This window comes from Serratia sp. GW822-FHT06D09 (genome assembly GCF_058799515.1).
In genome coordinates this window covers 454,319-681,677 of the sequence record NZ_JBXALO010000003.1, presented here as the reverse complement: position 1 = coordinate 681,677, position 227,359 = coordinate 454,319, and the positions used below count along the sequence as shown (strand labels likewise).

Below are 227,359 nucleotides of genomic sequence, written 5' to 3'. Positions count from 1 at the left end.
CAGGCCACTGCGGCGCTGCATAGCTACTTCCAGATCGGGGACATTGAACAGGTTAAGGTAGCCGGCCTCGGCGTGCCTTATATCGATAAAGTCGCTGGGGGCGCCGAAGCCAAACAGACCGGTGACGTGACCTTCGTCGGCCAGACCGATCGGGTTTATACCCAGCCGGAGGCCTTTAGCCTGATCAAAGATGCGGCGCTCCAACGCACCATTGAGGTTCATCACCATCACATGAGCGATGTGATTGCCTGGAACCCTGGCGTAGAGCTTTCTTGCAGCATGGCGGACATGCCTAACGACGGGTATAAAACCATGGTTTGCGTGGAAACCGGCCGCGTCAGCAAACCGCTGATCGCAGCAGGGGAACAACCGGCACGGCTGGCAGTGACCTTCCGCACCCGCAAGAACGCGTGATCGCAGCAGGGGCGGTGAAAACTGCCGCCCTGCATCATTGCACTACAGATGTGCAAAAGGGGCGCCAGCGCCCCTTTATGATGCCTACATTGCACTTTTTTTGTGCATTCGCTTTTTAGAAGCTGTAGCTCACACCCGTCATTAACACCCCGGTGTAAGATTTATCCACCATCGGGCTGTCTTTCACTTCATCAGACAGTTTGATGTAACGCCCCATAAAGAAGGCATTCCAGTCTTTGTTGATCTTGTAGTTGGCGCTCAGCTCAACGTAAGGTGCCCAGCTGTCGCTTGGCGTGTAGCTGTCCAGACCGCTGCGGCGAGATTCGTTATCGCTAACGCCGTAGTAGTATTTGTTCTGGTTTTTGCTGCTCCACGTCACACCCACACCCGGCACCAAGGTGAAGGCGTCCAGCTCAAACTTGTACAGATAGGCGAAGTCACCAATCATGCCGTTGCTGTAATCCAGGGTATCACCGGTAAAAGTGGTACGCAGGGTGCCCCAATCAGCATTATGCGTATAAGCCAGACCGGCCATCAACGTGCCGCGACGCTTGTCCAACTTCTTCATGCGATCGTCGTCACTGTCGCCCGGACGGTAGCCCAACGGCGAGTAGTAACCCATCAGACTCAGTTGGTTTTCCTGATCTTTCCACAGGTAATAACCGGCGGTCAGGGTACGGAAGTAGAAGTCATCCCCTTCATAGTTGATGACGGGTACCGGATACACGCGGTCCTGATAGCCACGATACGGATCCGGGCTAACCAGCGCGGAAGCACCGAGTGACCAGGTCCCAGCCTGAGCACTTTGCGCACAAACCATTGCGGAAGCGATAATTGCTAGCGTTTTGAGTTGAAAAATCTTCACTGGTTCTTTTTCCATAAATAACAGAGTTAATAGCTGGCTTAGTTTATGTGAAATTGTCGTTACGCGCCTAATCTTTACAATAGAAAACAACCAAGATCGAATAACTTAGAATAGAAATATGAATTAATCATGGCGGAACAGTGACGTTTTTTGCCGCAGGCCGCGCCAGACAAGGCATTTGGCTATCCCTGTCATAACTGAGTCATTGATATGACTTAAAAAAAGCTTTTTACCACGCAGGAAATTTTCTGGTATGCAAACTAAGCTTAAATCAGAAGGTGAATGAATCCTGAGCCCAGTGGCAATACAGCGCAACTCGCGATAATAAGCGCACCAAGTTGGCATACGGGTTGCTGTACTCAAGGATAACTTCTTCTTTCGGGGGCCAAAACACAATCATCAGCTCCCTTTAACCTGTGCTAATAACGAAAGGACGGGCATCGCCATGAACATATTTGACCACTATCGCCAGCGCTACGAAGCTGCCAAGGACGAAGAGTTCACACTGCAGGAATTTCTTACCATCTGCCGGCAAGATCGCAGTGCATATGCCAATGCGGCAGAACGTCTACTCATGGCTATCGGTGAACCAGTTATGGTGGATACCGCGCTTGAGTCGCGTATGTCTCGCCTGTTCTCCAACCGCGTGATCGCACGCTATCCGGCATTCGAAGAGTTCTACGGTATGGAAGAAGCTATCGAACAGATAGTCTCTTACCTGAAACATGCCGCTCAGGGCCTCGAAGAGAAGAAACAAATTCTTTATCTGTTGGGCCCCGTCGGCGGCGGTAAATCATCGCTGGCAGAACGCCTGAAAGCGCTGATGCAACGCGTGCCCATTTATACCCTGAGCGCCAACGGCGAACGCAGCCCGGTAAACGACCACCCGCTGTGCCTGTTCAATCCGCAGGAAGATGCCACTATTCTGGAAAAAGAATATAACATTCCGAATCGTTACCTCGGCACCATCATGTCCCCTTGGGCGGCAAAACGCCTGCATGAATTTGGCGGCGACATCACCAAATTCAAAGTGGTCAAGGTGCGTCCGTCCATCCTGGAACAGATCGCCATCGCCAAAACGGAACCGGGTGACGAGAACAACCAGGATATCTCCGCGCTGGTCGGCAAGGTCGATATTCGCAAGCTGGAAAACCACGCACAAAACGATCCGGATGCCTATGGTTATTCCGGCGCCCTGTGCCGTGCCAACCAGGGGATTATGGAGTTCGTGGAGATGTTCAAAGCGCCGATCAAGGTGCTGCATCCTCTGCTGACCGCCACCCAGGAAGGTAACTACAACGGTACCGAAGGGATCTCTGCCCTGCCGTTCAGCGGCATTATTCTGGCGCACTCCAACGAATCCGAATGGGTGACCTTCCGTAACAACAAAAACAACGAGGCCTTCCTCGACCGCGTTTACATCGTCAAGGTGCCTTACTGCCTGCGAGTTTCGGAAGAGATCAAAATCTACGACAAACTCCTGGATCACAGCGAACTGACCCATGCGCCGTGCGCCCCTGGCACGCTGGAAACCTTGGCGCGCTTTACCGTGCTCTCACGCATGAAAGAACCGGAAAACTCCAGCATCTACTCGAAGATGCGCGTCTATGACGGCGAAAGCCTGAAGGATACCGATCCGAAAGCCAAGTCGTACCAGGAATACCGCGACTACGCCGGGGTCGATGAAGGCATGAACGGCCTGTCCACCCGCTTCGCATTTAAAATTCTGTCGCGGGTGTTCAACTTTGATCACGCAGAGGTCGCCGCTAACCCGGTTCACCTGTTCTATGTGTTGGAACAGCAGATCGAACGTGAGCAATTCCCGCAAGATCTGGCAGAGAAATACCTGGAGCACCTGAAAGGTTATCTGATCCCGAAATACGCCGAATTTATCGGCAAAGAGATCCAGACGGCCTATCTGGAATCTTACTCGGAATACGGTCAGAACATTTTTGACCGCTACGTGACCTATGCAGACTTCTGGATCCAGGATCAAGAGTACCGTGATCCGGACACCGGCCAGCTGTTCGATCGCGAGTCCCTGAACGCTGAACTGGAGAAAATCGAGAAACCGGCCGGCATCAGCAACCCGAAAGATTTCCGCAACGAAATAGTCAACTTCGTGCTGCGCGCCCGTGCTAACAATAGTGGCCGTAACCCTAACTGGACCAGCTATGAGAAGCTGCGTACCGTGATCGAGAAGAAAATGTTCTCGAACACCGAAGAGTTACTGCCGGTGATTTCCTTTAACGCAAAAACCTCAACGGATGAGCAGAAAAAACACGACGACTTCGTCGACCGTATGATGGAGAAAGGCTACACCCGCAAACAGGTTCGTCTGCTGTGTGAATGGTATCTGCGGGTCAGAAAGTCTTCGTAACGTCTAATGAGAATTAGCGTCATGGAGATGGCGTATACCCAAAATAATTGGCGTTGCATCAAGGCGGTAAGAGCGCTTATCCCGATGAGCTTACTCTGGTAAGTGATTCGGGTAAGTGACCGCAACCAACAAGGCAACGGCAAGTATAACGAGTATAGAAAGTTGGCAACGTCGTTTGGGGGAAGTATGGCCTATTTCATTGACCGACGGCTTAACGGCAAAAACAAGAGCATGGTTAACCGCCAACGCTTCTTGCGCCGCTACAAGTCGCAAATCAAACAGTCGATTGCCGAAGCCATCAACAAGCGTTCGGTCACCGACGTAGACAGTGGGGAGTCCGTCTCGATCCCCGCTGGCGATATCAACGAACCTATGTTTCATCAGGGTCGCGGTGGCACACGCCACCGCGTTCATCCGGGCAATGACCACTTTGTGCAAAATGACCGCGTCGAACGCCCTCAGGGTGGCGGCGGTGGCGGCGGCGGTCAGGGCAATGCCAGCCAGGATGGTGAAGGCGAAGACGAGTTTGTTTTCCAGATATCCAAGGACGAGTATCTCGACCTGCTGTTTGAAGATCTGGCGCTGCCGAACCTGAAAAAGAATCAGTATAAGCAGCTCACCGAGTACAAAACCCATCGGGCCGGTTACACCGCCAACGGCGTGCCGGCCAATATCAGCGTGGTGCGTTCGTTGCAAAACTCGCTGGCGCGCCGCACTGCCATGACCGCAGGAAAACGCCGCGCGTTGCATGAGTTGGAAGACGAACTCACCCAGATGGAAAACACAGAGCCGGTGCAACTGCTGGAAGAGGAACGACTGCGCAAGGAAATTGCCGAACTGAGAAAGAAAATCGAAAGCGTGCCATTTATCGACACCTTTGATTTACGCTATAAGAACTATGAGCGCCGACCGGAACCTTCCAGCCAGGCGGTAATGTTCTGCCTGATGGACGTTTCCGGCTCCATGGACCAGGCCACCAAGGACATGGCCAAGCGTTTCTATATTCTGCTCTATCTGTTCCTGAGCCGAACCTATAAAAACGTCGAGGTGGTGTATATACGCCACCATACCCAAGCGAAGGAAGTGGATGAGCAGGAGTTCTTCTACTCGCAGGAGACTGGCGGCACCATTGTGTCCAGCGCGCTAAAACTGATGAATGAAGTGGTTGAGGAACGTTACGATCCGGCGCAATGGAACATCTACGCCGCGCAGGCGTCGGATGGCGACAACTGGGCCGATGACTCGCCGCTGTGCCACGAACTGCTGGCGAAAAAGCTGCTGCCGATGGTTCGCTACTACAGCTACATTGAAATCACCCGCCGCGCCCACCAAACGCTGTGGCGCGAATACGAGGACCTGCAGGCAAAATTCGAAAACTTTGCCATGCAGCATATCCGCGAACCGGACGATATTTACCCGGTATTCCGCGAACTTTTCCACAAGCAGACCGTGTAATTACACATAAATTCATTTTAAATCAGCCGGTTAACTCTGTTTTCCGGCTGTTTTTTTAACCGGTAAAAAGAAAACCACTTCAGGATCCTGCTCATCAAGGTTATCAATACGGCCACTCTCAATAAATCCGGCCTTCGACAGTAGCTTTATCATCGGTAAATTCGAGCTATTGGTTGAGGTAAAAAGTTTTGGACGCATGCAGATCGATTTAAAATATTCGATAAATTTTAACCCCACCTCTTTACGCCTCATCAGGTTGCCAACCATAAGAATTTCTATAAATCCACTGTCGTAAAAGTGATAGTGCAATACGCCGTAAGCCACGACCATGCCCTCCATTTCGGCTACGTGGCAGACACCAGCCTCGCACCACTCGCCGATCTGAGCATAGCGACGTGGGTCCTGTGATGCCAAGGTATCAATGTCAATCAATAGGTTAGCATCCGTTACTGTTGCCAGGCGAAAAATCAATTTCGGCTCCCCGTTATTTTTGTGCTTAGTGAGCATCATCCGCTGAGGTAATTCCTAATTACGTTTTTACCCATTGCGCTAATTAGGAATATTCCTATTTAATGAATAGCCAAATTGCCATCTCAGGTGAATGCTATGGAATTACTTCCCTTCGCAATCATCGTCGTTTTGATCGCAGTTGTCGTATTTTCCTTTGTCATGTATTTGCGACAAAGACGAATAAGTACTTTCAACGCCAAGCGGAAACGACGTTAGGACGCCCTCACACAAGGAAGTGGTTCAACAATCCCCTATTAGCCAAAGCCTCACTCACGCCCTATCCCCACCACCCGGCAGGCTTTATCATCGAACCGATACCCAGCGTTTTTTCTGAGGATATTCTGATACCTGCATCATTACAGATTTTCTGCTTGTCGCTGAAATTCAGGTGCGCTACTGTCGCCATCTGGAGACACACACCATCACATAACCAGAACAACATCCAGTTTGTCGCTATCATCCCTTGATCCCGCCGCTGCGCGGGATTTTTTTATCCCGTACAGAACCGCTCAACGATATGAAGCACCGATATCCCTACTGCCAGAAATTGACAGCGGCAGCCATTACACTTTGCCTTCCTGCAGGAGACACCTCTTGCCCTTGTTCAACACAGAGGGAAATCGCCGCCAATGACGCGCATTGTGACCATTCTTACCGATAATTTCTCTGATTGGGAAACTGCCCTGATCAACTCTACTTGCCGCGGCTATTACGGTTTCGATACTCGTTTTGCCTCCCCCAATGGCGCCCCTGTCATTTCCTCCGGCGGCATGCATGTGACCCCCAATATGGCGCTCGAGGCTATCCAACTGAGCGAGACAGATCTGTTGATCTTATGCGGAGGCACGGTATGGCGAACCGATCAGGCCCCAGATATCGCTGGGATGGTAGCGGAGGCCCACAGCAAAAACATCGTCGTCGCCGCCATTTGCGATGGAACCCGCGTTTTGGCACAGGCGGGCATACTTGATCATCTTCGCCACACCTCCAATTCCGCTGAGAATTTATCGCAGCTTAACTACGGCGGAGCTGAATATTATCAGGATGTGCCCTATGCCGTAGCCGACCAGCGCGTGGTAACCGCCCCCGGTAGCGCACCGGTCAGTTTTATGGCGGAGATCCTGGATATGTTAGGGGTTAGCGATAACAACCTTAAAACCTACCTGGCCATGCACGCCGCTGAACACAGCAAACCAATTTAGTCCCGTTGGTTTCAGCCGAGTCAAACACGGCCCCCGCCCCCACTTTTCAGCATAAAAAAGCCCCGCAAGTTGGACGGGGCTCCATCTAATAGAAATGCCTTATAAGCCGTTGGCAGCTTCATCTATCAAAGCGGCGATTTCTTTCGGATGCGAAGCAAGAGAAGCATGGCTGGCGTCCAGCGTAATCACCTTTTTGGCCTTCAAACGCGCAGACATTCGCTGCTGGTTTTCGGGGGCTATCATCCGGTCATTGCTGGAGATTTGGTACCAGGAAGGTTTGTGTTTCCACGCCGGCTCAGCGATCGTATTGCCGAAGGTGCTGGCCAACGGCGCCTTTTGCGTTACTGCCATCACCAATGCCTCATCAGCAGGCAGATCCTGACAGAAGCTTTCGTGGAACTTGTCTGTCTTAATCCATAAATAGCCGTCGCTGTCCGGCGCCAGGTTCGCCGCCGCAATTGGCGGATGTTGCTGGGTAATGCCTCCGGGGCTTTCGCCGGCGTCCGGTGCGAAGGCGGCGATATACACCAATCCCACCACGTTGGGTTGATTGCCCATTTCACTGAGCACCGCGCCACCATAAGAATGGCCGACCAACAGCACCGGTCCCTGCTGCTGCGCCACCATCTTGCGGGTGCGTTCAGCATCGTCTGCCAGCGATGTCAGCGGCATTTCAACCGCGTGAATCGAGTGATATCCCTTGTGCGATAATTCGGTAATGACTTTGCTCCAGTGCGCTGCACCGCCCCAAAATCCGTGGACCAGGACTACGGTAGGTTTTGCCTTCATTACAAGATTCCTTCTTTCGCGTGGAGACGCTACACCAAACTTGAGCGTCCGCACTGTTCACTTCCAGCACCCTCTGGCTCAAGCCCAAACGTCTTTATATACCCCCTTGTATATAGTTCACATCAAGAGTTTCCAGCAATAGCTACGAATAGTTAATCTGTTGCAACATCCTTCCTGGCGAACCATTCTGCCCGGGTTATCTCCCAAATTTCCGTAGTTATGCGGCCTGCTACATAAGCGCTTTCTTGGGTCGCAACCACTCGCATGCCGTTATGCTCGGAAATACGTCGAGACGCCAGGTTGTCTTTTGCCTTGGAAACCCGTAGCACCGGCTGCCCCAGTTGATTGAACCAGTAATCAGTCACTGTTTCGCTGGCTTCACTCATCAATCCCTGACGTTGCCATGCCAGTGATAGCCAAAATCCACGATTACTGTTGCCAATCAAATTCAGGTTAATTGCACCAATCAAATGCTGCTCATCCTCTCGTCGCCGGATAGACCAAAACCAACCTGTGCCCGCCTCCATCGCGGGTAGCGCGATATTATTGATAAACTCCAACGCAGCGCCTTCAGGGTATGGCCAAGGAATTTGATCTGTCATATGACGCACAATTTCCCACTGTGGAAACAACAGCTGAATATCTTCGGCATCGCCAGGCGTCAGTGGGCGCAATACCAGCCTCCGACTGACTAAAACAGGAATTTCCAAGGAATAAACCTCCTATGCGCGCCCAAAGCCTTGATGGCATACACGCCTCTGACAAGATTAAAACTAGGATTTATACCTATTACGATCTAAAATCCCATGAAAAAACAAAGAGAAGTATTTTCAACAATATCAATAGGGAATTTTTACGTGAAGGAAATGATCTCCATTCTTTTTATCGTAAGCCTGCTGGCGACGCTTTTTTCGTGGTTATTCGTTTATAGCCTCAATATTCATTAACGCCGTGCGAGAATAAAAAAACCCCGGCATGCGCTGATGCCAGGGTTATCAAAGCCACACTATAGCCGTCCAGGTTTTACAATCACGGTGACTACTGTTTCGTCTGGATCCAGAATGCGTGGATCAGCCCCGGGAAGTAGCCAAACAAGGTGAGGATAATATTGAGGATAAACGCGCCGCCTATACCTTTATCCAGCAGTACGCCCAGCGGTGGCAGGATGATGGTAAATACGATTCTCCAAAAACTCATAATAGCGCCTCATTTTGTTCCATAAGACACCAACATATTATATCTGCTTAACATTTTCAAATCTCACCCAGCAAATCGGTCTTCAACGTGGCATGAAAAATGCGTATAGCCACAGCAATTGTGTTGATACCTGCCTAAATTGAAGAAACAATTAATAAGCATTGATTATGTGGGGTTAAGCCCTTAAAATTTGTAACTTAACAATACAACTGGGTAAGGTTTCATGTCGTCGCTGTGGGTTGCAACACAATACTTTTATTTGATTGGCTTGGTAGTTTCTATGATTTTCACCTACCTGGTCAGCCGGGATACCATAAAAATTCGTTTTCTCAGTGCCTTAACGATTGGTTTAACCTGGCCCCTGAGCCTACCGGTAGTGTTGATGTTCTCCTTGTTCTGACGCTGCAGAAACCACCCCGTCAAACGCTGACGGGGCGATAGCACCGCCTACTACATCAAAAATCGTACCCAACTGTCGCCACCACGGAGCGTTCTGCGCCCCAGTAGCAATAGCCGGTCCCATAGCAGGCCGCGACATATTTCCTGTCAGTCAGGTTATTCACATTCAGTTGCACATAGGCACCTTTCAACGACGGATTCACCCTGTCCAAATTCATCCGCACCGAGGCATCCAACAGCGTAACGGAAGGGATCCTCAACGTATTTTCGTTATCGGCCCATTGCTTGCCGATGTAACGCGCCCCAGCACCAAGATCCACACCGTATGAGGTGGCATATTTGCCCCACAGTGAAGCCATTTGGTCCGGTGCGAGATACGGTGTGTTGCCGTCGTTGCCATCAATGGCATCTTTGAATTTCACTTTATTGTAGGTATAGCCTGCGATCAGATCGAAGCGTTCGGTGATCTTGCTTCGGGCCTCCAGCTCAATCCCCTGAGAATGCACCTTGCCGGCCGGCAGGTAATAGCTTTGCTGAACCACGCGGTTAGCCACGTCTTTCTGCGTCAGGTCATACAGCGCCACGCTGTATATCGAGGAACTGCCTGGTGGCTGGTACTTCAGGCCCACCTCATACTGCTCGCTGGTGCTGGGTTTCAGCATATGGCCGTTTTGATCGGGCAATGCCTCCGGGGTGACTGCGGTGCTATAACTGACGTAAGGCGAGAAACCGTTATCAAAGCGGTACAACAGTGAGCCGCGGCCGCTAAAATTGTCGTCGGTGCGGGCATCGCTGGTGCCGGTGTTGAGCACCGTATTTTTAGATTCGATACGGTCGAAGCGCCCTGACAGATTCAGATACCAATTCTGTAAGCTGATTTCATCCTGCAGATAAACGCCGGTCTGCTCATAACGACGTCGGGAATCAGTATGTGTCAGGTTGGTTAATGCGTCACCGCCGGACACGCCGGTGTAAGGATTAAGCTGCGAAGCTCCCGCAGACTCATCCCACAGATTATTACGCAGGCGCTGGTAATCCAAACCCAGCATCACCTTATGATCCAGCGGCCCGGTAGCAAAATCGGCTTCCAGTTGGTTATCAACGGCGAAGGCATCCAGCGAAGTGGCTGAACCGCTGTAATAGCGATTCAATAGGCTGTGATCGTCATTCCAGCCAATCTGGTACACCTGCTGTAATTCAACATTGGAGTGGGTGTAGCTGGCGTTCTGGCGGAATGACCAAATGTCGTTAAAACTGTGCGAGAAAGCGTAGCTGTAAATCTGTTCCCAACGTTTGAACACATTGCGGCTGCTCTCGCCATCAAAGAAGCCACGCCCCAGCTTGTCACCGGAACTGGAATAGAGGCTGCCATCTGCAGGTACCGCACTGTGATAACCGCCTGAGGGATCTTTTTGCAGGTAAGCTTTCAGCAGCAGCGAGGTATTTTCATCCGGCTGCCACAGTAATGACGGTGAAATGGCATAGCGTTCCTCACGTTGATGGTCATACATGGTTTCGCTACTGCGCGTCATCCCGGTCAACCGATAAGCCCACTGTTCCGACAGCGCGCCGGTCACATCGAAAGCGCCACCCTGGGTGTTGTTATTGCCTGCCATCAGGTTAACGTGCCCTTCCGTGGCAAACTGGGGGCGCTTGGAGGTCAAAGCGACCAATCCGCCCGGAATGCTTTGCCCGTACATGACCGATGAAGGCCCTTTGATAACGTCGATGCGTTCCAGGAACCAGGGGTCAACCTGCAAGGCATTATAGGTGCCGCCGTCACTCAATAACCGCAGACCATCAAGGAAGGTGTTATTAACGTCGCCACCGTGAAAACCACGTAACGCAATGGTGTCATAGCGCGTTGCACCACCGGCGAAGTTAGTGAAAACACCAGGTGTATATTTCAGGGCATCATTAACCGTTTGAGTATTCTGGTCGGTCATTTGTTGGCGCGTCACCACCGAAACGGACTGTGCAGTCAGGATCAAGGGTTTATCGGTTTTGGTCACCCCCTGGCTGGTCGTGGCTTGATAGCCGTGCGTCGCTGCTTCCGCCGTATCCGCGGGTTTAGCAGTAACAACCAGAGTATCCTCAGCGAAAGACACCAGCGGCAGGAACATCGCAAACGCACACAAAACCCGTGACCGTTTGACAGGAAAAATCATCGGCATACCTGTAATCCCCAGTAAAAATCATTAAATGACACCCAAAAGCCCCCCTGTCAGCAGCGCTGGCTGACAACTTGCTCAGATGTTCAATCGGTGTGGTGAATGTAAACAAAGTGAAATATTAATGATAATTATTATCTTTATCGATAGTAAATTTCAAGCATCAGGCAACTTTTAATAAGCAAACAAAGCGTTCTGTTCAGCCCGCAAGCACATAAACCAGAAAGCGTTTATGCATATGAAAAAAAGACAAAAAAAAAGCCAGCTCCAGGCTGGCAAGAAAACGGGATGTCATATGAACCCTGTCAGGCCAGACGAGCGGAGCGCATAAGGAGACAACCCTTCACCTCTCAACTGGCAATCAATAATGATAACGACTATCATTATCCTTTACGAACGAATTTCTATCTACAACTTTCTGCCGTTACGTCTCGATTGGCGTTCAACGAGAACGTTTAATGAACCAGGCATGCAAACGGCCAGCCACCAGCAAAATACCACCAAGCAGAACATTCGCCATTACCCACAGCGTTAATATGTATATAAAAGTCTGGTAGAGTGGAATTCCCCGTGCGGCGGAAAAGGGATTAATGTGCCAAATCCGAATAATAAAGAAGGGATTTAGGTTAAACCATTGGCAAAATATAGCGACCAACAGCGGCGGCAGAAAAAAATAAAATCCCAGCGTAGCTATCAGCAAGCACAGAGCGAAGCGCTCGTTTTTATACTCTTTCATATCAATGAATTACCATTATAATTCGGCTACAGCAAGCTTGAGCATGACGTTTTGAACAGACCCGATAGACGCCGAATAGTTCCCACTTTAAGGTAAAATAAAGCCTGTCTGGCGTTTAAATTTCATTTAGTTTTTTGGTGTTATAACGCTAGTCAGCTCAGGAGGCTCCAATGATACCGGACGATCGCCCTATCCCGCCAAACCGCAAAAAACTTAAAATCATCTTTGGCTGGTATATATATACCGTTTATGCGTTGCTGATCTTTAATATTTATCTGGCAGTATATAACGGCTGTGTCAGGCACCCGATTGAAGCGCCACTGATCTCAGCGTGCCACAGCTTGTTCATCGCGTTTATGCTTTACCACGTGTTGAAAAAACGCACCTATTTCGCTTGGGTCATGCTGGCTTACTATATCCTGATGCGCTTGTATTACGCCAACCTGCTGCACATCGAGTTTACTCTCTGGAGCCGTGGGCTGGTGTTCATTCTGCTGACGCTGCTGCTGGCGGGCACAGTCTCTGTCGGCCAGCTCGCGACACCGCCGCTGCGCCAAGATTGGCTGGCTAACCTGGGGTGGAGACAATGGGCTACGTTAGCCGTTCTGTCGGGGGTGCTGACGCCGTTAATTACCACCGATTATTTAGGCTGACGGCCAGCATCTAACGGGGGATATGGGGTTCCGAGATATCAACCAGACGGCAGACCTTGGTGTAGTTATTGGATTTTTCACATATTTTATCAGTGACAAATACGCCAAGGTAGCTCAGCACCAGCAAATAACCGGCCATGCATAAAATGAAAATAAGCGTTCTCACCGATAGGACCAACCTGACAACAAAACCCTGACTATCATACCTTGCTTATCCCTGTTTAGACTATTTCAAAGTATTTCATTAATCCGCTGGTCATTTCAGAGGCCAGAATGTTATGTTATTACATACCATGACAAGCCAGCACAGATGCATTAATGGAAAGCCAAACCCCGCCGTTACTTACCGTAGAACACCTGACGCTCTCACTGAACGCGGAGGTCAAGGTCCACGATCTGAGCTTCACTTTGCATGCAGGTGAACGTTTATGCCTGCTGGGCGCATCGGGTTCCGGCAAATCACTGACCGCCGCCGCCATTCTGGGCACGCTGCCGGTCGGAGCAACGGTTAGCGGTTCGATTCGACTGCAAGGGCGAGAAGTTAATGGTCTGCGTTTGCAACGGCGCAAAAACACTGAATTGGCAGCCATTTTTCAGGATCCTTTTACCAGCCTCAATCCCCTGACCACCGTGGGCCAGCAATTGAGCCTGGCGCTACGCAGCCAAAATCCCCTGACGAAATGCCAGGCCCAGCACTGCGCCGCGGAATTACTGACAGCGTTGGGAATGTCGCCGGACAACGTTATGACGCGTTACCCCAATCAACTGTCCGGGGGCCAATGTCAGCGAATATGTGCAGCACTGGCCTTACTCGGTGAGAAAAGCCTGTTGATCGCAGATGAACCTACCACCGCTCTGGACATGGTCAGCCAGCATCAGCTGATTGATATCCTGAAAAGCTACACCGAACGCCCCAGCGCGCCGGCGTTACTGTTTATTACTCACGATCTGGCCGTTGCCGCCGGTCTGTGTCAACGTGCCATCGTGCTGGTGAACGGGGAAATAGCCGAACAGGGCTCCTTCGGCCGATTGTTACAGCACCCCCAGCATCCATACACCCAACAGCTGGTCGCCAGTGCTCAACGCCCGGCATTTAACCGGCCCCCATCACTGAGCCTGGCAGGGTAACGGCATGAACAATCTGCCCATGAGCGGGGAAATGCCCTTTATCAGCCTGCAGCAGGTCTGCCGACAATTTTCATCGGGAGCCGGTGGGCTACAACCTACCGATCTGAACCTGTACTCTGCACAACGCGTTGGATTAGTGGGCTGCTCCGGGGCCGGGAAATCAACGCTGCTTAAGCTGTTGCTGGCGCTCGAAACGGCGGACGCCGGTCATATCATGTGTCAGGGCGAGGAAATTCGCCCTGCCCCGGTTCATAGATTGCGCTGGTACCGACGGTTAGTGCAGTACGTACCTCAGGACGCCCATGCTTCGCTGAACCCTCGCCACAGGGTAGCGGAACTAATTACCGCTCCCTTGCGCCAACTTGGTCCACGTCAGGATTGGGGTATCGCGGCCGAACGGGCTTTGCGACAGGTCGAATTGGATGAAAGCCTGCTGTATGTGCGCGCCGGGCAACTTTCCGGCGGGCAGGCGCAACGGGTAGCCCTGGCGCGTGCTATTGCGCTGAAACCCCGTTTTTTACTGGCCGATGAACCGGTCAGCGGCCTGGATTTGCCGCTGCGTCAGCAGATCATCGCCCTGCTCGACCAGATTGCCCGTCAGCAAAATATGGGCATGTTGCTTGTTTCCCACGATATTTCACTGGTTGCCGCCTTATGTCAGCGCACGCTGGTGATGGCGTCTGGCGTCATTGTGGAAGACCGCCCCACCCATGAACTGCTTCACGCCCCGAGGCATTCCGCTACCCGCCGTTTGATCGACGCCATTCCGCTGTTGCCGTCCTTTTTCCAGCACTAAAATTTTGAGGAGTTTGCATGTTCAACCCGCGCTTTATTGGCCCAACCGGCTGCCTGCTCGCCGGCAGTTTGCTGCTCGTCGGCTGCTTTGACCCTGTTGACCCCAAAGAAAGTACCGGCGACGAACGGCGCATCCGACTGGCGATGCTTCAGCCCCCACGCTCTGGGCTCACCCCGTTGAGCGATGACGCGTTTAAACTTTCGCGCTGGAGCACCGCCGAAACGCTGGTGGTGCTGAACGCCGACGGCGAGGCTGAACCGGCGCTGGCAATCGAATGGCAACAGCTGGATCAACACCGCTGGCGCTTCGTACTACGATCGGGGGTCAATTTCCATGATGGTAGCGCGATGACCCCGGACAGCGTGGTGCGTTCGCTTTCAGCGGCGATGAACGCCGCCCCCAAACCGCGCATTCTTGACGGCGTCGAATTGGCTATCGTCCCAGAAGGTGATCATGCTGTCGTGATCACAACCGCCGTGCCCGATCCGCTCCTCCCGCAGCGGTTGTCCAGCCCACAATTGGCGATCCTCGCCGAACGGGCCTATGGCGCCAACGGGGTGGTTAATCCCTTGCAGGCCGGAACCGGCGCCTTTGTGCTAACAGAGATCAACGGCACCAGTAGCGCACGTTTAAACCGCTTCGACGGCTATTGGGGCGAGAAAGCGGCCGCCCCAGGAATCGACGTCAACTTTGTCCCGGATAGCGCCGCGCGCGCTGCCGCCCTGCGCACCGGCAGCGCCGATTTGGTAGAGGCGCTGCCAGTCTCGCAGTTACCGTTAATTGCGGCAGAATTGATCCACGAAGTACCCATACCGCGCACCAATACGCTGTATCTGAACACCCGGGTCGGTGCTTTCCGCGATCCGGCCATGCGCGCCGCCGCCGCCGCGGCGATCCAGCGCCGCCCGTTGGTGGACAACGTTTACGAAGGCCGCGCCGATATTGCCTCCGGGCTGCTGGGGCCCGCGCTGCGTTGGGCCGCGCCGTTGCGCCAGCCGCAACCAACTCTGCCGCCAACCACGGTTGAAGGCAAAACCATCACCCTGGCCACCTTCAGCGATCGCGCCGAGCTACCCGAAGTGGCGGTGTATCTGGCGCAGCAACTCAGCGCCGCCGGTTTTGTGGTAAAGCAGGAAGTGCGGGAATATGCGCACATTGAAGCCGACGCGCTGGCGGGCAAATTCGACGCCTTTATCTTGTCGCGAGCCACGGTGCTGGACTCTGGCGATCCTCTGGCCTACATGTACAGTGACTTCGCCTGCCGGGGTTCTTTTAACATTGCTCAACTGTGCGATCCGCAGGTGGACGAAGCATTGACTCAGGCCGCAGCCATTCCTGCCGGGCCACAACGACGCCAGGCTATCATTGCGGCAGAAAGCCGCATTCTGGCAACCCATGCAGCGATACCCTTGCTACATGAACGCGTGATCCAGGGGGAAGCTGCCGTAATGAGGAGCGCAGAGCGCGATCCTCGTGAACGCCTGCTGGTGACGCCTCGCAGCTTCATCGCCCCAGAGCAACCTTGATGGAAAAAGCACTACGACTATTGCCACTCGCCTCACGCCTGTTCTCGCTGCTGGGGATGATCGTATTGATTGGCCTGATGCCTTGGCTGTCCGGGCGCGATCCTGCGCTCAGCTTGCTGCGGGCGCGTTCGGGTGAACAAGAGGCTACCCCGGAAGCCCTGAATGCCATTCGTCAGCAATATGGCCTGGACGACGGGCCCTTGCTGCTGCTTGGCCGCTGGTTTCACGGCGTGCTGCAGGGTGATGCCGGCAACTCGTGGATTTCCGGTCGCCCGGTGCTGGAAGGCATGTTGCAGGCCACAGGGGTTTCTCTGACGCTGATGGGCTACGCGCTGGCAATCGCAGTAGTGGTGGCGATACTGCTGGCGTTGCCAACCCTGTGGCGCGGCCTGCATGGCGAGAACTACCGTCCCGCAGGCGTGTTGGCGGTGTCCCTGACTGCACTGCCCGAATTTTTGCTGGCGGCGCTGCTGTTGATCGTTGGCGCCGTCTGGCTGCAGTGGTTTCCTCCCTACGGCTGGCAAAGCCTGCAACATGCCATTCTGCCGGCACTGGCCCTGGGCTTACCGGCCGGCGGCCTGCTGGCGCTGTTGCTCAATGACGGCCTGGCCGCAACCTTCTCCGAACGCTGGTTGCTGACCTGGAACCTTGCCGGCATCGCCCGGCGGCATTGCCTGTTGGCAGTTCTGCGCCGCACGCTGCCTGCACTGCTGCCGCAGATCGGTTTAGTGCTGATTGGACTGACCGGCGGCGCGATCGCCGTCGAGAAAGTGTTCGCCATACCGGGACTTGGCCGGGCAACATTGGGGGCCGCCATCGCTCAGGATCTGCCCGCCTTGCAATGCGGGATCCTGATCCTGTTGCTGCTGGCCTTCGGCACCGGTTTCCTGATGCAGGGAGTCCATTACCTGTTGCTGGGCCGAATAGCCGCCGCATTACCCAATTCAACGCCGCCACAGCACAGCAGCCGGGCGAGTTATATTTTTGCCGCCGTCGCGGCGCTGTTGCTGTGTCTGTTAGTGCTGAGCGGGATCATCCGCGATCCCTTTTCGTCACTGCATATCCGTCTGCAGCCACCCAGCCTGGATCTGCCCTTTGGCGCAGACGCCACCGGCCGGGACATTCTGGCACGTGTCGCCTACGGGGCACTGAATACCAGCCTGTTGGCGCTGGCAGTCAGCTTCGCCTCGCTGTCCCTGGGGATAGTGTTCGGGTTGATGCCTCGCCTGATGTGCGGGGTTATTGAGTTGGCAAACGCTACGCCGCCGATAGTCGCAGGGCTGTTGGTCACCGCTGTCACCGGGCCTTCCCCCTTCGGTGCCGCCTGCGCGGTAATGCTGGTCAGTTGGGCGCCGCTGTCCGCTCACTGCGCCTCACTGTTGGCTGAGGCCCGCACTCAGCCCTATATCCGCATGTTGCCAGTGTTGGGGATCGGCCGCTGTCGTACTCTGACGCACTACCTCTTGCCGGCGCTGTGGGTTCCCCTGCTGCGCCACGCCATGCTGCGCCTGCCGGGTATTGCGCTGGCGCTGGCGGCGCTGGGTTTTCTTGGCCTGGGGCCACAGCCCCCGAGTGCGGAATGGGGACTGGTACTGGCCGAGGGCATGCCCTATATCGAACGGGCGCCGTGGGGCGTTTTGGCGCCAGCGGTAGCGCTGGTGCTGTTGGCCGTGCTGGCTGTCACGCTGGCAAATACCGCCGGCAATCGCCGACGCTGACGGCGCATCCTGATCCGGTTTGTAGTAACATTATTTGTATCTCTACCAGCCGGGAGTCCCCCATGCACCATCTGATGTTAGACATAGAAACGCTGGACATAAAACCGAGCGCGGTGATCCTGGTGGTGGCCGCCGTGTTTTTCGATCCCCAAACCGGCCAACTCGGTGCCGAATTTGAAAATGCCGTCAGCAGCCAAAAAGATCAGCCAGGCAGAACCATCAACCTGGATACCGTCGCCTGGTGGGCCAAGCAGTCGGATGAAGCACGCAAGCTGGCGTTTGGCGGCACGGAGAGCCTCAAGCGCACGCTGACCAATTTGAGTCGCTTTATCCATATGAACAGCACTGACCAGGTTAAAGTCTGGGGCAATGGCAAGGAGTTCGACTGCACTATCCTCGAGCATGCCTTTCAGCAACTGGACATGCCCTGCCCGTGGAAGTTTTGGGACACACAGGACGTGCGTACGGTGATCACTCTGGCCGAATTGCTGGGCTTTAATCCGAAAAAAGAACGGGCATTCGAAGGCACACCGCATCGTGCGCTGGACGACGCCAAACATCAGGCCCGCTACGTGGCGGATACCATCTCCGCACTTTACTATCGCAAAGCCGCGTCGCTATGATTCCAGCAAGTTAGGCATGCCGAAGGTCGGCCGACGTTTTGCCCCTTTCCATTTATCGCCAGAGTCTCTACTCTAGCCCTCTTTGTCACTCGGATGTGCTGTTTTTGTTATGCAAAAATTTCTGTTTCTGCTCCTTAGCCTGGTGCTGCTCGGCCCGCTGGGTATCGATCTTTATCTGCCAACTATCCCGGCCATCGCTCTTGGCCTTAACAGCAGTGAAGCGCTGATCCAGTCCACCATTTCACTGTTCATTTTGGTGCTGGGTCTTGGGCAGATTATCGCCGGGCCGCTGGTGGACAACTACGGCCGCAAACCCGTAGCGCTGGCCGGTATCGTCATCTACATGATTGGTGCCGCCATGGCCGCGCTGGCCACCACACCGACGGTGTTCGTCGCTTCACGTTTGCTGCAGGGCGTAGCGGTCTGCTGTACCGCCGTTGTGGCTTTTAGCGGCGTGCGCGATCGGATGAACGGCGACGACGCGGCTCGCGCCTTCGGCTTCCTCAACGGCACACTTAACATTATTCCCGCACTGGCCCCGCTGCTGGGTGGGTTACTGGCGGAAGCCTTTGGCTGGCGCGCACCTTTCTGGTTCCTGGTGTGTTATGCCCTGGCCGTGCTGGTGTTGATCGCTCTGCGCCTGCCGGAAACCCGCCCGGCAGACACGGTGCGTGTTAAAGGTTTACCGGTACGCCAATATGCTCGCATCCTCAAAGATCGCCGTTTTCTGTCCTTCGCCGTGGTCAACTCCGGCGCGATGGGTATGGCATTGACCTACGTCTCGCTGGCACCCAACGTGCTGATGGGCACCGCCGGCCTCACGCCATTGCAATTCTCTCTGGTGTTTGGTGCCAACGGTTTTTGGATCATGCTGGTGAGTTTCTTCGCCAACCGCATCATTCACAAGGTGGGACGCCCGGTGTGCCTGGCAACCGGGGGAATTCTGATGGGTATCGGATGCGTAGGCCTGCTGCTCGGGGTTACCTGGCTTTCAGGCTCGGCGCAAACTCACTGGCTGGCCTATATGCTGCCCGTCGCCAGCGCCTGCGCGGGCTTAGCCTTCGTGATGGGCCCGGCGACCAGCTATGCGCTCGAGCCCTACTCCAACGAGGCCGGTGTCGCTTCTGCACTGGTAGGTTTTGTGCAGATGGCCGGCGGCGCAGGCCTGGGTCTGTTGGCGATGGCGCTGCCGTTGCAGCCCAAGCTGTCGCTGGCGCTGGTGATGCTGGTAGGTTGCCTGCTGGCGCTGCACGCACGGCAGCGCAGCAAGCAAATCAAGGGGCAACTGAAGAAAATTGCCTGAGGCTCAGGCCTCGGTAACGATAGGCACTCTGGCGGCCAACGCCGTCAGCAATTCATAGCCCAGCGTGCCTGCCGCGGCAGCGACATCGTCAACCGGCAGGCGCCGCCCCCACAATTCCACTTCCGCACCGATATCGGCGTGCGGGCAGGGCGTCAGATCGACCGCCAGCATGTCCATCGACACCGTACCCAGCGTTCGCGTCAGCACGCCATCCACCCAGACCGGCGTGCCCGTTTGCGCATGGCGCGGGTAGCCGTCTGCATAGCCGCAGGCTACCACCCCGATGCGTTGTGCACCTTCGGCGCGATAACGCCAGCCATAGCCAACCTGATCGTTCCGTTTTAGCGTTTGAATCCCAATAATTTCGCTGCTCAAGGTCATCGTAGGCTGCAGCCCGCTGTCAGCAATATCCTGCGATTGGCCGCTCGGCGAAGCGCCATAGAGAACTATGCCCGGCCGCACCCAACTGCAATGGGTTTCCGGATGCCACAAGGTGGCGGCAGAGTTGGCCAGACAGCGCTGCGCATTAATGCCCGCCGCCGCTGTCTTAATGGTCGCCATCTGCGCTTCGACGCCCTGTGGACCGTCGGCGGTGGCGAAATGGCTCATTAGCGTCAGGCTGGCAATATTGCTTATCTGCTGAGCTTTCAGCCAAACGGCGTGCAACCGCTCTGGGGCAAACCCCAGACGGTTCATGCCGCTGTTCACTTTCAGGTAAACATCCAGCGGTGCCGATAGTTTGGCTTCGGCTATCGCCGCCAGTTGCCAATCGCTGTGCACCGAGGTCGTTAAACGGTAGCGATCCAGCAGGGCTAAATCCTGCGCTTTGAAAAAACCTTCCAACAGCAAGATCGGTCCTTGCCAACCTGACTCGCGCAGCATAATCGCTTCGGCGAGATCCAACAGGGCAAAACCATCCGTTTGCGCCATGCTACGCCAAACATGTTTAATGCCATGACCATAAGCATTGGCCTTGACCACTGACCAGACTTTGGCACTTGGAGCACAACGACGGACCACTTGCAGGTTATTTTCAAAGGCGCCAAGGTGCAGCGTGGCGGTAATCGGGCGAGGCATGGGAACTCCTACGGGCCTGCGAATGCGGTCACGGACCTACGTCCGCGACCGCAACATTGTCTAATTAAGGTTTTTAACGCGCGTGATGCACATCATTCAAGGGCGCAGTGTAAGCGCTGCGAAATCCGGCGCTGTAGCGCGCTACCGCCAGGTCATCTGACGGAATAGCCGGCGTGATGCCGGAAATCAGATCGGAAAGCAGCTGGCCAGAACCACAGGCCATTGTCCACCCCAGCGTGCCATGCCCGGTATTCAGGAACAGGTTTTTCAGCGAAGTCTTGCCGACAATCGGCGTACCGTCCGGCGTCATCGGACGCAAACCGGTCCAGAAAGTAGCTTCCTCTACCCGCCCACCGTTAGGGTAAAGATCGCGTACCACCATCTCTAGCGTCTCGCGGCGTTTTTGTTCGAGCTGGGTATTAAAACCGACAATTTCCGCCATGCCACCGACGCGAATACGCTGGTCGAAACGGGTGATGGCGATTTTGTAAGTTTCATCCAAAACGGTCGAGAATGGTGCCGCGGCCTCATCCGTAATGGGAATGGTCAGTGAGTAGCCTTTCAACGGATACACAGGGATCGAGACCAGATCGCGCAGCAGCGCGGTGGAATACGAACCAAAGGCCACCACGTAGCTGTCGGCCTTGAAGATCTCCCCGCCACATTGCACGCCGCTGATTTTATCCCCTTCCACCAGCAGGCGATCGACGCTGCGGTTATACAGGAAAGTCACGCCCGCTTGCTGGGCCAGTTTGGCCAACTGCTGGGTGAAGAGTTGGCAATCGCCGGTTTCATCATTTGGCAGCTGCAGACCGCCGGTCAGCTTATGCGCCACCTGCACCAGCGCAGGTTCGACGGTGGCCAGTTGACTGGCTTCCAACAGTTTGTAAGGCACGCCGGCGTCTTCCAGCACCGCGATGTCCTTGGAGGCGCTTTCAAACTGTTGCTGAGTGCGAAACAGCTGCAGCGTACCGCCCTGACGGCCTTCGTACTGAATACCGGTTTCCTGGCGCAACGCTTTGATGCAATCGCGGCTGTATTCCGCCAACCGCACCATGCGACCTTTGTTGGTCATGTAGTGTTCGGTGTTACAGTTTTTCAGCATCTGCCACATCCAGCTCAGTTGGAAACGGCTGCCGTCCAAACGAACCGCCAGCGGCGCATGGCGCTGGAACATCCATTTGATCGCCTTCAACGGTACGCCAGGCGCAGCCCACGGCGCCGCATAGCCCGGTGAGATTTGCCCGGCGTTTGCCGCGCTGGTTTCCATGGCCGGACCAGGCTGACGGTCGATTACCGTCACCTCATGCCCCGCCTTCGCCAAATACCAGGCACTGGCAACGCCCACCACCCCACTACCTAAAATTACCACTCGCATCGCTGACTCCAGCTCAAGGCTTCACAAAGCATAATCTTCTGCTCACAGGAAATTAACTCAGTGGAAAAATCCGTCCAACATCTTCATCATCAAACGTGACAACATTCACAATTAATTTATCGTTCATGGCCGGTTCTTTTGCAATAGCTACCTATAAATAGCGATAAGATGTTGTCAAAGGCAGATTAATGAGCGAAACGGCCCCTATTATGCTGTCATTGACAGCATTGAGAGCACTAAGAAAAGCTACGACGCGCAACAAGGTTTTAACAGAACATAAAAATGAAACAGGCCCACAGAAACAGAATAAAAAACCACTAAAAAGCCATTTCATCGAGATAACATTTCATACATATCCGCAGCCGCTTCAGCAGAAAAAACTCGCCGTAAAATGCCCCTGTCGTCTCCTGAAGCGGGAAGGCGATGTCAGATCGTTGAATTTTTAAGCTTTATATCATTATTACCTCTGCCCAGATTGAGCTACGATTGATCTAGGGTCTGCCGTTCGAGCAAGGTCCGTAATAACGAGGGTGCGCTGATGACTACTTCAACACATGAAAAGGTCAAGGAAGATAAACGTCTGAGCGATGGACCGGACTGGACGTTCGAGCTGCTGCAGGTGTATCTGGAGCACATCGATCGCGTAGCCAAACATTACAAGCTCGATACCTACCCGCATCAGATCGAGGTGATTACCTCAGAACAGATGATGGACGCCTATTCGAGCGTCGGCATGCCGATTAACTATACCCATTGGTCATTCGGTAAAAAATTCATTGAGACCGAGCAGCGCTACAAACATGGGCAGCAGGGGCTGGCCTATGAAATCGTCATCAACTCCAACCCTTGCATCGCCTACCTGATGGAAGAAAATACCATCACCATGCAAGCGCTGGTCATGGCGCACGCCTGCTACGGCCACAACTCGTTTTTCAAAAATAATTACCTGTTCCGCAGTTGGACCGACGCCAGTTCGATCGTCGATTATCTGTTGTTCGCCCGCCACTACATCAGTCAGTGCGAAGAACGCTACGGCGTTGAAGAAGTGGAGAAGCTGCTCGATTCCTGCCACGCGCTGATGAACTACGGCGTGGACCGCTATAAACGCCCGCAGAAGATTTCCCTGGTCGAAGAAAAAGCCCGCCAGAAGAGCCGCGAAGAGTACCTGCAAAGTCAGGTCAATACGCTGTGGAAGACCCTGCCGCGGGTAGAACGCGAAGAGGCGCCTGAACAAGCGCGTCGCTATCCAAGCGAGCCGCAGGAGAACATCCTCTACTTTATGGAGAAAAATGCGCCGCTACTGGAACCCTGGCAGCGTGAGGTGCTGCGCATCGTGCGCAAAGTGAGCCAGTATTTTTATCCGCAAAAACAAACGCAGGTGATGAACGAAGGCTGGGCGACATTCTGGCACTACACCATCCTCAACCATCTTTACGATGAAGGCCGGGTGACCGAACGCTTTATGCTGGAGTTTTTGCACAGCCACACCAACGTGGTGTACCAGCCGCCTTACAATAGTCCTTATTACAACGGGATTAACCCTTACGCGTTGGGCTTTGCCATGTTCCAGGACATCAAGCGCATCTGTCAGTCGCCGACCGAAGAAGATCGCTACTGGTTCCCGGACATTGCCGGTAAAGACTGGCTGGAAACGCTGCACTTCGCCATGCGTGATTTTAAGGACGAAAGTTTTATCAGCCAGTTCCTGTCCCCGAAAATCATGCGTGACTTCCGGCTGTTCACCGTGCTCGATGACGACCGCAATAACTACCTGGAGATTGCGGCGATCCATAATGAGGCGGGCTATCGGGCGATCCGTCAGGAGCTGTCGGCGCAATATAACCTGAGCGACCACGAGCCGAACATTCAGATCTGGAATGTGGATTTGCGCGGCGATCGCTCATTGACGTTGCGTTATATTCCACAAGACCGGGCGCCGCTGGACAAAAGCCGGCGTGAGGTGATGAAACACCTGCATCGCCTGTGGGGCTTCGACATTATTCTGGAACAGCTCAACGAGGATGGCAGCGTCGAGCTGCTGGAACGTTGTCCGCCGCGGCCGACTCCGCTGTAGGATTTAGTGACCATGACAAAGGGGCGCCACTGGCGCCCCTTTTGCGTAATGCGAGAGGTGAAACTAACGGCGGGCTTCGGTCAGATCGCTCGGCATGGTGCCTTGCATGCTCTGCCAGATGGCCCCGCTGTCTTTACCGTAGTTACGCACGCAATCCATCACCTGATCGTACGACTTTTCATGGCACAGCGTCGACAGCTTGCTGTAGAAAGTCAGCGCCAGCTTGCGGGACTCCGGATTTGAGAAGTAGTAACGACCGACACGGGTGTACAGGCCTTTGAGGCCGTTGAAGATCAGACCGTAAATCGGGTTGCCGGAAGCGAATGCGAGACCGCGGAAAATTTCGTAGTCCAACAGGTTGAAAGCGTCCGCCTGATCTTCCACCTGAGTCGCTTTCGCCAAGACTTCCTGAGCAGCCTCAGGATGATTACGCACCGCTGCGCGAATAAAGATTGCGGCAATATTGGTACGAACCGACAGCAAGTTGTCGATCAACTGTGGAACACTTTTGTGATCGAGGCGTGCCACCGTCTCAAGAATATTGAGGCCGGATGTTTCCCAGAAATTATTTACTTTGGTCGGTTTGCCATGCTGAATGGTCAGCCAGCCATCACGGGCCAGGCGTTGTAAAACTTCGCGTAACGTGGTGCGCGTAACACCAATCAATTCTGAAAGCTCACGCTCCGCGGGCAAAATAGAGCCAGGAGGGAAGCGATTATTCCAGATACTCTCGATAATGTATTCTTCCGCGAAACCGGCAGGACTCTGCGCCTTTATGACCATGTGTTTGACGTTCCGTAGCGACGATAATCTGTAATAGTAGTCGGCTGATCATACCAGATCGCCTTGGCATGACATAGCGTGAGCGAAAAACATTAAACGAAAGTGTGCATAAAGTGGCAAAAAACGTGCAAAAACACCGCGTCAGAGAAATTTCACGTCGTAAAGCAAGCCCGTATTGCTTCTGCCCCTGCGGCATTGTTAGGGTAATATGTGACAACTTATTTTCAGGACGTGTAACGCATAATGGAAACGACTTTACGCAGTGCCCTGGTGAAAAACTTCCTCGGGCAATCACCTGACTGGTACAAACTGGCCATCCTCATCTTCTTGTTGGTCAATCCGCTGGTTTTCTTCCTGGTCGATCCCTTCATCGCGGGTTGGCTACTGGTCATCGAATTTATCTTCACGCTGGCGATGGCGCTGAAGTGCTATCCCCTGCTGCCGGGCGGCCTGCTGGCCATAGAGGCGGTATTGATCGGCATGACCAGCCCCGATCGGGTGGGCGAAGAAATTGCCCATAATCTGGAAGTCCTGCTGTTGCTGATCTTTATGGTGGCCGGCATCTACTTTATGAAGCAGCTACTGCTGTTCGTCTTCACCAAGCTACTGCTCAATATTCGCTCTAAAATACTGCTGTCTTTAGCCTTCTGTTTTGCGGCGGCATTTTTGTCCGCCTTCCTCGATGCGCTGACGGTGGTTGCGGTAGTCATCAGTGTCGCAACCGGTTTTTATTCGATTTACCACAACGTGGTGTCGAACCCATCCGGCGGCGCTGCCGACGTCAACGACGACAGCAACCTGGTAAGCGACGATAACAAACAGACGCTGGAGCAGTTCCGCGCCTTTTTGCGCAGTCTGCTGATGCATGCTGGTGTCGGTACCGCGCTGGGCGGTGTGATGACCATGGTGGGCGAACCGCAGAACCTGATTATCGCCAAAAGCGCCGACTGGGGCTTTGTCGACTTCTTCCTGCGCATGGCGCCCGTCACTTTACCGGTATTGATCTGTGGTCTGCTGGTCTGCCTGCTGCTTGAGCGCTTCGGCGTCTTCGGCTACGGAGCAAAACTCCCGGAGCGCGTGCGCGAAGTGCTGACAGAGTTTGACCGCCAGGCGACTGCCGGGCGCAGTAAGCAAGAGCAGGTCAAATTAGTGGTTCAGGCACTTATCGGCGTTTGGCTGATTGTCGCCCTGGCCTTCCATCTGGCAGAGGTTGGCCTGATTGGCCTGTCGGTGATTATCCTCGCCACTTCCCTGTGTGGCGTAACCGATGAGCACGCCATCGGCAAAGCCTTCCAGGAGGCCTTGCCCTTCACCGCCCTGCTGACGGTATTTTTCACCGTGGTGGCAGTGATCATTGAGCAACACCTGTTTACCCCGGTGATTCAATTCGTTTTGCAGGCGGAACCCTCTTCCCAACTTTCGCTGTTTTATCTGTTCAATGGCTTGCTGTCTTCAGTATCCGACAATGTGTTCGTCGGTACGGTTTACATTAATGAAGCGCGCGCCGCATTTGAAAATGGCGCCATTTCCCTGAAGCAGTTTGAAATGTTAGCGGTCGCCATTAATACCGGGACCAATTTGCCGTCGGTCGCCACGCCGAATGGCCAGGCCGCCTTCCTGTTCTTGCTGACCTCCGCACTGGCCCCCCTGGTACGTTTATCCTATGGGCGAATGGTATGGATGGCATTGCCTTATACTGTGGTATTAACCCTGGTTGGTCTGTTGTGCGTACAGTTCACCCTGGCGCCCGTGACCGACCTGCTGACCCAGTGGCATTGGCTGACGCTGCCGTCGCTCGAAGCCGCTGCACACTAACCCTGTAAACCCGCTCCGCTGTCAGCGACTATTTTTGTGCTGAATCCGGCTCAGGTGGCTGGCAGCGGGGTTGAATTGGTTTACACTGCCAGTTCAATTGCTTACTGCATGGAAGAATAAATATATGTTGCAATTCTTTAACCGCTGCTCACAGGGGCGCGGTGCTTGGCTGTTGATGGCCCTGACTGCGCTGGCGCTGGAATTAGTCGCACTCTACTTTCAGCACGTAATGCTGCTGCAACCCTGTGTCATGTGCATTTACGAACGTTGCGCGCTGTTTGGTATTCTCGGCGCCTCGCTGCTGGGTGCCATCGCGCCGAAAACGCCGCTGCGTTATGCCGCTATTCTGCTGTGGATTTACAGTGCCTGGGAAGGCCTGCAGCTGGCATGGAAACACACCATGATCCAACTACACCCTTCGCCGTTTAATACCTGCGATTTCTTCGTCAGCTTCCCGTCCTGGCTGCCGCTGGACAAATGGCTGCCTGCGGTGTTCCACGCATCAGGCGACTGTTCGGTACGCCAATGGGAATTTTTGACGCTGGAAATGCCGCAGTGGCTGGTCGGCATCTTTGCAGCTTATTTGTTGATTGCTATCGTTGTGCTGCTGGCACAATTTGTCCGCCCACGCCGCCGCGATCTGTTTGGCCGCTGAGCATGACAGCATGAAAAACGGCGCCTCAGGGCGCCGTTTTTCATCGAGTGACTGATGATCTTCAGAGGTAATGCGAGATTAGGTATGTGTAAGGTAATAAACGAGCACTATTAGTGCTCCAGCTATGGCAAACAGGCGTATCATTTTCATTATTTTACTCTCGAAACTTAGCGTGAGAGCGCTCAAACTACCTAACATCAGGTTTAAAAAGAAGCATCTGGGCAGGATTTGACGCGTAATTTACATAACATTAAGTTAGAAGAGTAAAATGTCTTATCTACGAAAGCCTCGCTTCACTTTTTCGGTCTTACCTCATAAAAATACTGGCGCAACGATTTTCCTCGCCACTCACTTCATACAAAAAAATTCATCATAGCGATGCATTATTGCATCGATATTTTGATGAAGTTTTATCAGAGAATCCCTATAATATCCGCAAGTTAATATTTAACGATTTCCCTGGTGTTGTTGTGTGTCTTGCCCCTCATCTTTGCAGGGGCTTTTTTCCTTATCTCGCCCAGCTCGGTTTGTTCAAGATGTGATCCTGCCAGTCCACCACTTCACTTTCCCGCACCGCAATATGCCGTACCGTAATACGCTCACCGTGCATCGCAGCTTTAGAACCGCTGACCAGCGGGTGCCACGCAAACAGCGGCTTGCCTTCACCAATCAAACGGTATGCGCAGGTCGGCGGCAGCCAATCGAAGGTGGTAAGGTTTTCACGCGTCAGTTTGATGCAGTCCTCTTCCAGCTCAAAGCGGCGCTCATAGTTGCGGCACTGGCACGACTTAATATTCAGCTGGTTACAGGCTACGTTGGTGAAATAAATCTCGTCGGTATCTTCGTCGATCAGCTTATTCAGACAGCATTGCCCACAACCGTCGCACAGCGATTCCCACTCTTGTTCTGACATTTCCGCCAGCGTTTTTTGTTGCCAAAAAGGGGTTTGTGACATGTTCGCGTCCGGTATAGGTAAATGAATAGATAACCTGCAAGCAGGTTTTGAGGGTGCACTATATAGATATCCCAGCCAAATGGAAAGGCTGAAAACACAATATAATCATAGCGATAACAATATGTTCGCTTAAAAAAAACGCTATTTAAAACAACGATATTCAACATTTTCGGCCAGTATTATCAGGCCGTTACCCTTGATGCTTAAAGGGATAAAACACACCAGGCATATCGTCTAATTATACGTACAAAACTCAGGTCTATCATCCTTTCGTTTCCCCCTCATCCATATCCCTGTTCATCATTATTCACGGATAAGATTCATCTCATAAAGCACATTTTGCCGCCAAGAAGCGCATATCCCTGCTATGTTTAATGTTCGCCTTTTGAATGAAGATAAGGAACCAAGTATGTTTGGGAAAGCAGAAGACAAAGTAAATGAAGCTGCCGGCGCCGTTGAAGAAGCTTTTGGTAAAGCAACGGACTCACCGGATCATCAAGTCAAAGGCGCAGCCCGCAAATATGCCTCTCAGGCCAGTTACGCGGCTCGAGATGCTGCCGATACGGTGCGGACTCAGGTTGAATCTAACCCACTGGCTGGCGTAGCCATCGCCGCCGCCGTCGGGATTGTTTTCGGTTTCTTGCTGGGCCGTAAATAAGCGTTTTGACCTATCGTCACCGAAAAAAAAGGCCCTGCGGGGCCTTTTTTATTGCGCTTTATCCAGGTTTCAAATCACGCGTGTGGTCAGTGATTTACCGTTGAGGGTGACTTTCAGCATGTCGCCAGAGCTCATCGGGCCGACGCCTTGCGGCGTGCCGGTAAGGATAATGTCGCCTGCGCGCAACGTGAAAAAGCGGCTCATATAGCTGATCAGCGGCAGGATCGGCGTGATCATGTCACGAGTATTGCCTTGTTGGCGCACCTGGTCATTGACCGTCAGGGACAGCTCCGCATTTTGCGGATCGCCAAACTCCGCTACCGGTATAAACCCGGATATCGGGCAAGAACCGTCGAAACCCTTGGCTTTTTCCCAAGGCTGCCCCGCCTTCTTGAAGCCCGCCTGCAGTTCCCGCAGCGTCAGATCAAGCGCAACACCGTATCCGGCGATGGCACGCGCCACGCGATCTTCATTAGCCTGCTTTAGCGGCGTACCGATCAGCACAGCCAGCTCCACTTCATGATGTACCGAACCAAACTCTTTGGGGATCGCCACCGGCTGGCGAATATCGCACAGCGCCGTTTCAGGCTTGATAAACACTACCGGCTCTGCCGAGGTTGCACTGCCCATTTCCTTGATGTGATCGGCGTAATTACTGCCGACGCAAACCACTTTATTTACCGGAAAATCAAGTAATGAACCCTGCCAGTCTCTATGTTGATACATACCGCCTCTCCCTACAATCATGTAGGGGCTTAGCATGCTAAGCCCGTTATTCCACGCGCTGGTGGAGGCACCGCAGCCTTTTTCTATTGCCCGATACCGTCAGCCATCATACCCACACCGATCGCAAAATAGTAAGAGCGATTCCAGTGCATAATCGTGCGGAAATTATCATAAACCAGGAATGCACGGCCCTGCATGTCATCCGGTGTGATCAGCCAACTGCGCAGGCTGGAATGCGGCAGCGCTGAACCATCCGGACGCCGCACCCCACGTTTTTGCCATTCATTGACGCTGTGCGCCTGGCTATCCTTTAGCCCCACAGCCTCGGTGCTGAAGCCGGCAGGCAACCTGACCTCCCTGCCCCAACCCACACCACGCTGCCAGCCTTCGCTCGACAGATAGCGGGCCGTGGAGGCAAAGACATCGTCAACGTTGTTCCAGATATCAATGCGGCCGTCACCGTCGCCGTCCGCAGCATAGTTAAGGAACGACGTCGGCATAAATTGGCATTGCCCCATGGCACCGGCCCAGGAGCCTTTCAACTGCTCGCGGCTGACATGACCCTGCTCGAGGATTTGCAGCGCCGCCATCAGCTGTTGACTGAAAAACGCCTCGCGTCGCCCTTCAAAAGCCAAGGTGGCGAGCGCAGATATCACATCTTCACGCCCCTGGATTTTGCCGAAGGCGCTTTCCATGCCCCACAGTGCCACAACATAACGTCCCGGCACGCCGTAGTGCGCGGTGAGCCGCGAAAGCTTAGGATGATACTGCTGATATAGCGCACGGCCTTGTGCGATCTTGGCGGGTGGCAATACGCGTTTGAGGTAGTCGTCCAGCGTGATTTTCTTTTCCGGCTGATTACGGTCAGCCTTGATCACCCGATCGACAAAATGCACGTCGGTGAAAGCACTGTCGACAATCGCCGGGCTGATGCCTTGCGCCAGCGCCTGGCGCTTTAACTGTTCAACGTAGGCCGGGAACTGCGCAGGATCGCGACCCGTTTCAGAGAGTCGGCTCTGAGCCGCAGGAGTAGCTGTGCCCGACGAAGCTTCCGACACCGATGTGGCCCCTTGCGCCATCGCCTGTTGGCCGACTGTGCATCCTAACGTCAACAGCGTCGATAGCAGGGTTATTGCCGACAATCTCATCACGCGGCTCCTTTATCAGTTTTGAGCGCTTCCAGCCTCTCCTACATCTTCGCAGGTTATTTTTTGTCGCCAGACAAATGCTGGTTTAATAAATTTTCCAACGGCGGGGGGACCTGAAGATAAAACCCTTCTTCTTTCAGGGCTTCTTTCACTTTCTCAATATCCGCCGAGGCTAACTTTTCCCGCCCTTCAAGGGAAAGCACCATTGCCAATTGCGGCGTACCGAAACTTTTCATCAGATCTTCCGGCACACGGGAGAAATCGTCTTTTTTTTCGACATAAAGATAAGTTTGATCGCGTTTAGAACTTCTATAGATCACACAAAGCATGTTTTTAACTCTATTTAATTGGGGCAGCGTCTTGCCTGGATATAACTCTGACTATAACATGCTTATAGTACTTCGGAATATCGCACCCCGATTGGTATTCCGGGGATTTAAAGTTGCTGAGACTGAGTCAGGATAGATGTCACAATCGCCAATTGAGCTAAAAGGCAGCAGTTTTACCCTATCGGTTGTTCATTTGCATAATTCGGAACCCGAGGTAATACGTCAGGCGTTACTGGAAAAAGTAGAGCAAGCGCCCGCTTTTTTGAAAAACGCCCCTGTTGTTATCAACGTTGCAACGCTGAACGGCGACGCAAACTGGAAAGAACTTCAACAGGCTGTCACGGCAGCAGGTCTGCGCGTTGTGGGTATCAGCGGTTGCAGAGATGAGCGGCAGAAACGCGCAATAACCCGTGCCGGGCTGCCGTTGCTGAACGAAGGCAAAGGCCAAAAGATGGCCACACCGGAACCGGCGCCTGCGCCAGCCCCGGTGGTGGATCCCAACGCCCCCGCCAAGACGCGCATCATCAGTACCCCTGTCCGTTCCGGCCAACAAATTTATGCCCGCAACAGCGATCTGATAGTGACCAGCAGCGTTAGCGCCGGCGCTGAATTAATTGCCGATGGCAACATTCACGTCTACGGCATGATGCGCGGTCGTGCGCTGGCCGGCGCATCAGGTGATACACAGTGCCAGATTTTTTGCACGCACCTGGGTGCTGAGCTAGTCTCTATCGCAGGGCAGTACTGGTTGAGCGACCAAATCCCGTCCGACTATGTCGGGCAGGCAGTACGACTCAGCCTGTTGGATAACGCTTTAACCATACAACCTTTAAATTAAGCCCTTTTGACAAGGAATCCATTTCATGGCACGCATTATTGTTGTTACATCGGGTAAAGGGGGCGTTGGCAAGACCACTTCAAGCGCGGCCATCGCTACCGGTTTAGCCCAAAAAGGAAAGAAAACCGTAGTGATCGATTTCGATATCGGCCTGCGTAATCTTGACCTGATCATGGGCTGCGAACGCCGGGTTGTTTACGATTTCGTTAACGTGATTCAGGGTGATGCCACACTGAATCAGGCGTTGATCAAAGACAAGCGCACCGAAAATCTGTTTATCCTGCCAGCTTCGCAAACGCGTGACAAAGACGCGTTAACCCGCGAAGGCGTTGAGAAGATCCTCAACGACCTGGGCGAAATGGATTTTGATTTTGTGGTTTGTGACTCTCCGGCGGGCATCGAAACCGGCGCACTGATGGCGCTGTATTTTGCTGATGAAGCCATCATCACCACCAACCCGGAAGTCTCCTCGGTACGTGACTCTGACCGTATTCTGGGCATTTTGTCTTCCAAGTCTCGCCGTGCCGAGAGAGGCGAATCGCCAATCAAGGAACACCTGCTGCTGACCCGCTACAACCCAGGTCGCGTCAGCCGTGGCGACATGCTGAGCATGGAAGACGTGCTCGAAATTCTGCGCATTCCATTGGTCGGCGTTATCCCGGAAGACCAATCCGTGCTGCGTGCATCCAACCAGGGTGAACCGGTGATCCTCGACGCCGAGTCGGATGCCGGCAAAGCCTATGACGATACCGTTAGCCGCCTGTTAGGGGAAGAACGCCCCTTCCGCTTCATTGAAGAAGAGAAGAAGGGTTTCCTGAAACGCCTTTTTGGGGGATAAACCATGGCATTACTAGACTTCTTTCTGTCCCGCAAAAAGCAGACAGCCAATATAGCCAAGGAACGGCTGCAGATTATCGTCGCAGAGCGTCGTCGCGGGGACAGTGAGCCCCCGTATCTGCCTGATTTGAAACGCGATATTCTGGCGGTAATTTGCAAATATATTCAAATCGACCCTGAAATGCTGCACGTGCAGTTTGAGCAGAAAGGGGATGATATTTCGGTACTCGAACTCAACGTGACATTACCGGAATCGGAAGAAGTAACTAAATGAGTGTGACGCACTAATTACCCCCTGTATATTTTCTTGCAGGGGGTAACTGTATGCATAACCAGTTATTGAGATAAAAAACGCCTAATAATCGTTTTTAGCCTTTGGGATTAATCTCAATTAATCTTGCGTCACTGTTGTTTAAAGTAAATGCTGTCGGTAAGTGTTGTTATGGTTATTTCTAATAAATAATCGGAGCAGCGTTTCCTTACCCTGCCCCAAGTTTTACCACTCGATTAATAATCCTTCAAAATAGCCTGCAGTGGCGCCGCCAATAAATCACCGCGCCAACCGCTGATTAATTCTGGCAGGCTGTCAGCACCCTTCAATTTCCAATGCCAATTCAGCAGTTGGTTAATCTGTCGGCGCGATGCCAGTAATTCACTGCTCAACCCGCTTTGCTCACTGACAATGACGATCGCCGCCTTGATATCCTTGAACACTTTCTTGTAGCCCGGCTGATCGATCAGGTTCGACAGCGGTGCTGGCAGTGCAGCCTCATCCAGCTCATTAGCCTCTGCCACCAGCGCCAACAGCGTTTTACCGTGATAACGAATTTCCGGACCGCTCAGGCCCAGAGAGTCCAATTCCCCCAGCGATGTCGGCATATGTCGCGCCACCTGCCAAAGGTTTTCCTCACGTACCACGAAGTTTACCGCCAGATCGCGCTCACGCGCCTGACGCAGGCGCCATTCAGCCAGCTTCTGCAAGCAGCCCAACTGACGCGGACGCAGTTGCCAGGCATTGGTGATTTCACGGTAGGCCAATTCTGGCGCCAGCGTCTCGCTACGGCGTTGGCATAGCAACAGGCATTCGTTGTTAGCGGCAGCCGTCCAACCGGCCTCTTCCGTCTCCTGAACCAGCCGTTTGGCCATCGGCAGCAGATAGAACACGTCAGCCGCCGCATAGACGCACTGTTTTTCCGTCAGCGGACGCGCCAGCCAGTCGGTGCGGGCTTCGCTTTTATCCAACTCCACCTGCATATACTCCGCCACCAGGGTCGCAAAACCGCAAGACAGCGGTCGACCGGTGAAGGCCGCCAGAATTTGGGTGTCCACCATCGGAGTCGGCAGCGTTTTGAACGCGTTGAGGAACACTTCCAGATCCTCACTGCCGGCGTGCAGGAACTTCACAATCTGAGTATTACTCAGCAGCTCGATAAACGGCTGCCATTGCTTGATTGGCAGGGGGTCAATCAGGGAGAGTTGTTCACCGTCGTATAACTGAATCAGGCCTAACTGCGGATAATAGGTGCGCGTTCTGACAAATTCGGTGTCCAGCGCTATCTGGGCATGCTTTTTCGCCTGCTCGCAGACCTGCTGCAATCCGGCATCGGTAGTGATCAACTGATAGTTCAAAACGTCATTCTCTTGGTCGCTTTCATGATTCAAACACAACAACGCCGGCATTCACCGGCGTTGTTGATCTGTAAGGCGTGGATGATAACCTAGGCGGCATCGGCCGCTGCAGGTTTTTTCTGCTCATCACGCAGTTCTCGCCGCAAAATTTTACCGACGTTAGACTTCGGCAACTCGTCACGGAACTCAACAATTTTAGGCACTTTATACCCGGTAAGCTGCCGACGACAATGGGTCAACAGTTCTTCTTTGGTCAGCGAAGCGTCTTTCTTCACCACGCAAATTTTAACCGTCTCACCGGTTACCTCATTCGGCACGCCAATCGCCGCGCATTCCAATACTTTCGGATGCTGACTGACCACGTCTTCAATCTCGTTCGGGTATACGTTAAACCCGGAAACCAGGATCATGTCCTTCTTCCGGTCGACGACGCGGACAAAGCCCATATCGTCCACTGTAACGATATCACCGGTCGCGAGCCAGCCATCTTTCAATACTTCATCGGTGGCATCCGGCCGCTGCCAGTAGCCTAACATAACTTGCGGTCCTTTGACCCACAGTTCACCCGGCTCACCAACCGGCACGTCATGACCGTTATCGTCCACCAGCCGAATATCCGTCGAGGGTACAGGCAAACCGATACTGCCGCTGTAGTGTTTCAGATCGTAAGGGTTACCGGAGACCAGCGGCGCACATTCCGTCAGGCCGTATCCTTCCAGCAAGTGCTTACCGGTGGTTTTCTCCCACTTGTCCGCCACCGATTTCTGTACTGACATGCCGCCGCCGACGGAAAAACGCAGGGTGGAGAAATCCAGCTTGTGGAAGTCCTCGTTGTTCAATAGCGCATTGAACAGGGTGTTCACCCCACTCATGGCGGTGAACGGATATTTGCCCAGCTCTTTCACCAGCCCTGGAATGTCGCGTGGGTTGGTGATCAGCAAATTGCGCCCACCCAAATCGATAAACAGCAGGCAGTTCACCGTCAGCGCGAAAATGTGATACAGCGGCAGCGCCGTTACCACCAACTCCTGCCCTTCACGAAACAGCGGCAAATAGGCAGCTTTGGCCTGCTCCAGGTTGGCCTGCATATTACGGTGTGTCAGCATCGCGCCTTTGGCCACGCCGGTAGTCCCACCGGTATACTGCAGGAACGCCAGATCGGTGTTGATAATATCGGGTTTAACATACTGTTGGCGACGCCCGCGCTGGAGCGCACTGCGAAAAGAAACGGCAGCCGGTAGATGATATTTCGGCACCAGCCGCTTGATGTATTTGACGACGAAGTTAACCAGCGTGCCTTTGGCGGCGGAGAGCTGATCGCCCATACGCGTCAGGATCACATGCTTGACCTGGGTGTTGAACACCACTTTTTCCAGCGTGTGAGCAAAGTTGGAGACGATCACGATGGCACTTGCGCCACTGTCATTCAGTTGATGTTCCAATTCACGTGGCGTATACAGCGGGTTAACGTTCACCACCACCATACCCGCACGTAAGATACCAAACAGCGCGATGGGATACTGCAACAGGTTCGGCATCATCAGAGCAACGCGGTCGCCTTTCTGCAGCCCCAGCTCATTTTGCAGGTAAGCCGCGAAAGCCCGACTACGTTCTTCCAGCTTGCGGTAGGTCATCACCTCACCCATGTTAATGAAAGCCGGTTGATCTGCGTAGCGCTGAACCGCATTTTCAAACATTTCGACCAAAGATGAATAACGATCGGCGTCGATCTCTGCCGGAACATCCGCCGGGTAACGTTTTAACCAGACCTTATCCAAGGTATTACTCCTGAAATTATTATTCATTATCATCATCGCAGCCCCCAAATATGCAGCCAAACCATAACAATATTTTAACTCAGCAGACCAGTTTGAGTTTTAAACAATATTCAGGTTGCGATGTACGTCACTAATTGGCGGTCATTCCCTACGCCAAAAGAATAAGGCGGCCGGAGCCGCCCTATTAAAATTTAACAACAAGCAAGCATTACTCGGTAACGATGGTTTGCACCTGCACTGGGCCAGGGTTGTACCAGCCATACCCCACGCCCCAACCGGGGCCCCAGGTACCGCTACGCCAGCCCCAGGGGCCCATCGGCGCCGGTGGCATCATCACCTGCTGAGACAGATGCCAGCGTTTGTAGCCAGTGGCATTCATGGTAACAAACTTGTACGGTGTCATGCCGATCTTGCCGTCTTTCACGCCGGTGATTGGCCCAACTACCGTCACTAACTGGCCCTTAAAATCAACCGGTTCCAGGAAGCCATTAACCGAGGCTATCAGACGACCCCGTGACGGCTCACCCAATATCGGCCGGGCGCCGGAATCGAGCGGCACGGCCGCAATTTCCAGTAACGTGCGCCCCTGCTCATTGGCAACGTTCACAACGGTACCGCCAAAGCGAGCTTCAGCGCCGACAAACAGGTTCGGCGCATTCTGTACCGAAGACAGTTGCTGCACCGGCGTTGCCGTGCTGCCTTTAATCGCATCAGGCACGGTTACGCAACCTGACAGCGCCAGCACGCTGCCGGCAATAGCCAGCAGCGACATTTTTTTACAAACAGTGCGGGTTAACATCGTCGCAATCTCCTGAAATGGCTGTAACTTTGACATCAATTCACGGAGCAAGTTGCAGATCATTCCTATCCCTATTGCCGCCAAAGCACAATAGGTTGCGGCTATTCGCGCCCCGGCAATTTTTTCCAGGTGACTTCATTACGCAAATAGGTCGGCTCGGCATTTTCTACCGCGACCGCCAAACCCTGTTGCCAGGCATGCAGCGCCAACGGCAGCATATCTTCCGCCTGCGGTAACAACATTTGCCCATCGCTCAGGGTTAACGTGGAACCGGCAACCAAATCCGGATAGGTTTGCCAGCCGGTGCCGACATGCGCCCAGTGGCCTTGCAGACCTTGCGCGCGCACCAGCGCCTGCGCCGGGGTAAGTACCGCTTCACCTTCACTTTCAAGCCAGTTACCGTCCTGCTGACGTTCAAACTGACCCCAGTAGACTTCGCCCATACGCGCATCTATCGCCGACAGCACACGGTCAGCCCCGGTGAGTCGCCAGGCGCCCTGCGCCATGGTTTGCAGCGTGGAAACGCCCAGCAAGGGCAAGTCGGCGCCCAGCGCCAAGCCCTGAGCAATGCCAATGCCGATACGCACGCCGGTAAAGCTGCCCGGCCCGCGGCCAAAAGCCAGCGCATCGAGCTGGCCAAGGGTGACCCCGGATTCCGCCAGCACCTGCTGCACCATAGGTAAAATACGTTGCGTATGCTCACGTGGGCACAGCTCAAACAGGGCGTGGATTTCGCCTTGATTCCAGATAGCAACGGAACAGGCTTCCGTCGCTGTATCGATCGCTAAAATTCGCGTGGACATGCCAACCTCAGGCGGGAAAAAAACAGGGTTTTTCATACAGGGCGCGCATTGTAGCACAGCCCTGGGGTCACGCCTATCCGCTAGCGATCTGCCTGCAGGAAGGCAATCGCCTGGGCGATATCGCGGGTACGCGGCGTCGGCGGCAGGCTATTGAGGAAAACTTCACCATAGGGGCGCATCACCAACCGATTGTCGCAAATCACCAGCACGCCGCGATCGTCGGTATCGCGGATCAGGCGTCCAACCCCCTGTTTCAGGGTAATGACCGCGTCCGGAAGTTGCACATCGTTGAATGGGTCGCCGCCACGTAATCGGCAGTCTTCAATCCGGGCTTTCAACAGCGGATCATCGGGTGAGGTAAACGGCAGTTTGTCGATAATCACGCACGACAATGCATCGCCGCGTACATCTACCCCCTCCCAGAAGCTGCTGGTCGCCACCAACAGGGCATTGCCGGCCTCGACAAACTGAGCCAGCAACTGCCCCTTGCTGGTTTCCCCCTGCAACAACACCGGCAAGGTCATGGTGGCACGGAACTCTTCCGCCAATTCCCGCATCATCTGGTGCGAAGTACAAAGGAAGAAGCAGCGGCCGTTATTGGCTTCAATCAGCGGCCGTAGCATGCGTGCCAATTGCCGCGCGCCGCCAGGCTGGTTTGGTGAGGGTAAAAAGCGCGGTACGCACAGCAAGGCCTGTTTGGCGTAATCGAATGGGCTGGCCAGCAGCAGCGTTTTGGCCTTATTCAACCCCAGACGCTCGGTAAAGTGGCCCATCTGCTCGTTAACCGACAGCGTTGCCGAGGTGAAAATCCAGCTGCCCGGTTTTTCATCCAGCAACTCACGGAAACGATCGGCCACCGTCAGCGGCGTCAATGCCAGTACAAAGTGACGCGAGTTGCACTCATACCAATAGCTGAACCCCGGTTCATTGACCTCTTTCAAACGTTTGAGACGTGCACGATATAACGTAGCGCGTTCAAAAGCCGCGTCCAACAAGGCCGAACGGCCAAGGGAAAGTTTGACCACGTCATAACACAGCTCCAGCGCATCATCGAGCAGCAGCAAGGCGCGTTGTACATTGGGCTGGCTCAGCACCTCGCGCAGGTTGCCGCGAAACCCTGGTTCTCCCAACATCAAACGAAAATCCTGCGTGCTTTGGCTGAGGCGGTCGGCGCTTTTTTGCAGCTGTGCGGCATCGCGCACTTCGGTGCGATAGGCAATGGAAATGTCTTTGGCCAGGTCCAGCAGTTGACGACTGGTCAGTTGCTTACCGAAATACTGGCTGGCGATATCGGGGATCTGATGCGCTTCATCGAAGATCATCACATCGGCCTCAGGGATCAGTTCGGCAAAGCCGCCCTCCTTCACCACCATATCGGCCAGGAACAGATGGTGGTTCACCACCACCACATCGGCATCCATGGCGCGACGACGCGCTTTGACCACAAAGCAATCTTTATACAAAGGGCAATCGCTGCCCAGGCAGTTGTCGTTAGTGCTGGTCACCAGCGGCCAAACGAAGCTGTCTTCCGCCACGTCGCTGCAACTGCTGATGTCGCCCTCTTTGGTCATGGACGACCATTTGCGCAGATGGACCAGATCGATCAGCGTTTGCCCGGCCAACTCGCCGCCAGCCATCGACTGTTGCTCCAGACGTTCCAGACACAGGTAATTGGAGCGCCCTTTCAGCAGCGCCATCTTGCCTTTGTACTTCAGTGCCTTGGCCACGGTGGGCAAATCGCGTGCATAAAGCTGATCCTGCAACGCTTTTGACCCGGTGGAAATAATCACTTTGCGATCGGCCCGCAGTGCCGGCACCAGATAGGCGTAGGTTTTGCCGGTACCGGTGCCCGCTTCGACCACCAGTTCCTGCTTGAAATTAATGGCTTCGGTGACCGCTTCCGCCATCTGCCGCTGTGCTTCACGCGGTTTGAAACCCTTGATTGCCTGCGCCAGGGCGCCGTCTGTTGCGAAATCGTCTGCCACGCTATCTCTCTGCCGATGTAATTCAGCGCTAATTATGCCTATCCTGCCGCGTGGCTACCACCGACTTTATCGTCACACATTTCTGCCGATGGCTGTGTTACCCTTAACGCGATGATGATATGGAGATAATTGAATGAATATCGAACGAATTGATCCAGACAAACGTTGGTCCGAAGCCGTCGTTCACAACGACACCGTCTATTACACCAGCGTGCCGGAAAACCTGGATGATGACGCTACCGCCCAAACCGCGAACGCCCTGGCAGCAATTGACGTGATCCTGGCGCGCGTTGGGTCAGATAAAAGCCGGGTGCTGGACGCCACCATTTTTCTGGCCGACGATGCCGATTTTGCTGCCATGAACGCCGCCTGGGATGCCTGGGTAGTTGCGGGTAGCGCGCCGGTACGCTGCACCGTGCAAGCCAAATTGATGAATCCGAAGTACAAGGTCGAAATCAAAATTATTGCTGCGGTATAAACGAAAAAACCGCAGACGATAACGCCTGCGGTTTTATTTTCATCTGCTGCTTAAGCCAGCTTGATGATCACCATACCTGCCAGCAACAACACCAAACCAATCCAGCCTTTGGCATTCAGGCGCTGACCGAACAGGATCCAGCCGGCGGCGATTGTCGCGGCAATACCGAAACCACCCCACAATGCATAAGCCACCGACAGGTCTATCCCCTTCACCGCCTGTGCCAGAGCACTGAACGCCCCCAGCACCGACAGCAATGAAAGCAGGCCTAACCAGATTTTACGGAAACCGTCTGACATCTTCAGGAAGATGTTGGCGACAATTTCCAACACAATCGCCAGTCCCAAGAACCCAATGTGGTACAACTCAAGCTGTTGCATGGTTGTCACCTCGCGGGCTGGCCTGTTTTCGTGGTTTGCGGGTACCGGACTTCACCAACAAGATCCCGGCGATCAACGTCACCAGACCCAGCACCTTCAAGGCCGAGATGGGCTCATCGAACCACAATACGCTGAACAAGGTAATAAACAGGATACCGATCCCTTCCCACAGCGCGTAAGCAACGCCAAGGGCAACGCGTTTAATCGCCAATGACAGCATGACGTATGATGCAGTGATCATCACATACATCACAATATGACCGGTCATGCCGCCGCTAACGCTGGCGTATTTCATGGACAGGGTACCGATAATTTCGGCCACGATGGCCAAGCCTAAAAAGATCCAATAAATCATAATTTCTCTCCCAAACGGCGAATAACGCACGCTAAGGCATATTTATCCCGATTTATCTCGTCAGACAGGCGCAACGAGGCGCTGACGACGCAGAGATCCCTGGGGATAAACTGACCCAAACGTAATAAAGAAGTTTGCCCGGCTACGCGGAATGACGGAGGACTGAGCCTGTCACCAGCACCGGTTAAGGGAGAAAGACGCTATAGCTCGCTGCACCAGTGATGCTCACTGGCAAGGATGGCAGACAGGAAAAGCTGGCAAGTAGAGGTTCTGAGGGTAATTCCATTAGTTGTCATCATAATTATTCTCTATTCTCAGCCGCACATTATCTTGTTACACGGAGTGCGATTTGCCCAATATCCTCATCAAGTAAAATTTTCAACTGCGATAGTTGTACCATAGCCAAAAAAAGAAAGCAAACCGCCGTTTTCACAAAAACTATTAAAAAAAAGTTTAAAAATAAGAAAGTTAAGTAATTTAAAAATAAAAAAAGGCTCAACACGTCGTTGAGCCTTCGTTTAGCGTGGTGCGGGCAAATAATCGTCAAACCCAGACGCGGCGCGGGTTAGGCCGCAGCGCCGCTGACCGCGGTACGTGCCAGTTCGGTGATGCGAGCGTAGTCGCCCTTTTCCAACGCATCGGCCGGAACCAACCAGGAACCGCCGATACACAACACGCTTTTCAGCGCCAGGTAATCACGGTAGTTGTTTGGCGTGATGCCCCCGGTCGGGCAGAAACGCACCTGCGGGAATGGACCGCCGATCGCCTGCAACGCCTTCACGCCACCGTTGGCTTCCGCCGGGAAGAATTTGAACTCACGCAGCCCGTGATCCATGCCCAGCATCAGCTCTGAAACAGTGCTAATACCCGGGATCAATGGAATCGTGCCTGCGGTTGCGGCCTTCAGCAGCGCGTCCGTCAGGCCGGGGCTGATAGCGAATTGCGCGCCGGCCTCGGTCACTGCCTGCAACTGCTGCGGGTTAATCACCGTACCGGCACCGATAATTGCCTCCGGCACCTCTGCCGCGATAGCGCGGATCGCCTCCATGGCGCAGTCGGTGCGCAATGTGACTTCCAGCACGCGCACACCACCGGCTACCAGCGCCCTGGCCAGCGGCACCGCATGTTCCAGCGTGTTGATCACTATCACCGGAACCACCGGGCCTGCGGTCAGGATCTGTTCTGCGCTGGTTTTCCAGTTTTTCATCGTTACTTCTCCATTACTTACGGGTTATCAATGGCACGCCCCTGCCACAGGGCCCCACGCATTAAAGCGCAGGCGTCCGGCCGTACCCCAAGTGATGTTGCGCCCCGGTACTGCGGGCAAAAAAATGCCGGCAGATAAGCTGCCGGCAGGGTGATTACTCGAACTCGTTCCAGGAACGGCCGTCGCGGGTGATCATCGCTACTGAAGCGACAGGGCCCCAGGTGCCGGATTGGTACGGCTTAGGTGCCTCGTTATCCGCTTTCCACGCGTCCATAATGGAGTCAACCCACTTCCAGGCTTCTTCCACTTCGTCGCGGCGCACGAACAGCGCCTGGATGCCACGCATGGTTTCCAGTAACAGACGCTCATAGGCGTCAGCCACATGCTCCTGGTTGAAGGTTTCGGAGAAACTCAGATCCAGCTTGGTGGTTTGCAGACGGTGCTTGTGATCCAGACCCGGCACCTTGTTCAACACCTGAATTTCGATGCCTTCATCCGGCTGCAGACGAATGGTCAATTTGTTCTGCGGCAACTGCTGGTAAGAATCGCTGAACAGGTTCAATGGCGGGTTCTTGAAGTAGACCACCACTTCAGAACATTTGGTCGGCAGACGCTTACCGGTACGCAGGTAGAATGGCACGCCGGCCCACTGCCAGTTGTCGATATCAACGCGGATTGAGACGAAGGTTTCAGTATTGCTGCTTTTATTCGCCCCTTCCTCTTCCAGATAACCCGGCACCTTTTTGCCCTGCACGAAGCCGGCAGTGTACTGACCACGCACCGTGGTTTCACGTACATTGGTCTGATCGATGCGGCGCAGTGAACGCAGTACCTTCACTTTCTCGTCGCGAATACGGTCAGTCGTCAGATCCGCCGGTGGCGACATGGCAATCATGGTCAGGATTTGCAACAGGTGGTTCTGGATCATGTCGCGCATCTGACCGGCCTGGTCAAAGTAGCCCCAGCGCCCTTCAATACCCACCTCTTCCGCTACGGTGATCTGTACGGAGTCGATGGTGCGGTTATCCCAGTTGGAGGCGAACAACGAGTTGGCGAAGCGCAGCGCCAGCAGGTTCAGTACCGTCTCTTTACCGAGATAATGGTCGATACGATAAACCTGGCTCTCGTTGAAATATTCCGCGACCTGATCGTTGATCACGCGTGAAGAAGCGAGATCGGTGCCCAGCGGTTTTTCCATTACCACGCGCGCCGGCTCGTGGTTCAACTTGGCTTCGCCCAACCCTTTGCAAATCGCGCCAAAAGTGCTTGGCGGCATGGCAAAGTAGTTAATGGTGGTGCGATGTTTCTGGTCCAGCATTTTACCCAATTTGGTAAAATTCTTGCTGTCGTTCACATCCAGGTTGCAGAAATCCAGGCGCGCGCTCAGCGTCGCCCAGAGCTCGTCATCCAGTTTTTCTTTCATAAAGGTGCCAAGCGCTTCCTTGACCACCTTGATATAGGCTTCTTTATCCCACTCGGCACGGCCGACGCCGATGATGCGGGTATCCGGATGGATATGACCGGCTTTCTCTAACTGGTACAGGGAAGGCAACAGCTTACGACGCGCCAAATCGCCTTTCGCGCCGAAAATAACCAGGTCACACGCCTGGGCTGTAGAGGTTACCGCCATGTTCATCTCCTCGTTGCAGGATATTTGTAATTTTCTTACATTACTAATGTACTCTCTTTGACTACGGCCAGTAAACCCGGATCAAAAGTAGAAAAAAAGCCCCAGAAAATGCAGTGTTAAGCGCTACCGGCTCTAAACGTAGGTGCCCGAGCCAAAAACTGTAATTTTCTGTCTTTTTTGATGCTCTTTTACCATTATGAAAGTTAGACACAGGTCATGTTCTGATGAAAAAAGCCTGCATACCCTCTGTCGACACTGCCAACGGTTACCAGCACGTAGTATATTTCCATTAAACCGGCATTGATTTCTCCTTTGATTGAAATCGACATACCCTATGGATTTCAAGTTATAGCAACTGCCATCACCCCGCTGTAGCTTGAAATGCGACGGGTATAAACCATGAGTGACCCTCGTTATATGAATACGCTGGAAAAAATCCAGAGTCATCTGGAGCTGCTGAGCAAATCTGAACGGAAAGTCGCTGAGGTGATCCTGGCCTCCCCGCAGACCGCCATCCACTCCAGTATCGCGACGCTGGCCAGAATGGCAGACGTCAGCGAACCCACCGTCAACCGTTTTTGTCGCCGTCTCGATACCAAAGGCTTCCCCGATTTCAAACTGCATCTTGCCCAAAGCCTGGCCAATGGCACTCCGTACGTAAACCGTAACGTGGAGGAAGATGACAGCGTCGATGCCTATACCGGTAAAATATTCGAATCGGTGATGGCCAGTCTGGATACAGTAAAGGCAAATTTGGATATTGCCGCAATCAATCGTGCGGTTGATCTACTTACCCAGGCAAAAAAAATCTCTTTCTTCGGTTTGGGGGCCTCTGCGGCGGTCGCTCACGACGCGATGAACAAATTTTTTCGCTTTAATATCCCGGTGGTCTACTTCGACGATATCGTCATGCAACGTATGGGCTGCATGAATTCCAGCGAAGGGGACGTAGTGGTGTTAATCTCCCACACCGGTCGTACCAAAAACCTGGTGGAAATGGCGCAGCTGGCGCGTGAAAACGACGCCACGGTTATCGCCATCACCTCACGCGATACCCCTCTGGCGCACGAGGCAACCCTGGCGTTGTTGCTTGATGTTCCCGAAGATACCGACGTTTATATGCCGATGGTGTCACGAATTGCGCAATTAACGCTCATAGACGTGCTCGCCACCGGATTTACCTTGCGCAGAGGGGCCAAATTCAGAGATAACTTGAAGCGGGTCAAGGAAGCGTTGAAAGAATCGCGCTTTGATAAGGGTGTCGTTATCCCCAACAATTTCGACTCGTAACCGATGTGAAAAAACCTGTCGTTCAAGATCATCTGGACGGCGGCATTAGAGGCAGTACCCTGTTAAAACGCTCATGCGGGTAACCCAGGTGAAACATCAGTGTAGTAAAATTACATTTCACTCCAGGTTTCGTTATCCGACGTTATCGCAACACCAATAATTTGCTTCACCAGTCAACGGAGTAATACATGTCCAGACGGCTCAGAAGAACCAAAATTGTTACCACCCTGGGTCCGGCTACTGACCGCGACAATAATCTGGAAAAGATCATTGCCGCAGGCGCAAACGTAGTTCGGCTAAACTTTTCCCACGGCACGGCAGAAGATCATCAGGCTCGCGCCGACAAAGTGCGCGAAATCGCTGCCAAGTTGGGACGTCACGTCGCTATTCTGGGTGACCTGCAAGGGCCGAAAATTCGTGTTTCCACCTTTAAGGAAGGCAAAATCTTCCTTAACATCGGTGATAAATTCCTGCTCGATGCCAACATGGCCAAGGGCGAAGGCGATAAAGAAAAGGTCGGTATCGACTATAAAGGCCTGCCTGCCGACGTGGTGCCGGGCGACGTACTGCTGCTGGACGACGGCCGCGTACAGTTGAAAGTGCTCGAAGTTCAGGGCATGAAAGTCTTTACCGAAGTGACCGTTGGCGGCCCGCTGTCCAACAACAAAGGCATTAACAAACTGGGTGGCGGCCTGTCCGCAGAAGCCCTTACCGAGAAAGACAAGGCCGATATCGTCACCGCAGCAAAAATCGGCGTCGATTATCTGGCGGTTTCCTTCCCGCGCACCGGCGAAGATCTGAACTATGCCCGCCGTCTGGCGCGCGATGCTGGCTGTCACGCCAAGATCGTTTCCAAGGTTGAGCGTGCCGAAGCCGTCTGCAGCGACGAAGCCATGGATGACATCATTCTGGCCTCCGACGTAGTGATGGTTGCCCGTGGCGATCTGGGCGTCGAAATCGGCGATCCTGAGCTGGTCGGCATCCAGAAAAAGCTGATCCGCCGTGCTCGCACCCTGAACCGTGCCGTGATCACCGCGACCCAGATGATGGAGTCGATGATCACCAACCCGATGCCGACCCGCGCCGAGGTAATGGACGTGGCGAACGCCGTACTGGACGGCACCGACGCCGTGATGCTGTCTGCCGAAACCGCCGCGGGTCAATACCCGGCCGAAACCGTAGCCGCAATGGCGCGCGTTTGCCTGGGCGCGGAGAAGATCCCAAGCATCAATGTGTCCAAGCACCGCCTGGACGTACAGTTCGACAACATTGAAGAGGCTATCGCCATGTCTTCAATGTACGCAGCCAACCACCTGAAAGGTGTTACCGCGCTGATTGCCATGACCGAATCCGGCCGTACCGCACTGATGATGTCACGCATCAGCTCCGGCCTGCCTATCTTCGCCATGTCGCGCCATGAACACACGCTGAACCTGACCGCACTCTATCGCGGCGTGACCCCGGTGTACTTCGACAGCCATAACGACGGTGTTATCGCCGCCAATGACGCGGTTAACCGCCTGCGTGATAAAGGCTTCCTGGTCTCGGGTGACCTGGTGATCGTCACCCAGGGTGACGTGATGGAAACCGTTGGCACCACCAACACCAGCCGTATTCTGCGCGTCGAGTAATCTGTCCTGCCGCCGGCCGTTAACGCGGCCGGCATTTTTTCCCGCACCGCCCTTTCCCCCTGTTAAACTCGTCGCCTGTCGCCACCATGGCAAACGGAGAGGCTTCGATGCTTCATCAACACCCACAGCAAAACCGCACGGCACAAAGTCTGGATCTGGACGGTCAGGGGCTGGAAAATCTGGACGATACCTGTCTACAAGGCAACTCACTGCTAAAAATCAGTCTGTATAACAATCGGCTTCGGCAATTCCCACGGCAGATTTTGCAGCATGCCGATCTGCAGGTGTTGAACATCTCTTGCAACCAACTCAGCGAACTGCCAACTGAAATAGGCCTGTTGAAACAGCTGGCCATGCTCGATTGCGGCCATAACCAGGCCAACCAGATACCGGCTGGGATCGGTGAGCTGCGTGAACTGACTTATTTATACCTCAGCGATAACGCCTTTCGCGATCTGCCCCTCGAACTGGGGCGGTTACATAAACTGCGGTATTTGAATGCGACAGATAACCAACTGAGCGAATTGCCTACGGCAATCGTACAACTCGGCGCGCTGCAGGAACTGCGGCTTTACAATAACCAGATTGCCTCGTTGCCTGAGACATTCGGCCAGTTGACCGCCCTGCGGGAACTGCACCTGATGAATAATCGTCTGGTTGCACTACCAGAGCAAATAGCCCAGCTCTCTGCGCTGAGGGTGCTGGATGTGGAAAATAACGCTATCAGCCAGCTGCCAACCACTTTGGGTCGGCTGGCCAACCTGACTCACCTCAACCTCAGAACCAACCGCCTGCAACAGCTACCGACGTCTTTTGGTCAGCTTAAGGCACTGACCACGTTGGATCTGCGCGCTAACCGCCTAAGCGCCCTGCCTGACAGCCTGGCCGAGTTAACCCAGTTACAGCGGTTGGATCTGCGCTGGAACAACTTTGCCGAAATACCTGCCGTGCTGGAGCCGCTGATTGCCCAAGGTTGCCTGGTGCATATTTGAACCGCCAGAAACAGCAAGGGCCAGTCACCCACAGATGACTGGCCCTTGGCTCGACGCCAAAACTGAGCTTAGCGGTATAAATCGTCGCGTGAATAGGGTTCGATTTCCCCTTCTTTGCGCGTTTTCAGCAGCTTGAGGATCCAGGTGTACTGTTCCGGGTTGGGACCTACCAGATTCTCCACTTCTTCATTCATCCGGCGGGCAATGGTGCGATCGTCGGCCGTCGCCAGGTCGTCCATCGGCGGACGTATATGGATATCGAGCATGCTGGTTTTGCCGTCATAGACCGGGAACAGCGGCACAATGGCCGCACGACAGACCTTCATCAGACGCCCGACAGCAGGCAGCGTAGCTTTATAGGTCGCAAAGAAATCCACGAATTCGCTGTGTTCTGCTCCGTGATCCTGGTCCGGCAGATAATAGCCCCAATACCCCTGACGCACAGAACTGATAAACGGCTTAATGCCGTCATTGCGCGCGTGCATGCGACCGCCGAACTTGCGACGTACGGTGTTCCACAGATAATCGACCAGCGGGTTGCTTTGGTTATGGAACATCGCCGCCATCGGCTGACCACGAGCTGCCATCAGCATCGCCGGAACATCCACCGCCCACCCGTGTGGTACCAGGAAAATCACGTTACGCCCTTCTTCACGGATTTTATCCAGCACTTCTTCACCGTGCCAGCGAACGCGCTTCAACACTTTCTCAGGTTGGGTACAGGCCAGCTCCGCCATCAAGATCATCGATTGCGGTGCGGTGGCGAACATCTCGTCGATGATATGTTCACGCTCATTTTCGGGCAGCTCAGGCAGGCAGTACAACAGATTGATGCGCGCACGGCGTCGAGCGCCTTTTGCCACCTTGCCGGCCAGTTTACCTACGGCGCCGAGCACCGGATCGCGCAGACGTGCAGGCACCAGTGAAATACCGGCCATTAACCCGGTTCCCAGCCAAACGCCCCAGTAGCGCGGATGGTAAAAGGCTTTCTGAAATTGCGGAATGAACTCTAGGTTCGATTTTTTCTCGTTTTGCATGCACAAGCTCTTAACATAGCGGTTCGGCTAATCATAATTGCAAAGGGTGATTTTGCAATTCACAACGGCGAAGCACCAATATAAAACAACATCGGCCCGTAATCAGGCCGATGGAATCACTGGCGCGGTAACGCGCCGGGGCAAAGGGATCAATCCAGCTGCAGCTGAGGCACCACTTCTTTCACCTGCGCCAGATAATCGCTGCGATCTTTACCACTTAGCCCTTCTGAACGCGGCAGTTTCGCCGTCAGCGGGTTGACCGCCTGCTGGTTGGTCCACATTTCGAAGTGCAGATGCGGGCCGGTGGAGCGCCCGGTGTTACCGGATAGCGCGATGCGATCACCCCGTTTCACCTTCTGGCCTGGCTTAACCAACAGCTTTTTCAGGTGCATATAACGCGTGGTGTACTGGCGACCATGGCGGATGGCCACGTAGTTGCCCGCGGCACCGCTGCGTTTGGCGATCAACACTTCACCGTCGCCCACCGCCAGCACCGGAGTACCGACCGGCATCGCGAAGTCGACGCCTTTGTGCGGCGCAATGCGCCCGGTGACCGGATTCACACGGCGTGGGTTGAAGTTTGAAGAGATGCGGAACTGCTTCATGGTTGGGAAACGCATAAAGCCGCGCGCCAGGCCCGAGCCCTGACGATCGTAGAATTTACCGTCTTCGGCACGGATGGCGTAATAGTCTTTGCCGCCGGTGCGCATACGCACACCCAGCAGCTGACTTTGTGCGCTCTTGCCGTCAAAGTGTTCGCGGGACATCAGTACCGAGAACTGATCCCCTTTGCGCAGTTTGCGGAAATCCAACTGCCACTGCAGCGCTTTGATCACCGCATTGATTTCAGCACGGCTCAGACCGGCATCGCCGGCGCTGCTGACGAAACTGCCGTTCAGACGGCCGCTGATCACATTGTTGCGCCATTCGCCCTGCTGCGACTCCTGGGTTTCTTTGAAGTTGTTACCTACGCGGTCATAGGTGCGGGTTTCACGCCGGGAAACTTCCCAGGTCAAACGCTGCAGATCGCCGGCATCGTTCACCGTCCATGACAGCTGCTGGCCAATTTTCAGATTACGCAGATCGCGGTTTTGCGATGCCAACAGCGTGACATCCGACATATCTATGCCGTATTGGGTCAGAATGCTGCCCAGCGTATCACCGGTAGAAACAACATATTCATGCACGCCATCCTCGCCGGCGACCTTCTGGTCCAGCTCATCCTGTGGGATGTCATCATCGGGGGTGGCTTGGTCGAGATCGATCGGTTCGCTGGCTTCTGGCAGCAAGGATCGTAACTGGCTGGATTCTAACTCAATGCTTTTAACGATGGGGTTATGTTCTGGGTGATAAACAAAAGGCCGCCAGACGGCAACGGCCAATGTAACCACTGTCAGCGACCCCAGCATGACGCGGTGGGGCCGTGGCAGATTGTTATACGCCAGAGCGATAGTTCGGACTATCTGCTGCACTCGATTTTATCCTCATAATCTTTACTTCAGGCAGCTCACGTACTGGTTTGACAGCTGAGTCAGGAAGTTCCCGTAGCTGTCTTTCCCCAGTGCGATGCCGGTGCCCAGCGGGTCCAGCGTTCCAGAACGCACTTTGGTCCCTTTGGCAACGGCATTGATTACGGCCGGCCTGAATTGTGGCTCAGCAAAAACGCAGACTGCTTTCTGCTCAACCAACTGTGTTCGAATTTGGTGTAAGCGCTGTGCTCCAGGTTGGATTTCGGGATTCACGGTGAAATGGCCCAGCGGGCTCAAACCGAAATGTTTCTCAAAATAGCCGTAAGCATCATGAAAAACAAAATATCCTTTGCCTTGCACAGGCTTGAGCATGTTACCAACATTTTTGTCAGTTTGCGTCAGTAGATTCTCGAACTGGCGCAGGTTTGCGTCTAATTTGTCCTTATTCTGTGGCATAAGTTCCAATAACCTGTCGTGAATCGCGATCGCGGTCACTTTTGCCACTTCCGGAGACAGCCAAACGTGCATGTTATATTCGCCATGATGGTGCCCATCGCCCTCATCGTGATCGGCATGATTATGCGCATCCGTTGCATGATCATGGTCGTGTTCATGCTCATGATCGTCGTCTTCGCCCTTCATCAACAGCGGTTTTACTCCGCTCAGTTCGCTGATGGCCAATTGACGATTAGCCGACACCGGCGTTAGGGATTTTGTCAGAAAAGCTTCCATATCCGGGCCTACCCACACCACCAGATCGGCGGCACGCAGGCGTTGGATATCGGAAGGTCGCAAGGCGAAATCGTGCGGCGAGGCGCCATCCGGCAGCAGCACCTCGGTCGGCGTTACGCCATCGGCGATAGCGGAGGCGATAAAGCCCAGTGGGCGAATGGATGTCACTACCGCCGCAGAGGCGCTGCTCAGCGGTCCGGCCATCATCAGTGCGCTAGCCAGCAACGTGCGCTGCAGCCATTTATTTTTATGTGCCATTATCAGTAATCCCGTCGTTTTCATCAGCGAGGCGTGATATTATAACATTCGGTTAGTTCTGCAAAATGTAATCATGAGATGTCCACACTGACAACGCTAAAAAATATCTCCGTCTCCTTTGGTAACCGTAAGGTGCTGTCGAATATTTCGCTCAGCCTTCAACCGGGCCGTATTCTGACGCTGCTCGGCCCAAACGGCGCGGGCAAATCCACGCTGGTACGCGTGGTACTCGGGCTGGTTGCGCCAACGGAAGGTACGCTGGAACGCGAACCGGGCCTGCGTATCGGTTACGTGCCGCAAAAACTGCACCTTGACGCCACCCTGCCACTCACCGTAAGCCGCTTTATGCGCCTGAAACCCGGCGTAAAGAAAGCCGATATTCTGCCCGCGCTGAAACGTGTGCACGCAGCGCACCTGCTCGATCAGCCGATGCAAAAACTCTCCGGTGGCGAGAATCAGCGCGTACTGCTCGCGCGGGCGCTGCTGAACAAACCGCAACTGCTGGTGTTGGATGAGCCAACGCAAGGGGTTGACGTCAACGGCCAACTGGCGCTGTACGATCTTATCGACCAACTGCGCAAAGAACTGGGTTGCGCGGTTCTGATGGTCTCCCATGACTTGCATCTGGTGATGGCGAAAACCGATGAAGTGCTGTGCCTCAACCAACACATCTGCTGTTCCGGCGCACCGGAAGTGGTCTCGATGCATCCTGAATTCATCGCCATGTTCGGCAACCGCGGTGCGGAACAATTGGCGGTCTATCGTCACCACCATAATCACCGTCACGACCTGCAAGGACGAATTGTGTTGAAGAAAACCGGGGGCCGTGAGGCATGATCGAACTGTTATTACCCGGCTGGCTGGCCGGGGTGTTATTGGCCGCCGCCGCCGGTCCATTGGGCTCCTTTGTGGTCTGGCGCCGGATGTCCTATTTTGGCGATACCCTGGCACACGCCTCTTTGCTGGGCGTGGCCTTCGGGCTGCTGCTGGACGTAAATCCTTTCTATGCGGTGATTGCCGTGACGCTGGTGCTGGCGCTGGTGCTGGTGTGGCTGGAGCGTCGTCCGCAACTTTCCGTTGACACCCTGCTCGGTATTATGGCGCACAGTGCGCTGTCGCTGGGGTTGGTGGTGGTGGCGCTGATGTCCAACGTGCGGGTCGACCTGATGGCCTATCTGTTTGGCGACCTGCTGTCGGTTACCTTCACCGATATCTGGATGATTGCCATTGGGGTCAGCGTCGTACTGTTGATCCTGTGGTGGCAGTGGCGCAACCTGCTGTCGATGACCGTCAGCCCAGAGCTGGCACATGTTGACGGGGTCAATCTGGTCCGTGCTCGTACCGTACTGATGCTGGTTACCGCCCTGACCATTGGTCTGGCGATGAAATTCGTCGGCGCGCTGATCATCACCTCACTGCTGATCATTCCGGCCGCTACCGCACGGCGCTTCGCCCGAACCCCTGAGCAAATGGCCGCCTACGCGGTGCTGGTGGGTGTGCTGGCAGTGACCGGTGGATTGGCCTTCTCGGCATTTTACGATACCCCGGCCGGCCCATCGGTGGTACTGAGTGCGGCGGTGCTGTTCGTCCTGAGCTTGTCCAGGAAGCAGCAAGCCTGATTTCCCTCTCGCAGATAGCAAAAGGGCCGCAATTAGCGGCCCTTTTTAATGCGGATTACGGCGTAATATTTACTCTTCGCGCACCATGCCAAAGTGCTTATAGGCATGATTGGTGGCCATGCGCCCGCGCGGCGTGCGCTGGATGAAACCTTGCTGGATCAGAAACGGCTCGATCACGTCCTCGATAGTTTCCCTTTCCTCGCCGATCGCTGCCGCCAGGTTGTCCAGGCCCACAGGGCCGCCGGTGAACTTGTCGATTATCGCCAACAACAGCTTGCGGTCCATGTAATCGAAGCCTTCGGCGTCAACGTTCAACATATCCAGCGCCTGCATCGCCACCTCGCCATTGATCACGCCATTGGCGCGGACTTCGGCAAAATCGCGTACCCGACGCAGCAAACGGTTGGCGATACGCGGTGTACCGCGCGCACGGCGAGCCACTTCATGTGCGCCCTCGTCCGACAGATCCAGCCCCAGACAGTTAGCGCTGCGTGAAACGATGTGCTGCAGATCGGCAACCTGATAAAACTCCAGACGCTGCACAATGCCGAAGCGATCGCGCAGTGGCGAAGTCAGGGAACCGGCGCGGGTGGTTGCCCCCACCAGCGTGAACGGCGGCAAATCGAGTTTGATCGAGCGTGCTGCCGGGCCTTCACCGATCATGATATCCAGTTGGTAATCTTCCATCGCCGGATACAGCACTTCTTCCACTACCGGAGACAGACGGTGGATTTCATCGATAAAAAGGACGTCGTGCGGTTCCAGGTTGGTCAGCATCGCCGCCAGATCGCCCGCCTTTTCCAGCACCGGCCCGGAGGTGGTGCGCAGGTTAACGCCCATTTCATTGGCAACGATGTTGGCCAGCGTGGTTTTCCCTAACCCGGGCGGGCCGAAGATCAGCAAATGGTCCAGAGCGTCGCCACGCTGCTTGGCAGCCTGGATAAAGATTTCCATCTGCTCGCGGACATGCGGCTGACCGACATACTCCGTCAGCAGCTTCGGCCGGATGGCGCGATCAAGAATTTCTTCTTCATTGATCGGCTCGGCAGAAATCAGGCGATCGGCTTCAATCATTCTCTACCCCTTATCGGCGCTTACAGCGCGGCACGCAGCGCGTCGCGGATCAGGGTTTCGCAATCTGCACCCGGCTTGGCGATTTTACTGACCATGCGACTGGCCTCCTGCGGTTTGTAGCCCAGCGCCACCAGCGCAGAGGCCGCTTCGGCTTCCGCATCCAGTTCGGCCGCCTTCGCCGCTGTGGCAGGAAGCGTGATTTCACTGCTGCTGTTGAACAGATCGCCATTAAGCCCTTTGAAGCGGTCTTTCATTTCGACCACCAGGCGCTCTGCGGTTTTCTTGCCTACGCCCGGCAATTTTATCAGCGACGTGATCTCTTCACGCTCAACCGCGCTGACAAACTGCTGCGCTGACATGCCGGACAGAATGGCCAGCGCCAGCTTAGGGCCAACGCCGTTCACTTTAATCAGTTCGCGAAACAGCGCGCGCTCTTGTTTATCGTTGAAGCCATACAGCAGTTGGGCATCTTCGCGCACCACAAATTGGGTAAACACGATAGCCTCTTGCCCCAGCTCGGGCAGTTCATAAAAGCAGGTCATCGGCATATGCACTTCATAGCCCACGCCGTTTGCCTCCAGTAATACCAGTGGCGGTTGCTTTTCCAGAATATAACCTCTGAGACGACCTATCATTTACCCTCCTGCTGAATTCCTGAGCATGACCTTCTGCCATGCCGTGCTGCTAAAGCTTATAACATAAAAAAGGCTGGATGAATATCCAGCCTCATACTGCTGACAAAATCCTCTATATTTAACATCAGCGATCTGAGTGCTAATAAAAACAAAGGATGATGTCTACAGGTTTACCCCAAACATCCGAAAACCACGCTTTTCGGGTGTTTGTTATCAAACTAAGGCTGGATGAATATCCAGCCTCGGAACTGATTAAGCGTTACTTTAAACGTCCACGCGCCAGGTTCAATCGCCCTTCGCTCATCCGCAGCACGTTTTGGCTGAGGTGACAGTGGGTAATGGCGATCGCCAGCGCATCGGCGGCATCGGCCTGAGGATTGGCCGACAGCTTAAGCAGCGAGCGCACCATATGCTGCACCTGTGCTTTTTCGGCCGCGCCGGTACCGACCACCGTTTGTTTAACCTGACGTGCCGCATACTCAAACACTTCCAAATTCTGGTTCACGGCAGCAACAATAGCCACGCCGCGCGCCTGCCCAAGCTTGAGCGCCGAATCCGGGTTTTTCGCCATAAACACCTGTTCAATAGCGAAAAAGTCTGGTTTAAACTGGGTAATGATTTCACTGACGCCCGCATAAATCAGCTTTAAGCGCGTCGGCATGTCATCCACTACGGTACGAATACAACCGCTGGCAATATAGCTCAACTGGCGGCCCTGCTGACGAATCAGGCCGTAACCGGTGACGCGCGATCCGGGATCGATACCGAGTATGATCGTCATCCCTACACCCACCTTGCGTTAAGCATTAACTTCGCCAGGCGCTGCCACAAGACAGCGCCGTACTTCAACCCCATTACAGCGTCGCAGCAACCTCGTCGGAGATCTCACCGTTGTGGTAAACCTCCTGCACGTCGTCGCAGTCTTCCAGCATGTCGATCAGGCGCAGCAGCTTAGGCGCGGTTTCTTCATCCATATCGGCTTTGGTCGATGGGATCATGGAAACTTCTGCCGATTCGGCGGTGAAACCGGCAGCGGTCAGCGCGTCTTTCACTTCACCCAGGTTTTCCCAGGCGGTGAAGACGTCGATAACGCCATCGTCGTAGCTGACGATATCTTCAGCGCCGGCTTCCAGCGCAGCTTCCATCACCACGTCTTCATCCAGGCCCGCTGCGTAAGTGATCACGCCCTTCTTGGTGAACAGGTAAGCCACGGAGCCGTCGGTGCCGAGGTTACCGCCACACTTGGTGAAGGCATGACGCACTTCCGCCACGGTACGGTTGCGGTTGTCACTCAGGCACTCGATCATGACGGCAGTGCCGCCCGGGCCGTAGCCTTCATAAATGATGGTTTCCATATTGGTATCATCATCACCGCCTACCCCACGCGCGATGGCACGGTTCAGGGTGTCGCGCGTCATGTTGTTGGACAGCGCCTTGTCGATCGCCGCACGCAGACGCGGGTTAGCCCCCGGATCGCCACCGCCCAGTTTCGCGGCGGTCACCAGCTCGCGAATAATTTTGGTGAAAATTTTACCGCGCTTGGAATCCTGCGCTGCTTTACGGTGCTTTGTGTTGGCCCACTTACTATGACCTGCCATAAAAAATCTCCGAAAAAAATTACTGGACTGAATTAATCACAAACTCTTCAATCGCCTGCTGATTGCTCCAGGACTTGGTCAACTTCACGGCTTCCGCCGCCTCAAGCCACTGGTAGGCGTGATGCTCGGTAATCACCGGATCGCGCTCTTCAGGCAAAGCCAGACAGAACCAGTGCTCTTTATTGCGCGTGGTTCCCGGGGCATAGCGATGTCGCAAATGGACAAAGAGTTCAAACTCCACACAGCGCTGGCAATCGAACAACGGCAGTTTCTCTGCTTCGATATCGATGCCGACTTCTTCCATGACCTCACGCCGTGCGGCATGCGGCGGCGACTCATCTTCCTCCAGGCTGCCGGTCACCGACTGCCAGAATTCGGTATCATCGCGCCGCTGTAACATCAGCACCCGACCACTGGATTTGGCATAAATCACTACCAGAATAGACTCGGGACGCTTGTAGTTCATTACTGGTTCTCTACATTTGAATCGTCAGTCGCTTTCTTTACCACGCTGATTGCCAGCTCCTGCAGCGACGCCGGGTTCGCGAAGCTTGGTGCTTCGGTCATCAAGCAGGCCGCAGCGGTGGTTTTCGGGAAGGCGATCACGTCACGAATGTTGTCGGTGCCGGTCAACAGCATCACCAGACGGTCCAGACCGAAGGCCAAACCGGCGTGCGGCGGCGTACCGTACTTCAACGCGTCCAACAGGAAACCGAATTTTTCGCGTTGCTCGTGTTCGTTAATACCCAGAATGCTGAATACCGTCTGCTGCATTTCGCTACGGTGAATACGCACGGAACCGCCACCCACTTCGTAGCCGTTAATCACCATGTCGTAGGCGTTGGCGATGGCATTGATTGGCGTGTTGGCCAGCTCTTCCGGGCTCATGTCGCGCGGTGCGGTGAACGGGTGGTGCATCGCTGCCAGACCACCTTCGCCGTCTTCTTCGAACATCGGGAAGTCCACGACCCACAGCGGTGCCCAGCTGTCCAGCTTGGTCAGTTCCAAATCGCGGCCCAGCTTCAGACGCAGCGCGCCCATCGCATCGGTGACAATCTTGAAGCTGTCGGCGCCGAAGAACAGAATGTCGCCGCTCTGCGCGTTGGTACGCGCCAGAATTGCTTCCAGCACTTCTGCGCTGAGGAATTTAGCAATCGGGCTCTGTACGCCTTCCATGCCGGCGGCGCGGTCATTGACCTTCAGCCAGGCCAGGCCTTTGGCACCATAGATGTTAACGAAAGCGCCGTACTCATCGATCAGCTTACGGGTCAGCTGCGCACCACCTGGTACACAGATCGCGGCAACGCGGCCTTTGGCATCGTTAGCCGGGCCGGAGAACACCTTGAATTCCACATCCTTCACCAGATCGGCAACGTCCACCAGCTCCAGTGGGTTACGCAGGTCCGGCTTGTCCGAGCCATAGCGACGCATGGCTTCTTCGAAGGTCATAACCGGGAAATCACCCAGATCTACGCCCTTCACGTCCAGCCACAGTTCACGCGCCAGTTTCTCCATCACTTCACGCACCTGATCGGCGGTCATGAAAGAAGTTTCCACGTCGATCTGGGTAAATTCAGGCTGACGGTCCGCACGCAGGTCTTCGTCGCGGAAGCATTTGACGATTTGGTAGTAGCGGTCGAAACCGGACATCATCAACAGCTGTTTAAACAGCTGCGGCGACTGTGGCAACGCATAAAACTTGCCTTTATGTACGCGGCTCGGGACCAGATAGTCACGGGCGCCTTCCGGCGTGGCCTTGGTCAGCATCGGGGTTTCGATATCGAGGAAACCGTGGCTATCCATAAAGCGGCGCACAAAGCTGGTGATTTTGGCACGGGTTTTCAGGCGATCGGCCATTTCCGGGCGACGCAGATCCAGGTAGCGGTATTTCAGGCGCGCTTCTTCGGTGTTGACCTGGTTGGAATCCAGCGGCAGTGGCTCGGAGCGGTTGATGATCTCCAGTGCATGGGCGAACACTTCTACTTCACCGGTAGCCATATCTTTATTGATCTGGCTGTCCGGACGGGCACGCACGGTGCCGACGATCTGGATGCAGAATTCATTGCGCAGGTCGTACGCCTTGTCGAACGCGGCCTTCTGGTCCGGATCGAAGAACACCTGCACGATGCCTTCGCGGTCGCGCATATCAATAAAGATCAGGCCGCCCAGATCGCGACGACGGTTGACCCAACCACACAAAGTGACTTCCTGGCCCACGTGAGACAGATTCAACTGCCCGCAATATTCAGTACGCATACGCTATCCTTTTGGCTTAAGCCGATGCCGCGCGGGCTTTTGGCGCCTGCCACGCGGCTGTTTTCTGATGAACTCAATACCCGTCATCTTTCAAGTTGCAGCGTTGTTATCTGCACTCTCTCACCCCAGTGACTTACTCAAGTAGGCACCAGAGGCGAGATAGCTGGCTGCCTGGCTGCAACTCGAAAGCTATAGGGTATATTTACTTGCCCGGTTTGAAGTCGGTTGCATACCAACCGGTACCCTTTAACTGGAAACCGGTGGAAGAAATCAGCTTGGTTAACGCGGGCTGCCTACACGCCGGACAATCCGTCAGCGGCGCATCGGAAAATTTTTGCAACTTCTCTAACCGGTGGCTGCAAGCACCACATGCATATTCATAAATCGGCATAGGTCGTTGGAGTAAAGTGAGCTGAAAAAAGGCGATCATTATAAAGGAAATTCATGCGCCAGATAAGTGCGAACACAGCTTTGTTGCAGCACTAAATGGTGTGTTTTTGCCCGAAGTAACACATTGATTAACAAATTTCTCATTAACCGGTGATGCTTTTTTCACGTAGCCTGAATCGATGCTTGTTTAGCGCGCTATCCAAGCTGCGCGTATTTCATCCACCTTGTCACGAGATATTTCCATGTTGAAACTTGATGCTCACACCACCGCACTGGTATTAATTGATTTGCAAAACGGCATCCTGCCCTTCGCCGGTGGCCCACACAGCGCCGAAAGCGTGGTGGCCAATGGCGCGCAGTTGGCGGCACATTTCCGTTCGCTGGGGGCACCGGTGATCCTGGTACGCGTCGGCTGGTCCGACTCTTTCGCCGAAGCGCTGAAACAGCCGGTGGACAAACCGTCTCCCGCCCCTGCCGGCGGATTGCCTGCCAACTGGTGGGAATTCCCGGCATCCCTGGCGGTGAGCGACCGCGACATTCTGGTGACCAAGCGCCAATGGGGTGCGTTTTACGGCACCGATCTTGACTTGCAACTGCGTCGCCGTGGCATTAAATCGGTGGTGCTGGGCGGTATCTCCACCAATATTGGCGTGGAATCTACGGCTCGCGCGGCCTGGGAACACGGCTACGAGTTAGTGATAGCCGAAGATCTCTGCAGTGCGCAAAATGCTGAAATGCACCAGTTTGCTTTCGATAATATCTTCCCGCGGTTGGCGCGTGTTCGCAGCACCCGCGAAATTGTTGCCGCACTCGACCAGTAACGCTAACTTGTAGGGGCGCCGCCTGCTGCGCCCACCTTTGACTGGCAGGGAAAATTAAGGAAGATGCTAGCTTGATGTATATCGGACTCCCACAGTGGCAACACCCGGCCTGGAATCGTATCGGGCTGCGCGATCTGGCGGATTACAGCCGCTATTTTAACTGCGTGGAAGGCAATACCACCTTCTACGCGTTACCCAAACTGGAAATAGTCCAGCGCTGGCGCGATATGACCACCGATGATTTTCGCTTCTGTTTCAAGTTCCCCGCCACCGTCAGCCATCAGGCTGCACTGCGTAACTGCGCCGCCGATCTGCAGGCATTTTACCACTGCCTGGGTCCGGTGCATCAGCGCATAGGCCAGCTGTGGCTGCAATTGCCTGCGGCGTTCGGCCCGGCGGAATTACCGGCGATGTGGCAGTTCTTCGACGCTTTGCCGAAAGAGTTTACCTATGGCGTGGAAGTGCGGCATCCGGCGTTTTTCGACAAAGGCGAGGAAGAGCGGCTGCTGAATCAGGGGTTACACCAGCGGGGTATCAACCGGGTGATCCTCGACAGCCGGCCGGTGCATCACGCCCTGCCCAACAGCGCCGCCGTCCGCGATGCCCAGCAGAAAAAGCCCAAGCTGCCGGTGCATGCTCTGGTCACCGCCAACAATCCGCTGGTACGTTTCATCGGCGGCGATGTGCTGCAAGATAACCTGAGCTGGTTTGACGCCTGGCAGCAGAAATTGCCCGTTTGGCAGCAACAGCACCAACCTTTTCTGTTTATACATACGCCGGATAATGGTGATTCCCCCCAACAGGCACAGAAAATCTGGCAGCAGCTGTATCAGGCTATTCCGAATTTACCCCCTCCACCGGACTGGCCGGAGCAGGATGCGCTGTTTTGACCGATTAATCTGACCAATTACATCAGATTTTTCCTCGCGACAGTGATTGCAATGGCGGCTATGATGCTGGCTGCCAGTTTTGGTTAGGGAATGGAGTTAAAAATGGTAAGCGCGCTTTATGTAGTGCTCGGCGCATTGTTGTTGATCAAACTCTCTTATGACGTGGTTAGGTTAAGGATGCAATACCGTGTCGCCTACGGGGACGGCGGTTTTTATGAGCTGCAAACTGCAATCCGCGTTCACGGCAATGCCGTAGAATACATTCCTATCGCCGCAGTGCTGTTGGTGATCATGGAGATGAACGGCGCTGAAATATGGATGATCCATATTTGCGGTCTGATGCTGATGGCCGGCCGTTTGGTGCATTACTACGGTCTGCGTAACCGCGAGGTGCGCTGGCGTCGATCGGGCATGGCGGCCACCTACATTTCGCTGGTGTTAATGGTACTGGCCAATATTTTCTATCTGCCATGGGATCTTATTTTTAGCCTGCATTAATCCCCTGTTCGTCCTCAGGCGGCTACGCCGCCTGCTTCCGCTGCGCTTTTTGTCATTATCTGTTAGAATACGCCCCTTCGAATTCTGAACCGATTTTCCGCTATGCCAAACCGCGATACTCTTTTTTCTGCCCCGATCGCCAAATTGGGCGACTGGACCTTCGACGAACGCGTCGCTGAAGTGTTCCCCGACATGATCCAGCGTTCCGTTCCAGGCTATTCCAATATCATTTCCATGATTGGCATGCTGGCCGAGCGTTTCGTGCAGCCCGACAGTCGGGTTTACGACCTGGGATGTTCGCTGGGTGCAGCCACGCTGTCGATGCGGCGGAATATCAAGGTGACGGGTTGCAACATCATCGCCGTCGACAACTCTCCGGCCATGGTCGAGCGCTGCCGCCGTCATATTGATGCCTTCCGCGCCGACACCCCGGTAGACGTTATCGAAGCCGATATCCTTGATATCAACATCGAAAACGCCTCGATGGTAGTCCTGAACTTTACCCTGCAATTCCTCGAACCCGCCGACCGCCTGCGCCTGCTGGAACAGGTTTACCGCGGTCTGCGCCCAGGCGGCGCACTGGTACTGTCGGAGAAGTTCAGCTTTGAAGATGCCGATGTCGGCGAATTGCTGTTCAACATGCATCACGATTTCAAACGTGCCAACGGTTACAGCGAGTTGGAAATCAGCCAGAAGCGCAGCATGCTGGAAAACGTCATGCTGACTGACTCCGTGGACGCCCACAAAGCCCGTCTGAAACAGGCCGGTTTTGAGCATGCGGAAGTCTGGTTCCAGTGTTTTAACTTCGGTTCACTGATCGCGTTGAAAGCGGGAGCCGCAGCATGATTGAGTTTGGCGATTTTTATCAACGCATCGCGAAAAGCAACCTCAGCCACTGGCTGGATACCCTGCCGGCACAGCTCAGCGCCTGGCAGCGCGAGTCGCTACACGGTAAATTCAAGCAGTGGTTTAATTCGGTTGAACATTTACCGGCACTGACCCCCACCCAGCTTGATTTGTTGCACGGCGTCCGTGCCGAGATGGAACCCCCTTTGTCGCCGGGCCAGTTGGAAGGCATTGAAAAGATGCTGCGCACCATGATGCCGTGGCGCAAAGGCCCGTTCTCACTGTATGGCATCGATATCGACACCGAATGGCATTCCGACTGGAAGTGGGATCGCGTATTACCGCACATTTCACCGCTGGCCGGTCGTACCATTCTTGACGTCGGCTGCGGCAGCGGTTATCACCTGTGGCGCATGGTTGGCGCGGGTGCGCATCTGGCGGTGGGCATAGATCCGATGCAGCTGTTCCTGTGCCAATTCGAAGCGGTGCGTAAGCTGTTGGGCGGCGATCAACGCGCCCACCTGTTGCCGCTCGGTATTGAGCAACTGCCCGAGCTGGCGGCGTTCGACACGGTGTTTTCGATGGGCGTGCTGTACCATCGCCGCTCGCCGCTGGACCATTTGTATCAGTTGAAAAACCAACTGGTTTCCGAAGGTGAGCTGGTATTGGAAACGCTGGTGGTGGAAGGCGATCGCCATCAGGTTCTGGTACCCGGTGACCGCTACGCGCAAATGCGTAACGTCTACTTTATTCCGTCAGCCGAAGCATTGAAATGCTGGCTGGAGAAGTGCGGTTTCGTCGACGTTAAAATCGCCGACATGTGCGTCACCAGCACCGAAGAGCAACGCCGCACAGATTGGATGACCAGTGAGTCACTGGCCGAATTTCTTGATCCACAAGACCCGAGCAAAACCGTCGAAGGCTACCCCGCGCCCTTGCGTGCCGTACTGGTAGCCAGGAAGCCCTAAAGTGAAAAACGTCATCACCTCGTCCCTATCGGGGTGATGACGTTACGCCCGTTATTTTCGCCAGGCCTCCAGCAAGTCCTTTTCCAGCACGCCGCTGGATTTGCATTCAAAGGGTTTCACTTTGTCATTGCCATCCGCAGCCGTCAGCCCGGCAACCCCGCTAACCTGCACCATGACATGACTTCCCTCCCCGGCGCTATAAATCTGCGCCAGTATTCGATATTCCTCCGTCAGATTCGACGGGGTCGCCTGGTCGGTGCAATCCAGATAAAGCCCCGCCAGTTCGGCCTCGCTCCCGGCAGCCCCGATAACGCCAAGGCGACTGTCGGTCAACGTTGGGGTTATCCCTTTCGCGCTGAAAATGGCCAGGGTGCGCGTGAACAGCTCATCCGGTTTTCGGTTACCGATCAGGCTGCCGTCATCGGCTGCCGAAGGAACGGATGCATCACCTGTCGTGCCCTCGGCAGGTTGATTACCGGCTTTTGTCGGCCCATACACCGACACGCAACCTGTCAGCATCAGCAATGCGATAGCGGTTAGTCGTCTCATCGCCATTCACCTGTAATACAAAGAGGCACAGGCGCTTAAACAACAAATCAGCGATACAATCATCAGATAACGCATGCCACTCTCCTTAGCGGTAATAAGCTGCGACGCAGCCGGACAATGCAAGACAGGCCATCAACAACAAAATCAAATAACACTTCATGACTCCTCCATAACCGTACAAATCCCTGTGTTTTATGCAGCCATGCAAGCTGGCTGACGACAGAGGTTATTGCACTTGTTATGGCGCCGTCATTGGACGCCATCAGTGCCAGCGCTGACAGGGCAAGGTCGTCGGGGATCATGGAAATAAAAAAGCCCCGGCAGGAAAACCGGGGCTTGCGGGTTAGCAATGCGTTTTAGGCGCTTTGCGCCAGGGGATCAACCAGAGCCAACGAGTTTTTCATCGCCTCTACCATTTCGCCATCCACGCAATAGTGGCTGAACTCGTCAAACTCGCTGTCGGAACACATAGTGACACCCGCTTTACGATAGCGCATGGTCGAAGGCACCGCATGGCCAGAGGAGCTGTGCAGCTCCTGAATACCAATATCGACAAACTTGTGCAGATTACTGAGCCGCACGCCGGCACCAGCCATAATCACCGGTCCCTGGCTGGCCTGCACCAGATCGCGCAGTAAGGGCAATCCCAATTCCGCATTTTGCTGCTGGCCTGAGGTGAGTATCCGCGCCACGCCCAACTGCGTCAGTTGATCGAGCGCCACCAGCGGATTTTGGCACATGTCGAAAGCGCGGTGGAACGTCACCGCCATATTACCGCTCAAACGCATCACTTCTTGCATGCGCGGCAGATCGATATGCCCTTCTTCATCCAGCATGCCCACCACCACACCGGCAAAGCCCATATCGCGGATCTGGGCAATATCATGCTTGATCACGTCAAAATCCACCGCACCGTAGCAAAAATCCCCACCGCGTGGACGAACAATAGGGTGCACCGGCACACCGATCCTGTCGCGTGCCAGACGTAAAGAGCCATAGCTTGGCGTCAAGCCGCCCTCACTTTGGCTGGCACATAACTCTATGCGATCGGCACCTGCCCGCTCGGCCGTCAGCGCGCAATCGACGCTATAGCAGCAAACTTCCAGTTTAATCATTGTCACCCCCAGATGACGGCTAACTTGCGACGGCCATTGTTAATTTTTCAATTTCTCATTTAGGCTCATAGTAAGCATAAGCCAGCTCAGGGTAGTAACTATGGCATTCAATTTTGATCTATGGGTAGACCGCAGTCACAGTGACAGCGTTAAGTGGGATAAATATCGCGACCGCGACGTTATTCCGCTCTGGGTTGCCGATACCGACTTCCCGTCAGCGCCGGCAATTATTGATGCCTTGCAGCAGCGCGTCGCTCATGCCGTATTCGGCTACGGTCATCCCTCCCCTGAGCTGATTGAGGTTTTTACCCGCCGTATGCTAGAGCGCTACGGCTGGCATATCAATCCTGAATGGCTGGTTTTCCTGCCTGGCCTGGTTTGCGGCCTGAATTTATGCGTGCGGGCTTTTACCACCGAGGGAGAAGGCACTCTGGCCCCCTCGCTAATCTACCCGCCGTTTCGTAAAGCAGCGAAATTTTCTGGCCGCACACAGCTACCGGTGCCGTTGATGCTGCAGGACCGGCGCTGGCTATTGGATTTCAGCACTGTCGAAGCACAGCTCAGCGGTGCAGAGAGATTATTGATGCTGTGCAACCCGCAAAACCCGGGCGGCACCGTCTACCGCAGACAAGAGCTGTTGCAACAGCATGAGTTTGCCAAAAACCATAATCTGGTTGTTTGTTCAGATGAAATTCATTGCGATCTGTTGCTTGAACCGGGTTGTGAACACATCCCCTTCGCCACGTTGAATGATGATGCCGCCCAGCGCAGCGTCACGCTGATGTCGCCGTCAAAAACCTTCAATATCGCCGGTCTTGGTGCCTCAATGGCAATTATTCCCAACCCGGAGCTGCGCAAGAAGCTGGTCCTTGCGCGCAGCGGTATTGTGCCGGAGGTGGATGTGCTCGCATTGGTTGCTGCGCAGGCCGCTTACCAACATGGGCAAGAGTGGCTGGACGAACTGTTGGTTTATCTACGCGCAAACCGTGATTGGGTGATCGAGCGTATTAATGCCATGCCAGGGCTGGCACTGCAGCCCATCGAAGCCACCTATCTGGCCTGGATAGACTGCAGCCAGCTGCCGGTCGATAACCCGCACGCCTTCTTTGAACAGGCCGGCGTAGGATTAAGCCCGGGTCTGGATTTTGGCAACCGGCGCTTTGTCCGGTTGAATTTTGGTTGTCGGCGCGAACTGCTCAGCCAGGCGCTAGACCGCATGCTGCTGGCCACCCGCTCGCTGCAGCCCAATTAACCCTGTTCGCTGGCGACAATGTCCCGGATGGAATAAGGATGGAATTTGATCGTCACGGTGCCGTCGGTGATCGCCAGCGTTGGATTCGGTAAACGTTCGCCTTCTCCCTTTGGTGAGCTTTGTTTCAGTTTGATGCCCGGAGCCAGCAGCGCTTCATCCGGCAAGTGGGCCAACGCACGCGCATAAAGCGTGGCCGGTTCGCCGCTAAGCACCAGCTCTACGTGTTCCCAACCTTCGTGCGGATAGCGCTTGTCTCCGGGATAAGGCAGCTCCACGCAGTCGATCTGCCAAGGCCCCACCTTAAGTGGCTGCTGAAGATCAAACAGGCAAATCGGACGGCCATTGATCATCGCCTCTGACAGCAGTGAACCACACTGCTCTAACCCCAGTCGCCAGCGTTCAGCGGTAGTGTTTTGATGGCAGCGCAGCGAAACGTGGTCTGCAGTGAACTGGGACAGATCCAGCTGCAGTTTTTCAGCAAACTGGCTCAGCGCCTGCTCAAAACGCGGCAGATCCAGCGCTAAATCGTGAAGTTCGGCAATGGCCGGAAAGCTAGTCATAGGGTCCTCGAAACAACAAAAGCGGTTTTCAGGGGGGTAATTTACACGCCTGAGACGTTGCTATCCACCTGACCGGTCCGGGAAACTGAAATTTTTAACCTCAAAATGCGCAGGGTAAAATGCCCTCCCGTGAAGTCCGGCCAAAGTACAAAAGGAGTATTAACGCAGAAGCTATTATCTGCTTCATTTGACATCAGCCAAGATCCAATTTCAGATGAAAGTTAACGCATAAGTTTATAGCTTTTTCTTATGATTGACGGATTGAGAATATTACTAACTTATTAAGCCTGATAATTCACCTGCTCTGGTATTCATATATGCTTAAAAAATAGTTAACGCTAGCGTAGTAAAAAGGCCATAAAAAATACGTGAAAATAAAAAAAACAATAAATACAATGATTTATATAAATTTATTTTATTTGCAATCTGAGAATCTTCCTAAACATCCCGTGGGTAATTGCGTGAAAATATCAATTAGGCTACTTTAGTGAAAATTGAGCCGGAGACGATCCTTTATGTTCCTTTTAATAATATCCCTGTTATTAGTGATTATTGCCGCCTATGCGATATACCGTCACTTCAAATCACGTCGCAATAATACGCTGGACGCTGGGCGCAGAAACAAAAAACACTAAGTTTGCTATTTGATTTTTCCATGAGCTTATTCTTTTTGTCCGTCTGAATTATCCGCTCCGTGACCCATTCTCCTCGCCCCTTCGTGGGCCAGCCACGATGCAATGCCTTATCACGCCGTCTTTCACCTTCCCCCGCGCCAACTGCTGACGTAACCCATCAGATCGGTTACAATTACAGGCTGTTTTGTGGTGGGTCGGCGTGTTGACGCGTGGCCAGTAAAACCACCTTTGAATCCCGCAGGGGCATGGCATACGGCCCCTCGTTCGTCATTAAGGTAACCCGGTGAATATTCAGGTTCTTCTTTCAGATAAAGTCAGCCAGGCGCTGATTGCCGCAGGCGCGCCAGCCGATTGCGAAGCGCAGGTCCGTCAGTCCGCAAAAGCGCAGTTTGGCGACTATCAGGCCAATGGCGTGATGTCCGTTGCCAAGAAACTCGGCATGCCGCCACGCCAGTTGGCGGAAAAAGTGGTGCAACTGCTTGATCTCGGCGACGTCGCCAGCAAAGTGGAAATTGCCGGTCCAGGCTTTATCAATATCTTCCTGAACAGCGACTGGGTCGCGCAGCAAACTGATTTGGTGCTTGGCGCGCCAAAACTGGGCATTGCTCCCGTCAAACCGCAGACCATCGTGATTGACTACTCTGCGCCCAACGTGGCGAAAGAAATGCACGTCGGCCACCTGCGCTCCACCATTATCGGTGATGCTGCGGCACGCACTCAGGAATTCCTGGGGCATAAAGTGATCCGCGCCAACCACGTGGGTGACTGGGGTACCCAGTTCGGCATGCTGATTGCCTATCTGGAAAAAATGCAGAACGAAAACGCCAGCGATATGGGCCTGTCCGATCTGGAGCAGTTCTATCGTGAAGCAAAGAAACACTATGATGAAGACGCCGAGTTCGCCGAACGCGCCCGTGCCTACGTGGTAAAACTGCAAGGCGGCGATCAATACTGCCTGAAGATGTGGCGTAAGCTGGTCGACATCACCATGGCGCAGAATCAGCTGACCTATAACCGCCTGAACGTCACCCTGACCGAAGACGATGTAATGGGTGAAAGCCTGTACAACGCGATGCTGCCGGGCATCGTGGCCGATCTCAAGGCCAAGGGGCTGGCGGTAGAAAGCGAAGGCGCCACCGTGGTGTTCCTCGACGAATACAAGAATAAAGACGGCGAGCCTATGGGTGTCATTATCCAGAAGAAAGATGGCGGCTACCTGTACACCACCACCGACATCGCCTGTGCAAAATACCGCTATGAAACGCTGGGCGCCGACCGCGTGCTCTACTACATCGACTCACGCCAGCATCAACATTTGATGCAGGCCTGGACCATCGTGCGTAAAGCCGGTTATATCCCAGACTCCCTCTCGCTGGAACACCACATGTTCGGCATGATGCTGGGTAAAGACGGCAAGCCGTTCAAAACCCGTTCAGGCGGCACGGTGAAACTGTCCGATCTGCTGGATGAAGCGGTCGATCGTGCAGGCAAGCTGATCGCCGAGAAAAACCCGGACATGCCAGCGGAAGAGATGCAAAGCCTGGCCAATGCCGTAGGCATTGGTGCGGTTAAATACGCCGACCTGTCGAAAAGCCGCACCACCGACTATATCTTCGACTGGGACAACATGCTGGCGTTTGAAGGCAATACCGCGCCTTACATGCAATATGCTTATACCCGTGTGGCTTCCGTATTCAAACGTGCCGGTGTCGACGAAAGTAATCTGACCCTGCCGCTGGTGATGACCGAAGAGCGCGAAATTGCGCTGGCGACCCGCCTGCTACAGTTTGAAGAAGTGATCACCACCGTGGCGCGCGAAGGTACCCCGCACGTGATGTGTAGCTACCTGTACGATCTTGCGGGCCTGTTCTCCGGCTTCTACGAGCACTGCCAGATCCTGAATGCAGACAGCGAAGAAGCGCGCCAGAGCCGCCTGAAGCTGGCACTGTTAACCGCCAAAACGCTGAAAATCGGTCTGGATACGCTGGGTATCGAAACCGTCGAACGTATGTAAGTCATCACGCTGAATACGAAAAAGGGTCGCCGAGGCGACCCTTTTTATGTTCTGAAAGTGGGAAAGCCCAGTTACGCCACTCGCCGAGCAAAATCGCGCGGACGGAAACCCAAGCCGGCCAATACGCCGAAGTAAGCCACAATACCTGCTACCACTACCACTGTCAGACGCAGCAGACGCGCCAGCATATTGCCCTGATCCCAGGCAGGCATCAGCCACATCACCCCGACCAATACTACCGACATCACGATCACCGCAATCACCAGTTTAGTCAGGAACAGAGCCCAACCCGGTTGCGGGTGGAAAATCTTCTGCTTGCGCAACTGCCAATACAGCAGCGAAGCGTTAATACAGGCTCCCAGACCAATCGACAGCGAAAGCCCCGCATGCTTTAACGGACCGATAAACATCAGGTTCATCACCTGGGTTAAGATCAACGTGATAATGGCAATCTTAACCGGCGTTTTAATGTCCTGACGCGAATAGAACCCTGGCGCCAACACCTTCACGACGATCAATCCCATCAGTCCCACCGAATAGGCCACCAGCGCACGCTGGGTCATGGCGGCATCGAAGGCGTTGAACTTGCCGTACTGGAACAAAGAGACGGTCAGCGGCTTGGCCAGAATGCCCAGAGCTATGGCGCTCGGCAGCGCCAGCAGGAAGCACAGGCGCAGCCCCCAATCCATCAAACGCGAATATTCATCGTGGTTGCCGCTGGAAAAACTTTTCGCCAGCGACGGCAACAGGATGGTTCCCAGCGCCACGCCCAGTACGCCGGAGGGGAATTCCATCAGGCGGTCGGCATAGTACATCCAGGACACCGAACCGGAGACCAGGAAGGAGGCGAAAATGGTATTGATGATCAGTGAGATCTGGCTGACCGAGACGCCGAAAATGGCTGGCCCCATCTGACGCATCACTCGCCATACGCCCGCGTCACCAAGTTTGAGGCGCGGAAGCACCAGCATGCCGATCTTCTTCAGATGCGGGAGCTGGTAGCCCAATTGCAGCACGCCGCCCACGACGACCGCCCAGGCCAGCGCCATCACCGGTGGATTGAAGTAAGGTGCGGCAAACAGCGCGAACCCAATCATGCTGACGTTAAGCAACGTCGGCGCAAACGCCGGGATCGAAAAACGGTTCCAGGTATTAAGGATTGACCCCACCAATGACGCCAGCGAGATCAGCAGAATATACGGAAAGGTCACCCGCAGCAGCGACGAGGTCAACGCGAATTTGTCCGGCGAATCGACAAAGCCCGGCGCGGTAATGTAAATCACCCATGGGGCGGCCAGCATCCCCAACACCGTCACCACGGCCAACACCAGCGTCAGCAGTCCGGAAACGTAAGCGATAAAGGTACGCGTTGCTTCTTCTCCCTGCTGGCTTTTGTATTCGGCCAGGATCGGGACAAAGGCTTGCGAAAAGGCCCCCTCGGCGAAGATGCGCCGCAGCAGGTTAGGCAGTTTGAACGCCACGAAGAAGGCGTCCGTTGCCATACCGGCACCAAATACCCGCGCCACGATGGCGTCACGGGCAAAGCCCAGCACCCGTGAAAACATCGTCATAGAGCTGACGGCTGCCAGTGATTTTAGTAGGTTCATGTGGTTTTTTGATGTGCCCTGTAAATGTCGACGCCTGCATCAGCAGGCGTCAGTAAAACTATCGGCTAAGTTTACCCGTACGTCGCAGAATAGCTACTCTCATATGTTACATGGAGTTATGTTACAAATTGGCGTCTCGCAACAGGCGTTCAATCACCCGCTGGGCAGCGATCGCCTGCTCTCCGGCAGTTTCCGGCAGCGTTTGGTTACTGACGGAGGCCAGGAAATGACGGATCGCGCCGTCAAAACCGCGCTGCGCCAGCGTGGTTTGCCAACCGGGTGCCGGCTGTTCCAGCACGCCTTGTGAATCTTCCCGCAGCCACTGACGCATATCGTTTACTTGATAGATTGCGCCGTCCGTTACCGCCTGTACGCTTTCGCGCTGGCTGCCGGCCCGACGATGCATACTGGTGGTCACCAGCGTTTCTCCGCATTCAAAATAGTGTTCGGCATAAACCAGCTCACCGACATCGTTAATGCGCAGACTACCGCTAAGCCGTTGCCCAGCGTCGCCGCCCAACCACAGTGCGGTGTCCACCACGTGCAGGTAATCGTCCAGCAGGGTAAAGCGCGCATCGTTGGGTCCGACGCTGTCGGCACGATGTTTATCCATACGAATCGACGCCGGTTGGTTCATATCCTGCTTCAACTGACGGTACAGCGGTGCAAAGCGACGGTTAAAGCCAACCATCAGCGCCTTGCCCTGTTTTTCAGCCAGGGCCAGTAGCTGTTCGCCCTGTTCCACGGTCTCCGCCAGCGGCTTGTCGACATAAACGTGAACGCCATATCGCAGCAGCTCGCCAATCACCTGAAAATGGCTGGCGGTGCTGCTGTGAACGAACACCGCATCACACTGCTGCGCCAGGCTGTCGAGCCCCGAAAAACAGGCCATGCGATAACTGTCGCAAATGGGCTGTGCCTTTTGCTGATTCGGAGAGAAACCGCCGACTAACGTCCAGTCTGCCGCCTGGCTGAGGATCGGCAGATAAGCCTTTTGAGCAATACCGCCCAACCCCACCACGCCAACGCGTAATTTACTCATGCGATCCCCGCTCCAATAACGCCTGCACTTGCTGTTTAAGCTGCGCCACTTCGTTTTCCAGCGTACTCACTCGCTCGTGTAAATCGCTGTCATTGGCCGTTGATGCTTCCGCAGGTGCCTCGTCAATCTGGCCGCTGAACAAATGCATAAACCGGCTTTCACGTTTGCCCGGCTCCCGCGCCAGCCGCACCACAAAGGGGCCATCCTCACGCGCACTCAGTTGCTCCAGCACCTGCTCCACTTCGGTAACATCATTAAATTCATGCATGCGGTTGGTTCGGGTACGCAATTCCCCAGGGGTTTGCGCGCCACGCAGCAGTAAAGTGGCGATCACCGCCAATTCAGCGGCGCTCAGCTTGAGCTGACCAAACTCTGAATTGCAAAAACGCTGTTCATATTTGACCACCCGATTGCCGAAACCGCTCAGGGTGCGCAAAAAGTGTTTCTTTAACAGCAGATCGAGAACCTGCTGAACTTCGTTTTCAGCAAGATCCATCACCGGTTCACGGTTGGTTTTCTGATTGCAGGCCAGGGTGATGGCATTGAGAGAAAGGGGATACTGGTCCGGGGTGGTCACCTGCTTTTCCAGCATGCAGCCAATCACCCTGGCTTCTTTAGCGCTTAATTCATATTTCATTATTTTGCCTCAGCGTGGCGGTAGCCATTCTTTATTGGTTAAAGCTGTCAGTACGTGATCCTGCCACTGCCCGTCGATCAGCAGATAATCCTTGGCATAACCCTCACGTTCGAATCCCAGGCGGGTCAGCAGTGCGCCGCTGCGCTGATTGTGCGGCATATAGTTGGCCATGATGCGGTGCATACGCTGCTGGCGCAGCATATAGCGGATGGAGGACTGCAACGCTTCAAACATCAGCCCCTGGCCCTGCCATTTCTCGGCCAGAGAATACCCGAGGAAACAGGCATGGAATGAGCCGCGCAGCACGTTGCTGAAGTTGGCCACGCCGCGCACTTCATTTTCTTCCGGATCGAGCAGGATAAAATAGTAGGCGCTGCCCTGCTTTTGCATTTCGGTGATCATCCCCAGCCGCGCTTGCCAGCCGGAAGGATAACAGTGGCTTTCATCCCGAACCGGTTCCCAGGGTTTAAGGAAGCTTCGGTTTTCGGCATAGTATTCCGCCAGCCGGTAGGCATCGCGTTCATGCACTAAACGGACAACCAGTCGGTCGGTGGTGAGGCGTACTTTTGGTGATGCAGAGCGGTAGCCAAACATCATTTCCCCCGCGGTCAGAACGGTTCGATAAGAAGTATTTATTGGGCGCACGTTTGGACAATAATCCAGCGACGAACCTATTCTGAGCCATTATTTCTCAACCATCGGCGCAGAACCGCACTTACCCTCATTTAATATAACCGCAGCCTGCCCCAGAGGTAAAATCCCGGCAGCTCAGTAAATAAGCGATTAGTCATTTTACGACTATTTTCGTGCCGTTTTGCCGCGCAGGTAACGTATTGACGATAAAAAAATATTATCTATCCCGCCCCTATCGGCAATACGGGATTGGGTACACACTAGAGCGGTTGCACTCCTCTCCCTCTTAATTGCTCGTGGTGAAGCATGTCTCTGGTATCGCAAGCGCGGAGCTTGGGTAAATATTTTCTATTACTCGATAATCTGTTGGTGGTTTTAGGCTTTTTTGTGGTCTTCCCGCTTATTTCGATTCGCTTTGTCGATCAGCTTGGCTGGGCGGCGGTGGTGGTCGGCGCAGCGCTGGGTTTACGCCAGTTGATCCAGCAAGGCCTGGGGATCTTTGGGGGCGCGATAGCCGACCGATTCGGCGCCAAACCGATGATTGTCACCGGCATGCTGATGCGCGCAGCAGGCTTCGCCACCATGGCGATGGCCGACCAACCCTGGATACTGTGGTTCTCCTGTGCCCTATCCGCCCTCGGCGGCACGCTGTTTGATCCGCCGCGTACCGCATTGGTGATTAAGCTTACCCGCCCGCATGAACGCGGCCGTTTTTACTCGCTGCTGATGATGCAAGACAGCGCCGGTGCGGTCATCGGCGCCCTGATCGGCAGTTGGTTGCTGCAGTATGATTTCCACTTTGTCTGCTGGGTCGGCGCGGGCATTTTTGTGCTAGCGGCGGGCTGGAATGCCTGGTTGCTGCCGGCATACCGAATATCCACCATTCGCGCGCCCATGAAGGAAGGCATGATGCGTGTCCTGCGCGATCGCCGCTTCCTGACCTATGTACTGACCCTGACCGGTTACTACATGCTGTCGGTACAGGTGATGTTGATGCTGCCGATCGTCGTCAATGAAATCGCTGGTTCACCGACGGCGGTGAAATGGATGTATGCCATTGAGGCCGCACTGTCGCTGTCACTGCTCTACCCGATCGCGCGCTGGAGCGAAAAACGTTTCCGTCTGGAGCAGCGGCTGATGGCCGGGCTGTTGCTGATGACCCTCAGCCTGATCCCGGTCGGGCTGGCTACCAGTCTTCAGGGTGTATTTACCCTGATTTGCTGTTTCTATCTCGGCTCCATCATCGCCGAACCAGCGCGTGAAACCCTCAGTGCTTCGCTAGCGGATCCGCGCGCACGCGGCAGTTATATGGGATTCAGCCGGCTTGGTCTGGCGCTGGGCGGCGCTGTGGGTTATACCGGCGGCGGTTGGATGTACGACACCGGCCATGCGGTTGGCATGCCGGAACTGCCCTGGATACTGCTTGGCATCGTGGGACTGATAACCCTATTCGCCCTTTATTGGCAGTTCAATCCACGCAGCATCGCATCGGAAGCGCTGCCCGGCGGCTGAGATTTTTCTCTAAGTTGCCAGAAAATCAGCCGAATTACCCACAGCTGCTATCCTGATAGTAAAAACATAAACGGGAGAAGTTGGCGATGAGTGAAGAAGACAAATTACCGCAGCTGTTGGAACACATGGTACTGAACCTGCGCATGATCTACGCGCGGTCAACATTGGTAGAAAAAGCGCTGGCCCACGTCATCGCTGACAATGCCACTTTAAAGAGCGACATCATCAAACAGCTGCAGATTGTCAACGCCAGCAACGAGCGTGATAAAATCGATTTGGAAGAAGCACGCATGCATTTGATAGAAGTGATTAATTCCGTTCCGACAAAAAAATAATCTCTGCCTTGGCCCGCGCAGTCTGTACGGGCCAAACAACAATTACGCACCTTCCAGCAAGAACTTTTCGCGACAGCCTCAGTATGCTGTGATAACTATTGCTGTTGAAACCTGACAACCGGAGCAAGCATGAAACTGTTTATCTACGATCATTGCCCATTCTGCGTTAAAGCCCGCATGATTTTCGGCCTGAAAAACCTGCCCGTCCGCCTGGTCACCCTGCTCAACGACGATGAAGCGACGCCTGTCGGCATGATTGGCAAAAAAATGGCGCCGATTTTACAAAAGGATGACGGCAGCTATCTTCCTGAAAGCATGGATATCGTGCATTACGTTGATAACCTCGACGGCAAGCCGCTGCTGACCGGTAAAACCAACCCGGCGATCGCCGACTGGCTGCAACGGGTCGGTGGTTACAGCATCAACCTACTGCTGCCGCGCTTTGCCAATGCCGACTTCGAAGAGTTCGCCACTGACAGTGCACGCCAGTACTTTAGCGACAAAAAGCAGGCCTCGATCGGGGATTTTTCCGAGCACCTTGCCGACAGTGCCGATCTGATTGCCCAACTGGAGGACGACTTGCAAACACTTTCCGGCCTGGTGGTCTCCGCAGACGCGGTGAATGGCACGCTGTCGGAAGATGATATCCACCTGTTCCCCCTGCTGCGTTCGCTGTCGATCGTCGCCGGACTTACGCTGCCGGAAAACGTAGAAGCTTATCGCAACCGTATGGCGCAACGCAGTGACGTCCCACTGCTGTTCGATATGGAACAGTAACCCCCGCGATAAGGATATAGCGCGCAAATGTTGAAAATGGTGCTGGTCACTGCCCGCGATCGGGCACGGCTGAAAGAAATCTCCACCGTGCTGATCCGTTATGGATTGCAGGATGTGATTCGTCTGCTGGGTCTGAGCAATCTGTTAAGCGGTGCTGAAGGCAGCAGTGAAAGGCAAGACGGTCAAACATTGCCGCAGCGCCTGCGTGCGGCGCTGGAAGCCTTGGGGCCGACCTTTGTTAAGTTCGGCCAGATCCTGGCTACCCGTTCAGATCTGTTGGACGCAAGCTGGACCGACGAACTTGACCGTCTGCACAGTCAGGCAAGCACCCTTTCGTGGGAACAACTGGCACCACAGATCCGGGCAGACTTGAAGGGTGACCCGCACAGCCTGTTCGCCGAATTTGACGAAAGCCCGCTGGCCGCCGCCTCGATGGCACAAATTTACCGCGCCCGCCTGCACAGCGGCGAAGCGGTGGTGATTAAGGTGTTACGTCCCGGTCTGGCAAAAACCATTCAAGCCGACTTGCGCCTGCTGACCTATCTGGCGGAAACCGTGGAACAACAGAGCCCGGCGCTGGCCCGTTATCGTCCGCGGCAGATGGTCAGAGCCCTGGCAACCGCGCTGACGCATGAACTGGACTTGACTCACGAGGGTAACAACTGCGAACGGGTCGCCCAACAGTTTGCCCAGCAGCCCAACGTGGTCATTCCGAAGATTTACTGGCAATGGTCGTCTCAGCGCCTGCTGGTGCAGGAATTTCTACCGGGTATCGCACCGGAAAATCCGCAGCAACTGGCGGCGGCAGGATTAGATGGCCCATTACTCGCTCAGCGCGGCGCACAGGCCTTTATGAAAATGGTGCTGGAGCACCGTCTTTATCATGCCGATCCGCATCCGGGTAACGTAATGGCGTTAGCGGATAATCGCGTCGGCTTTATCGATTTCGGTATGGTCGGGCAGCTTTCCGAACGGCGACGTAATCAATTGCTGCTGTTGCTGCAGGCCATCGCCGAACGAGAATCCGCCGGCATCGTCAACACTTTGATCGCCTGGTCGGACAGCGATCCTTTGGATCTGCTGGATCTGGAGTTGGCGGCGCAAAACTTTCTCGATAAACAGGCCTCTGCCACTCTCACGCTGGGCAAGGCGCTGACCGATTTGTTGGTGATGGTGCGTGAGCATCAGTTGGCACTGCCGCCAGACCTGGTGTTGCTGTTCAAGGCATTAATCACGGCCGACGGCGTGCTGCATCGGCTGGATCCCCATTTCGATATCATCGCCACCCTGAAACCTATGCTGCAGCAAGTAATGCTGCAACGTTATACTCCGGAGGCGGTGCGTCGGCGCATGCTGGCATTGGGCGGCGAGGCATTGGACGCCAGTGAAGAGTTGCCGCAAACCTTGCGGCTGCTGATGCGCCGTCTCAAAGGCGGGAAAATCAGCGCCGATATCAACGTTAAGAATATTGATCAATTGAGCAAGGCACTGGAGCGAGCCGCCATCACGCTGGCCATTGCTATTGTCACCGCCGCCTTCGCGTTGGGCCTGGCGCCCTATCTGATGCACTCTTCCCTGCGGTTGTGGGGTATTCCACTGTTTCCGGCGCTGGGCGCGCTGGCCTGCCTGGGTGGTGTCTTGCTGCTGGTACTGCGTCTGCGGCGCTGAACAGTTTCAGCGTTATCCGATAGGTAGCCAGGCATTTCACGCGCACTATCACCCTGCTCGCTGACATCAACGGTTTCCTTCGCAGACAGCGAGCGTTTATAATGACAAATCAATAATCTGCAGCATTTTCGTTGGCAGTAGCTATGAGGCACACATGAAAAAGATCCTGATGGGCGCAGCCGCCCTGCTGTTCGCCGGCGCATTGGTCGGCTGCAATCAGCTGACCCAGTACACGCTCAGCGAGCAGGAAGTGAATGATTACCTGCAAAAGCACAACGATTACCAGAAGCAGATCGGCGTGCCAGGGCTGTTGGACGCCAATATCGTGCTGACTCAGCTAAAGAGCCAAATTGGGCGTAGCGAACCGGGCAAGGTTACCCTTTCCGGCGATGCGAAAGTGAATATCACTTCCATTCTGGGCCCGCAGACCGCGGACCTGAAGCTGACGCTGAAGGCACAGCCGGTGTATGACCGCGAGCAAGGCGCGGTGTTCCTCAAAGACATGGAGTTAACCGACTACAGCGTGCAGCCGGAGAAAATGCAGACGGTGATGAAGGCCCTGACCCCTTATCTGAATCAATCGCTGAAATCCTATTTCGATCAAAAGCCGGCCTATGTGCTGAACCCGGATAACAGTAAAACAGAAGCCATGGCCAAGAAACTGGCTAAAGGGTTGGAAGTGAAGCCAGGTGAACTGGTTATTCCATTTACCGACTGACGCTGACACTAAAAAAACAAAAAGCCCGCTGTTAACGCGGGCTTGATATTTTTCAGACGTTAATACGCCGGAAAACGGTGAGATTATTGCGGTTCGCTGTAGGTGATTTTACCGGCGTTGCAGTCGAGGGTGACATTGTAGGTTTTATCCAGCTTGGTGCCCCGCACCGTTAACGGCACCTGCCATACCGCGTCCTTGCCGGTAATCGCCTCCGGACTGATCCAGGCTATCGGGGTAGCGGTACCTAGCAGCTTTTTATCCGACTCCCAGCGCGTAATGCGGTTCTGCAGGTAATCGCGTTTCACCTGAGCGGCGACGTCTGCCGGTTGCAGACCCGCGCATTGTGCCACCTTCGCGCTGCGTTGTTCCTGCGCCTGCACCGTGGTGGTAAAACCTACCGTGGCCAACAGTGCTACGGCCAAACTCAGTCCCGTTGCTTTCATATTCCCTCCAGTTGTGATTTACGCTACCCGCGGGCGCCAGCCCTTGGCTCACAACTGGTCTGGCAAAAGATCAGCGTTTGGCGAAGGTGATGACGAACAGCTCATCGAGCCCCGGATAGATTTCCTTGATCACCTGCTTCAGTTCGCTGAGCGACATGTTTTCTTGCTGAGCGTGCTGCTCGGTTAACGCATCCAAACGCACCGGCGTAACCGACAGCACTTCAATCATGCAGAAGAAAACACCGTCTTCATTGCGGCTAACGCGTAAAACCTCACCGGGTTGAAAGTGAGACTCACTGGCGTCCCGAATGGTAATGGTCTTGCGCCCAGCCAAAATGTCTTGCTCAAAACGAGTGAAGAAAGTTATTTCACGGCTCATTCTAGATCCTTTTTCATCACATTACCGCAACATAAGTCATTATGCTGCCTGCTTTTCTGACGCAGATCCCTCTTTTGGGGTAGCAGCAGGTTTTTCCGTTTTCACTTTGGCAGCTTTCTTCGGTGTTTCAGTCGGCGTCGCGCCGCGCAAAATCTGCCCCAGCGCATCTTTGTTTTCCGCCAGGAAGAAGCTCAGGCCTTCTCGCTGTTCGTCATCCAGCTCAAGCGGAGCCTGCTGCAGCCACTCACCCAGGCTGTCGGCCAGATCCAGCATTTTGTCGTAAGCGTCGGCTTCTTTCTTGGTCGCGAAAGTCATCTTTTCCTCACCGTTTCTCACCACCACATATTTAACTTCAACCGCCATGTGTGCATTCCTCAAAGGTTAGAATACTGTATTTATAACCAGTATAAGGTGATTATACGCAGGGATGCAAGCGCACCCCTGACGCGACTTATTTCAACAACCGCACCTTGCAGTTCTTACCCTTGATTTTGCCTTGCTGCAGCTGCTGCAGCGCCTTACGCGCGCTGGCCTTGCGGATCGCCACGTAGGCATGCACCGGGAACATGTCGATTTTACCCACTTCCGCCGCCGTCAACCCGGCCTCGCCGGTCAGTGCGCCGAGAATATCGCCAGGACGGATCTTGGCTTTACGCCCGCCGTCGATGCACAGGGTGACCATTTCGGCTTCCAGCGTGGTGTTTCCCGCACCGCTTAACTCGGACACCGGGGCCCAGTTAACTCTGATCTGCAGATACTCTTCAATCGCATGCGCGCGCGTCATTTCCTGTGGCGTACACAGGCTGATCGCCAGGCCGCTCAAACCGGCACGACCGGTACGGCCGATGCGGTGCACGTGCACTTCCGGATCGAACGCCAGCTCGTAGTTGACCACCAACTCCAGCTCTTTAATATCCAGACCGCGCGCAGCAACGTCAGTTGCTACCAGCACCCGGCAGCTGCGGTTGGCAAAACGCACCAGCACCTGATCGCGATCGCGCTGTTCCAGATCGCCATGCAGCGCCAGGACATTAATGCCTCGCGCTTCCAGCGCTTCGTACACGCTCTGACAATCGCGTTTGGTGTTACAGAACACCACGCAAGAAGAAGGTTGGTAATGACGAATCGCCGACACCAATACCGCCGGGCGTTGATCGCGGGTCGTTTCGTAGAAACGTTGTTCGATGGTGGTTTGCTCTTCACCGTCGTCCACTTCCACATTCAGCGGCTCGCGCTGCACGCGAGCGCTGATGCGTTCGATCCCGCTCGGATAGGTTGCAGAGAACAGCAGCGTCTGACGTTGCGGCGGCGTGTAGCTGATCACATCGTCGATATCGTCGGCAAAGCCCATGTCCAGCATGCGGTCGGCTTCGTCCAGCACCAGCACCTTCAGTTCATCCAGCACCAGCGTTTTCTTGCGCAGGTGTTCCTGAATACGCCCCGGCGTGCCCACCACGATATGCGGCGCGTGCACCAGCGAATCGAGCTGCGGCCCCATCGGTTGGCCCCCGCACAGGGTCAGAATTTTGATGTTCTGAGTGAAGCGCGCCAGACGACGCAATTCTTTGCTCACCTGGTCCGCCAGCTCACGCGTCGGGCACAGGATCAGTGCCTGAGCGGCCACTTGGGAAACGTTGATTTTGTCCAGCAGGCCAATGCCGAACGCCGCCGTTTTACCGCTGCCGGTTTTTGCTTTGGCACGTACGTCCTGCCCTTTCAGGATGGCGGGCAATGCGGCAGCCTGCACCGGCGTCATTTCGGCATACCCCAGTTCGTTGAGGTTGGCCAACTGTTCGGCTGGCAGCGGCAGGGAAGAAAAAGAAACTGTGCTCACGGCGATAACTCTTATATGGCAAATGGAATGGCGGCGCGCCCACGGCAGCACCGAATCAACCGCAGATGATAACAGAGATAGTCAGGATTACGGATTTCACGCATAAAAAAAGCCGCCAGCCGGGGTTTTACCCCAGAAACCGATAACGCGTTTGCCACCGGCTGCACACGCAAACGTTTTCGTATATACTGCTCGCCCACAATCAGACCGCATTACTCTCCACAGATCCAGGTACGAGACTATGTTAACTATTGGAACCGCCCTGCGCCCCTCCGCCACCCGCGTTATGCTGCTCGGCTCCGGCGAGCTGGGAAAAGAAGTTGCCATCGAATGCCAGCGTTTGGGGCTGGAAGTGATTGCCGTAGATCGTTACGCCAATGCCCCGGCCATGCACGTCGCCCATCGCAGCCACGTTATTAACATGCTGGACGGCAACGCGCTGAAAGCCGTGATTGAACAGGAACGTCCTGATTACATCGTGCCGGAGATCGAAGCTATCGCCACCGGCATGCTGGTTGAACTGGAGCAGCAAGGGCACCGTGTGGTGCCGTGCGCAGAAGCGACGCGCCTGACCATGAACCGCGAAGGCATCCGTCGCCTGGCGGCAGAAACGCTCGGCCTGCCGACCTCCAGCTACCGTTTTGCCGACGGTGAAGAAGCCTTCCGTCAGGCCGTCGACCAAATCGGCTACCCATGCATCATCAAACCTGTCATGAGCTCTTCCGGCAAGGGCCAAAGCCTGATCCGCAGCCCGGAACAGCTGAAAACCGCCTGGGATTACGCCCAACAGGGTGGCCGTGCCGGCGGGGGACGAGTGATTGTCGAAGGCCTGGTGAAGTTCGATTTTGAAATCACTCTGCTGACCATCAGCGCCGTCGATGGCGTACATTTCTGCGCACCGATCGGACACCGTCAGGAAGACGGGGATTACCGTGAGTCCTGGCAGCCGCAGCAGATGAGCGAATTGGCGCTCAGCCGCGCGCAGGCCATTGCGGAAAACGTGGTGAAGGCACTGGGTGGATTTGGCCTGTTCGGCGTCGAGCTGTTTGTCTGTGGCGACGAAGTGATTTTCAGCGAGGTTTCACCGCGCCCACACGATACCGGCATGGTGACCCTGATTTCACAAGACCTGTCTGAATTTGCACTGCACGTGCGTGCTTTCCTCGGTCTGCCGATTGGCGCAATCCGTCAGTTCGGCCCTTCTGCCTCGGCGGTGATCCTGCCACAGCTTACCAGTAGCGACCTGCGTTTCAGCGGGCTGGATCGTGCGCTGACCGGCCACAATCAGCTGCGTTTGTTCGGCAAGCCGGAAATTCAAGGTCAACGTCGGATGGGCGTCGCGTTGGCGACAGCTGAAAATATCGAGTTGGCGGTAGAGTCGGCCAAGCAGGCTGCTGCTGCGGTGGTCATTGAAGGTTAAGGCTTTGGGGCCGGCTTGCCGGCCCCTGCAACATCAATAGTTTTCGTCTTCTTCCGAGTCATCATCACCCTGGTCTTCCGGGCGTTCCTGATACTCTTCATCGTCATCTTCGTCATCGAACATCACGCTAACCTGGTCACCCTGATGTTTTTCACGGATTTCCTGCGCGACGCGCGCGATGGCTTCACCACTGCTCATGCCTTGTTCCATCAACTGATGGATACGATCCGCAGCTTCCTGCTGCTCTAGATGGCTTAACGACGGCATACCTGCAAGCATGTGTTTCTCTCCGGTAAAATGGAGGGCGAGTATACCCGTTAAACCGGCGGATCCCAACGCCTGTTATTCAGCGGCCGGTTGTGAGCAATGATCGCCGTGTCGCCACTGTTTCAGGCGATGCAACCAGAGCATGACGTGCCAGCCCTGCTTAAGGCCGCGCGCGTTGGTGGACATCGCGCGATCGATACCGCGCTGGTAGAACTCATCGGTGATCCGGCACTGGGCAGCCAGTTCAGGTTCACGACGAATGCTGTGACAAATTCCCAAGGCTTCACGGGTGATCTGCCAGTGAAAAGCAGGACGGATACTGATTTTCCGCGCATAGCGCTGGTTCAACGCCACCAGCATCTCCACTATTTTCATATAATGGCGTTGATATTCAACGTTGGCCTGGCCTGTCCGGCGACGGTTGCTGATCGATTTATCGTGCACTCGCTGGCGATACAACGTTTTACTGAGATATTTCACCCGCTGCGCATTAAACATCACCTCGGTGGTCCAGGGAATATCCTGGTGGTGCAAACCCGGTTCGAAATACAACCGATGCTGTTTAATAAAATCAAGGCGATATACCGCCAGCCAGACCACATGAATAAATTTTCTCGATTTGAGCGCGCGTTCCAACCATTTCACTCCGCTAATAACGCCGGTGTCGCCCAAGCGGTTTTGCGGAATAATCGGTTGCAGTTCATCTTGGTCGGTGAAATAACGTTCACCGTTGCACTGCATGACATCCAATTGATTTTCTTCAGCCATTTCAATCAGGGTTGCATACATTTCCGGCGCCAGTAAATCATCCGCGTCGGGAAATGCCACATATTTTCCGCGTGCTACAGCCAACCCGGCATTGCGCGCACAGGATACGCCCGCATTGAGCTGGTCAATCACGGTAATATGAGGATGCCGTTGGGCATAGCGGTGGGCGATATCACCAGAGCCGTCAGTGGATCCGTCGTTGACGATGATCACCTCCAGGCGCCGCTCCTGTTGGGCTAACAGCGAGGCCAAAAACGGCTCAAACAGTTCACCCACGTTATGTAACGGGACGATGACACTCAGCATTAGGGGCATAGGCAGCTCTTCGCAAAAAGTAACGAATGAATATCTCTATTTTTTAAAAATATCAGGGTGCAATTAAATTAGAACGCAGTGCCCGGCGATAAAATGGGTATAAATGCGTCTTGTTACTGTTTATAGTTTTATACGAAACGTGCTCTTTTTGGGTATTTATCGTCCGGGAACCGGTATTATCAGGCAATGTCATAAGTTCGCCTGATATTTTTGTGATCTCAATCAAAAGTAATAACGCAATAAAACTAATTACTAGGATTTAATTTATAAAACCCGATTCCAATGGATAAGATATATCCGAGTCATTAATTGATAACGCAGTTTTTAACATATTGGATTATAGTTGAAGTCGCAAAAAATGCTTCATTTGCAAATTTGTTGATTCATTGTTTATGTGAAGTGTGCTTTGTCCACACATGCCAGGACATGCGCCTATCGGCTGAATATGGCAGAATAGCCATCATAAACAGCCGCCCCGTCAGTCAGGTTTATTGAGGCCCATGAGCGCAACCGCACCCAATCTAAAATCTTTGCCCTACACCCCCACCACCCTGCTGGAGCTGTTTGCTCCCCTTGCTCAACACCCCTGGGCCATGTTGCTACACTCCGGCTTTGCCGAACATTCGCATAATCGTTTCGATATTTTGGTCGCGGCCCCCAAGGTCACTCTGACTACCCGAGGGCAAATCACAGAGCTCTGTCACGGCTCGGAGGTACGGCAATCGAAGGAAGATCCCTTCCAGTTGCTGCAACAGCAGTTGGAACAACAAAACCAACATCCGGCAGCAAATACCGACTTGCCATTCCAGGGCGGCGCTCTGGGGCTATTCGGTTACGATCTGGGCCGCAGAGTGGAAAAACTGCCGCAAATGGCACAGGCGGATATCACCTTGCCGGACATGGCGGTTGGCATTTACGACTGGGCGCTGATTGCCGATCACCATAAGAAGACGCTAACGCTGCTCAGCTATGGCGATACTGAACAACGCTGGCAGTGGTTATGCAGCCAGCAATCTGAACCTCAGCAAGACTTCACCTTGACCAGCCGCTGGCAAGCCAACATGACACGGCAGCAATATGGTGAAAAATTCCAACGTATCCAGCAGTATTTGCGCAGCGGCGATTGCTACCAAATCAATCTGGCTCAACGCTTTTCCGCAGATTATCAGGGCGATGAATGGCAAGCCTTTCAGCAACTGAGCGCCAGCAATCGAGCCCCCTTCTCTGCCTTTTTACGTCTGCCGGACAACGCCGTACTGAGCGTTTCGCCCGAGCGTTTTTTGTGGCTGGAGAACCAGCAGATCCAAACCCGCCCTATCAAGGGCACGCTGCCGCGGCTGGCCGATGCCGAGCAAGATGCGCAGCAGGCGCAACGGTTGGCGAATTCCGCCAAAGATCGCGCGGAAAACCTGATGATTGTCGATCTGCTGCGCAACGATATCGGCCGCGTCGCCGAACCGGGCAGCGTCAAAGTTCCCGAACTGTTCGTGGTGGAGCCTTTCCCGGCGGTACATCATCTGGTCAGCACCATTACCGCCCTCCTGCCCGAACGCACGCCAGCAACTGAGCTGTTGCGCGCCTGCTTCCCGGGCGGATCTATTACCGGTGCGCCCAAGGTACGGGCGATGGAAATTATCGAAGAGCTGGAGCCACAGCGGCGTAACGCCTACTGCGGCAGTATCGGCTATATCAGCGCCTGTGGCACCATGGACACCAACATCACCATCCGCACTTTGTTCACCGAAAGTGGCCGCATTTACTGTTCGGCCGGTGGCGGCATCGTAGCCGACAGCCAGGAACAGGCGGAATATCAGGAAACTTTCGATAAAGTCGGCCGCATCCTACCGCAACTGGGGGAGTTTATCGCTTCGTGAGCCAACCGACTTATCCGACTTCGCTGGCGGCGTTTATCAGCCGCTTCCAGCTGCAATTGCCGCAGGCGTCACAGATTTCGCATAACGTTCGCCCTGCGGCGGTGCTGATACCCATTATCTGCCGGCCCGAGCCCACGCTGCTGCTCACCCGCCGTGCCGACTCACTACGAAAACATCCGGGCCAGGTGGCATTTCCCGGCGGTAAAACCGATGCCGAAGACGGCTCAGCGATTATTACCGCCCTGCGTGAAGCCCAGGAGGAAGTGGCAATCCCGCCCCAGGCGGTGACTATCCTTGGCCAACTGGCCCCGCTCGACAGCAGCACCGGTTTCCAGGTCACTCCGGTTGTCGGCCTGATCTCACCCGACGTGCAATTTAGCGCCAATGAAGATGAAGTGGCCGACGTTTTCGAAATGCCTTTGCACGAAGCGCTGACCCTCTCACGCTATTACCCGCTGGATATTCAGCGCGCCGGTCATTCGCACCGTATTTATCTCTCCTGGTATCAGAGTCAATTTGTCTGGGGATTGACCGCGGCAATCATTCGCCGCCTGGCGCAACAGGTCAGCATTTAGCCCCAATTCCGTGACGCCGATCACAAGCCAAACGGTTACCTGCACCAGCGGCACGGGTAAAGCGATCGGCATCACTTCATTTGTTTGCTTTTTCAACTACCGTTCTGGCTATCAGAGTTTTAAAAAAACTGTAAACCCTCTCTTCAACCTTACGAAATACCTGTAAAATACCGCCGTCCGGAATAAACCACTATTTCAGCAGGGTTTAAGCCGGCCGCGTTCAGCAGTGGAAGCTGGCGCGATTGCCATTAACCGAGTTTAGGTGGCGGCTGTTCTTCGACTGGCCGAGCGCCTGCGGCAATCATAAACAGGACTGACACCAAGGATTATTTTATTTCATGCGAAAAAGGCAACCGAACCCGTACGGCCCTTTTACAATATCGCTGTTCCCTGCACGGTTTTTAACCGATGCAGCCATAACAATATGCCTCTAAGGAGTTTTAGCGTGATTAGCGTTTTCGACATGTTTAAGATCGGCATCGGCCCGTCCAGCTCTCATACGGTTGGACCGATGAAAGCCGGCAAACAGTTTGTCGACGATCTGGTAAATAAAGGCCTGATGCCTTCTATCACGCGTGTTGCCGTAGACGTTTACGGCTCACTCTCATTGACCGGTAAAGGTCACCATACCGATATCGCTATCATCCTCGGCCTGGCAGGCAACATGCCGGATACCGTTGATATCGATAGCATCCCGGGTTTTATTCGCGATGTAGAACAACGTCAAAGACTGATGCTGGCCAGCGGCCTGCATGAGGTAGATTTCCCGCGTGACGGCGGCATGGTGTTCCGCAGCGATAACCTGCCGCTGCATGAGAACGGCATGCAAATCCACGCCTTCGCCGGGGATAAACAAGTTTACAGCAAGACTTACTATTCTATCGGCGGTGGTTTTATCGTCGATGAAGAGAATTTCGGCAAAACCGACGCACACGAATTGAGCGTTCCTTACCCGTTCAATTTTGCGCGTGAAATGCTGGAGCATTGTCGTGAAACCGGGCTGTCGCTGTCCGGCATGGTGATGCAGAACGAACTGGCGCTGCACAGCAAGCAGGAGATCGAAACCTACTTCGGCAATATCTGGCAGACCATGCGCGCCTGTATCGACCGTGGCCTGAACACCGAAGGCGTGCTGCCTGGTCCGCTGCGCGTACCGCGTCGTGCTTCCGCATTACGTCGCCTGCTGGTTTCTTCCGACAAATTGTCCAGCGATCCGATGAACGTCATTGACTGGGTCAATATGTTCGCGCTGGCGGTCAACGAAGAGAACGCCGCCGGTGGCCGCGTGGTCACCGCCCCGACCAACGGCGCCTGCGGCATCGTACCGGCCGTGCTGGCTTACTATGACCACTTTATCGAATCCGTCAGCCCGGATATTTACATCCGTTACTTTATGGCGGCGGGCGCAGTCGGTGCTCTGTACAAAATGAACGCGTCTATCTCTGGCGCCGAAGTGGGCTGCCAGGGCGAAGTAGGCGTGGCCTGTTCCATGGCAGCGGCCGGTTTGGCCGAACTGCTGGGCGGCAGCCCGGAACAGGTTTGCATCGCGGCGGAAATCGGCATGGAGCACAACCTGGGGTTGACCTGTGACCCGGTTGCCGGTCAGGTTCAGGTGCCTTGCATCGAGCGTAATGCCATTGCTTCGGTGAAGGCGATCAACTCGGCGCGCATGGCGCTGCGCCGTACCAGTGAGCCTCGCGTGTCACTGGATAAGGTGATCGAGACCATGTATGAAACCGGTAAAGACATGAACGCTAAATACCGAGAAACCTCGCGTGGCGGTCTGGCAATAAAAGTGCAGTGCGATTAACCCCAAACCCCGCCTTTTTGGCGGGGTTTTTCTTGCCAGAATTTGTTGATAATCAAATCGCTAACGCCAATTAAGTGACAGTGTCACAGTAAAATATGTCGGCAACGTCACATCGATCCTGCGGTTAACCCACAATTTCCCCCTCTGTTTCGCCAAATTTAAATAATTTACTGGGTTACCATCACTCTTGTATAACGACAGGCTAGAATTAGCCGAGTATCATTTTGGACTGTTTGGCCTGACGGTGATTCTGGGCTGGCTTACCGAACAAGGATTTAGCGATGTTGATGACCCAACTTACCGTGACCAAATACCGCTATTACCGTTGGCTGCTAGCCGGGGCGGTCGGGTTGGCTATTCTGCTGTTGTCGCTTTACACCCGTTATTATCAGGAAATCGGCACCATCGAACACAATCGACAGGTGCTTGCCCACCGCACCGTTACCAAGATCAACAACCTGCTGCTGCCGGCTGAGCAACAGGCCAAACGCTCCATGCCCCTGCTGACCTCCACTTGTGAAACCGTCATGCCCACACTGCGCTTTCGCGCCGCGCAAAACCAGGCGCTTCGGGCAATGCTGCTGGTCAAGGATGGTGTTATTTACTGTTCCAGCCTGTTTGGTTCCCGCAAGTATGTTTTCAGCGCTATTTTGCCCGCAATAGCAAACGATGGCGCGAAGCTGGCGCTGCGCCCTTCGCTGTCGGTCGCCAAAGGCGTCCCCACCCTGATCATGTGGACGCCAGAGGCGGATAATGATCGCCGTAACGGCGTCTTACACGTCTTCAATATTGAACTGCTGGCAAACTTTCTGCTCGAGCCTCAGGAACCCTATGCGCAGCGGGTGGTGCTGAACGTCGGAGATTACAGTTTGGAATACGGTCGCCGCGAGATCCTGCGCAGCGATAGCCTGATAACCGATTTGCGCTATACCGCGAAATCTACGCAATACCCGTTCTCTGTCTCGCTGTTCGGTCCTCAGGCCGGCATGCTGGCGCTGGCGGCGCTGCCGCGCCATGTTCCCCTGTCGTTGTTGATCAGCCTGCTGGCAGCCTACGTGGTGTACCTGCTCACCGCGAATCGCATGAGCCTTTCGTACCATATAGGACATGCCATTTCTCATCGCGAATTCCGCGTTTATTGTCAGCCGATCATCAACGCTGAAACCGGTCGCTGCGTTGGGGTTGAAACCCTGCTGCGCTGGAAAAACAAACGCCAGGGCTGGATCTCCCCCGACGTGTTCATCCCGTTGGCGGAACAGCATGGGTTAATCATTCCCCTGACCCGCTACCTGATAAGCACCGTAGTGGAAAATCTGCAGTTATTCCCGCCGCGTCCGTCGTTTTATATCAGCATCAACGTCGCCGCGGAGCATTTCAACGCGGTGACCATCATCGATGACATTCGCCGTCTGTGGCTGCCTGCCGAACCGATGCCGTCGCTGATGCTGGAGCTGACCGAACGCACCGCGCTGTCAGAAATTCAGTATGAGCAAATCAAAACGCTGAAGGAGATGGGCATTATGCTGGCGATCGATGACTTTGGCACCGGGCACAGCTCGCTCAGCTACCTGAAAAAACTCAGCCCGGACGTGTTGAAGATCGATCGCGGTTTTACCGCCGCCATCGGTACCGATGCCATTAACGCCACGGTCACCGATACCATTATTACGTTGGCACAGCGCCTGAAATTGAAACTGGTGGCTGAAGGGGTAGAAACCGCCGAACAGGTTGAATACTTGCGCTCGCACGACGTGAATGCCCTGCAAGGCTTCTATTTTGCCAAGCCAATGCCAATCCATGTTTTCCCGCTGTGGCTACAGCAGTACGAATCGCGGTTACGGACGGGGAATCATCGGGAAGAGCAAAAGGCAGGGCTGGAAAAAAAACCGGAGGCATGATGCCTCCGGCTTGCGTGTTACTGATGTTCCTCGTCGTGAGGCTCCACTTTGGTGATGCGCACCAGCTCAATGCGGTACTCTGACACCTCAATGACTTCGAAGCGCAGCCGGTTAAGCTCCACCACGTCCCCCACCACCGGCATTTGGCCGTAATGGGCCAGCAGGAACCCAGCCAAGGTGGCGTAATCTGCCGTCGGGCTGACCAGATCTTCGCAGTTTAGCGCCTGCTCCAGCGAGTGCATATCGGCACCGCCTTTTACCAGCCAGCTGTCGGCTTCCACCACGATATCCGGCGTCTCATCCTCATCGGGGAACTCACCGGCAATGGCTTCCAGCACGTCCAAAGGCGTCACCAGCCCCTGCACGACGCCGAACTCATTGGTGACCACCACCAGTCGCCCCTTGGCGCGACGCAGCACTGCCAACAGATTAATCACGTCCATGGTTTCCGGCACCACGATCGGCGGTGTGCGCGCGGCAAACTCGGCGATGTCTTCGCCCCGTTCTACCGCCACCAGCAGATCCTTGGCACGCACCACGCCGATAATTTCATCCAACGAGTCACGACAAACCGGGAACAGGCTGTGTGGAGTATCCAACAGCTGTTCGCGCACCTCTTCACGGGAACGATCGCAATCCACCCATGAAATTTCGGTACGCGGCGTCATCACGCTACGCAGTGAACGCGAGGCCAGCGTCAACACGCCGCTGATCATATAGCGCTCTTCTTCCGCGAAGGTTTCATTCACCGGCAACGGTGCCGCTTCATCCGTCTGCTGCGCACGCTGTTGCCCCATCAGACGCATAATCGCCTCGGCGGTGCGTTCACGCATCGGGCGATGGGCCTGGTGCTTGATAAAGTTACGGCGCGCGATTTGGTTAAACAGCTCAATCAGGATGGAGAAGCCAATCGCAGCGTACAGATAGCCTTTCGGAATATGCATGCCAAAGCCTTCGGCGATCAGGCTCAAGCCGATCATCAACAGGAAGCTCAGACACAGCACCACAATAGTCGGGTGCGCATTCACGAAGTTAGTCAGCGGTTTGGAGGCCACCAACATCACCACCATAGCGATAACCACGGCGGTCATCATCACCGGCAGGTCGTTCACCATCCCCACGGCGGTAATCACCGCGTCGAGCGAGAACACTGCGTCAAGGATCACAATTTGCACCACCACCGCCCAGAACTTGGCGTAACCGCGGTTGGCACCATCCTGATGCGTCTGCCCTTCCAGCCGTTCGTGCAATTCCATGGTGGCCTTGAACAACAGGAAAACACCGCCGAACAGCAGGATCAGATCGCGGCCGGAGAAGCTGAAGTCCGCGACGCTAAACAGTGGCGTGGTCAGCGTAACCATCCAGGAAATCACCGACAACAGGCCCAGACGCATAAACAGCGCCAGCGACAATCCGAGGATACGCGCTTTATCACGCTGCTTCGGCGGCAGCTTATCGGCCAAAATGGCGATAAACACCAGGTTGTCGATACCCAGTACAATTTCCAACACGACAAGTGTCAGTAACCCAGCCCAAATTGAGGGGTCCATTAAAAATTCCATATCAGACTCCGAAAAAAAGACAGGATTGCCGAGCTGTGCTCAGGCGTGAGAATGCCGACGCAGGATTAGCGCTGACAACAACAGCAAGATAACGGGATTGTAGTACCGGGGAATGGCCGAGCGGCCGTGTGATGTTTGCAACGCCAGCAGGTGGCGGGTGGAACCTTGAAAAACAGTAACTTCGGTGACAGTCCATAGGGTGGGCTGAGGCCCTTCACTCCTAAATATGAAAGAGGAAATACTCTAGCAGGAAATTTTTAGCCGGCAAAGAAGCTTTTTTACCTTCTGCATTCTCTTGTAACAGCTCTGTTGTTTAATTCCTCAAACGCTGCGTTAGGACTTATCCGAGCGCTCAATAACAGAGCAACGTCACAAAATTTATTTTTTCACTCACTAAAATAAATGGCGCTAACGTGGAACAACGCGCACAGGCATTTGAAACTGCGCGAGAAATGTTAAGAGCGGGTTTCCAGATTTCTACCATAATGTATCTGAACCGCGGAAGTGACTGCCAGGAAGCAAATGAACTAAAGACCGACACAATCCGTGCACGAAGTTCAATGAGGAGGTAGCGAGTGGCAATAGCTATTATCATCGGCACACACGGGACCGCAGCGGAACAATTGCTGAAAACGACGGAGATGCTATTGGGCGAACAGGACAACGTCGCTTTTATAGATTTCGTCCCCGGAGAAAATGCCGAAACGTTAATCGAGAAATACAACGGGAAAATCAGCGGACTCGACACCAGCGGTGGCGTCCTCTTCCTGGTCGATACCTGGGGCGGCAGCCCGTTCAATGCGGCCAGCCGCATCGCCGTCGATAAAGAAAATTATGAGGTCGTCACCGGGGTTAACATTCCCATGCTGGTGGAAACCTTCATGGCACGAGACGACAACCCCAGCTTCGACGAATTGGTCGCCCTGGCGTTGGAAACCGGCCGTGAGGGCGTGAAAGCGCTGAAAAAACCGGCAGAAGAGAGTGTTAAGCCCGCGGCACCGCAGAGTTCTCCCGCCGCCAAACCCGCTGCCCCACAAGCGCCGCTGGGGCCCAATGACCATATGAAAATCGGCCTGGCCCGTATCGATGACCGCCTGATCCACGGCCAGGTAGCGACCCGCTGGACCAAGGAAACCGACGTCAGCCGCATTATCGTGGTCAGCGACGAAGTTGCCGCCGACCACGTCCGCAAAACCTTGCTGACCCAGGTTGCCCCGCCGGGCGTCACCGCACACGTGGTTGACGTAGCGAAAGCCATTCGCGTGTGGAACAACCCGAAATACGCTGGCGATCGCGTGATGTTGCTGTTTACCAATCCGACCGACGTCTGGCGCCTGGTGGAAGCCGGTGTGGATATCAAGTCGGTGAATATCGGTGGCATGGCGTTCCGCCAGGGCAAAACGCAGGTGAACAATGCCGTGTCGGTTGACGAAAAAGATATCGAAGCGTTTAAGAAATTAAACGAGCGCGGTATTGAATTGGAAGTGCGTAAAGTCTCGTCCGACAGCCGGTTAAAAATGATGGACCTGATTAACAAACTCAATTAATGGCGACAGCCAGTAATTATTTTACTCAGAGATCTTTGGTCATAGGAGAAGTGCAATGGAGATTACCACTCTTCAGATTGTACTGATATTTATCGTTGCCTGTATCGCCGGGATGGGTTCCGTTCTCGACGAGTTTCAATTTCACCGTCCGCTGGTCGCCTGTACCCTGATCGGTTTTATCCTCGGTGACATGAAAACCGGTATCATCATCGGCGGTACGCTGGAGATGATCGCCCTGGGCTGGATGAACATCGGTGCGGCGGTTGCGCCAGATGCGGCATTGGCGTCCATCATTTCCACCATTTTGGTTATTGCCGGCGGACAAAGCGTCGGTGCCGGTATCGCCCTGGCCATCCCGCTGGCGGCAGCCGGACAAGTTCTGACCATCATCGTGCGTACCCTGACCGTCGCCTTCCAGCACGCAGCGGACAGCGCGGCAGAACGCGGCAGTTTACGCGCCATCACCTGGTTGCATATTTCCGCCCTGCTGTTGCAGGCGATGCGTATCGCTATCCCAGCGGTTATCGTCGCTATCTCGGTCGGCACCTCTGGCGTTCACGCGCTGCTTAACTCGATCCCGGAAGTCGTCACCAGCGGCCTGAACATCGCCGGCGGGATGATCGTGGTGGTCGGTTACGCCATGGTGATCAACATGATGCGTGCCGGTTATCTGATGCCATTCTTCTACCTCGGCTTCGTTACCGCCGCCTTCACCAACTTTAACCTGGTCGCGCTCGGCGTTATCGGCGTGGTGATGGCCGTGCTGTATATCCAGCTCAGCCCGAAATACAACAAGTCACAAGTTGTGCAAGCCGGCCCGGCTAACGCCAACGACCTCGATAACGAACTGGACTAGGAATAGGTGAGAGAAATGGTTGATACAACAGCTCAAAAGAAACTCACGCCAGCCGATATTCGCGGTGTGTTTATGCGTTCGAACCTGTTCCAGGGTTCATGGAACTTCGAACGTATGCAGGCGCTGGGTTTTTGCTTCTCCATGGTGCCGGTGATCCGTCGCCTTTACCCGGAAAATAACGACGATCGCAAACAAGCGATTAAACGCCATCTGGAGTTCTTCAACACCCACCCTTACGTAGCGGCGCCGGTGCTTGGCGTGACCATGGCAATGGAGGAGCAACGCGCTAACGGCGCGCCGATCGACGATGCAGCAATCAACGGCATCAAGGTCGGCTTGATGGGGCCTCTGGCCGGCGTAGGCGACCCGATTTTCTGGGGGACCGTTCGTCCGGTATTCGCCGCGCTTGGTGCCGGTATCGCCATGAGCGGCAGCCTGCTGGGTCCGATTTTATTCTTCGTCCTGTTCAACCTGGTGCGCCTGTTGACCCGCTATTACGGTGTGGCCTACGGCTACCGCAAAGGGGTGGATATCGTTAACGACATGGGCGGCGGCTTCCTGCAAAAACTGACGGAAGGAGCGTCGATTCTCGGCCTGTTTGTCATGGGGGCATTGGTTAACAAGTGGACGCACGTGAATATCCCGCTGGTGGTGTCTAAAATCACCGACCAGACCGGGCATACCACGGTGACCACGGTGCAGACTATCCTCGACCAGTTGATGCCGGGCCTGGTGCCGTTACTGCTGACCTTTGGCTGTATGTGGCTGCTGCGCAGGAAAGTGAATGCGCTGTGGATCATCATCGGCTTCTTCGCCATCGGTATCTTTGGTTACTGGGTTGGCCTGCTGGGCCTGTAAGACGATTATCAGCCGGGGGGAAACCCCCGGTTTTTTTATTTGTGGAGCTAGAAGATGTCGCTGACCGATGGCGTATTACTGATTTTCACCGCGCTGATGCTGGTGTATGCGATTTACGACGAATTCGGGATGAACCTGCTGAAGGGCAAAACGCTGCTCAAGGTACAGCTAAAACGACGTAACCGGATTGATTGTCTGATCTTTGTCGGTCTGATTGCCATTCTGATTTATCGTAATGTCACGACACAGGGTGCTGCATTAACCACCTATCTGCTTATTTCTTTAGCACTGATCGCCGTCTACATATCCTATATTCGCTGGCCCAAGATGTTGTTTAAAGCGCAGGGTTTCTTTTATGCCAATGCGTTTATCGAATATAACCGCATTAAGGCCATGAATTTATCCGAGGATGGCATTCTGGTCATCGATCTGGAGCGGCGCAGACTGCTGATCCAGGTCACGCAATTAGACGATCTGGAAAAAATATATCACTTTTTTGTTGAAAATCAGTGATTAAAAATAACCTCAACAGAACCTCTGTTCTCGCCATGCGCTGAATGTGGATAATTAATCGCCAGCGCATAAGGCTACCTGATTATTATTTATGCAACATTATTGCACTCGCCTACATTATATTCCGTCTTGCATATTTTATTAATGAAAATAATTATCAATTCCAAATAAATATCCATGGGGAATAAGGGTTGTTACCAACGGAAATAATATGGTATGGTTGCGCCGTCATTGGGGAGTAGCCGGTTTCTGGACAATTAAACGCCAGAAACGCCCGTATCAACATACTCGTTTTAATCATTAAAACGTGGTGCGGGCAGCCAGGTAAGGTTGGCGAGACCATAGACACGTAACTCCGTCGTATGGTTGGGGGTGGGTTACGTGTATATGGAGCCGCCCGGCCGAGGCTATTTTACATGAACTTGTCAGCTACTCTCATTCTCGCTTTTGGCATGTCTATGGATGCGTTTGCCGCATCGATCGGCAAAGGTGCCAGCCTGCATCAGCCCCGTTTTCGTGAAGCGCTACGCACCGGACTCATCTTCGGCGTGGTTGAAGCCATTACGCCGATTATCGGTTGGGGCATCGGCCTGTTCGCCAGTCAATACATCATGGAGTGGGATCACTGGGTCGCCTTCTCGCTGCTGTTTATTCTCGGTATGCGCATGATTGTCGAAGGCGTCAGAAACCGCCCTGAAGAAGAAGAGAAAGTGAAGCGTCACGGATTCTGGCTGCTGGTGGCCACGGCTATCGCCACCAGTCTGGACGCGATGGCTATCGGCGTTGGCCTGGCGTTCCTGCAGGTAAACATTGTGCACACCGCCATGGCTATCGGCATGGCCACCATGATTATGGCGACGCTGGGCATGATGATTGGCCGCTTTATTGGGCCATTACTCGGTAAACGTGCCGAGATCCTTGGCGGCGTGGTGCTGATCGCCATCGGCGTCAATATTCTGCTGGAGCATTTGGGCTACCTCGCCTGAACCGACAGCACCCAAAGAAAACCTGCCAACGGCAGGTTTTCTTGTTTCTGCCCACCTTAGTCGGTCAGGTCATCGCTGGCCCGCACTCTGTCGGGCGGCATTAAGCATGCCGGCGGCGATAGAGCGCAATAACGAAATCTGTTTCGCAGAGGAAGGTCTCACTGGCGCTCAGGCGCTGCTGGACCTCCGGAGAGGCCCGCCAGGCAAAAGGCGTCATCTGCAGCAGATTGGCCGCCTGCTCGCCCGGCAGCGTCATCGGGTAGGCCAGCGATTCGACCCGCTCACAGTCAAAGCCTGCGAACTGCTCATTCTGTTCAGCATGCAGTTGCACCTGCTGATAAACCTGCTCTTTTAACTGATACAGATGGCGTGGACCAGGCGATACCGTCACCACGACGCCACCGGGTTTCACCACCCGGGCCAGTTCTTCCGCCTTGCAGGGCGCATAAATACGCAGAATGGCGTCTAAAGAAGCGTCGGCGAACGGCAGACGATGGCTCGACGCTACGCAGAATGACACCGCGGGATAACGCTTGGCCGCATAGCGGATCGCCACCTTGGCGACATCCAGCCCATACAGGGTCATATTGCGTTGTTGCGTCAATCGGGCAGCTACTTCCGCCGTGTAGTACCCCTCGCCGCAGCCGATATCCAGCAGCGCCTGTGCGTCGGGCGCCAGCGCCTCATCCAACAGCTCGGCTACCCGCTGCTGCAAAGGCCGATAAAAACCGCCATCCAGGAACGCGCGCCGCGCCTGCATCATTTCCGTACTGTCGCCGGGTTGCTTCGAACGCTTGTGCTGTACCGGCAGCAGGTTGACGTAGCTCTCTTTGGCGCAGTCAAACTGATGGTTAGCGTCGCAACGCCATTGCGGTGCGGAAAAATGAAGCGGCTGATGGCACAGAGGGCACTGATAAGACATGGCTTGGGTTCCAGAGAGATACGGCGCGGCTAGTCTAAAGAAGGCTTCTGTGTGATGCAAGGCGCATCCCATGGGGGCTAGCCAAGCAGGAAAAAAACTGACTACACTGACGCTAAGTTTTCTGACGCAGGTAAAGACGTTTATGACCGACTATTCCCCGCTTCTCAACCGCGTTCCCGCTATTCGACACGGTTTCGGCAACAAGAGCGCGTTGCTGCCTGGGCATCTGCAGCCCTATCGCGCCACCTTGCCGGAAAAAAAACAGGTACACGGCACGCGCATTGTCGACGTAACGCAGGCAGCACAGGCGTGCGGTGAAGCCGATGGGTTCTATACCACCCAGCCGGGCATTCTGCTCAGCGTGTTAACGGCAGACTGCCTGCCGGTGATTTTCAGCCGCCATGACGGCTCGGCCATTGCAGCCGTGCATGCCGGCTGGCGTGGGCTGCTGGATGGCGTTCTGGAGCAACTGGCGGCGCGTATCGCACAAGATGACTCAACCACCAACTGGGTCGCGTCCATCGGCCCTGCGGCCGGCCCATGCTGTTATGAGGTGAACGAAGAGCTGGTCGAACGGTTCAAACAGCAGTTGCCGCTGCCCGCCAGCTTAATCAGCCCCCACTATCGTCACCTGGATCTGGCCGCAATCGCCGAATCCAAACTTCGCGAGCTGGGGTTCGCCGCCGTGGACCATGCTGGCAGCTGCACCATCTGCACGCCTAATACCGACCCGCTGCAGCCACAGCGCTTTAAATACACCAGCTATCGGCGCAACAGTCACCGTCGCGAACAGGATCCCACCCACCCGGGCATCACCGGACGCAACCAGTACGCGGCCATTATTATCACCGGCGAATAACAGAAACGAAAAAACCCGCACCAAGGCGGGTTTTTTGTACAGCTGACGCTGATTAGATTGCAGTAACGTTTACTGCAGATGGGCCTTTCTGGCCATCTTGGATTTCGAACTCAACGTTCTGGCCTTCAGCCAGGGTTTTGAAGCCGTTACCCTGGATTGCAGAGAAGTGTACGAACACGTCTTTGCTGCCGTCAGCTGGAGTGATGAAACCGAAACCTTTAGATTCGTTGAACCACTTAACTTGACCTTTGATCTTTGCCATCTTGAGTATTTCCTTTGGATTGTTTAAACCGCCCGTAGGCGTTACATAGACAAACTAGAGTCGTTACTGCTTGAGGCACTAAGATAAGGATCGGCAGAGAAGCGGTATTCAACGCTAACGTTTTTACTCAGAACTTCTTTACTGAAAATGCCACACATATACAGAACTGTACCTCGTTTTACCCAGATGCGTTATCACATACTCTGTATTCGATGGCAAGCCATTTTTAATCACTGATGGAGCTGTCGCACATATTTGAAACGGTCGAGAGCAATATAAGCTTAAATAGGCTAAAAGATGTTGAAGCCTTAGCTATTTTCTGCTTAACACTTACACCGCGCTACACTCCGCATCCTGACTGAATTTTAACAATTCTTTCATCCGATTGACTCATGAATGTTGCAACATATAACCCCAGCCAGACGCTTAGAACGTTAAAAAATTTGAATCTTTATGGAATTTCTTATACGACATTTGAATATCGATGAACGGGCGTATTGGAGACCGGCTGATCCGACCATTGGGTTGCCATCCGGACGGCTTAACGCTGGCATAGCCCACTCTTCGGCAATCCCTCCGCCTGCAACAGCACAATAATACCAGGGTAAATTATTGCCACGCTCGCCAACTGACCATAATTCATGCAACCCAAGCCCTACCATGAAAATCAAATAGCGTGCCACTTTTGGGTGCATAAGCATGCAAAATCAGAATTTACGCACCGTGGTCGTGCATCCACAGAGAAATACATCCTCCGTTACGCCGTTAAATAACGCCAATAACCTTGAGGTCAGTGCGAACCTATAGCGAAATTAAATCTTAAAAACCGAGCGGGTATTTATGCGATCAAGAGCAATTGCGAGTTGACGTATTTATTTTATCTTTTGTCGCGCCGCTACCCTATTCAAGTCAACCGGTTAGGCCAGGTTGTGGATATTGCCGTCCGGCAAGCTGCCCACATCGCTACAACCTGCGGTGGGACTGGCTTGCGGACGGCTACGGGGGCGACGCCAGCCCCGCTTGCCACGAATTAACGCTTAAGAGTTAGGTTCAAGCAGAATGCGCTCACCAATTTTAATTGGCCGGAACCGGTGTTGCTCTATCCCGGCCGAACTCAACGCCAGTTTTAATTGCTGCGGCGGCTCATCCAATGACTCATCGGCTAATTCAAAAACACCCCAATGGATTGGAATGACCTGCGGCGCATTTAATTGCTGATACAGCGTCACCGACTGTTGCGGATCCATATGTTGTTCCTGCATGAACCAACGTGGTGCATAAGCGCCTATCGGCAACGCCGCCACGTCGAAAGGCCCTAAACGCGCGCCAATGTCCGCCAGCCGCTCCGAATAGCCGCTGTCGCCCGAAAAATAGAATCGAAGTGCCGGATGATGAATCACCCAACCGCACCATAAAGAGCGATTGCGGTCCCACAGGGTGCGCATGCTCCAGTGGCGCGCCGGCGTACTGTGAAACGTCAGGTCACCCAACTGCAGGCTATCCCACCAGTCCAGCTCCTCGACCCGTTGCAGGCGATAGCGCCGGAACCAACTTTTCAGCCCCAACGGGACGATAAAGGTCGCGTGCGGAAAACGACGCGCCAACTGCCTGATGGTGCGCCGATCGAGATGGTCATAATGGTTATGCGAGATCAATACCACGTCCACCGTCGGTAACTGCTGCACCGTCAGTGGCGTTGGGGTCTTGCGCTTTGGGCCATAAAAACTCAACGGCGATGCGCGCTGCGACAACACCGGGTCAATCAGAATGTAACGCCCTTCAAGACGCAGCAGCATTGAGGCATGCCCCAACCACCAGATACCGTTGTCACTGCCGCTGAGGTCGGCCTGCTGCCACCAGCGTTGGGTAAACTGTTGGTATCCCATTTGCGGCGGCTTGGGCAGGCCCTGCTGCTTGCGCTCATTCTGCCAGCGCTTCAAATCCCCTTCCCGGCGCAGAGTAGGCTCCGGGTTACGAAACCCTTGCGGCGTATGGTGCGCTTTGCCGGCATCATAGTAACGATTGGTTATCTTCAAGTTGCTCTCCCGACCACTGCGGACACCCTGCACGGGCAGTTTCGATAACATAACAAAATAGACGATTGGTGCGCTTTGTGAACTGTGCTCACCTCAGGGGGGACCTTTTTGCCTAATGTGGTGTCACAATCCCTGTGAGAATGCCAGGGCCGCCTAGAGCCTGTTAAGCATCTCTTAAGATCCTTGTGTTTTACTTATAGGACATTCAGAAAAGGAGAAGTTATGAGCCGTTCTACATCACGCAAATCACGTGTTCGCATGGGCCGTATCCGTAGCGCGATGCTGGCACAGATGCAGTATTGGAAAATGTATGTCGCGATGAAACTGCGCCGCGTACGCGTGCCGGCACCCCTGGTGCTGTTGTTTGGCGCGATGGTGAGTTTTTTCATGCTGGCCGTATTGATGCTTAGCGTGGTCGCTATCGATGTCATCACCACGGTATTCCTGCTGTGCAGGAAGCTGTTGGGGTTGGGCCGCTCAGCACCGGGCAATGCCTTTATGCCACGCGGCTAAATGAAAATGGGAGGCGCAAAACGCGCCTCCGTTAAACCTTAACGCCGAACGTTAGCGCCCTTGCGGCGCGTCAGCTTGAACCCTACCCACAACAGCAAGATCCACACCGGCATCAGCAACACCGAGATACGGATCCCCTCGCTGAAATACATGATGACCAGGATTAGGCTGAGGAACACCAGGCACAAATAGTTGCCGAACGGGTACCACAACGCCTTGAAGCTCGGGATCACGCCCTGACGGTTTTTCGCCGCGCGGAAGCGTAAATGCGCCAGGCAAATCATCACCCAGTTGATCACCAGCGTGGACACCACCAGCGCCATCAGCAATTCAAACGCCTTGCCGGGCATCACATAGTTGATCAGTACACCGACAGAGGTCACCAGCGCCGACAGCGCAATCGACAGCACCGGCACGCCGCGCTTGTTCACCCGCGTCAACGCCTTGGGCGCATTGCCCTGCGTAGCCAGGCCGAACAGCATGCGGCTGTTGGCATAGACGCCGCTGTTGTACACCGACAGCGCTGCCGTCAGGACCACCACGTTAAGCAGGGTCGCCACCAGGCTGCTGTCCAACGCATGGAAAATCATCACGAACGGGCTACCGCCTTCCACCACTTTGTCCCACGGATAAAGCGACAGCAGGACCGTTAGCGAACCGATATAAAAAATCAGGATGCGGTACACCACCTGATTGGTGGCCTTTGGGATGCTGCGGCGCGGATCGGCGGCTTCGGCCGCAGTGATGCCGACCATCTCCAGGCCGCCGAACGAGAACATGATCACCGCCATCGCCATCACCAGCCCGCTGATGCCGTGCGGCATAAAGCCCCCCTGCTCCCACAGGTTGTTGAGGCTGGCTTGCGGACCGCCGTTGCCGCTGGCCAGCAGCCAGGCACCAAACAGGATCATACCGACGATCGCCACCACCTTGATGATGGCAAACCAAAACTCGGTCTCGCCATACAGTCGGACATTGACCAGGTTGATCAAATTAATCAGGACAAAAAATACCGCGGCGGAAACCCAGGTTGGGATGTCCGGCCACCAGTACTGAATATAAATACCGACGGCGGTCAGTTCGGCCATGCCGACCAAAATGAACATCGCCCAGTAGTTCCAGCCGGAAAGAAAACCGGCGAAATCGCCCCAATATTTATAAGCGAAGTGGCTGAACGACCCGGCAACCGGCTCCTCGACCACCATTTCCCCCAGTTGGCGCATGATCAGGAAGGCAATGAACCCGCCGATGGCATAGCCCAGCAATACCGATGGGCCGGCCATTTTAATGGTCTGCGCAATGCCGAGAAACAGGCCGGTGCCAATAGCGCCGCCCAGGGCGATAAGTTGTATATGTCTGTTTTTTAAACCGCGTTTTAGCGGGGTATCCTGCTGCTGACCGCCCATCTTATCCTCATATGGCGTGGGAACCTGGCGCTGTTGCACAAGATTTCGCCATTCAATAAATGTATCTGCGGGCGGCTTTTTAACACTTAACCCCGTGAGCATCAAGGAGTAGCACCCCGGCGACGTCGGCCAAGGCGCTATTTTATGCTGGGATTAACGGCAGTAAGGGCAGGTTTTTAGCTGGACAGACCGCAAAGTTTGGTCAGGTTGCGGGCACCAATCATCAGCGTGGCGACGTAGGACTGGCGGCGTGTTACCACCTCTACCGCCACACGATCGTTTTGATATTTTATCAGGTAGGTTGACGGCCAGCCCTGTCGGCGCTGACCAAAGCTTTCGGCATGACGATCGATTGCCGCATGGGCAATCACCAGATGAGACAAGTTTTTATCACCTTTAATAATGCGCTTCATAAACAGGCTCCGCCAGAGACAGTTCTGTTGTCATAAAAAGGGAAAAATCATCAGTAATTCTGGTGTTTCAACGGACCATTTCGTTGGTTTGCTGGCTCAGCAGGAAGCAGATCATTGCCGCACGCAGCGGGCTGCTGCTGTCCGCCTGCCATTCGCCGCGTTGGGTGATCATACGCGCCTGCCACTGCGGGTTGTCGCCCTGGCTGTCGGCATTCAGGCTGATTTTATTGGCGCAGATAATCGGCCAGGCATCGGAGGGATTCTTGCAATAGTCTTTACCTTTCACACCGCCGTAGGGATACCATTTGTCCGGATTTTCTCCGGTGATCAGCGCAATGCTGCGGTTCACCTCGGCGTCGCTTTCTTCATACCATTTAATCATCGGCTTTATCCATCTTTCGTAGAGTTGGCGCTACATTACGATGCCAATACGACAGATTTATGACAACGCGAGGGCTTTCCACATTATCTCCACTAATGTTTTTTCGGCTTTATCTTTTCCTGGGCGCTGATTACACTTTTTCCCTGTTTTGTCGCGCAGGAATACCGGCATGTTAACTGGCCTCAACCATCTGACGCTTGCAGTCAGCGACGTCAACCGCAGCTTCGATTTTTATAGCAACCTGTTGGGTTTTGTCCCTCATGCTCGCTGGCAAACTGGCGCCTACCTGTCTCTGGGGGAGCTGTGGCTGTGTTTGTCATGGGACGACGCACGAGCCGTAAATTCAGCGAAGGATTACACCCATTACGCGTTCAGCGTGGCGCCGGCAGATTTCGCCAAGGTTGCATCGCGGCTGCGCCAGGCTGGGGTTTATGAGTGGAAAACTAACCGTAGCGAGGGGGAATCGCTGTACTTTCTTGACCCGGACGGACACCAATTGGAAATTCACGGCGGCGACCTGGCCAGTCGGTTGGCGGCGTGCCGCGCAGCGCCCTATCAGGGAATGGAGTTTTTCTAAGCGACGCGGGTGGCGTAAACTGGGGCAGGCCACCCGGCAGAAAGTTTGATTAACGCTCGGGGATAAAACCTTTGAAATCCAGCGCCGGGCTGAGATCGTCATCGTCGATTACGCTATCGCCACGCGCGCTTTGCGCCAGGCTTTTCAATAATGCAGTCTGCTGACGCTGCTGCTCGGCAATTTCCTGCAGCAGACGGACCTGTTCATTGGCACGCACACTGGCACGATTCACCAGGAACCAGACCCATAATCCCACCAACAGCGCCAGCGCCGCGAGGCCCAGCGAAAGCAGGCTATTCGAACCAAAACCTAAATCGTACATGGACAACCCTACCTACTGCTAAAAACAGGCGCACATCTTAACACTCCGGGTGCGGGCACGAACATCTTGATAGTAAATTGTTATGCACCGCTGCGCATCTCACCAGGGAATGAAACGAGTAACGGAACACACCCCCAACGCAAAGGAGCCTCCCTCATCGCAGTAGCTATCCAGCGCCAGCAGGTAAAAAAACAGACAGGCCGCAAGGAACGCCACTATCACGAGGACTTTTTTTCGCAACAAATTTAGCAGCCTCATTGTTATCTTGATAATCTGTTCGCAATGCTACCACAGCTAACTTAAACGAAGTTTAACCTGTCGTTTAGAAACCGTTTTGACGATGACTTTTCAGATTGTTACCGTTGCAGCCTGCGTCGGCGCGTGGCTATATCGCAACGACGATAAATAAACGGGAGTTATAATGAGTAAGCTGATTAAGGGGTTACTGCTACTGGCAGTGGTGTATGGCGTATTTTTGTTTTCGGGATACGGCGTATTGGTCGGCAGCAACAAGAACGTGGCTGGCCTGGGGTTGCAGTGTAAATATATGACCGCACGCAATGTGGTGATTGCTCAGTATCTGCACGGGGACAACGGCGTCATTGGCGTGGCCGACTGTCCGCTGTTCAAAAAAGTCGAAACGGTGGTGGATTGATCACCACCGCCCGAAACCGTCGCCTGGCGACGGTTTCCCCCATCAGTTGCGGGTAAACTTCATCTCAATCAGCGCAATCGCTTTTTCGATCGCCCTGCGGGTCACGGGATCGGCACCGGCAGGATGAGTGGAGAAATCGATGCTTTTCAGCTGGCTTGCCATCTTGTCACGCACCTCGGTCGGCGCGATAACGTCGATAACATCCAGAATCTGTTTGATTACCAGTTGGCAGGCAACCAGGTCGGAGGCCAATTCCTGATCGTTGCTCAGCATGTCTGACATAATTACTTTCCTTCTTGATTCAGTCGCCGCACAGAATAACATGTCACCTGGTGCTTTGCCGCCCCCAGGTTGTTTGCCGCTGAATTTCAACGTTATTGCGCATCGGGTGCCAAAATGCCCGGCCGTATTGGCCTATACTTAAGGTTTAAGCGACGCGCTTACCGGCGCATCCTTCAGCCACACCCCAACAGGAGAAAGTTATGGCAAACCACAATGTGAAATCCTGGGCAACCGTACGTGAAACCTCGGTCGAGATCGCGGAGGCAATTTTTGAGCTGGCAAAAAACGATGAGGTTCTGGCACAAAAAATCTGGGAGGAAGGCAGTGACGAAGCGTTGCAAATGGCTTTCGCCAAAACCAGTGCCGACCAGCTGTACTGGGGCGAAGAAACCGTAGAGCGAAAAAACGTCTAATCCACGCAACTCAGCAATAAAAAGCCCGGGTCACTGCTGCGCCCAGGCTTTTTCGGTTTTCGGTCAACCCCGACTTGGGGTCGTGTTGTTCCCTGAAATCACGGCTCTTCACCTCCCACACCTTCCGCATTATTCATTCTCATCACCGGCGTCACCATAAAAGCGGCAACGCCCACAATCACAACCAGAGTAATAATCACTGTCATTAACATGCGATCACCCCTTCAACGCTGAATTGTCACGGCTGACTCTGCTTTGGCGGTTATTTTTTGCGACCAGAACCACTGCGATATCAGCGGTAGCGGGCAACCTCAGATTAGCCGTTTTTCCTTCCGCCTGACAAGCTGCTTGACGATGGTTTTTCCGAATAATTTCGCCTGGGTGACGGCGGTCTTTTTGTCCATGGCGGCAAGTTGTGTATACTTCAGCGCTATGTAGATCTCACACAGACGCACTGATGATACAAGAACACCACCTCTCATTAGTCTGCGCCCTCAGTAAATGGGTCGAAACTCACCTTGGAAGAGTGATCCATCTTGAAGAGCTGGCCGAGTATTCCGGCTACTCCCTGTGGCACATGCAGAAGCTGTTCAAAGAAGCGACCGGGATTTCGCTGGGTAAGTATATTCGCGAACGCAGATTGGCCGGGGCGGTTTACCAGTTGCGCACCAGTGACGCCTCCATCTTCGACATCGCTCTGGATTTCGGTTTTGGCTCGCAATCGCATTTCACTTATATGTTCAGAAAGCGCTTCAACATCACGCCTTATGATTTCCGTCAGGATTTAAGCGTCGACCTGCATATCGCCCCGCCGCTGCACGTCATTCATCAAAAAACCGCCTGACTCTCTTTCCCGCCGCCGCTAACGGCGGGCTAATGTGCCCACAGCACCACTAAAATAGCGACCAGCGCGGGCAGCGCCTGTACACGGAGAATCTTGCGGCTCGCGGTCAGCCCACCAAACACGCCCGCCACCAGCACACCCCCAAGAAAGAACAGTTGCACCGCCGGCTCCTCACGCCAGACGCCCCAGGCTAACCCCGCCGCCAGAAAACCGTTGTATAACCCTTGATTGGCCGCCAGCACCCGCGTGGCGGCAGCAAACTCCGCGGTGGTGGCGAACACTCGCCTGCCGGTAGGCTTCTGCCATAGGAACATTTCCAGGATCAGGATATACAAATGGATCGCTGCAATAAGCAACACCACTATATTAGAAAGAATTATCATTGTTATTAGCAGGGTTAATCAGATATTGGGTTTTATAAGTATAACCTCACTGAGAATATTGCGAATATATCGACATAAAAAAACCCGCCGTAGCGGGTTTATTGCATAATCATTCAGAGTTAGCTCAGAACAACAACCAGCATGGCTGCGATAGAGATCCAGAACGCCGCCGTTGCAATAACAACATGGGATAATCTTGCACGATAGAGTACTTGGCTCATATTAACCTCACAGGCTTCTGACTAGCGGTAGATAACATCACTTCTTGAAAGTTATCTTAATCCACTGCTCCGACCATTTATTTGCGCAAGATCACTATTTACCAGATAAACTATATCGATGCGAAAACATGGAATTCCGATCACATTAATTTAACGTTAATAGAGCGAAATGAATAAAAATATCCCGTTGTTATAGCACGAAGGTATCAATCATCGCTCCAGGGCAGGCGTGGCGCGGTCATGCGGGGACCGCAATAGCCGACGACATCGGGAAAACGTGAATTCCCCTGCTCCCAATCACGCTGCGCACGGCTAATCTCTTGTTTGCTGTGGCCGACAAAATTCCACCAAATGAGAATCTCTTCGGTTAATGGCAAGCCACCGATTAATAATGCACGACTTCCTTTCTTGGCACGTAACTCGATACGGTTAAGATTTATACCTAAATAGGCGAATTCATCAGGTGAAAATTTTTCATCATTAACCTCAAATGCACCAATAAGGGGCAATAAACCTATTTCAAAATCTTTTCGCAGAGGTAATTGCAAATAACCATCAGCCTGCCATTCCAAATCCATGGCGATTAACGGTGAAAAAGTCGACACCGGAGAGCGATATTGTTCGAACTCCCCCACCAGTAAAGTGTGTTTGACCTCATCGTGCAGCCAGCACGGCAAGTCGGGATAATGATCGAAGCGCGGCGCCGTATCGGCATGTTCTGCGGGCAAGGCAATCCACAATTGTGCAGCATGCAGACGCCGTTGCTCACCGGTGGACTGTTCGGTATGCGCTATACCGCGTCCTGCGGTCATCAGATTGACCTGTCCTGGCCGTATCACCTGTTCGCTGCCCAGGCTATCCCGGTGCAGAACTTCCCCTTCAATCATCCAGGTAAAGGTTTGCAGACCGATATGCGGATGTGGGCCAACGTCCATCCCCTGCGAGGAACCGCTGAATACCGACGGGCCTGCATGGTCGAGAAAGCACCACGCGCCCAGCGTACGCCGTTCACGGGTGGGCAAGGCACGGCTTATCGGGATACCGCCAACTTCGGCGTTACGTACGGCAATACGTTGGATCTGACGGATGCCGTCAACCACAGGACAATCACGGGAAGAGGATGAATAGGTTGGGCGGGAATTGCTCATGATTAACGCCTCCAGAACGACACACGGGTTGAGTGAGTAGCTGGACGCCAGCTTATCATGAGCAAGCGACCAGAACGCAACCCGGGAGGCAGAAGGCTACGACGCCTTTATATAGCAGCCTTTGATGTCGACCTCATCGCGCGCATGCTTGAGATCGGAAAAGTAAGTCACACCAAAAAGAATCGATACCACTAACAACACGGAAACCAGTAAACCGATAACGGCCAACAGCTTGGTTTCATCGTGGAGATTGTGCTCCATTTTATCTCCTGTATTGAACGACATCACGTCAGCCATAGCGTGACTGAAAGCGTAAAAATGATCAGGGAACAGGACGCTATCGCCAGCACAATGACAGCGAATTGCGCGTCTCCCAAAGTTTCACGGTAGTTTTTATCTTGTGAGGTATTACGTTGTTGTTTCACAGAATCTATCTTAACTCATCACGCGTTAACGTTTTTGTGAAGGGTGATTGATAAAAGCCCGCCATTGCGGGTTTGTCAGATTCCGCGCCCAATGCCACTCAGACCTCAAGAGTGGCAAGACGCTATCAACTTTCCTCACCAGGGTCAACACTCCCCCAGAACTGAGATGACCAAGATTACGATGCATTCAAAAGTCTTATTAAGACAATAAAATAATTAGGCTAACTTATGCAAGTAAACATAAAAAAAGCCCGATAACAGATCGGGCCAGACAGTGTCGTGCTGCTGTGGGTATTACTGCGGAATACGCAGCACCTGCCCCGGATAAATTTTGTCCGGGCTGGACAGCATTGGCTTGTTCGCTTCGAAAATCTTGTTATACAGATTTGCGTTGCCATACACTTCTTTCGAGACCGCACTCAGGGTGTCGCCCTTCTTCACGGTATAGAAACGGCTTTCCGCGGCGGCTTGTTCAACCGCTACTTTGTCTTCCACGCCGCTGATACCTGCCACGTTACCGATGGCCACCAGGATCTTCTCTTTCAACTCCTGACTGACCGCATCCCCGGTTACTACGGCTTTACCGTCAACCACCTGCACATCAACCTTATCGATACCCGGCAAGCCGGTTTTATTGAGATGGTCCTTCAGTTTGGCGCTTTGATCTTCGGCTGTCGCATTGCCGGTCACTGTGTCCCACAGTTTCTCGCCCGCTTCTTTGACGAAGTTAAACAAACCCATATTCACTCCTTTCGATGGTTAGCATGTTGCATTGACTTAAGACTTATTAAGCTTAGCACCGCAAGAGGGATATTCAATTGGTCCAACAGTATTAAGCGGTTAGAGTAATCCGAAAGTGCCAACTTTCATTGCCAATCTGTCCTTTTATGCAGCACCTGACATGAAACAATCGCTGAAGTTACCTACAATAAGAGCATGGAAGGATTAGGAGGAAGGATATAAGAAGCGATGTACGCCTTGGTGATGTTTGTCTGTTATCTGGACGGCGGCTGCGCCGATATCGTGGTTGACGTGCTGCGTGACGAACGCCAGTGCCTGATCAGTATGAAAGAACAAAACCTGCGCCACGCCGGCTGCTTCCCATTTGAAGATTTTATCGATGGCTTTTGGCTACCCGCCAACGAATATGCGCCGATGTAAATCGCCAAAAGACTTTTATACTACTTTCCTCTGAGGAATTTCTGAATTCACCGGAAAGCCGGCATGCCGACGATGCTTTATGCCACTATTTTGCTAAATTGCCTCACCCGAACGATATGGAGATGGCGCGATGCCCGTTTCTACCTTCTCAAACGAACACTACGAAGCCCTGTTACGCGACGTCAGCCTGGTGGTCGGCGGCGCGGTCATTCAACTGATCAATCTCAACAAAAAAGTTTCCGGCAATAATATTCTGGCCCATTTGGTTAACGAGATTGAACATGAAACCAATCAGCAACGCTTTGCTACATTGCGTTCCGCCATCGAAGTGATGGGGCAAGCCCCCAAAGGTTAACAACCCAATAAAAAAGGCAGAGCTTTCGCTCTGCCTGATTACCGTTTTATCCCGACACAGGAAGAAGGTAATGGTGTTGAAACTTAGAAACGATAGGTCAGGTTCACTGCCACGACGTCGTCGGTGCTCAGCTTCAGTTTGTTATCGTCGTTCAACTGGTTGATTTTGTAGTCAACGTAGGTGTACATGTTTTTGTTGAAGTAGTAAGTCGCCCCCACTTCCACGTATTTCACCAGATCAACATCGCCAATCCCTTCGATATCCTTGCCTTTAGACTGCACGTAGGCCAGAGAAGGACGCAGACCGTTTTCGAACTGGTACTGGGCCACAACTTCGAAGTTCTGCGTTTTGTTGGCGAAGCCAGATACGCCGTTGCCGCTGATTGGCGTCATGTTGCGCGTATCGGCGTACATGGCAGCCAGGTAAACCTGGTTGGCGTCGTATTTAATCGCTGTGGTCCAGGCCGTTGCGCTGTCGCCTTTACCGTAAACAGATTTTTTCTGATCGCTGGTGCGGTTGGAATCCGAGAATGCCGCCGCTACGCCGATACCGGAGCCGCCGATGTCCTGGTAATCCAGGGACATGCCGTAGCCGTCGCCGTTTTGTTTGGTCACACCGCGGCTGTCGCTGTCGTTTTTGCCCTGGTACTGCAACGCCAGGTTCAGGCCTTCCACCAAGCCGAAGAAGTCGCGGTTACGGTAGGTAGCCAGGCCGTTGGAGCGCGCGGTCATAAAGTTGTCGGTGTAGCTGTAGGAGTCGCCGCCGTATTCCGGCAGCATGTCGGTATAGGCTTCTGCGTCGTACACCACGCCGTAGTTACGGCCGTAGTCGAATGAACCGTAGTTGGCGAACTTCAGGCCAGCAAAGCCCAGACGGGTTTTGGTGCCGGCAGTGCCCTGCGCTTCATCGTGGTTGGCCTGGACGTTGTATTCCCACTGGCCGTAACCGGTCAGTTGGTCATTGATTTGCGTTTCGCCTTTAAAACCGAAGCGGACATAAGTCTTGTCGCCATCTTCGGATTTGTCATCGCTGAAAACATGTTTGGCTGCTACGCGACCGTACAGGTCGAGTTTATTGCCATCTTTATTATAAATTTCTGCCGCGTTGGCAAAGGAGGTCATTGCCCCTAAGGCAATAGCTAAGGCTAATACACTGCGTTTCATCATTTATTTTCCTAGATATTATAATTTTAATTTCTGCCCATCACGCCCAATTTATGGTTTGGGCTGTGATCTTTATCATTTAGTGTTTTATGAGCGCCTCTAATTAAGAAGCCATGTGACATTAGCATCATGAATCCAAACTTAAAATAAAAAAGTTCATAAAACACCGTGGATAAAGCATGTTTATGTGTAACAAAATATTACAACAAAGAAGTCAATCAACTCATTGATTCATATTGATATTTATTACATATCTTATAACCAATTTGGTGCAACGCACCATAAAGGTGCAATTTGGTTTCCTTTTGTATGCTTTCCATTCGATTCATAAATACCATGAATCTTAGCATGGTTACTAATAACGTTACTTATTTCACATTTTTATCTGAGTAAAGTCATTGCGGTGATTTAGTGTGTTTCGCCACGTTTTAAGCAAGTCTTTTACCGCTTCGAATAATTAAATCGATTCAAACCATCAAAAAATGACGGCAAAAATAAATTCAACATAAAATATAAGTTTCGATAGAGAGACTATAAAGAAGGGGAAGTAACGGGAATTATCAGCAGGATATACCACCGTTATTTAAGGTTGCAGCCGACATCGCTACAACCTTAAATACTGTAAGTATAAAACCGTATTCGAAACTGACAGGTTAATACAGCGTGCTGCGCGGCGCTTCAATCAGCACCATACCGGCGCGCAATCCAAGTGCGACCTGGGGATTAGGGAACAAAATCCATTCTCTGGCATGCTGAACCCGGTACTCCTCCCCCGGTTGTTCACACAGTAACGTCCCCTGCTCCAGCTCGGTAAAATTGGCGGTATCATCACTGAGATGCAGTTTGAACGCTTCGCTACGTTTGATCAGCGATCGCTCAACGCGGAACACCCGCAGAGCCTCTCCCATTCGCTGCGGCAAGGCTTCGCCACTGACTGCCGCCTGCAGTGCACGGTTAATGGCGGCAAATTGCTGTAAATCATTGCTACCAAACGGCCGCGCCTTGCCCAGTTCCAGCGTACAGCTGGCGGCGCCGGCATGCTCACTGGTGAAATTACTGAAGGTGCCGCCCGGCGCACTGTGGATCACCAACGCATCCAAATCGGCCGCGTCCAGCAATGCCAGCATCTCGGCACTGTAAGGCCGGGTCTGGAAAGGAAGAATCCCGAAGCGCGGCAGGCGCGAGTCTCGGATAGCCGTATGCAGATCATAATGGAAACGTGTCGCTTGCTCACCGTCGAAAAACGCGGCGACGGCCTGCTCCAGTTGCTGCGCCCGCACGGTTTCGTCGCTGTGGCTGAAATCGCGATAGCGGCCGCCAAACATCCGGTTCATGTCGCTGTGCAGGTACCGTTTATTGGCGCGCATTGACGGTGGATTGCCCAATATCACCAGCAGCCGAACCACCAAAGTTCGCTTGCCGCCAAGCAGATCCTTGACCAGTTGATTGAGCAGCTCAATCGGCGCCGTTTCATTGCCGTGGATCCCCGCCGACAGCACCACCGCCTGCCGATATCCCCGGCGCGGTGTGATTTCCAGCAGGCCTTCCCCCAGCCAACGCCAGTGTAAATCCGCATTTTCGCCCCGTTGCTCTTCGGGCGTATGCCCTTCCAGCGTCAGAGCCAACAAATCAAACATGATGACATCGCCTATTGTTGGAAAGGATAAACCGATCCCAGCCCGAGGATGGTCGTCAGGGTATCCAGCGCATCGCGCCCTTCGCGCAGCAATTGCGGATCAGCCAAATCGTTCTGCGTCAGACGATCTCGGTAATAGCGGTCAACCCAGTCATTGAGCGTAACGAACAGCGTATCGTTCATCATCACGCGCGGATTGACTGCCCGCAATTCCTGCTCGTTCAGCGCCACACGTAATCGCAGGCAGGCAGGCCCACCGCCATTGCGCATACTTTCACGCAGATCGAACACCTTGATTTCATCAATTGGTCCGCCACTGGCCACCATCTCGCTCAGATAGCCCCACACGCCGCGATGCTGACGCGACTCTTCCGGCACCACAATCATCATCTTGCCGTTAGGCTTGGTCAGAATTTGGCTGTTGAACAGATAGGTCGCGACCGCATCCGCCACGGAAACCCGCTCCGTCGGCACCTCAATCGCCACCAGTTCACTGTCCAGCGACGCCATTTTGCGACGCACTTCATCCAGCGCCTGCTGCTGCTGATAAAACGCCTGCTGATGGTGGAACAATACATTCTGGTTACTGACGGCGATAACGTCGTTGTGGAATACGCCCTGATCGATCACCGCCGGATTCTGTTGCACAAACACCGTATGTTGCTCATCCAACTGGTGCAGACGGGCAATCGCCTCCCCGGCCTCGCGCGTCTGGCGTGCCGGATAGCGAGTTGGGGCGATTTCTCCGCCAAACTCCTGTCGGCCGTAGACGAACATCTGCACGCTACGCTTGCCATAATCGCCGCCCAGTCGGTTGTGGTTGGCCGCGCCTTCGTCACCAAACAGCGCCACCTGCGGCAAAGCCTCATGGTGGGCGAAATGGCGTGGATCGTTGAAAATCGCCCGCAGCACGCCGGTGGTGGTCTCGGCCTCAATCGCGCGATGGAATTTGTTGTTCAGATTGGCCGCGGTGAAATGCACTTTGCCATCCGCGCTGTCCGCCGAAGGTGAAACCGTGGCCGCATTGGCGGTCCACATGCAAGAAGCCGAGCTGAGCGCAGACAGCAGGCGCGGAGACTGCTTCATCGCCTGCGCCAAGACCGTTTCGTCGCTGCCGCTGAAACCCAACTTGCGCAGCATCGGCAGGTGCGGCCGTTCCTGCGGCGGCAATACCCCCTGCTGAAAGCCGAGATCCGCCAGCGCCTTCATCTTCAGCAGACCCTGTTTGGCCGCCAGTTTCGGATTCGACACGCTGTTTTGATGCTGGGTCGAGGCCTCATTGCCAAATGACAACCCGGCATAGTGATGCGTCAGGCCCACCAGACCATCGAAATTGACTTCATATCCTGACATGCTTTTCTCCTGGGCCCAGCAAGCTCGGCCCTACTCAAAACATACCCTATGAATTTCAAGTTGCAGCCAGGCGAGCAGTTTGCTCATCCCCAGTTATTGTAGGGGCGCTACATGCTGTGCCCGCGTTAAACGGGGCGAACTTATTCGCCCCGCTGCGGCTTGAAAGGCGACGGGTAAAATTTAATTAAACGACAGCCCCGGCGACAAACTGGCTGGCAGCGTCAGGCTTTCGCTTTCCAATGACGCCATTGGCCAGGCGCAATAATCTGCCGCGTAATAGGCGCTCGGACGGTGGTTGCCGGACGCCCCGACACCGCCGAAAGGTGCCGCACTGGAAGCCCCGGTTAAAGGTTTGTTCCAGTTGACGATACCGGCACGCGCTTCCAGCAGCAGATGATCAAACTGCTCACGCTGCGGCGAGACCAGCCCAACCGACAGGCCATAACGCGTTTGGTTGGCGATACGCAGCGCCTCATCAAAGTCGTTATAGCGAATGATGGTGGTCAGCGGGCCGAAGTACTCTTCGTCCGGTACGTCACGTACCCCGGTCACGTCAATAATGCCTGGGCTGAGCAGCGCGCTGCCGCTTTCCAGACGCTGCATGGTCAGCAGAGCTTTGCCGCCCAGCGCCAGCAGGTGATGTTGTGCCGCCAGCATTTTTTCCGCCGCCGCCGAAGAGATCACGCCGCCCATAAACGGCTGCGGTTCAGCGTCCCAACGCCCGACACGCAGCGCACTCGCCACCTGCACCAAACGCTCGATAAAAGCGTCGCCCTCACTGCCGCGTTTCACCAGAATGCGGCGCGAGCAGGTGCAGCGCTGGCCGGCGGAAATAAACGCCGACTGAATCGCCAGGTTAACCGTCGCATCGCGATCCTCGATCTGATCGATAATCAGCGCGTTGTTGCCGCCCATTTCCAGCGCCAGGATTTTTTCTGGCTGCCCGGCCAACTGGCGATGCAGGTGGTAACCGGTACCCGCGCTGCCAGTGAACAGCAGGCCGTCGATATCCGCACTGGCGGCCAGCGCCTCACCGGTTTCACGCCCGCCCTGCACCAGATTGAGAACCCCATCGGGCAGCCCGGCCTGTTGCCACAGCTTCAGGGTTTCTTCGGCAGTTTGCGGCGTCAGTTCACTCGGCTTGAACACCACGGTGTTGCCCGCCAGCAGCGCCGGCACGATGTGGCCATTCGGCAAATGTCCGGGGAAGTTATAAGGGCCGAACACCGCCAGTACGCCGTGCGGGCGGTGGCGCAGCACCGAAGCGCCGTCCGCCATCGCAGTCTGGCTTACGCCGGTACGCGCCTGGTAGGCCTGCAATGAAATCGCCACTTTGCCGATCATCGCCTGCACTTCGGTCAGGGTTTCCCAACGCGGTTTACTGGTTTCACGGCTGATCACCGCCGCCAACGAAGACTTGTGCTCTTCCAACAAAGCGGCAAAACGCTTCACCAACTGTTCGCGTTGTTCGAACGGAGTACGTGCCCAGGCCGGAAAAGCGGCGCGGGCAGCTTCACAGGCGGCAGCAACATCGCTGCCGTCGGCGGCGTTGGCCTGCCACAGCGGTTGGTTATCAACCGGATCGGTTTTGCTGAACGCAGCGCCATGGCCTTGCTGCCAGGCACCATTAATAAAGAGTGCAGGATGTGACATTACGCTTTCTCCTGTGCAATAAGGGGGATGACCCGCACCGGGCTGCCTTGTTCAACGCCCAGCGCCTCGGCGGTAGCAGCATTGAGATGCAGACGGTCGTCATACAGATCGGCATTGACCAGCAGTGCGCGGTAATTCTCATAATGATCGTTGGCCACCAAAAGAGCCGGCGCATCGGCGCGCATCGGGGTCTCATCCAGTACCACTTTCACCAGACGGCTTTGTTTGACCGCGCGGATCTGATCGATTTCCGCTTCCAGCGTTGGGCCACCGTCAAAAATATCGACGTAACCCTGATAACGCAGCCCTTCGGACTCCAGTACCCGACGTGCAGGTACGGTCTGCGGGTGCACTTCGCCTATTACTTTTTGCGCGTCTTCGGCCAGGAAATCGACATACAGCGGGTGTTTCGGCATCAGTTCGGCGATAAACGCTTTCTGGCCGGTGCCGCTCAGGTAGTCCGCCTTGGCGAACTCGATGGAAAAGAAATGGTTCCCGACGCTCTCCCAGAACGGCGAACGGCCCTCTTCATCAGAGAAACCGCGCATTTCGGCAATCAGCCGGGCGGAGAAACGCTCACGGAAAGCGGCGATAAACAGGAAACGCACCTTCGACAACAGCTTGCCGTTTTCACCGTGACGATAGTCCGGATCGAGGAACAGCGTGCACAGTTCGGAATGGCCGGTGTGATCGTTACTGAGGAACAGCGTCGGCACCGATTTATACACGTTCAACTGTTTGGATGCATGCACCTGCGTGCCGACGCGGAAGCTGTACCAGGGTTCAGTCAGCCCGACGGCCACTTCAATCGCGCAAACCCCTACCGCCTGCTGGCGCTCGCTGTCTTCCAGCACAAACAGATAACACTGGTCACCACGCGGAAGTTCGCCTTGCCAGGTTTTTAACGCCCGCTCAATGCGTGCCGACAAGGTATCTTCATCTTGTGGCAGGGAAGTGAGACCGATGCCGGACTTACCGGCTAGCGTCAGTAAGTCAGCCAAATCGCGACGCTCTATAGGGCGAATAATCATCATAATGCGAACCTCGTCTGAATCAGGCTGCGCCGGTAAGGGCGCAGCCTGTGTGTTAGCTGCAAATCCGCGCCACGGCTCGCGCGAATCGCGCCAGCCCCTCTTTCACATCCTGCTCAGGAATAACCAGTGAAGGGGTGAAACGCACCACGTCCGGACCGGCGATCAGGGCAATCACGCCCTCTTCGTTGGCCAACTGCGTGATCTGCTTCGCCTTGCCGGCGTAGTCCTTGGTCAACTGGCAGCCAATCAACAGGCCGCCGCCGCGGATTTCAGAGAAAATCGGATACTGCTGGTTAATCTTGTTCAGGCCGTCAAGGAACCACTGGTGGCGTTGCTTAACCCCTTCCAGCACTTCCGGCGTGTTGATGACGGAGAACACCGCGCCCGCCACCGCCGTCGCCAGCGGGTTACCGCCGTAGGTGGTGCCGTGGGTGCCGACGCTCAGGGTTTTGGCCAGTTCGTCAGTGGTCAGCATGGCGCCGATCGGGAAGCCGCAGCCCAGCGCTTTCGCGGTGGTCAGCACGTCAGGAACCACGCCGTACTGCATGTAGGCGTACAGGTCGCCGGTACGGCCCATGCCGGTTTGCACTTCGTCGAAAATCAGCAGCGCATCGTGGCGATCGCACAGCTCACGCAGGCCTTGCAGGAAAGCAGCATCGGCTGGCAACACGCCGCCTTCGCCCTGAATAGGCTCGACGATCACCGCGCAGGTGTTGTCGTTAATCACCTCGGCAGCGGCCGCCAGATCGTTAAATGGCGTGTGGGTGATGCCGCCCGGCAATGGCGCGAAGTCCTTGGAATACTTAGGCTGGCCACCGGCAGACACGGTAAACAGCGTGCGGCCGTGGAAGGCGTTGTTGAATGCCACAATCTGGTTCTTGCTGTGGTTGCCGTTATCCAGTGCGCGTTTACGCGCCAGTTTCAGCGCCGCTTCGTTGGCTTCCGCCCCGGAGTTACAGAAAAACACCTTTTCGGCAAAGGTGGCGTCAATCAGCAGCTTGGCCAACCGCAGCACCGGCTCGTTGGTATAGCCGTTGCCCAGGTGCCAAAGTTTGCCCGCCTGCTCCACCAGCGCTGCGGTCACGACCGGGTGCGCATGGCCCAGCGCGTTAACCGCAATGCCGCCAGCAAAATCGATGTAAGACTTACCCTGCTGATCCCATACCTGCGAGCCTTCTCCCCGTACCAGAATAAAATCAGCGGGGGCATAAACCGGGACCATCCAGTCGTCGAAAGACTGGCGGGTAACTGCGATTGGCTGTTCCATAATGACCTCATAACTTCAGCAAAGACTGAATTTTGACTGTAAGGGCCGCTCCAGCCTGGATGGTCCACAACAAAACATAAAAAACCGCGCCGTTCGATCCGTTTTTTAGCCGGTGATAACTCTGCCTTTCACCGCCTATTCAGAAACAAATCTGTTACATCATTCGCGTTTTTCGCTATTTATGCCGGGTATCAGGTCCTGTAACGGGGAATAAATGTTAACGAGCAGTTAAAATACATGCCGTTTGATAAAGAGTGTAGAGCAGCTATCGTGCCAAAACGGGATTTTTGGCGAAAAACGCGGTTTTTTTCGGTAAAACAACGGCTTATAATGCATACTTATTCAATAAATATGCATTGCTAATGAATAATTGGAAAAATAAGGCGAAAAATCATCATTGACTGCGAAATCCTATTCAATGACAAAAAACTTCGATATTTCTGATCGCGCTCGCAAAAATAATTTGGCCTGATTTGCTCCCCATCACACTTTTGCCCCATTCCGGTGCAGGAAATGCACCGGATGCGGGCAAACCCGCGTCATCACAGGCTCTGCGTGACCCTGTGTGGGCCAAAATCGGGCGTGAAGCTGGGCAACTGCCGCGTCAGATCTCATATTTGTTAACTTGCCGAACAAAATGTTGACAGTCTGCTGACGCGATAATAGGTTAATTTCAATGGAACACGTGTTCCATGATGAAAAAACACACACCACATCGACTGCACAGGATCGGGGTTATCATGGCTCAAGTCTGCTTGCGTAATAATAAAAGAATCACCGGGGTCGCACTGGCCGTGCTGCTGGGCCTGCCCCTTTCCGCCAGTGCCAACACCAGCATTACCTTCGCCAACTATTTGCCCAATGATTACATCAACAAAGTGATTAAAGACTTTGAGGCGGCGCATCCGGACATTCAGGTGCAGTCGATCAAATGCGGCTTCGCCGACTGTCATCAAAAGCTGACCACCGCGTTGGCCGTTGGCCAGGGCGCCGCCGATATCTTCAGCGTCAGCACCATCAAACTCGGCAGCTTCGCCAACTCCGGCGGCCTGAATAACCTAAGCGCCCCGCCGTTCAGCATTGATAGCCAGGGCTGGCAGTTCGATCCTTCGATGATCAGCCTGGCGAAGGGGAATGACGGCAATATCTATGGCGTGCCTTACGACACCGGGCCGGTGATCATGATCTACCGTAATGACATGGTGCAGAAAGCGGGTGTAAAGATTGAGGACATCACCCAAAGCTGGGACAGCTTTATCGCCTTCGGTGAGAAGCTGAAAAAAGAGCAAGGCGCCTATCTGCTGCCGGCGGCCACCAGCCTGATCAATCCGCTGGTGGTAGGCATGAACAGTGAGCCGGGTAAGCCGGTATACACCAAAGACGGCAAGCCCAACCTGGATTCACCGCAAATCAAACAGCTGATGACGGTAATCAAAACGCTGTATGACAAAGGGCTGGCAGCCTCCCTGGACGGCTCCACCAACTCGCAGGAATACATCAAACTGTACCGGCAGGGGAAACTGTTCGCCGATATCGATGGCCCGTGGGACGAAGGCCGCATCGAGCAGGAACTGGATCCGGACGGTGCGAAAGCCGGTCTGTGGCGGGTGACGGGCGTGCCGGGCAATATCAAGGTCAACGCAGGCGGCACCACGCTGGTGATCCCCAAGCAAAGCAAGAATGCCCAGGCGGCCTGGCAGTTCATTCAATACTTTATGCAGCGTGACGTGGTGATCGACGCCGCGAAAACCGCCGGCACCTTGCCTGCACGCCTCGACGTGTATAACGCGCCTTACTTCGATACGCCCAGCAGCATTCTCGGCGGCCAACACTCGATGCGCTATTACGCCAGCCTGGTGCCGGACCTGAAGCCCGTAGCTTCCTCACCGGAAGACAATATCGCCAACGAAATTCTCAACGAAGCGGCGAAGAAGATCCTGGTGCAGCATCAGGACATCGACAGCACTCTGCGCGATGCCAATAAGCTGCTGGAGCGGCGGATGCGCGCCCTGTAATCATCAGCCTACGGCGGCTTACCGGCCGCCTTTTTTCGTTTTCCGACGGTTCGGGGAGTCTATGCGTAAGCGATTTTTCAAAGGGCTGCTGCACGATCACCGCACCGCCTACCTGCTGCTGCTGCCTTTCATGCTGCTGTTTGCGGTGTTCAACGCCTTCCCGATCTTCTTCTCGGCGTTTCTCTCATTCCAATCCTGGAACCCGGTAAAAGGCCTGAGTTCGATGAAGTTTGTCGGGCTGGATAACTTTTACTATGCCTTCACCGATGACGCCTTCTGGGTGTCGCTGGTCAACACCATTAAAATCACGTTGGTGTCCGGCCTGTGCCAACATCTGTTCGCCATCACCCTGGCTTATTCGCTGCTGCACATCATCGTGCGCGGCAGGCGTTTTTTGAAGGCGGCGATCTTCCTGCCCTACATCACCTCTTCCGTCGCCGTCAGCCTGATCGTGTTCAACCTGTTCTCGCCGGTCGGTATGGTCAACGAGCTGTTAAGCGGATTGGCCGCCAAGCTGCACCTGAGCGCGCTGGCCGCCGCGTTGCCGATCAACTTCTTTGACAGCGACTGGATCCGCTTCACCATCGCCAATCAGGTGACCTGGAAGTTCACCGGTATCAATACGGTGATTTACATGACCGGTCTGGCCTCTATTTCGCCGGACCTGTACGAGGCGATCGAGCTGGACGGTGCTGGCCGCTGGCAAAAATTCCGCTACATCGCACTGCCGCTGCTGGCGCCCTTTATCTTCTTCGCCACGCTGATGACGCTGATCGGCAACATGCAGCTGTTCAATGAACCCATGATCCTGACGCAGGGCACCGGCGGCGTCGACAACAGCGGCCTGACGGTATCGATGTACGTCTACAAGACCGGCTGGTCCTATCTGGATATGGGCACCGCTTCGGCCATCTCCTGGATCCTGTTCCTGCTGATTGCGCTGGTGAGTGCGCTGGTGTTTTGGGGTTTCGGCAACCGTGGAGGACTCAAAAATGATCGCTGAGGGCCGCCGTTTCGACACCGGCAAGCTGGTGATTTACCTGTTGGTATCGCTGTTCGCCTCGCTGTCGCTGTTCCCGTTCTATTGGTCGGCGTTGCTGGCGACGCAGGACACCCGCAGCATCATGGGCATGTCGCTGCGCTTCGGCAGCCACCTGCTGGAAAACTACCGGGGGCTGGAGCAACAGGTGCCTTTCACCCGCTCGCTGCTCAACACCCTGTATGTCACCGCCATGGCCACCCTGACCAGCGTGCTGGTTTCCGCCGCGGCGGGCTACGCCTTCAGCGTCTATCAGTTCAAGGGCAAAAAGGTGTTATTCACCACCCTCATGTTGACCATGATGGTGCCCAGCGTGGTCAATCTGGTGCCCTACTTCTTCGTGATTAAAAGCGTTGGCTTGCTCGATCAGTTTGCCGCCGTCTGGCTGCCCGCCGGGGTGAATATCTTCGGGATTTTCCTGGTGCGGCAATACGTCAGTTCCTCACTGCCCAGCGAAATACTCGACAGTGCACGCATAGACGGTCTGAATGAACTGCAGATATTTTTGCGTATCGGCCTGCCGCTGATGCGCCCGGCGCTGCTGACGGTAGCGATCGTGGTGGTGGTCGATACCTGGAACAACTTTATGTTGCCACTGGTGGCATTGCAGTCGCCGGACAAGCAAATTCTCCAACTGGTGCTGCGCAGCCTGAGCGGCGCTACCGCCACGCCGTGGAACCTGGTGATGACCGGCAGTTTCCTGGCGATCGTCCCACTGCTGATCGCCTTTATCTTCTCGTCCAAACAAATGATGGAAAGCCTCACCCGTGGGGCGGTCAAAGGGTAACCTTATGCAATTCATTGATATTTACATTGAAAACGACACTGCGGCGCGCCAGCAAATCACCCTGTTTACCGCTGCGGAAGGTTCGCTGCCGGTAACGCTGCAAAATGCCGGCCTGCAACAGGCCGCCGTCGGCGTGCTTTATCCGCTGGGTGACGGCCGTTTTGCGCTCAATATCGGCCCTTCCCTGACTCCCGCAGCCCTACAGGATGCCGGTGCCGGTATCGCCGCCGGGCAAAAACACTTCGGGCTGCAGCACCTGCGTCTGACACTGGATGAAGGCTCATCGGCCAGTACAGAAACCTGGCGCTGGCTGCTGTTCGGCCTGCGTCTGGGCGCTTATCGCTATCAACATCATGCCAGCGCTACGCTGACCGACCCGACCCAGCCGTTAGCCAGCCATGATGCGACAACGCAGGCGCTGTGCGACTGGGCCAATCTGCATGCCGAGGGCGTGATCATCGGACGTGAGCTGATGAATAAGCCGGCCAATATTCTCTATCCGCAAAGCTTCGTGGCGGCCGTCGCGCAATTGCCCTTTACTCATGTGCGCCAGGAGGTGCTGGATGAAGAGCAGATGGCACAGCTTGGCTTCGGTGGCCTGCTGGGCGTTGGTCAAGGCAGCGCCCGCGCATCGCAATTACTGATCCTCGATCACCATCCCGCCAACGCACGCCATACTCTGGCGCTGGTGGGTAAAGGTGTCACCTTCGACAGCGGTGGCATCAGCATCAAAGGTGCGGCACGCATGAGCACCATGAAGTTCGACATGGGCGGTGCGGCTGCGGTGGTGGGCGCCCTGCGTATCATCGACGCGCTGCAACTGCCGATCCGCGTGATTGGCCTGTGCGGTCTGGTAGAAAACATGCCCTCCTCCCGCGCACAGCGCCCCGGCGACGTGGTAACCATGCACAACGGCAAGTCGGTGGAAATCATTTCAACCGACGCCGAAGGCCGCATGGTGCTGGCGGACGTCATCAGCTATGCCCAGCAGCGCTTCCAGCCCGACTTTTTACTCGATATCGCCACCCTGACCGGCGGCGCAGGCGTGGCGCTGGGCAAGGAGTATGCGGCCATGATGGGTAACGACGACGACTTTCTGGCACAGGTCACTCAGGCGGGCAAGGCCAGCGCCGAGCCGGTGTGGCCGATGCCGCACGGCGGCTGGTATCGCGGGGTATTGAAGTCTGAATTTGCCGATTACCGTCACGGCGGTGAAGATCCGCACGGTAGCCCGTGCGTGGCGGCGACCTTTATCGGCGAGTTCGTGCAGCCGGGCCAGCGCTGGGCGCACCTGGATATTGCCGCCATGTCTACCGATATGCCGCACCGCAAGCTGTACGCCAACGGCGCGTCCTCATTCGGCGTGCTGCTGCTGGCGCGATTGAGCGCCGTGCTTGCCCAGACGGAGTGCGAATGATGGCTTACGTAGAACTGGTTGATATCAACAAACGCTATGACAACGGTTACCAGGCCGCCAGCGACGTGAATCTGCAGGTAGAGAAAGGTGAGTTTGTGGTGCTGCTCGGCCCGTCCGGCTGCGGCAAGTCCACCACGCTGCGGATGATAGCCGGGCTGGAAACCCTCTCCTCCGGCGAACTGTTGATCGACGGCGAACGCATGAACGAGGTGCTGCCCAAATACCGTGATATCGCCATGGTTTTCCAGAGCTATGCGCTGTACCCGCATATGACCGTCTATGAAAACATGGCGCTGTCTTTGAAAATCAAAGGAATGGCCAAAGCGGAGATTGCCACGCAGATTGCCGCCGTGGCCGAAATGCTGCACCTGACGGAATTCCTGAAGGTCAAACCCGGCCAGCTTTCCGGTGGTCAGCGTCAGCGCGTGGCGTTGGGCCGGGCGATAGTGCGGCGGCCCAAGGTGTTTCTGTTTGACGAACCGCTCTCCAACCTCGACGCCAAACTGCGCAACCGCATGCGTCAGGAGTTGTCTGCACTGCATAAGGCGATCGGCGCGACCATCATTTACGTCACCCACGATCAGGTGGAAGCCATGACCATGGCGGACAAAGTGGTCATCATGAATCAGGGGAAAGTGCAGCAGATCGGTACGCCGCTGGATCTTTATCATCGCCCGGTTAATCGCTTTGTCGCCGAGTTTATCGGTTCGCCGCAGATGAACCTGTTTGACGTGCAGGTTCTGGTGCAGGGCGAGCAGATCGTATTGCAGGGCGACTCTGGTTTGCTGCTGCCCTTGAGCGCCGCCGAATTCCCGGCGCTGGCAGCAAGAGGAGGCGACTGGCTGACGCTGGGCTGTCGTCCGGAAGCGTGCAGCATCAGCGCGCCACGGGCAGAACCCCACTTGAGTGGAACGCTGGTGTACAGTGAAAACCTGGGCGCTGAGAGCAACCTGTTCGTACAGGGTGACAACGGTGCGCAGTACATCGTCAAACAGCACGCACAACTGCAGTATGCCCAGGGCCAGCCGCTGGCCATTACGCTGGATATCACCGCCCTGCACTTTTTTGATCCGCATAGCGGTCAACGGGTAGCTCAAAGCGGGGAAACAGTGTTGCCGGCCGGCATTCTGTGAGACCATATCGCCGCTGCGTGCCTCTGCCGCAGCGCCCCGTTTTCCGCTGAGTAGCTGCCGTATGCCGATGAAAAAAGTCACCTCTCACGATGTCGCCCGCGTGGCCGGCGTTTCACGCACCGTGGTGTCTCGCGCCTTTTCCAATCAGGGCCGGGTCTCGCAAAAAAACCGCGATCTGGTGATGCGCGTCGCCAGTCAGTTAGGCTATGCGCCAGACGCCATCGCCCAGAGCCTGCACAGCGGCAAAACCGGCTTTGTCGCGGTGGTAGTGAACCACTTTCACGATTTGTCTGACCTGGAGTTTTTCGATCGTCTGGTTGAACAACTGCAGAAGAGCAACCGGCAGGCGGTGATGATCCGCCTGGAAGGCATTGACGATCCGGCCAACTACCTGAAGCAAACCATCTCTTACCATGTCGATTCTGCCGTGGTGTTCGCCGACAACATCAGCGCGCGTGCAGCAAAAGATCTGTTTCGCATCGCTACGCCCATTATGCTCAACGGTTTGGCGGGCGACACCCTGTGCGACGCTCTCAACGCCGATGAGTCACCCAGCCTGCAACAGCTGGCGGCACTGATGGCGCAAAAGGGTCAACGCCGCGTGGCGCTGCTCGGTGGCCGCAGCAGCGCCCACGGCGAACAGCTGCGCCAGCAAACCTTTCTGGCTCATGCCGCACAGCAGCAGTTAGAGATTGTCGCGCAGCTGAGCGGCGACTACAGCTACCTGAGCGGCTTTAACCTCGCGCCGCAGCTGCTGGACGCGCTTCCGGCTCCGCAGGCCATTTTCTGCACCGCAGACTCCATGGCGATGGGGGTGATGGACTATATTCGTTTGCACACTTCGCTGCAGATCCCTCAGGACGTCGCGGTTTACGGCTTCGACGATATCCCGATGGCAGCCTGGCCGAGTTACCAACTCACGTCGGTACGCCGCGATATGGACGCAATGATCGCCGCCATCGTTCGGCTGGTCGAACTGCGCAGCGGCAGCCCCCAGGCTGCGCCGCAGCAGGTAACCATTCCCACCGAGTTGGTGGTTCGCGCGTCCTGCTAAACCGTTAGGGGTGAGCCTGTTCGGCCCAATTTAACGCATTGATGATGCTATTGGGCGTAGCATGCCGCGCCCCTTCCATAAACCACAGAGCAGCGGGTCACCGGGTGGTTATAATCTCCGCATCGCACAATTGCGGCGCTGCCATACCGCTTTGCCACAGCCAATACTGAATTGGGCCCGGGCAGTTAAGGCTGACGACCTTATGGTTTCCGTCCTTATCGATGGCGTGAATCGTTACCCCTTCGGTATAGCCATCTTTCAGGTAATTCAAATCCTCGATGGCCTCGTACACCGCCTGTTCCAGCGTCATGCCCATCTTCATATACAGCACCACTGCGCGGCTGGTGCCGCAGCGAATGGTCATTTCTCCGGTGTGAGTACAGGCACAGGCGCCATAGCGGCTGTCGGCATAGGAGCCGCTGCCGATGATCGGGCTGTCCCCCAGCCGCCCCGGGTATTTCCACGCCCAGCCTGACGTTGACGTCGCCGCGCTGAGCGTGCGCCCACCATCCATGGCTAAAAATACCGTGGTGTCGCGCACCCGTTCTGGATCGGTGGCATTATTCGACAACCCTGCCAGTGGGATATTCGGCCAGTTGCGAAGCTGTTCGGCGTCCATCGCCTGCTCCAGTTTTTCCCACCAGACACGCTTGGAGTCGGCAATCAGGTTGTCACCCGCCAATGCGCCGATCTCAGCGGCGAAACGTGCCGCTCCGGCGCCCACCAGGATTTCATGGTTAAGATCTTCCATTACCCGATAAGCGACTTCCACCGGATGCAGATAGCCTTGTAACGCTCCCACCGCACCGGTGCGCAAGCTGTCGCCGTCCATCACCGAAGCATCCAGCTCCATCTCACCCAGCACGTTGGGCCAGCCGCCGAAACCCACCGTACGTACGCTCGGATCCAGCTCCACCAGCTTGATACCCTCAACGATGGCACGCAGGCCATTCTGCCCCTGTCGTAACCGTTCGGCAGACAGACCGATACCCGGATGTCCTTCAGAGTTTGCAATCACAATCATAGGGTTATGTTTCCCGCACGGCGTTCAGCGCTAAAAGAGAGGCACCGGTGATGACCGGTCATTCGCCCCCATGGAACACGTGTTCCATGGTGATTAAAAAATATCGCTGCCCACCTGAAAAGTCAAACCGAAGCGGTGAAAAGCGTGGCGTAACGCGCCTTTTCCGACAGGGCACACACCACTAAGCCCACAGGCACATTGTTCTACTACACTGTGATCTCACCAGAAGATTTCATCCCCCTGTGCCAGAGGAATCAAGATGTCCAAGAAAACTGTTGATCTCACCCAGCCTGCAGCACAGCACGATATCCGTACCTTTCTTGATGGACTGAACTCCAGTGACGCCAAACCCCTGGAGCAGTTGAAGCCGAAAGAAGCGCGTAAGGTGATGGAGGGCCTGCAAAGCGGTACCGAAGTCCCTCTGCGTGAAGTCGAAATCAGCGAAAAAACCATTCACGTCGATGGCCAGGATATCCTGTTGCACATCGTGCGGCCGGCCAAAGTAAAGGAGAAGCTGCCGGTATTCATGTTCTTCCACGGCGGCGGCTGGGTGTTGGGGGACTTCCCGACCCACGAACGGCTGGTGCGCGATCTGGTCCACAGCTCCGGCGCGGCGGCGGTGTTCGTTAACTACACCCGATCGCCGGAAGCGCCTTACCCTGTCGCCATCAATCAGGCCTACGCGGCGACCGAATGGGTGGCCGAGTACGGCGAGAAAATCAACGTTGACGGTTCACGTCTGGCGGTCGTCGGCAACAGCGCCGGCGGCAATATTGCGGCGGTGGTCAGCCTGATGGCGAAAGATAAAGGCACGCCTGCCCTGCGCAGCCAGATCCTGCTATGGCCAGTGACCCACGCCAATTTCGATACCGAGTCTTACCACCAGTTCGGCGAAGGCTATTTCCTCACCCGCAATATGATGAAATGGTTCTGGGACCACTACACCACCGATAAAGCCCAGCGCAAAGAGATCTACGCCTCGCCGCTTAACGCCACGCTGGAACAGTTGAAAGGCCTGCCACCGGCGCTGGTGCAAACCGCCGAGCTGGACGTGCTGCGCGACGAAGGCGAAGCCTACGCCCGCCTGCTCAACGCCGCCGGAGTCGAAGTCACCTCCACCCGTTATAACGGGCTGATCCACGACTATGGCTTGCTCAACGCGATCGCAGAAGTCCCGGCGGTGCACTCGGCCATCCATCAGGCCGGGCGCGCGCTAAAACATTATCTGGCCTAAGCTCAGCCGACATAATGGCAGGCCACCCGATGTCCTGCCGCTACCTGCCGCAATGCCGGGGCCTGTTCCCGGCATTGCGCAGTGGCCTGCGGACAGCGAGTATGAAAGCGACAGCCCTGCGGCGGTTGGGCAGGGTCAGGTAATTCCCCCCGGGCCATCGCCTGCGGCTGACGGTGCGGATCCAAACTGGGTACCGCGGCCAACAGTGCCTGAGTGTAAGGGTGCAGCGGCCGACGAAACAGCGCATCGCGATCGGCGCTTTCTACAATCTGCCCGAGGTACATTACCGCTACGTCCTGACACAGATGCTCCACCACCCCAAGATCGTGCGAAATAAACAGGAAAGTCACCCCCTGCTGTTCCTGAAGATCGGAAAACAGGTTGATGATCTGCGCCTGAATAGAGACGTCCAGCGCCGAAATCGGTTCGTCGGCGACGATAAACTCCGGCTGCAGGATCAGCGCGCGGGCTACGCCGATGCGCTGGCGCTGGCCGCCGGAAAATTCGTGCGGGAAGCGCCCGTAATGCTGTGCCGACAACCCGCAGATTTCCAGCGTGTCTATCACCCGATCTCGCAGCTCGCTCTTTTGCGCCAAACCGTGCTGCAGCAGCGCTTCGCCAATCGCATCGCCTACCCGCATTCTCGGATTCAGAGAGCTATACGGGTCTTGAAACACCAGTTGCATCTTCGGGCGCATCGCGCGCCGCTCGCGAGCGCTGAGCGCATCTAACGCCTGTCCTTTGAACAGTACCTCACCGGCGGTCTTTTCATGCAGCCCCAGCAGGGTTCGGCCTACGGTGGTTTTACCGCTGCCGGACTCCCCCACCAGGCCAAAAACCGTTCCCCGGCGAATGCTGAAGCTGACATCATCCACCGCCCGCAGTTGCCCGGTGGTCTGACCGAATAGCCCTTCACGCAGCGGGAAATATTTCTTCAGCCCTTTTACCTCCACCAAGGGTTCAGCCAACATGAATACGCCCCCCGGCATTCAGGAAACAGGCGGATTGCCGCCGCCGATCGCCATACAATGGCGGAATACCGTCGCGGCAGCGGGCGCTCGCTTTGTCACAACGTTCGGCAAAGGCGCAGTAGTCCGGCAAACTGGCCAGATCGGGCACCTGACCGGGGATCGAATACAACCGCCGCCGTCGCTGCCCCGCCACCGGCCGCGAGGCCATCAATCCCTGAGTGTAAGGGTGCTGCGGGTTGGCCAGCACTTCATGCGTGGCCCCCTGCTCGACAATACGCCCGGCGTACATCACCACCAGCCGATCCGCCATCTGGGCAATCACCCCGAGATCGTGAGTAATCAGCATCATCGCCATATTGTGCTTACGCGCCTGCTCGCGCAGCAGCGCCAGAATTTGCGCCTGCACGGTGACATCCAATGCGGTAGTGGGTTCGTCGGCAATCAGCAACGCCGGCCGGCAACTGATGGCCATGGCGATCATGATGCGCTGCAGCATGCCACCGGAAAGCTGGTGCGGATAGCTGGTCATCAGCTGTTCGGCGCGTGCCAGTCCGACCTCGGTAATCAACGCAGTGGCCTCCCGCCAGGCCGCTTTTGGCGCAGTCCCCCGATGGCGGATTAGCGGCTCAACCAACTGCTCGCCGATGGTCAGCACCGGGTTCAGCGCGCTCATCGGCTCCTGAAAGATCATCGCCAAACGGTTACCGCGTAAATCGGCCATCTGTTGCGGGCGTAGTTTCAGCAAGTCCTGGCCGTCGAAATGGATTTCACCACCGTCGATTTGCGCCAGCGGTTGCGGCAACAGCCCCATCAGCGCCATCGCGGTCACGCTTTTACCGCAGCCGGACTCACCGACGACCCCCAGCGTTTGTCCGGCGTAAAGGTCAAAACTCACCTGTTGCACCGCCCGCACCCGCCCTTGTTCGCCCTGGAAGGCTACCGACAGTTGATTAAAGGCCACCAGCGGTTGGCTCATCGTCTTACCCCGTTCATTTTTGGATCAAGCGCGTCTCGCAGGCCGTCACCGAGAATATTAATCGCCACCACGGTGATGAAAATCGCCAACCCCGGCGGCATCCACAGCCAGGGGCGGCGTTGAAAATCGATCAGGCTGTTGGCGGCGTCCATCATATTGCCCCACGACGGCATTGGCGGCACTACGCCCAACCCCAGATAGCTCAGGGCCGATTCACTGAGAATGGCATTAGCGACGCCCATGGTGGCCACCACCACCAGGATCGGAATGGTATTGGGCAGCAGGTGGCCGAAGATACGCCGCCGGGTGGATAACCCCAGCACCTCAGTGGCCAGCATAAAGTCACGCTCGCGCAATGACAAAATTTGCCCGCGCACCAGCCGCGCCAGCGACGGCCAGCCCAACAGGCTGAGCATGATCATCACCATGTAAATACGGTAGTCCGGCGAAACGTCCAGCTCCGACAGCATCGCTCCCATGATGATCAGCAGCGGCAGGCTGGGAATGGTCATCAACAGATCGGCAAAGCGCATAATCAGCTTATCCACCACGCCGCCAAGATAGCCGGACAGCGCCCCCAGCAGGTAGCCGAGCGTGACCGACAACAGCATCGACACCAGGCCAATGGTCAGCGAAATACGCCCCGCCAGCAGCAGGCGGGTATAAATATCGCGACCGAGAAAATCGGTGCCCAGCCAGTGTTGTGCGCCGGGTGCCTGATTGATATTCAACGCATCGCCGGCATCGTCCTGCCAGGGCGACAGCATCGGGCCGAACAGGCACAGCACCGCCATCAACACCAACAGCAGCAGTGAAATCATCGCCAGGCGGTGACGCCGCAGCCGCTGCCAGGCCTGGGCGGTCGGCGGTGGCGATAGCTGCGCCAGCGCCGGGAGTTGCGCTTGCCGCCAACGGCGACGACGCCCGAAAAACAAGGATGCCAACATAGTTACCTCAAACGAATGCGCGGGTCGGCATAGGCGTACAAAATGTCCGCCAGCAGATTGCCTAAAATGGTCAATACCGCCAGAAACAGCGTAAAGCCCATCAATACCGGGTAGTCGCGCGCCGCCAGCGAATCGAGATGGATGTGCCCGGCACCCGGCCAGTTGAAGATTTTTTCCGTGATCAGCGCACCGGAAAACAGCGCGGGTAGCTCAAAACCCAACAAGGTGATGATCGGCAACAGCGCATTACGCAGCGCATGCCGCAGGATCACCGTCTTTTCCTTCAGCCCCTTGGCGCGAGCGGTACGAATATAATCCATGCGGATCACGTCCAGCATGCTGGCGCGGAAATAGCGCGTCAGGGTGCCGGCCTGCAGCATCACCAACGCCAGCACCGGCAGCAACAGGTGCGCAGCCACGTCCAGTGCCCACGCCAATCCGCTGGCTTCGCTACCGGTGCGCAGCATGCCACCCGCAGGCAGCCAGTGCAGATCGACGGCGAACCATTTGATCAGCAACAGACACAGGAAAAAGGTGGGAAACGACATGGCACCGAACACCGCCACGGTCACCAGATGATCGAACAGCGAATAGGGTTTCATCGCCGAGGCGACACCTACCGCCAGCGCAATGCCCCAGTACAGCACCAGCGCCACCGACGCCAGCAGGAAGGAGTTCCAGATATACTGGTTCAACAAGGTACTGACCGGGATCTGGTATTGCAGCGAGAAACCGAGATCGCCCTGCAGCAGTTGACCTAGCCAGTGCAGATAGCGGCTGAACAACGGCTGATCCAGCCCGTACAGCGCCCGCAGCTCAGCCGCGCGCTGCGGCGTCAGGTTGATGTTGCCGTCGATAAAGTCGCCGGGGGTCAGTGCGAAAATAAAGAAAATCAGCAGCGACGCCAGCAGCATCATCGGGAGGGTTTGCAGCAAGCGGCGCAGGATAAAATTTCTCATGGTGTTTTCCGTCACCGCTGCCCAAACCGGCGCAGCGGCGCCTTACCGTTACTGAGCGATCTTGACGTCCGGCAGGCTGCCGGTCAGGCCGTTGTATACGTCCGGTTTAAAGCCGGTGACGCGTGCACTGCTGGCGCTGAGCACTTTACGGTTCCCCAACAGGATCACCGGCGGATCTTCAGCCAGCACCTGATACAGATGGTGATACAGCGGCTTACGCTGCTCGATGTCCAACGTGGCGTTAGCCTCGCCAATCAGTTTGTCCACCTGCGGATTGCTATAGCCGGTTTCACTGACCTGACTGATGAAATCGCGTACCCCGTCGTGAGGATCATTCAGCCCGCTGGTACTGAGCGACGCCAGATCGTAATTACCGGCCTTGCGTTGCGCCAGCAGCGCATTGAAATCCAGCACCTGCGGCTTCAACAGCACGCCAATCTGCCGATAGTTATCTTTGGCAATCGGCACCAGCGCGTCGTTAATCAGCTTTTTGGTCACCAACAGCGTCAGCTCCAGCTTTTTGCCGTCCTTCTGGCGAATGCCGTCCGCTCCCGGTTTCCACCCGGCCTGATCCAGCAGTTGCTTGGCTTTGTTGACATCGTAAGCATAGGGGGTGATCCCCTTGGGATCATAAGCCCAGGAAACGGGTGAGATCGGCTGATTGGCGACCGAACCGTAACCCTGGTAGACCACGGTGATCAGCTTTTGCCGATCCAGCCCGTAAATCAGCGCCTGACGCACACGCGCATCCTGCAGTGCCGGGCGTTTAAAGTTGAAATCCACCCGGCTGTAGTCGCTCGAGCTGTACAAATTGATATTGGCGAAGCCGAGCAGCTTCAGCTGTTCAATATCATCCGGTTTGGAAGTAAAGGCGTCGTAGTCGGTTTCACCGGTCTGGAACAGCTGGAAGTTGGTAGAGGGGTTGGTCACGCGGTAAATAAAACGCGCCACCGCTGGCTTACCGAGATAGAAGTTCGGGTTGGCGTGAAAACGGATCTCCTGACCCGGCACGTATTTGTCGTAAATATAAGGGCCATTGCCTAACGGCTTGCCGTTCAGCGCACGCACGCTTTCCAGCTTACCGCGCTGATACTCCTTGCCGTAATAGGCTTTCGACAGCACCGGCCCGCCGATCAGCTGCAGCGTAGTCGCCCCCGGCTGGGTGGTGGTGATTTGAAGCGTACGATCGTCGATCACCTTTAGCCCGCTGATGCTGGGGGCAGTTCCGTTCTTGTACTCCGCCCCGCCCTGAATGTGCGCCGGAGTAATGTCGGTCTCTCCGTCATAGGCCGGGTCATGCAGCAGCGTCAGGGTAAAGGCAATATCTTCGGCCTTGATTGGCGAGCCGTCGCTGTTGACCAGATTAGGCCGCAGTTTAATGGTGTAGACCCGGTTGTCCGGGCTGACCTGCCAGGACTCTGCCAGCCGCGCCACCGGCTTGCCCTGGCTGTCCAGACCAATCAGCCGGGTAAAGATCACGTCGGTGACGTTCTCATCCCAGCCATTGCTGAACAGATAAGGATTGAAGTTACCCTGAGGTTCAAGAATACCGGCCACCACGGTGTCTTTACGCAACTTGGCCGCCGCCGGCACCAGGCTGGCATCGCTGGCCGGGGTAATACCTTCCGCCAAGGTTTCCGCCTGCACGCTAAATGCCAGCCCCACGGCACAGACGATCGCCAGCGTAACCAGTCGCTTTTGTAAAGGTTTGATTGCCTTGTTTTTTATTTTTCTCACCCACTGCCCCTCGTTTACCCGTTGATAAATGTGACAAAATTTATCGCAGAGTAATCGGCGGCCGGGAGGCTGTCTAACAACGAAACCGGCATTCTATTGCCGGAAATCGCAATATGAATTTTTCTATTGCGATAGCCGGCCGTTGGGGGGAGTTCAGCCTGCCGGCTCGAGCTGCCGGATAAGTTTGGCTAAGGTCTGGATAGCCGCTTCATGCTTGTCGCTCCAGTCGAAAGAGGCGTTCAGTCGGAAGCAGTGGTTGAAATGGTTGCCGGTGGTGAACATCCTGCCCGGCGCGATACTCACCCCCAGCGCCAGCGCGCGCTGATACAGCTCCATCGACGACAACGCCGGATCCAGCTCTACCCACAAAAAGTAACCGCCATCTGGCTGGCTGACCTTTACGGTCGGAGGGAAGTGGTGAGCAATCGCCTGACGCATCATGCTCTGACGCTGAGCCAGCAGCCGACGCAAGCGCCGCAGATGGGTATCGTAGCCACCATGCAACAGATAATCGGCGATCGCCAGCTGGGTGGGCACACTGGTGGATACCGTGCTCATCAGTTGCAAACGCTGGATCTGCTGTGCATAGCGCCCCGCTGCCACCCAGCCCACGCGAAAGCCCGGCGCAAGACATTTGGAAAACGACGAGCAGTGCAAAATCTGTCCGCCCTGGTCTAATGCCTTGGCCGGCTGCGGGCGCTCAGCGCTGAAGTACAGTTCGCCGTAAACATCGTCCTCAATCAGCGATATCTGCCGCTCGCGCAGCATGCCCACCAGCCGCTGTTTATTCTCTGCCGGCATCGAGGCGCCCAATGGATTCTGGAAGTAGGTCATCAGCCAGCAGGCCTTGATCGGGTACTGTTCCAAGGCATGTTCCAACGCATCCAGATCGATGCCGTCCTGCGGATGGGTCGCGATCGCCACCGCCTTTAACCGCAGCCGCTCCAGTGCCTGCAACGCCCCGTAAAAGGCCGGGGACTCGATCGCCACGTAATCCCCCGGCTGCGTCACCGCCTGCAGGCTAAGGCTCAGCGACTCCATGGCTCCGGCGGTAATCACGATTTCATCCGGGGCCACCTGCATGCCGCTTAAAGCATAACGCTGGGCAATGTTGCGGCGCAGCGCGTCGTTGCCGGGCGGCAGGTTAGCCAGTGAACTGTGCGGGGTAAATTTGCGCGCTACGCTGCTCAGCGCCCGCGCCAGCTTCGGCTGAGCAAACAGCGTGGCATCCGGAAAGGCCGAACCGAACGGGACAATGCCTGGGTCTTTGCACGCCTGCAGCACGTCGAAAACAAAGGTGTTGATGTCTACCTGCTCGCTCAGCAGCAGTTTCTCCCCGCGCGCCGGCTGTGGCAGCGGCTGCGGACGCGCCGCCACGTAATAACCGGACTGCGGGCGCGCAACGATCCAGCCCTGGCTCTCCAGCAGTTGATACGACTGCACCACCGTCATCAGACTCAGGCCTGCGCGTTTACCGCTTTCCCGCAGCGAAGGCAGCTTATCCCCCGCCCGCCATACCCGGTTCTGGATCTGTTCACGAATTTGTTGTGCAAGCTGCTCGTATCTGGTCATAGGCCTTAACTGTTATATGAAAAAGTGAAATAACTGTCACTATTATAGTCACTGTACTCCGTGCTTAACTTGACGCCAAGCTTTCCACAAAAAAATTACAGCTATACTGAAGAGGTTATTTTATGTCCAACCCAAGGAGGCGCCATGCTGGGTCTTGATGCACTGGAACTTGCCAGAATACAGTTCGCCTTCACCGTTTCTTTCCATATTATTTTTCCCGCAATCACCATAGGTTTGGCCAGTTATCTGGCGGTGCTGGAAGGGTTATGGCTGAAAACGCGCAATGAAGCCTATCGCGATTTGTACCATTTCTGGTCAAAAATTTTCGCCGTCAACTTCGGCATGGGCGTGGTTTCCGGGCTCGTAATGGCCTATCAGTTCGGTACCAACTGGAGCTTCTTCTCTGAGTTTGCCGGCAGTATTACCGGCCCGTTGCTGACCTATGAAGTGCTGACCGCCTTCTTCCTCGAAGCCGGTTTCCTTGGGGTGATGCTGTTCGGTTGGAACCGCGTCGGGCCAGGGTTGCACTTCTTCGCGACCTGCATGGTGGCGCTGGGCACCCTGATTTCCACCTTCTGGATCCTGGCTTCCAACAGCTGGATGCAAACGCCGCAGGGCCACGAAATCATCAACGGCCAGGTGGTACCGGTCGACTGGCTGAAAGTGATATTCAACCCGTCATTCCCCTACCGTCTGTTGCACATGTCGACCGCCGCCTTCCTGTCTTCGGCCTTCTTCGTGGGCGCTTCCGCCGCCTGGCACCTGCTGCGCGGGCGTGATACGCCGGCAATGCGCAAAATGCTGTCGATGGCGATGTGGATGGCGCTGATCGTCGCGCCGGTACAAGCCCTGATTGGTGATGCGCACGGCCTGAATACGCTGAAGTACCAACCGGCGAAGATTGCCGCCATTGAAGGCCACTGGGAAAACCCGCCGGGAGAGGCAACGCCGCTGATCCTGTTCGGTTGGCCGGACATGGAGCGTGAAGAGACTCGCTTCAAGCTGGAAGTGCCCTATCTTGGCAGCCTGATCCTGACTCACAGCCTGACCGAACAGGTCCCGGCGCTGAAATCCTTCCCGCCGGAAGATCGCCCCAACTCCACCGTGGTGTTCTGGTCGTTCCGCATCATGGTGGCGCTCGGCATGCTGATGATCCTCGCGGGGGTGTGGAGCCTGTGGCTGCGCTGGCGCGGCGGGCTGTACCAGTCGCGCCCCTTCCTGTACTTCATCCTGTGGATGGGGCCATCGGGGCTGCTGGCGCTGCTGGCGGGTTGGTTCACCACCGAAATCGGCCGACAGCCGTGGGTGGTCTATGGCCTGCTGCGTACCAAAGATGCGGTCTCCGCGCACGGTGATTTGCACATGAGCATCAGCCTGCTGGCGTTTATCATCGTTTACTGTTCGGTGTTCGGCGTGGGCTACTCCTACATGATGCGTCTGATCCGTAAAGGACCGCAGCAGCATGAAAGCCATGAAGACGACACGGACGGCAGACCGGCTCGCCCGCTGTCTGCGGTAAAAGAAACTCTGGATGACAGGAGCTGAGCATGGGCATTGATCTTCCGTTGATTTGGTTTGTGATCATCGTGTTCAGCACCATGATGTACGTGGTAATGGACGGCTTTGATTTGGGTATCGGCATCCTGTTCCCCTGGGTCAAGGACAGCGGTGACCGCGATGTGATGATGAACACCGTCGCACCGGTATGGGACGGCAACGAAACCTGGCTGGTACTGGGCGGTGCGGCACTGTTTGGCGCCTTCCCGTTGGCCTACGCGGTGATCCTCGATGCGCTGGCCATCCCGCTCACCCTGATGCTGTTCGGGTTGATCTTCCGCGGCGTGGCCTTTGAATTCCGCTTCAAGGCCAAGGAAGAAAAGCGGCATATCTGGGATAAGGCGTTTATCTGGGGCTCTCTCTTCGCCACCTTCAGTCAGGGGGTGGTGGTGGGCGCCATCATCAACGGCTTCCCGGTCAACGGCCGTAGCTATGCCGGTGGTGCTCTAGACTGGCTGACGCCGTTCGCGCTGTTTTGCGGGTTGGGGCTGGTGGTGACCTATGCACTGCTGGGCTGTACCTGGCTGGTGATGAAAACCGCCGGGGATCTGCAGGCACGCATGTATCGGTTGGCAACGCCGCTGCTGATCACTCTGCTGCTGGTATTGGCGGTGGTCAGTATCTGGACGCCGATTGCCCATCCCGAGATCGCCAGCCGCTGGTTTACGCTGCCAAACCTGTTCTGGCTGCTGCCGGTGCCGGTATTGGTGTTGCTCAGCGCCTGGGGTATCCAGCGCGGCGTGAAAAACGCGGCGCACTATTCGCCGTTCTTGCTGACCCTGCTGCTGGTGTTCCTCGGCCTGAGCGGCTTGGGCATCAGCATCTGGCCGCTGTTGATCCCACCGTCCATCACCCTGTGGGACGCCGCTGCCCCACCGCAAAGCCTGGGCTTTATGCTGGTCGGCGCGCTGTTTATCATCCCGATTATCTTGGTCTACACCTTCTGGAGCTACTACGTGTTCCGCGGCAAGGTCAGCCATGAACAGGGTTACCACTGATGAGGGAAGACATTATGCAAAATAAAACCGCATCCGCTCCGGCCCCCTGGTGGAAGCGCGTTGGCTGGCTGGTGATTATCTGGAGCGCCAGCGTACTGGGGCTGTTCCTGGTCGCCTCGATGTTCCGCCTGCTGATGACCGCCGCGGGCATGAAATCGGAATAAGTTGAGCGCTATCTGGCCGAAGTATTGGGGAAGTAGAAGGAAATAACCAGCGTTACCAAGGGTAGCGCACCAATTTTCAACAGCTCGAACACTTGCCTGATAGGCTCGCTTTGATCCCAATAAGCGTGGGCGGTAAAAACGCCCACGCTTATCACGAAGATCCCGCACAGCACCTGACGCGCCAAGCGCAAACGTTCCATTTCATCGAAGACCAATATCTCCTTCAGGTACCCCTTTGCGGCCTCATCGTGCAGGTTTGCGTTTTCGGTGCTCATGGGAAGATCCCCACGACTCGCCCCACGGCCTCCAGCTCTTTGCCATTCTCCCGCACGATGCCAAGGGACGTTCCGTTCTGTTTCATCCAGTGCTTATCGGCTATGGCTATCAACGCAAAGGCCATCTTGATCACCTCGGTTTTCTCCATCCCATGGCGCCGGGCTATATCATTCAGATCGTCATCAATCTTATTGGATAAACGGATCGGCAAACTGCGCATACTCCACCTCCTGTGGCTTACTGTCAGTGAGATAGAGTTTACGTGAGCCGCACGGCCTGTTCAATTAGTGAACTGCGTAACGTCTCGCAAATTCAATATGTTGCAAGACTTGCATTTAGCCACGATCAGCTGGGCTTACGCCCCATAGCGCTGAGAAAACGTTGCTGTAACCGCAGCAGCTCCCTCAGTTCAAGGACCCGATAATCAATGCCAAAACGCGGGGCAACCTCTTCAATGATGCGACTCAATGCCGGGTAGTGCCGGTGATTCCAATGGGGAAACAGGTGGTGCGTCAGGTGCAGGTTAGCCCCGCCAAGCCAATACCCCAGCCACGCCGGTGAAGCTTGCCAGTCAAAGGTGGTGGCAAAAACGTGCTGATACCAACCGTGCGCCAACCTTCCCTGTTCGGGGGCCTGATAAAAGTTGGCTTTGGCCCAGTGGGTGCCGACAATCAGCATCACAAACACCAGCGACGACAGCATCTGGCTGAGCAGATAGGTCAGTAACACCGTGCCGACGCCGATCGTCGGCGGCGTGAGCCACAGCGGAATGGCCAGCGCCAGGGAAAAATGCGCCAGCTTGCCCAACAGGAAAATCCCCCACCCCTTCCGGCCCTGGAACATCATCTTTGGCGTCATGCGGGTTTTACCGGCGCGATCCAACCAGTCGAACAACCAGATGTAATAAGGGAAAGTCAGCGCCGCGACGATCGGCCAATAATAAGGCTGAAGGCGCATAAACGCCTTGCGGCGCTGGAACGGCGTTTGCCGCAACACCCCGTTGGGTTCAATGTCCGGATCGTAACCTTCGATGTTGTTATAGGCGTGGTGGAAAATGACATGCCGCACTCGCCAGCAGTCGGCATCCAGCCCCAGGGGCATACTGACAAAGAAGTTAAGCCAGTGATTTAACCGTGCGCGTTTGAAAACGGCATTATGCGAGGCGTCGTGTACTACATTCACCGTTAGCATCATGGCGGAAAAAATAAAGCCGACGTAACAGCCGAAATAGGCCCAGAAATGTTGCTGCTGCAGGCTCAGCGCGTAAAAACCGGCGCACAGCAGTATTAGCGCCAACAGCTTGGCGAACATTCTGCCGTCGGCAAAACGGTGATCGCCGCGCGTCGCCAGGTAGGCCTGGCTGGCCCGCATCAGCTCCTGATGGATCTCACTCGCCTCTCGCTGGAACGCCAAAGGCGGTAGCGGTGTGGTATCCGGCATTTTCATTGTGGTGGCTGCCCCATAGCACGTAAAAAACGTTGCTGCTGTCGCAACAATTCACGATAACCGATACAGCGATAATCCATGCCGTATCGCGCCGCCGTCTCGGCCAATATGGCAGCCAGCGCCGGATAATGGCGATGATTCCAGCCTGGGAACAAATGGTGAGTAAGATGATAATTCAACCCGCCGGTCAGATGGTGCAAGCTCTTCGGCGAAGTTTCCCAGTCGCAGGCGGTGGCGAAGTTATGCCGATACCAGCCCTGCGGCATCTGGCTGCCTGCCGGCACCGCATAAAATTCGGCTTGCGCCCAGTGCGTGCCCAACAGCAAAAAAACCACCAGTAACGAGGCCAGCATTTGGCTAATCAAATAGGCAATCAGTACCGTTTGCCAGCCGATGCCATTTTGTTGTGCCACCACCAACGGGATCACCAGCACCAGCAACAGGTGACACAATTTGCCGGCAATAAACATCGCCCAGCCCTTACGCCCCGGCAATACGCCCTTGGTCGCCAACGGTGTTTTGCCCAAGCGATCCGACCAATCGAACACCAGCGCAATGTACGGCAGCGACAGCGCGGCAATCAGCGGCCAGTAAAGATGTTGATAGCGCATATAAGCCCGCCAACGTTGGAACGGGGTTTGGCGGAAAAAGCCGTTCTCTTCCGTATCCAGATCGTAATGTTCGACGTTGGCATACACATGGTGATAGCTGACGTGCCGGGTTCGCCAGTATTCCGGATCGACGCCCAGCGGCAAAGTCACCAGCCGCCCGGCCAGACGATTGACCCACGGCGTGCGGGCGAAGGCGTTGTGTGAAGCATCGTGATTGACGTTGACGTTCAGCAACATGCCCATCATGACAAAAGCGAAGTAACTCAGCATAAAGGCCAGAGCCTGGTGCTGCATCAAACTGAGCAGGTAGAAGCCCACGCAAAGCAGCAGCAAAATCGTGGCCTTGGCCCAACGGGCCGCATCGGCAAACCGGTGATCGTCGCGAGCGCTCAGATAAGCATGCGCCCGTCGTTTCAATTCCCGATGAAACGCCTGTTCCCCCGCAACGGGGAAACTCAGCGGCGGCAAATCAGCCATACGCGGCCTCCTTTTGGCGTCCCCAACCGACCGCGACAGCGCAACCGTGCAACACCATGGCACCGGCTACGCCCCACCAGATAGCAGACTGCCCATCGGGCACGCTCAATAACCACAGGGGGAATGCCAACGTCACCAACAGCCAAACGCCTACGCCCCAGCGGCGACCTTCAGCCATCCCACCCAAGGCTATCGCCCCGGCCGCCAACAACACAAACAACGCCGCCTGCTCGCCGGTCACCCCGCCATACCCGTAACCAAAACGATAAACGTAACCCAACACCAGAGCGAACAGCAGCATCGCCCCGCTTACCAGGCAGCCGGCGGAACAGCGGAAATGCCCGCCCTTGCTCGAAGGCTGGAAAGGCAGCTTGAAGTAGCGCATAAACGGCAGGTTACTGGCCCAAAACGGGTTGGCGGAAGATTTGTCGCCACGCACGCCATAGGTAAAGGGCTCCGTCGGCAGCGCCGGGCAAAAGGTGCCAAACAGCTTGTCCCAGAAGATAAAGCTGCCGCCGAAATTCCGGTTGGAATAGGCCAAATCTTTAACGTGGTGCACCCGATGATGCGCCGGTGTCACCAGGATGTGCTCCAGAAAACCGAGTTTGGGGGTCACCGAATTATGGTTAAACAGCTGAATGCTGTAATGCAGGATAGAAACGGTGATAAACACCGACAGCGGGACGCCCGCCAATGCCAACAGCATAAAGAACGGGATCGAAGTCAATGACGAATACCACGAGTTGCGCACGCCCAGCGACAGATTGAAATGCTCGCCCTGGTGATGCACCACATGCACCGCCCACAGCAGGCGGAAACGGTGGTGTAACCGGTGCAGCCAGTAAAAGCCGAAATCCCAGGCCAGTATCGCAAACAGCCACATCAGCACCGGCGGCCAACCGTCCAGCCAGCCTTGATTAAAATGTGTGGCCACGTAGCCGTAGCAGGCTATCTCCAAACCGCGAAACAGCCACAGCATGATATGCCCGGAATTGAGGTTGAAAATCACGTCATGCCAATCCACGCTGCCCTTGCGCCGCCACTGTAGCCACAGGGCTTCCCCCAGCACCACCAACAGCATAAACACGATAGGTATCACCAGATCGATCATGACTCTTCCCCCTGCCGTACGCCCCAGCCAATCCCTTGAACTCGCCGGCAGACGTAGCCCACGCCCCATGCCAACGCCGCCCCACTGAGCAAATCCACAAACAGGTGCCGACGCAGTTGCAAGATAGAAAAGGCAATCGCCAGCCCCCAGACGATCAGCAACGCGCTGCGCAGTTTTTTGCGGCTTTCCGCCGCCGCCCACACCGCCAACACCGTCAAGGCGATATGCAGCGAAGGCAGGCAGTTTTGCGACGAATCGACGCTGATCAACCTCGCCAGTAAATCGCCGCTCACCGAATCGGACGGAACGATCGGGTAGTTTATCGTCGTCGGCCACAGCAGATAAATGGCTCCCGCCAGCAAGGCGCTGAGCTGCATGGTACTTCTGAGCCATTTTAGCCGGTTTAACGGGCAAAGCAGATAGCACAGCGGGATAATCAGGAAAAACGACAGATACAGCCAGATGGCGTGCGGGCTGAACGGGATCGCCCGGTCGACCCAACCTGGCGTCAGCAGGTGGCCGGCACCTTGCCAGCGATCGCTGCCGTGGTAGATGACCCCGACAAATCCCCACCCCAACAACATCTGCCATAGGCGATAAACAACGAGTTTCATCCGGCCTCCGGCATGCGAACAATGCGGCGACGCTTGGCATCAAACTGCGGCATGATCGCCTGCGCTTGCAGGCGCCACGCCAGTTGCTCCGTGGCAATACCTTGCTGTTCGAACAGCGCGATCAATTGCCGTTGGCAATTCGCCAACGCCTCCGGGCTGCAATCGGCCATCAGATGCAGCTCGCTGTCGCCCCGTTGCGTCAGCCGATAATCCGCCACCGCCGGCAACGCATTGGCTATCACACGGCGACACAGGTCGGCGAAGACCTGCTGCATGGCGCCCTGCCTGGCCGGTAACAGCAGTTGGTCATCGCAGCGCCCTTCGATACGATCCAATGCCATGGTCGCCAGCCCGCAGGGACAGGGCTGTTCGCGCCTCACCAGAATATCGTCCAGCCGATAACGCACTATCGGCTGTGTACGGCGGGTAAAATCGGTAATCAACGGGGTAAAACGCCGCTCGTCGATCCACTGCGGTTCGACATGAATAAACTCTTCGTTCAGATGCAAAGTGCCGTGGCTGCAGGTCGCGGCCAAAAAACCTTCGGTGGCTTGATACACTTCTCCCACCTGCGCAAACACCCGCTGCAGGCGCTGGCGATCCTGCGGTTCCAGCACCTCGGCCACTGAAATCACTTTTTTGACGCTGAGCTTGAGTTCGCCGCGTTCAACGGCATCAGCCAGGGCGCACAATACCTGGGCCGGGGCCACGATAATCGTCGGCTGTTCACGTTCAATCTGCGGCAAATGTTCGGCAAAGGGAGCGAACAGATCGTAAAACGACAGGCTCAGCCAACGGTTATTGACGCTGTGGTACAGGTTGTTGTCGGCCCGCAGGAACAGCGCGACCTTCTCCCCGGCAAACACCCCCTGCGGCAACATTTTTGCCAGCATGCCACCGGCCCAAATCTGCTGCTCCTGCGGGCTGACGACGAACACGCCGCGCCGCCCAGAGGTACCGGTAGATAAACCGACGCTGTAGTTGCCCACTTTAGGACTGAAATCGCGATCGCTTTCGCTGCGCCGTGCACAGGCCAAAAGCGCCTCCAATCGCAGACCGGTGGTGTTCATCCGATCGAAATTGGCCATCATCACCGCCTTGTCCATCGTTGGCCACGCGGTCAGAGGCAATGAACTATAGGGCTGAAAATAGGGACTGTTCGCCAATACGCGCTGGGCAAACCGCTTCAGCTGGCGCGCCTGATAGGCCTCCAGCGCCGCCCGTTGGGTAAAGCGCAGGCGCCGCGCGCGCAGGTAGTGCCATAGCGTCATCAGCGGGATCATAAATCCCCCTCATGACACAGGCGGATCTCCGCAGCGCCGCCAAGATAGAGCTGGTTGAGCGCGCCCAGGGTGTCGTAATAGCTGCGCGGATTATCCATGATCAGGTTAGCCAACCGCGAAGGGCCACGCAGTTGCTGATAGTTCAGCGGCGACCAGGCGGCATCGCTGGCCAGCAGCGTCCAACCGGCATCGGTCAGGACAAAGGCCCCAAGGTGCCCGGCGGCGTGCCCCGGCAGCGGCACGATAACAATTTCTCCGCCGCTGCCCGGCAGCACATAGCCCTGTTGGAAGGGGGCCAATGCGGCAGGCAGGCTTTGTTGCGGAAATGCCTCAACGAACTGCAGCGCAGATTCAAAACCTTCCGGGATCAATCCTGGCACAAACGCCCTTTTCAACGCGGCAAAACCGCGCAGCTCTCGGGTTTGCTGCCACCCTTCGCCGGAGCAAATCATCTTCAGGCTGCTGAAGTCTCGCAGACCGGCAATGTGGTCCGCATGAAAATGCGAAATGATCACCGCCTCGATATCGCCAGTGTTCAGCCCCAGACTGCGCAACTGTTCCAACAGTGCCTGCTGCGGACTGAAATAAACCGGCGTCACCTGGCGATAAAGCCGAAAAATGCCGCTGGCGGTGTAATGTTCAAAATGGCTGGCATAACCGGTATCCCACAGCCAGCGGCGCTCGCCGACTTCCAGCAGATAGGCCCGGGAAGGAAATTTACAGGTGCGCATCGCCGAACCGCGCAGCGCCATGCAGCCCAGATGAGTGCAATAACCGATTTCAAAGGTCGTGATATTAGCCATCTGCGCTCATCCCCTGCTGCTTTAACCATTGCGCCGTCAGTTCGATCCCCTGCTCCAGGCTGTAGCGCGGCCGGTAACCCAGCACCTCTATCGCCTGGGTGTTATCCAGCGTCATGTCGAAATAGGCTGCCGCAACGCTATAGCGGGTCAGCATCGGTTCTTTGCGGGTGACGTGCGCCAACAGCTCCATTCCCGCCGCAACGCCCGACAATAAGGGATAAGGCACCGCTTTGACGGCGTATTGCCAGCCCAGCTGCCGGTTGAGCAACTGGTGCAACATATCGGCCAGCCGCTGCGGCTGTTGGTTGGTAATATTGAAAATGCTGCAGGACGGCAAACCCGGTTGACGGCTGGCGAGATCCATCGCATGCACCACGTTGAGCACAAAGGTAAGGTCCAGATAAGCCGAACCGCCGCCCGGCAAACGCAGCAGGCCTTTATCGCCCTGCAGCTGCGCCAGTATCCTGGGCACAATCACCCGGTCATGAGGTCCGAACAGGCCGCGAGGGCGCAAGATCAGGTAGGTGGTTTGCGGATAATCAGGCAGCAGCGCCGCAATACGTTGCTCGGCAGCAAACTTGCTGGCGGCATAGTGATTGGCAAAGCGTGGGGAAACATCCGCTTCGGTCACGTTGTGACGATGACTGAAATCGAAATAAACCGCTGGCGTCGAAATATGAATGAACCGCTGCACTGCGCAACGTCCGGCGGCATGGGCCAGTTTTTCCGTCACGCAGGTATTGGCTTGATAAAATGCCTGGCGGCTCCCCCAGGGAGAAGATTTTGCGGCGCAGTGCCAGACAATATCGTAGCCCGCCATTAACTGCTCACACTGCCCGTCGTCGGCGAGGGTCAGATCCAGCGCGGTAAACTTGGCGCCCCGTTCCGCCAACTGCCGCCCCACGGCGATATCACGCCCGGTGGCATGCACCTGATGCCCGGCGGCCAACAGCCACTCGGCGGCGTTGCGCCCCAGCCCGCTGGTCGCTCCGGTGATCAACACTCTCATGGCAGCAGTACCATGCCGCCCAGCGTTAAACCGGCGGCGGTGCCGATCAGCATCACCGGACGTCCGGGGTGCAGCCTGCCGGTGATCGCCGCTTGGTGCAGGGTCGAAGGGATCGAAGCCGCCACCTGATTGCCCCGGTACCGATAGATATCCACCAGGGCCTGCGGGGAAACGTGCAGCCGCTTGCGCATATGTTCCAAAGAGAGATGGCTGGCCTGATGCGGTACCACGGTGGCGATTTGCGCCAGGTTTAGCCCCGCAGCCGACAACAAGCGGCCAAGGAAGCTTTCGATCAGCGCCGACGCCTGGCGGAACAGCTGTTTGCCCTTCATATGGAACAGAAAGTCACTGTCGTTCATGCCGGCACGCGGATTACAGCGCGTCCCCCCGGCCCTGATTTCACACAGATCGCTGCCTTCCGGGTGGGTTTCCATCAGGTAGGACAAAATACCGCTACGCCCGTCACCGCGTTCGACAATGGCACAGGCCGCGCCATCACCGAAGATCAATGAAGACTCTTCGTCCTCCCAGTCGATACCGCGCGAAGCAATATCGGCAGAGACAATGGCAATACGCCGATAAACGCCCATATTGAGTAACCCCGCCGCCACCTGCAATGCGGAAATAAAGCTCACGCAGCTGGTGTTGATATCAAAACCTGCAATACCCGGCCGCAGTCGTGCCAGTTTAAGAATATGGGCGGCGCTGAAAGGCAATGCCTGCACCGCGATGGCCGAGGCAGAGATCAGCAGATCGATGGAGTCTCGCGGGATCGCATGGCGGGCAAGAGCATCATCCAGCGCGGCAACGGCCAGTTCAGCCTGGCTGGCATCATTGTCGGCATGGAAACGATGAATAATGCCCGAACGTTTTTCTACGTAACCGGCCGACTTGTTCAAGCGGCGATCCAGCGCCGAGGATTCGACGCACTGCGGCGGCAACGCCGCGCCGGTCGCAATAATTTTAAGAGGCAATAAGCTTTGGGAAAGGCTATTTAGGGTCATTATCGTTGTTCAGCCTGTGTGTCCATTATTCCGTTGGCCGACTCTCAAGCGCGGTTAATGATTCAACCCCCGCTATCCACAGCCACACCCTTGTTTGACATCAGTATAAAGAAAAACCTAAGTGGCATTCTTACTGATTGATTCCGTTCATTTAACTGAGCCGATAAATCACGTCTGTTTATCCGGCCACAGCCTAGAGCAAGGTCGAACGGAGATCTACAGGAACTCACTCAGGGGGAGATGAATTAAGAATAGGTGGAAAACAACCGGGGAGCCCAAAAGCGGATAAGACATCGTAAAAATCGTTAAAAACAGGGGGTTTCAGCGCATCCCCGATAGCCTCCGTTGACTCAACTTGCACTATACTCCCTGCGCGTCATCTGTTATTAACTGGCCTCGCCAGGGGCCGGCCTCTTGCTCGTCCCTGTCTTTTGGAGAACACACCGTGCAAAAAAACCACGCTCACCGTAAACACCTGACCCGCACCGAGGTCGACCGCCTGTTGCAACAGGCCGCCCTTGGCCGCGCGCCCGAACGTGACCGCTGCCTGATTTGGATGGGTTTCATCCACGGCTGCCGCGTCAGCGAACTTAATAGCCTGCGCATCAACGACCTCGACATGGACAGCGGCAGCCTCTACATGAACCGCCTTAAAAACGGCCTTTCCACCATCCACCCGCTGGAAGCCATCGAGAAAACCCTGCTGGTCCGCTGGCTGGAAAAACGTCAGTCGTACCGCAACCTGGAGGACCAGGAGTGGCTGTTCCTGTCGCAAAAGGGCTACCGCCTGTCACGCCAGCGCATTTACCGCATGCTGCAGGCCTACGGCAAGCAGGCCGGGCTGAGCGTCGCCGCCCATCCCCATATGCTGCGCCATGCCTGTGGCTATGCCCTGGCCGATAACGGCGCCGACACGCGGGTGATTCAAGACTATCTGGGCCACCGCAATATTCAGCATACGGTGCTGTATACCGCCGCCAATGCAGGACGATTTAAACATTTGTGGCCGGAGGAAAAACCAGAGGAAAAACCGGGAAAAAAAGAGGAAAAAATGTAACTTTTTGAACCAAACTGACACATAAGCTATTCATCCCCTGAAAAAAAGTCAATATCTGTTTTCCCTTCCTGTGAGTCATACCCTCAAATTACCCAGTATCAATCAGTTACCATGATATTTACCACTCATTCAATTCCCTTAATGAATATTTAAGCACCAGCCCCTGCTGCCTCTTATGTCGACACCACCCCGCCCCCATAGTCAAGACCCGGCCATCTATGCCAAATATTCGACGTTAGTGGTGTTTCATGCTGTCCGTTGAGTGTAATGACGCCACTTACCACATGAAACACTTAATGCAACACTTTGGTTCAAAATGTCTCCTTTCATCAAGGGAAAACAGGCCGACCAAACGACAAAAAAAGGAAACCCTTTCAACGGGTTAATGGAAAAGCTGTGCTGAGTCACAGGCATCAAGGAATTATGCTCATGAAAAGAACATTGCTGGTCACCACCTTGGCGGCAACCGCCTTCCTGTCCACCCCTTCAACCTTCGCCGCAGACGGTACCATCAACTTCACCGGCTCCATCACCGACACCGCCTGCGTGGTCGACGCCACCAGCGCCACCCTCACGGTTAACCTGGGGAAAATCGCTACCACCTCCTTCAAGGGGGCTGGCTCCGTCGCCCCGGCCACCAAGTTCACCCTGCTGGTGAAATCCTGTCCGGCGGCCACCACCGCCAAAGTCAACTTCGACGGTATCCCCGTCAGCGGCAATGACAACGTGCTGGCCCTGACCACTGGCTCCGGCGTCGCCACCGGGGTCGGCGTACAAATCTCTGACAAGGACGGCAACCCGGTCCCCCTGCGCGGCCAATCCGGCAGCTATGACCTGCAAAAAGGCGACACGACGGACGCCGCCAAAGACATCACCAACAAGCTGGACTTCACCGCCCGCTATATCGCCACCGCCGCCACCGTGGGGGCCGGTTCGGCCGACGCCACCACCAACTTCACCATCATGTACAACTGAGTACGCTTTCTGTCAGGACGGCCTTGGCCGTCCTGTTTTTGCATTCCCCCCGCTTTGGAGGCCCCAGCATGAAATACCGCTTTACCGCCCTGTGCAGCGGCATAATGATGTTCAGCAGTCTGGCCCAGGCCGGCGTGGTGGTCGGGGCGACCCGCCTGGTATACGAGGGGGACAAGAAAGAGTCCTCCCTCAACGTCAATAACCCGGATGCGATGCCGTACCTGATTCAGTCCTGGGTCGAACCCCCGACAGGCAGCACCGAGAAAGCCCCCTTTATCCTCACCCCGCCGCTGTTCCGTCTGGATGCAGGCCGCCAGAACGTGCTGCGTGTGGTGCGCGTCGGCGGCGCCCTGCCCGAAGACCGCGAAAGCCTGTACTGGCTGAATGTCAAAACCATCCCGTCAACCGAGCGGCGCGACAACACCCTGCAGATTGCCGTCAAAACCCGCATCAAACTGATTTTCCGCCCCGCCGGCCTGAAGGGGCTGCCTGACGCGGTGGCCGGCACGCTGACCTGGCGCAGCACCCCGGGGCATCTGCAGGTCAGCAACCCCACGCCGTTCTACATGAACTTCCAGAGCGTCAAGGTCAATGGCCAGGAGGTCAAGGATGCCACCTATGTCGCCCCGCACAGCAGCGCCACCTTTGCCCTGCCGAGCGGCACCGGCAAGACCGTCAGCTGGCGGGTCATCAATGACTTTGGCGGCGCGGGGACGCTGCAGCAGGGCACGCTGCTGGAGTGATTGAGCAGGACATCCTCACCCACAGGGCGCGGTTCAGCCCAAAAACAAGGAAGTGACGTGAGAAGACAACAGACACCGAATCCACAGGGCCCGGCCGTCCTCCGCCCGTTGGCGCTGCTGATAGCGCTGGCCCTCACCGGCCCCCTGCCGGTACAGGCGCGCGACTACTTCAACCCGGCGTTGCTGGAGTTGGACGGCCCGCAGCAGGGCGTCACCAATCTGGCGACCTTTGAAGAGCACGGCAGCCAGTTACCGGGAGATTACCAGGTCGATATCCTGGTCAACGACCAGCAGGTCGACAGCCGCCTGCTGACCTTTACCGCCCGGGCCGACGGTCAGGGGCTGCAACCCTGCCTGAGCGTCGCCGACCTGGCCCGCTACGGCGTGCGCGTCGCCCAGTTTCCCGCGCTCGGCCCCCCGGACACCGCCTGCGCCACCCTGGCCGCCATCCCCCAGGCCGAAGCGCAGCTGCGCTTCGACAGCCAGCAGTTGGCGCTGAGCATTCCCCAGGCCGCCCTGGCCCGCCAGCCGCGTGGCTATGTGCCACCGTCACAGTGGGACGAGGGCATTCCCGCGCTGATACTCAACTACAGCCTCAGCGGTGACAACAACAATACCCACCACGGCAGCCGCAACAGCCAATACGCCAACCTGCGCCCCGGCCTGAATGCCGGCCCCTGGCGGCTGCGCAACTACACCACCTGGCGCCGCAGCAGCGACGGCCAGGACCGCTGGGATACGGTATACACCTACGCCCAGCGCAACCTGATTGGCCTGCGCAGCCAACTGACCCTGGGCGACAGCAATGCCCCGGCCGAGGTGTTTGATGCGGTGCCGTTTCGCGGCGTGCAGTTGGCCTCCGATGACGAGATGTTGCCCGACAGCCTGCGCGGTTACGCCCCGGAGGTGCGCGGTATCGCCCGCACCCAGGCCCAGGTGGTGGTGCGCCAGAACGGCTATGAAATCTACCGCACCTTTGTTGCCCCTGGGGCCTTTGTCATCAACGACATGTACCCCACCGGCGGCAGCGGTGACCTGCAGGTGACCATTCAAGAGGCCGACGGCAGCGAACAGCACCTGGTGGTGCCCTTCGCCTCCCTGCCGGTGCTCCAGCGCGAAGGCCGGCTGAAGTACAGCTTCACCGGCGGGCAGTACCGCAGCTATGACCGCAGCGTGGAAAAAAGCGCCCTGGTGCAGGGCACCGCCATCTACGGCCTGCCGTGGAACACCACCCTGTATGGCGGGGTGCAGGCGGCACAGCATTATCACTCGGCGGCGCTGGGGGTCGGCAACAACCTCGGCGACTGGGGCGCGCTCTCGCTGGACATCACCCAGTCACGCGGCCAACCCAAGGGCAAGGCCAGTGCCAGCGGCCAGTCCTGGCGGGTGCGCTACAGCAAGAACCTGGTGCAGACCGGCACCAACTTCGCCATCGCCGGGTACCGCTACTCCACCGCCGGGTTTTATTCCCTGAGCGAAGTCCTGGACGGCTGGCGCAGCAGCAGCACCCTCCCGCTGTGGATGAACGAACGGCGGCGCAACCGGGCCGAGCTGAGCATGAACCAGCAACTGGGGCAAAACGGCGGCACCCTGTCGTTCAGCGCGGTGCGTGAAGACTACTGGAACAGCGAACGCAGCCTGGCGTCGCTGGGGCTGGGCTACAGCAACGGCTGGCGCGGCATCAGCTACGGCATCAACTGGAGCTATAACCGCAATACCCAGGGGACGACCCGCAGCAACGAGCAGCAAATCAGCCTGAACCTCAACGTGCCGCTCAGCCTGTTTGACACCAACAGCGCCTGGGTCAACTACAGCCTGAACAACACCCGGGGCGGGGCCAGCAGCCACAACCTGGGGGTCAGCGGCATGGCACTGGCGGACAACAACCTGAGCTGGGGCCTGCAGCAAACCTATGGCACGCGCGGGCAAGGCTACGGCGGCAACGCCACTGTCAATTATCGCGGCACCTACGGCGACGTGACCAGCGGTTACGGTTATGACAAAAACACGCGTCGGCTGAATTACGGCTTGAGCGGCAGCCTCGTGGCACACGCCAACGGCATCACGCTGGGCCAGCCGCTGGGGGAAACCGCCGTCCTGGTGGCGGCGCCGGGGGCGGCGGGGGCGAGGGTCAGCAACCAGACCGGGGTGCGCACCGACTGGCGCGGCTATGCGCTGGTGCCGTACCTGTCCGCCTACCGGCGCAGCGAGGTGGCACTCAGCCCGGAGACGCTGCCGGACGAGGTGGACCTGCCGCAGAGCAGCCAGCGGGTGACGCCGACGCGCGGGGCGCTGGTGCGGGCAGACTTCCGGCCCCGGGTAGGGGCGCGGGCATTGATAACGCTGCTGCGGGCCAACGGGCAGCCGGTGCCGTTCGGTGCCACGGTAAGCGACGCTGAACCCAACGCGACGCAGGGCAGCATTGTCGGCGACGGCGGCCAGGTGTACCTGAGCGGGCTGAGTCCGCAGGGCCGCCTGCAGGTGAAATGGGGCAATGGCAGAGCAGAACAGTGCCGGGTTAATTATCAGTTGCCCACCACACCGCCACCGGGCGGGGTAGTGCAAACCAATGAGGTGTGTCGATGAAAGAGCACATGCAGAACAAGATGATGAAAATAAATCAGTTAATTCGCCCCGTCCAGTTCTCAACATTATTGCTGGTGTTGTGGGCATATTCAGTGGGGGGGCATGCGGCATGTTGGCTTACTGCAGGCTCCGGTGATGGTGCCAGTATAACATTACCGGCTACGGTAACTATCCAACGGGATGCGGCACCAGGAGCCGTAGTATGGTACAGCGGCTGGTTTAAATCCGCCGGAGGAACCCACGTCAGATGCAATAGCACTTATTACACGACCTTTCAGCCTTATGATCTGGCCTGGCCTTTAGCGGCAGGTTATAGCAATGTTTATAAGACTGCAGTTGCCGGTATTGGTATTAAGGTTATTTCATATTATGGTGCCGGCCCATTTTCATTTTCTGCTAGTCCTAGTGATACTGGCTTTGATATTTTGAATTTTAGTACTCCTGATGACTACGCAGTTCAGATGATTTATCTGGGGGGGGATCTTTCTGGCGCGGCGTCTGGAGGCTCTTATTATTTAGCTCGAGGGGGGGTAAAAAGCAGTTGGCTCACGATGTATGGCAATTCAAAGTTTACCAAAGTCGCCTGTAGCCTCAACGGCACCAGCATCAATGTTCCGCTGGGCGACGTTCTTGATATCAAATTCACCGCTATCGGCGCCACCGTCGGCGACAAAAGCTTCGATGTCGGCCTGACCTGCGATAAAGAGGCCAGAATCAACGTTGCCCTGGCCGGCACCCAGAACAGCGACACCACCGACACCAGCGTGCTGGCCCTGACCAACGCCGGCCAAGCCGGCACCGCAGGTGGCATGGGCGTACAGTTGCTGTACGGCGGCACCCCGCTGAAAATCAACAACAATATTGTGCTGAAAACCTCCCCCGGCGGCCAGGAAACCCTGCCGTTCACCGCGCGCTATTACCAGACCAATAAAGTGGTGACGCCCGGCAAAGCCAACAGCAGCGCCACCCTGAATATCACCTATCAATAATGGTGCGTCTAGCGTATGGAACCCAAGGAAATGGATATGCCTAACATGATGAGTAACACCCTGCTCTGGCTGGGGCTGACCGGCCTGCTGATATCCCCGCTGACGCAGGCCGATTCCGTGGCGGTCAATATCAGCGGCAACGTCGTTGCCAGTTCCTGTACCGTGAAAAGCGGTAACTCACTCAGCGTGGTGCTACCGGATATTGATGTGCTTAAATTAGCAAAAAATGGCGACGCCAGCCCGTTTGTGAATTTTGACCTGGAACTGGAAGGTTGCTCGGCGGGTGTCACCAAAGTCACCGCCACCTATGGCGGCACGGTTTCGCCCTTGTCCTCAGACAGTTTCAAAAATACCGGCAGCGCATCACAGGTGGTCCTTTACATGCAAGATAGCGCCAGTAACGCGATTTATCCCAACACTACCCGGCAAGTGGCCGTCGATAGCGTGGCGCGCACCGCAAAATTTTCCCAGAAGGTTCAGATTTACGCTATGGGCGCGTCGACGCCCGGTACCGTCAGCGGCAATATCATCGTGTCCTTCACCTACCAATAATTCAGTTGCAAGGAGCTATCCGATGAAAACCCGCATTATTACACTGGCGTTGCTCAGCGCTGTCTGGGGGCCATCGTTGCCGGCCGCAGAGATCACCATCAGCGGCAGAGTCACGGCCACGCCGTGTACGGTGGATGCCAGCGTCAACCAGACGCTGGATTTGGGTAAGGTTCAACGGCGAGATCTGCAGCAGGCCGGCACCGGTAGCCCCTGGAAGCCCTTCAGCCTGACGCTGAGCAGTTGCCCCCCCAGCACCAGCACGGCCACCGTGACTTTCACCGGCACGCCAGACAGCGCCGACAGTAACGCCTTTATCAGCAGCGGAACCGCAACCGGCGTGGCCTTGCAGCTCAGTAAGGCCGACGGCAGCCTAATACTGGCCAATAACGCCAGCCTGTCCGTGACTATCGACAGCGCCCGCAAAGCGGCGTTTCCACTGGCCGCGCGGATCTACAGCCCCAAGGGCCTGAGCGGCAGCGGCACATTCAGCAGCGTTGTGCAGGTCAACCTGAGCTATCAATAATCCCATCAGCCATAAAAAAGCCCATCGGTGAAGTTCATTTCGCCAGATGGGCTTTTTTTCAGGGCCAATTGCCTTTAGCGGCGGTTACGCACCAATTGATAGCGACGGGTCAGGTATTCCACCGGCACGCTCCAGATATGCACCAGGCGGCAGAACGGGAACAGCACGAACAGCGTCATGCCCAGCACCATATGCAATTTGAAAATCAACGCAACGCCGGTCAAATGCTGTGACGCCCCGGCGTGGAAAGTCACCACCGCCTGCGCCCAGGCCACCAGCTTCATCATCTCGCTGCCGTCCATATGCTGGGCGGAGAACGGAATGGTCAGCAGCCCCAGACACACCTGCACCACCAACAGCGTCAGGATCATGATGTCGGCAAAGCTGCTGGTGGCCCGCACCCGTGGGTTGGTCAGGCGGCGTTTCAGCAACAGCGCCCCGCCAACCAGCGTCATCACGCCGCAGGCACCGCCGGCGATCATCGCCAGTTTCTGTTTCACGTCGATCGGCAGGAAGGCTTCATACATCCAGTGCGGCGTCAGCATGCCGAGGAAGTGCCCGGCGAAAATACCCAAAATACCGATATGGAACAGGTTGGAAGCCAACCGCATGCCCTTTTTATCCAGCATTTGGCTGGATCCGGCACGCCAGCTGTACTGCCCGTAATCGTAGCGTAACCAGCTGCCTATCAGGAAAATCGCTCCCGCCAGATAGGGGTAAATATCGAAGAAGAATTGATTTAAAAATTGCATGATTAGCGTCCTTTGGTTCCGGTTAGCGCATCCGTCAGGTCCAGGTACTGTGGCGCCACCGCGCCGGCAAAGCGTCGCTGATGCGCCGTTTGCTGTGCCGAAGCGCAGCCTTCCTCACCGGGACCGCCCAGGGAAGTGAATCGTATCTGCTCCTCTTCCCAGACCGCGTCCAGCGCCTGCGGCGTGTCGTCCCTGGCTTCTCCCGCCACCTGGCTTTCCAGGCTGCCGCTTTTCACCTCGGTACCGGACAGCACCAGCAACAGGTCAAACAACACCGCGTACGGGCTTTCTCTCTGCTGCAACCGGGCTCCCAACAGCGCCAGGATCGGCGCGATGTCCTGCAAGCCACCGCGCGCCTCTGCCAGGCTGCGGCTGGCCAGGTATTCCAGATACAGCGGCAGGAAATCCGGCAGTTCACGGCTGTCGATCTCCAGGCCCGCTTCACGGTATTGCGCCATCAGGTCAACCATCGCCTGGCCGCGATCGCGCGATTCGCCATGCACGTGCTCAAACAGCAGCAGCGAGGTGGCGCGACCACGGTCAAACAGTTCGCAGTATTCGGCCTGCACGTCCAACAACGGGCGAGCGCAAAATCGACGAATAAACAGGATCAACTGCGCGCTGTGGTGCAAATCCAGTTCGCTGGCCGGCTCCAGTGCCTCTACCAGCGCCTGGTGATGGTCAAATAACGCCTGCTCCGGATAATCCAGCAGACGGGCAATCACTTTCAGGCTGATCATGAGGCATCCTCCTGACGGGCGGTTTTTTGCGTCACATCGATGGCGTCAATGCGGCGGCTGTTGAACAGGTTGAATTTACCGTCGCTGCCGTGGCAGCCGTCACCAAAGCTGAAGCCGCAGCCTTTGCTTTCCGGGAAAGCCTCACGCGCCAGTTCGCGGTGGCTGGACGGGATCACAAAGCGATCTTCATAGTTGGCGATCGCCAGATAACGGTACATCTCCTGCGCCTGCGCTTCGCTCAACCCCACTTGCTCCAGGGCACTGGTGTCCAGCACGCCGTCAACGGTTTCCGCCCGTTTGTAGTGGCGCATCGCCAGCATGCGTTTAAGCGCCAACAGCACCGGCGCGGTATCCCCGGCAGTCAGCAGGTTGGCCAGATATTGCACCGGAATACGCAGGCTCTCCACGTCCGGCAATACGCCGTTGTGTGCCAGCTCACCGGCATCGGCGGCGGATTGGATCGGTGACAGTGGTGGCACGTACCACACCATCGGCAGCGTGCGGTATTCCGGGTGCAGCGGCAGTGCCAACTTCCAGTCCATCGCCATTTTATACACCGGCGACTGCTGTGCGGCCTCGATAACCCCTTGTGGAATGCCATCCTGCAACGCCTGGGCAATCACCGCCGGGTCGTGCGGATCCAGGAAGATATCCAACTGGCGCTGATAGAGGTCTTGTTCGTTTTCGGCGGCGGCGGCCTGCTCAATGCGGTCGGCGTCATACAGCAACACGCCAAGATAGCGAATACGGCCAACGCAGGTTTCCGAACACACCGTCGGCTGGCCGGATTCGATACGCGGGTAGCAGAAGATACACTTCTCGGACTTGCCGCTCTTCCAGTTGAAATAGATTTTCTTGTACGGACAGCCGGTCAGGCACATGCGCCAGCCGCGGCATTTATCCTGATCGATCAGCACAATGCCGTCTTCGACACGCTTGTAGATGGCGCCGCTTGGGCAAGTGGCGACACAGGCCGGGTTAAGGCAGTGTTCGCACAGGCGCGGCAAATACATCATGAAGGTGTTTTCGAACTGGCCGTACATCGCCTTCTGCATATTGTCGAAGTTTTTGTCCTGCGAGCGTTTTTCGAATTCACCGCCGAGGATCTCTTCCCAGTTCGGGCCGCTTTCAATCTTCTTCATGCGCTGGCCGGTGATCAGCGAGCGCGGACGAGCGATCGGCTGATGTTTCCCCTGCGGCGCGGTATGCAGGTTCTGATAGTCGTAGTCGAAAGGCTCGTAATAGTCGTCCAGCGCCGGTACGTCCGGGTTGGCGAAAATCTTCGACAACAGGCCGACGCGGCTGCCCATGCGCGGTTCCAGCTTGCCGTTGATTTTACGGATCCAACCGCCCTTCCATTTTTCCTGATCTTCCCAGGCGTGCGGGTAACCGACGCCGGGTTTGCTTTCAACGTTGTTGAACCAGGCGTACTCCATGCCTTCGCGGCTGGTCCAGACGTTCTTGCAGGTCACCGAACAGGTATGGCAACCGATGCATTTGTCCAGGTTCAGCACCATGCCGACTTGTGAACGAATTTTCATTTTGCTTTCTCCTGCTGGCTGCCCTGCGAGTCGTCGTTGCCTTCACCGTCTAACCAGTCGATGCGGTTCATTTTGCGTACCACCACAAACTCGTCGCGGTTGGAGCCGACGGTGCCGTAATAGTTGAAACCGTAGGCCAGCTGCGCGTAGCCGCCGATCATATGGGTCGGTTTCGGGCAGACGCGGGTCACCGAGTTGTGAATACCACCGCGCTGGCTGGTGATTTCCGAACCGGGGATATTCACGATACGTTCCTGCGCGTGGTACATCATGGTCATGCCTGCCGGAATACGCTGGCTGACCACCGCCCGTGCGGTCAGTGCGCCGTTGGCGTTAAAGGCCTCGATCCAGTCGTTGTCCTCAATGCCCAGCTCTTTGGCATCGTCTTCACTCATCCAGACAATCGGCCCGCCGCGCGACAGGGTCAGCATCAACAGGTTGTCGCTGTAGGTGGAGTGGATGCCCCACTTTTGGTGCGGCGTCAGGAAGTTCAACGCCTTCTCCCTGTTGCCGTTCGGCTTCTGGTTCAGCAACGGCTGCGCGGCGCGAGTATCGATCGGCGGACGGTACACCAACAAACTCTCGCCAAAGGCGCGCATCCACTCGTGGTCCTGATACAGCTGCTGGCGGCCGCTGATGGTGCGCCATGGGATCAGCTCATGCACGTTGGTATAACAGGCGTTATACGACACATGTTCGTCTTCCAGCCCTGACCAGGTAGGGCTGGAAATGATTTTGCGCGGCTGGGCCTGAATATCACGGAAGCGAATTTTTTCGTCTTCCTTGTTCAGCGCCAGGTGGCGGTGATCGCGACCGGTCATTTTACCCAGCGCGTCCCACGCCTTGACCGCCACCTGCCCGTTGGTTTCCGGCGCTAACGCCAGGATCACTTCGGCTGCGTCAATGGCGCTTTCAATCTTCGGCCGCCCCGCTGCCGGGCCTGCGGTTTTGACGTAGTTGAGCTTTTTCAGGAAGTCGACTTCGTCCTGGGTGTTCCAGCCGATGCCTTTACCGCCGTTGCCCAGCTTATCCAGCAGCGGCCCCAGCGAAGTGAAACGCTCATAGGTGGCCGGATAATCGCGTTCTACCGCCATAATATGCGGTGCGGTTTTGCCCGGGATCAGGTCACATTCGCCTTTTTTCCAGTCTTTGACGCCGTAAGGCTGCGCCAGCTCTGCGGCAGAGTCATGCTGGATCGGCAGCGTCACCACGTCGGTTTCCTGCCCCAAATGCCCGACACAGACTTCGGAGAAGGCTTTGGCAATGCCCTTGTAGATTTCCCAGTCGCTCTTGGAGTCCCAGGCCGGATCGACTGCCGCCGACAGCGGGTGAATAAACGGATGCATATCCGAAGTATTCATGTCGTCTTTTTCGTACCAGGTGGCGGTCGGCAGCACGATGTCGGAGTAGAGGCAGGTGCTGGACATACGGAAATCGAGGGTCACCACCAGATCCAGCTTGCCTTCACCGCCGTTTTCCAGCCATTCCACTTCCTGCGGTTTGGCACCGCCCTGCTGGCCCAGATCCTTGCCCTGAATGCCGTTTTCGGTGCCCAACAGGTATTTGAGCATGTACTCATGGCCCTTGCCGGAGGAACCCAGCAGGTTGGAGCGCCAGACGAACAGGTTACGCGGAAAGTTCTGCGGGTTGTCCGGCTGCTCGGCGGCAAAGCCCAACGTCCCTTTTTTCAAGGCATCGACGGTGTAATCCACCGGCGATTGTCCTGCGGCTTGTGCCTGCGCCGCAATATGCAGCGGGTTAGTGCCCAGCTGTGGTGCGGACGGCAACCAGCCCATGCGCTCGGCACGCACGTTGAGATCGATCAGGCTACCGCCAAAGCGTGATTTGTCCGCCATCGGCGACAACAGCTCTTCGGTGCCTACGGTTTCGTAGCGCCACTGGCTGGAATGGTTGTAGAAGAACGAGGTGCTGTTCATATGACGCGGCGGACGTTGCCAGTCGAGGCCAAACGCCAGCGGCAGCCAGCCGGTCTGCGGCCGCAGCTTTTCCTGGCCGACGTAGTGCGCCCAGCCGCCACCGCTCTGGCCGACGCAGCCGCAGAAGATCAACATGTTGATCAGCCCACGGTAGGTCATGTCCATGTGGTACCAGTGGTTGACACCGGCACCGACGATAATCATCGAGCGACCATGGGTTTTTTCGGCGTTGTCGGCAAATTCGCGTGCAATGCGGATGATGTTGTGGCGGGAAACGCCGGTGATTTGCTCGGCCCAGGCCGGGGTATAGGCTTTGATATCGTCGTAGTCGGTGGCGCAGTTGGCGTCGTTCAGGCCGCGCTCGAGGCCGTAGTTGGCCAGGGTCAAATCATACACGCTGGTCACCAGCGCTTCACTGCCGTCCGCCAGGCGCAGGCGTTTGACCGGCAGCTTGTGCAGCAGGATCTCGTCCAGCGCCACGCTGTTGAAGTTCCCGCCCTCGGCAGCGCCGCTTTTGATGCCGCCAAAGTAAGGGAAACCCACCTCGGCCACGTCGTCATGTGCGCCCAGCAGGCTGAGTTGCAACTCCACTTCCTGCGCGTCTTGGCCGGCGCGTTGTTCCAGGTTCCATTTGCCCTGTTCGCCCCAGCGGAAACCGATCGACCCCTGCGGAGCAACCAGCTCGCCGCTGCGTTGATCAATGGCAACGGTTTTCCATTCAGGGTTATTTTCTTCCCCCAGGCCGTCAACCAAATCGGCGGCGCGCAGCAGACGACCGGCGGCGTAATGCCCTTCTTCGCGCGGCTCCAATATGACCAGCATCGGCATGTCGGTATAACGACGCACGTAATCGCGGAAATAACCCACCTCACGATCCAGGTGGAACTCTTTCAGCATTACGTGGCCCATCGCCAGCGCCATCGCGCTGTCGGTGCCCTGCTTCGGATTCAGCCACTGGTCGCACAGCTTGGCGACTTCGGCGTAGTCCGGCGTGACCGCCACGGTCTTGGTGCCTTTGTAACGGACTTCAGTGAAGAAGTGCGCGTCCGGGGTGCGCGTCTGAGGCACGTTGGAACCCCAGGCGATGATGTAGGAAGAGTTATACCAGTCGGCGGATTCCGGCACGTCGGTCTGTTCGCCCCAGGTCATTGGCGAGGCCGGCGGCAAGTCACAATACCAGTCGTAGAAGCTCAGGCAGGTGCCGCCAATCAGCGACAGATAACGGGCGCCGGCGGCGTAAGACACCATCGACATTGCCGGGATTGGCGAGAAGCCGATGATGCGATCCGGACCGAAGGTTTTGGCGGTGTAGACGTTGGAAGCGGCGATCAGCTCGTTAACCTCCTGCCAGCTGGAACGCACAAAACCGCCGCGCCCACGCGCCACTTTGTAGCTTTTGGCTTTTTCAGGATCGCTGACGATCGAACCCCAGGCATCGACGGGATCGCTGTGCAACGCCTTGGCTTCGCGCCACAGTTTGATCAGGCGTTTGCGCATCAACGGGTATTTCAGGCGGTTGGCGCTGTACAGATACCAGGAATAGCTGGCGCCACGTGGGCAACCGCGCGGTTCATGGTTTGGCAGATCGGGACGGGTACGTGGGTAATCGGTCTGCTGGGTTTCCCAGGTGACCAGGCCGTTTTTCACATAAATTTTCCAGCTGCAGGAGCCGGTGCAGTTGACCCCATGGGTGGAGCGCACAATCTTGTCATGCTGCCAACGGCTACGGTAGCCGTCTTCCCAGTCGCGGTTGGTGTTCAACGTCTGGCCATGATCGCCAGAAAAGGGTTCCGCCAACTGCTTAAAATAGCGGAATCGGTCTAGAAACTTGCTCATCCGGAATTCTCCTGAGGGCTTTTTAATATTTTTTACCCTATGGATTTCAAGTCGCAGCCAGGTGGCCAGTTCGCTCATCTCCAGGCGCTTACTCAAGTAAGTAACTGGAGTGAGCTAACGCAGGTAACAACGCTGCGGCTTGAAATACGGCGGGTAATGACGTTGCTCAATCTGCCGCCAGCCTACTGAGGCCAGAAGTTGGGCAAATTGATTGCGATCAAGAGAACGGGGGGAGAATAACGGCGGCAACGGCAAGCCTACCCCTAAAGTATCAGTGCGTGAAATTGATTTAATTAATTGAAAATAAGATAGAAATTATGAGATGGAACTTCTATGACGGGATGTGCTGAGCGGGGCGAGGTATTTGGGGGTAGAAACGGGCTGATGCCCGCTTCCGATTCGGTGAAGTGATTAAAAAAGCGCATTAGCCTAAATCCATCTCATGCCCTATCCACTCGCCGCTGTCGCGGTTGATAAATTGCAGATACTGCTCATATTCCTGTTCGCCATAGAACAGGTTCAGCAGCGGCGTTTTATAGAACGACTGCCACATCTGCCCCAGCATGATCGGGCGACGCGGAACGTAAATGTTCTCTATCAGGTTATAACCGGTGGCCATCAGCATAAAGCACAGGAAGAAGTAGTTGAATCTGCCGCGGATGAACGATCCCCGATGAGCCACGTAATAAAACAGCAAGAACACCGAGGCCACGCTGGCATAGCGGCTGGCCGCCTGCAGCGAGCTGGAACACAGGAACACAAACACCACCAGCCATGCCGCATAGTTTTTGATGTCCCCCGCCTGATTGCGCATCGGGTGAGCGAGCATAAACACGCCGAGAAACAGCGCCGGGAATAACACAATCAGGAAGTTAATCATGCCGTTGGCATTGCCAGATGTCAGGTAGTCGCTGGCGTACATGCCGGAGGTATAGACGTCGGAGTAACTGTTGATGCCGGAGATCGTAATATGGGAAACGATAAACGGCAGCGCAAACTTGGCGGTCAGAAAGGCGATGGCGCTGAACACCACCGTCAGCAGGCGGTTCAGGCGCATCACCCGGCTGCACAAAAACACCCCCACCAGCAGCATGCTGGAAAAATGGGTCAACATGGCGAACAGCATCAGGCCCGCGGCAAGCGGACGGTTAAGCTTATGGCAAAACAGCACCATCGCCAGGGTCATCACCGCCATCGAGAAGCCAAAGCGCAGCCCCATGGCAATGATAAACGGGTTAATCAAAAACAGCACCGCCAGATGCAGCAGCACAAACTGCCGCGCCGTGAACACCTTGCCGGAATGCAGCATGACGATATTCAGCGCGCTGAGATAGCAGTAAACCGACAGCGCGACGTACAGCCCCGGAATAATGAAAAAGGGGATCCCCAGCGTTTTGAAAATATAGAAATTGGCGTACAGCACCACGTCCACCTTGCCCTGAATGACATCACTCAGGCGGGTCGCCGAATTGATGGCATCGTAGTTGGCAAAGTGGCGGTAAAGGTCCGCCAGCGGCGGAATTTTGATGAAGAAAAAGAAAAAACACAGCGCAATCAGCACATAAGCCGCCGAGTTTTTCTTTCCTGCCCTCAGCGTGCCTATGCTGTGCAACAAGGCGAAAAGCGGTACCGTCAGCAACAGTACGCTGCCGATCAGCGTCGAACGTTCAAAGCGCATAATCATCCTCTGAAAGGGGGAATCTCTTAAGGGTAACGGAGTACGCGAAACGCATCTCAGAACGGCACGCCGCGGAAAAATACATTGCGGATGATATTTTTCATATACACCCCCGCCATCAAGCCGCTATTAACGTAAACAATGCCCTTCAACCCATAGAAAACGCCTGCCAGGCGACTCTTGCCGTCGGTCATGATGCGCGAAGTAATGCAGGTATGGCGCAGACGCATGATCTTGCGTGCCCGGGGTGACACCTGCGGCATCAGCCGCTGCTCAAACTGCATTTTGTTGCGGTAGCCAATAATGCCCTTCGGACTGGAGGTGATGCGTTCGCCGTCATGGTCGTTGTGCACCGCCAGTCGTTCATGCAGCGTACCGATCTTCGCTCCGGCCGCCAGCAGCCGGTAAAGGAAGATATGATCCTGGTAGCGAGGAGTGTTGAAAAAACCCCGTACCGCAATCGCCGTGCTACGGCGCATCATGATCATCGGCGTGTAGGCTACGCCGGCCAGCATAAAGTCCTCCAGCCCTTCGCAACGCGCGCGGTAGTAATGCTCGGCGCTGATCTGCCCGTTTTTCAGAATATCCATATCGCACAGGCTGACGTCGTAATCGCCCTGCTGCATAAACGCCAGTTGACGGGCGATTTTCTGTGGGTGGTAGTAATCGTCATCGTCCAGAAAGCTGATGTACTGGCCGCTCGAACGCAGGATCCCGCTGTTACGTGCCAGCGCGCCGCCGCCATTGCGCCTGCGCGGGTAATAGATAATCTCACCCCGCTCAATGTAGTCGGCCAGGCGTTCGCGGGTCGCCAGGCGATGGGCGTCGCCCTGCGGGTTGTCATCCACCACGATGATTTCCAACGGGCGATGGGTTTGTGCCAATACGCTATCGATGGCGCGTGCCAGCAGTTCGCTGCGGCCATAGGTGGGTATGATGACGCTGACGGTGATACTCATAGTTTTATTCTGCCTGTTGGGGGCGAGAGGGCTCGCCCCAATTGACATGGGTACAGCATGCTGCTGCTTTGACGAAAACGGGAAAGAGGCGAATGCTGTGCCGCTAGCCGCGCAGGTTGTACAGCCGGGCCATCAGGTAGTAGGCCAGCGGGCTACGGTAAAACAGCCGGTTTTTACGGCTCAGCATTTTACGCTCCTCGCCGCGCAGGCCGGAATAACGGCGCTTCAGCTCGCGGGTTTCGCGCAACGCATCACGCGGCCCGAAAAAGTCCAACCCCACCAGCAAGCGCGCTTTCAGGGTGGTGACGTAGAGAATCGAGTAAAGCCCATGACCCAGCCCCTGCCGTCGCCCGCTGTCAGCGCCGTCGAGTGCGTAATCCAGATCGTCCAGATCGCGTCGCTTGGGCGCGCGCGTAATGCCATTCGGGTTGGCGCGGTATCCCACCAACGGCGTATCGCAGACCACGATGCGTTCGGCGTTCAGGTAAAGCTGCGGGATCAGCTGAATATCTTCAAAATTGCGCCCCGCCGGGAAGCGAGCCTCATCGAACAGCGTTTTGCGATAAATCCTCGCCCAGGCGTACCACATGCTGCGGTTAAAGCTGTCTGCCAGCAGCGCCATATGCTCATCACGCTGCTGCGGAGCCGCATTACAGGGCACGATAGCCATGGTTCCGTCCGGTTGGATCTTGCCGTTATTGAAGGTCGAAAAGCGCTGGGCGTTGAAGGCCACAATGTCGGCCAACGGATTATCCGCCAACAAGCGCCCCAAAATGCTGAAGTAGCCCTCCAGCAGTACGTCGTCGGAGTCCAGGAATCCAATGTAGTTCCCCTCGGCATGGTCAATGCCGTTGTTGCGCGCCTGGCTTAACCCCTGATTTTCCTGGCGCAAAATGCTGACCCGCCGTTTGTGCTGCGGGTAGCGACACAGCATCTCTTCGGCAATGCCGATGGCCCCGTCCGGGCTACCGTCATCCACGATGATCACTTCCGCCCAGTCAGGCAGCTGTTGCAGCACCGAATCAAGGCACGCCTCGATATAAGCCTCAACCTTGTACACAGGAATAATCAGGCTCAGGGTAATATTCATGACCGGTTATCCTTTATCTTCTGTTTGACGTTGCACCCATACCGCACGGCTGCCCATCGAAGGCAATTCCGCCTCAATCTGCCGTTGCCCCTGAGCCTGCCAACCGGCAGGCAGATCAAAACGTGCCGACATTTGACGGTAATAAGGGTTGGCTATCAGTACCAGGCCGCGATCGCCGCGAATAAACAGCCGGGCCGGGATGGCGGTATTGTTGCCTTGCAACAACCGGCTTTCACCGGAAAGCAGGTAAGGCTCAAAGCTGACAATCTGCTGTGCTACGCCGGCGACGCCACGCCAGATAGCATCGAACTCCTGCTGACTGAAGCCGCCACGCTGGCGCTTGTAGAACAAGTCGGTATAGGAATAAAACAGGATGCCTCTGGCCCCGCCGATCAGCCCTAGCCAGGCCTGATTGCGGATCTCCGCCTCGGTAGGCTGACGCGGTTTGCGGCCGGGGGCGTAAGCGGCATGATCCATAATTTGCATCACCAACCAGGCTCCTTTTGCCTGGCGCGCCACCTGGCTGGTAATACGGCTGTACTCCAGCGTCCGCGTCAGATCGGCGTCTCTGCCGACCGGATAAGGGTCGCTGGCCAACACGTCCGAACTGTTGAAATAGGCATTGAGCGTCCCGGTCTTGTCCAACACCTGGAACGTCAGGTGATCCGGATCCAACTGCTTGACCTGCAGGTGTTTTTGCTCAATCTGCGGCACATATTCCGGGCCCAGTTCGTCGTTGATGTACCAGGCGAGCAGGTTTGGTTGATGCTTGAACTTCTCCACATAGCTGGCCGTCAGCTGCGGATAGCTCATTTTGGTTTCCGGCGCAAAGCGGGTGCCGGCGTACATATCCTTGAGCGAAAAAATCACCTGCAAACCATACTGCTGGGTTTTGCGGAAATAGTTATAGGGGTCGCGGCCGGTGCCGTAGTTGTAATTGAGCAAGGTATTGAAACCGGCATCGCGGATGCGCGCCAGATGTTCGTCCGTCGCCATCTCGCCGTACATGTAGATGCCGAGCGGGAAGAAGCGCTTGCCTTGCTTCAACACGTAACCCTGAGCATCCAGCGCTACCTTGGGCTGCGGGCGACCGACGCTGATCGGCATTTCGCTGCGCTGGCTGCGTTGCGAAGCCACGTCCGTCACCTGCTGCTGCAAACGATACTCGCCGGCGGCCAAATCGGCCGGCAGCGGAAATTCCACCTTTTGCTGCCCGCTGATGGCATAGCGGCGGCTGTCACGTTTCACCGCGGTGTTTTTGTCATCGACTAGGGTACTGTCCACCTGCACCTGCTGCGGATCCACCACTTCAATCAGGCTGGAGGCCGCGCCGTTACCGCTGCGCATCTGGTACAGCTCCGGCGCAACGGGTTGCAGGCAGGCGTAAACATCGTCAAACCAGGCATTGCCGGTGGTGCCCTGACGCAGATAAACGCCCAGCACCACTTTCACCGCCCGTGGTGGCACCCGAAAATCGCCGGTCACCGGCTGCCAGCCGCTGGTGCCCAGCAGCCCCTGCGGATAGCTGCCCGCCAAAAAACGCCCCTGGTCGTCATAGCTTTCGACAAACACGCCGGCGCCCTGATTTTCGCCCTTGCCCCTGAGATTTTCACCGCGAACCCAGGCACCAAAAGCCAGCTGTTGACCCGGTTTGACCGACAGGGTTTGCAGCATGTTGTGGTAGTTGGCCGGGTTGTGATTTTGATAAAACAGGCTGCTCTGACCGCCGTGGCCACCCGCGACCACCTGCGCCGAGGCCAGCGACCACCCGGCCCCCCCCTGCTCGAAGCCGGGATCCTTGAGCAGGTTGCTGTCGCAGCCGGCCGCATTGGCCAGCCCCGCCCAGCCGGCGCTCGCCAGCAGGCAGGCCGAGGTTAGTTTGCTGAAATTCATTGTCTTTTCATCACCGCGCTGTACAGATAGGAGAAGAACAGATAACAGGACTTCTGATAGGAAAGCCCCAGATGGCGGCGATATATCTGCCACTGCCAGTCGGCCGCGCGGAATTTATTGCCGGACAGCGACTGCGCCGACAGGCGATAAAAGGCCAGGGGTTCGGGGATGCAGTAAGCCATGTGGTTCCGCGCCTTCTCCAGTACCGACAGCCACATCACGTAGTCCTCATGGCCCACTTTGCTCTGGTACACCTTGCCGACCTGTCGCTGGTTGTACATGCCGGTCAGATTGCCGATCCAGTTGCTTTTCAACATGTCTTTATAGGCGATGATTTCGCCGGCGCCGCGGTAGTTTTTCACCCGCGTCGGGTCATCTTCGAAGGTGTAATAATGGGAGCACACCACGTCGTAGCGGTTGGTCTTGAGAATACCGACCTGACGCGCCAGCTTGTTCGGGTGCCAGACGTCATCGCTGTCGCAAAATGCAATATAATCGCCGCGTGCGGCTTCAATCGCGATGTTGCGGGTCTCGGCCACGCCCTGATTGGTGTCGTTGCGGATGTAAGTCAGACGATCGTGGATGAACGGTTTCACCACCTCGGCGGTATGGTCCGTAGAAGCATCGTCGATCACATACAGGTGATAATCCTGGTAAGTCTGGTTCAGCACCCCGAGGATCGACTCTTTGATAAAGCCCGCTGCGTTGTAAGCCGGCATGATAACTGAAACTTTTTCCATCTTAACCTCCAGCGATAAGCTGTTGCCATTGGGGATAAATACGCTCGGGAATGTACTGCTGCGCCCGCGCCAACGAGTGCAGAGAGAAGCGCTGACGCAACTCGCCGTCGCCTATCAGCGCCAGCGTTCGTTGGCTGAAGGCCTCGATGTCACCCTCTGGAACCAGATAACCGTTTTTACCGTCATCAATCAGTTCCGCCGGTCCGGTCTGGCAGTCAAAGGCCACCAGGGGCAGGCCAAAACTCATCGCTTCAATCAGCACCATCGGCAAGCCTTCGTAACGCGAGGTCATCAATAGCATCGCGGCCTGACGGTAGTGGCCGGCGATGTCCGCCGTCGCCGGCAACAGCTTCACCTGATCACCCAGACCGGCGGCGTCAATCTGCTGTTGCAGTGCCCCCCGGTCCGGGCCGTCGCCGACGATATGCAGTTGCCAACCCAGCGCTTGCGGCGCTATCTGCTGCCAGGCGGCGATCAGGCGGTCAAACCCTTTCTGTCGGCATAACCGCCCCACCGCCAGCGCCACCGGCTGTTGCTGAGCCGGTTGCGGCGGTTGCACCGGGAAGGGTGAAACGTTCTCAATCACCCGACATTTGCGGCCGGGCACCCAACGGCTGATGGTGGCCAAATCTTTCTTCGTCAGCAGTACCGTGCGGTCACCGAGTCGGTAGACCAGCACCTTTAGCCACTTCATCGGCCAGGCATACTGGTGAAAACTGACGTGCTCACTCAGCAACAGCCGGCTGTTCGGACACAGCAACCGCAGGTACGGCACCATGATCGACGACAGTTTGCCCATCGAAACGGTGATAATTACGTCATAGCGGCCGCGCCGTAAAAACCATGCCAATCGCCAGGGCCACAACAGCGTTCTGCCAGGCATAAAGCGTAAACTCACTGACTCCTCCAGCGGGTAAAATGCCCGGTCGCCGCTGATCGACACCAGATCCACCTGATGCCCCAAACGCGTCGTCAGCGCATTGGCCAGGCTGCTGGCCACCCGCTCGGTACCGCCTTTTTCGGCGATGTTCTCAATCACAATCGCTACTTTTCGTTGCTGCATGTCATCTCCGAAATCCCTCGCGGGCGGTACGCAACAGTCGCCCGCCCAGTGGAAACAGCCCCAGTCTGGCCAGACAGTCGCCGTACAGTTTGATCGCCCTGAATTTGCTGCTCAGGGCATCGCGCTCGGTGCGCGCTGAGTAATAGGTGAAGGCCTGCAGGTTTTCGCTGTACAGCGAGGCCAGCAGGTGTTTGCAGGCAAAACCGCTGATATAGCGGCCGCTGGCATGAAGGTAAGCATCGATAAACTGCTCGCTGGCATCGATATTCATCCGGCAACGATCGGTATCGGCATCGCCGCAGCGGATAAACACGCCGCGCCCCTCGTCGAAGGCCACCCTGGCCCCCAGATTGGTGGCGTTGACCAAAAATCCCCAGTCTTGATACTTGTAGAGAAACTCCGGAAATAAAAAACGCCGGTCTTCCTTTTTGCGCAGGCTGATGGTTGAGGTGCGAATATCACCCATATCAAGAAATAAAAAATCCGCTCCCGCCACACCCTCTTTATAATCGAAACGATAACTGCGAATATTCTTATCACTTACCGTGACGTAGTTGCCGAAGATAATGTCTATTCGGGGGTCCTGATGACGTTTCAGGCGGCGGATAATATAGTTGGTATTAAACGAATCCTCCGGCTCCAGAAAAAAAACCACGTCCGAGCGCGCTAAACGGAACCCGGTATTGCACGAGGCTGCCGTATTACGCCGCACTTTACTTTCGTGCAGCCGCGCCCGACGATTGGCGACCAACAGGCTGCGCATATTATCCAACTCTTGTTTGTCCGATGCATTATCAACCACGATAATTTCGTAGTCGAAACCGGAGCAGGCATTAGTCATCCTGACTAATGTGGTGGCCAAACTGGCTGAGTTATTAAAAACGGGAATGACAATCGATAAGTCCATTTATTACCTCAACAATATATTATCATTTGGCAAAACAATGCTAATGCCAACGGAATAGCTTGTTATCCCAGAATATCCTTGTCCGGTTACTTCCCCCCGTCCTGACGCGGTAAATACGCGCAGCCTACCGGTTACTCAACTACTCCTGGAAATAACCTCCCCACTCTTGTTCAATAATTTCCGGTGTGAATCGTTGCAGGCCGGCTCCGGGAGTAAATGTTAACTCGCCAAAATAGATCCGTTCCTGCACCTGATAAAAATCCACCCTTACGTAAGAGAACTGTTCTGCCACCTGGCGTGCCAGCTGCAGCATCTGATCCAGGCGACAGGGTTTCTCCATCGGCACTTCGCTGTTGGGCACCCCCATGCGGATTTCGGTGCGGTTCCATTGGGCATCGAAAAAATCACGGCGGTGGTCGATAAAGCGCTGGTAATCAATCTGGATGAAAAAACGCACTTCCCCGTTGCGGTTAAAACAGTGGATCTTGATGTCATTCGGGGTTTTGCCGTCTTCCAGCAACATTTTTTCCACCATGATGCACGGCGAAATATCCTTATAATGACGCTCGCGATAGACCTGATAAAAATTCTGTCGCAGCCAGCTGTTGGTCAGCACCCTCAATTCATTAAAGCTGGTCTGGCTTTTATCAAACACCAGCTTGTTATAACCGCTGCCGTGATTCGCCTTAATCACAAAGGCGTCAGGCAATGACTGGTACATTTCCTCAGTTAATTTCTCACCCTGAGCATAAAGTTCAATCAGGTATTCTTTCCCCCACAGCTTTTCAATATATTCCCTGACCAGATACTTATCGGACAGCTGAGTATACATCGCCAGAGGATAGACTTTCCTGCGCATCAGTTTCTCGCTATACCCCATCGGTTTAGCCAGATGCGGTAGCTTGCGAAAAAACAAAGCGTATTTTAGCTGATGATATAATGCGTCGGGTATATTACGGTAAAAACCCTTCACCAGATTATTTAGCATAAAGTTCTCGCACCTTCCCTATTAGTTGCGGCAAACAGCGGTAGCAGGTGACCTGCAGCCGGGTAATTTGTCCTTTTCTAAAAAAGCCATTAAGTACAAAAAATGAAATAAATTCGGTAATCAACGTTGATATCGCCGCGCCCAAAATGCCATAACGCGGGATCAGCACCAGATTCATCAGCACGTTGACCAAAGCGGCCAAAGGCATTTTTATCGCGATAAACCGATAACCGCCAAACAACACGATCGCCCGGTAAGAGACAGTGCCCATCACCGAGAACAGCGATGTCACCGAGCACAGCGCCAGAATAGTGGCAGTTTCACGGTAACTGTCGCCAAACATCAGCTTCACTATCGGGCCCGGGAACAGCGACAGCAGTAATATCACCGGCATAGAAAGCAGCAGAACCACCAGATACAGCAGTCGGATCCGCCCTTCCTGCTCGCTTACGGAACCGGCGTTGGCCACCCCCGGCATCATCGAGGTAATCAGCGCAATGGGCACAAAGACCCACCCCTGGCTCAGGGTGATGGCGGCGCTGTACAGCCCAACGCTGTGTTCCCCGAGGTAGTTACCGATCATGATCTGATCGATACGCGTATAGATGACAATCGATAGTCCGGACACGGCCAGCGGCAGCCCCACCTTCAGCAGATAGCGGCCATAGCGCCGTTGATGACGCAGGCTGATGGGCCGCATGCCCCCTTTCTCGCGGCGAAACAGCAGCCAACGTACCCCGTAGGGGATCAGGCTGCTCAGCACATAGGGCACCGCGAACCACTCCAGCGGCAGCTTGGCATGCACCAGCGCCAGCCGCACAACAATCGACAACAGCAGCGCCACATTGTTGATCAGCGTGTTCAGCTTCGATTTCAACAGGGCGTCGTAATAAATTTTATAAACGTCCTGCACCGAGAAATATGCGCTGACCAGCATTAGCGCCATCATGATCTGGCTGGTGCGATCCTGCGTCAGTAACGCCCAGGCCATCAGCGGCAACGCAATCAGCGCAAAGAGTTGCCGCCGCAGACGCATCGAGGCCAGCATCAACCGAATGCCACTTTGCCGTTGGCGGGCGACGCGGTTGAACAACACCGCGTCGGCCCCCAATTGCACCAGCGGAACCGCGATGGCAATCACCGACAGCAAATAGTTAATCAGCCCGTACTGCGCCGGTCCCAGATAGCGCGCGACGTAAACCGAAACGAAAATCCCCGACAGGCTCAGCGATACTCGCTCCAACATTAACCACAGGGAGTTCATCAGCATCGCTTTCATAGGGTTACTGGACCTTTTCCTGATGGCTCGGGTAAGCAAAGGCATAGTAACCGGCGTCGGTGGCGGTTTTCTTCACCATGCCGTTGAGGATCACCCCTTTAATAGCGACGCCATTTTGTTCGAAACGACGGATGCTGGTCTCAATCTGCCTGACGGTGTTGACCTCGAAACGCACCACCATCAGTGCCGTACCGGCGTGATGCCCAACAATCGCCGCGTCGGTCACCGCCAACACCGGTGGTGTGTCGATCAGCACCAGATCGTAATTCTGGCCCGCCCAACGCAGAAAATCGGCAAAGCGCTGGTGCATCAACAGTTCGGACGGATTAGGTGGCACCTGCCCGCGCGGCACAAAATCCAGGTTGGCGATATCGGTCTTTTTCACCGCCATCTCAGGCGCAATCAGCCCTGACAGCATATCTGACAAACCAGCCTTGGCGCTGTTGTTCAACCAACGGTGCAAAAAGCCTTTGCGCATGTCGGCGTCGATCAGCAATACCCGCTGCCCTGCCTGAGCTATCACCACTGCCAGGTTGGTGCTGGTAAAACTTTTACCACTGGCAGGGCTGGCGCCGGAGACCATCAGAATATTGTTTTTGGCCTCCATCATGGCGAAATGCAGGCTGGTGCGCAGGCTGCGGATAGCCTCAACGGATAAGTCTTCCGGTTCTTCCTGCGCCAGGATCGGCAGTTTGCCGCTGCTGTGTTTGGTCAACAGCTGCTGCTGAACTCGATTGCGCTTTTGCTGCCAGGGCGAAAGCGGCACCGTGGCATACACGCTGATCCCACGCTTTTCCAGCGTATCGGTATCGCTGATGCCACGATGAAGCGCGGCACGCAACACCACCACTGACGCCGACAGCACACCGCCCATCAGCAGAGCGAAGAACACGATCATCGCTTTTTGTGGCTGTACCGGCCGCAGACCGGTTTCGGCCTCATCGATGATGCGGATGTTGCCCACGGTACCGGCCTTGCTGATGCTCAGCTCCTGCTGCTTGTTCATCAACTGCATGTAGACCTGCTGATCCACCTGCACGTCGCGGGTGAGGCGCAAAATTTCCTGCTGGGTTTTCGGCAAGGTTTGCACCTGTTTGCCAAGCCGCGCCTTTTCAGCCTCCAGCGTGGCGCGCTTTTCCAACAGAGCACGGTAGGCCGGGTGTACCCGGGTATAGAGCTTGGAAATTTCCGCCTCTTTGAAGGTCAACTCATTGAGCTGCCCTTCAAGTTGCACCTGGGTGTCCAGCACCGACTTGGCCTCCAGCGACAGGTCTACCGAGTCGTTCTGCTGGCGGAATTGATTAAGCTGATTCTCGGCGTTATTGAGCGAAGTCTGGGTCCGTGGCAACTGCTCATGCAGGAAGGCCAGCATGCGCTGGGCTTCTTCCGTTTTGCGATCCACATTCTGCTGCAGGTAGTTATCGGTGATACTCTTGAGCACCGCTTCCGCACGCTGCGGATCCTCCCCCGCCAGGCTGAAGGTCATGATGCCACTTTCCTTGCCGCCAGGTGCGACATCGAGAATATTGCGCAGATCGTCCACCGCTTTTTGGCGCGGCACGTTAACCACGGTGAAGGTGGTGCCCGGCTGCGCTTCAAGCTCGCTCACGTTGACCGACCAACCGCCCTGCTGCAGCGTTTGCCCCACAACGCCGCTGAACAAGGTTTTGCCGTCATGACTCAGGCTGTAATGCTGCGGATCATCGACGGTCAGGGTCAGTTCCTGGCCCTGCATCACCGCCGGCACCTTCATGGAAGAAATACGCAGTACCGGCGTCACTTCGCCACTCAGGCGAGCGATGCCCTTGCCGAACAGCGGGAAATAGTCCGGGCTGATGCGCACCGTCAGGCCGAGGTCGTCGACGGTTTTGCCAATCACGTAGCGCGATTTCGCCAGCGAGACCTCGTCCTGGGTCGCCGAGTTCTGACCGACTCCGCCGATCGAACTGTCCAGCGTTTCGCGCAGCAACGAGTCGCCCGAAAGTTGTTTTTCCACCTGCACCAAAGCCGTGGCCTGATAGATTGGCGTTGCCATCAGAGCATAGGCACAGCCCAGGATCCCGGCTACGCCGGTCACCAGCAGAATGCGCCAGCGGTTGTCCCACAGCGGGCCAATCAGGCGCTCCCACTCCAATTTGTCGTCCTGCTCGGCCATCACAATCGGCAATGCATTGTTCTTCATCATCGGTCTTCCTTTAGTCACCGTTACGGGGTTACCAGTTACGTACCCGCAACGTGGCCTCACTGAGGTCGTTGAAGCTGGAAATGGTCGGTACCAGCTGGCTAATCAAGCGGTTCCAGCGTGCGACCGGTGCCGCGGTGACGTACACCACGTCATAAGGCTCCAACTGGAATTCGGTGCCCATCGCCAGTGCGGCGGCATCAGACAGGTCGAACTGGTACAGCGACGCCAGCCGTTTTGGCTGCTTGCCGCCGTTTGGACGGATCACGAACACCCCGGTGGCATCGGCCACCGTCTGGCTGATCCCTTCGGAACTGCCCAGGGCCTCGGTCAGGGTCATGCCGCTGCGGTCCATTTTCAGCGTCGACTGCTTGCCAACCTCGCCCATCACAAACACTTTCAGTTCATCGTTACGCGGCACATAGAGGATGTCGCCGGGCGTCAACAAATGGTTCTGGCTGATGTCGCCGCGCTGCATCAATGCCTGCAGTGAAATCGGCTGTTCTTTGCCCTGGTGCGTCAGCACCACGTTGCGCCAGTCGGCGTTATCGGTCAGCCCGCCGGCGGCGTTGATGGCATCCAGAATGGTCAGCGGCACGTTGGTCACGGCCTGCTGCCCAGAAGTTTTCACCTCGCCAGTCACATACACCTTCTGTGAACGGAAGGCGGCGATGCTGACGTCCACCTGCGGACTTTCCACATAGGTCGCCAGGCGGCTGGCAATCTGGTTGCGCACTTCGGTAACGGTTTTGCCCACCACCTGCACCTTACCAATGTACGGATAGAAGATGGCGCCATCGGCATGCACCCAGTTACCGGTATCACTGGCGCTGCGGTATTGCCCTGCCGGGGTGGTCAGCTCCGGGTGATCCCAGACGGTAACGTTGAGCACGTCGCCAACGCCGATGCGGTACTGATAGCTTTGCAACCGCTGATCCAACGCCAGGTTGGGTCGCGCTACCGGTTCTATGCGACGCATTTTTTCCAGCAGCATCGGCGTGACGCGATATACCTGAACCTGTTTATTCAGATCGAAATCTTCGTCCTGTTGAGTCACTTTTTCTTTGCCCTGGGTCGGCAGGTGTGAACCCGGAAAGGCGGTGCAACCACTGAGCAGCACGCTGGACAGCACCAGTGGCATCAAATGAGGCAAATGAAGGTTCATAACGGTACCGTGAAAAACGGGCCGCCGTTGCGGCCCGTGGGAGGATTAACGATCGGCGGTAGGGTTATCGGTAAAAACTCTGCCCTGACGGGGTTCGTGCAGCAGGGCAAAATAACCGAAGAAGCAAAATACAAAGGCCAGCAGCATCAGGTGATCGGGCAGTTGCAGCACTTCGCTGCAGATGCCGACGCAGGCCAGCGTCACCGCCAGCATGCAGCTCATACTCAGCGCCTGACGCGCATTGAGGCCACGACGCATCAGAATATGATGCAAATGATCGCGCCCAGCCTTGAAAGGACTCTGTCGACGCAGCAAACGACGCGTCATCACCGTTACCATGTCCATCAGCGGAATGGCAATCAGCCACAGTGCGGTCACCGGTCGCATCACGGCGTCTTCGCCCTGGGTGGCGGCTATCAGCAGCCACAGCACGCTAAACCCAATGACCATGCTGCCGGCATCCCCCATGAAAATCTTGTTGCGCGCACCGAACAGACTGAGGTTGAACAACAGGTAGGCCGCCAGGGCCGCAATCAGGCTCAGACACCACAACGCCTGCTCTTCATGCCCGGCCAAGCCGAACAGGATGGCCAGCGCCATAAACGTGACGCAGGACAGCGCGCCCAGTTGGCCGTCGATGCCGTCAACCATGTTATAGGCGTTGATCGCCCCCCACACCGCCAGCGGCGTGATCAACAGGGCCGCGTAGCCCAGCTGCAGTTCTTGATGACCCCACAGGTAACCAAAGGAGGTGAGTTGCATCCCTGCCGCCAGCATCATCGCCAGCGCAATCCCTCCCTGCACGATGACGCGTGGCGTCACCGGCAGATCAAAGCGGTCATCCAGAACGCCCAGCAATACCAGCGCCGTAATGCTCAGCAAGAAGGTGGTACTGTGCGGCAACCATTCGGGCTGCCAAAAGGTCACCAGCGTCATAATGAGGTAAATGACGATCCCGCCGACCAGCGGAACATGCCCCTGATGACGCTTGCGCGCATTGGGTTTATCCACTAACCCCACCGCCAACGCAGCGCGGCGGGCAATAACCACCAGCACCAGCGCCAAAATAAATATCACGCTCAGTTGATATAACATTGTTCCTCCAGCGAATAAGCACGCTACCGCCCTTGAGTTACAGCTCCCAATGCGCTATTAACAAAAATAAAATTGACAGTCCCAGGATATAAGTCAGCATGAGCCAATCCCGTTTAATACAGATTTATCTGCTTGTCAGAGATGAAAAATAAATAACCCTAACCCGTAATAAAGTTATCTCTAGGAAAACTCATGCTTAATTGTTTTTTCGATTGCCGAATCAAGTTCGACTGGCGCCACGAAATCACATTGAACATTGCTTTTAAATTGTGTTCTGGCACAGAATTTCTGCACCCGCACGCGGCTAATAGGAAATTTTCGGTGACTTATTTTACTCACCACATCTAATGCCGTTGCCCCGCAGATCCCAAATAGATAAGGAATGCGAATAGTCTTATTATTTCTGCCTAATGAAGAAGAAATAACGTCTACCAGCTGATTCATGGTGAAGTCGGGTTTATCAACATAATTGCTGACCTGATAAGTGGCCTGTTGATCCAGTGCATACTCGAGTCTGGCGGCAATATTCTCAACGTAGGCCATGGACTTCATATTATTGCCGCTGCCGATCATCACAAAGCGACCGCTGGCAATTTGGCGGAACAGGTTATAAACGTTGCCGCGATTGTTTTCACCAAACACTACCGTCGGGCGAATGATGGTTAATTTGTTACTGCCATCGGCTTTACGCCAGGCTTCGTAGACATACTCCGCTTCCAACTTGGATTTGCCGTAATGGTTAAAGGGCTCGAAAACCCCTTCTTCGCCGGTTTCCCGTGTCACGAAGCCATAGACCGCCACGGAGGAGGTAAAGATAATCTGTTGGATATTCAGCGCCGATGCCGTCATGCAGACATTGCGCGCCCCATCAACGTTAACCTGGTAATACAGTGAGATAGGATCGACATTATCCTGATGCTCAGCGGCAAGGTTGATCACGGCGTCACACCCGGCCAACGGCTCCTGCAATGTCTGGGGCTGGGTTACATCGCCAAACTGATAAAGTTCGGGAAAATGCTCACTCCGTTTTTTATCCACGATGGTCAACACCAGGTCGTCACGCGCACTCAGACGCTTAACCAAACGCGTTCCGATAAAGCCGGAACCCCCGATGATCGCTACTTTACGCTTATCCATAATTTGTCACTCAGCCCGGTTTATCCATTATTCCCCACCACACCATTGAGGCAGGACGCTAATTCGCGTTAGAACATGGAAACCAGACTGGACAAAACGCACCCGGCTTTCAAATAACAAATAATGAAATAAAAATATGTGCCAAATGTAAAATTATCGACAAAGGTGAAATATCATCGCGTGCTAATTTTTAACATCATAAGCGACCTGATATTCCATGGTTTTATTCGGCAGTATGAGATTAATCTTACCCGTCCCTTGCGCATCTGAAGTTTCGTATTTCACCGGCTGTTTCAACCTTCCTTGCTTAGGGTCGACGCACTCGATGGTTGCCTGTTCCAGACTTTCGCCCTGATACAGACAAAGTAGGGTTTGCGGGCTGTTGGTACGGGCGTTATTCAGCGTCAACGTCAGCACTACGCGGGTATTGTTTTGAATATCATTGATAATCGGCGGGCGGGTTTGATTCCCCAGCACGTAGGAGAAATGTGAAATAATGAGCAAGGACACGAATACTGACAGGTATTTCACAACTCTGACGGCAGGCACAGAGAAAAAACCCGCCGAAGCCGGTATCTTTTTTCTGATTGACGTATTTTTAAGCGTTACTGGTACGACAGGAGGATCAACGGGAGCCATGTTTTCATCATTAAGCTCTATTTCTTCAGCAAGAGTTTCATCCGGCTTATCGTTACTTTCAGAAAGTTCCGCTTGAATATCTTTATTATCGTCAGTGTCGCCACCCCATATTTCATCGTCGGCATATTCTTCCTCTTCAGAAATAAAGTGAAAAACGGCCTTGTTTTCCACCTTATAACCTAAGCGAGGAATGGTTCTGATAAGCGTATGCTCGGCATCACCGATCTTTTGACGAATTGATTTAATTGTTTGATTTATCGTTGAATCCGAACAATAAGTTCCTTTCCAAATGTTTTCTATAATTTCCGTACGGCTAACCAGTTCTGGGGATCTGGCGACAAGAAGTGAAAGTATCTGATACTCCTTCCAACGTAGGCGGAATTTTTCCCTGGACGGTGTCAGAACATCTAGATTCCTAATCTTTATTCTTTTATCAAGATTCACTTTTAATTTCCTTAGCGTGCCTGTCCTGCACACTTTGTATAGAAATATGAAAAAATGTTCAAGAAATTAAATGTAAACTCAACAGGTTGCATTCATGGGATATTTATTTTTATAAAAAATTACTGATTTCATTTTTTACAACACCGCTCAAAAGGAGGCTATGTTTCTTTGAATGACTTTATTTTCCTGTTGGAAACATGGTTTCTCATCATGATTTCCGGCAATAAAACTCAACCATCTTATTGTTTTAAAACAAAAAATATAAAAATGTTAAACAAATGTTAGTTAAATGAAATTATGAAATTTCATCCTGACATCAAACAATATCATCTGTTTTTCCACCTAATCTGATTGTCAGATAGCCTACAAAAAGCCTGCTAAAACAGAATGAGAGTTATCTGATTTAGCCTCTCGCCGAATGCTTGGTTAAAATATAGCATCAAATACAAAGGCGTATTGTTAACTTGATGAAATGAATCTCTGCCAGCCTGAAGAAACAGAATTTCATTGCCGTACAAGGCAGCATTCACGGTGCGTTATTTTCGTAAGGAATTCGACGTAAAAATGAAAAAATAATGTCGGAATAACATTTTTCGCAAAGACAGGAAAAAAATCAAAGTGGGAGAGATACATCTATAAACAAAGGAAAAAGCAGTGCGTGATAATAAGAATATTACCTAAAACTACGAGGATTTCACTGGGGAAGTAAAAAGCTTCACTTAAAGCGAGGGATAAAAAGCGCCTCCCCTGACGAGCAGGCGCAGAAGTTGTCAGTAGCTGGCTATCTTTTACGGCCGTAAACGAACCAGGTCACCAACACGCACACCACATAAAACACCAGGAAGATTTTCATCGCGCCCGCCGGCGAACCGGTCAGCGCCAATGAGGTACCGAAGGCCTGTGGAATAAAGAAGCCACCGGCGGCGCCAATCGCTGAGATGAAGCCCAATGCCGCGGCAGAGTCGGTGACGGCCTCGCGCTGAGCACTTTCGTCACTGCCCCCGGCCGCCTTAACCCGATCGACGGTGATTTTGCGAAAGATAACCGCAATCATCTGGAAGGTAGAACCGCTGCCCAACCCGGCGGTGAGGAACAACAGCATAAAGACGCTGTAAAACGCGATAAACGATCCTGCGTGCCCTGCCCCCGGCAAAGTGAGGAACAACATGGCGGCGAACACCGCCATCAGCACAAAGTTAATCAGCGTGACGCGGATACCGCCAAAGCGGTCAGATAACGCGCCGCCTACCGGCCGGGCCAGCGCCCCCAGGAATGGCCCAAAGAAGGCATAGTGCAGAATGACGACGTCCGGGAACTGGGTTTTAGACAGCATGGCGAAACCGGCGGAAAAGCCGATGAAGGAACCAAAGGTGGCGAGGTACAGCAGGCTCAGTACCCACAGGTGACCCCGTTTGAGTACCGGCAGTTGCTGACGCAACGACGCTTTAGAGGCCGCCAGGTCGTTCATGCCGAACCAGGCTGCCAGCGTGCCGACCAACAAGAACGGTACCCAGATCCAGGCCGCATTCTCCAACCACAGTGAACTGCCGTCCGGCTGCTGCTGTGCCGTCCCGCCAAACGCGCCAAAGACAGCGAAGGATATGACCAGTGGGGCCACCAACTGCATCACACTCACGCCCAGGTTGCCTAACCCTCCGTTTAGGCCTAAAGCACCGCCTTGTTTAGCCTTGGGAAAGAAGAAACTGATATTGGCCATGCTGGAAGCAAAGTTGGCACCGGCAAAACCACACATCAATGAGATAATGACAAACACGCCATATGGGGTAGTGGCATCCTGTACCGCGAAACCCAGCCACAGGCAGGGTACCAGCAGGAAGCAGGTACTGATGGCCGTCCAGCGACGCCCACCGAACATCGGGATCACAAATGAATAAGGCACTCGCAGGATGGCACCCGAAACGGAAGGTAACGCGGTAAGCAGGAACAGCTGATCGGTAGTGAAATTGAAACCTACCTTGTTCAAATTGACCGCCACCGCGCTAAACAGCATCCAGACGCAGAAGGCCAATAGCAGGCAAGGAATGGAAATCCACAGGTTGCGGTTAGCGATACGTTGGCCACGTTGCTGCCAAAATGCGGCATCCTCAGGCTGCCAGTCCTGAATAACCGCGCCTGTTTTTTTTGATTTTGATAATGACGTTGCTGATTGCGACATAAAAAACCTCAGACACAGGGTGATAACTTCGCTCACCCTAGGCGGCGCCCCCTACGGTAAAGTTGATGTAAATCAACCCGGATGCAGGTAGCCAGTTGCCGGAAAATGCTCGCCATCCCTTTATGAGTAAGCCGCTAACGCCGCTAAAAGCAAAACAAATCAAGCGATTGAAAATCACCCCATACCGCTGCCACGGTGCCATATTGCCGAGCGGAAACTAATGGGTACTTCGTTAGAGGTATGGGGTTATGCCTGGGTATGATGAAAAATAACGCGGAATCGTTACCACCTTCGCTGGCACCACCCGCTTTCGCCCTCTGGTTTCCAGCCGTTGTTTTGCTATGCGCCGGGGATCCAAAGCCTATGAAACGCCTGTTAGCTCCGCTTTCCATCGTTAACCAGGTGGCCATTTTGATGTTGCTGCTCGGCATACTGGGCGTGGCTGGCATGAGCATTTCCGCCTGGATGTCACAAAGCATTCAGGGCAACGCCCACGCCATCAACAAAGCCGGTTCACTGCGGATGCAGAGCTATCGCCTGCTGGCACAGGTGCCGCTGGATGCGCGCAGCGAAATCCTGATACGCGAACTGGATCAGGATGCCAACAGCCCCGACCTGCAACGCCCGCTGGAACAAGAAGGCTTAACCGAACAGTTTCAGGCGCTGCACGACTACTGGCGACTGACGCTGCTGCCGCAATTGCGCCAGGCACGTCAACCCGCCAACGCTGCGCCGCAGGTAGCACATTTCGTCACCCTGCTGGACGCGCTGGTCTCGGACATCGACCGTCATACCGAACGTCGGTTGTTGACGGTGACGCTGGTGCAGGCGGTGTTTATTGCCCTGACGCTGCTGCTGTTGGTAGGTACCATTTGTTACCTGCGCCGGCGCCTGCTGCATCCCTGGCGGCAATTGGTGGCGATGGCGCTGTCGGTGGGCCGCGGCGATTTCAGCCGCCGCTTCACCCAACGTGGTCACCAGGATGAAATGGCCTCACTGGGTGGCGCGTTAAACACCATGTCCGACGAACTGGCCACCATGTACAGCGGGCTGGAGCAACGGGTGGCGGAGAAAACTGCCGATCTGCAGCAAAAAAATCAGGTATTGAGCTTTTTGTACCGCGCCAGCCGGCAACTGCACGCCAATGAACCGCTGTGCAGCCGCCTGACGCCAATACTCAATCAATTGCAAACCCTGACGCCATTGCGCGCCATTCAGGTGCGGCTGTATGAAAACAACAGCCAGGAGCAGTTTGTGCAGTTGAGCGGCAACCAGCCTCTGCGACCGGAGTACTGCAATAATCCGGTGTGCAGCGCCTGCCTGAACGACGACGAGCAACAGCATGCCAGCCACCCATCGCTGAGCTGGAGCCTCAGCGACAAGCTGGGAGATTATGGGGTGATTGTCGCGCAACATGCGCCACAGCGCCCGCTGAATGACGACCATAAACAGTTGATGAACACCCTGGTGGAGCAGTTGACCAGCGTGCTGGCGATTGAACGCCAGGTTGATCACCAGCAGCAACTGATGCTGATGGAAGAGCGTGCGGCGATAGCGCGTGAACTGCATGACTCTATCGCCCAGTCGCTGTCGTGCCTGAAGATGCAACTCAGTTGCCTGCAAATGCAGGGCGCGGAACTTTCCCCCGCCAACCTGGGGCTGGTGCAACAGATGCGAGAGGAACTTAACATTGCCTATCGCCAACTGCGCGAGCTGCTAACCACCTTCCGCCTGCGGTTGACAGAACCGGGGCTGCTGGCGGCGCTGCAATCAACGGTGCAGGAGTTCAGCCAACGGCTGGGCATTCCCATCAGCCTCGACTATCAGTTGACGCCGCGCACCGTGCCCACTTATCAGGCTATCCACCTGCTACAGATTGCCCGTGAAGCGCTCAGCAATATCCATAAACACGCCCAGGCCAGCCAGGTGAGCATTCAGGTGATCAATCAACGGGGCGAAGTCACCCTGAGCGTCTGCGATAACGGCTGCGGCCTGCCTCAAGATACTCTTCGCCCCGATCACTATGGCCTGATCATCATGCGCGATCGCGCCAAAAGCCTGCACGGCCGCTGCGAAATTTTGCCCCGCAACGGCGGCGGCACCGAAGTCCGGGTGGTATTCAAGCCGGACAACCACGCCATCGACTAATGGGAGAAACCATGACGACCGAAACTGCCGCCACCATTTTATTGATTGACGACCACCCGATGCTGCGCAACGGCGTAAAACAGCTTATCGGCATGGACCCGCGCCTGCAGGTGATTGCCGAAGCCGGCAACGGTGAACAAGGTGTTTCGCTGGCCGAGGAGCACGATCCTGACCTGATCCTGCTCGATCTGAATATGCCTGGCATCAACGGGCTGGAAACGTTGGATCGCCTGCGCATGACCGCGCTTTCTGGCCGCATTGTGGTGTTTAGCGTGTCGAATCACGAAGATGACGTGGTCAGCGCGCTAAAACGCGGCGCAGACGGCTACCTGCTAAAAGACATGGAGCCAGAGGAACTGTTGAAGGCGCTGCACCAGGCTGCAGCAGGCCAGATGGTATTGAGCGAGGCGTTAACCCCCATTCTGGCCGCCAGCCTGCGTGAAAACCGCCCGAGCGCCGAACGGGATATTCAGCAACTGACACCGCGCGAGCGCGATATTCTCAAACTGATTGCCCAGGGTCTGCCGAACAAGATGATCGCCCGCAAACTGACCATCACCGAAAGTACCGTCAAGGTGCACGTCAAACACCTGTTGAAAAAAATGAAGCTGAAATCGCGCGTTGAGGCCGCCGTGTGGGTACTGCAGGGCAAAAACGGCTAGTCAGCGCCGTTCAACGGCCCGGTCTCTGCCGGAATGGTGGGCGTTTGCAGCGTTTTTGGCGGCGGCAAGCCCTCGCCCTCCCCGGAAGAGGCGGTCAGCGGCGGCGTCACCTGCAGTTGGATCCAGTTGGACGTCACCAATTGCTGCTTGTCATCTTCCAACGTGACCGATAAACGGTAGCGGTTTTCCGCCCCCGGCGTGTCATCCCACTGCGGCACAATCAGGCTCCAGCCGTGTGGATCGTTGCTGTTTTGCGACGACGTCAGGCTCAGTGCCTGGGTATCCCCCTGCCAACTGACGCGGGTGATTTTATTGGTGGTTTTAATCTCCAGCTTCAACGGCAGCGTTTCCCCCGGTTGCAGGCTCCAGGGCGGCGTGGCCAGGAAGACCTGCAGCGTTTTACGCTGGCGGAATTCCATTACCGGGACATTTTTCCGTTCGATATTGTCATAGCGGCTGCCGCGCAGCGATTTGGCCTGGGCCACATACTCCGGGGATATCTGCTTTACCAGCGGTACACCAAGGCGATAGCTCAGCGCCAGTTCGACCTGATCCTGGCTCACCCCGCCTTCCCCCATCTTGTGCAGTGCTTTCACCGTCACCAGCGGCACCGGCGTGTAATTCACCCCCAGTTGCATGGCGCGCGGGTCGTTTTGTTTTTTACCGCTGCCAAACAGGTTGACGTTCTCCCCCCAGTACTGCTCGTAGCTGAGAGAGCCGCCGATCTGGCGGTAAAACGGCAGGTAGCCCTGGGTGGTGATGTCGTAACCGCTTGCCGGACGACTGAGAAATTCGGCGTTATCCTTCTGTTGCGCCAGTGCCGATAACGGATAGTAATAATTGGCGGAAAAACGCAGGAAGTCACCCCAGGCTTCGGCCCCCAGGCTGGCGCGGTTTTGATTGCGCTTGAAATCGCTGTCGAGCACCGTGTTATATCCCAGCAGCCAATCACCGGCGACCCAACGCTGCCCAAGGCCAAAGTTACCCAATGAACCTTGGCTTTGCTGCAGCAGACCGAGCTGGCTGTAGGTCAGCAAGCCGTTAACGTCATACAGAGGGCTGAACAGCTGGCCGCTGCTGCCGGAAAAATCCCCCTGGTCGGACATCACCAGCGACAGTTTGGCGGTGCCCAGCGGTGACAGCAGCTCTTGCGCCTGTTGTTGCAGCACCTCACCGGCTTGCCCTACCGCGTAACTCTCGGCGCGGGTTCGCACCTGCTGGCCGGAGACATTATTCAGGTTACGCTCACCCAGCTGTTTGGCCATGGTGGCCCACTCTTTCTCTCGCTCTGCGTCATTCGAGGCGTTGCCCCCCAGCTCGGGCAAGTTGTCGTTTGCGTTCGCTTGATGGCTGACCGAGGGCGGCGCAGGGGGAGATTCGGCACCGGCGGGCAAGCTGCCCAACAGCCACGCCAAACCCACCGCCGGTAAACGGGCAGGGAGTGAGAGGAAATCAACGGCTTTTTTCAATCTGTTACGCGCTTTAAGAATAACGTCAGTCATTACACCACCGCCGTTCCCTCATCCCGAGAGTGGGCGGAAAAACCTTTTTTGCTGCGGCCACTCCAGGCAGCAGAACAACGACCTTTGCACAGCGAACAACCGGGGTATTGCCCCTGTCGGGTACCGGGGCGCCAAAGTGCATCATGAACCCCAAATTCTAATCGGTTTCTGATGATAAACCATCAGATAAACCTCAGTTTATTATGTGACAACGTCACAATTACGGTTGATATTGCCTTGCAAAGCGTGGTCATTCCCGAACGCGCCGAACACTCGCCGTCGGTCAGGATAAACTCACTAAATTTCATCGCAGATTTTGCCTGATTAATCGGCATTCATCTTTTCATAAAACGCAGTAATACGTTGATTATGCGCGGAAACCCTCATTTTCAACGTATTTTACCTGGCTATAAACAATGCTTTGCGATCGCCTGCGCAAAGCGCGTCATTACCTGGCACCTGCTCTGCTGTAAAACCCATTTTGCCGCTATTTTGAACGTTAATTTCAGTTCAGCAAGGATGCTCATGTTTAACGAACCGCAGGGGGATCTCTGGTTTCGCGGCCTGTTTATTGTGGCTATGTTACTGTCGGCGGTGATCGCCAGATGGCTTATGCATTCCGTACTTCAGGACGTGGGGCAACGCCTGCCGCTGCTAAAAACCCGTACTCTGATGTTGATAGCCGCCTGCGCCGGACTGGCGGCATTGCCTTTTAGCCTATCGCCACTGCAGAGAATCAGCTTGCTGCCGGTGGCGACCCTGCTGCTCGCGCTGGCGCTTATCGACTGGCGGCACAGGCTGTTACCGGATCGCCTGACGCAACCGCTGTTATGGGCCGGACTGCTGGCCAATCAGCAAGGCTGCTTTACCTCGCTCGACGAAGCAGTGATCGGGGCCGTCGCCGGCTATCTGTCGCTATGGTGGCTTAACGCCCTTTATCGCCTTCGGCGGAAAACGGAGGGTATCGGCCAGGGCGACTTTAAATTGCTGGCGGCCCTGGGGGCCTGGAGTGGCTGGTCTGCCCTGCCGATGTTGGTGACCGGCGCAGCCACGGCAGGCTTATGCGTTGCGATTGTGGCCCAGTTACGCCGCAGCACCGGCAGAGATGCCCCGCTGCCGTTCGGCCTTTATCTGGCGCTTTCCGGCTGGTTTACCCTGCTTACGATGGCCGACATGGATATCACGCCCTTCATCAAGGGAAATTCTCTCATTTCAGCTTATTTCACCCCCATGGCGGATTAATGCCGTGGTTGGCGCTGTTATAGCCGACTGTTGGCCAGGCTGTTATAGCGAGCCTGTCTCTGCACCACTATGCTTTATTTAACCAAACACAGGAGGCTGTATGATCGGTCGTGGTTTATCTGCTCTCGCGCTCAGCGCGGCATTACTTTCCGGTTCGCTGTCGTTCGCGGCGCAGGCTGCCGGTACCTTTACCCTCAGCTCATCGGCGTTTCAGGATGGCGGCATGCTGGCCCAGAAATATGCCGGGGCCACCCCGGGCAACGCCAGTTGCACCGGCGACAATGTTTCACCTGCGCTGAACTGGGCCAACCCGCCGGCGGGCACTACCAGCTTCGCCTTGCTGGTGTCCGATCCCGAAGGCCGTGCCGGATTGGGCGCCAGCCACTTGGTGGCCTACGGTATTCCAGCCACGGCTCAGGGTTTCGCTGAAGGCGATCTTACCCAGGGCAAAGGCTTTGTCGGCGGCAAGAACTCACCGGGTACCGCGGTGTATCACGGCCCATGCCCACCGGCAGGCTCTGGGTTGCACCACTATACCTTCGTGCTGATCGCCACCGATCTCCCGCCGCATGCGCTGGGGCCAGGGTTAACCCGCGAACAGCTGTTGGAAAAATTGCAGGGCCACGCCAAGGGCGGTGCGGGTATTATCGGTCGTTTCGGTCAATAACCGGTGCCGGGGTGGCCTACTTACTCACGCGATCCAGATACAGCATGCTGTTGGCGATATCCACATGCGCATCTTTAACATTATCGCGCAGCGCCACCAGGGTTTGCCCCTGTAAGGCCACAACGTAAGGGGAACTGGTCTGCAGTTCGCGCTGCAACGTGACGTAACGCGCGGCGCGGGTTGCAGCATCCCCCTCTGCCGCGGCTGCACGGGTTTCCGCACTCAATGTCGGGATGCTCCATTGCGTACGCCAGGCCAGGGTTTTCGGCCCATTCGGCACGTTGTAGGCGAAGGCGCTGGCGTTGGTGTTAGGATCCAGATAGTCGGCCCCCCAGTAGGTGAAAATGGCCTGGAAATCACGGCCGCGCATTTTGCCCCACAGATCGCTCTCCACTACCGGATGAATGTCCAACTGCAAACCGGCCTTGGCAAAGCTGGCCTGCAGCGCCTGGGCGATATCGGTATACGGCGGCTGGTTGATGACGATCAGATCAATACGCGTTCCTTCGGCGATACCCGCGTCATGCAGAATCTGTTTGGCTTTGGCCACGTCGAGCTTAAAAGGTTGATTATCCAAGGCGCCATCCAACCCCTGCGGCAGGAATGCCTGGTGAACGCGATACTGCCCCTTCAACAGGTTGTCGGCAATCGTCTGGTAATCCACCAGCCAGCGTGCCGCCTGCCACAAGGCCGGATTACTCAAAGCCGGTACCTGCTTGCTGCCGGTATTGAACCCCAGGTAATAGACTTTGGCTGAATCACGCTGCTCGATCCTGATGCCCTTTTCGTTACGCAGCGAGTTGAACTGATCGGCCCCCAGATCGTAGGCCACGTCAGCATCCCCTTTCAGCAGCAATAAACGGCGGGTGCCGGCATCGCTGACGTTTTTCAGCAGCACCGTTTTCAGCTTGGCCTGCGGTTGAGCGTAATCGTTGCGGCTGAACAACAGCGCCTCGTGCGGTACATAGTTGCTGACGCGATAAGGGCCGGCACCGGCTGAGTTCGAACGCAGCCAGGCATTGCCGAAGTCCCCCTGCTGACCGTGCTGGCTGAGCAGCTTTTCATCGACTATCGACGCCACCGGCGCGGTTAACAGCCGCAGCGCCAGCCCACTGCCGATATTCGCCGACCAGCTTAGCTGCACCTGGTTATCGCCCAGTTTCTTCAACTGACTCTCGACGTTTTCCGGCGTCCAGCCGAACTCACCAAGGATAAACGACGGTGCCTTGTTCAGTTTCACCGCCCGCACCAGTGAGAAGATCACATCCTCCGGGCGTACCGGGTTGCCGGAGGCAAATCGTTGGTTGGCGTTCAGGGTAAATATCAAACTGTGGCCGTCTGCTCCCGTTTGCCAGCTGCTGGCCAGTTCCGGCGCCAGCTTTTCCGGCGTGGTGCGATCCGGTGTCAGCAGGCGCTGATACAGATTGACCAGGTTGGCCGAACTGACGGTTTCAAAGCTTTCGGCAGGATCAAGACTGATGATGCCTTCCAGCGAACTGACCACCACCAGCGTGTCTTTCGGGGTGGCGGCCTGTGCGCCGAAGCTCGCCGCCAGGGCACTGAACAATAACGTTGGGATTAGCCGTTTCATTGATGCACTCTCCAGAGTCACGCGGATGCGTTATTTGGCGAGTGTAGGTGCAGCGGCTTAGCAGAAGAACGACTATAAATTGCTTTATTTATTACGCAGATGAATAAGCCCGCCGAGTGAACGGCAGGCTGATTTCAGTTCACCAACCGTCCATGCGCCATCGCCACCGAACGATCGCACATGTGGTCAATCACGTCGGCATCATGGCTGACCAGGATCATTGTCAGATCGCCCGCCTGCTTCAGCTCGTTCAGCAGGTTGAGGATTTCCGCCTGCACCGACATGTCCAGTGCCGAAGTCGGCTCATCCAGCAACAACAGCTTTGGTTTCAGCAACAGCGCGCGCACGATCGCCACCCGCTGACGTTGCCCGCCGGAAAGCTGGTGCGGATAACGGTCCAACAGCCTGGGATCTAGCCCCACCTGGCGAAAACCGGCGCTGATTTTCTGCTCGATATTGCGCTCTTTCAGCAACTTTAGGGGTTCCGCCAGCGTGCGCAGCAATCGGTGCTTGGGATGTAACGAGGCATAGGGGTCCTGGAATACCATCTGGACCTCACGCCGCAGATCACCGGTAAAAGGACGGCCCGGTTGCAAATCACGGCCGAGCAGTTGAAAACCGCCGCTCCAGCTTTCATTCAGCCCGGCCAACACCCACAGCAGCGATGACTTGCCGCAGCCGGACGGGCCAACCAGGCCGAAGCACTCGCCCGGTTCGATGTGCAGATTGACATCATGCACCACGGTGCGTATCTCATAGCCCTGGCGGTGGCTGACGCTGAGGTTTTCCAGGGTAATCAGGCTCATTTCAGTGACTCCAGCAGTGCGCGATCCAGGACCGGCAGCGTTTTGCCGTGAGTCTCGCGGCTTGGCCGACATGACCACAACGTGCGCGTGTAAGGATGGGTGGCGGAGGCCAAACGATCGGCAGGCAGTTGATCCAACAGTTCGCCCTTGTACATCACCAGCACCCGTTCGCAGTAGTGCGCCACCTGCTGTAAATCGTGACTGATCAAAATCAGGCCCATATTACGTTGCTCCACCAGATTTTCGATCAGTTGCAACACCTGATCGCGCATCTGGTGATCCAGTGCCGAAGTCGGTTCGTCGGCAATCAACAGCTGCGGATCGTTGATTAATGCGATGGCCAACATCACCCGCTGCCCCATGCCGCCGGACAGCTGATGCGGATAGCGCTGGCTCAGCGCCTGCGGATCGGGCAAGCCAACCGCCGCCAGCATGTCCAGCACCTTCTCCCGCCGCTCGGCGCGGCCCAGGCGGGTATGCAACAGCAGCGGCTCCTCCACCTGACGCCCAATCGGCTGGGTCGGATTCAGCGCGTGCTTGGGATCCTGCATCACCATGGCCACCTTGTTCCCGCGCAGCCGGTTCCACTGGCGCTCATTCAAGCGCGTCAGATCGTCGTCGCCCAGCGTCAGCCGCTGCGCCTGCAGCTGTAACGGCGGTGGCAACAGCCCCATCAGGGCGCGGGCAGTCAGGGATTTGCCGGAACCGGACTCCCCCACCAGCGCCAGCCGCTCCTGCCCCATGCTGAAAGAGATGCCTTTCACCAAAGGTAGCGAGGCCGGTAACAGCACCGACAGGCGTTCGACGGTCAATAATGGGTTATCAATGTCCATGACGAGGATCCATTTTATCGCGCAGGCCATCGCCCAGCAGGTTAAAGGCCAGGCTGGCGAACAGAATAGCCCCGCCCGGTGCAGCGGCGACCCACCACTGATCAAAAATCACTTTGCTGCCCTCGGCCACCATCGAGCCCCACTCGGCGGTCGGCGGGGCCACGCCCATGCCGAGAAAGCCCAATCCCGCGGCGGAAAGAATTATCCCGCCCAAACTCAGCGCCGCACGCACCACTGCGCTTGGCAGGCACAGGGGTAAAATATGCCCCGCCATCAGCCGCAGCCCACCGATGCCCTGCATGCGCGCCGCCGCCAGATAGTCACTGCGACGCAGCGCCAGCGTTTCCGCCCGGGCTTGTCGGGCAAAAGCCGGCCAACTGGTCAAGGCCAGCGCCAGTGCGCCGTTCATCAGCCCCGGCCCCAATACCGCGACAAACGCCAGCGCAATCACCAGGCTGGGCAATGACAGAAAAATATCGGTGACGCGCATCAGAATACGCTCGACCCAGCCGCCGAGATAACCGGCGCTGATGCCCACCAACAGCCCAATCGGGATGGTCAGCAGCAGGATTAACGACACCAGGATCAACGTTGGCCGTGCACCATAAATCACGCGCGATAACAGATCGCGACCAAAGCCGTCGGTGCCCAGCCAATGCCCGGAGGACGGCGGCAACAGGCGCAGTTCGATGTGTTGCAAATTAGGGTCGAAAGGCGCCAGCCAGGGAGCCAGCAGCGCGGTCAGGATCAGCACAGCCACCAGCGTCGCCCCCAGCGTCAGCGTGGTGAGTTTGCCGCGCTGGCGGTAGCCGACCGCAGGCTCGCTCTGGGGTTCATGTTCAGAAAGATATTGGCTCATCGGGTTCGCGGGTCCACTAAATAGGTCAGCGCATCGGCCAGCGCGTTCAACACCACAAAGCAGGTGCCAATCAGCAAGGTAGCGCCAAGAATGGCCGGGGTATCGGCGGCAAACAGCGCGGTGGTCAGGTAACGCCCCACGCCCGGCCAGGCAAACACCGTTTCGGTCAGCACCGCCCCTTCCAGCAGGCTGGCATAGGACAGGGAGAGAACGGTGATCAGCGTGCCGAGCACGTTGGGAAATACGTGCCGCACCAAAATACGCGTACGGCTGGCCCCCTTGGATCGCGCCAGGGTGACGTACTCTTTATTGCACTCTTCCAGCATCGCCGCCCGCAGCAAGCGGGTGATACCCGCCATCGACAACAGCGCCAACGCCACCACCGGTAACCACAGGTGACTGATGGCGTTGTAGAACATGTCGCGATCGCCGGACAGCCAGGTGTCGATCAGCACAAATCCGCTGCGCGGTTCCATGCTGTAAAGGTAGGTATCGTCCAGCCGCCCCGGCCCCGCCGACCAGTGCAGCGTGGCGTAAAACAGCAGCAGCCCCAACAGACTGAGCCAGAAAATCGGCACCGAATAGCCGATCAGCGACAGCAGGCGCGCGGCGTTATCCAGCCAACTGCCCGGTTTTATCACCGCCAAAAACGCCAGCGTAATGCCGCCGAACGCACCGAGGATAATGGCGCAGGTCGCCAGTTCCACCGTGGCCGGGAAGGTACGCAACAGATCGCTCAGCACCGGCTGCGCGGTAATGCGCGATATCCCCATATCCCCGTGCGCCAGGTGCACCAGATAGCGCCAGAACTGCACCGGCAACGGCTGATCCAGCCCCAGGTCGTGACGGACCTGTGCGTAGGTGGCCTCGCTGGCATGATCGCCGGCGATCTGCAACGTAGGATCGATCGGCGCCAGATGCGAGAGCATAAAGGTGAACAGCAGTAGCCCAAGCAGCGTCAGCGCCAATGACAGCAAGCCGGTAAGCAGCCGGCGTCCCCAACGCCAACTGTGCCGGGCGAACCCGGCGGAAGCGGTACGGCTTATCATTACTTGCTGACCTTGCTGTAGAACACCATGTCAGGGTTGATGCCCTGCTCGTAGCCTTTCAGGTTGTCACGTACCGCAATCAGGCTGCGAGCCTGCAGGCCGATGACAAACGGCGAACTCTGCTGCACGGCCTGCTGTAGCTGTTGATAATCCGCAACCCGTTTGGCGGTGTCGTTTTCCGCCGTGGCTGCCAGCGTCAGCTTGCTTAGCGCAGGGATCTGCCAGTTGGCGCGCCAGGCCAGCGTTTTGCTGCCGTCTTCCGGGTTATAGGCAAAGGCGGCGGCGTTGGTGTTCGGGTCAAAATAATCCGGTCCCCAGGAGGTCAGGGTCGCGTCATAGTTCAGGGATTTCACCTTGGTGGAAACCTGCGCGCTGAGGCCCGGCACCAGTTCCACCTTCACCCCACCCTGGGCAAAGCTGGCTTGCAAGGCCTGCGCGATATCCAGGTACGGCGGCTGATTGTTGACGTCCAGCTTGAAGCTGACGTTGGTCAGGACGGCCTTCGCCAGGATCTCTTTGGCCTTTTGCGGGTTAAAACTGTATGGGCGCTCTTTCAGTGCGCCCAGATAACCTTCCGGCAGAAACGCCTGATGGGTCTGGAACTGGCCCTTCAGCAGATCGTCAGCAATGCCTTTATAGTCGAACAACCAACGCGCGGCTTCCCAGAACGCCGGATTGCCCAGCGCCGGTGACGCCTTGGCGTTGAACTGCAGGAAATAAAGTGAGGCGTAAGGGATGGCCAACGGCTTGACGCCCGGCTTGCCTTTCAGCGCCGCCATCTGATCTGCCCCCAGATTACGCGCGATATCGGCGTCGCCCTGTTCGATCAGCAACCGACGCGCCGCCGGATCCGGCACGTTTTTGATCAGGATAGTCTTCAGCGTCGGGGCGCCTTCCGGCGAACTTGGGTTGGCGTCGAGCACTACAACTTCGTGCGGTACGTAGGTGCGAATTTTATACGGGCCGCTGCCGGCGGAATGGCTGTTCAGCCATTGGTGACCCAGGTCATCCCCCTGCTGGTGCGACAAGGCTTCTTTGGCATCGACAATAGAAGATACCGGCGCCGAAAGCAGGCTAAGCACAAAGGCCGGGCTGACGTTTTCGCTCCAGCTTATTTTGACCCGTTGATCATCCACCTTGGTCAGGTGCTGGTCGACGTTCTTGGCGTCCCAGCCCAACTGGGTGAGGATAAACGAGGGTTCCAGATTCAGTTTCACTACCCGCGACAGTGAGAAAATCACGTCTTCCGGGCGCAGCGGATTGCCGCTGGAAAATTTGGCATCCGGCCGCAGAGTGAAGGTCAGGCTGCGGTTATCGCTGCCCGCCTGCCATTCGCTGGCCAGCGTCGGTTTGAGTTCGATAGGATTTTTGGGATCGGACTGGATCAGCCGCTGGTAGAGACTGTTGAATGACTGCACCGTGGTTAACTCAAAACCCTGGGCCGGATCAAAACTGACCACGTCATCGATGGACTGGGCAATCACCAACGTGTTTGCCGGGGTTGCTGCCTGTGCGTTGAAACTGGCCGCCACGGCCAAAAACACCAAAGAGGGAACGAACGCTTTCATCAAAACTCTCCAAGCGGATGGAATTTATAGTAATTTCGCGAGTGTATGTGAGAGCTCTCGGCAGGCGAAGGTACTTAAATAACTATAGATATTCTTTTTCTGTCTATAGCTGAGATTTTGATTATTAAGCAGGCGGGAGGATACCGTCAGTTGTGCAAGGACTATGGCAAATATATTTTTTCGATGCAGGCGGTAACCAATCCTCATAAAGCGCCATCACGTTTGGCAGGCTTACTATTCTACTGACAACGTCAATCTGAGGTTGTAACAGACGACGAACCAAGAGCCTTACAGGTGTTGGCGAGCGGACATGCCCCGACAATCAGGTTGAATGAAATCACCGTCGCCACAGTATCAGTGGAGTAGATAATTATTACATTTCAATGCATTAAATACCTGACAAGCAAAATGCCTCAATCAATTTTTCAGCTTCCCACTCCTTAATATCTGATACCTGCCCGTCTCCAATCTCTACCAGGCGCAATTCTCCCTGGGTATTTTCTACAATATCTATTGAATAAAACGGAGTCTCCACGCAGCGTGCAATCTCATAAACAAATTCAGGTATTTGATCGTCGGATGAAAACACTCTCCCGTTAAGCGAAAAATAGCGACGCTCAGTGTTATTAACAAATTCCTCAACGCGCCTCAGGCTAACCCCTCCTTCTACACTCCCTCGAAAATGCGCAATAAGATTGAGAATTTCTGCGACTTCCTGAGCATCCTTAGCCACAGAGCCCCGGGACGTCGTCAAGGATTTCACGTAGTCCTTAACAAAATAAGCGGGCCATTGAAGCTGGCTGACGAGACGCCCAAAATCAGCATCAGCTGTGGTTATAATAGTTTCCGGTGTATAGGCCTTACAGCGGTCATACCAACCCGTTATATAGTGATTACTGATATATTCTTCAGGGGACTCAAGCATCTTCCCTCCCCGTGCAGCCACAGCACCGTACAACTGACGATATTCATCGGCGTTCAGCATCCATCCTCGCCAGACCACGGGACTACCAGACTCAAAGGGAGCCGAAAACTGATATTTACCCATCGCTGCCGCTTCTGAGGCAAATAACAGGCAATGTATCCCACGTTGCCGGGCACAAAGATACTCCAGTTCAAAAGTTTCATCCGGTTTGCACAAATTCGAATAATCATCAGGATAGATAATTTGCATGTATGGGCCCCATAGGAATAATAAATCCAGTCAGTCTGAATCACGCTGATTTTATGGAATAAAATGGTGGTGACGCCAATGAGTAGAACATAAATTTTTCGACGAAGGCACCAGCAAATTTTCATACGGTGACATAAAGCGTGATAGTCCGAGTGTTTTACGATCCAGACACCTGGTTTGGGGTCAGAGCCTCACCTTGTAAGGCTCAAAATGCAGAGTAGGTACTTTCCCGGTAACAAAATAATCTTTCAGCGCCCAGAAAGGGCCAAAGGACAAGCCATCCCTGGCGTTGATATCAATGAAAAGGCGAAAGTAGCGATTGGCAGTGTCAGTAAAGGGCTCGAAGATAAAGGCCTGTACAACAGCAGAACCTCCATCAGCGATTGACTTCTGCACGCCAGGCTCCTGCCCCTGTAGAACAGGTCAGCGCAAATACGTAACGTGTATCCCGCCTGCTATCTGCGCTGCTGTTTCCGTCGCCGCAATGCTCAAATCTGGTAATCGATCACCGTTTCCAGCTGTGAAGAGAACACCTTGTCTTTGATTTCCGTCAGTGACAGCGTCGGGTTACACAGCTGGATAAACTGCCAGGCATAGTTACGTTGTAACTGACTGCGTTTCAAACCTAACCACACGGTATTGGGCTCGAACAGGTGCTCGGCGTTAAGGCTGACCAGCCCACGATCGCGCTCTTTCTCATATGACATGTCCGCCAGTACGCCGACCCCCAACCCCAGCTCGACATAGGTTTTTATTACGTCGGAATCCTGAGCACTTAAGGCAATGTCCGGCGTCAGCCCGGCGGCTTTGAACGCGCTATCCAGCCGCGAGCGACCGGTAATGCCCTGGCGATAGGTTATCAACGGTAAGGTACTGAGCATTTCCAGCGTCACCTGCGGTTGCCGGGTCAGTTCGTGCCCTTCCGGTACCAGGATGGTGTGATGCCAGCGGTAGTAAGGGAACGCCGCAAGAGATTCATCGCTCATCAGCCGTTCACTGGCAATGCCGATATCGGCTTCGCCCGAGGCCAACATCGCGACGATTTCTTCCGGACTGCCCTGATTCAGCACCACCCTTACCCGCGGGTACAGCGCACGAAACTCCTTAATCACTCCCGGCAGGCTGTAACGCGCCTGCGTATGGGTGGTCGCAATATGCAGTTGGCCGGTGTCGTTGCTGCTGAACACATCCGCCAGTCGGCGGATATTATTGGCATCATTCAGGATGCGTTCCGCCACCACCAGCAGCTCTTTACCCGGTTCGGTCATGCCCAATAAACGCTTGCCGCGGCGGATAAATATCTCAATGCCCAGTTCTTCTTCCAGTTCCCGAATATGACGACTGACCCCAGACTGCGAGGTAAATAAAGTATTGGCCACCTCGGTCAGGTTGTAGTTGCAACGCGCCGATTCCCGAATAATTTTTAATTGTTGAAAGTTCATCCACTCCCCCTGACGAGCAATATTGTTAACACCAGTGATACGGAGTCTGGCGGGAGGGGACAAATAAGAAATAACCTTTAGTTATGCATTTTCATGCTAAGTGAATTTTTCACCATTGCAAATTAGCTGTTTTTTAATCTTAAATTATCGAATGGCTTTAAAATTAACAACATAAATATCCACTTTAAAAGTGTGGATTAAATGCTTATGCAAAATAAAGTTATTAAATATAGGCATTAGATATATAAACAAAAAAGGCTCAGCAAGCTGAGCCTATCGAAAGCGTCATATGAGCGGGATCAGGCAGTTGCCTCTCCGCCGATAGGGCCGCAGGTATTTTGCTGCAGCCATTGCTGCACGTAGCTGACCAAATCGCCAATGCAGTCATCCTGCATACCGTGGTTTTTCAGCTCGTTATCCAGCGAAAACAGGTACTGGGCGTTAGTTCCCAGCGGCCCGCTGGCGCTGGCGATCAGGGGGGCTATCACCTGATGGCTGGTATCTTCTTCAAACAGCGGGTGCTGCGGGTTCATGACAAACACCAGCGCGGTCACCACTTCACCGTCTGCCAAGGTGAGATCGCACCAGGTCGGCAAATAACAGCCGGTGACCATTTCGCGTTTCCACAGCAGTTCCAGCTCTTCGCGCAGCTTGGCTTCCGGCAGGCGAAACGCCAGGCCGGTGGTATGGCCGCCCTCTTTTAACGCCAGCATCCGCCCCGGCTGGTGCAGGGTGCCGCGCCCGGCGGTAAGCCGCAAACAGAAGGCGCGGTGCCAGCCTTGCAGCGTGGCCGGCCGCACCTCTTCGGATTCAAACACCGGGTTCCACATCAGTGAACCGTAGCCGAAGACCCACACCGGGCTGTTATCCGGCCGACGGGATAAAGTACAATCCAACGAGGCCGCCCGCTGTTCTGATGTCAGTAACAGCGACTCCTCAATGGTGCCGAATGCAGTTTTGCAATCCGCATTTTGCAGAAAATCTCGCGTTAACACCTTAACAACCTCCCGGGAATAGGATTGCCCATACTCCCTCGCCACTGTTCAATCTTATTTATTAAGTGCGGAATTATATTAATACAATAATCTTCCCGCGATAATAATGACCTTATTCTTTTCTCAGTGAGCAATCAAGTTTCAAAAGAGCTTTAAAGTGAAAAAGTATTTGTACTCAGCAGCAATAATATTAATTGCCCGCGTAATAGGTTCGGATTTCATGATTTACCGACGCACAAAGGCGCCGGGGAGCGCCTTACTTTTTGTGCCAGCGGTCGTCATCACCTTTGCGGTAGCTTTGCTTCACCGCCGCCCAGGCTACCTTGTGGGCGGTTTCCTCTCGGCTATCGTCGCCGCGCCGGTCATCCGGATCGCTATATTGATCCCAGGCGCTGTTAAAAGCTTCCTTATAGATCTCTTGCGCATGGGCCGGCAACACGTGTTTGACGTTGTCCGGCAAGGCATTTGTGCTGTTGTAGGGCATCATTTCCTCCCGCAGATATTCAGTGAACCTTAAGCTTAGATGACACCTCCGCCCGCCTCAATTAGCAAACAATTCTCATTATCACATGGCATGTTATACTCCTCGCCAAACGAACATAAGGAGAACCCCGTGACTACCGAAGCCCCACGCTCACGCGCACCCTACCTGATTGCTGTCAGCGCGATTCGCGATGTTACCCCGCACCTGCGCCGCATCACTTTCACCGCCCCGGACCTGCGTTATTACCCGGCAAACGCCGCCGCCGCGCACATCAAGGTTTTCCTGCCGCTCGAAGGCCAGACGCAGCCGGACCTGCCGACGCTGACCGAAAACGGCCCTCGCTGGGCGGCCGATGCGGTTCGTCCGATTGTCCGCACCTATTCGATTCGCGCAGTACGCCCGGAGCTGGCGGAAGTCGACATTGAATTCGCCATTCACGATCACAGCGGCCCGGCGGTTAACTTTGCGCGATCGGCCAAAGCAGGCGATAAAATCGGCATCAGTAACCCGGGCGGTCCTAAACCTATGCTGCCAGAGGCCGATTTCTACTGTCTGGCCGGCGATCCTTCCTCCTTGCCCGCGCTGGCGGCCTTGCTGGAAGGGTTACCGGCACGTAGCGAAGGCCACGCCTTTATCCGCGTCGACACTGCGGCTGACGTTATCGATCTGAAAAAACCGGCAGGCTTCGAACTGAGCTGGATTATCGGCGGCACCGAAAAAACCGCCGAGTTGGTGACGCAATTTTGCTCATTGCCGCTACCTGAGACAAAAATCCAGTATTGGCTGGCCGGGGAAGATCGTTTGGTGGTAGACCTGCGCCGTTACCTGCGCCGCGAGCGCCAATGTGACCGTAATCAGCTTTATGCCGTACCTTACTGGCGTGAGGGGTTAAACGAAGAGGGTTATCATAATAAACGGCATGAAATCATGGACAATATTGACGATTGACTGTGATTTTCCCCTTTATTAATCAAGCAGCGAAGCTACAAACTGCAATTTATGTGCCGTTAATGAAGAAAACTCATCTCACTACGTAAAAGTAAGTAAATAAAACCGCATCCAATGCGGTTTTTTTGTTAACCTAGTCACAGAAAGCAAGCTTTTGCTTTTACAAGTAAAACAACATCACATCATTCCCCGGCACAAGCCTGCGGGTGTATCCTATTATTATTAAATATAAATACATTCTGGATGCGCATAATTGCCCTTAACGGCAGTCAGCGATGACGGGACCACGCTGTTTGAGAAGGAGTACCATCGAAATGAAGTCGCAAAACGATCCTGGCCGATCCAAATCCCGCCACACTGAGTACTCGCTGCTTTTCCCCATCGCCGCCTTGGTGGTGTTGAACCTGTGGGGCAGTACCAGCAATTTCCCGCTGATCGTCGGCATTAACATCATTGCCCTGGTCGGTATTCTCAGCAGCGCGTTCAGCGTTGTGCGCCACGCCGACGTGCTGGCTCACCGTCTGGGTGAACCCTATGGCTCGCTGATCCTCAGCCTGTCGGTGGTTATTCTGGAAGTGAGCCTGATTTCTGCGCTGATGGCCACCGGCGACGCCGCACCGGCACTGATGCGCGATACGCTTTACTCCATCATTATGATTGTCAGCGCCGGTCTGGTGGGCTTTGCTTTATTGCTGGGCGGTCGCAAATTCGCCACCCAATACGTCAATCTGGGCGGTATTAAACAGTATCTGATGGCGATTTTCCCGCTGGCGGTGATCGTACTGGTGTTCCCCAGTGCGCTGCCGGGCGGCAACTTCAGCACTGGGCAGGCGCTGCTGGTCGCGGTGATTTCCGCCGCCATGTACGGCGTGTTCCTGGTGATCCAGACCAAAACCCACCAGAGCCTGTTTGTCTACGAGCACGAAGATGACGACGGTGACCCGCACCACGGCAAACCTTCTTCGCACAGCAGTGCCTGGCATGCCGGCTGGCTGGTGGTGCATTTGATTGCGGTGATCGCCGTGACCAAGTTCAACGCCAACCCGTTGGAAGGTTTGCTGACCAAGGTGAATGCTCCTGCGCAGTTTACCGGCTTCCTGGTCGCGCTGTTGATCCTGTCGCCAGAAGGCCTGGGGGCACTGCGTGCGGTGTTGAACAATCAGGTTCAACGTGCGATGAACCTGTTCTTCGGCTCGGTACTGGCGACCATTTCACTGACGGTACCGGCGGTAACCATCATCGCCACCCTGACCGGGCAAACGCTGATCTTCGGCCTGCAGACGCCGCATATCGTCGTGATGCTGACCGTGTTGCTGCTGTGCCAGCTGTCATTCTCGACCGGCAGAACCAACGTGCTGAACGGCACCGCGCACCTGGCGCTGTTTGCCGCCTATATGATGACCATTTTTGCCTGATTGCCGGAGGGCGCTTTCGTAGCGCCCTCCCTTTTTAAATCGCGAAAAAAATACCCGCCGCGATACCGCCAAACAAAATCCATTTAATGATGTAATACCCGGTTCGGTTCCACGCCTTCAGCCGTTTCCCCACCTTGCGTACCGCATAGATATACTTGAACAACTTGTTGACGCCACCGGTACGATCGCCCTCTTCATTGGGTGCGGTAGCCGCGCTCATCAGGTTGCGCCCCAGCCAGTGGTTAATGCCCTGTGCCCAGCGGAAACGCATTGGTCGCTCAATATCGCAAAACAGAATCAACCGGTTCTGCCCACTCTGGTTTTCGGCGTAATGCAGGTAGGTTTCGTCGAACATCACCGCCTCCCCGTCGCGCCAGCTGTAGCGTTCGCCATCCACCTCGATAAAGCAACGGTCATCATTCGGTGTGATCAGCCCCAGATGGTAACGCAGTGAACCAGCGTAGGGATCGCGGTGGCGTGGCAGGCGGCTGCCATCCGGCAGTTCGGCAAACATCGCCGCCTTGACCGAAGGCAGGCTGCGCAACAGTGCGGTAGTCTGCGGGCACAGGCTCATCGCCGACGGGTGGTTGTCTTCATACCACTTCAAATAGAAGCGCTTCCAGCCGGTTTTGAAGAATGAATTGAAACCGGCATCATTATATTGGTCCGAAGCTTTAATCTGCTGGATAGCCATCAGTTGCCGACCTTCATCGCGGATGCTTTGCCAGTTATCCCGCAGCGCCTGCAATTCCGGGAATTGCTCCGGCTGCAGATAGGGCGTGGTCGGTACGCGTGAAAACAGGTACATGAAAACGTTCAGCGGAGCAGTAAATGTGGAATGATCGGAGAGCTGCCGCCAGAAGGTGTAACGAACCCGCCCACGGTAATGGACATACACAACGCATAAAATAAATAGAAGTAAAATAATATATTTCATGATTGAACCGCATTGAAGATCCCAATACCTTGCACGCCCATCCGGCGTGCACCCCAGATATTTCCTTTAGGCCAATAAGTTGTTGCGCCCGTCTGGAACACCCCTAAGCATTAACGCTAAACCAACAAAAATCTATACAAAAAACCACAATAGTTTACACAAAGGCTAAACGAGCCGGCGTTATGGGCGGGAACCGCTTGCCCTCTGTCGATTTGCTGGTTGGCGCCCAAACCGATGACTGCCCGCCCTCCGGGTTAGATAAAATAGCCTTTGATATAAAAATAAGCGGGTATTTCAGGCTTGGGTTATTAACGATATCCGTTATTCACTCCAGAATAATAAATGACTAATTTGATTTTGATCAGTGTGCAGCAATTCAACCATGATTAACTCAGGGAGCCTGATTAATCCCAAGGCAAGCCATTAAACAATAATAAAAACAAATAATACGTACGGAATACATCATGAAAAATATATCTGACATCAGAATGAATCGCCGAACCTTGTTAAAAGGGCTTGGCGTGATTGGGCTGGCCAGCATATCGCCCTGCGTATTTTCCATGGCAATGGACAAGGGCAAACCCCTGCCCCGGGTGCGTCTCAAACTCAGTGACTACCAGACGTTTCGTTCAACCTGCGCGATGGAGTGTTTACATTGTAATTTAACGGCTTATGTCTATCAGGGGGAGCTCAAAAAAATAGAAGCCAGCAAAGATTTTAACGTCAAATGCTGCCTGCGCGGCATCAGCCGGACCAAATGGGTCTATCACCAACAGCGGGTTAAAACGCCTTTGCTTCGGTTGGGGGAAAAAGGTGAAGGGAAATTCAAACCCATATCCTGGGATGAGGCGCTCGATCTGGTTGAACTTAATATCCGTAATACTCTTGCCAGTCACGGTAATAAAGGCCTGTTAATTTCAAGCCATGCCGGGAATATGGATTCCATTAAAAACGACATGGGGAAAGCCTTCTTTGATTACCTCGGCGGGGCGACAAAACGCTCCGGTTCCTTATGCTGTTCTGCGGTGACCGCCGCCATGATCCCGATGCTTGGCCTGCGCTACGCGGATATGCGCGACACCATTGCCGACAGCCGCTACATTCTGTGCTGGGGCAATAATCCGGCCGTGACCATGCAGGCCTATTTCAAAGAATATATTAAGGCGCAGGAAAGAGGCGCGCGGCTGGTGGTGATCGATCCCCGCTTTAACGAAACCGCCGCCAAAGCCGATGAGTGGATCCCTATCGTTCCCGGCACCGACACCGCGTTGGCACTGGGGATGATCAAAATCATCATCGAAGAACAGCGCTACGACGCTGACTTCCTGCGGCGACACACCGGGGCCGTTTATCTGGTGAACCCCCAACAAAAACAGCTCAGAGAAGACCCGCAGGACAAAGAAAGCTATCTGGTGTACGACACCCTAAGCCGCCGCCTGGTGCGCCATGACACACCCACCATCGTCCCGGCGCTCACCCAGGCCGAATTGCCTGCCGATGCGGCTTATACCACGGTATTTGAACTGATCCGTCAGGAGTCGGCTCCCTGGACCGTCGAGAAAGTGGCGGCGGAAACCGACATCCCGGCGGCCACCCTGTTCCGTTTGGCGCGTGAATATGCCAGCAATACACCTTCGATGATCGTACAGAACATGTCCGGCGCTCAGCGTACCGAATTCGGCACCTACGTGGCGGCCAGCCAGTTTTATCTGGCGCTGCTGACCGGCAATATGGGCAAAGCCGGTGGCGGAGTCTGCGACGCGGGCGGCGCCAAACAAATGATGAAGTTCAGTCCGCCGCTGCCTCCGGCACCCAACGTACAAAAAATTCCGCCGATACCGGTCGCCAAAACCGGCGAGTGGATTGTCAACGATCGCCCTCACCCGATTAACTTTTGGTGGATCATGACCATGGGCGCGCTGACCCAGTTACCCAACACCAATATGGTGAAGAAAGCTCTGAAGAAGGTGCCGTTTGTCGTCGTGGCCGATAACCTGATGAGTTCCACCACGCTGTATGCCGATCTGGTGTTGCCGGTCACCACCATCTTTGAAGATCTCAGCCTGATGGCCGGCGTTCGCAGCCACTATGTCCAACTGATGGAAAAGGCGGTAGAACCGGTGGCGGAGGCCAAACCGGATTACTGGATTTTTGCCCGGTTGGCGGAACGCTTCGGCTTCGGCGAGGTGTTTAACCAGCCGATCGAACACTATATAGAAAACTGTTTGGCCGGAACCGGCCTCACTATCGAACAGCTACGTAAAGGACCGATTAAACCCGCCCCCACGCCGTGGATCCCGTTCAAAGACGGTATTTTTCGCACTCCGACCAAAAAGGCCCACTTCTTTATCGAAGAGTGGCAGAAGAAGGATTTCCCGCCGATTGTGACCTATATGCAGGTGAAAGAGTCGCCGAAAGGTTCGCCGGAGTTGGCGAAAACATATCCATTAATGGCCGTTCAGCGCAAGCTGGCGCGCAGCATCCACTCCAGCCACGGCATGAATGAATGGATCCTCGAGGTGCAGCGCAATCAGCCCAATATCATGATCCATCCGGATGATGCCGCCAGCCGCCATATCAGGAACGGTGAATGGGCGATTGCTTTTAATCACCGTGGAGAACACCGGGCATTGGCGGTGGTAACGCGTCAAATCAAACGCGGCGTGGTATGCCTGGATAACGGCTGGTGGGAACAGCAAGGCGGCAGCGGCAGCAGCAGCCACGTCACCAACGACCATGCGGAAGTGCTGGGCAACGGTCATTGCTGTAACAGCACCCTGGTCGACGTCCGGGCGGAGGCATAATCATGGTCAGACAATATGGATTTTTAGTCGATATGCGCGGCTGTTATGGCTGCAAAACCTGCTCGATGGCCTGCAAATCTGAAAATGCCACCCCGACTGGCGTGCTGTGGCGGCGGGTCAGAGAATTTCACTTTGACGACCCGAACGCGATGGCGTTTATCTCGATGTCGTGCAACCACTGCGACGATCCGCAGTGCATGAAAGTCTGCCCGGCGGATACCTACAGCAAGCGACCTGACGGCATTGTCGTACAGGATCATGACAAATGTATTGGTTGCCGGATGTGCATTATGGCTTGCCCTTATAATGCGCCGGTATTTGATCCCGTCGAAGGAAAAACCAGTAAGTGCAATCTGTGCGCTGAACGCCTGGATGAAGGGCTGCTGCCCCGCTGCGTCGCGTCCTGCCCGGCCGGTGTGCTGCAGTTTGGCGATATTGACGAACTGCGCGCTCGCCATTCCGCTGATTTGGCGCGTATCGAGACCCGCTACTCACTGCCGGATCATCGAATCAGTCAGCCCAATATCGTCATTATTCCCGCCGGTGATAAGGAATAGCCCATGTCTGAATATGAACTTCCCTTGGTCTTTTTTACCGTGTTTTGTCAGTGGGCGGTCGGCACTATCGTAGCCATCACGGTATTGATTCTGGCGCAGCCGAGCTGGCTAAGCGACGAAAAGCGCTTTAATGTCCTGCGACAGCTGGCGTTAGGGATTGTGGCGATCAATATCCTCGGCTCCGTGCTGTCGCTGTTGCATCTGGGTTCACCCACCGGCGCCTATCGAGCGATTCTGGGGATCGGCCATTCCTGGCTCAGCCGGGAAGTCATCGCTTTCGCCTTGCTGAACGCGGTGGTCGTCATCTGGGCCGCCATGATGTTTCGCTTTAACTCAAACCCCAGGCTGATTCGCCAGGTTAGCCTGCTGGCATCGGGAGCTGGCGTGGCTGCAATCCTGGTTTCCGCACAGGTTTATTACCAGATGGCGAGTCACCCTCTTTGGCATTCGCCGCTCACCCACCTCGGTTTTATCGCCACGGCCCTGCTGCTGGGGTTTACCACCCTTGGGCTGCGGCTCAGCGTGTTCAATGCGGCTCAAAATGATCGCGAAAGGTGGCTCCCCGTCGCGTTGCCGACAGGCATTTTATGCGGCGTGGTATTGCTGTTAGTCGTGATCCTGGGCTACAGCGCCGGGTTCAACCAGCAAGGGAAAATGCTCGCCAGCGCCGTCACCGTTTTTGGCTCGGGTCTAATGGGATGGCTTATTTTTGGCGCGCTGATTACCGGCAGCGGATTGGCGGCCTATCTGTACCAACGGCCGGTTCTGAACGTTGGCGTGGCGGGCGCACTGATGCTGACGCTGCTCTCAGCCTGTATTGGTGGCCGAATGCTGTTTTACGCCGGCGTCATGAGCCAATACCCTTGGTTTTAATGTTGCGGCTGCGCTGATATTCAAGGCAAGAAAAAGGCCGCCGAGGCGGCCTCAGGTTGCTGACAAAGTCCTTTGCAGTTAAAAGTCCCGATCTGGGGACTAATAAAAACAAAGGATTATCTCTTCTGATTTACCCCAAACACCCGAAAACCACGCTTTTCGGGTGTTTGTCATCAGACTAAGGCCGCCGAGGCGGCCTTTTGTGAACGGGCAGGTGTTAACTGTAGGCGTTGAGCGTACGCTGGCACAAGGCGGAGCGGACGCAGTCTTGTTTATCAAAGCGGATGATGCCGATCATTTCATCCTCTTCGAAGCGCTCCATCGCATCGCTGAGGCCGGACTTCACGCCGCGCGGCAAGTCGCACTGGGTGATGTCACCATTGACGATGACCGTGACGTTCTCACCCAGACGGGTCAGGAACATCTTCATTTGGCTGGCGGTAACGTTCTGGGCTTCATCCAGAATAACCACCGCATTTTCGAAAGTACGCCCGCGCATATAAGCGAAAGGCGCGATCTCCACCTTGCCGATTTCCGGACGCAGGCAGTATTGCATAAAGGACGATCCTAAACGGCGCACCAGAATGTCATACACCGGACGGAAATAAGGGGCGAATTTCTCAGAGATATCCCCCGGCAAGAAACCGAGGTCTTCATCCGCCTGCAGAACCGGACGAGTAACGATAATCCGATCCACTTCTTTATGTATAAGGGCTTCTGCCGCTTTCGCAGCGCTGATAAATGTTTTGCCGCAGCCGGCTTCACCGGTGGCAAATATCAACTGCTTCTTGTCTATGGCTATTAAGTAATGACCCTGAGCTTCGGTTCGAGCCAGAATGGGGGAGCTATCGCGCTTGTCACGTGCCATGCCGATAGACTCAACACCACCCATTTGTACCAGCGAGGTTACGGATTCTTCTTCCAGCTGGCGATGACTACGAGCGTCACGGCGAATAACGCGTTTCGCTTCACGACGTGCTTTGATCACTGCTTTTTGTCTCATAGTGGCACCTTACAGTTTGTTTCACCTACCGCAACGGCCTGGCCGTGCGATTATGTTTCACATACAGATGCGGGTTTGGCTCCCTTTTGAGCCGACGATAGCCAATAGAAAAAGTGAATATCCGACGGGCATTTCGGCACGCCGATTTTTCACGGGACAACGCGATTGCATAATTAAATCGAGAGAGAAAAGTGACAGGAATTTGTGATAACGGGAGTGCGGTCTGGTCAGAAAAAGAGAGTCGGAGAGAGTGCCCTCGTTACAACGAGTCATCAGGGAAGAACTGTTATTTTTTCTTTCTAGCCCAACCAAGGACTTTACCATTAGCGATCCCCGCAGTGTTATTTACAGCTTCGAGCTGTGCACCTTGTGAAAACTACCGCCAGATGATTACAGTATAATGACATTCAAACCGCGCACGTTGCTAAAATGTAAAAAAATTTAATCTTTTTTGTTTTTAGGCGCCGCAAGAACACTATATCACGCCGATTACGTCATTCAATAAAATTTTTATCACGTTATATATCATGCTGTTACGATTAAAATACGCGGATGACATTTCGGTTTCCTGATTAAATTTTGCACAAACAAAAACCTGCACATCGCCCCAAATTTATAAATAAAAAAGGCGGGAAAGCTCCCGCCCTGCCGTTCTTTGATTGCGTCGGTAACGCTGTTTAGCGTTATTCGAAGGTATAAGAAACGCTTACCCCGCCGCCCCAGTTTCTTCCCGGAGCCGGTTCGTAGTAACGACCATTGCCTTCATTGACGATCACCGACCCCACGTATTGGCGGTCAAACAGGTTATCCACCCGACCGAAAACATTCAGCATCCAGTTCCCCATTGGATAACGATAGCCTGTATTTAAACCCACGGTGGTATAGGCCGGAGCCTGTTCAGTGTTGGCATCATTAACTTCGATATCGCTCATGTAACGTACCTCCGCACCGGCATACCACCCTTCAGGTGGGGACCAGGCCAATGAGGCATAGCCCATATTGCGCGCAATGCCTGGCATACGGTTGCCGCTTGGCACCTTATTGGCTTCTGAACACTGGCTGTCGCCGCACACATCATCGCGGTAACGCGCATCTAACAGTGTCCAGGCCAACTGCACTCGCCAATCGTAGGCGAATTGCTGATCCAGCGCCAATTCCAGCCCACGTCGGCGGGTCTGCCCGGCGTTTTTGTAGCTGGTGCGGCCGTTGCTGCTTTCATCCACCACAATTTCGTTACGCGTATCGGTCTGGAATACTGCGGCGGTCAGCAGGCCGTTGCCAATGCGGGTTTTACTGCCCAACTCAACAGTGTCACTGGTCGAAGGCTGTAAACCGAAGTTAAGCCCGGCCTGATCGCCGGAGCGGTACGACAGTTCGTTAATGGTCGGGGTTTCAAACCCGCGACCGGCGGACAGATACAGGTTCCAGCCGCTCATCACCGCATAGTTCAGCGAGCCTGCCGGCAACCATTTATGGTAGCTGGCGTTACCGCTGTCATCACCGTTGCTGCCGGTCACGTAGTGGTCGTTGGAGTCGAAATTGACCGTGCTGTAACGCATGCCGGCATCCAGCGTCAGTTTTTGCGTCAACTGCCACGAACTTTGCAGATAGGGATCCAGGTTCCACATCAGGTTGCGCTCATTGCGGCGCAGCGCCCCCTGGGTGCCCAACTCGGTTACGCCGTTAACCTGGGTAAAGTTTTCATAGCCTTTACGCTGCTCGGTCATAGTTTCATAGTCCAACCCGCCGGTCAGGGTATAGGGTACGCCCAGCTCACCGCGGTGCGTCCAGCGGGTATCAATCCCCTGATAATGGCGCGTCAGGTCAATCACCCCGCCAGGATGCTGGGCGCTACGCTGCTGCACCGCAACCGGGATCGACTGGTACTGGGTGGTTTCGCGCTCACCGGCGTACATCATGATGCTCAGGTCGTCATCGGCCCCCATCTGGCGCTCATAGTGCAACCCGGCCTGGGTCTGCGAAGTGCTTTTTCGGGTGTTGTACTGGTCGGCACGCGGCGCCTGGCGCGGATTATCGTGCCATTCCGCGTTCGTCAGGCCTCCCGGGTCATTGGCGTGAATATCGACGCTGTTGAACAACAGCGTCAGGGTGCTGACATCGTCGATGCGTACGCCCAGCTTGGCATTGCCGAGGTTTTTCTGCGCGCCGCTGTGATCGCGAAAGCCCTGCGTCGTGAACCGGGTACCGGAAATAGTGTAGTTAACGTCACCGGCGTGGGTGCCGTCGCCGGTTGCCCCGGTCGCCTTGACGCCATAACGCCAGGTGCCGTAACTGCCAAAGTACGAACTGGCTTCAAGGCGCGCAGGTTGCTGGCCGGTTTCGGTTTCCACATTCACCATGCCGCCAGAGGCATTGCCGTAGAGGGCGGAAAACGGCCCGCGCAGCACCTCCACCTTTTCAACCGAGTTAAGGTCAATGTTCGACGTCTGGCCCTGACCATCCGGCATGGTGGCAGGAATACCATCGACATAAATACGTACGCCGCGCACGCCATACATTGAACGTGCACCAAAGCCCCGCACCGAAAGCTGCAGATCCTGCGCGTAGTTCTGGCGGTTCTGAATTTGCAGGCCGGGCACGCTGCCCAGACTTTCCGACAGGTTGATCTGCGGCCTGGCCTCACGGATTTGATCGCCATTCACCACGCTGACGGCAGCCGGGGTGGACAGTTCGGATAGGCCGCTGCGTTTGGCCGTGACCACCATGGTCTGTTCGCTATCCTTGTCCTGCGCCAGGGCGCAGACAGGCAGTAAGGCAGGGATAACCAGAGCTGAAACCGCCAACCGGTTTTTATGAGTGCTTTTCATCAGGAGAATGCCGTTAAAGGGATCGGAAAATATGAACCATTTGGAACGTTATGGCCGATATGTTAATGCTTTTAACAAAAAATGAAAATAGTTAGCCTAATTAAAGACGGAGCTCTCGATTTCGCAAGCCCAGGGTTGATTTTAATTAACGGCTGTTGATTAAAAAATAAGGCGGGGAACCCCCGCCTGGTGAAGTGAGGCTCAGGCTTTCAGCAAGCCGCTGCCCAGATAGTCGTTGCTGTCTTTGACCCCTGGCAGCGCAAAGAAATAACCGCCGCCGATAGGTTTGACGTACTCTTCCAGCGCCTCGCCGTTCAGACGTTTTTGCACCGTCAGGAAACCTTTCTCCAAATCGGCCTGGTAGCAGACGAACAGCAGCCCCATTTCCAACTGGCCGGAGTTGGACACGCCGATCGAATAGCTATAACCCCGGCGCAGCAGCAAATTACTCTGAGTTTGCGGGGTGCGCGGGTTTGCCAGGCGGATATGCGCATCCATCGGGATCATCTTCCCTTCGGGATCCTTCTCATAGTCCGGCTCGTCGTGTTCATGCTTCATACCCAGCGGCGCACCGCTGTGCTTTTCGCGGCCGAAGATGGTTTGCTGCTCCTGCAGCGGAGTGCGATCCCAGAACTCCACGTGGAAGCGGATAATACGCGCGGCCTGATAGCTACCGCCCACCGCCCATGCCGGTTCCCCGGCGTTATCGGCCACCCACACCACCTGATCCATCAGCGGTTTATCGTCGGTTTTCGGGTTGGCGGTGCCGTCTTTAAAGCCCAGCAGGTTGATTGGCGTTTCTTTGCCCTTGCTACGTGCGGCGTGGGCGGAAATAAACCCTTCCCGCTTCCAGCGCACGCTGAGCAGATCCGGCGAATGCTTGATGATGTCACGCAGCGCGTGGATCACGGTTTCATTGGTATTGGCGCAAATCTGCAACACCAAATCACCGTGGCACAGGCTGGCGTCCAGCGAGTCGTTGGGAAAACGCGTCATTTTTTGCAGCCGCAGCGGCTTGTGGGCCTGCAGACCGAAACGCTCGTCAAACAGCGAGGTTCCAACCGACACGGTGATGGTCAGGTTATCCGGGTAGATCTCCGGCCCCATGATGCCCGAATCAAGCGGTGGCAGCTTGGGATCCACTTCCGGCGCTTTGCCGCCGGTGGTCAAAAACGCAATGCGGTTGGTCAACAGCCGAAACAGCCGCTCCAAATCCTGCTTGTTGCTGGCCAGCACGTCAAAGGCCACCAGCATCATCGCCGCTTGCTGCGGCGTGAGGATCCCGGCCTGGTGCGCGCCGTAGAACGGTTGCTTCTGCCAGCGTTCATCCTTGGCGACCGCCAGCGGTTCCGCCGTTTTATCTGCCGCCTGGGTCAGACGACTGCCGCCCAGCGCCAGTACGCCCAGCCCCAATCCCTGCAATAAACGACGGCGCGACGGTGACGCCGCGCCCTGCGTTTGTGGATGCGGCCCGTTTTCCGGGCCGATCTTGTTACTCATGATACTTTGCCTCAGTCCAGACCCAGAACGCCACGCAGCTGTGACAAATCTTCCGCCAGAGTGGTGATTGGCCCTTTCATGGCGTTGCGATCGGCATCGGTCAGCTTCTCGTAAGACTCATAGCCATCTTTGGTTTTGTATTTCGCCAGAATGGTATCGACGGTTTTAAAGTTGGCGTCGATCTTGTCCAGCAACGGCTTGTTGGCCTTGACCAACAGCGGGCGCAGCAGGTTAACGATTTTTTGCGCGCCGTCTACGTTGGCCTGGAAGTCCCACAGGTCGGTGCGGCTGTAACGGTCTTCTTCACCGCTGATTTTGCTCGCCGCCACTTCTTCGATCAGGCCCGCAGCGCCGCCCACCACCTTACTTGGCGGGAAGGTCAGGTCGGTCACGCGTTTTTGCAGCTCAAGGGTGTCCTTGTACAGCCGATCGGCGTATTGGTTCATGTCTTTGGTGGTGTTGTCGGCAAACAGCGCTTTCTCCAGCCGGTGGAAACCGGTGAACTTCGGATCTTCCGCTTTTTTCTCGTAGTCATCTTCGCGGGCGTCGATACTGCCGTCCAAATCGGAGAACAGCTCGGCGATCGGCTCAATTCGCTCGTAATGCTGACGGGTCGGCGCATAGAGTTTACGCGCTTCTGCCACGTTGCCGGCCTTCACGGCATCGGTGAACAGCTTGGTCTGTTTGACCAGCCCTTCCACTTCTTTGGTGACGTAGACTTTGTATTCAGCAATCGGCCCAACCAAATCCATGGCGTTCGGTTTACCGTCGGTGGCAGCACCGGCCGCCGCGGTCACGGTCAGCTTGCCTTTCGGATTGCTGAGCAGCCCACAGGTCATGTCGTATTCGCCCGCTTCCAGATTGGCGGTCATCTTCTGGGTGAAGCCCGGTGCGATATTCTCGCGCTCTTCCACCACCATCACCCCTTTCAGAATTTCCCACTCCACGTTTTTCTGGCTGGTGTTGTGCACCACAAACTGGGTTTTACCGGCCGGCACCGTCAGTTGCATCGGCTCACACTGTTTGTCGTTAACGGTAATCTTTACCTGCGGCACGTCCGCCGCCAGGGCATCAATGCTCAGCGCGAACGCCGGGATAGCCAGTAATGCTGCGTGCAAAGCCTTGCGGCGGAATAACGGAGTAGACATACAAGATTCCCTATTAAATTAATGATTGATTTTACGTTGCGTCGAAACCGCGACCGGTTCCACACGCTGCGGCAGGAAAAAGAAAATCAGTGCTGGGATCAAATACAAGAAGTAGACCGCCACTTCGCTTACCGTTGGCGTTTCCTGGTAGCCGAAGATGCCTTCGAGCAGGGTACCAAACAGGGAGTGGGTCGACAGATGGTTACTCAGATCAAACGCGATGTCCTGGAAGTGGTTCCACAACCCGGCTTCGTGGAAGGCGCGGATCGCCCCGGCGGCCAGGCCGGCGGCAACGAACAGGATAAACAGGCTGGTCCATTTGAAGAATTTGGCCAGGTGCAGCTTCACGCCGCCCCAGTAAATCATCATGCCCAGTACAATGGCGGCCACCAGACCAAGCACCGCACCTATCGGGGCTTCAATCCCCACGTCTTGCTGGAAAGCCGCCAGCAGGAAGAACACCGACTCCAGCCCTTCGCGCGCCACGGCAAAAAACACCATCGCTACCAGCGCCCAGCCCTGACCTTTGCCGGAGTTGAGCGCATTGTCGATGGCGCCTTCCAGATGCACCTTGACCGATTTGGAGACCTTACGCATCCAGAACACCATATAGGTCAGGATCAATACCGCTACCACCGCGACAATGCCCTCGAACAGTTCTTGCTGCTTTTGCGGGAATTCGCCGGTGGTTTCATTGATGAAGATGCCGAGCGCCAGGCACAGAGCGGCGGCAACAATCACCCCTATCCATACCACGCCTAACCATTGACCCCGCTGCGTGCGTTTCAGGTAGCTGGCAATCAGGCTGACGATCAACGCCGCCTCCAGCCCCTCACGGAACATGATAAGGAAGGGAACAAACATAAGTAATAACCCCTAAAAAGGCATCTGCTGCGAAGCGCCAGCACGTCAGAAATGACGGCAGCGCCAATGTAAAGAAAAGTAAAACACAACGATAGTGATTATCATTCTGGCTGAAAGAAATACAAGAGCGCCAAGGGTGATTTTTTCTAATCAAATGTCGCCAGTTGTTTCCGCAAGATGACGAAAAACCTGGGAGGATGAAATAAAAAAGGCGCCTTAAGCGCCTTTTTGACTCGCGATGCGAGAGATTAAACGGTTTTGAATTCGGCTTCCGCCTGATCGAAACGCTCGGTAATGGTGGCGGAAGGAGAACGCCCCATCAGGCTCACCACCACAATGGCGATACAGCCGAACAGGAAGCCCGGGATGATTTCATACAGATCCAGCCAGGCGAAGTGTTTCCAGACGATCACCGTTACTGCGCCAACCAGCATGCCGGCCAGGGCGCCGTTACGCGTCATGCGTGACCACATGACCGAGATCAGCACCACCGGACCGAAGGCAGCGCCGAAGCCGGCCCAGGCGTAGCTCACCAGACCCAGCACGCGGTTTTCCGGGTTTGCCGCCAGCGCGATAGCCACTAACGCCACCACCAGCACCATGATGCGCCCTACCCATACCAGCTCACGCTGGCTGGCGCCCTTACGCAGGAAGGCTTTGTACAGATCTTCGGTAATCGCACTTGAACACACCAACAGCTGGCAGCTCAGGGTACTCATTACCGCCGCCAAAATTGCCGACAGCAAAATGCCGGCGATCCACGGGTTGAACAGAATCATCGCCAGCTCGATAAACACGCGCTCGCCGTTTTGCGACACGTTGCCCGCCTGGTCCGGGTTATTGGCGAAGTAAGCAATACCGAAGAAGCCGACGGCAATGGTGCCCGCCAGACACAGGATCATCCAGGTCATGCTGATGCGACGTGCGCTGCGGATAGTGCGGTGAGAGTCGGCCGCCATAAAGCGCGCCAGAATGTGCGGCTGACCGAAGTAACCCAGCCCCCAGCCCAGCAGCGAGAGAATAGCCACAAAGTTCAGGCCTTTCAGCATGTCGATATTGGCCGGGTTTTTCGCTTCGATAACCAGCATCGAAGTATCGATGCCGCCAACGGCAAAGATAACAATCACCGGCGTCAGGATCAGCGCGAAAATCATCAGGCTGGCCTGGACGGTGTCGGTCCAGCTCACCGCCAGGAATCCGCCGATAAAGGTATAAAGGATAGTGGCCGCAGCGCCGGCCCACAGCGCCGTTTCGTAGCTCATACCAAAGGTGCTTTCGAACAGACGCGCACCGGCGACGATGCCGGAAGCACAATAGATAGTGAAGAACACCAGAATGACAATGGCGGAGATCACCCGCAGCAGCTTACTGTTGTCTTCAAAACGGCTGGTGAAATAATCCGGTAACGTCAGGGCGTTATTGTTGGCTTCGGTATGAACACGCAGCCGCCCTGCCACCAGCTTCCAGTTAAGGTAAGCGCCGATGGTCAGGCCTATCGCAATCCAGCTTTCGGAAATGCCGGACAGGAAGATGGCGCCCGGCAGGCCCATCAGCAACCAGCCGCTCATATCCGATGCGCCGGCAGAGAGCGCGGTCACCACGCTGCCCAGGCTACGACCGCCCAGAATGTAGTCGTCAAAGTTATTGGTTGCCCGGTAGGCAAGTAGGCCGATTAACACCATCCCGAAGATATACACCAGGAAGGTGACCAGCATTGGTGTGCTCATTGTCATGAAATTCTCCACTCTCATTATTATTTCGCGCTGTATTGCGATAGTTACTGCTTGCCAATCCGCCGGAACGTGGCGAAAAGCGGACACTCCCGCGAGTGAAAATAGTTTCCCCCCGCAATTGTCTGACCGTCGGCTATCCTAGTTGACCTGTTGATTATCCAACAAGACATTTAACAACAAAGTTACACAAAGTTTACCCTGCGTCACATTTAACCACCTGCAAGGTTACACCCCGCATTCAAAAACAGAGTTGCACCTCATACTAATTCAACGTTACCCCTGATATTGCTGGGGTTAACGCGTGCAGACGACCGACCCTCGACGCACCACCCCACTGGCAGAGCAAGAACCATGCCGATTATTGATGTTAAAAAATCGATGGAACTCACACTTCGTTCATCCGCCTGATTTAACACGGTTGCACAAAGTTGCAACATGCAGGATATTGTCTGCATTCATCACAGCACACAACGCACGAACCTATCCCAGCAGCCTATCTGGCCCGCAGTTTGTATAGCCTGATGGGATAGGTTCTTAACACAGGAGTTGGATTGGCATGGGCACTACCACAATGGGCGTGAAACTCGACGAGGCCACTCGCGAGCGAATCAAAAGCGCCGCACAGCGTATCGATCGCACGCCGCACTGGCTGATCAAGCAGGCCATTTTTAATTATCTCGAACGTCTCGAGAACGGTTCCGATATCCCTGAAATTCCAGCACTTGCCGCTGCCGGCCAGGCCGAAGCGGACGACATTATGCCGCAAGTGCAGGAAGAGTCCCACCAGCCATTCCTTGAATTTGCAGAACAAATTCTGCCGCAGTCGGTTAATCGCGCAGCCATCACCGCGGCCTATCGCCGCCCTGAGACTGAAGCGGTGCCGATGTTGCTCGAACAGGCGCGATTACCTGCCGATCTTGCCAAAGCTACCCACAAGATGGCTTACGACATCGCCGAGAAGTTGCGTAACCAAAAGAGTGCAAATGGCCGCGCCGGTATGGTGCAAGGGCTGCTGCAAGAGTTCTCCTTGTCTTCACAGGAAGGCGTGGCGCTGATGTGCCTGGCCGAAGCCCTGCTGCGCATTCCAGACAAGCCAACCCGCGATGCGCTGATCCGCGATAAAATCAGCAACGGCAACTGGCATTCTCACCTCGGCCGTAGCCCATCGCTGTTTGTTAACGCCGCCACCTGGGGCCTGTTGTTCACCGGCAAACTGGTATCCACCCATAATGAAGCCAACCTGTCACGCTCGCTGAACCGCATTATCGGCAAAAGCGGCGAACCGCTGATCCGTAAAGGCGTGGATATGGCGATGCGCCTGATGGGCGAACAGTTCGTGACCGGCGAAACCATCGCCGAAGCGCTGGCCAACGCCCGCAAGCTGGAAGACAAAGGGTTCCGTTATTCCTACGACATGCTGGGTGAAGCTGCCCTGACCGAAGCCGACGCGCAGGCCTATCTGGTGTCTTACCAGCAGGCAATCCATGCGATCGGCAAAGCGTCGAACGGCCGCGGCATCTATGAAGGCCCGGGCATTTCGATCAAGCTGTCCGCTTTGCACCCGCGTTATAGCCGCGCGCAGTACGAACGCGTAATGGAAGAGCTTTACCCTCGCCTGCTGTCATTGACCCTGCAGGCGCGCCAATACGACATCGGCATCAATATCGATGCTGAAGAAGCCGATCGCCTGGAAATCTCGCTCGACCTGCTGGAGAAGCTGTGCTTCGAACCTCAGCTGGCCGGTTGGAACGGCATCGGCTTTGTGATCCAGGCCTATCAGAAACGCTGCCCGTTCGCCATCGATGCAGTCATCGACATGGCACAACGCAGCCGCCGTCGCCTGATGATCCGTCTGGTGAAAGGCGCCTACTGGGACAGCGAAATCAAACGCGCCCAAATGGACGGGCTGGAAGGCTATCCGGTTTACACCCGCAAGGTCTACACCGACGTTTCCTACCTGGCCTGCGCCCGCAAACTGCTGGCGGTGCCGAACCTGATTTATCCGCAGTTCGCGACCCATAACGCCCATACCCTGAGCGCGATTTATCATCTGGCGGGCAACAACTACTACCCGGGCCAGTATGAGTTCCAGTGCCTGCACGGCATGGGCGAACCGCTGTACGAACAAGTGGTGGGTAAAGTGGCCGACGGTAAGCTGAACCGTCCATGTCGCATCTATGCACCGGTCGGCACCCATGAAACGCTGTTGGCGTATCTGGTGCGTCGCCTGCTGGAAAACGGCGCTAACACCTCGTTCGTTAACCGTATCGCCGATGCCACCCTGCCGCTCGACGAACTGGTTGCCGATCCGGTCACCGCGGTTGAAGCCCTGGCCGCCAGCGAAGGTCAACTTGGTCTGCCGCACCCACGCATTCCGTTGCCGCGTGAACTCTATGGCACCAAGCGCATCAACTCCAGCGGCCTGGACCTGTCGAACGAACAGCGTCTGGCGTCTCTGTCCAGCGCACTGCTGACCAGCGCTACTCAACCCTGGCGCGCAGAGCCGATTATTGACGCCGAGCTGGATCAGGGCGTGGAGCAACCGGTCATTAACCCTGCCGAGCCTGGCGACGTAGTCGGTTACGTGCGTGAAGCCACCGAAGGTGAAGTCAGCCGGGCGCTCGACGCCGCCGCTGCCGCCGGTCCAATCTGGTTTGCCACCCCGCCGTCCGAGCGCGCCGCCATTCTTGAGCGCGCCGCCGAACTGATGGAAGGCCAACTGCAAAGCCTGTTGGGCATTCTGGTGCGCGAAGCGGGCAAAACCTTTAACAACGCCATCGCCGAAGTGCGCGAAGCGGTCGACTTCCTGCATTACTACGCCGGTCAGGTGCGCGATGATTTCGCCAATGACAGCCACCGTCCGCTGGGCCCGGTGGTGTGTATCAGCCCATGGAACTTCCCGCTGGCCATCTTCACCGGTCAGATTGCCGCTGCGCTGGCGGCAGGCAACAGCGTTCTGGCCAAACCGGCAGAGCAAACGCCGCTGATCGCCGCACAGGCGGTGCGCATTCTGTTGGAAGCCGGCATTCCGCAAGGCGTGCTGCAACTGCTGCCGGGTCAGGGCGAAAGCGTCGGCTCGGTTCTGGTTAATGACGCTCGGGTTCGCGGCGTGATGTTTACCGGCTCGACCGATGTTGCCGGTATCCTGCAACGCAGCATCGCAGGCCGTCTGGATCCGCAAGGTCGTCCAACGCCGCTGATTGCCGAAACCGGTGGTCTGAACGCCATGATCGTCGACTCTTCCGCTCTGACCGAACAGGTAGTGACTGACGTGGTCGCCTCCGCATTCGACAGCGCAGGCCAACGCTGCTCCGCCCTGCGTATCCTGTGCATTCAGGAAGACGTGGCGGAACACACGCTGCAAATGCTGCGCGGCGCGATGGCCGAATGCCGCATGGGCAACCCGGAACGCCTGTCGACCGATATCGGGCCGGTGATCGACGCCGAGGCCAAAACCGGCATCGAACGTCATATTCAGGCGATGCGCGCCAAGGGCCGTAAGGTCTATCAGGCCGCGAAAGGCAACGTACAGGATGAGAAAGAGTGGTCCCGTGGCACCTTTATCAAGCCAACCCTGATCGAACTGGACAGCTTCGACGAGCTGCAAAAAGAGATCTTCGGCCCGGTGCTGCACGTGGTCCGCTTCCAACGCACCAATCTGGAGTCGCTGGTCGATCAGATCAACGCCGCCGGTTATGGTCTGACGCTGGGCGTTCACACCCGTATTGATGAAACCATCGCCCGCGTAACCGAACGCGCCAAGGTGGGCAACCTGTACGTTAACCGCAACATGGTTGGCGCCGTGGTCGGCGTGCAGCCATTTGGTGGCGAAGGCCTGTCCGGCACCGGTCCTAAAGCCGGTGGCCCGCTGTACCTGTATCGCCTGCTGGCCAACCGCCCGGATGATGCGGTGCAACGCACCCTGCACCGCCAGGACGAAGAACGCCCGCTGGAAGCCACCGCGCGGCCACAGTTGCTCAAAGCCCATCAGGCACTGGAGCAATGGGCGATTGCCGAAAACCAGCGCGATCTGGTGACGTTGGCGCAACGCTACGCCGAACTGGGCCAGGGCGGTACCCTACGTCCACTGCCTGGCCCTACCGGCGAACGCAATACTTATGCCCTGTTGCCGCGTGAGCGCGTACTCTGCCTGGCCGATAACGAGGCCGATGCCTTGACGCAGTTGGCTGCAGTACTGGCCGTCGGCAGCAGCGTGCTGTGGCCAGAAGCCGAGCTGCAACGCACCCTGTATCGCCGCCTGCCGGCGGCGGTTCAGGCCAGCATCAGCTTCAGCAAAGACTGGCAGCAGGACAAGGTGGAGTTCGATGCCGCCATTTACCATGGCGACGCCGATCAGCTGCGCACCCTGTGCGAGCAAATCGCCCAGCGCAGCGGCGCGATCGTTTCAGTGCAGGGCTTTGCTCACGGCGAAACCAACATTTTGTTGGAACGCCTGCTGATCGAGCGCTCGCTGAGCGTCAATACCGCAGCTGCCGGCGGTAACGCCAGCCTGATGACCATAGGGTAATCCGTCTGACTGGATGACCGCCGCAGGTCACTTAATCTGCGAACCCTCCCGCAAACCCTGCATTCGTGCAGGGTTTTTTATTGTCTGCGCCCTTTCTACACGCTAGCGTATCGCCCTGATTGTCAAAAAGTGTGTATGGTGTGTATCATAAAGGGACGGTAATCGCGTGAAAAGTTCAGAACTGATCGGGCTATTAGAACAGGAAGGTTGGGTTTTAACGCGGATCAAGGGAAGCCACCATCAGTTTAAGCACCCGAACTCCCGTCTGGTGATCACCGTTCCACATCCGCGAAAGGATCTGAAAGCGGGGACGCTGCGCCAAATCATGAAAGATGCCGGATTGTGCTAACCCGACGCCATGAGTTAACAGGAGAAATTATGTTCTACCCTGCTTATGTACATTCTGAACCGGACGGCAGCGCCAGCGGCTTCTTTCCCGATGTGCCAGGCTGCTATTTTGCCGGCGATACCCTGGACAGAGCCTTTGAAGACGCCAGAAGTGCGCTGGACGCCCATTTCGAATTCTTGAGCGAAGACAATCAGCCCATTCCCGGCCCACAGGCCGTGACCTTTCATCTGGCACAGAATAACGACAGTCTGAATGGCGGGCAGTGGTTGTTGGTCAATATTAATATGGATAAGTTTGATGGTCGGGCGGAGCGTATCAATATTACCTTGCCGCACCGGCTGCTGAACCGCATAGATTCTCTGGTGCAGCAGCATCCCGGTTACGGTAGCCGCAGCGCCTTTTTGGCCGCCGCCGCCCGCAATGAATTATTGAAAGCCGGGTAGTCAATAGCCAGGGGGCTGAACGCCCCCCTGCTTACTGATTCAAAAACTTGTCGAGGAATTGTTGGGTACGCTGGTGCTGCGGATTAGCGAACAGCTCTTTTGCCGGCCCTTGCTCCACGATACGACCGTGGTCCATAAAAATGGCGCGGTCGGCCACGTCGCGGGCAAAGCTCATCTCGTGCGTGACGATCACCATGGTGCGCTTTTCTTCCGCCAGCGAACGTATGGTGTTGAGCACCTCGCCCACCAGCTCCGGGTCGAGCGCCGAGGTCGGTTCGTCAAACAGGATCACTTCCGGTTGCATCGCCAGCGCCCTGGCAATCGCCACCCGCTGCTGTTGGCCGCCGGAAAGACGGCGCGGATAGGCCGACTCTTTGCCGCTCAGCCCCACTTTGGTCAACAAGGCCCGTGCGCGTTGTTCCGCGCTGGCCTTGGGCTCGCCTTTTACGATGACCGGACCTTCAATAATATTTTCCAATACCGAACGGTGCGGGAACAGATTGAAGTTCTGAAACACGAACCCCACCTGCTGGCGTAAGGCACGAACCTGTTTTTTCTGTTTGCTCAGTGGCTTGGAACCGTCGATCAGTATATCGCCGACGCGAATGGTACCGGAATCCGGCACTTCCAGCAGGTTGATGCTGCGCAATAAGGTGGTTTTCCCCGAGCCGCTTGGCCCGATAATCGCCACTACCTCACCGGCACCGACTTCCAGATCAATCCCATGCAGCACCGTTTGACCGTTGAACTGCTTGGTCAGTTTTTTCACTTCAATGGCACTCATGCGTTACTCCTGATCCTGGCGGTTTACGTGGGCTTCCAGACGATTTTGCAGCGCAGAAAGCAGGGTCGCCATCACCCAGTAAATCAGCGAGGCCGCCAGATACATGGTGAACACTTCCAGGGTACGCGAGGTAATCAACTGCGCCTGACGGAACAGTTCCGGCACCTGAATGGTCGCCGCCAGCGAGGTGTCCTTCACCAGGCCGATAAAGCTGTTGCCCAACGGCGGCAATGCGGTACGCGCCGCCTGCGGCAGGATCACCCGACGCAGCGTCTGCCAGCGGGTCATGCCGATGCTGACTGCCGCTTCCCACTGCCCTTTTTCGATCGACGAAATCGCGGCACGCAGGGTTTCCGAAGTATAGGCGGCAGTATTGAGCGACAGGCCAATCAGCGCCGCCGGGAAGGGATCAAACTCGATGCCGAACTGCGGCAGGCCGTAGTAAATCATGAACAGCTGGGCAATCAACGGCGTGCCGCGAAACAGCGACACATAGATGCGCGACAGCCATGACAGCGGCCATAACGGCGAAAGGCGCATCAGCGCCAGCAGAAAACCGAGCAGTAAACCGAGCGCCATGCCCCCCAGACTGAGCTGGAGAGTGAGGATCGCGCCCCGCAATAAAAATGGCGCTGAATCCAGCGCCAGTTGGATACTTTCGTGCATTATTTAGTTACGTCCGCGCCAAACCATTTCTCGGAGATCTTCGCCAGCGTGCCGTCTTTTTGCATTTCGGCAATCGCCTGGTTAATCGCAGCCAGCAGTTCCGGGTTGTTTTTACGCACCGCCACGCCGGATTCCTGACGAGAGAAAGCCGGGCCCGCTACCGCCAGCGTGTCGCCGGTTTTCTTCACCAGATCCAACGCCGCCAGACGGTCAACCAGAATAGCGTTGATACGGCCTACGCGCAGATCCTGGTATTTGGTCGGGTCATCATCATAGGTACGCACGTCCACGCCCTGCACATTGTCACGCAACCATTGCTCGTAGTTGGTGCCCAGGCCCACGCCGACCTTTTTACCCTTCAGATCTTCCGGCTTGGTGATGGTGCCTTCGTTGCCTTTCTTCACCAAGGCCTGAATACCGGAGACGGTATAAGGCGTCGAGAAATCGTATTTCTTTTTGCGCTCGTCGGAAATGGTCACCTGATTGATCACCACGTCGATGCGTTTTGAGTCCAGCGAAGCCAGCATGCCGTCCCACTTGGTAGGGTTCAGCTTGGCTTTAACGCCAAGATGCTCCGCCAGGGCGTTGGCGAAATCCACCTCGAAGCCGGTCAATTTTCCGTCTTCCCCCTGGAAGCTGAACGGCGGATAAGTGCCTTCCAACCCGACAACCAGGGTCCCGTGATGCTTCACCTGCTCCAGCAGGTTATCGGCGGCATAGGTCTGCGTGCTCAAACCGGCGGTCAGTGCAACGCTCATCACGCCCAGCAGCAATTGACGACGAACTTTGGAAAAGATCATAAACACCCCATCTGTTGTTTATCTTTTTTGATATCAGCACTTTAACAGTGTGACCGCCTGCTTGAAGGAATATAACCTTATAAATATAGTTCAAAATGGAATAACAAAGCGCGCTTACACCTGTGGATGATAGGCGAACAACGCCGGCGCACCGCCGGTATGGATAAACAGGATCGGGCCCTCGTCACGGAAGCGCTGCTGGGCTACGCCGTCGATCAGACCGGCCATCGCCTTGCCGCTGTAAACCGGATCCAACAACACCCCTTCCTGCTGCGCCAAAAGCTGTATCGCCGCCGTGCCTTCTTCGTTTGGCATACCGTACTGCGGGGCAAAATAGTCGTCCCACAGCGTAATCGGTGCCAGTTGGTCAATATCCAATGAACAGGCCAGCGCTTTTTGGATCAGCTCCACCTTGGGCAACTGGTCGATCACCTTGCGTGAAACAGTTACACCAATCAGTTGCGTTTCCGGCAGCAACTGCTGCAGGCCAACGGCCAGCCCGGCATGGGTCCCTGCGCTGCCGGAGGCCACCACTACTGAGCTGAATGCGACGTTGCTGCGCTGGCTCTGCTCGGCAATTTCCAACGCACACTGCACGTAACCCAGCGCCCCCAGCGCATTGGAGCCTCCTACCGGCACCACATAAGGCCGGAAGCCTTGCCCTTCAAGACGGGTCGCCAGATCGGCCAACTGCTGTTGCGGGTCATGCAGCGCGTCACACATCACCACTTCCGCGTTAAACAACCCGAGCAGCAAGCGGTTACCGTTGGTCAGGTAGTTTTCTGCCTGAGTGTCGATTGGGTTTTCCAGTAGCGCTACGCAGTGCAGACCCAGCTTGGCCGCCACTGCAGCCGTTTGGCGCACATGGTTAGATTGGATGGCGCCGGCGGTGACCAGCGTGTCCGCGCCTTGACGCAGCGCTTCTGCGGCAAGAAATTCCAGTTTTCTCAATTTGTTACCGCCCATCGCCATCGGCGTGACGTCGTCACGTTTGATGTAAATTTCGCGGCCAAGGTAGTCTGAAAGGCGAGACAGTTTTTCGAGCGGAGTGGCAGAGCCCACTAAATCGAGGCGCGGGAATTGCGCCAGTTTGTGTTGCAGATTCACAACTTCCCCCAGGGAATCAGGTATCAACATCTAAACGATAGATTTAGCAGATGTGAACCTAATAATCACTCTTTATTCGTGACGGGGAAAGGGTAAGATCCCCGGCTGGCGTACCGGGGAAGCCAGATCAGTAGCTTTTTTGCCAGGCAAGGTACTGGTCATATTTGCGCAGCGCAATGCGGTAATTGTTGTGCGCCGCAGAAGGCAAGTCTTCGATAATACGCTGATGGCTGGCGTTACTGGCGAATTTATCCGCCGGATAGTTGCGTTCCACCAGCATTTCATCCAGCCGACGCAGGCGCACCACGTATTCACGGATGGTGCTGTGGCTCATTTCGGTTTGCTCAAACAGATATTGCTTGAACGACATAATATCGAAATAGCTCGGATGGCTATTGCAGGAGATCTCACTGCAAAAGCGGCACAGCGCCGTCAGCTCATTTTGCACATTCAGCCAAACGTGATCGTCAATCGGCTGATCCATGCGCGCAATGGCATCTTTGTTGATGATCTTGCCACGAAACACCAACGCCATGCGATCCAATAGCTTGCCGCACTGAGAGCAATGGGTCTGGCTGTGTTTGTAATCTTTCAAATAACGACTCAGCGGCCGTTTTTTCAATAATATTCCTGGCATAGAAGCAGTCCGATTATCGCAATGGTGATCAGGTTGAAGGGTCAGAGTTGAGTGCATGTCAGTTCTCGTTCGCCAGGCGGGAGCGCAGGCGTTTTATTGCCTGGCTATGCAATTGGCTGACACGTGATTCCCCTACGTCCAGCACGGCGCCGATCTCTTTCAGGTTCAACTCTTCCTGGTAATACAGCGTCAGCACCATTTTTTCGCGTTCCGGCAACGCCTCAATGGCGTCAATCACCCGTTGGCGTAAATTGCCCTCCAGCAGATGATGTAACGGATTGGCCTCTTCGTGCCCTTCCAGCAGCGGTTCCGCGCTTTCGCCATGCTCTTCCCGCCATTCGTCGTAGGAAAAAAGCTGACTGTTATTGGTGTCCAACAGAATTTGACGGTACTCATCCAGTGGCAGGTTCAGCGTCTGCGCCACTTCCACTTCGCTGGCCGGTCTGCCGAGCCGCTGTTCCAACTGCCGCATCACCTGCGCCACTTCACGGGCATGGCGACGTACGCTGCGCGGCACCCAGTCACGGCTGCGCAACTCATCGAGCATGGCGCCGCGAATGCGTTGCACCGCATAGGTGGTAAAGGCGGTTCCCTGCAGGGCGTCATAACGCTCAACGGCGTTTAACAGCCCAATTCCCCCGGCCTGCAGCAGATCGTCGAGCTCCACGCTGGCGGGCAGCCTGACCTGCAGGCGTAACGCCTCGTGGCGCACTAACGGAACGTAGCGTAGCCAGAGAGAATTTTTGTCCATCACGCCTTCGGCGGTATACAGATCGCTCACTATGTCTAAAACCTGCGGATAAGAGAGTCAGCGCTATTATCCGTAGGGGGCAAAATGCCAATCGGCTGAACAGTCGTACAAAACGGGCCTTATTTGCGCCATGCATTAACTGAGCGGCGCGCGACCATAAAAAAACCCCGCCGAAGCGGGGTTCTTTTGCGACAGGTTAATCGGGGAGAGTCGATTAACGCAGCAGGGACAACACGTTCTGAGTAGACTGGTTAGCCTGTGCCAGAACAGAGGTGCCAGCCTGTTGCAGGATGTTGGCACGGCTCATGTTAGACACTTCGGTCGCGTAGTCAGCATCTTGAATACGAGACTGAGAAGCAGACAGGTTGTTCACGGTGCTGTTCAGGTTGTTGATAACAGAATCGAAACGGTTCTGTACCGCACCCAGGGAAGAACGCAGACCGTCAACCTGAGACAGTGCTTTGTCCAGGGTTGCCAGTGGGTCGGCAGTTTTAGGCGTGGTGCTCATTTCAGCGCCTTTGGTTACTTTACCTGCGCTGTCTGCAGTGGCCTTGAAGTATTTGGCATCTGCACCGGTACCTTCCTGGATCAGGTAAGATTTGCCACCGTCATAAGATTTCAGACCAGTAGTGTCACCCGTTGCAGTGACTTCTTCACCCACTGTAGTAACAGTTTTTGCACCGGCCAAAGCGGTCGTTGCACCTGAGTCGGTACTGCTGAAACCGGTTACTTTACCCGTAGTTTTATCGATAGTGGCTTCAAATGTTTTAGTGCCACCAGCGTCAGTACCATAGATCTTGCCATTATCTGCTTGTACGAGGTGATCCGGATCTGCTGCTGGGGTACCGATTTGTTTACCATCGATATCGATGGTGAGTTGTTTACCTGTAGCAACAGTCGTTACTGCACCGCCAACTTTGGTGGTATCAACACCGTCTGCCACGCTGAACTTATCCAGGCCCAGAGTTTTAGAGTTGATGTTTTTCAGATCGATCTGGATAGTTTCGTTGTCGTTGGCACCCACCTGGATGGTCAGCTTCTGGTCGCCGCTCAGCACTTTCACGCCGTTGAAGTCGGTTTGTTCAGAGATACGGTTGATCTCAGCCAGACGTTCGCCGATTTCGTCCTGGATGGATTTCAGGTCGCTGGAAGAGTTAGAACCGTTCTGAGACTGTACGGTCAGACGACGGATGTTTTGCAGGTTGTCGTTAACTTCGTTCAGTGCGCCTTCAGTGGTCTGCGCCAGAGAGATACCGTCGTTGGCGTTACGGGAAGCCTGAGTCAGGCCTTTGATGTTAGCGGTGAAACGGTTAGAGATCGCCTGACCCGCGGCATCGTCCTTGGCGCTGTTGATACGCAGACCGGAAGACAGACGCTCGATCGCAGTACCCAAAGAAGACTGAGATTTGTTCAGGTTGTTCTGCGCCATCAGCGACAGGCTGTTGGTATTAATTACTTGTGCCATTGTATGCTTTCCTTACGTGTCAGTTGCGATCTTCGCAACGTAGTTAAAAGGTTCGGGCTGCTTTGCCCACGGCGTCAACCACCGTCCCATCAGGTATCGGCCCTCCCCCTGCAACCTTTAGAAATTTTTTGTTTTTTTTTCGCTTCGCCGCAATGGCAGAAATAACGCGGTTTTTCCTTCCTCTATTGCGCCATCGGTTTTTAAACTTTTCGGTAAACTTTTTCTCCGCTGGGCCGATAAACGCGTAAAGCGAATAAAGTCATTATTAAGGAGAATTACGAATGGCATCGATCAGTTCATTAGGCATCGGCTCAGGACTCGACCTCAACGGCTTGCTGGACAAGCTGACCAAAGCGGAACAGCAGCGTCTGACCCCGTACACCACCCAGCAGACCAGCTACAACGCCCAGTTGACCGCCTACGGCACCCTGAAAGGCTCGCTGGAAAAGTTCGATAACCTCAGTAAAGAGCTGGCGAAACCGACGTTTTTCAACAACACCACCGCCAGCAAACACGATCAGTTTGCCATCACCACCACCGACAAGGCCGTGGCGGGGAACTACATTGTCGAAGTTCAAAAACTGGCACAGCCGCAAACGCTGACCACACAGGCATCGATTACCAATCAGACGGAAAAACTCGGCACGCCCGGCAGCATTGACCGCTCAATCACCATCACCGCAGGGGACCCGCAGAAAGAAGTGAAGATCCCACTGAGCGATGATCAAACCTCGCTGGTGGAAATGCGCGATGCGATTAACAATGCCAAAGCCGGCGTCAACGCCAGCATCATGCGGGTGGGGGACAACGACTATCAATTGGCGATCAGCTCCACGGCCACCGGCGAGAAAAACACCGTTTCGGTCCAGGTCAACAATGACGATAAGTTGGGCGCCATCCTCAACTACGACTCCGCTGCCAAAAGCAACGCAATGAAGCAAACCGTGGCCGGTCAGGATGCTGAAGTCTTGGTTAACGGCACGAAAATCAAACGCAGCACCAACTCAATTGCCGATGCCCTGCAGGGCGTGACCATCGATCTGAAAACCGTCACCAAGAAAGATGAGCCGCAGAACCTGGTGATCAGCACCGATAAAACCGGCACCGCCGACAAAATCAAAGACTGGGTCGACAACTATAACTCACTGCTGGATACCTTTAACTCGCTGACCAAATATACCCCGGTCAAAACCGGCGAGGCGCAGAATGCCAAAAACGGCGCACTGCTGGGGGATAACACCCTGCGCGGTGTTCAGTCTTCGATTAAAAGTGCGCTCAGCGGCGCGCAGGACAACCCGGAGCTGAAGGGGCTGGGTAACCTGGGGATCACCACCAACACCAAAACCGGCAAGCTGGAGATCGACAGCACCAAGCTCAACAAAGCCATCGATGAAAAACCGGAGCAGGTTGCCAACTTCTTCGCCGGCAACGGCAAAGATACCGGCATGGCCACCGAGATCCACAATGAGATCCAAAGCTACATCAAGGCCGGCGGCATCATTGAGAACTCGACCAAAAGCATCAATACCAGCCTTGACCGCCTGAACAGCAAGATCACCACCGTCACGGCCAGCATTCAAAGCACTATCGATCGCTATAAACAACAATTCGTCCAACTGGATACCATGATGTCCAAGCTGAGTGGCACCGGTGATTATTTAAAACAACAGTTCAAGTAAGAACTTTTTAACCAGGTAAAAAATCACATGTATAACCGTAGCGGAACTCAGGCCTACGCCCAGGTCAGTCTGGAAAGTGGCGTAATGAGCGCCAGCCCGCACCAGTTAATCGTGATGTTGTTTGACGGGGCGCTTAGCGCCCTGTTACGCGCACGGATACTGATGAATCAGGGTGATATCGCCGGCAAAGGACTGGCTCTGTCAAAGGCCATCAATATTATCGATAACGGCCTGAAAAGCGGTCTCGACCACCAGCAGGGCGGTGAAATGGCCGATAACCTGGCGGCGCTGTATGACTATATGAAGCGACGCCTGATGCAAGCCAACCTGCACAATGACGAAGCGGCGATTACCGAAGTGGTGAAGCTGCTGGAAAATATTGCTGACGCCTGGCGCCAGATTGGCCCCAACTACCACCCCACTCAGGACGCCGTGTAATGGAACGTCAACAACAGCTGTTAGCCGCCTATCAGCAGGTGTATAGCCTGAGTAGCCAGATGATCGTTCTGGCACAAACGGAAAGATGGGAAGACCTGGTCGAGCTGGAACTGTCCTACGTGACGGCGGTGGAAAGAACCGCCGCCTTTACCGGGCAGGCCGGTCCCTCAATGGCGTTACAGGAATTGCTGCGCCATAAGCTGCAGCAAATCCTCGACAACGAGACCGAACTAAAACGTCTGCTGCAGCAACGCATGGATCAATTGAAAGAATTAATCGGCCAGTCGACGCGCCAAAACGTGGTGAACAGCACTTACGGCCAGTTTCACGATCGCGCCTTGTTGCTGGGAGATCCACAAATCAGAT

Annotated in this window: 217 protein-coding genes and 1 riboswitch (2 of these 218 cut by a window edge); of the genes, 88 read left to right on the top strand and 129 right to left on the bottom strand. The window is 55.5% G+C overall.

Features of this window, described 5'->3' with window-relative positions:
• On the top strand, window positions 1-414 hold the 3' end of the coding sequence (locus AC1RKG_RS10955) for a D-hexose-6-phosphate mutarotase (RefSeq protein ID WP_020827212.1). The gene continues 462 nt to the left of window position 1, outside the view; the window shows 414 of its 876 coding nt (coding positions 463-876); the start codon falls outside the window, past its left edge; its stop codon occupies window positions 412-414.
• A gap of 115 nt (window positions 415-529) precedes the next feature.
• Here AC1RKG_RS10955 and AC1RKG_RS10950 read toward each other — a convergent pair whose 3' ends face one another.
• The gene (locus tag AC1RKG_RS10950; RefSeq protein ID WP_493182997.1) at window positions 530-1,294 is read right to left on the bottom strand and encodes a MipA/OmpV family protein; all 765 of its coding nucleotides are present in this window, start codon (window positions 1,292-1,294) and stop codon (window positions 530-532) included.
• Window positions 1,295-1,724: 430 nt separating this feature from the next.
• Between AC1RKG_RS10950 and yeaG the strand changes: the two genes are divergently transcribed.
• Together yeaG and AC1RKG_RS10940 are read left to right on the top strand one after the other, a co-directional pair.
• Window positions 1,725-3,659 carry a protein kinase YeaG gene (yeaG, locus tag AC1RKG_RS10945; protein WP_020827214.1) on the top strand — a complete coding sequence of 645 codons (1,935 nt, stop codon included), beginning with the start codon at window positions 1,725-1,727 and terminating at the stop codon, window positions 3,657-3,659.
• 186 nt (window positions 3,660-3,845) lie between these two features.
• A complete protein-coding gene (locus AC1RKG_RS10940; protein ID WP_020827215.1) occupies window positions 3,846-5,114 on the top strand; it encodes a YeaH/YhbH family protein in 1,269 nt (422 codons plus the stop codon).
• Window positions 5,115-5,144: 30 nt separating this feature from the next.
• Here AC1RKG_RS10940 and AC1RKG_RS10935 read toward each other — a convergent pair whose 3' ends face one another.
• Window positions 5,145-5,624, bottom strand: coding sequence for a GNAT family N-acetyltransferase (locus AC1RKG_RS10935; protein ID WP_493182995.1), 480 nt, complete (start codon window positions 5,622-5,624; stop codon window positions 5,145-5,147).
• A gap of 629 nt (window positions 5,625-6,253) precedes the next feature.
• Here AC1RKG_RS10935 and AC1RKG_RS10930 point away from each other — a divergent pair.
• Window positions 6,254-6,826 (top strand): type 1 glutamine amidotransferase family protein, encoded by a 573-nt coding sequence (locus AC1RKG_RS10930; protein ID WP_128864696.1) that lies wholly within the window; start codon window positions 6,254-6,256, stop codon window positions 6,824-6,826.
• Between the two features lie 99 nt (window positions 6,827-6,925).
• On the opposite strand, the gene AC1RKG_RS10925 is transcribed toward AC1RKG_RS10930, so the two are convergent.
• The 3 genes from AC1RKG_RS10925 to AC1RKG_RS10915 all read right to left on the bottom strand — a co-directional run bounded on the left by AC1RKG_RS10925 (window position 6,926) and on the right by AC1RKG_RS10915 (window position 8,812).
• Window positions 6,926-7,615 carry an alpha/beta hydrolase gene (locus AC1RKG_RS10925; protein WP_020827219.1) on the bottom strand — a complete coding sequence of 230 codons (690 nt, stop codon included), beginning with the start codon at window positions 7,613-7,615 and terminating at the stop codon, window positions 6,926-6,928.
• Window positions 7,616-7,767: 152 nt separating this feature from the next.
• On the bottom strand, window positions 7,768-8,325 hold the full coding sequence (locus AC1RKG_RS10920) for a GNAT family N-acetyltransferase (RefSeq protein ID WP_493182993.1): 558 nt from the start codon (window positions 8,323-8,325) through the stop codon (window positions 7,768-7,770).
• Between the two features lie 328 nt (window positions 8,326-8,653).
• Window positions 8,654-8,812 carry a YqaE/Pmp3 family membrane protein gene (locus tag AC1RKG_RS10915; protein WP_020827220.1) on the bottom strand — a complete coding sequence of 53 codons (159 nt, stop codon included), beginning with the start codon at window positions 8,810-8,812 and terminating at the stop codon, window positions 8,654-8,656.
• Window positions 8,813-9,035: 223 nt separating this feature from the next.
• Between AC1RKG_RS10915 and AC1RKG_RS10910 the strand changes: the two genes are divergently transcribed.
• Complete coding sequence (locus AC1RKG_RS10910; RefSeq protein ID WP_020827221.1) at window positions 9,036-9,212, top strand: GhoT/OrtT family toxin; 177 nt, start codon at window positions 9,036-9,038, stop codon at window positions 9,210-9,212.
• Between the two features lie 55 nt (window positions 9,213-9,267).
• On the opposite strand, the gene AC1RKG_RS10905 is transcribed toward AC1RKG_RS10910, so the two are convergent.
• Both AC1RKG_RS10905 and AC1RKG_RS10900 read right to left on the bottom strand, forming a co-directional pair.
• Complete coding sequence (locus tag AC1RKG_RS10905; protein WP_493182992.1) at window positions 9,268-11,385, bottom strand: TonB-dependent siderophore receptor; 2,118 nt, start codon at window positions 11,383-11,385, stop codon at window positions 9,268-9,270.
• 439 nt (window positions 11,386-11,824) lie between these two features.
• Complete coding sequence (locus AC1RKG_RS10900) at window positions 11,825-12,118, bottom strand: hypothetical protein (RefSeq protein WP_122079534.1); 294 nt, start codon at window positions 12,116-12,118, stop codon at window positions 11,825-11,827.
• Between the two features lie 170 nt (window positions 12,119-12,288).
• Between AC1RKG_RS10900 and AC1RKG_RS10895 the strand changes: the two genes are divergently transcribed.
• From AC1RKG_RS10895 to AC1RKG_RS10865, 7 genes are all read left to right on the top strand, one after another.
• Window positions 12,289-12,771, top strand: coding sequence for a hypothetical protein (locus AC1RKG_RS10895; protein ID WP_122079535.1), 483 nt, complete (start codon window positions 12,289-12,291; stop codon window positions 12,769-12,771).
• A 318-nt stretch (window positions 12,772-13,089) separates the two neighbouring features.
• Window positions 13,090-13,899 carry an ATP-binding cassette domain-containing protein gene (locus tag AC1RKG_RS10890; protein ID WP_493182990.1) on the top strand — a complete coding sequence of 270 codons (810 nt, stop codon included), beginning with the start codon at window positions 13,090-13,092 and terminating at the stop codon, window positions 13,897-13,899.
• Between the two features lie 4 nt (window positions 13,900-13,903).
• Window positions 13,904-14,695 (top strand): ABC transporter ATP-binding protein, encoded by a 792-nt coding sequence (locus tag AC1RKG_RS10885; RefSeq protein WP_122079537.1) that lies wholly within the window; start codon window positions 13,904-13,906, stop codon window positions 14,693-14,695.
• A 17-nt stretch (window positions 14,696-14,712) separates the two neighbouring features.
• On the top strand, window positions 14,713-16,221 hold the full coding sequence (locus tag AC1RKG_RS10880; protein WP_493182988.1) for an ABC transporter substrate-binding protein: 1,509 nt from the start codon (window positions 14,713-14,715) through the stop codon (window positions 16,219-16,221).
• Window positions 16,221-17,939, top strand: a complete 1,719-nt coding sequence (locus AC1RKG_RS10875; protein WP_493182986.1) for an ABC transporter permease subunit — start codon at window positions 16,221-16,223, stop codon at window positions 17,937-17,939. Before AC1RKG_RS10880 ends, AC1RKG_RS10875 begins: the two co-directional genes overlap by 1 nt.
• Before the next feature lie 62 nt (window positions 17,940-18,001).
• Complete coding sequence (locus AC1RKG_RS10870; RefSeq protein ID WP_115058663.1) at window positions 18,002-18,562, top strand: 3'-5' exonuclease; 561 nt, start codon at window positions 18,002-18,004, stop codon at window positions 18,560-18,562.
• Between the two features lie 109 nt (window positions 18,563-18,671).
• Complete coding sequence (locus AC1RKG_RS10865) at window positions 18,672-19,865, top strand: multidrug effflux MFS transporter (protein WP_020827230.1); 1,194 nt, start codon at window positions 18,672-18,674, stop codon at window positions 19,863-19,865.
• A 3-nt stretch (window positions 19,866-19,868) separates the two neighbouring features.
• Here AC1RKG_RS10865 and dadX read toward each other — a convergent pair whose 3' ends face one another.
• On the bottom strand, window positions 19,869-20,942 hold the full coding sequence (dadX, locus tag AC1RKG_RS10860; RefSeq protein WP_258089573.1) for a catabolic alanine racemase DadX: 1,074 nt from the start codon (window positions 20,940-20,942) through the stop codon (window positions 19,869-19,871).
• Window positions 20,943-21,015: 73 nt separating this feature from the next.
• Window positions 21,016-22,320 (bottom strand): D-amino acid dehydrogenase, encoded by a 1,305-nt coding sequence (locus AC1RKG_RS10855; protein ID WP_493182983.1) that lies wholly within the window; start codon window positions 22,318-22,320, stop codon window positions 21,016-21,018.
• Window positions 22,321-22,508: 188 nt separating this feature from the next.
• On the opposite strand from AC1RKG_RS10855, the gene AC1RKG_RS10850 reads away from it, so the two are divergent.
• Both AC1RKG_RS10850 and AC1RKG_RS10845 read left to right on the top strand, forming a co-directional pair.
• Window positions 22,509-22,766 carry a hypothetical protein gene (locus tag AC1RKG_RS10850; protein WP_493182981.1) on the top strand — a complete coding sequence of 86 codons (258 nt, stop codon included), beginning with the start codon at window positions 22,509-22,511 and terminating at the stop codon, window positions 22,764-22,766.
• 92 nt (window positions 22,767-22,858) lie between these two features.
• Window positions 22,859-24,394, top strand: a complete 1,536-nt coding sequence (locus AC1RKG_RS10845; protein ID WP_020827233.1) for a SpoVR family protein — start codon at window positions 22,859-22,861, stop codon at window positions 24,392-24,394.
• A gap of 63 nt (window positions 24,395-24,457) precedes the next feature.
• Here the strand turns inward: AC1RKG_RS10845 and fadR are convergent, their stop codons facing one another.
• Window positions 24,458-25,177, bottom strand: a complete 720-nt coding sequence (fadR, locus tag AC1RKG_RS10840) for a fatty acid metabolism transcriptional regulator FadR (RefSeq protein WP_020827234.1) — start codon at window positions 25,175-25,177, stop codon at window positions 24,458-24,460.
• Between the two features lie 243 nt (window positions 25,178-25,420).
• Here fadR and nhaB point away from each other — a divergent pair, with 243 nt between their 5' ends.
• Both nhaB and dsbB read left to right on the top strand, forming a co-directional pair.
• A complete protein-coding gene (gene nhaB / locus AC1RKG_RS10835) occupies window positions 25,421-26,992 on the top strand; it encodes a sodium/proton antiporter NhaB (protein WP_020827235.1) in 1,572 nt (523 codons plus the stop codon).
• A gap of 124 nt (window positions 26,993-27,116) precedes the next feature.
• The gene (gene dsbB / locus AC1RKG_RS10830) at window positions 27,117-27,647 is read left to right on the top strand and encodes a disulfide bond formation protein DsbB (protein WP_020827236.1); all 531 of its coding nucleotides are present in this window, start codon (window positions 27,117-27,119) and stop codon (window positions 27,645-27,647) included.
• A 508-nt stretch (window positions 27,648-28,155) separates the two neighbouring features.
• Here dsbB and ycgN read toward each other — a convergent pair.
• Window positions 28,156-28,602 (bottom strand): cysteine cluster protein YcgN, encoded by a 447-nt coding sequence (ycgN, locus tag AC1RKG_RS10825; protein WP_020827237.1) that lies wholly within the window; start codon window positions 28,600-28,602, stop codon window positions 28,156-28,158.
• A gap of 409 nt (window positions 28,603-29,011) precedes the next feature.
• On the opposite strand from ycgN, the gene AC1RKG_RS10820 reads away from it, so the two are divergent.
• Window positions 29,012-29,260, top strand: coding sequence for a CsbD family protein (locus AC1RKG_RS10820; RefSeq protein WP_012145476.1), 249 nt, complete (start codon window positions 29,012-29,014; stop codon window positions 29,258-29,260).
• A 69-nt stretch (window positions 29,261-29,329) separates the two neighbouring features.
• Here the strand turns inward: AC1RKG_RS10820 and AC1RKG_RS10815 are convergent, their stop codons facing one another.
• The 3 genes from AC1RKG_RS10815 to AC1RKG_RS10805 form a co-directional block, all read right to left on the bottom strand.
• Complete coding sequence (locus AC1RKG_RS10815) at window positions 29,330-29,986, bottom strand: fumarylacetoacetate hydrolase family protein (protein WP_044551811.1); 657 nt, start codon at window positions 29,984-29,986, stop codon at window positions 29,330-29,332.
• A gap of 83 nt (window positions 29,987-30,069) precedes the next feature.
• Window positions 30,070-31,134, bottom strand: coding sequence for a lytic murein transglycosylase (locus AC1RKG_RS10810; protein WP_187961470.1), 1,065 nt, complete (start codon window positions 31,132-31,134; stop codon window positions 30,070-30,072).
• Window positions 31,135-31,190: 56 nt separating this feature from the next.
• Window positions 31,191-31,463 (bottom strand): YcgL domain-containing protein, encoded by a 273-nt coding sequence (locus AC1RKG_RS10805; protein ID WP_020827240.1) that lies wholly within the window; start codon window positions 31,461-31,463, stop codon window positions 31,191-31,193.
• A gap of 136 nt (window positions 31,464-31,599) precedes the next feature.
• Here AC1RKG_RS10805 and minC point away from each other — a divergent pair, with 136 nt between their 5' ends.
• Genes minC through minE form a run of 3 tightly spaced genes read left to right on the top strand, consistent with a single transcriptional unit; the run spans window position 31,600 to window position 33,412 of the window.
• Window positions 31,600-32,301, top strand: a complete 702-nt coding sequence (gene minC, locus AC1RKG_RS10800; RefSeq protein WP_020827241.1) for a septum site-determining protein MinC — start codon at window positions 31,600-31,602, stop codon at window positions 32,299-32,301.
• Between the two features lie 25 nt (window positions 32,302-32,326).
• Window positions 32,327-33,139: a septum site-determining protein MinD gene (minD, locus tag AC1RKG_RS10795; RefSeq protein WP_020827242.1), complete on the top strand. Its 813-nt coding sequence runs from the start codon at window positions 32,327-32,329 to the stop codon at window positions 33,137-33,139.
• Between the two features lie 3 nt (window positions 33,140-33,142).
• On the top strand, window positions 33,143-33,412 hold the full coding sequence (gene minE / locus AC1RKG_RS10790; RefSeq protein ID WP_012145482.1) for a cell division topological specificity factor MinE: 270 nt from the start codon (window positions 33,143-33,145) through the stop codon (window positions 33,410-33,412).
• Window positions 33,413-33,645: 233 nt separating this feature from the next.
• Here minE and rnd read toward each other — a convergent pair whose 3' ends face one another.
• From rnd to yoaA, 5 genes are all read right to left on the bottom strand, one after another.
• A complete protein-coding gene (gene rnd, locus AC1RKG_RS10785) occupies window positions 33,646-34,767 on the bottom strand; it encodes a ribonuclease D (RefSeq protein ID WP_041415435.1) in 1,122 nt (373 codons plus the stop codon).
• 89 nt (window positions 34,768-34,856) lie between these two features.
• A complete protein-coding gene (gene fadD, locus AC1RKG_RS10780) occupies window positions 34,857-36,545 on the bottom strand; it encodes a long-chain-fatty-acid--CoA ligase FadD (protein WP_493182979.1) in 1,689 nt (562 codons plus the stop codon).
• Between the two features lie 208 nt (window positions 36,546-36,753).
• Window positions 36,754-37,344 (bottom strand): Slp family lipoprotein, encoded by a 591-nt coding sequence (locus AC1RKG_RS10775; protein ID WP_041415437.1) that lies wholly within the window; start codon window positions 37,342-37,344, stop codon window positions 36,754-36,756.
• A gap of 101 nt (window positions 37,345-37,445) precedes the next feature.
• On the bottom strand, window positions 37,446-38,147 hold the full coding sequence (tsaB, locus tag AC1RKG_RS10770) for a tRNA (adenosine(37)-N6)-threonylcarbamoyltransferase complex dimerization subunit type 1 TsaB (RefSeq protein WP_041415440.1): 702 nt from the start codon (window positions 38,145-38,147) through the stop codon (window positions 37,446-37,448).
• An 80-nt stretch (window positions 38,148-38,227) separates the two neighbouring features.
• Complete coding sequence (yoaA, locus tag AC1RKG_RS10765) at window positions 38,228-40,132, bottom strand: DNA repair helicase YoaA (RefSeq protein ID WP_046373351.1); 1,905 nt, start codon at window positions 40,130-40,132, stop codon at window positions 38,228-38,230.
• A 133-nt stretch (window positions 40,133-40,265) separates the two neighbouring features.
• Here yoaA and AC1RKG_RS10760 point away from each other — a divergent pair, with 133 nt between their 5' ends.
• Window positions 40,266-40,610, top strand: coding sequence for a RidA family protein (locus AC1RKG_RS10760; RefSeq protein WP_020827248.1), 345 nt, complete (start codon window positions 40,266-40,268; stop codon window positions 40,608-40,610).
• A gap of 50 nt (window positions 40,611-40,660) precedes the next feature.
• Here the strand turns inward: AC1RKG_RS10760 and mdtI are convergent, their stop codons facing one another.
• The 4 genes from mdtI to zwf all read right to left on the bottom strand — a co-directional run bounded on the left by mdtI (window position 40,661) and on the right by zwf (window position 44,182).
• Entirely contained in the window at window positions 40,661-40,990 is a 330-nt protein-coding gene (gene mdtI / locus AC1RKG_RS10755) for a multidrug/spermidine efflux SMR transporter subunit MdtI (protein ID WP_020827249.1), read from the bottom strand.
• A complete protein-coding gene (gene mdtJ, locus AC1RKG_RS10750) occupies window positions 40,977-41,345 on the bottom strand; it encodes a multidrug/spermidine efflux SMR transporter subunit MdtJ (RefSeq protein ID WP_046373350.1) in 369 nt (122 codons plus the stop codon). The genes mdtI and mdtJ overlap by 14 nt, the downstream gene beginning before the upstream one ends.
• 565 nt (window positions 41,346-41,910) lie before the next feature.
• Entirely contained in the window at window positions 41,911-42,552 is a 642-nt protein-coding gene (locus tag AC1RKG_RS10745) for a bifunctional 4-hydroxy-2-oxoglutarate aldolase/2-dehydro-3-deoxy-phosphogluconate aldolase (RefSeq protein ID WP_493182977.1), read from the bottom strand.
• Between the two features lie 154 nt (window positions 42,553-42,706).
• The gene (gene zwf, locus AC1RKG_RS10740; protein WP_020827252.1) at window positions 42,707-44,182 is read right to left on the bottom strand and encodes a glucose-6-phosphate dehydrogenase; all 1,476 of its coding nucleotides are present in this window, start codon (window positions 44,180-44,182) and stop codon (window positions 42,707-42,709) included.
• 417 nt (window positions 44,183-44,599) lie between these two features.
• On the opposite strand from zwf, the gene AC1RKG_RS10735 reads away from it, so the two are divergent.
• The 3 genes from AC1RKG_RS10735 to AC1RKG_RS10725 all read left to right on the top strand — a co-directional run bounded on the left by AC1RKG_RS10735 (window position 44,600) and on the right by AC1RKG_RS10725 (window position 48,095).
• A complete protein-coding gene (locus AC1RKG_RS10735; RefSeq protein WP_020827253.1) occupies window positions 44,600-45,472 on the top strand; it encodes a MurR/RpiR family transcriptional regulator in 873 nt (290 codons plus the stop codon).
• A gap of 188 nt (window positions 45,473-45,660) precedes the next feature.
• A complete protein-coding gene (gene pyk, locus AC1RKG_RS10730) occupies window positions 45,661-47,103 on the top strand; it encodes a pyruvate kinase (RefSeq protein ID WP_020827254.1) in 1,443 nt (480 codons plus the stop codon).
• A gap of 107 nt (window positions 47,104-47,210) precedes the next feature.
• Window positions 47,211-48,095, top strand: coding sequence for a leucine-rich repeat domain-containing protein (locus AC1RKG_RS10725; protein ID WP_493182976.1), 885 nt, complete (start codon window positions 47,211-47,213; stop codon window positions 48,093-48,095).
• Window positions 48,096-48,163: 68 nt separating this feature from the next.
• Here the strand turns inward: AC1RKG_RS10725 and lpxM are convergent, their stop codons facing one another.
• From lpxM to znuA, 3 genes are all read right to left on the bottom strand, one after another.
• Window positions 48,164-49,132, bottom strand: coding sequence for a lauroyl-Kdo(2)-lipid IV(A) myristoyltransferase (gene lpxM / locus AC1RKG_RS10720; RefSeq protein ID WP_020827256.1), 969 nt, complete (start codon window positions 49,130-49,132; stop codon window positions 48,164-48,166).
• Between the two features lie 149 nt (window positions 49,133-49,281).
• On the bottom strand, window positions 49,282-50,604 hold the full coding sequence (mepM, locus tag AC1RKG_RS10715; RefSeq protein WP_041414635.1) for a murein DD-endopeptidase MepM: 1,323 nt from the start codon (window positions 50,602-50,604) through the stop codon (window positions 49,282-49,284).
• Window positions 50,605-50,625: 21 nt separating this feature from the next.
• Window positions 50,626-51,591 (bottom strand): zinc ABC transporter substrate-binding protein ZnuA, encoded by a 966-nt coding sequence (gene znuA / locus AC1RKG_RS10710; protein WP_046373347.1) that lies wholly within the window; start codon window positions 51,589-51,591, stop codon window positions 50,626-50,628.
• A 78-nt stretch (window positions 51,592-51,669) separates the two neighbouring features.
• Between znuA and znuC the strand changes: the two genes are divergently transcribed.
• A complete protein-coding gene (gene znuC, locus AC1RKG_RS10705) occupies window positions 51,670-52,428 on the top strand; it encodes a zinc ABC transporter ATP-binding protein ZnuC (protein ID WP_020827259.1) in 759 nt (252 codons plus the stop codon).
• Window positions 52,425-53,210 (top strand): zinc ABC transporter permease subunit ZnuB, encoded by a 786-nt coding sequence (gene znuB / locus AC1RKG_RS10700; protein ID WP_020827260.1) that lies wholly within the window; start codon window positions 52,425-52,427, stop codon window positions 53,208-53,210. Before znuC ends, znuB begins: the two co-directional genes overlap by 4 nt.
• A 69-nt stretch (window positions 53,211-53,279) precedes the next feature.
• Here the strand turns inward: znuB and ruvB are convergent, their stop codons facing one another.
• The 7 genes from ruvB to AC1RKG_RS10665 form a co-directional block, all read right to left on the bottom strand.
• On the bottom strand, window positions 53,280-54,284 hold the full coding sequence (gene ruvB / locus AC1RKG_RS10695) for a Holliday junction branch migration DNA helicase RuvB (RefSeq protein ID WP_020827261.1): 1,005 nt from the start codon (window positions 54,282-54,284) through the stop codon (window positions 53,280-53,282).
• 20 nt (window positions 54,285-54,304) lie between these two features.
• A complete protein-coding gene (ruvA, locus tag AC1RKG_RS10690; protein ID WP_020827262.1) occupies window positions 54,305-54,919 on the bottom strand; it encodes a Holliday junction branch migration protein RuvA in 615 nt (204 codons plus the stop codon).
• 259 nt (window positions 54,920-55,178) lie between these two features.
• The gene (ruvC, locus tag AC1RKG_RS10685) at window positions 55,179-55,700 is read right to left on the bottom strand and encodes a crossover junction endodeoxyribonuclease RuvC (protein ID WP_020827263.1); all 522 of its coding nucleotides are present in this window, start codon (window positions 55,698-55,700) and stop codon (window positions 55,179-55,181) included.
• A gap of 73 nt (window positions 55,701-55,773) precedes the next feature.
• Entirely contained in the window at window positions 55,774-56,517 is a 744-nt protein-coding gene (locus AC1RKG_RS10680) for a YebC/PmpR family DNA-binding transcriptional regulator (RefSeq protein ID WP_020827264.1), read from the bottom strand.
• Between the two features lie 19 nt (window positions 56,518-56,536).
• Window positions 56,537-56,983: a dihydroneopterin triphosphate diphosphatase gene (gene nudB / locus AC1RKG_RS10675; protein WP_020827265.1), complete on the bottom strand. Its 447-nt coding sequence runs from the start codon at window positions 56,981-56,983 to the stop codon at window positions 56,537-56,539.
• Window positions 56,983-58,773 (bottom strand): aspartate--tRNA ligase, encoded by a 1,791-nt coding sequence (aspS, locus tag AC1RKG_RS10670; RefSeq protein WP_020827266.1) that lies wholly within the window; start codon window positions 58,771-58,773, stop codon window positions 56,983-56,985. The genes nudB and aspS overlap by 1 nt, the downstream gene beginning before the upstream one ends.
• A gap of 202 nt (window positions 58,774-58,975) precedes the next feature.
• Window positions 58,976-59,164 carry an FmdB family zinc ribbon protein gene (locus tag AC1RKG_RS10665; RefSeq protein WP_041415442.1) on the bottom strand — a complete coding sequence of 63 codons (189 nt, stop codon included), beginning with the start codon at window positions 59,162-59,164 and terminating at the stop codon, window positions 58,976-58,978.
• 241 nt (window positions 59,165-59,405) lie between these two features.
• Between AC1RKG_RS10665 and AC1RKG_RS10660 the strand changes: the two genes are divergently transcribed.
• The 5 genes from AC1RKG_RS10660 (at window position 59,406) to cmoB (ending at window position 63,186) form a co-directional block, all read left to right on the top strand.
• Window positions 59,406-59,984: a hydrolase gene (locus AC1RKG_RS10660; protein ID WP_116690313.1), complete on the top strand. Its 579-nt coding sequence runs from the start codon at window positions 59,406-59,408 to the stop codon at window positions 59,982-59,984.
• Window positions 59,985-60,058: 74 nt separating this feature from the next.
• Window positions 60,059-60,874, top strand: a complete 816-nt coding sequence (locus AC1RKG_RS10655) for a DUF72 domain-containing protein (RefSeq protein ID WP_493182973.1) — start codon at window positions 60,059-60,061, stop codon at window positions 60,872-60,874.
• Between the two features lie 102 nt (window positions 60,875-60,976).
• Window positions 60,977-61,372, top strand: a complete 396-nt coding sequence (locus tag AC1RKG_RS10650; RefSeq protein ID WP_020827270.1) for an MAPEG family protein — start codon at window positions 60,977-60,979, stop codon at window positions 61,370-61,372.
• A 102-nt stretch (window positions 61,373-61,474) separates the two neighbouring features.
• Window positions 61,475-62,218 carry a carboxy-S-adenosyl-L-methionine synthase CmoA gene (gene cmoA / locus AC1RKG_RS10645; RefSeq protein WP_122079619.1) on the top strand — a complete coding sequence of 248 codons (744 nt, stop codon included), beginning with the start codon at window positions 61,475-61,477 and terminating at the stop codon, window positions 62,216-62,218.
• Window positions 62,215-63,186 carry a tRNA 5-methoxyuridine(34)/uridine 5-oxyacetic acid(34) synthase CmoB gene (gene cmoB / locus AC1RKG_RS10640; protein ID WP_020827272.1) on the top strand — a complete coding sequence of 324 codons (972 nt, stop codon included), beginning with the start codon at window positions 62,215-62,217 and terminating at the stop codon, window positions 63,184-63,186. Before cmoA ends, cmoB begins: the two co-directional genes overlap by 4 nt.
• A 51-nt stretch (window positions 63,187-63,237) precedes the next feature.
• On the opposite strand, the gene AC1RKG_RS10635 is transcribed toward cmoB, so the two are convergent.
• Both AC1RKG_RS10635 and cutC read right to left on the bottom strand, forming a co-directional pair.
• Window positions 63,238-63,735: a hypothetical protein gene (locus tag AC1RKG_RS10635; protein ID WP_142815085.1), complete on the bottom strand. Its 498-nt coding sequence runs from the start codon at window positions 63,733-63,735 to the stop codon at window positions 63,238-63,240.
• A 356-nt stretch (window positions 63,736-64,091) separates the two neighbouring features.
• On the bottom strand, window positions 64,092-64,850 hold the full coding sequence (gene cutC, locus AC1RKG_RS10630; RefSeq protein WP_122079622.1) for a copper homeostasis protein CutC: 759 nt from the start codon (window positions 64,848-64,850) through the stop codon (window positions 64,092-64,094).
• Between the two features lie 100 nt (window positions 64,851-64,950).
• On the opposite strand from cutC, the gene AC1RKG_RS10625 reads away from it, so the two are divergent.
• Window positions 64,951-66,102, top strand: coding sequence for a MalY/PatB family protein (locus tag AC1RKG_RS10625; protein ID WP_493182969.1), 1,152 nt, complete (start codon window positions 64,951-64,953; stop codon window positions 66,100-66,102).
• Here the strand turns inward: AC1RKG_RS10625 and AC1RKG_RS10620 are convergent.
• On the bottom strand, window positions 66,099-66,662 hold the full coding sequence (locus AC1RKG_RS10620; protein ID WP_122079624.1) for a VOC family protein: 564 nt from the start codon (window positions 66,660-66,662) through the stop codon (window positions 66,099-66,101). The genes AC1RKG_RS10625 and AC1RKG_RS10620 overlap by 4 nt on opposite strands.
• Window positions 66,663-67,580: 918 nt before the next feature.
• On the opposite strand from AC1RKG_RS10620, the gene argS reads away from it, so the two are divergent.
• The gene (gene argS / locus AC1RKG_RS10615; protein WP_020827278.1) at window positions 67,581-69,311 is read left to right on the top strand and encodes an arginine--tRNA ligase; all 1,731 of its coding nucleotides are present in this window, start codon (window positions 67,581-67,583) and stop codon (window positions 69,309-69,311) included.
• Between the two features lie 71 nt (window positions 69,312-69,382).
• Here argS and murJ read toward each other — a convergent pair whose 3' ends face one another.
• From murJ to rimJ, 4 genes are all read right to left on the bottom strand, one after another.
• Window positions 69,383-70,918 carry a murein biosynthesis integral membrane protein MurJ gene (murJ, locus tag AC1RKG_RS10610; protein WP_493182967.1) on the bottom strand — a complete coding sequence of 512 codons (1,536 nt, stop codon included), beginning with the start codon at window positions 70,916-70,918 and terminating at the stop codon, window positions 69,383-69,385.
• 121 nt (window positions 70,919-71,039) lie between these two features.
• Entirely contained in the window at window positions 71,040-71,960 is a 921-nt protein-coding gene (locus tag AC1RKG_RS10605) for a Gfo/Idh/MocA family protein (RefSeq protein ID WP_493182965.1), read from the bottom strand.
• Window positions 71,953-72,597, bottom strand: coding sequence for a YceH family protein (locus AC1RKG_RS10600; protein WP_493182964.1), 645 nt, complete (start codon window positions 72,595-72,597; stop codon window positions 71,953-71,955). The genes AC1RKG_RS10605 and AC1RKG_RS10600 overlap by 8 nt, the downstream gene beginning before the upstream one ends.
• A gap of 9 nt (window positions 72,598-72,606) precedes the next feature.
• A complete protein-coding gene (gene rimJ, locus AC1RKG_RS10595; RefSeq protein ID WP_020827282.1) occupies window positions 72,607-73,191 on the bottom strand; it encodes a ribosomal protein S5-alanine N-acetyltransferase in 585 nt (194 codons plus the stop codon).
• A gap of 345 nt (window positions 73,192-73,536) precedes the next feature.
• On the opposite strand from rimJ, the gene mdtH reads away from it, so the two are divergent.
• From mdtH to AC1RKG_RS10570, 5 genes are all read left to right on the top strand, one after another.
• Window positions 73,537-74,742 (top strand): multidrug efflux MFS transporter MdtH, encoded by a 1,206-nt coding sequence (mdtH, locus tag AC1RKG_RS10590; protein ID WP_258089558.1) that lies wholly within the window; start codon window positions 73,537-73,539, stop codon window positions 74,740-74,742.
• An 86-nt stretch (window positions 74,743-74,828) separates the two neighbouring features.
• The gene (locus tag AC1RKG_RS10585) at window positions 74,829-75,077 is read left to right on the top strand and encodes a hypothetical protein (protein ID WP_020827284.1); all 249 of its coding nucleotides are present in this window, start codon (window positions 74,829-74,831) and stop codon (window positions 75,075-75,077) included.
• Window positions 75,078-75,206: 129 nt separating this feature from the next.
• The gene (grxB, locus tag AC1RKG_RS10580) at window positions 75,207-75,854 is read left to right on the top strand and encodes a glutaredoxin 2 (RefSeq protein WP_115058646.1); all 648 of its coding nucleotides are present in this window, start codon (window positions 75,207-75,209) and stop codon (window positions 75,852-75,854) included.
• A 27-nt stretch (window positions 75,855-75,881) separates the two neighbouring features.
• Window positions 75,882-77,522, top strand: a complete 1,641-nt coding sequence (locus AC1RKG_RS10575) for an ABC1 kinase family protein (protein WP_493182963.1) — start codon at window positions 75,882-75,884, stop codon at window positions 77,520-77,522.
• Between the two features lie 154 nt (window positions 77,523-77,676).
• Window positions 77,677-78,240 carry a lipoprotein gene (locus tag AC1RKG_RS10570; RefSeq protein WP_020827287.1) on the top strand — a complete coding sequence of 188 codons (564 nt, stop codon included), beginning with the start codon at window positions 77,677-77,679 and terminating at the stop codon, window positions 78,238-78,240.
• An 83-nt stretch (window positions 78,241-78,323) separates the two neighbouring features.
• Here AC1RKG_RS10570 and yebF read toward each other — a convergent pair whose 3' ends face one another.
• The 4 genes from yebF to dbpA all read right to left on the bottom strand — a co-directional run bounded on the left by yebF (window position 78,324) and on the right by dbpA (window position 80,896).
• A complete protein-coding gene (yebF, locus tag AC1RKG_RS10565) occupies window positions 78,324-78,683 on the bottom strand; it encodes a protein YebF (protein WP_048760142.1) in 360 nt (119 codons plus the stop codon).
• A gap of 70 nt (window positions 78,684-78,753) precedes the next feature.
• A complete protein-coding gene (yqfB, locus tag AC1RKG_RS10560; protein ID WP_020827289.1) occupies window positions 78,754-79,062 on the bottom strand; it encodes a N(4)-acetylcytidine aminohydrolase in 309 nt (102 codons plus the stop codon).
• A gap of 39 nt (window positions 79,063-79,101) precedes the next feature.
• Window positions 79,102-79,425, bottom strand: a complete 324-nt coding sequence (locus AC1RKG_RS10555) for a YebG family protein (RefSeq protein ID WP_115058644.1) — start codon at window positions 79,423-79,425, stop codon at window positions 79,102-79,104.
• A gap of 88 nt (window positions 79,426-79,513) precedes the next feature.
• Window positions 79,514-80,896, bottom strand: coding sequence for an ATP-dependent RNA helicase DbpA (gene dbpA, locus AC1RKG_RS10550; protein ID WP_048760146.1), 1,383 nt, complete (start codon window positions 80,894-80,896; stop codon window positions 79,514-79,516).
• Between the two features lie 241 nt (window positions 80,897-81,137).
• Between dbpA and purT the strand changes: the two genes are divergently transcribed.
• Window positions 81,138-82,316, top strand: a complete 1,179-nt coding sequence (purT, locus tag AC1RKG_RS10545; RefSeq protein ID WP_174574350.1) for a formate-dependent phosphoribosylglycinamide formyltransferase — start codon at window positions 81,138-81,140, stop codon at window positions 82,314-82,316.
• Between the two features lie 33 nt (window positions 82,317-82,349).
• Here purT and AC1RKG_RS10540 read toward each other — a convergent pair whose 3' ends face one another.
• Together AC1RKG_RS10540 and AC1RKG_RS10535 are read right to left on the bottom strand one after the other, a co-directional pair.
• Window positions 82,350-82,595 carry a YoaH family protein gene (locus AC1RKG_RS10540; protein WP_044551884.1) on the bottom strand — a complete coding sequence of 82 codons (246 nt, stop codon included), beginning with the start codon at window positions 82,593-82,595 and terminating at the stop codon, window positions 82,350-82,352.
• 63 nt (window positions 82,596-82,658) lie between these two features.
• Complete coding sequence (locus tag AC1RKG_RS10535) at window positions 82,659-83,666, bottom strand: glycosyltransferase (RefSeq protein WP_046373332.1); 1,008 nt, start codon at window positions 83,664-83,666, stop codon at window positions 82,659-82,661.
• A 500-nt stretch (window positions 83,667-84,166) separates the two neighbouring features.
• Here AC1RKG_RS10535 and pabB point away from each other — a divergent pair, with 500 nt between their 5' ends.
• The 4 genes from pabB to AC1RKG_RS10515 all read left to right on the top strand — a co-directional run bounded on the left by pabB (window position 84,167) and on the right by AC1RKG_RS10515 (window position 89,823).
• A complete protein-coding gene (pabB, locus tag AC1RKG_RS10530) occupies window positions 84,167-85,540 on the top strand; it encodes an aminodeoxychorismate synthase component 1 (protein WP_493182961.1) in 1,374 nt (457 codons plus the stop codon).
• Complete coding sequence (locus AC1RKG_RS10525) at window positions 85,537-86,115, top strand: CoA pyrophosphatase (RefSeq protein ID WP_046373330.1); 579 nt, start codon at window positions 85,537-85,539, stop codon at window positions 86,113-86,115. Before pabB ends, AC1RKG_RS10525 begins: the two co-directional genes overlap by 4 nt.
• A gap of 445 nt (window positions 86,116-86,560) precedes the next feature.
• Window positions 86,561-87,925, top strand: coding sequence for an L-serine ammonia-lyase (gene sdaA, locus AC1RKG_RS10520; protein WP_041414647.1), 1,365 nt, complete (start codon window positions 86,561-86,563; stop codon window positions 87,923-87,925).
• A gap of 281 nt (window positions 87,926-88,206) precedes the next feature.
• A complete protein-coding gene (locus AC1RKG_RS10515) occupies window positions 88,207-89,823 on the top strand; it encodes an EAL domain-containing protein (protein ID WP_493182959.1) in 1,617 nt (538 codons plus the stop codon).
• Between the two features lie 17 nt (window positions 89,824-89,840).
• Here AC1RKG_RS10515 and AC1RKG_RS10510 read toward each other — a convergent pair whose 3' ends face one another.
• Complete coding sequence (locus AC1RKG_RS10510; protein WP_046373328.1) at window positions 89,841-91,385, bottom strand: TerC family protein; 1,545 nt, start codon at window positions 91,383-91,385, stop codon at window positions 89,841-89,843.
• Between the two features lie 575 nt (window positions 91,386-91,960).
• Between AC1RKG_RS10510 and manX the strand changes: the two genes are divergently transcribed.
• The 5 genes from manX to mntP all read left to right on the top strand — a co-directional run bounded on the left by manX (window position 91,961) and on the right by mntP (window position 96,145).
• Window positions 91,961-92,932 (top strand): PTS mannose transporter subunit IIAB, encoded by a 972-nt coding sequence (gene manX / locus AC1RKG_RS10505; protein WP_046373327.1) that lies wholly within the window; start codon window positions 91,961-91,963, stop codon window positions 92,930-92,932.
• A gap of 55 nt (window positions 92,933-92,987) precedes the next feature.
• Window positions 92,988-93,788 (top strand): PTS mannose/fructose/sorbose transporter subunit IIC, encoded by an 801-nt coding sequence (locus AC1RKG_RS10500; protein ID WP_017893113.1) that lies wholly within the window; start codon window positions 92,988-92,990, stop codon window positions 93,786-93,788.
• A 15-nt stretch (window positions 93,789-93,803) separates the two neighbouring features.
• Window positions 93,804-94,646 carry a PTS mannose transporter subunit IID gene (locus AC1RKG_RS10495; protein WP_012145539.1) on the top strand — a complete coding sequence of 281 codons (843 nt, stop codon included), beginning with the start codon at window positions 93,804-93,806 and terminating at the stop codon, window positions 94,644-94,646.
• A gap of 54 nt (window positions 94,647-94,700) precedes the next feature.
• Window positions 94,701-95,159 (top strand): DUF986 family protein, encoded by a 459-nt coding sequence (locus tag AC1RKG_RS10490; protein ID WP_020827301.1) that lies wholly within the window; start codon window positions 94,701-94,703, stop codon window positions 95,157-95,159.
• A 221-nt stretch (window positions 95,160-95,380) separates the two neighbouring features.
• A riboswitch (yybP-ykoY riboswitch) is annotated at window positions 95,381-95,564 on the top strand.
• A gap of 11 nt (window positions 95,565-95,575) precedes the next feature.
• Entirely contained in the window at window positions 95,576-96,145 is a 570-nt protein-coding gene (mntP, locus tag AC1RKG_RS10485; RefSeq protein ID WP_041414651.1) for a manganese efflux pump MntP, read from the top strand.
• Between the two features lie 100 nt (window positions 96,146-96,245).
• Here the strand turns inward: mntP and rlmA are convergent, their stop codons facing one another.
• A complete protein-coding gene (rlmA, locus tag AC1RKG_RS10480) occupies window positions 96,246-97,067 on the bottom strand; it encodes a 23S rRNA (guanine(745)-N(1))-methyltransferase (protein ID WP_493182957.1) in 822 nt (273 codons plus the stop codon).
• A 142-nt stretch (window positions 97,068-97,209) separates the two neighbouring features.
• On the opposite strand from rlmA, the gene pgeF reads away from it, so the two are divergent.
• Window positions 97,210-97,926, top strand: coding sequence for a peptidoglycan editing factor PgeF (pgeF, locus tag AC1RKG_RS10475; RefSeq protein ID WP_046373325.1), 717 nt, complete (start codon window positions 97,210-97,212; stop codon window positions 97,924-97,926).
• A gap of 52 nt (window positions 97,927-97,978) precedes the next feature.
• Here the strand turns inward: pgeF and cspE are convergent, their stop codons facing one another.
• From cspE to AC1RKG_RS10460, 3 genes are all read right to left on the bottom strand, one after another.
• Window positions 97,979-98,188, bottom strand: coding sequence for a transcription antiterminator/RNA stability regulator CspE (cspE, locus tag AC1RKG_RS10470; RefSeq protein ID WP_002221949.1), 210 nt, complete (start codon window positions 98,186-98,188; stop codon window positions 97,979-97,981).
• A gap of 41 nt (window positions 98,189-98,229) precedes the next feature.
• Complete coding sequence (locus AC1RKG_RS10465) at window positions 98,230-98,346, bottom strand: DUF2627 domain-containing protein (RefSeq protein WP_071593021.1); 117 nt, start codon at window positions 98,344-98,346, stop codon at window positions 98,230-98,232.
• 879 nt (window positions 98,347-99,225) lie between these two features.
• Window positions 99,226-100,224, bottom strand: a complete 999-nt coding sequence (locus AC1RKG_RS10460; RefSeq protein WP_122079636.1) for an MBL fold metallo-hydrolase — start codon at window positions 100,222-100,224, stop codon at window positions 99,226-99,228.
• Between the two features lie 222 nt (window positions 100,225-100,446).
• Here AC1RKG_RS10460 and AC1RKG_RS10455 point away from each other — a divergent pair, with 222 nt between their 5' ends.
• A complete protein-coding gene (locus AC1RKG_RS10455; RefSeq protein ID WP_020827306.1) occupies window positions 100,447-100,737 on the top strand; it encodes a hypothetical protein in 291 nt (96 codons plus the stop codon).
• A gap of 38 nt (window positions 100,738-100,775) precedes the next feature.
• Here AC1RKG_RS10455 and AC1RKG_RS10450 read toward each other — a convergent pair whose 3' ends face one another.
• The 3 genes from AC1RKG_RS10450 to AC1RKG_RS10440 form a co-directional block, all read right to left on the bottom strand.
• Window positions 100,776-102,143, bottom strand: a complete 1,368-nt coding sequence (locus tag AC1RKG_RS10450) for an amino acid permease (RefSeq protein WP_048760154.1) — start codon at window positions 102,141-102,143, stop codon at window positions 100,776-100,778.
• A 176-nt stretch (window positions 102,144-102,319) separates the two neighbouring features.
• Complete coding sequence (locus AC1RKG_RS10445; protein ID WP_020827308.1) at window positions 102,320-102,556, bottom strand: DUF4060 family protein; 237 nt, start codon at window positions 102,554-102,556, stop codon at window positions 102,320-102,322.
• Window positions 102,557-102,623: 67 nt separating this feature from the next.
• Entirely contained in the window at window positions 102,624-102,938 is a 315-nt protein-coding gene (locus tag AC1RKG_RS10440; RefSeq protein WP_020827309.1) for a phage protein NinX family protein, read from the bottom strand.
• 169 nt (window positions 102,939-103,107) lie between these two features.
• Between AC1RKG_RS10440 and fos the strand changes: the two genes are divergently transcribed.
• Window positions 103,108-103,515, top strand: a complete 408-nt coding sequence (fos, locus tag AC1RKG_RS10435; protein WP_122079637.1) for a fosfomycin resistance glutathione transferase — start codon at window positions 103,108-103,110, stop codon at window positions 103,513-103,515.
• A gap of 49 nt (window positions 103,516-103,564) precedes the next feature.
• Here fos and AC1RKG_RS10430 read toward each other — a convergent pair whose 3' ends face one another.
• Both AC1RKG_RS10430 and mgrB read right to left on the bottom strand, forming a co-directional pair.
• On the bottom strand, window positions 103,565-103,837 hold the full coding sequence (locus AC1RKG_RS10430) for a YebO family protein (protein ID WP_128864725.1): 273 nt from the start codon (window positions 103,835-103,837) through the stop codon (window positions 103,565-103,567).
• A gap of 99 nt (window positions 103,838-103,936) precedes the next feature.
• A complete protein-coding gene (gene mgrB, locus AC1RKG_RS10425; protein WP_461545429.1) occupies window positions 103,937-104,080 on the bottom strand; it encodes a PhoP/PhoQ regulatory lipoprotein MgrB in 144 nt (47 codons plus the stop codon).
• A 178-nt stretch (window positions 104,081-104,258) separates the two neighbouring features.
• Between mgrB and AC1RKG_RS10420 the strand changes: the two genes are divergently transcribed.
• Complete coding sequence (locus AC1RKG_RS10420) at window positions 104,259-104,492, top strand: YobH family protein (RefSeq protein WP_020827312.1); 234 nt, start codon at window positions 104,259-104,261, stop codon at window positions 104,490-104,492.
• Between the two features lie 42 nt (window positions 104,493-104,534).
• Here the strand turns inward: AC1RKG_RS10420 and AC1RKG_RS10415 are convergent, their stop codons facing one another.
• Window positions 104,535-104,774: a DUF2766 family protein gene (locus AC1RKG_RS10415; protein WP_004945684.1), complete on the bottom strand. Its 240-nt coding sequence runs from the start codon at window positions 104,772-104,774 to the stop codon at window positions 104,535-104,537.
• Between the two features lie 200 nt (window positions 104,775-104,974).
• On the opposite strand from AC1RKG_RS10415, the gene AC1RKG_RS10410 reads away from it, so the two are divergent.
• Both AC1RKG_RS10410 and AC1RKG_RS10405 read left to right on the top strand, forming a co-directional pair.
• The gene (locus AC1RKG_RS10410) at window positions 104,975-105,187 is read left to right on the top strand and encodes a YccJ family protein (protein WP_012145555.1); all 213 of its coding nucleotides are present in this window, start codon (window positions 104,975-104,977) and stop codon (window positions 105,185-105,187) included.
• Window positions 105,188-105,644: 457 nt separating this feature from the next.
• Entirely contained in the window at window positions 105,645-106,031 is a 387-nt protein-coding gene (locus tag AC1RKG_RS10405) for a helix-turn-helix domain-containing protein (RefSeq protein WP_041414657.1), read from the top strand.
• 29 nt (window positions 106,032-106,060) lie between these two features.
• On the opposite strand, the gene AC1RKG_RS10400 is transcribed toward AC1RKG_RS10405, so the two are convergent.
• The 4 genes from AC1RKG_RS10400 to lysM form a co-directional block, all read right to left on the bottom strand.
• Window positions 106,061-106,414: a DUF1304 domain-containing protein gene (locus tag AC1RKG_RS10400; RefSeq protein WP_493182954.1), complete on the bottom strand. Its 354-nt coding sequence runs from the start codon at window positions 106,412-106,414 to the stop codon at window positions 106,061-106,063.
• A gap of 427 nt (window positions 106,415-106,841) precedes the next feature.
• Window positions 106,842-107,783, bottom strand: coding sequence for a pirin family protein (locus AC1RKG_RS10395; RefSeq protein ID WP_142815072.1), 942 nt, complete (start codon window positions 107,781-107,783; stop codon window positions 106,842-106,844).
• A 96-nt stretch (window positions 107,784-107,879) separates the two neighbouring features.
• The gene (locus AC1RKG_RS10390) at window positions 107,880-108,044 is read right to left on the bottom strand and encodes a hypothetical protein (RefSeq protein WP_020827317.1); all 165 of its coding nucleotides are present in this window, start codon (window positions 108,042-108,044) and stop codon (window positions 107,880-107,882) included.
• A 458-nt stretch (window positions 108,045-108,502) separates the two neighbouring features.
• On the bottom strand, window positions 108,503-108,949 hold the full coding sequence (gene lysM, locus AC1RKG_RS10385) for a peptidoglycan-binding protein LysM (RefSeq protein WP_020827318.1): 447 nt from the start codon (window positions 108,947-108,949) through the stop codon (window positions 108,503-108,505).
• A gap of 228 nt (window positions 108,950-109,177) precedes the next feature.
• Between lysM and AC1RKG_RS10380 the strand changes: the two genes are divergently transcribed.
• Together AC1RKG_RS10380 and AC1RKG_RS10375 are read left to right on the top strand one after the other, a co-directional pair.
• Complete coding sequence (locus AC1RKG_RS10380; protein ID WP_012145560.1) at window positions 109,178-109,369, top strand: YdfD/YebW family protein; 192 nt, start codon at window positions 109,178-109,180, stop codon at window positions 109,367-109,369.
• A gap of 130 nt (window positions 109,370-109,499) precedes the next feature.
• Window positions 109,500-109,724, top strand: coding sequence for a biofilm development regulator YmgB/AriR family protein (locus AC1RKG_RS10375; RefSeq protein ID WP_020827319.1), 225 nt, complete (start codon window positions 109,500-109,502; stop codon window positions 109,722-109,724).
• A gap of 83 nt (window positions 109,725-109,807) precedes the next feature.
• Here the strand turns inward: AC1RKG_RS10375 and ompC are convergent, their stop codons facing one another.
• The 6 genes from ompC to AC1RKG_RS10345 form a co-directional block, all read right to left on the bottom strand.
• Window positions 109,808-110,890: a porin OmpC gene (gene ompC, locus AC1RKG_RS10370; protein ID WP_046373317.1), complete on the bottom strand. Its 1,083-nt coding sequence runs from the start codon at window positions 110,888-110,890 to the stop codon at window positions 109,808-109,810.
• A 650-nt stretch (window positions 110,891-111,540) separates the two neighbouring features.
• Window positions 111,541-112,524: a succinylglutamate desuccinylase gene (gene astE / locus AC1RKG_RS10365; protein ID WP_493182949.1), complete on the bottom strand. Its 984-nt coding sequence runs from the start codon at window positions 112,522-112,524 to the stop codon at window positions 111,541-111,543.
• Between the two features lie 11 nt (window positions 112,525-112,535).
• A complete protein-coding gene (astB, locus tag AC1RKG_RS10360; protein WP_020827404.1) occupies window positions 112,536-113,876 on the bottom strand; it encodes an N-succinylarginine dihydrolase in 1,341 nt (446 codons plus the stop codon).
• Between the two features lie 180 nt (window positions 113,877-114,056).
• Complete coding sequence (astD, locus tag AC1RKG_RS10355; protein ID WP_044551955.1) at window positions 114,057-115,529, bottom strand: succinylglutamate-semialdehyde dehydrogenase; 1,473 nt, start codon at window positions 115,527-115,529, stop codon at window positions 114,057-114,059.
• Complete coding sequence (astA, locus tag AC1RKG_RS10350; RefSeq protein ID WP_020827406.1) at window positions 115,529-116,563, bottom strand: arginine N-succinyltransferase; 1,035 nt, start codon at window positions 116,561-116,563, stop codon at window positions 115,529-115,531. Before astA ends, astD begins: the two co-directional genes overlap by 1 nt.
• A gap of 52 nt (window positions 116,564-116,615) precedes the next feature.
• The gene (locus AC1RKG_RS10345; RefSeq protein WP_128864731.1) at window positions 116,616-117,830 is read right to left on the bottom strand and encodes an aspartate aminotransferase family protein; all 1,215 of its coding nucleotides are present in this window, start codon (window positions 117,828-117,830) and stop codon (window positions 116,616-116,618) included.
• A 740-nt stretch (window positions 117,831-118,570) separates the two neighbouring features.
• On the opposite strand from AC1RKG_RS10345, the gene AC1RKG_RS10340 reads away from it, so the two are divergent.
• The 6 genes from AC1RKG_RS10340 (at window position 118,571) to AC1RKG_RS10315 (ending at window position 125,275) form a co-directional block, all read left to right on the top strand.
• Entirely contained in the window at window positions 118,571-119,845 is a 1,275-nt protein-coding gene (locus tag AC1RKG_RS10340) for an ABC transporter substrate-binding protein (RefSeq protein ID WP_020827408.1), read from the top strand.
• Between the two features lie 61 nt (window positions 119,846-119,906).
• Window positions 119,907-120,848, top strand: coding sequence for a carbohydrate ABC transporter permease (locus AC1RKG_RS10335; protein WP_046373311.1), 942 nt, complete (start codon window positions 119,907-119,909; stop codon window positions 120,846-120,848).
• Window positions 120,838-121,671 (top strand): carbohydrate ABC transporter permease, encoded by an 834-nt coding sequence (locus tag AC1RKG_RS10330; RefSeq protein ID WP_493182945.1) that lies wholly within the window; start codon window positions 120,838-120,840, stop codon window positions 121,669-121,671. The genes AC1RKG_RS10335 and AC1RKG_RS10330 overlap by 11 nt, the downstream gene beginning before the upstream one ends.
• A gap of 4 nt (window positions 121,672-121,675) precedes the next feature.
• On the top strand, window positions 121,676-123,088 hold the full coding sequence (locus AC1RKG_RS10325; protein ID WP_493182943.1) for a leucyl aminopeptidase family protein: 1,413 nt from the start codon (window positions 121,676-121,678) through the stop codon (window positions 123,086-123,088).
• Window positions 123,088-124,221 (top strand): ABC transporter ATP-binding protein, encoded by a 1,134-nt coding sequence (locus AC1RKG_RS10320; protein ID WP_041415470.1) that lies wholly within the window; start codon window positions 123,088-123,090, stop codon window positions 124,219-124,221. The genes AC1RKG_RS10325 and AC1RKG_RS10320 overlap by 1 nt, the downstream gene beginning before the upstream one ends.
• A gap of 61 nt (window positions 124,222-124,282) precedes the next feature.
• Window positions 124,283-125,275, top strand: coding sequence for a LacI family DNA-binding transcriptional regulator (locus tag AC1RKG_RS10315; protein WP_262255550.1), 993 nt, complete (start codon window positions 124,283-124,285; stop codon window positions 125,273-125,275).
• 97 nt (window positions 125,276-125,372) lie between these two features.
• Here AC1RKG_RS10315 and AC1RKG_RS10310 read toward each other — a convergent pair whose 3' ends face one another.
• A complete protein-coding gene (locus AC1RKG_RS10310) occupies window positions 125,373-126,299 on the bottom strand; it encodes a glycosylasparaginase (protein ID WP_493182940.1) in 927 nt (308 codons plus the stop codon).
• Between the two features lie 259 nt (window positions 126,300-126,558).
• On the opposite strand from AC1RKG_RS10310, the gene AC1RKG_RS10305 reads away from it, so the two are divergent.
• Complete coding sequence (locus tag AC1RKG_RS10305) at window positions 126,559-127,533, top strand: alpha/beta hydrolase (RefSeq protein WP_115058627.1); 975 nt, start codon at window positions 126,559-126,561, stop codon at window positions 127,531-127,533.
• Between the two features lie 2 nt (window positions 127,534-127,535).
• Here the strand turns inward: AC1RKG_RS10305 and AC1RKG_RS10300 are convergent, their stop codons facing one another.
• From AC1RKG_RS10300 to AC1RKG_RS10275, 6 genes are all read right to left on the bottom strand, one after another.
• Entirely contained in the window at window positions 127,536-128,504 is a 969-nt protein-coding gene (locus tag AC1RKG_RS10300; RefSeq protein WP_048760175.1) for an ABC transporter ATP-binding protein, read from the bottom strand.
• A complete protein-coding gene (locus AC1RKG_RS10295; protein ID WP_020827417.1) occupies window positions 128,494-129,480 on the bottom strand; it encodes an ABC transporter ATP-binding protein in 987 nt (328 codons plus the stop codon). The genes AC1RKG_RS10300 and AC1RKG_RS10295 overlap by 11 nt, the downstream gene beginning before the upstream one ends.
• The gene (opp4C, locus tag AC1RKG_RS10290) at window positions 129,477-130,427 is read right to left on the bottom strand and encodes an oligopeptide ABC transporter permease (protein WP_122079649.1); all 951 of its coding nucleotides are present in this window, start codon (window positions 130,425-130,427) and stop codon (window positions 129,477-129,479) included. The genes AC1RKG_RS10295 and opp4C overlap by 4 nt, the downstream gene beginning before the upstream one ends.
• A 2-nt stretch (window positions 130,428-130,429) precedes the next feature.
• Window positions 130,430-131,386 (bottom strand): ABC transporter permease, encoded by a 957-nt coding sequence (locus AC1RKG_RS10285; protein WP_020827419.1) that lies wholly within the window; start codon window positions 131,384-131,386, stop codon window positions 130,430-130,432.
• A gap of 48 nt (window positions 131,387-131,434) precedes the next feature.
• On the bottom strand, window positions 131,435-133,123 hold the full coding sequence (locus AC1RKG_RS10280; RefSeq protein ID WP_493182937.1) for an ABC transporter substrate-binding protein: 1,689 nt from the start codon (window positions 133,121-133,123) through the stop codon (window positions 131,435-131,437).
• Between the two features lie 153 nt (window positions 133,124-133,276).
• Window positions 133,277-134,695: an aminotransferase-like domain-containing protein gene (locus tag AC1RKG_RS10275; RefSeq protein ID WP_046373304.1), complete on the bottom strand. Its 1,419-nt coding sequence runs from the start codon at window positions 134,693-134,695 to the stop codon at window positions 133,277-133,279.
• 144 nt (window positions 134,696-134,839) lie between these two features.
• On the opposite strand from AC1RKG_RS10275, the gene AC1RKG_RS10270 reads away from it, so the two are divergent.
• Genes AC1RKG_RS10270 through AC1RKG_RS10260 form a run of 3 tightly spaced genes read left to right on the top strand, consistent with a single transcriptional unit; the run spans window position 134,840 to window position 137,414 of the window.
• Complete coding sequence (locus AC1RKG_RS10270; protein WP_020827422.1) at window positions 134,840-136,240, top strand: cytochrome ubiquinol oxidase subunit I; 1,401 nt, start codon at window positions 134,840-134,842, stop codon at window positions 136,238-136,240.
• Between the two features lie 2 nt (window positions 136,241-136,242).
• Window positions 136,243-137,250: a cytochrome d ubiquinol oxidase subunit II gene (gene cydB / locus AC1RKG_RS10265; RefSeq protein ID WP_020827423.1), complete on the top strand. Its 1,008-nt coding sequence runs from the start codon at window positions 136,243-136,245 to the stop codon at window positions 137,248-137,250.
• A gap of 14 nt (window positions 137,251-137,264) precedes the next feature.
• Window positions 137,265-137,414: a DUF2474 domain-containing protein gene (locus tag AC1RKG_RS10260; protein ID WP_071844604.1), complete on the top strand. Its 150-nt coding sequence runs from the start codon at window positions 137,265-137,267 to the stop codon at window positions 137,412-137,414.
• Window positions 137,415-137,422: 8 nt separating this feature from the next.
• Here the strand turns inward: AC1RKG_RS10260 and AC1RKG_RS10255 are convergent, their stop codons facing one another.
• The 10 genes from AC1RKG_RS10255 to AC1RKG_RS10210 form a co-directional block, all read right to left on the bottom strand.
• Entirely contained in the window at window positions 137,423-137,689 is a 267-nt protein-coding gene (locus AC1RKG_RS10255) for a hypothetical protein (RefSeq protein ID WP_116690288.1), read from the bottom strand.
• Window positions 137,686-137,910: a hypothetical protein gene (locus AC1RKG_RS10250; protein WP_020827426.1), complete on the bottom strand. Its 225-nt coding sequence runs from the start codon at window positions 137,908-137,910 to the stop codon at window positions 137,686-137,688. Before AC1RKG_RS10250 ends, AC1RKG_RS10255 begins: the two co-directional genes overlap by 4 nt.
• A 125-nt stretch (window positions 137,911-138,035) precedes the next feature.
• A complete protein-coding gene (locus tag AC1RKG_RS10245; protein ID WP_493183018.1) occupies window positions 138,036-139,130 on the bottom strand; it encodes a fatty acid desaturase family protein in 1,095 nt (364 codons plus the stop codon).
• A gap of 2 nt (window positions 139,131-139,132) precedes the next feature.
• Window positions 139,133-140,224 (bottom strand): fatty acid desaturase family protein, encoded by a 1,092-nt coding sequence (locus AC1RKG_RS10240; RefSeq protein ID WP_493182935.1) that lies wholly within the window; start codon window positions 140,222-140,224, stop codon window positions 139,133-139,135.
• On the bottom strand, window positions 140,217-141,335 hold the full coding sequence (locus AC1RKG_RS10235) for a sterol desaturase family protein (protein WP_493182933.1): 1,119 nt from the start codon (window positions 141,333-141,335) through the stop codon (window positions 140,217-140,219). Before AC1RKG_RS10235 ends, AC1RKG_RS10240 begins: the two co-directional genes overlap by 8 nt.
• The gene (locus AC1RKG_RS10230; protein WP_493182932.1) at window positions 141,332-141,949 is read right to left on the bottom strand and encodes a phosphatase PAP2 family protein; all 618 of its coding nucleotides are present in this window, start codon (window positions 141,947-141,949) and stop codon (window positions 141,332-141,334) included. The genes AC1RKG_RS10235 and AC1RKG_RS10230 overlap by 4 nt, the downstream gene beginning before the upstream one ends.
• Window positions 141,946-143,232 (bottom strand): F390 synthetase-related protein, encoded by a 1,287-nt coding sequence (locus AC1RKG_RS10225; protein ID WP_493182931.1) that lies wholly within the window; start codon window positions 143,230-143,232, stop codon window positions 141,946-141,948. Before AC1RKG_RS10225 ends, AC1RKG_RS10230 begins: the two co-directional genes overlap by 4 nt.
• On the bottom strand, window positions 143,229-144,035 hold the full coding sequence (locus AC1RKG_RS10220; RefSeq protein WP_020827432.1) for an MBL fold metallo-hydrolase: 807 nt from the start codon (window positions 144,033-144,035) through the stop codon (window positions 143,229-143,231). The genes AC1RKG_RS10225 and AC1RKG_RS10220 overlap by 4 nt, the downstream gene beginning before the upstream one ends.
• Window positions 144,028-145,044: an NAD-dependent epimerase/dehydratase family protein gene (locus AC1RKG_RS10215; RefSeq protein WP_493182929.1), complete on the bottom strand. Its 1,017-nt coding sequence runs from the start codon at window positions 145,042-145,044 to the stop codon at window positions 144,028-144,030. Before AC1RKG_RS10215 ends, AC1RKG_RS10220 begins: the two co-directional genes overlap by 8 nt.
• A complete protein-coding gene (locus AC1RKG_RS10210; RefSeq protein WP_493182928.1) occupies window positions 145,041-146,048 on the bottom strand; it encodes a 3-oxoacyl-[acyl-carrier-protein] synthase III C-terminal domain-containing protein in 1,008 nt (335 codons plus the stop codon). The genes AC1RKG_RS10215 and AC1RKG_RS10210 overlap by 4 nt, the downstream gene beginning before the upstream one ends.
• 445 nt (window positions 146,049-146,493) lie before the next feature.
• Between AC1RKG_RS10210 and AC1RKG_RS10205 the strand changes: the two genes are divergently transcribed.
• The 7 genes from AC1RKG_RS10205 (at window position 146,494) to AC1RKG_RS10175 (ending at window position 153,473) form a co-directional block, all read left to right on the top strand.
• Complete coding sequence (locus tag AC1RKG_RS10205; RefSeq protein ID WP_187961555.1) at window positions 146,494-147,105, top strand: tyrosine-type DNA invertase; 612 nt, start codon at window positions 146,494-146,496, stop codon at window positions 147,103-147,105.
• 429 nt (window positions 147,106-147,534) lie between these two features.
• Entirely contained in the window at window positions 147,535-148,080 is a 546-nt protein-coding gene (locus AC1RKG_RS10200) for a fimbrial protein (protein WP_493182926.1), read from the top strand.
• Window positions 148,081-148,148: 68 nt separating this feature from the next.
• On the top strand, window positions 148,149-148,823 hold the full coding sequence (locus tag AC1RKG_RS10195; RefSeq protein ID WP_493182925.1) for a fimbrial biogenesis chaperone: 675 nt from the start codon (window positions 148,149-148,151) through the stop codon (window positions 148,821-148,823).
• Window positions 148,824-148,880: 57 nt separating this feature from the next.
• Window positions 148,881-151,409 (top strand): fimbria/pilus outer membrane usher protein, encoded by a 2,529-nt coding sequence (locus tag AC1RKG_RS10190; protein WP_493182923.1) that lies wholly within the window; start codon window positions 148,881-148,883, stop codon window positions 151,407-151,409.
• A complete protein-coding gene (locus AC1RKG_RS10185) occupies window positions 151,406-152,398 on the top strand; it encodes a fimbrial protein (protein WP_493182921.1) in 993 nt (330 codons plus the stop codon). Before AC1RKG_RS10190 ends, AC1RKG_RS10185 begins: the two co-directional genes overlap by 4 nt.
• A gap of 36 nt (window positions 152,399-152,434) precedes the next feature.
• Window positions 152,435-152,950 (top strand): fimbrial protein, encoded by a 516-nt coding sequence (locus AC1RKG_RS10180; protein ID WP_493182920.1) that lies wholly within the window; start codon window positions 152,435-152,437, stop codon window positions 152,948-152,950.
• Between the two features lie 22 nt (window positions 152,951-152,972).
• Entirely contained in the window at window positions 152,973-153,473 is a 501-nt protein-coding gene (locus tag AC1RKG_RS10175) for a fimbrial protein (protein WP_493182918.1), read from the top strand.
• Window positions 153,474-153,547: 74 nt separating this feature from the next.
• Here the strand turns inward: AC1RKG_RS10175 and narI are convergent, their stop codons facing one another.
• The 19 genes from narI to AC1RKG_RS10080 form a co-directional block, all read right to left on the bottom strand.
• Window positions 153,548-154,225, bottom strand: coding sequence for a respiratory nitrate reductase subunit gamma (gene narI, locus AC1RKG_RS10170; RefSeq protein WP_261109089.1), 678 nt, complete (start codon window positions 154,223-154,225; stop codon window positions 153,548-153,550).
• A 2-nt stretch (window positions 154,226-154,227) separates the two neighbouring features.
• Window positions 154,228-154,965 carry a nitrate reductase molybdenum cofactor assembly chaperone gene (gene narJ / locus AC1RKG_RS10165; protein ID WP_493182916.1) on the bottom strand — a complete coding sequence of 246 codons (738 nt, stop codon included), beginning with the start codon at window positions 154,963-154,965 and terminating at the stop codon, window positions 154,228-154,230.
• A complete protein-coding gene (gene narH / locus AC1RKG_RS10160; RefSeq protein WP_493182915.1) occupies window positions 154,962-156,506 on the bottom strand; it encodes a nitrate reductase subunit beta in 1,545 nt (514 codons plus the stop codon). The genes narJ and narH overlap by 4 nt, the downstream gene beginning before the upstream one ends.
• On the bottom strand, window positions 156,503-160,279 hold the full coding sequence (locus tag AC1RKG_RS10155; protein ID WP_493182913.1) for a nitrate reductase subunit alpha: 3,777 nt from the start codon (window positions 160,277-160,279) through the stop codon (window positions 156,503-156,505). The genes narH and AC1RKG_RS10155 overlap by 4 nt, the downstream gene beginning before the upstream one ends.
• Window positions 160,280-160,703: 424 nt before the next feature.
• Window positions 160,704-161,957 carry a hypothetical protein gene (locus AC1RKG_RS10150; RefSeq protein WP_217331360.1) on the bottom strand — a complete coding sequence of 418 codons (1,254 nt, stop codon included), beginning with the start codon at window positions 161,955-161,957 and terminating at the stop codon, window positions 160,704-160,706.
• Between the two features lie 56 nt (window positions 161,958-162,013).
• Entirely contained in the window at window positions 162,014-162,916 is a 903-nt protein-coding gene (locus tag AC1RKG_RS10145; protein ID WP_493182912.1) for a glycosyltransferase family 2 protein, read from the bottom strand.
• A gap of 103 nt (window positions 162,917-163,019) precedes the next feature.
• Window positions 163,020-164,006, bottom strand: coding sequence for a glycosyltransferase family 2 protein (locus tag AC1RKG_RS10140; RefSeq protein WP_493182911.1), 987 nt, complete (start codon window positions 164,004-164,006; stop codon window positions 163,020-163,022).
• Window positions 164,007-164,012: 6 nt separating this feature from the next.
• Window positions 164,013-165,899 (bottom strand): carbohydrate binding domain-containing protein, encoded by a 1,887-nt coding sequence (locus tag AC1RKG_RS10135; RefSeq protein ID WP_493182909.1) that lies wholly within the window; start codon window positions 165,897-165,899, stop codon window positions 164,013-164,015.
• A complete protein-coding gene (locus tag AC1RKG_RS10130) occupies window positions 165,896-166,639 on the bottom strand; it encodes a glycosyltransferase family 2 protein (RefSeq protein WP_044551994.1) in 744 nt (247 codons plus the stop codon). Before AC1RKG_RS10130 ends, AC1RKG_RS10135 begins: the two co-directional genes overlap by 4 nt.
• A 1-nt stretch (window position 166,640) precedes the next feature.
• On the bottom strand, window positions 166,641-167,702 hold the full coding sequence (locus tag AC1RKG_RS10125; protein WP_217331362.1) for a glycosyltransferase family 4 protein: 1,062 nt from the start codon (window positions 167,700-167,702) through the stop codon (window positions 166,641-166,643).
• Between the two features lies 1 nt (window position 167,703).
• Window positions 167,704-168,609: a glycosyltransferase family 2 protein gene (locus AC1RKG_RS10120; RefSeq protein ID WP_122079671.1), complete on the bottom strand. Its 906-nt coding sequence runs from the start codon at window positions 168,607-168,609 to the stop codon at window positions 167,704-167,706.
• A 139-nt stretch (window positions 168,610-168,748) separates the two neighbouring features.
• Window positions 168,749-169,597, bottom strand: coding sequence for an ATP-grasp fold amidoligase family protein (locus AC1RKG_RS10115; protein ID WP_122079672.1), 849 nt, complete (start codon window positions 169,595-169,597; stop codon window positions 168,749-168,751).
• Entirely contained in the window at window positions 169,587-170,876 is a 1,290-nt protein-coding gene (locus AC1RKG_RS10110; RefSeq protein ID WP_493182907.1) for a flippase, read from the bottom strand. Before AC1RKG_RS10110 ends, AC1RKG_RS10115 begins: the two co-directional genes overlap by 11 nt.
• Before the next feature lie 4 nt (window positions 170,877-170,880).
• The gene (locus AC1RKG_RS10105; RefSeq protein ID WP_128864750.1) at window positions 170,881-173,061 is read right to left on the bottom strand and encodes a polysaccharide biosynthesis tyrosine autokinase; all 2,181 of its coding nucleotides are present in this window, start codon (window positions 173,059-173,061) and stop codon (window positions 170,881-170,883) included.
• Between the two features lie 28 nt (window positions 173,062-173,089).
• The gene (locus AC1RKG_RS10100; RefSeq protein ID WP_122079675.1) at window positions 173,090-174,223 is read right to left on the bottom strand and encodes a polysaccharide export protein; all 1,134 of its coding nucleotides are present in this window, start codon (window positions 174,221-174,223) and stop codon (window positions 173,090-173,092) included.
• Window positions 174,224-174,268: 45 nt separating this feature from the next.
• Window positions 174,269-175,318: a UDP-N-acetylglucosamine--undecaprenyl-phosphate N-acetylglucosaminephosphotransferase gene (gene wecA, locus AC1RKG_RS10095; RefSeq protein WP_122079676.1), complete on the bottom strand. Its 1,050-nt coding sequence runs from the start codon at window positions 175,316-175,318 to the stop codon at window positions 174,269-174,271.
• A 180-nt stretch (window positions 175,319-175,498) separates the two neighbouring features.
• Entirely contained in the window at window positions 175,499-176,455 is a 957-nt protein-coding gene (locus AC1RKG_RS10090; protein ID WP_122079677.1) for an NAD-dependent epimerase/dehydratase family protein, read from the bottom strand.
• Window positions 176,456-176,638: 183 nt separating this feature from the next.
• Window positions 176,639-177,538, bottom strand: a complete 900-nt coding sequence (locus AC1RKG_RS10085; protein WP_122079678.1) for a winged helix-turn-helix domain-containing protein — start codon at window positions 177,536-177,538, stop codon at window positions 176,639-176,641.
• Window positions 177,539-178,319: 781 nt separating this feature from the next.
• On the bottom strand, window positions 178,320-179,714 hold the full coding sequence (locus AC1RKG_RS10080) for a NarK family nitrate/nitrite MFS transporter (RefSeq protein WP_493182906.1): 1,395 nt from the start codon (window positions 179,712-179,714) through the stop codon (window positions 178,320-178,322).
• A gap of 363 nt (window positions 179,715-180,077) precedes the next feature.
• Between AC1RKG_RS10080 and narX the strand changes: the two genes are divergently transcribed.
• Both narX and narL read left to right on the top strand, forming a co-directional pair.
• Window positions 180,078-181,862: a nitrate/nitrite two-component system sensor histidine kinase NarX gene (gene narX, locus AC1RKG_RS10075; protein WP_217331365.1), complete on the top strand. Its 1,785-nt coding sequence runs from the start codon at window positions 180,078-180,080 to the stop codon at window positions 181,860-181,862.
• A gap of 11 nt (window positions 181,863-181,873) precedes the next feature.
• The gene (narL, locus tag AC1RKG_RS10070; RefSeq protein ID WP_044552006.1) at window positions 181,874-182,524 is read left to right on the top strand and encodes a two-component system response regulator NarL; all 651 of its coding nucleotides are present in this window, start codon (window positions 181,874-181,876) and stop codon (window positions 182,522-182,524) included.
• On the opposite strand, the gene AC1RKG_RS10065 is transcribed toward narL, so the two are convergent.
• Window positions 182,521-184,026 (bottom strand): YchO/YchP family invasin, encoded by a 1,506-nt coding sequence (locus AC1RKG_RS10065; protein ID WP_122079680.1) that lies wholly within the window; start codon window positions 184,024-184,026, stop codon window positions 182,521-182,523. The genes narL and AC1RKG_RS10065 overlap by 4 nt on opposite strands.
• A gap of 525 nt (window positions 184,027-184,551) precedes the next feature.
• Between AC1RKG_RS10065 and AC1RKG_RS10060 the strand changes: the two genes are divergently transcribed.
• Both AC1RKG_RS10060 and AC1RKG_RS10055 read left to right on the top strand, forming a co-directional pair.
• A complete protein-coding gene (locus AC1RKG_RS10060) occupies window positions 184,552-185,268 on the top strand; it encodes a prepilin peptidase (protein ID WP_493182904.1) in 717 nt (238 codons plus the stop codon).
• A gap of 100 nt (window positions 185,269-185,368) precedes the next feature.
• A complete protein-coding gene (locus AC1RKG_RS10055; RefSeq protein WP_020827459.1) occupies window positions 185,369-185,935 on the top strand; it encodes a YbhB/YbcL family Raf kinase inhibitor-like protein in 567 nt (188 codons plus the stop codon).
• A gap of 16 nt (window positions 185,936-185,951) precedes the next feature.
• Here AC1RKG_RS10055 and AC1RKG_RS10050 read toward each other — a convergent pair whose 3' ends face one another.
• From AC1RKG_RS10050 to chaB, 11 genes are all read right to left on the bottom strand, one after another.
• Window positions 185,952-187,526 (bottom strand): ABC transporter substrate-binding protein, encoded by a 1,575-nt coding sequence (locus AC1RKG_RS10050; RefSeq protein ID WP_493182902.1) that lies wholly within the window; start codon window positions 187,524-187,526, stop codon window positions 185,952-185,954.
• 134 nt (window positions 187,527-187,660) lie between these two features.
• Window positions 187,661-188,332 (bottom strand): ABC transporter ATP-binding protein, encoded by a 672-nt coding sequence (locus AC1RKG_RS10045; RefSeq protein ID WP_128864756.1) that lies wholly within the window; start codon window positions 188,330-188,332, stop codon window positions 187,661-187,663.
• Window positions 188,329-189,165, bottom strand: coding sequence for an ABC transporter ATP-binding protein (locus tag AC1RKG_RS10040; RefSeq protein WP_115058604.1), 837 nt, complete (start codon window positions 189,163-189,165; stop codon window positions 188,329-188,331). Before AC1RKG_RS10040 ends, AC1RKG_RS10045 begins: the two co-directional genes overlap by 4 nt.
• On the bottom strand, window positions 189,155-190,024 hold the full coding sequence (locus AC1RKG_RS10035) for an ABC transporter permease (protein WP_020827463.1): 870 nt from the start codon (window positions 190,022-190,024) through the stop codon (window positions 189,155-189,157). Before AC1RKG_RS10035 ends, AC1RKG_RS10040 begins: the two co-directional genes overlap by 11 nt.
• Window positions 190,021-191,073: an ABC transporter permease gene (locus tag AC1RKG_RS10030; protein ID WP_493182899.1), complete on the bottom strand. Its 1,053-nt coding sequence runs from the start codon at window positions 191,071-191,073 to the stop codon at window positions 190,021-190,023. The genes AC1RKG_RS10035 and AC1RKG_RS10030 overlap by 4 nt, the downstream gene beginning before the upstream one ends.
• Window positions 191,073-192,641 carry an ABC transporter substrate-binding protein gene (locus AC1RKG_RS10025; RefSeq protein WP_493182898.1) on the bottom strand — a complete coding sequence of 523 codons (1,569 nt, stop codon included), beginning with the start codon at window positions 192,639-192,641 and terminating at the stop codon, window positions 191,073-191,075. The genes AC1RKG_RS10030 and AC1RKG_RS10025 overlap by 1 nt, the downstream gene beginning before the upstream one ends.
• 388 nt (window positions 192,642-193,029) lie before the next feature.
• Window positions 193,030-193,815: an ATP-grasp domain-containing protein gene (locus AC1RKG_RS10020; RefSeq protein ID WP_493182896.1), complete on the bottom strand. Its 786-nt coding sequence runs from the start codon at window positions 193,813-193,815 to the stop codon at window positions 193,030-193,032.
• 183 nt (window positions 193,816-193,998) lie between these two features.
• Window positions 193,999-194,211, bottom strand: coding sequence for a hypothetical protein (locus AC1RKG_RS10015; protein WP_122079684.1), 213 nt, complete (start codon window positions 194,209-194,211; stop codon window positions 193,999-194,001).
• 92 nt (window positions 194,212-194,303) lie between these two features.
• Window positions 194,304-195,257 carry an HTH-type transcriptional regulator Cbl gene (gene cbl, locus AC1RKG_RS10010; protein WP_122079685.1) on the bottom strand — a complete coding sequence of 318 codons (954 nt, stop codon included), beginning with the start codon at window positions 195,255-195,257 and terminating at the stop codon, window positions 194,304-194,306.
• Between the two features lie 299 nt (window positions 195,258-195,556).
• Complete coding sequence (locus AC1RKG_RS10005; RefSeq protein ID WP_128864758.1) at window positions 195,557-196,252, bottom strand: gamma-glutamylcyclotransferase; 696 nt, start codon at window positions 196,250-196,252, stop codon at window positions 195,557-195,559.
• 256 nt (window positions 196,253-196,508) lie between these two features.
• Window positions 196,509-196,736, bottom strand: a complete 228-nt coding sequence (chaB, locus tag AC1RKG_RS10000) for a putative cation transport regulator ChaB (RefSeq protein WP_115060997.1) — start codon at window positions 196,734-196,736, stop codon at window positions 196,509-196,511.
• Between the two features lie 129 nt (window positions 196,737-196,865).
• Between chaB and AC1RKG_RS09995 the strand changes: the two genes are divergently transcribed.
• Window positions 196,866-197,684: a siderophore-interacting protein gene (locus tag AC1RKG_RS09995; protein ID WP_020827471.1), complete on the top strand. Its 819-nt coding sequence runs from the start codon at window positions 196,866-196,868 to the stop codon at window positions 197,682-197,684.
• A 314-nt stretch (window positions 197,685-197,998) separates the two neighbouring features.
• The gene (gene chaA, locus AC1RKG_RS09990) at window positions 197,999-199,099 is read left to right on the top strand and encodes a sodium-potassium/proton antiporter ChaA (RefSeq protein ID WP_020827472.1); all 1,101 of its coding nucleotides are present in this window, start codon (window positions 197,999-198,001) and stop codon (window positions 199,097-199,099) included.
• A gap of 34 nt (window positions 199,100-199,133) precedes the next feature.
• Here chaA and lpxO read toward each other — a convergent pair whose 3' ends face one another.
• On the bottom strand, window positions 199,134-200,036 hold the full coding sequence (lpxO, locus tag AC1RKG_RS09985) for a lipid A hydroxylase LpxO (protein WP_020827473.1): 903 nt from the start codon (window positions 200,034-200,036) through the stop codon (window positions 199,134-199,136).
• Window positions 200,037-200,500: 464 nt separating this feature from the next.
• Between lpxO and AC1RKG_RS09980 the strand changes: the two genes are divergently transcribed.
• From AC1RKG_RS09980 to AC1RKG_RS09970, 3 genes are read left to right on the top strand one after another with little or no spacing between them, the layout of a single operon-like run.
• Window positions 200,501-202,840 (top strand): molybdopterin-containing oxidoreductase family protein, encoded by a 2,340-nt coding sequence (locus AC1RKG_RS09980; RefSeq protein ID WP_493182894.1) that lies wholly within the window; start codon window positions 200,501-200,503, stop codon window positions 202,838-202,840.
• Between the two features lie 2 nt (window positions 202,841-202,842).
• Window positions 202,843-203,397, top strand: a complete 555-nt coding sequence (locus tag AC1RKG_RS09975) for a 4Fe-4S dicluster domain-containing protein (RefSeq protein WP_493182893.1) — start codon at window positions 202,843-202,845, stop codon at window positions 203,395-203,397.
• 3 nt (window positions 203,398-203,400) lie between these two features.
• Complete coding sequence (locus AC1RKG_RS09970) at window positions 203,401-204,270, top strand: dimethyl sulfoxide reductase anchor subunit family protein (protein ID WP_493182891.1); 870 nt, start codon at window positions 203,401-203,403, stop codon at window positions 204,268-204,270.
• 217 nt (window positions 204,271-204,487) lie between these two features.
• Here the strand turns inward: AC1RKG_RS09970 and phoH are convergent, their stop codons facing one another.
• From phoH to putP, 6 genes are all read right to left on the bottom strand, one after another.
• A complete protein-coding gene (phoH, locus tag AC1RKG_RS09965) occupies window positions 204,488-205,273 on the bottom strand; it encodes a phosphate starvation-inducible protein PhoH (RefSeq protein WP_020827477.1) in 786 nt (261 codons plus the stop codon).
• A gap of 683 nt (window positions 205,274-205,956) precedes the next feature.
• The gene (pqqU, locus tag AC1RKG_RS09960; protein ID WP_142815049.1) at window positions 205,957-208,101 is read right to left on the bottom strand and encodes a TonB-dependent receptor PqqU; all 2,145 of its coding nucleotides are present in this window, start codon (window positions 208,099-208,101) and stop codon (window positions 205,957-205,959) included.
• A 201-nt stretch (window positions 208,102-208,302) separates the two neighbouring features.
• Entirely contained in the window at window positions 208,303-209,601 is a 1,299-nt protein-coding gene (gene efeB / locus AC1RKG_RS09955; RefSeq protein WP_122079690.1) for an iron uptake transporter deferrochelatase/peroxidase subunit, read from the bottom strand.
• 11 nt (window positions 209,602-209,612) lie between these two features.
• Window positions 209,613-210,749, bottom strand: coding sequence for an iron uptake system protein EfeO (efeO, locus tag AC1RKG_RS09950; protein WP_048760242.1), 1,137 nt, complete (start codon window positions 210,747-210,749; stop codon window positions 209,613-209,615).
• 18 nt (window positions 210,750-210,767) lie between these two features.
• Entirely contained in the window at window positions 210,768-211,613 is an 846-nt protein-coding gene (efeU, locus tag AC1RKG_RS09945) for an iron uptake transporter permease EfeU (protein WP_020827481.1), read from the bottom strand.
• A gap of 248 nt (window positions 211,614-211,861) precedes the next feature.
• The gene (gene putP, locus AC1RKG_RS09940) at window positions 211,862-213,346 is read right to left on the bottom strand and encodes a sodium/proline symporter PutP (RefSeq protein ID WP_046373267.1); all 1,485 of its coding nucleotides are present in this window, start codon (window positions 213,344-213,346) and stop codon (window positions 211,862-211,864) included.
• Between the two features lie 556 nt (window positions 213,347-213,902).
• Here putP and putA point away from each other — a divergent pair.
• From putA to AC1RKG_RS09925, 3 genes are all read left to right on the top strand, one after another.
• Complete coding sequence (putA, locus tag AC1RKG_RS09935; RefSeq protein WP_261157193.1) at window positions 213,903-217,874, top strand: trifunctional transcriptional regulator/proline dehydrogenase/L-glutamate gamma-semialdehyde dehydrogenase; 3,972 nt, start codon at window positions 213,903-213,905, stop codon at window positions 217,872-217,874.
• A 166-nt stretch (window positions 217,875-218,040) separates the two neighbouring features.
• Window positions 218,041-218,223 (top strand): type II toxin-antitoxin system HicA family toxin, encoded by a 183-nt coding sequence (locus AC1RKG_RS09930; protein ID WP_048760244.1) that lies wholly within the window; start codon window positions 218,041-218,043, stop codon window positions 218,221-218,223.
• 29 nt (window positions 218,224-218,252) lie between these two features.
• Window positions 218,253-218,666, top strand: coding sequence for a type II toxin-antitoxin system HicB family antitoxin (locus AC1RKG_RS09925; RefSeq protein ID WP_048760245.1), 414 nt, complete (start codon window positions 218,253-218,255; stop codon window positions 218,664-218,666).
• A gap of 31 nt (window positions 218,667-218,697) precedes the next feature.
• Here the strand turns inward: AC1RKG_RS09925 and tcyN are convergent, their stop codons facing one another.
• From tcyN to AC1RKG_RS09890, 7 genes are all read right to left on the bottom strand, one after another.
• On the bottom strand, window positions 218,698-219,450 hold the full coding sequence (gene tcyN, locus AC1RKG_RS09920) for an L-cystine ABC transporter ATP-binding protein TcyN (protein ID WP_046373263.1): 753 nt from the start codon (window positions 219,448-219,450) through the stop codon (window positions 218,698-218,700).
• 3 nt (window positions 219,451-219,453) lie between these two features.
• Window positions 219,454-220,116 carry a cystine ABC transporter permease gene (tcyL, locus tag AC1RKG_RS09915; protein WP_493182888.1) on the bottom strand — a complete coding sequence of 221 codons (663 nt, stop codon included), beginning with the start codon at window positions 220,114-220,116 and terminating at the stop codon, window positions 219,454-219,456.
• Complete coding sequence (tcyJ, locus tag AC1RKG_RS09910) at window positions 220,116-220,916, bottom strand: cystine ABC transporter substrate-binding protein (protein ID WP_046373262.1); 801 nt, start codon at window positions 220,914-220,916, stop codon at window positions 220,116-220,118. The genes tcyL and tcyJ overlap by 1 nt, the downstream gene beginning before the upstream one ends.
• Window positions 220,917-221,030: 114 nt before the next feature.
• Window positions 221,031-222,053, bottom strand: coding sequence for a D-cysteine desulfhydrase (locus AC1RKG_RS09905; protein WP_456291217.1), 1,023 nt, complete (start codon window positions 222,051-222,053; stop codon window positions 221,031-221,033).
• 97 nt (window positions 222,054-222,150) lie between these two features.
• Complete coding sequence (gene fliZ, locus AC1RKG_RS09900) at window positions 222,151-222,660, bottom strand: flagella biosynthesis regulatory protein FliZ (RefSeq protein ID WP_041414695.1); 510 nt, start codon at window positions 222,658-222,660, stop codon at window positions 222,151-222,153.
• A gap of 58 nt (window positions 222,661-222,718) precedes the next feature.
• Complete coding sequence (locus tag AC1RKG_RS09895) at window positions 222,719-223,441, bottom strand: RNA polymerase sigma factor FliA (protein WP_020827491.1); 723 nt, start codon at window positions 223,439-223,441, stop codon at window positions 222,719-222,721.
• 184 nt (window positions 223,442-223,625) lie between these two features.
• Complete coding sequence (locus AC1RKG_RS09890) at window positions 223,626-224,876, bottom strand: FliC/FljB family flagellin (RefSeq protein WP_493182886.1); 1,251 nt, start codon at window positions 224,874-224,876, stop codon at window positions 223,626-223,628.
• A 281-nt stretch (window positions 224,877-225,157) separates the two neighbouring features.
• Here AC1RKG_RS09890 and fliD point away from each other — a divergent pair, with 281 nt between their 5' ends.
• The 3 genes in view from fliD to fliT are tightly spaced (at most 27 nt apart) and all read left to right on the top strand, a layout consistent with a single transcriptional unit that may run on beyond the window.
• Window positions 225,158-226,555, top strand: a complete 1,398-nt coding sequence (gene fliD / locus AC1RKG_RS09885) for a flagellar filament capping protein FliD (protein ID WP_122079695.1) — start codon at window positions 225,158-225,160, stop codon at window positions 226,553-226,555.
• A gap of 27 nt (window positions 226,556-226,582) precedes the next feature.
• Window positions 226,583-226,993 carry a flagellar export chaperone FliS gene (gene fliS / locus AC1RKG_RS09880; protein WP_020827494.1) on the top strand — a complete coding sequence of 137 codons (411 nt, stop codon included), beginning with the start codon at window positions 226,583-226,585 and terminating at the stop codon, window positions 226,991-226,993.
• A protein-coding gene (gene fliT / locus AC1RKG_RS09875) for a flagella biosynthesis regulatory protein FliT (RefSeq protein ID WP_122079696.1) crosses the window boundary here: on the top strand, window positions 226,993-227,359 show its 5' portion. The gene runs 2 nt beyond the window's last position; the window shows 367 of its 369 coding nt (coding positions 1-367); it begins with the start codon at window positions 226,993-226,995; the stop codon is cut by the window's right edge — 1 of its three bases falls inside, at window position 227,359. Before fliS ends, fliT begins: the two co-directional genes overlap by 1 nt.

Excerpts from the sequence above, each read along its gene's own strand:
- AC1RKG_RS10950 (WP_493182997.1), bottom strand. The coding sequence starts at position 1,294 with ATGGAAAAAGAACCAGTGAAGATTTTTCAACTCAAAACGCTAGCAATT.
- yeaG (WP_020827214.1), top strand. The coding sequence starts at position 1,725 with ATGAACATATTTGACCACTATCGCCAGCGCTACGAAGCTGCCAAGGAC.
- AC1RKG_RS10940 (WP_020827215.1), top strand. The coding sequence starts at position 3,846 with ATGGCCTATTTCATTGACCGACGGCTTAACGGCAAAAACAAGAGCATG.
- AC1RKG_RS10935 (WP_493182995.1), bottom strand. The coding sequence starts at position 5,624 with ATGATGCTCACTAAGCACAAAAATAACGGGGAGCCGAAATTGATTTTT.
- AC1RKG_RS10930 (WP_128864696.1), top strand. The coding sequence starts at position 6,254 with ATGACGCGCATTGTGACCATTCTTACCGATAATTTCTCTGATTGGGAA.
- AC1RKG_RS10925 (WP_020827219.1), bottom strand. The coding sequence starts at position 7,615 with ATGAAGGCAAAACCTACCGTAGTCCTGGTCCACGGATTTTGGGGCGGT.
- AC1RKG_RS10915 (WP_020827220.1), bottom strand. The coding sequence starts at position 8,812 with ATGAGTTTTTGGAGAATCGTATTTACCATCATCCTGCCACCGCTGGGC.
- AC1RKG_RS10910 (WP_020827221.1), top strand. The coding sequence starts at position 9,036 with ATGTCGTCGCTGTGGGTTGCAACACAATACTTTTATTTGATTGGCTTG.
- AC1RKG_RS10905 (WP_493182992.1), bottom strand. The coding sequence starts at position 11,385 with ATGCCGATGATTTTTCCTGTCAAACGGTCACGGGTTTTGTGTGCGTTT.
- AC1RKG_RS10900 (WP_122079534.1), bottom strand. The coding sequence starts at position 12,118 with ATGAAAGAGTATAAAAACGAGCGCTTCGCTCTGTGCTTGCTGATAGCT.
- AC1RKG_RS10895 (WP_122079535.1), top strand. The coding sequence starts at position 12,289 with ATGATACCGGACGATCGCCCTATCCCGCCAAACCGCAAAAAACTTAAA.
- AC1RKG_RS10890 (WP_493182990.1), top strand. The coding sequence starts at position 13,090 with ATGGAAAGCCAAACCCCGCCGTTACTTACCGTAGAACACCTGACGCTC.
- AC1RKG_RS10885 (WP_122079537.1), top strand. The coding sequence starts at position 13,904 with ATGAACAATCTGCCCATGAGCGGGGAAATGCCCTTTATCAGCCTGCAG.
- AC1RKG_RS10880 (WP_493182988.1), top strand. The coding sequence starts at position 14,713 with ATGTTCAACCCGCGCTTTATTGGCCCAACCGGCTGCCTGCTCGCCGGC.
- AC1RKG_RS10875 (WP_493182986.1), top strand. The coding sequence starts at position 16,221 with ATGGAAAAAGCACTACGACTATTGCCACTCGCCTCACGCCTGTTCTCG.
- AC1RKG_RS10870 (WP_115058663.1), top strand. The coding sequence starts at position 18,002 with ATGCACCATCTGATGTTAGACATAGAAACGCTGGACATAAAACCGAGC.
- AC1RKG_RS10865 (WP_020827230.1), top strand. The coding sequence starts at position 18,672 with ATGCAAAAATTTCTGTTTCTGCTCCTTAGCCTGGTGCTGCTCGGCCCG.
- dadX (WP_258089573.1), bottom strand. The coding sequence starts at position 20,942 with ATGCCTCGCCCGATTACCGCCACGCTGCACCTTGGCGCCTTTGAAAAT.
- AC1RKG_RS10855 (WP_493182983.1), bottom strand. The coding sequence starts at position 22,320 with ATGCGAGTGGTAATTTTAGGTAGTGGGGTGGTGGGCGTTGCCAGTGCC.
- AC1RKG_RS10850 (WP_493182981.1), top strand. The coding sequence starts at position 22,509 with ATGAGCGAAACGGCCCCTATTATGCTGTCATTGACAGCATTGAGAGCA.
- AC1RKG_RS10845 (WP_020827233.1), top strand. The coding sequence starts at position 22,859 with ATGACTACTTCAACACATGAAAAGGTCAAGGAAGATAAACGTCTGAGC.
- fadR (WP_020827234.1), bottom strand. The coding sequence starts at position 25,177 with ATGGTCATAAAGGCGCAGAGTCCTGCCGGTTTCGCGGAAGAATACATT.
- nhaB (WP_020827235.1), top strand. The coding sequence starts at position 25,421 with ATGGAAACGACTTTACGCAGTGCCCTGGTGAAAAACTTCCTCGGGCAA.
- dsbB (WP_020827236.1), top strand. The coding sequence starts at position 27,117 with ATGTTGCAATTCTTTAACCGCTGCTCACAGGGGCGCGGTGCTTGGCTG.
- ycgN (WP_020827237.1), bottom strand. The coding sequence starts at position 28,602 with ATGTCACAAACCCCTTTTTGGCAACAAAAAACGCTGGCGGAAATGTCA.
- AC1RKG_RS10820 (WP_012145476.1), top strand. The coding sequence starts at position 29,012 with ATGTTTGGGAAAGCAGAAGACAAAGTAAATGAAGCTGCCGGCGCCGTT.
- AC1RKG_RS10815 (WP_044551811.1), bottom strand. The coding sequence starts at position 29,986 with ATGTATCAACATAGAGACTGGCAGGGTTCATTACTTGATTTTCCGGTA.
- AC1RKG_RS10810 (WP_187961470.1), bottom strand. The coding sequence starts at position 31,134 with ATGAGATTGTCGGCAATAACCCTGCTATCGACGCTGTTGACGTTAGGA.
- AC1RKG_RS10805 (WP_020827240.1), bottom strand. The coding sequence starts at position 31,463 with ATGCTTTGTGTGATCTATAGAAGTTCTAAACGCGATCAAACTTATCTT.
- minC (WP_020827241.1), top strand. The coding sequence starts at position 31,600 with ATGTCACAATCGCCAATTGAGCTAAAAGGCAGCAGTTTTACCCTATCG.
- minD (WP_020827242.1), top strand. The coding sequence starts at position 32,327 with ATGGCACGCATTATTGTTGTTACATCGGGTAAAGGGGGCGTTGGCAAG.
- minE (WP_012145482.1), top strand. The coding sequence starts at position 33,143 with ATGGCATTACTAGACTTCTTTCTGTCCCGCAAAAAGCAGACAGCCAAT.
- AC1RKG_RS10775 (WP_041415437.1), bottom strand. The coding sequence starts at position 37,344 with ATGTTAACCCGCACTGTTTGTAAAAAAATGTCGCTGCTGGCTATTGCC.
- tsaB (WP_041415440.1), bottom strand. The coding sequence starts at position 38,147 with ATGTCCACGCGAATTTTAGCGATCGATACAGCGACGGAAGCCTGTTCC.
- AC1RKG_RS10760 (WP_020827248.1), top strand. The coding sequence starts at position 40,266 with ATGAATATCGAACGAATTGATCCAGACAAACGTTGGTCCGAAGCCGTC.
- mdtI (WP_020827249.1), bottom strand. The coding sequence starts at position 40,990 with ATGCAACAGCTTGAGTTGTACCACATTGGGTTCTTGGGACTGGCGATT.
- mdtJ (WP_046373350.1), bottom strand. The coding sequence starts at position 41,345 with ATGATTTATTGGATCTTTTTAGGCTTGGCCATCGTGGCCGAAATTATC.
- AC1RKG_RS10745 (WP_493182977.1), bottom strand. The coding sequence starts at position 42,552 with ATGAAAAACTGGAAAACCAGCGCAGAACAGATCCTGACCGCAGGCCCG.
- zwf (WP_020827252.1), bottom strand. The coding sequence starts at position 44,182 with ATGGCGGTAACCTCTACAGCCCAGGCGTGTGACCTGGTTATTTTCGGC.
- AC1RKG_RS10735 (WP_020827253.1), top strand. The coding sequence starts at position 44,600 with ATGAATACGCTGGAAAAAATCCAGAGTCATCTGGAGCTGCTGAGCAAA.
- pyk (WP_020827254.1), top strand. The coding sequence starts at position 45,661 with ATGTCCAGACGGCTCAGAAGAACCAAAATTGTTACCACCCTGGGTCCG.
- AC1RKG_RS10725 (WP_493182976.1), top strand. The coding sequence starts at position 47,211 with ATGCTTCATCAACACCCACAGCAAAACCGCACGGCACAAAGTCTGGAT.
- lpxM (WP_020827256.1), bottom strand. The coding sequence starts at position 49,132 with ATGCAAAACGAGAAAAAATCGAACCTAGAGTTCATTCCGCAATTTCAG.
- znuA (WP_046373347.1), bottom strand. The coding sequence starts at position 51,591 with ATGGCACATAAAAATAAATGGCTGCAGCGCACGTTGCTGGCTAGCGCA.
- znuC (WP_020827259.1), top strand. The coding sequence starts at position 51,670 with ATGTCCACACTGACAACGCTAAAAAATATCTCCGTCTCCTTTGGTAAC.
- znuB (WP_020827260.1), top strand. The coding sequence starts at position 52,425 with ATGATCGAACTGTTATTACCCGGCTGGCTGGCCGGGGTGTTATTGGCC.
- ruvB (WP_020827261.1), bottom strand. The coding sequence starts at position 54,284 with ATGATTGAAGCCGATCGCCTGATTTCTGCCGAGCCGATCAATGAAGAA.
- ruvA (WP_020827262.1), bottom strand. The coding sequence starts at position 54,919 with ATGATAGGTCGTCTCAGAGGTTATATTCTGGAAAAGCAACCGCCACTG.
- ruvC (WP_020827263.1), bottom strand. The coding sequence starts at position 55,700 with ATGACGATCATACTCGGTATCGATCCCGGATCGCGCGTCACCGGTTAC.
- AC1RKG_RS10680 (WP_020827264.1), bottom strand. The coding sequence starts at position 56,517 with ATGGCAGGTCATAGTAAGTGGGCCAACACAAAGCACCGTAAAGCAGCG.
- nudB (WP_020827265.1), bottom strand. The coding sequence starts at position 56,983 with ATGAACTACAAGCGTCCCGAGTCTATTCTGGTAGTGATTTATGCCAAA.
- aspS (WP_020827266.1), bottom strand. The coding sequence starts at position 58,773 with ATGCGTACTGAATATTGCGGGCAGTTGAATCTGTCTCACGTGGGCCAG.
- AC1RKG_RS10665 (WP_041415442.1), bottom strand. The coding sequence starts at position 59,164 with ATGCCGATTTATGAATATGCATGTGGTGCTTGCAGCCACCGGTTAGAG.
- AC1RKG_RS10660 (WP_116690313.1), top strand. The coding sequence starts at position 59,406 with ATGTTGAAACTTGATGCTCACACCACCGCACTGGTATTAATTGATTTG.
- AC1RKG_RS10655 (WP_493182973.1), top strand. The coding sequence starts at position 60,059 with ATGTATATCGGACTCCCACAGTGGCAACACCCGGCCTGGAATCGTATC.
- AC1RKG_RS10650 (WP_020827270.1), top strand. The coding sequence starts at position 60,977 with ATGGTAAGCGCGCTTTATGTAGTGCTCGGCGCATTGTTGTTGATCAAA.
- cmoA (WP_122079619.1), top strand. The coding sequence starts at position 61,475 with ATGCCAAACCGCGATACTCTTTTTTCTGCCCCGATCGCCAAATTGGGC.
- cmoB (WP_020827272.1), top strand. The coding sequence starts at position 62,215 with ATGATTGAGTTTGGCGATTTTTATCAACGCATCGCGAAAAGCAACCTC.
- AC1RKG_RS10635 (WP_142815085.1), bottom strand. The coding sequence starts at position 63,735 with ATGAGACGACTAACCGCTATCGCATTGCTGATGCTGACAGGTTGCGTG.
- cutC (WP_122079622.1), bottom strand. The coding sequence starts at position 64,850 with ATGATTAAACTGGAAGTTTGCTGCTATAGCGTCGATTGCGCGCTGACG.
- AC1RKG_RS10625 (WP_493182969.1), top strand. The coding sequence starts at position 64,951 with ATGGCATTCAATTTTGATCTATGGGTAGACCGCAGTCACAGTGACAGC.
- AC1RKG_RS10620 (WP_122079624.1), bottom strand. The coding sequence starts at position 66,662 with ATGACTAGCTTTCCGGCCATTGCCGAACTTCACGATTTAGCGCTGGAT.
- murJ (WP_493182967.1), bottom strand. The coding sequence starts at position 70,918 with ATGAACCTACTAAAATCACTGGCAGCCGTCAGCTCTATGACGATGTTT.
- AC1RKG_RS10605 (WP_493182965.1), bottom strand. The coding sequence starts at position 71,960 with ATGAGTAAATTACGCGTTGGCGTGGTGGGGTTGGGCGGTATTGCTCAA.
- AC1RKG_RS10600 (WP_493182964.1), bottom strand. The coding sequence starts at position 72,597 with ATGAAATATGAATTAAGCGCTAAAGAAGCCAGGGTGATTGGCTGCATG.
- rimJ (WP_020827282.1), bottom strand. The coding sequence starts at position 73,191 with ATGTTTGGCTACCGCTCTGCATCACCAAAAGTACGCCTCACCACCGAC.
- mdtH (WP_258089558.1), top strand. The coding sequence starts at position 73,537 with ATGTCTCTGGTATCGCAAGCGCGGAGCTTGGGTAAATATTTTCTATTA.
- AC1RKG_RS10585 (WP_020827284.1), top strand. The coding sequence starts at position 74,829 with ATGAGTGAAGAAGACAAATTACCGCAGCTGTTGGAACACATGGTACTG.
- grxB (WP_115058646.1), top strand. The coding sequence starts at position 75,207 with ATGAAACTGTTTATCTACGATCATTGCCCATTCTGCGTTAAAGCCCGC.
- AC1RKG_RS10575 (WP_493182963.1), top strand. The coding sequence starts at position 75,882 with ATGTTGAAAATGGTGCTGGTCACTGCCCGCGATCGGGCACGGCTGAAA.
- AC1RKG_RS10570 (WP_020827287.1), top strand. The coding sequence starts at position 77,677 with ATGAAAAAGATCCTGATGGGCGCAGCCGCCCTGCTGTTCGCCGGCGCA.
- yebF (WP_048760142.1), bottom strand. The coding sequence starts at position 78,683 with ATGAAAGCAACGGGACTGAGTTTGGCCGTAGCACTGTTGGCCACGGTA.
- yqfB (WP_020827289.1), bottom strand. The coding sequence starts at position 79,062 with ATGAGCCGTGAAATAACTTTCTTCACTCGTTTTGAGCAAGACATTTTG.
- AC1RKG_RS10555 (WP_115058644.1), bottom strand. The coding sequence starts at position 79,425 with ATGGCGGTTGAAGTTAAATATGTGGTGGTGAGAAACGGTGAGGAAAAG.
- purT (WP_174574350.1), top strand. The coding sequence starts at position 81,138 with ATGTTAACTATTGGAACCGCCCTGCGCCCCTCCGCCACCCGCGTTATG.
- AC1RKG_RS10540 (WP_044551884.1), bottom strand. The coding sequence starts at position 82,595 with ATGCTTGCAGGTATGCCGTCGTTAAGCCATCTAGAGCAGCAGGAAGCT.
- AC1RKG_RS10535 (WP_046373332.1), bottom strand. The coding sequence starts at position 83,666 with ATGCCCCTAATGCTGAGTGTCATCGTCCCGTTACATAACGTGGGTGAA.
- pabB (WP_493182961.1), top strand. The coding sequence starts at position 84,167 with ATGAGCGCAACCGCACCCAATCTAAAATCTTTGCCCTACACCCCCACC.
- AC1RKG_RS10515 (WP_493182959.1), top strand. The coding sequence starts at position 88,207 with ATGTTGATGACCCAACTTACCGTGACCAAATACCGCTATTACCGTTGG.
- AC1RKG_RS10510 (WP_046373328.1), bottom strand. The coding sequence starts at position 91,385 with ATGGAATTTTTAATGGACCCCTCAATTTGGGCTGGGTTACTGACACTT.
- AC1RKG_RS10500 (WP_017893113.1), top strand. The coding sequence starts at position 92,988 with ATGGAGATTACCACTCTTCAGATTGTACTGATATTTATCGTTGCCTGT.
- AC1RKG_RS10495 (WP_012145539.1), top strand. The coding sequence starts at position 93,804 with ATGGTTGATACAACAGCTCAAAAGAAACTCACGCCAGCCGATATTCGC.
- AC1RKG_RS10490 (WP_020827301.1), top strand. The coding sequence starts at position 94,701 with ATGTCGCTGACCGATGGCGTATTACTGATTTTCACCGCGCTGATGCTG.
- mntP (WP_041414651.1), top strand. The coding sequence starts at position 95,576 with ATGAACTTGTCAGCTACTCTCATTCTCGCTTTTGGCATGTCTATGGAT.
- rlmA (WP_493182957.1), bottom strand. The coding sequence starts at position 97,067 with ATGTCTTATCAGTGCCCTCTGTGCCATCAGCCGCTTCATTTTTCCGCA.
- pgeF (WP_046373325.1), top strand. The coding sequence starts at position 97,210 with ATGACCGACTATTCCCCGCTTCTCAACCGCGTTCCCGCTATTCGACAC.
- cspE (WP_002221949.1), bottom strand. The coding sequence starts at position 98,188 with ATGGCAAAGATCAAAGGTCAAGTTAAGTGGTTCAACGAATCTAAAGGT.
- AC1RKG_RS10465 (WP_071593021.1), bottom strand. The coding sequence starts at position 98,346 with ATGTGTGGCATTTTCAGTAAAGAAGTTCTGAGTAAAAACGTTAGCGTT.
- AC1RKG_RS10455 (WP_020827306.1), top strand. The coding sequence starts at position 100,447 with ATGAGCCGTTCTACATCACGCAAATCACGTGTTCGCATGGGCCGTATC.
- AC1RKG_RS10450 (WP_048760154.1), bottom strand. The coding sequence starts at position 102,143 with ATGGGCGGTCAGCAGCAGGATACCCCGCTAAAACGCGGTTTAAAAAAC.
- AC1RKG_RS10445 (WP_020827308.1), bottom strand. The coding sequence starts at position 102,556 with ATGAAGCGCATTATTAAAGGTGATAAAAACTTGTCTCATCTGGTGATT.
- AC1RKG_RS10440 (WP_020827309.1), bottom strand. The coding sequence starts at position 102,938 with ATGATTAAATGGTATGAAGAAAGCGACGCCGAGGTGAACCGCAGCATT.
- fos (WP_122079637.1), top strand. The coding sequence starts at position 103,108 with ATGTTAACTGGCCTCAACCATCTGACGCTTGCAGTCAGCGACGTCAAC.
- AC1RKG_RS10430 (WP_128864725.1), bottom strand. The coding sequence starts at position 103,837 with ATGTACGATTTAGGTTTTGGTTCGAATAGCCTGCTTTCGCTGGGCCTC.
- AC1RKG_RS10420 (WP_020827312.1), top strand. The coding sequence starts at position 104,259 with ATGAGTAAGCTGATTAAGGGGTTACTGCTACTGGCAGTGGTGTATGGC.
- AC1RKG_RS10415 (WP_004945684.1), bottom strand. The coding sequence starts at position 104,774 with ATGTCAGACATGCTGAGCAACGATCAGGAATTGGCCTCCGACCTGGTT.
- AC1RKG_RS10410 (WP_012145555.1), top strand. The coding sequence starts at position 104,975 with ATGGCAAACCACAATGTGAAATCCTGGGCAACCGTACGTGAAACCTCG.
- AC1RKG_RS10405 (WP_041414657.1), top strand. The coding sequence starts at position 105,645 with ATGATACAAGAACACCACCTCTCATTAGTCTGCGCCCTCAGTAAATGG.
- AC1RKG_RS10400 (WP_493182954.1), bottom strand. The coding sequence starts at position 106,414 with ATGATAATTCTTTCTAATATAGTGGTGTTGCTTATTGCAGCGATCCAT.
- AC1RKG_RS10395 (WP_142815072.1), bottom strand. The coding sequence starts at position 107,783 with ATGAGCAATTCCCGCCCAACCTATTCATCCTCTTCCCGTGATTGTCCT.
- AC1RKG_RS10390 (WP_020827317.1), bottom strand. The coding sequence starts at position 108,044 with ATGGAGCACAATCTCCACGATGAAACCAAGCTGTTGGCCGTTATCGGT.
- lysM (WP_020827318.1), bottom strand. The coding sequence starts at position 108,949 with ATGGGTTTGTTTAACTTCGTCAAAGAAGCGGGCGAGAAACTGTGGGAC.
- AC1RKG_RS10380 (WP_012145560.1), top strand. The coding sequence starts at position 109,178 with ATGTACGCCTTGGTGATGTTTGTCTGTTATCTGGACGGCGGCTGCGCC.
- AC1RKG_RS10375 (WP_020827319.1), top strand. The coding sequence starts at position 109,500 with ATGCCCGTTTCTACCTTCTCAAACGAACACTACGAAGCCCTGTTACGC.
- ompC (WP_046373317.1), bottom strand. The coding sequence starts at position 110,890 with ATGATGAAACGCAGTGTATTAGCCTTAGCTATTGCCTTAGGGGCAATG.
- astE (WP_493182949.1), bottom strand. The coding sequence starts at position 112,524 with ATGTTTGATTTGTTGGCTCTGACGCTGGAAGGGCATACGCCCGAAGAG.
- astB (WP_020827404.1), bottom strand. The coding sequence starts at position 113,876 with ATGTCAGGATATGAAGTCAATTTCGATGGTCTGGTGGGCCTGACGCAT.
- astD (WP_044551955.1), bottom strand. The coding sequence starts at position 115,529 with ATGTCACATCCTGCACTCTTTATTAATGGTGCCTGGCAGCAAGGCCAT.
- astA (WP_020827406.1), bottom strand. The coding sequence starts at position 116,563 with ATGATGATTATTCGCCCTATAGAGCGTCGCGATTTGGCTGACTTACTG.
- AC1RKG_RS10345 (WP_128864731.1), bottom strand. The coding sequence starts at position 117,830 with ATGGAACAGCCAATCGCAGTTACCCGCCAGTCTTTCGACGACTGGATG.
- AC1RKG_RS10340 (WP_020827408.1), top strand. The coding sequence starts at position 118,571 with ATGGCTCAAGTCTGCTTGCGTAATAATAAAAGAATCACCGGGGTCGCA.
- AC1RKG_RS10335 (WP_046373311.1), top strand. The coding sequence starts at position 119,907 with ATGCGTAAGCGATTTTTCAAAGGGCTGCTGCACGATCACCGCACCGCC.
- AC1RKG_RS10330 (WP_493182945.1), top strand. The coding sequence starts at position 120,838 with ATGATCGCTGAGGGCCGCCGTTTCGACACCGGCAAGCTGGTGATTTAC.
- AC1RKG_RS10325 (WP_493182943.1), top strand. The coding sequence starts at position 121,676 with ATGCAATTCATTGATATTTACATTGAAAACGACACTGCGGCGCGCCAG.
- AC1RKG_RS10320 (WP_041415470.1), top strand. The coding sequence starts at position 123,088 with ATGGCTTACGTAGAACTGGTTGATATCAACAAACGCTATGACAACGGT.
- AC1RKG_RS10315 (WP_262255550.1), top strand. The coding sequence starts at position 124,283 with ATGCCGATGAAAAAAGTCACCTCTCACGATGTCGCCCGCGTGGCCGGC.
- AC1RKG_RS10310 (WP_493182940.1), bottom strand. The coding sequence starts at position 126,299 with ATGATTGTGATTGCAAACTCTGAAGGACATCCGGGTATCGGTCTGTCT.
- AC1RKG_RS10305 (WP_115058627.1), top strand. The coding sequence starts at position 126,559 with ATGTCCAAGAAAACTGTTGATCTCACCCAGCCTGCAGCACAGCACGAT.
- AC1RKG_RS10300 (WP_048760175.1), bottom strand. The coding sequence starts at position 128,504 with ATGTTGGCTGAACCCTTGGTGGAGGTAAAAGGGCTGAAGAAATATTTC.
- AC1RKG_RS10295 (WP_020827417.1), bottom strand. The coding sequence starts at position 129,480 with ATGAGCCAACCGCTGGTGGCCTTTAATCAACTGTCGGTAGCCTTCCAG.
- opp4C (WP_122079649.1), bottom strand. The coding sequence starts at position 130,427 with ATGTTGGCATCCTTGTTTTTCGGGCGTCGTCGCCGTTGGCGGCAAGCG.
- AC1RKG_RS10285 (WP_020827419.1), bottom strand. The coding sequence starts at position 131,386 with ATGAGAAATTTTATCCTGCGCCGCTTGCTGCAAACCCTCCCGATGATG.
- AC1RKG_RS10275 (WP_046373304.1), bottom strand. The coding sequence starts at position 134,695 with ATGACCAGATACGAGCAGCTTGCACAACAAATTCGTGAACAGATCCAG.
- AC1RKG_RS10270 (WP_020827422.1), top strand. The coding sequence starts at position 134,840 with ATGCTGGGTCTTGATGCACTGGAACTTGCCAGAATACAGTTCGCCTTC.
- cydB (WP_020827423.1), top strand. The coding sequence starts at position 136,243 with ATGGGCATTGATCTTCCGTTGATTTGGTTTGTGATCATCGTGTTCAGC.
- AC1RKG_RS10260 (WP_071844604.1), top strand. The coding sequence starts at position 137,265 with ATGCAAAATAAAACCGCATCCGCTCCGGCCCCCTGGTGGAAGCGCGTT.
- AC1RKG_RS10255 (WP_116690288.1), bottom strand. The coding sequence starts at position 137,689 with ATGAGCACCGAAAACGCAAACCTGCACGATGAGGCCGCAAAGGGGTAC.
- AC1RKG_RS10250 (WP_020827426.1), bottom strand. The coding sequence starts at position 137,910 with ATGCGCAGTTTGCCGATCCGTTTATCCAATAAGATTGATGACGATCTG.
- AC1RKG_RS10245 (WP_493183018.1), bottom strand. The coding sequence starts at position 139,130 with ATGCCGGATACCACACCGCTACCGCCTTTGGCGTTCCAGCGAGAGGCG.
- AC1RKG_RS10240 (WP_493182935.1), bottom strand. The coding sequence starts at position 140,224 with ATGGCTGATTTGCCGCCGCTGAGTTTCCCCGTTGCGGGGGAACAGGCG.
- AC1RKG_RS10235 (WP_493182933.1), bottom strand. The coding sequence starts at position 141,335 with ATGATCGATCTGGTGATACCTATCGTGTTTATGCTGTTGGTGGTGCTG.
- AC1RKG_RS10230 (WP_493182932.1), bottom strand. The coding sequence starts at position 141,949 with ATGAAACTCGTTGTTTATCGCCTATGGCAGATGTTGTTGGGGTGGGGA.
- AC1RKG_RS10225 (WP_493182931.1), bottom strand. The coding sequence starts at position 143,232 with ATGATCCCGCTGATGACGCTATGGCACTACCTGCGCGCGCGGCGCCTG.
- AC1RKG_RS10220 (WP_020827432.1), bottom strand. The coding sequence starts at position 144,035 with ATGGCTAATATCACGACCTTTGAAATCGGTTATTGCACTCATCTGGGC.
- AC1RKG_RS10215 (WP_493182929.1), bottom strand. The coding sequence starts at position 145,044 with ATGAGAGTGTTGATCACCGGAGCGACCAGCGGGCTGGGGCGCAACGCC.
- AC1RKG_RS10210 (WP_493182928.1), bottom strand. The coding sequence starts at position 146,048 with ATGACCCTAAATAGCCTTTCCCAAAGCTTATTGCCTCTTAAAATTATT.
- AC1RKG_RS10200 (WP_493182926.1), top strand. The coding sequence starts at position 147,535 with ATGAAAAGAACATTGCTGGTCACCACCTTGGCGGCAACCGCCTTCCTG.
- AC1RKG_RS10195 (WP_493182925.1), top strand. The coding sequence starts at position 148,149 with ATGAAATACCGCTTTACCGCCCTGTGCAGCGGCATAATGATGTTCAGC.
- AC1RKG_RS10185 (WP_493182921.1), top strand. The coding sequence starts at position 151,406 with ATGAAAGAGCACATGCAGAACAAGATGATGAAAATAAATCAGTTAATT.
- AC1RKG_RS10180 (WP_493182920.1), top strand. The coding sequence starts at position 152,435 with ATGCCTAACATGATGAGTAACACCCTGCTCTGGCTGGGGCTGACCGGC.
- AC1RKG_RS10175 (WP_493182918.1), top strand. The coding sequence starts at position 152,973 with ATGAAAACCCGCATTATTACACTGGCGTTGCTCAGCGCTGTCTGGGGG.
- narI (WP_261109089.1), bottom strand. The coding sequence starts at position 154,225 with ATGCAATTTTTAAATCAATTCTTCTTCGATATTTACCCCTATCTGGCG.
- narJ (WP_493182916.1), bottom strand. The coding sequence starts at position 154,965 with ATGATCAGCCTGAAAGTGATTGCCCGTCTGCTGGATTATCCGGAGCAG.
- narH (WP_493182915.1), bottom strand. The coding sequence starts at position 156,506 with ATGAAAATTCGTTCACAAGTCGGCATGGTGCTGAACCTGGACAAATGC.
- AC1RKG_RS10155 (WP_493182913.1), bottom strand. The coding sequence starts at position 160,279 with ATGAGCAAGTTTCTAGACCGATTCCGCTATTTTAAGCAGTTGGCGGAA.
- AC1RKG_RS10150 (WP_217331360.1), bottom strand. The coding sequence starts at position 161,957 with ATGCGCTTTGAACGTTCGACGCTGATCGGCAGCGTACTGTTGCTGACG.
- AC1RKG_RS10145 (WP_493182912.1), bottom strand. The coding sequence starts at position 162,916 with ATGAGTATCACCGTCAGCGTCATCATACCCACCTATGGCCGCAGCGAA.
- AC1RKG_RS10140 (WP_493182911.1), bottom strand. The coding sequence starts at position 164,006 with ATGAATATTACCCTGAGCCTGATTATTCCTGTGTACAAGGTTGAGGCT.
- AC1RKG_RS10135 (WP_493182909.1), bottom strand. The coding sequence starts at position 165,899 with ATGAATTTCAGCAAACTAACCTCGGCCTGCCTGCTGGCGAGCGCCGGC.
- AC1RKG_RS10130 (WP_044551994.1), bottom strand. The coding sequence starts at position 166,639 with ATGGAAAAAGTTTCAGTTATCATGCCGGCTTACAACGCAGCGGGCTTT.
- AC1RKG_RS10125 (WP_217331362.1), bottom strand. The coding sequence starts at position 167,702 with ATGCAGCAACGAAAAGTAGCGATTGTGATTGAGAACATCGCCGAAAAA.
- AC1RKG_RS10120 (WP_122079671.1), bottom strand. The coding sequence starts at position 168,609 with ATGGACTTATCGATTGTCATTCCCGTTTTTAATAACTCAGCCAGTTTG.
- AC1RKG_RS10115 (WP_122079672.1), bottom strand. The coding sequence starts at position 169,597 with ATGCTAAATAATCTGGTGAAGGGTTTTTACCGTAATATACCCGACGCA.
- AC1RKG_RS10110 (WP_493182907.1), bottom strand. The coding sequence starts at position 170,876 with ATGAAAGCGATGCTGATGAACTCCCTGTGGTTAATGTTGGAGCGAGTA.
- AC1RKG_RS10105 (WP_128864750.1), bottom strand. The coding sequence starts at position 173,061 with ATGATGAAGAACAATGCATTGCCGATTGTGATGGCCGAGCAGGACGAC.
- AC1RKG_RS10100 (WP_122079675.1), bottom strand. The coding sequence starts at position 174,223 with ATGAACCTTCATTTGCCTCATTTGATGCCACTGGTGCTGTCCAGCGTG.
- wecA (WP_122079676.1), bottom strand. The coding sequence starts at position 175,318 with ATGTTATATCAACTGAGCGTGATATTTATTTTGGCGCTGGTGCTGGTG.
- AC1RKG_RS10090 (WP_122079677.1), bottom strand. The coding sequence starts at position 176,455 with ATGGATAAGCGTAAAGTAGCGATCATCGGGGGTTCCGGCTTTATCGGA.
- AC1RKG_RS10080 (WP_493182906.1), bottom strand. The coding sequence starts at position 179,714 with ATGTCGCAATCAGCAACGTCATTATCAAAATCAAAAAAAACAGGCGCG.
- narX (WP_217331365.1), top strand. The coding sequence starts at position 180,078 with ATGAAACGCCTGTTAGCTCCGCTTTCCATCGTTAACCAGGTGGCCATT.
- narL (WP_044552006.1), top strand. The coding sequence starts at position 181,874 with ATGACGACCGAAACTGCCGCCACCATTTTATTGATTGACGACCACCCG.
- AC1RKG_RS10065 (WP_122079680.1), bottom strand. The coding sequence starts at position 184,026 with ATGACTGACGTTATTCTTAAAGCGCGTAACAGATTGAAAAAAGCCGTT.
- AC1RKG_RS10060 (WP_493182904.1), top strand. The coding sequence starts at position 184,552 with ATGTTTAACGAACCGCAGGGGGATCTCTGGTTTCGCGGCCTGTTTATT.
- AC1RKG_RS10055 (WP_020827459.1), top strand. The coding sequence starts at position 185,369 with ATGATCGGTCGTGGTTTATCTGCTCTCGCGCTCAGCGCGGCATTACTT.
- AC1RKG_RS10050 (WP_493182902.1), bottom strand. The coding sequence starts at position 187,526 with ATGAAACGGCTAATCCCAACGTTATTGTTCAGTGCCCTGGCGGCGAGC.
- AC1RKG_RS10045 (WP_128864756.1), bottom strand. The coding sequence starts at position 188,332 with ATGAGCCTGATTACCCTGGAAAACCTCAGCGTCAGCCACCGCCAGGGC.
- AC1RKG_RS10040 (WP_115058604.1), bottom strand. The coding sequence starts at position 189,165 with ATGGACATTGATAACCCATTATTGACCGTCGAACGCCTGTCGGTGCTG.
- AC1RKG_RS10035 (WP_020827463.1), bottom strand. The coding sequence starts at position 190,024 with ATGAGCCAATATCTTTCTGAACATGAACCCCAGAGCGAGCCTGCGGTC.
- AC1RKG_RS10030 (WP_493182899.1), bottom strand. The coding sequence starts at position 191,073 with ATGATAAGCCGTACCGCTTCCGCCGGGTTCGCCCGGCACAGTTGGCGT.
- AC1RKG_RS10025 (WP_493182898.1), bottom strand. The coding sequence starts at position 192,641 with ATGAAAGCGTTCGTTCCCTCTTTGGTGTTTTTGGCCGTGGCGGCCAGT.
- AC1RKG_RS10020 (WP_493182896.1), bottom strand. The coding sequence starts at position 193,815 with ATGCAAATTATCTATCCTGATGATTATTCGAATTTGTGCAAACCGGAT.
- cbl (WP_122079685.1), bottom strand. The coding sequence starts at position 195,257 with ATGAACTTTCAACAATTAAAAATTATTCGGGAATCGGCGCGTTGCAAC.
- chaB (WP_115060997.1), bottom strand. The coding sequence starts at position 196,736 with ATGCCCTACAACAGCACAAATGCCTTGCCGGACAACGTCAAACACGTG.
- chaA (WP_020827472.1), top strand. The coding sequence starts at position 197,999 with ATGAAGTCGCAAAACGATCCTGGCCGATCCAAATCCCGCCACACTGAG.
- lpxO (WP_020827473.1), bottom strand. The coding sequence starts at position 200,036 with ATGAAATATATTATTTTACTTCTATTTATTTTATGCGTTGTGTATGTC.
- AC1RKG_RS09980 (WP_493182894.1), top strand. The coding sequence starts at position 200,501 with ATGAAAAATATATCTGACATCAGAATGAATCGCCGAACCTTGTTAAAA.
- AC1RKG_RS09975 (WP_493182893.1), top strand. The coding sequence starts at position 202,843 with ATGGTCAGACAATATGGATTTTTAGTCGATATGCGCGGCTGTTATGGC.
- AC1RKG_RS09970 (WP_493182891.1), top strand. The coding sequence starts at position 203,401 with ATGTCTGAATATGAACTTCCCTTGGTCTTTTTTACCGTGTTTTGTCAG.
- phoH (WP_020827477.1), bottom strand. The coding sequence starts at position 205,273 with ATGAGACAAAAAGCAGTGATCAAAGCACGTCGTGAAGCGAAACGCGTT.
- pqqU (WP_142815049.1), bottom strand. The coding sequence starts at position 208,101 with ATGAAAAGCACTCATAAAAACCGGTTGGCGGTTTCAGCTCTGGTTATC.
- efeB (WP_122079690.1), bottom strand. The coding sequence starts at position 209,601 with ATGAGTAACAAGATCGGCCCGGAAAACGGGCCGCATCCACAAACGCAG.
- efeO (WP_048760242.1), bottom strand. The coding sequence starts at position 210,749 with ATGTCTACTCCGTTATTCCGCCGCAAGGCTTTGCACGCAGCATTACTG.
- efeU (WP_020827481.1), bottom strand. The coding sequence starts at position 211,613 with ATGTTTGTTCCCTTCCTTATCATGTTCCGTGAGGGGCTGGAGGCGGCG.
- putP (WP_046373267.1), bottom strand. The coding sequence starts at position 213,346 with ATGACAATGAGCACACCAATGCTGGTCACCTTCCTGGTGTATATCTTC.
- putA (WP_261157193.1), top strand. The coding sequence starts at position 213,903 with ATGGGCACTACCACAATGGGCGTGAAACTCGACGAGGCCACTCGCGAG.
- AC1RKG_RS09925 (WP_048760245.1), top strand. The coding sequence starts at position 218,253 with ATGTTCTACCCTGCTTATGTACATTCTGAACCGGACGGCAGCGCCAGC.
- tcyN (WP_046373263.1), bottom strand. The coding sequence starts at position 219,450 with ATGAGTGCCATTGAAGTGAAAAAACTGACCAAGCAGTTCAACGGTCAA.
- tcyL (WP_493182888.1), bottom strand. The coding sequence starts at position 220,116 with ATGCACGAAAGTATCCAACTGGCGCTGGATTCAGCGCCATTTTTATTG.
- tcyJ (WP_046373262.1), bottom strand. The coding sequence starts at position 220,916 with ATGATCTTTTCCAAAGTTCGTCGTCAATTGCTGCTGGGCGTGATGAGC.
- AC1RKG_RS09905 (WP_456291217.1), bottom strand. The coding sequence starts at position 222,053 with ATGTTGATACCTGATTCCCTGGGGGAAGTTGTGAATCTGCAACACAAA.
- fliZ (WP_041414695.1), bottom strand. The coding sequence starts at position 222,660 with ATGCCAGGAATATTATTGAAAAAACGGCCGCTGAGTCGTTATTTGAAA.
- AC1RKG_RS09890 (WP_493182886.1), bottom strand. The coding sequence starts at position 224,876 with ATGGCACAAGTAATTAATACCAACAGCCTGTCGCTGATGGCGCAGAAC.
- fliD (WP_122079695.1), top strand. The coding sequence starts at position 225,158 with ATGGCATCGATCAGTTCATTAGGCATCGGCTCAGGACTCGACCTCAAC.
- fliS (WP_020827494.1), top strand. The coding sequence starts at position 226,583 with ATGTATAACCGTAGCGGAACTCAGGCCTACGCCCAGGTCAGTCTGGAA.